Here is a 195,080-nt window from a genome sequence, read left to right as displayed (position 1 = left end):
CCGAGCAGCGCCGGCTTGGCCTCGCTTCGCTCGGCGGCTCGGGGCGCCTTTGAGGCGGCGCCCTTCGTCGTCGTACGGGCTCGTTCCTCACCCTCCCTCCTCCTCACGACACCGCCGCGCCCCGAGCTGTGTTTGCTTTGCCTCGCTTCGCTCGGCGGCTCGGGGCGCCCTTGAGGCGGCGCCGCGCCCCGAGCTGTGCTTGCTTTGCCTCGCTTCGCTCGGCGGGGGGTGCCGCTTGCTTTCAGGACGGTGGGGGGGACTGGGTGCTGGTGGGGTTGGTGTTCGTGGGTGGGGTGGTTAGGGGGCGGGATGGGGTATCCCATATCGTGAGACTTGTGTCCGTAGATTTGACACCGGCGATGCCTCAGGGGCTATGGTTGCGGCATGCGTATCACTGGGGACTCGATTGCCGGGCTGCTGCAGCCCTGGCTTGACGGTGTAGTACTTCGCCGGCGCGCGGGTCGCTGACGAAGAGTCCCCAGCCTGCGCGCAGCCCCAGCACCGCCACCTCGGCGGGGCGGGGCATTTTTTATGGCCACACCCAGCTCAGCCACGCAAGGAAACGAGCCGATGACCGAAGAGATGACAGGTGCGCAGGCCCTCGTCAGGGCGCTGGAGCAGGTCGGGGTGGACACCGTGTTCGGGATCCCGGGCGGCGCGATCCTGCCCGCCTACGACCCGCTCTACGACTCCACCAAGGTCAGGCACGTGCTCGTACGCCACGAGCAGGGTGCGGGCCACGCCGCCGAGGGGTACGCCCAGGCCACCGGCCGGGTCGGAGTCTGCATGGCCACGAGCGGCCCGGGTGCCACCAACCTGGTGACCGCGATCGCCGACGCGTACATGGACTCGGTGCCGATCGTGGCGATCACCGGCCAGGTCGCGGCGCCGCTCATCGGCACCGATGCCTTCCAGGAAGCCGACATCTCCGGCATCACCATGCCGATCACCAAGCACAACTTCCTGGTCACCGAGGCCGACGAGATCCCGCGCACCATCGCCGAGGCCTTCCACATCGCCTCCACCGGTCGTCCCGGCCCCGTCCTGGTCGACATCTCCAAGGACGCCCTGCAGGCCAAGATGACCTTCAGCTGGCCGCCCACCATGCGCCTGCCGGGCTACCGCCCGGTGACCCGGCCGCACTCCAAGCAGATCAGGGAGGCCGCGCGCCTCATGGCCGAGGCCAAGCGGCCGGTGCTCTACGTCGGCGGCGGGGTGCACAAGGCGCGCGCATCGGCCGAGCTGCTCCAGCTCGCCGAACTCACCGGCATCCCGGTGATCACCACGCTGATGGCCAAGGGCACCTTCCCCGACAGCCATGACCTGAACCTGGGCATGCCCGGCATGCACGGCACGGTCGCGGCCGTGGGCGCGCTGCAGCGCAGCGACCTGCTCGTCGCGCTCGGCACCCGGTTCGACGACCGGGTGACCGGCAGGCTCGACACCTTCGCGCCGCACGCGAAGATCATCCACGCCGACATCGACCCGGCCGAGATCTCCAAGAACCGCCACGCGGACGTCCCGATCGTGGGCGACTGCCGCGAGGTGCTGACCGACCTGCTCGCCGCCGTCAAGAACGAGCAGGCGGAGGGCCGCACCGGCGACTACACCGCCTGGTGGGCGGTGCTCAACGGCTACCGCAAGACCTATCCCCTCGGGTACGACGCGCCGGACGACGGCTCGCTGGCCCCGCAGTACGTCATCGAGCGGCTCAGCGCGATCGTCGGGCCGGACGCCTACTACGTGGCGGGCGTCGGCCAGCACCAGATGTGGGCCGCCCAGTTCATCGGTTACGAGAACCCGGGCACGTTCATCAACTCCGGCGGCGCGGGCACGATGGGCTTCGCCGTGCCGGCCGCGATGGGCGCCAAGATGGGTCAGCCGGAGGCCACGGTGTGGGCCGTCGACGGCGACGGCTGCTTCCAGATGACCAACCAGGAGCTCGCCACCTGCGCGCTCGAAGGCGTGCCGATCAAGATCGCTGTGATCAACAACGGTAACCTCGGCATGGTCCGCCAGTGGCAGACGCTGTTCTACAACGAGCGTTACTCCAACACCGACCTGCAGTCGCCGCGCCGCATTCCCGACTTCGTCAAGCTCGCCGAGGCGTACGGCTGCGTGGGCCTGCGGTGCGAGCGGCCCGAGGACGTCGACGCGACGATCCGCAAGGCCATGGAGATCAACGACGTGCCCGTGGTCGTCGACTTCGTCGTCCACAAGGACGCCATGGTCTGGCCCATGGTCGCCGCCGGAACGGGCAACGACGAAATCAAGATCGCTCGTGACATGGCCCCCGTGTGGGACAACGAGGAGCAGTCGTGAGCCGCCCGGGCCGCACCGGCGGCCGGGCGCACAGACCATCCACCGGTTTGGCAGGAGGGAAAGCATGAGCCGCCACACGCTGTCGGTTCTCGTCGAGAACAAGCCCGGCGTCCTGGCCCGGGTCGCGGCGCTGTTCAGCCGGCGCGGCTTCAACATCGACTCCCTGGCGGTCGGGCCGACCGAGCACGACGACGTGTCCCGCATGACCATCGTCGTGAACGTCGCCGAGCTTCCGCTGGAGCAGGTCACCAAGCAGCTCAACAAGCTGGTCAACGTGATCAAAATCGTGGAGCTCGATCCCTCCCAGTCCGTGCAGCGGGAGCTCACCCTCATCAAGGTCCGCGCCGACGCGGAGACGCGTTCCAACGTGCTCGAGCTGGTGCAGTTGTTCCGCGCCCGCTGCGTGGACGTGGCCACGGACGCGGTGACCATCGAGGTCACCGGCACGCCGGACAAGCTCGACGCCTTCATCAAGGTGCTGGAGCCGTTCGGCATCAAAGAGCTCGTCCAGTCGGGCATGGTGGCCATCGGCCGCGGCGCCCGTTCCATCACCGACCGCTCGCTCAGGGCCCTGGACCGCAGCGCGTGAGCCCTGCGGGCGCGAGCCGCAAGAATTCACGAAAGGCAAGCTAGTGACTGAGATCTTCTACGACGACGACGCCGACCTGTCGGTCATCCAGGGCCGGCACGTGGCGGTGCTGGGCTATGGCAGCCAAGGCCATGCCCACGCGCTGTCGCTGCGCGACTCCGGCGTGGACGTCCGGGTGGGTCTGCCCGAGGGCTCCAAGAGCCGCGAGAAGGCCGAGAACGACGGCCTGCGCGTCCTCACCCCGGGGGAGGCCGCCGAGGAGGCCGACCTGATCATGATCCTCGCGCCCGACCACATCCAGCGTCACCTGTACTCCGAGCACGTCGCGCCGAACCTGGTCGAGGGCGACGCGCTGTTCTTCGGCCACGGCCTCAACATCCGCTATGGCCTGATCGACGCGCCCGAGGGCGTCGACGTGGCGATGGTGGCCCCCAAGGGTCCCGGCCACCTGGTCCGCCGCCAGTTCACCGCGGGCCGCGGCGTGCCGGTGCTGGTCGCCGTCGAGCGTGACGCGACCGGCAACGCCTGGCCGCTCGCGCTGTCCTACGCCAAGGGCATCGGCGGCACCCGGGCGGGCGCGCTGAAGACGACCTTCACCGAGGAGACCGAGACCGACCTGTTCGGCGAGCAGGCCGTGCTGTGCGGCGGCGTGTCCGAGCTGATCAAGGTCGGGTTCGAGACGCTGATCGAGGCGGGCTACCAGCCCGAGGTCGCCTACTTCGAGTGCCTGCACGAGATGAAGCTCATCGTCGACCTCATGTACGAGGGCGGCATCTCCAAGATGTACTGGTCGGTGTCCGACACCGCCGAGTTCGGCGGCTACACCCGCGGCCCGCGCGTCGTCACCTCCGAGACCAAGAAGGAGATGCAGCGCATCCTCGGCGAGGTCCAGTCGGGGGCCTTCGCGCGTGAGCTGGTCGAGGAGTTCGACGGTGGCCAGGGCAACTTCCGCAAGTACCGCGAGGAGCTGTCGCAGCACCCGATCGAGCAGACCGGCGCCAAGCTGCGCCCGATGATGAGCTGGCTCAAGGAGAAGTAACCCGCTCACCGTCACCTGATCGCCCGAGCCGGCCCCCGGATCGGGCGATCATCTGTTTCCGTGGCCGTTCCCGTTATCGCCGGGTCCGGGGGGTCAGCGGGGGACGGTCAGCAGGGGGTGGGTTTGCGCCAGGAGCATTCGAGGCCGAGGTCTTCGGTGTCGGCGGGGGTGGCGGTTCTGAGCTGGGCGGCGGCGTCGACGGGGGTGTCGCGCTTGAACTGGGCGAGCCGGACGGCGATGGCGTCCTCGACGGCGGGCTTGGGGTTGCCGGTGAGGTAGTTGTTGGTCAGGATCGAGAACACCAGCGGCTCGCCGTCGGCGCTGGTCACGTAGCCCGACAGTCCCGAGACGCTGGTCAGCGAGCCGGTCTTGGCATGCACGTTGTTCGCCGCCGCCGTTCCCGTCATGCGGCTGCGCAGGGTGCCGCCGGTGAAGCGGTCGGCGTTGCCGGCGATCGGCATGGCGTCGTACCAGGTGGTGAACCACGGCTTGGCGCGCAGGGCGATGAGGTAGGCCGTCAGTTCGCCGGGGGTGACGCCGTCGAGCCGGGACAGGCCGGAGCCGTCGCGCAGCCGCACGTTCTTGATGCCGTTGGCCTTGGCGAACGCGGTGGTGACCGCGAGCCCGGCGTCCCAGGTGCCCTTGTCCGAGACCTTGCGGCCCATGGCCTTGGTCAGGATCTCGGCGTGCATGTTGTTGCTGAGCTTCATGAACGGCACCAGCAGCTGCGAGAGCGGCATCGACTCGCGGGTGGCCAGGGTCTTGGCCCCCTCCGGCGCCGCGCCGCGGCCGGTCCGGCCGAGCACGCGCACCCCGTGCTTGGCGAGCGCCTTGCGGAACAGCGAGGCGGCGTACCCGGTGGGGTCGTCGACGGCGATCCACTCGCTGTAGGTGGCGGCCACCGTGCCGGTGACCACGATGGTGTTGGTGCCGTGCACGCGGTTCACCACGACGTCGGTCGCGGCGCCGGTCGTGGCGTGGTTCTCGATCTTGACATGGTCGGTCTCGGGCGTGGTGGTCACCTTGGCGGGAGCGCCCGCCGCGCCGCCGGGCGCCACCGACACGATCACCGAGCCGGCGTCGTAGTCGGTGTCGGGGGAGGCGGTGAGCGCCGAGATCTGGCCGGCGTAGTAGTACGGCTCGTCGTCCCACGCCCAGTCGGTGCCGAGACGGACGTCGTCGAACCAGGTGTCGTCGGCGACCAGCTTGCCGGTCACCAGCTTCACGCCGGCTCCGGCGACCTTGGCCGCCAGCGCGTCGTAGTCGGCGGCGAGCATCGTCGGGTCGCCGGTGCCCTTCAGGTAGAGGTCGCCGGCCAGGGCCGAGCCCGCCCGGCGTCCTGTGCCGAGCACGCTCGTGGTGAAGCGGTAGTCCAGGCCCAGGGTGTCCACGGCCGCGGCCGAGGTGAGCAGCTTGGTGTTGGAGGCCGGCAGGAAGACCTTCCCGGCGTCCTGCGCGTAGAGCTGCTCGCCCGTCGCGGCGCTCTTGACCACCACGCCGGAGCGGGCCACGACCAGGTTCGACGCGCTGAGGATCTGGTCGATGTCCTTGGTGAGGTCGGCCACGCCGGGCGCCGGGTCGGCCGCGCTCGCCGGCGCGCCGCCGGTCGCCTGCGTCAGCGTCGCGGTCAGGGCCACGGCGGTCAGAAGTGTGGTGAGTTGTCTGCGTCTGTGCACGGGGTGCCTCCAGAGGGCTGGGCCTGGGGGGATCATGGACAACGCCGCTCCCGCCGACAATACGGAAACCTACGTATGTGCACCCGGCAGTTCCCTACTCCTCCCTTATCGGGGCATTTCCGGCGGCGTCGTCCCACAGATCGGTGCTGTGCGCGCCGACGAGGGCGCGGACACGGGCGAGCATCTCGGCGACAGGGAGGGCGTCCAGGCGGCGCCCGTCCCGAAGCCGCGGGGCCACTTCGTCGCGGGCGGCCTCTCTGGCGCCGATGACCAGCTGGTAGGGGACCAGCCGCGCGGCGCGGACGCGGGCGCCCAGGCTGCCGTGCTCGGGTCCGGCGACCTCCGCGCGCAGCCCCGGCTCGTCGCACCGCCGCAGCAGATCGCGGGCCTGCGGCATCTCGGCGTCGGACACCGGCAGGACGACCAGCTGGGTGGGGGCGAGCCAGGCGGGAAAGGCGCCGCCGTGCTGCTCGATGAGGTGGGCGGCGGCCCGCTCCACGCTGCCGATGATGCTGCGGTGCACCATGACCGGCCGGTGCCGGGCGCCGTCCGGGCCGATGTAGTGCAGGTCGAACCGCTCCGGCTGGTGGAAGTCGATCTGGACGGTGGACAGGGTCGCCTCGCGGCCGGCGCTGTCGGCGACCTGGACGTCGATCTTGGGACCGTAGAAGGCCGCTTCGCCCTCGGCGGTCTCGTAGGCAAGCCCTGAGGCGTCCAGGACCTCGGTCAGCAGGGCGGTGGCCCGCGCCCACATCTCCGGGGCGGCGACGTACTTGCCGCCCGCGCCCGGCAGGGAGAGCCGGTAGCGGGACGGGCGGACGCCCAGGGCGCGGTAGGCCCGCCTGATCATCGAAAGCGCCCCAGCCGCCTCGTCCGCGACCTGGTCCAGAGTGCAGAAGATGTGCGCGTCGTTCAGCTGGATCGCCCGGACGCGGGTGAGCCCGCCGAGCACCCCGGACAGCTCCGAGCGGTACATGCCGCCGAGCTCGGCCATCCGCAGCGGCAGCTCGCGGTAGCTGTGCGCCCGGGAGCGGTAGATCAGGGCGTGGTGCGGGCACAGGCTGGGCCGCAGGACGACCTGCTCGCCGCCGAGGTCCATCGGGGGGAACATGTCGTCGCTGTAGTGGGACCAGTGCCCGGAGATCTCGTACAGCTCTCTCTTGCCGAGCACGGGGGAGTAGACGTGCCGGTAGCCGGCCCGGCGCTCGGCGCCGCGGATGTACTCCTCCAGGGTGTGCCGCACGATCGCGCCGTCGGGCAGCCAGTACGGCAGCCCCGCGCCGATCAGCGGGTCGGTGTCGAACAGGCCGAGCTCACGGCCGAGCCTGCGGTGGTCGTGCATCTGCATCGTGGTCTCCTCGCGGACGTCGAGGCGGGTGACCACACGGCGAAGCCCCGGGGCACCTGCCCCGGGGCTTCGGACTTCGAGTCATCTGTCAGCGCGCCGGGACACTCCTCGGCGTCGTCGTCGAACCAGCGCGCTTCATGGTCGCCACGGTAGCAGACGCCCACTCCGCGGGCACCCCGGTGACCCCGCCGGCTCGGGTGGCGGCAGGCGGGCGACCCGCCACGCCGCCCGGTGGTGGAACATCCGCGAAACCGGCCGGACATCGACCGGTGGACGGAAAGTGAATTCGATTTCCGGTCACCGGTTTATGGCGAGTGGAGGATTTATGAAGGAATACTTCCCTGTGTTCTGTGGCACTGATCACACGCTATTTGTGCAGAATTACGCATACTGCTCGCTATGGTTACTCCTATCGTCTGCGGCGGTAGAGGCGCGGGCCGTGCGTGGCCGTCTTTCCGGGGTGGCCACTGATAAATCATGTGCGGTGCCAGGTCGAACCGGGCAGCTGCCAGCATGGCCGCGCAGTCGGCAGACCATGCGGAAAGACCAGAGAAAGCGGGAAAATGAAGCTCAGGAATGTCGTCGCCGCACTCGGCGTGGTGTCGGTGGCGGGGCCGGTAATGATGACCGCGATGCCGGCGGCGACCGCCGACACCGCCGCGGTGCAGCAGAAGCTCGGGGATCCCTGGGATATCGGTGACGACCACTGCGACGACGTCACGATCAAGTCGAAGGCCAACAACAAGTACGTCGCCGCCGAGGTGGACTACACCGGATATGTCTTCGGCCAACTCCGCGCGCGGTCGGGAAGCGTCGGAGGAAACTGGGAGAAGTACTCGATCTGCCCCATGGACGGCTACAAGACGATCTGGTCGTACGGCGCCAAGCGCTATGTGAGTGCCGAGCTCAACTACACGGGCGCCGACACGGGCATGTTGCGGGCACGCGCGACCGAGGTCAAGGATTACGAGAAGTTCCAGATCGTGCACAATGAGGCCGCGGGTTACTACACCATCAAGTCCCTGGCCAACGGGAAGTACGTGAGCGCTGAGCTGGCTTACAAGGAGGGCGGCTACGCCATGCTCCGGGCCCGGGCGGACAGCGTCGGCAGCTACGAGAAGTTCCTGATCAGCTGATCCGCCGAAGGCGTTTCTGGGCACGCGCCGCTGACCAGGAGGCCGACACGGCGGCGATCGGCCCACGGGCGCCTGCCGTACGCCGCGGGCCGATCGTTTGTTCGTAGTCCGGGGAACGGGCGGACGGGCGAGTCTCTGGGAGACTCGCCCGTTTTCGTGTGAGGCCGCTCCTCCGGACGGTGCCGGTGTCACGGCACCGGTTGGTGAAGGACGGAGGTCAGGCCACCGGGGCGGTGAGGACGAAGGCGCACTCGCCGAAGGAGATCTCGTCGCCCTCGCGGACGCGGGCCGGGCCGACCAGGCGCCAGCCGTTCAGCCGCGTGCCGTTGAGCGACCCGAGGTCGACCAGGAGCCACGACTCGCTCTCGCGGCGCAGCTCGGCGTGTACGCGCGAGACCGTGAGGTCGGTGAGGACCAGGTCGCACTCGGAGCCTCGGCCCACGACGTAGCGGGTGCGGCTGTCGACCGGGAGGGCCAGCCGGGGCAGCCGCGGGCGGCGCCAGGCGGTCTCGATGCGCGTGGTCAGGTCGGACACCGAGGCCACGGCCTCGGTGAGCCTGCGCCGCCATTTTCCGTGCGGGGGCAGGTCGGAGACCAGGTCGGTCAGCTCGACGCGGCTGCGCGCCTGCAGCGCGCGATCGACCCGTCCGAGGAAGGTGTCGTGCGAGATCTGACCCTCGACGGCGTGATCGCGGAGCTCGTTGATGGCGCGATCGCGGTCTCCATCGGAGGCGCGCACAGGCGGGTGCGTCGAGCTCATGTCCCGAGTATCAGGCTGGCAACGGCAAGGTGTCCAGAATATGCGGGATCTGTTGCCGGCGGCCTGTTGGGTGGGCGCGCGCGGCATTCACCCCATAAGGCACGACCTTCACCCATGCTCGCATCGTGCTCACCCTTCGGATGACGTGACCGGCACCGGTCCGGCCTCGGCGAGCTGGTCGGCGGTGAGGTCGTATTTCATGGTCATCCAGATGGCGACGCCGACGATGATGGCCGGGATGACGGCCTGCGCCACGATGATCGCGGTGAACGCGCTGTCGGGCTGGGTCACGGGGTGCTCGGGGTCGGAGGAGACGAAGCCTCCGGCGGCGAGCACCGCGCCGACCACCAGAGCGCCCAGGGCGGCCACCGCGCTCTCCACGGCCGTCCAGAGCCCGGTGAACACCCCGCCCCTGCGCTTGCCGCTGCGTGACGAGTCGTGGGCGATCACGTCGGCCAGCATGGAGAACTGAAGGAGCTGAAGGCCCGCGTACCCGACGCCGATGACCAGCGTCGCCATGTGGGCGTAGAGCGCGCCGAAGAGCGGGGTGAGGGCGACCGCCAGAGCGCCGGTGAGGAACAGCGCGCCGGCAAGGATCATCGCCCCGCGCTTGTCCATCTTGCGGGCGATCCACACCCACAGCGGCATGGTGACCAGCATGGGCCCCACCAGGGCGGCGAACAGGGTGCTGGTGGCCGACGCGTCCTTGACGATGTACGAGGCGAGGTAGGGCGCGCCCGCCAGCATCACCCCGGCCGCGAGCGTCTGCGCGCTGGACAGGCCGAGCAGCCACATGAACGGACGGCTCGCCCGGGCCGCCGCCAGCTGGGTCCGCAGGCTCGCCTCGGGCTCGACGACCCCGGTCATCGGCGCCTTGGCCGTGCCGAAGAAGGAGGCCAGCATGGAGACGAGCAGTAGGGCCGCGAAGGCGAAGCCCATCGTCCGGTAGCCATCCAGCGAGTGCGCCGCGATGGCCGGGGCGATGATGCCGCTCAACGCGATGGCGAGCGCGACGAAGATCATGCGCCACTGCAGCAGCGATGTGCGCTCGTGATAGTCGTCGGTCATCTCGGCGGGCATCGCCTTGAACGGCACCTCGTACAGCGCGTACCCGGTGGCGGCCAGCAGGAAGAAGACGCCGACGAACAGGGCGGCCGGCGTGCCGGTCAGCGAGGGGCCGGAGAAGGTGAGCGCGAAGGCCGGGGGCAGGATGACGGTCCCGGCGAGCAGCCATGGCCGGCGCGGCCCCCATCGGGAGACCGTGCGATCCGACCACTGGCCGACCAACGGGTTGATGACCAGGTCCCATGCCTTGGGCGCGAAGACCACGACGCCGGCCAGCCACGCCGGGACCGCGAGGATGTTGGTCATGTAGAACAGGAGGAGAAGGCCGGGGATGGCGTTGAACGTGGCGGTGCAGAAGGAGCCCACCCCGTAACCGAGCCGGACGCTGCGCGAGACGGCCTTGACCGGAGTCGCCGTGGTCGGAGGAACCATTGCGCCATTACAAACCAGCAAGCGCTTGGCCGCCAGACCTGTGCGGACGCAGCTCGGTGACGATCCTGTCAGGCCGCCGGCCGCCGCGCCATCCAAGGGCCCGGACGCCCGCCGTCCCGGGCATGAACGCCTGCCGGACGGCCGCCGTTCCCGGGGGCGCACTCCTGTCGTGACGGCGGCCGTTCCCGGGGTTGCGCCCCCGTCGGACGGTCGCCGTTCGCGGGGTTGAACGCCCGCCGGACGGCCGCCGTTTCCGCCCTGGGCCGAGGGGGTCGATCCGGGGCGGAAAGTCAGGAACCGGAGTCAGGAGCCCGGCTCCGGCGTGGCGCCGCCGGCGTGGCCGACGGGGTGGCGGTCGCCCCGTCCGCCGGCCGCGCCGGGCCGGATGCGTGGAGTTCAGCAGTCGGAGACGTCGGCGCAGACGACGTGCGCGCCGAGCTCGATCATGCGGCGTTCGGTGTTGGCGTCCGCCACGCGGGCCATGAGCACCGGCGCCTCGCTGGCCGCGAGCTGCGGCAGCCGGGCGCGGACCATGCGATGCAGGTCCCGGACGATGTCCTCGGCGTCGCGGGTGTGCACCTTGACGTGCAGCATGATCCCCGAGGAGCCGGAGACCGTGCGTGCCTCGGAGATCCACACGTGGTGCACCAGCGGGAAGTCCCGCAGGAGCTCGGAGATCGCCACACGGAGCGCGGGCAGGATGGGATGGACGCACCGCTTGTACCCCGGATCGACCTGCTGCATCGGCCCCGACAGGTGGGGACGAGGAGCCGGGATCCACGCCCGCGAGGGCGCCTCGGGCGCCCTCTGCGGCACGGGGGCGGTCAGCGTCTCGTTCCGCCCCAGAGGCGGTGCGCTCGGCACCGTGCTGTGGCGGGACACGCTCGCCATCGCGCCGGTGGCGTAGGCCGTCGGCGACGCGCTGGACAGGGCCGGCGCGTGCGGTCCGCCGCGCGTGGAGGCGAGGTAACGCTGGAGGTCCTCGATGGGGACGGCCGCCGCCGCCGGTCCCGCCGCGTCGATGACGATCTCCCGCACACCGGTGACGCGCTGGATGTCGAGGATGGTGTCGGCGTCGCACGCCGACAACGAGTGGTTGCCGCGGTGCCGTGCGTAGGTACCCGGGCCGGTGTACCCGAGCAGGACGCGCTCGCCGGCCTGCGTCGTGCCGAGCACGACGGACCGGTCGGGCCGCACGGCCACCAGGATGCCCCACTCGGCAAGAGCCGCCAGTAGTCGGTGCGGGCTGCCGTGCTGCGCGAGCACTTCTCCGAGAGCGGGGTTCCCGATGCTCATACGACAAACGATAGGTAGTAGGACACGGCTTATCAGCCTAATCGTCAAGAAATGTTGTGAGCAATACCAAGATGGCGGCTCGCGCGTGGAATCCGGCAGAGGTGGGTACCCGGCCGCCGTCTCGGATGCCGGACAGGTCTCGCAGGTCATGCCGTCTCAGATGCCGGACAGGTCTCGCAGGTCATGCCCTCTCGGATGCCGGACAAGTCCGGCGGTCGGCGCGGCGGTGGACTCGGTCGGCCCAGCGGTCGCGCGGCCGGGGGACGGGAGAGGGCCGCGGGCCCGGCGGCGCGCGCCGTCTCGGATGCCGGACGCTCGTGAGTGCTTTCACAAGCACCGATAGACTCGAACCTTGTCCGTGCATCCGCACTCCCAAAGGACCCACCCGTGAACAAGCCCGTCGTCCTGGTTGCAGAGGAGCTCTCCGAAGCAGGTCTCGCCGTGCTCGGGGCCGATTTCGAGGTCCGTCACACCGACGGCGCCGACCGCTCGCAGTTCCTGCCCGCTCTCGCCGAGGTGGACGCGCTGATCGTCCGCAGCGCCACCAAGGTGGACGCGGAGGCGCTGTCACACGCGCCTCGGCTGCGCGTCGTCGCCCGAGCCGGTGTCGGCCTGGACAACGTCGACGTCGAGGCCGCCACCAAGGCCGGTGTCATGGTCGTCAACGCGCCGACCTCCAACATCACGAGCGCCGCCGAGCACACCGTCGCCCTGATCCTGGCCAGCGCCCGCAACGTCGCCCAGGGGCACAGCGCGCTGAAGGCCGGCGAGTGGAAGCGCTCCAAGTACACCGGCGTCGAGCTCGACGAGAAGGTCGTGGGCATCCTCGGCCTCGGCCGCATCGGCCAGCTGGTGGCGCAGCGCCTCGTCCCCTTCGGCGTCGAGCTGATCGCCTACGACCCCTACCTGCAGCCGGCCCGCGCCGCACAGATGGGCGTGCGCCTCGTCTCTCTGGAGGAGGTGCTCAAGCAGGCCGACTTCATCACCGTGCACCTGCCCAAGTCCAAGGAGACCGTCGGGCTGATCGGCGAGCGCGAGCTGCACACGGTCAAGCCGTCGGTCCGCATCATCAACGTCGCCCGCGGCGGCATCGTCGACGAGGCCGCCCTCTACGCCGCCGTCAAGGAGGGCAGGGTCGCCGGGGCCGGCATCGACGTCTTCGCCAAGGAGCCCTGCACCGACAGCCCGCTGTTCGAACTGGACAGCGTCGTGGTCACCCCGCACCTCGGCGCCTCGACCCACGAAGCCCAGGAGAAGGCCGGCACCCAGGTCGCCCGCAGCGTCAAGCTGGCGCTGGCCGGCGAGTTCGTCCCGGACGCCGTGAACGTCCAGGGCGGCGCCGTCGCCGAGGACGTCAAGCCGGGCCTGCCGCTCGCCGAGAAGCTCGGCCGGGTCTTCACCGCGCTCGCCGGGGAGGTCGCCACCCGCCTCGACGTCGAGGTCCGCGGCGAGATCGCCGCCCATGACGTGCGGGTGCTCGAGCTCGCCGCGCTCAAGGGCGTGTTCACCGACGTGGTCGAGGACGCCGTGACCTACGTCAACGCCCCGCTGCTCGCCAAGGACCGCGGGGTCACGGTCGAGCTGATCACCAGCGACGAGAGCCCCGACTGGCGCAACGTCGTCACCGTCAGGGGCGTGCTGGCCGACGGCCGCACCGTCTCGGTGTCGGGCACGCTGTCCGGGCCGCGCCAGATCACCAAGATCGTCGAGGTCAACGGCTTCCAGATGGAGATCGAGCCGACCGAGCACCTGGCGTTCTTCACCTACGCCGACCGTCCGGGCATCGTCGGCATCGTGGGCAAGATCCTCGGCGAGCGTGAGGTCAACATCGCCTCCATGCAGGTGTCCAGGGACGCCAAGGGCGGCCGGGCGCTGATCGCGCTCACCGTCGACTCCGCGATCCCGGCCGAGGTGGTCGACCAGATCGCCGGCGAGATCGGCGCCGAGGGCGGCCGCACCGTCGACCTCACCGACTAAGCCGCACGGCCTCGCGGGCCGGGGGAGTCATGGGCCCCAGCTGCGCCGCAGGCCCCGTCTTTCCTGGTCGGACGCCGTTGCTCCGTGGCGCCGCGACGCGGGAAGGCCCGCCACCGTCCGGGTGGCGGGCCTTTCTTGTCTCACATTCCGAGATACTAGGTCTTCCTAGCAGACAGGCGCGCTACCGGCAGGTAACGTGGTCGGTGATGAAGCGCCAGGTACTCGTACTCATTACCTGCCGCGGCGGGGCCTGATCAGGGCAGGCCGGCGACCCGCCGCGGTGGCTCCGGCGTTCGCCCGGCCATGAGTCCCGGCCTTCCGCTCCGTGATCCGGAGCGGGGAGATCATCCCGGGATGCGGGTTCGCGACCCGAACTCCGCGCGACCCAGCCGACTCCGGCGGTTCACCGCCGGACGCTCGTCCAGCGGTCCACCTGACTCGCCGACCACATCCGATCGCGTGCGCCCCGAGCGCATGTCTCTAGCGATGGAGATCTGACATGTACGACATGTACCCATGGGACCGTCCCAACGCCGAAGAGCATCGCCATGACGAGGAGACGCCCGACGCCGTCCAGATCGCACTGGACCGCCGCGACAACGGTGGCCTGCCCGTCTCCTGAACCTCCGCCGGCCGGGCCGCCCACGGCCGCCGGGCGATTCTTCTTCCTCGCCGCCGCGTCTTCGCCGGTGCGCCGCCGCGGTGTCCGAAGGATGAGATTATGCGTTCAACCATCGAGACAGACCGGTAGGGTACGTGCATGCGGGATTCTCACGACATCCGTCTGGCCGTCATCCCGGGGGACGGCATCGGAAGTGAAGTGGTCGCCGAAGGGCTGAAGGTCCTGGAGGTCCTCGGTCTGAAGGTCGAGACGACCACCTACGCCCTGGGCGCCGCCCACTACCATGCCACAGGCGAGACCTTGCCGGACGAGACCCTCGCCGAGTTGCGCGGGTACGACGCCATTCTGCTCGGCGCGGTGGGTCACCCGAGCGTGCCGCCCGGCGTCCTCGAACGCGAGTTGCTCCTCAAGCTCCGCTTCGAGCTCGACCACTACGTCAACCTGCGCCCGGTCAAGCTCTTCCCGGGTGTGGAGACCCCACTCGGCAAGGCCCGCCCCGAGGACATCGACATGGTCGTCGTCCGCGAGGGCACCGAGGGCCCCTACGCCGGCGCCGGCGGCGTCATGCGCCGAGGCACCTCGCAAGAGATCGCCACACAAGAGAGCCTCAACACCGCCTTCGGTGTCGAGCGCGTCGTGCGCTACGCCTTCGACAAGGCGATGACCCGGCCCCGCAGGAAGCTCACGCTGGTCCACAAGACCAACGTGCTCACCTACGCGGGCGACCTGTGGGCTCGCATCGTCGAGCGCGTCTCCGCCGAGTACCCCGAGATCACCACCGACTACTGCCACGTCGACGCCGCGTCGATGTTCTTCGTCACCGACCCGCAGCGCTTCGACGTCATCGTCACCGACAACCTCTTCGGCGACATCCTCACCGATCTCGGCGCGGCCGTCGCGGGCGGCATCGGCCTGGCCGCCAGCGGCAACGTCAACCCGGCGGCGCCCGGCTCGGCGTCCTGGGCTCCCAGCATGTTCGAACCCGTCCACGGCAGCGCCCCCGACATCGCCGGGCAAGAGAAAGCCGACCCGACCGCGGCCATCCTGTCCGTCGCCATGATGCTCGACCACCTCGGCCTGGCCGACGAGTCCGCCCGCATCGAGCAGGCCGTGGCCGTCGACCTCGTCGAGCGCCAGGTCGACTGGGTGTCCCGCACCACCCGCGAGATCGGCGACGACATCACCGCACGAGTAGCCGGCTGAAGGGCCCGCCCTACGCCGACCGACGCGCATGGTGGCCCTGTAGGGCCGCCGTGCGCGTTTTCGCGTTCTCAGCCCTCTGCGGAGCCCTTCACGGAAGGCCGTACCGACACACTCCCGTACGTCCAGTTGATGCAGTAGTTTCCCGTTACCCCGGTCCGCCGCACAATGGATGCAGGCACGACCGACAGAGCAGAGAAGGATCCCGCCATGACCACCGCTCAGAAGCTCAGCTTCGACGTGCAGCTCTCCGACGCCGCTCGCGCCGCGGCCGAGCGTGATGGCGTACTCGCGGCTCCGGGGTTCGGGCAGACCTTCACCGACCACATGATCTCGATCGACTACACCGAGGGACGCGGCTGGCACGACGCCCGGCTCATGCCGTACGGGCCGCTCATGCTCGACCCGGCCACCTCGGTGTTCCACTACGCCCAAGAGCTGTTCGAGGGGTTGAAGGCCTACCGGCAGTCGGGCGGCTCGATCGTCACGTTCCGCCCGCACGCCAACGCGGCGCGCTTCAACCGCTCGGCCGCCCGCATGGCGATGCCCGAGCTGCCCGAAGACACCTTCGTCGAGTCCCTGGAGCTGCTCGTCCAGACCGACCGCGACTGGGTGCCCACCACCGAGGGCCACAGCCTCTACCTTCGCCCGTTCATGATCGCCACCCAGGCGGGGCTCGGGGTCAACTACCCCTCTCGCACCTACAAGTACATGGTGATCGCCTCGCCCGCCGCGGCGTACTTCTCGGACGGCGTGAAGCCGGTGTCGGTGTGGCTGTCGCAGGACTACACCCGCGCCGCGCCGGGCGGCACCGGCTTCGCCAAGTGCGGCGGCAACTACGCCGCCGCGTTCGTGGCGCAGCGGCAGGCCGTCGAGAACGGCTGTGACCAGGTCGTCTGGCTCGACGCCTTCGAGCACCGGTACGTCGAGGAGATGGGCGGGATGAACCTGTTCTTCGTCTTCGGCGACCGCCTGCTCACCCCTGACCTGACCGGGACGCTTCTGCCCGGCATCACCCGCGACTCACTGCTGACTCTGGCGGCCGATCTCGGCCTGACCGCCGAGGAAGGCAAGATCTCCATCGAAGAGTGGCGGCAGGGCTGCGAGTCCGGCGAACTGACCGAGGTCTTCGCCTGCGGCACCGCCGCCGTCATCACCCCCGTCGGCTCGGTCAAGGGCGTCGGCGGAGGCTGGACGGTCGGCGACGGCGGCCCCGGCAAGCTCACCCTCCAGTTCCGCGAAGAGCTCATGGGCATCCAGTACGGCACCCGCCCCGACCCCCACAACTGGGTCCACAAGATCTGCTGACCCGCCGTCTCACCCTGCCCGGCCCCCCTGGCCGGGCGGGCCCCGCCGCTCAGCCGACGAGCCTGGCGGTGTCGATCGTCAGCCGCCACGGCTCGGGCAATGCCAGAGGCTCCCCTAGCGCGACCGAGACCTCCTGCCCGTATCGGCCCTCGTGCGGATGGCTGAGCAGCCTCGCCCTGCCCTCGAAGGTGTCGATCACCAGATACGCCGGCACGCCCGCCACCGCGCACTGGCCTGGCTTGACGATGTGATCGTCGTGCGTGCTGCTCTTGGACACCACCTCGGCGACCAGGAGCGTCGCGTGGGCGTACACCTCGTCCGGCTGCCACATCGGCGGATCGGCGGGCACGACCGTGGCGTCCGGACGATAGCGATCCATCTGGGGGCCCAGGAAGATGGCGATGTCGGGAAGGATCTCCCACCCGCGCTCGGTCACCATGGGAATGAGCTGAAGGAGCAGCCGGTAGACGATCCTCGCGTGTTCGGCGGTGGGCATTTCTCTTACCACGACCCGGCCGTTGACGAGCTCGACCTTGCGCCTGTCCTCAAGACGGGCGCCGGTCTCGTAGTAGATGCCCTCCAGCTCCGCATGGTCGCCGAGCGGGTCGATGGCAATGCCGGGCCGGATGCCCGAGGACGAGACGAGATGCGGTTCCCTGTCTTCCCGGGCGGAGTCGTCGTTGTCCTCCACGACAGAGTCGTCGCTGTCCTCTCGGACGGAGTCGTCGTCGCGCGCGTCCGGTTCGTCCGCTGGGGCGGCCTTCTGTGGTTTGTCCAGGACCTTGGCCATAGGCACATCATCCCCTCCAAGTGGGTTGCGTAACGTTGCTTTGCCGTCGCTTAGAGTAAGGGCGACGGGTTGTGGTCCGCCCGGAGTTCGCTGTGCCTGTGGACGGCGGTGGGGCCGCCGGGTCGCCGGTGGCGACGGCCGTCCGGATGTTGAGATCGATGTGCCACATGGTGGCGATGTATGGCAGACTGCGTAACACCATGTTCTACGGTCTGCTCATTATCAGCAGGCGCGCTGGCTGAAAAGGGACACCGCCAGCGCGCAGACCTCTCACGTCCGTGAGGGGTCTTTTTGTTTGGGCCAGGTTCGGCCTGACGGCGGACATCGCGCGCGGCGAACGCAGAAGACATCCCCGAAGGAGACGAATCCATGGCCGACGACCGCTTCCATGTGTACGACACGACGCTGCGCGATGGCGCGCAACAGGAGGGCCTGTCCCTCACCGTCGCCGACAAGCTCGTCGTGGCCCGCCACCTGGACGCCCTGGGCGTCGGCTTCATCGAAGGCGGCTGGCCGGGGGCCAACCCCAAGGACACCGAATTCTTCCGGCGGGCTCAGACCGAGCTCGACCTGAAGCACGCGCGACTCGCCGCGTTCGGCGCGACCCGCCGGGCCGGAGTGAAGGCAGCCGACGACCCATTGGTGGCCGCTTTGCGCGAATCCGGCGCGCCGGTCGTGACCCTTGTCGCCAAGAGTCATGACCGGCACGTCGAGCTGGCCCTCCGCACGACCCTCGAAGAGAACCTCGCGATGATCCGCGACACGGTCTCCCACCTTCGTGCGGAGGGGCAGAGGGTGTTCCTCGACGCCGAGCACTTCTTCGACGGCTACAAGTCCAACCCGGCGTACGCGCTGGAGGTCCTGCGCACCGCCGCCGAGGCCGGCGCCTCGGTGATCGCCCTGTGCGACACCAACGGCGGCATGCTGCCCGACGAGCTGGCCGACGTCGTCCACGAGGCGGTCGCCACCGGCGCCCGCGTCGGCATCCACTGCCACGACGACACCGGCTGCGCCGTCGCCAACACGCTGGCCGCCGTCAAGGCGGGCGCCACCCACGTCCAGGGCTGCGCCAACGGGTACGGCGAGCGCTCGGGCAACGCCAACCTGTTCACCGTGGTCGCCAACCTCCAGCTCAAGAAGGGCTTCGAGCTGGTGCCGCCGGAGTCGCTGGCCGAGATGACCCGCATCGCCCACGCGATCACCGAGGTCACCAACGTCACGCCCAACTCCCACGCCCCCTACGTCGGCGTCTCCGCGTTCGCCCACAAGGCGGGGCTCCACGCCAGCGCGATCAAGGTCGATCCGAACCTCTACCAGCACATCGACCCCGCCCAGGTCGGCAACGACATGCGCATGCTGGTCTCCGACATGGCCGGGCGGGCGTCGGTGGAGCTGAAGGGCAAGGAGCTCGGCTACGACCTCACCGCGGACCAGTCGCGCGAGCTGGTCGACCGCGTCAAGGACCTGGAGTCCCGCGGGCACACCTTCGAGGCCGCCGACGCCTCCTTCGAGCTGCTGCTGCGCGACACCGTCACCGGTGAGCGGCGCAGGCACTTCACCGTCGAGTCCTGGCGGGTGATCGTCGAGCGCCGCCCCGGCGGAGACGTGGTCAGCGAGGCCACCGTCAAGCTGCACGCCAAGGACGAGCGCATCGTGGCCACCGGCGAGGGCAACGGCCCCGTCAACGCCCTCGACCGCGCCGTCCGCCTCGCCCTGGAGAAGCTGTACCCCGAGCTGGCCGAGGTCGAGCTCATCGACTTCAAGGTCCGCATCCTGGAGGGCACCCACGGCACGGACGCCATCACCCGCGTCCTGATCACCTCCAGCGACGCCAAGGGTGAGTGGGCGACGGTCGGCGTCGACGAGAACATCATCGAGGCCTCCTGGCAGGCCCTGGATCAGGCCGTCACCTACAGCCTCCTCCGCGCCGGCCACTCCGCCTGAGCGACCCGCGCCGGCCATCTCGCCTGCCGGTGGTCGCCTGGCACGGGGAGGTCGGCTCAGGGGAAAGGGTTGGTAGAGGGTGACCTGAGGGGGATTCGGGGAGCGGGGGGTCGGGTAGTCGAGCGCCCATGGAGGTCACCCTCAAGGTGAACGACGCCTGGCGGTCGCTCCCGAGCCCCGCATGTCGGCCGACGTGAGCGGGCCGCCGCTGGACGGTGTCGCGGCCCACGGTGTCGCGGCCCGCGGCGTCGAGAACAGTAGCGTCCGGGACAGCGGCGTCGAAGCGGACGGGGACGGGCTGCGCATCGGCGCCGCCGTCCGGGACACCGACCTGGCCGCGCACCCGCTGGTGCGCGAGCGCTATCCGCTGCTGGCACGGGCGGTGCTGCGCGGCGGGCTCGCGCGGGTGCGCGACATGGCCACCGTCGCCGGCAACCTGCTGCAGCGCCCGCGCTGCCTCTACTACCAGGACGTCTCCCAGCCGTGCAACAAGAGGCTGCCCGGCTCGGGATGCCCCGCGATCGCCGGTGACCACGGAGACCTCGCCGTGCTCGGCCACTCCGACACCTGCGTGGCGATCCACCCCTCCGACATGGCGGTGGCCCTGACCGCGCTGGACGCCGGCGTGCTGCTCACCGGCCCGGACGGTGACCGCGTCGTGCGGATGCCCGGATTGCACCGCCTGCCCGGCTCCCGGCCCGACCGCGACACCCGGCTGGAGCCCGGTGAGGTGATCACCGCGGTGACCCTTCCGCCACCGCGGCCCGGCGCCTCCCGCTACCGCAAGGCCCGCGAACGGCCCTCCTCCGCGTTCGCGCTGGTGTCCCTCGCCGCCATCCTGGACGTCGCCGGCGACGGGACCGTCCACGACTGCCGCATCGTGCTCGGCGGGGTCGCGCACGCGCCGTGGCGCGCCTTCCGCGCCGAGCAGGCGCTGCGCGGATCCCGCGCGGCCGAGGACTCCTTCGTCGCGGCCGCGGAGGCCGAGATGGAGCAGGCACGTCCGCTGCCGCGCAACGCCCACAAGGTGCCGCTGGCCCGCGACCTGATCATCCGCACCCTGCTCGAACTGGCGGGCTGATCGGCGGCGAGGTCCTGCGCGACCGCGTCCTGACATGCGACGTACGTGTACGGCTTGTGAACCGGACGTGCAGGAGGTGTCAATCTCGCCGCGCTTTCATCGGGATGTGACCGGAAACGACCGGTCGCGGACGATGCCTTCGCGGCTGAGAGGAGACCTCCGTGCAGTTCGGCATCTTCACGGTCGGCGACATCGCGCCCGATCCTGCCACCGGGCGCGCGCCGACCGAACACGAGCGCATCAAGCGGGTGGTCGAGACGGCGCTGAAGGCGGAGGAGGCCGGCCTCGACGTCTTCGCGCTGGGCGAGCACCACAACCCGCCGTTCGTCCCGTCCTCGCCCACCACCATCCTCGGCTACATCGCGGCGCGCACCAGCGAGATCCTGCTGTCGACGTCGACGACGCTGATCACCACGAACGACCCGGTGAAGATCGCCGAGGACTACGCGACGCTCCAGCACCTGGCGGACGGCCGGGTCGACCTGATGATGGGCCGGGGCAACACCGGCCCGGTGTACCCGTGGTTCGGCAAGGACATCCGCGACGGCATCGCGCTCGCCGTGGAGAACTACGCGCTGCTGCGGCGCCTGTGGCGGGAGGACGCCGTCGACTGGCAGGGCAGGTTCCGCACCCCGCTGCAGTCGTTCACCGCGACCCCGCGCCCGCTGGACGGCGTGCCGCCGTTCGTCTGGCACGGCTCCATCCGCAGCCCGGAGATCGCGGAGCAGGCCGCCTACTACGGCGACGGGTTCTTCCACAACAACATCTTCTGGCCGAAGGAGCACACGCGCCGGATGATCGACGTGTACCGCGCCAGGTTCGAGCACTACGGGCACGGGCCGGCCGACCGGGCGATCGTGGGCCTCGGCGGCCAGGTGTACATGCGGCGCAGGTCGCAGGACGCGATGGCCGAGTTCCGCCCGTTCTTCGACAACTCTCCGACGTACGGCAACGGGCCGTCGCTGGAGGAGACCATGCGGCAGACGCCGCTGTCGGTGGGCAGCCCGGAGGAGATCATCGACCGGACTCTCCGGTTCCGGGAGGACTTCGGCGACTACCAGCGGCAGCTGTTCAACGTGGACGGCATGGGCCTGCCGCACAAGGCGGTGCTCGAACAGATCGACCTCCTCGGTGAGGAGGTCGTCCCCGTGCTCCGCAAGGAGTTCGCGGCGCTGAGGCCGGCGCACATTCCCGACGCGCCGACGCACGAGTCGCTGAAGGCGGCCGCGCGGGAGACGTCGAAGGCGACGGAGATCCGATGAAGCGCACCATCGCCGTCGTGTCCGCCGGGCTCCGCCGCCCGTCGTCGACCAGGCTCCTCGCCGACCGGCTGGCCGCCTCCGCCGAGCGCGAGCTGCGCGAGTCCGGCGACGAGGTCGAGACGCGGGTGATCGAGGTCCGCGAGCACGGGCACGACCTGGTGGACAACCTGGTCAGCGGCTACCCGGGCTCCAAGCTCCAGGACGCCCTCGAAACGGTCATCGGAGCCGACGGGCTGATCGCGGTGACGCCGACGCTGGCCGCCACCAACAGCGGGCTGTTCAAGACGTTCTTCGAGGTCCTCGACCTGCTGGACGACCACGCGCTGGCGGACAAGCCGGTGCTCATCGGCGCGACCGGCGGCACCGCGCGCCATTCGCTGATGCTGGAGAACGCCGTACGGCCGCTGTTCACCTACCTGCGGGGCGTGGTCGTGCCCACGTCGGTGTTCGCGGCGCCGGAGGACTGGGGAGGCGCCGCCGCGCCCGACCTGCTGGCCCAGCGGATCGACCGGGCCGCGGCCCAGTTCGCCACCGAGATCGGCAGGCGGGGCGCGCGGGGCGCACACGACCTGTTCGCGCCGACTCCGTTCGCCGACCTCCTCGGCGGCGGCTGAGCCCGGTCGCAGGCCGGCCACCGAGGGGGCACCGGCCGGAATGCCGCCCGCGGGCCGGTCGCAGGGGGTGGTGACCGGCCGGAATACCGGTCGCACGTCCGTCGTTGCGGGTGACGACCAGGCGGTCGGCCGGAAGGAGTCCCTGGTGGGGGAGCGGTTGCGCTTCGAAGTGCTGGGTCCTGTACGGGCCTGGCGCGGCGACGACGAGATCGAGCTGGGCAGCCCGCAGCAGCGGGCGATCCTCGCGATCCTCCTCCTGCAGGCCGGCCTGCCCGCCTCGCCTGACCAGCTCATCGCCGCGATCTGGGGCGGCGCCGCTCCGAGGGCCGCGGTCGGCGTCGTCCGCTCCTACGTGTCCCGGCTGCGCCGCGTGCTCGACCCCGGCCGCCCGGCGGCGGTGATCGAGTCGGTCGGCGGCGGCTACGCGCTGCGGACGGAGCACCTCGACCTCACCGAGTTCCAGCGGCACCTCGGCGTCGCCAGGGAGTCCCGCCGGGCCGGCGACGCGCCCGCCGCGGCGGCCGCGCTGCGCGCGGCGCTGAGCCTGTGGCACGGCGCCCCGCTCGCCGGTGTCAACGGCGACTACGCCGAGTTCGAACGCGTACGGCTCGAACAACTGCGGCTGACGGCGCTCGAGGATCTGGCGGCGGCCGACATGGAGTCCGCCCGGCACGTCGAGGCGGCCGCCGAGCTCGCGGAGGTGATCGCGGAGCAGCCGCTGCGCGAACGGCCGCGCGAGCTGCTGATGCTGGCGCTCTACCGGTCCGGCCGGCAGGCCGACGCGCTCGCCGTGTTCGAGGACGTGCGGCGGCTGCTCGCCGACGAGCTCGGCCTCGACCCGGGCCCTGATCTGCGGGAGATGCAGCGCCGCATCCTCGCCTCCGACCCGGCGCTGCTCGCGCCCGACCCACCCGCGCCCACCGCCGTCGCGGCCCACGGCCCCACCCAGCTGCCACCGGACCTGCCGGACTTCGTCGGCCGGGTCGAGGAGCGGTCCCGCATGGCCGACGGCCTGACCCCGTCCCGGGCGAGCGTCCCGGTCGTCGGCGTCGAAGGACTCGCCGGCGTCGGCAAGACCGCTCTCGCCGTGCACCTCGGGTACGAGGTCGCCGCGGACTTCCCCGACGGACAGCTGTTCGTCGACCTCGGCACCGCGGGCGAGCCGCTGGCCGAGCTGTTGCGCGGCATCGGCGTCCTCCCCGCCGGGCTCCCCGAGTCGTTCAGCGAGCGGATGGCGTTGTGGCGGACGCTCACCACCGGCCGCCGGCTGCTGGTCGTGCTAGACGACGCCCGTGACGCCGAGCAGGTGCGTCAGCTGCTGCCCGGCCCGGGCGGGCCCGCGGTCGTAGTCACCGCGCGGCAGCGGCTGTACGACCTGGCGTCCATTCGCTGGCTGCGGCTGACCGGGCTGGACGAGGACGACTCCATCGCGTTGCTGGAACGGCTCGTCGGCGCCGACCGGGTGCGTCCAGAGCCGGCGGACGTCCGCGAGCTGGTCCGGCGCTGCGCGGGCCTGCCGCAGGTGCTGATGGCCCTCGGCGCGCGCATCGCCTCGCGGCCGGGCTGGAGCATCGCCGAGGCGAGGCGGCGGCTCAGCAGGCCCGCGCCCGGCTCGCCGCTGCTCCCGCCGGAGTGCGCGGCCATCGAGCGGCCGTACGTGTCGGTGATGGAGCGGCTGTCGCCCGCGCAGGCGCGGGCGTTCCGGCTGCTGTCCATGGCGGAGGAGCCCGAGATCTCGCTCGGCGCCGCGGCGGCCGTGCTGGAGCTGCCGCTCAGCCAGGCCGCGGTGCTGCTGGAGTCCCTCGTGGACCTGCACCTGCTGGTCCCCGGCGACCTGGACCGGTACCACTACCCGGAGCCACTGCGGACCTTCGCCCGCAGCCGCGCGTTCACCGACGACGGCCCCGAGGCGACCCAGGAAGCCCTGAACAGGCTCGCCCGCTTCCACGCCCCTGACGGGCGACGCACCCACGCCGGCGCCTGAGTTCCGGTCAAGCCCTCACGGTCGGTCGTCCGCGATTTGGGCCTGCCGTCGCGGGACCCGGTGATCTAGCCTGCCCCTCGGGGATCAAAGATCAGAAACGGGGACGGCTCATGAGGACAGGATCGATCCGGTTATTCGCGCGCGTGCTGGTCGCCGCGCTGTTGTCCGTGCCGTTGACGATGACTCCCGCGCACGCCTCGATCGCATCATCGACGATCTCGTTACGGCCGAAGGCATGGACCTATGTGTCCTCGGCCGATCCTCGGCGGTCGCATTGGAACGAGGACGTGGACGCGCCCGTGGGCCTGGCGGGGACGTTCGACCAGGCGGACGAGCCACAGACGGTGTACAGGTCGTTCTTCGCGCACGATGTGTCCGCGTTGAGGGGCAAGAAGATCCTCGGCGCGTCCGTGACGATGCTGCGGCCCGACGCCTCGTGTGAGAACCGCATCCGCGGCTTCGAGCTGTGGCAGACCGGTCCCATCAGCAAGTCGACCAAGTGGGAGCGCCAGCCGGAGTGGAACAGGACACTCGCGGCGGTCCCGGCTCAGTGGGAATGCGATCCCACATCCCCCTACGTGCTGGACGTGACCGCTGCGGTGAGTGACGTCGTGGCCGGCGGAAGCGGCCGGTTCGTCCTCGGTGTGCGCGCCGGCTTCGAGGACCGGCCACAGGGCCGGCTGGCCTTCGGTAACGACCCGGAACTACGGATCACCTACGAATACGACAAAGAGGACCCGTATCCGTCGAATGCGCCGATCGAGCGTGTGAGCCCTGATGGCTGGACCTATGTGGACTCAGGACGCCGCAACGTTTCGCACTGGAAGGAGGAAGCGCCGGTGCCCGCGGGCTTCCTGGGGCGACACCGGGTCGCCAGGGCGTTCTTCCGCTTCCCTCTGCCGTCTCTCCCCGAAGTCCCGGCGCGGGCGAAGCTCATGATGCCCCGCGCCGACGTCTGCGAAGTGGGTGAGAAGCCCCTCCAACTGTGGGAGACCGACTCCATCGACGAGGGCACGACCTGGCGCCGGCAGCCGCGTTGGTCCCGGCTCGTCGGCACCTACACCTGGGGCTCGTGCGACGCGTCGGGGGGGATGCTGGTGTTCGACGTGTCCGAGGCGGTCGCGCAGGCCCAGGCGGCCGGTCGTACGGCAGTGACCTTCGGCCTGCGGTCGCAGGACGAGAGAGATCGCGGCCGCTACCTCGTGAAGCCAGGGCCGACGCTCGGCATCGGCTCGCCCCCGGGCGGGCCCATTGAGCTCATGACCGATGTGTCGACTGTTCAGCCACCCGACATGATCGAGGGCATAGGGCCGTTCCCCTGCGGGAGGGGCGCCGAGCGGTCGTACGTCCCCTTCGTGCCGGAGCCTACAGCCGTGTTCGACCCCGGCGCCGCTCCGGCGATGGCCCGCTGGCAGTGGGAGACCCTGGACGGCGAACCGGTACACGAGAAATCGGCCCTGGTGTGGTACGACGGGCGGGCTTTCGGCGACCAGGTGGGCGCCGACGGCGGCGCGTACCGATGGCGGGTGCGAGGGGAGTATTCGTCCGGTCAGGTCGGCGAGTGGAGCCCGTGGTGCGAGTACGTGGTGGACACCACCAAGCCCGACCGGCCCGCCAAGGTCGAGGGAACCCCGTACGGCGGGCCTACCCCCAAGGGCGGGCCAGGGGTGCCTGGCCGGTTCACCCTCAGTCCCAACGGGGTCGCGGACGTGGGCGGATACTTCTACAGGTTGGATGGTGAGCCGTGGGCCCGGGCGGTCGCCGGGCCCGACGGCGTGGCCACGGTGACCTATACGCCGACCGCCGCCGGATTCCGCGAACTGGCCGTGATCAGCCTCGATCGGGCGAGCAATCGCGCGGTCAACGCGACCTTCTACTACTTCGTGGTGGCGCCGGCCGCCTGAACCTGGCGAGCGAGGGGCCTGCGGCCCCTCGCTCGCTCCCCGTCCCCCACCACTGTGCCGGGTGGCTGGGGCCACCTCGCCGAGCTGTCCGATCCTCCGCGTCCATATGCCTCATGCCGGCCTCGCGGGAATTTGGGCCTGCCGTGAAAGGGCTCGCTGATCTACCCTGCCTCCCGGGGACCGAAAGATCAGAAACGGGGACAATTTCATGAGGTCAGGGGTATTCCGGCTGCTCGCGCGCGCACTGGCGGCGGCGGTGATGATCGTGCCCTTCGTGGTGGCGCCCGCGCAAGCCTGGACTTTGAGGGCGACGATCGTGTTACGACCGGCGGCATGGACCTACGTGTCCTCGGCGGAAGCCCAGCGGTCGCACTGGAACGAGGACGTCGCCGCGCCCGTCGGCCTGGCTGGGACGTTCGCCCAGGCGGACGAGCCGGCCTCGGTGCGCAGATCGTTCTTCATGAACGACTTGTCCATGCTGCACGGCAGGACGATCGTCGCGGCGTCCTTGACGCTGCTGCGGCCGGACCCGGTCTGCGAGAACCGCGTCCGGGGCTTCGAGCTGTGGCAGACCGGTCCCATCGACAGGCGCACCAACTGGGAGCGCCAGCCGGAGTGGACCAAGAGCCTCGCGGTCGTCCCGAGCCAGTGGAACTGCGAGCCCACTTCTCCCTACGAGTTCGACATGACTCCGCTGGTGACCGACACCGTGGCCGGCGACAGCGGCGAGCTCGTCCTCGGCGTGCGCGCCAGCCTCGAAGACCGGCCACAGGGCCGTCTCAGCTTCGTCAACGCCCCTGAGCTGCGCATCACCTATGAGTACAAGCCGCAGAATCCCTACCTGTCCGATCCGTACCTGCCGGTCCAGACCGTGATCGCTGACGGTTGGACCTATGTGGAGTCCGGGCACCACAACGTGTCGCACTGGAAGCAGGACGCGCCCGTGCCCGTCGGCTCGCTGGAGGGACACCGCGTCGCCAGGGCGTTCTACCGGTTCCCCGTGCCGTCGTTCGCAGGAGGCAGACCGGTGCAGGCGAAGCTCCTGGTGGACCGCGCCGACACCTGCAGAGTCGGCGAGAAACCTGTCCAGCTCTGGGAGACCGGTCCCGTCGACGAGCACACGACCTGGCGCCGGCAGCCGCGTCGGTCGCGGCTCGTCGCCACCTACACCTGGTCCTCGTGCGACACATTGGGGACGATGCTGGCGTTCGATGTGTCGGCGGTGGTGGCGGACGCGCACGCGGCCGGTCGCGCGACCGTGACGTTCGGCCTGTGGTCACAGCAGGAGCGGGCTCCGCTCGGCGCGTACCGCCTCGAACAGGCGCCGGTGCTCAACGTCAACCACCTGCCGCCGGTGGAGCCGCCGGCTCAGCTCGTGACCGACCCGTCGGAGCGCACGTGGCCCGACGCCATCGGCGGCAAGGCCGGGCCGTACCCCTGCGCGACGGGCGACGCACGGCCGTACGTCGCCTTCGCGCCTCGGCCGCACGCTGTGCTCAGCGGCGGCGGCCCGGCGAGCGCCCACTGGCAGTGGGAGACCCTCGACGGGCAGTCGTACTGGGAGGAGTTCACCCCGATCCTGGACGGGCAGGCCTCCGGCGTCCTCATGGGCTACTACGACGGTGCGTTCCGTTGGCGGGTGCGCACGGAGGACGCCTACGAGCAGGACAGCGAGTGGAGCCCATGGTGTGAGTACGTGGTGGACACCGCCAAGCCCGACCGGTCCGGCACCGTCGCGGGAACCCCGTACGACGGCCCCACCCCCATCGGCGGGCCGGGCGTGCCCGGCCGGTTCACCATCAGTCCCAACGGCGTGGCGGACGTGGCCGGTTACTACTACAAGATGGACGGCGAGCCGTGGACCCGGGTGGATGCCGAGCCCGACGGCACCGCCACGGTGACCTGGACGCCGACGACCGACGGACTTCATCAGATGGCCGTGGTCAGCGCCGACCGGGCGGACAACCGCGCGATGTACCCCACGTTCTACAACTTCGTGGTCGCGTCAGCGGGTTGAAGTCCGGCGGAGTCCAGGAGAGCCGCACGGCCCGGCCCTTCTGGACTCCGTGAGCCGTCACCGGACTCAGACGTCGAGCGCGCCGTCCTTGATGCCGCTCAGGAATGCCGACCAGCCGGCAGGCGCGCAGACCAATGCCGGACCGGACGGGCACTTGCCGTCCCGCACGGCGACGACTCTGGGAAGATCGGACGCGACTTCGACGCAATTGCCGCCGTCGGATCCGCTGTGCGTGCTCTTACGCCACAAGGCGTTTTCGACATCGATCATTCTGGTTCACCGCTTCCTGAATGAGCTTGAGCGACTGGTTGTCCTTCCACATAGGCGGCGAAAGAGGACCCTTGGCGTTCAGCGATGATGAATCCGCGGCCGGTGACGCGCTCATCGACCTCGTCCGGCGTGACCCCTGGTTCGGCCGAGAGGATCAGCCGCGCGTATGCCTGCGTCTGGAAGAGCCCCGGCACACCATCGGCTCCCGGTCGCGCAGGGCTGTGGCGCGGTGCTTGTGGGTGAGGTCGGCGGCCGTTCTGTGCCGGCGTAGTTCGAAGACAAAAAGGGCACGCGGGGAGTCGGGAGGATTTCTCTCATGAATAGATGACATATTCACCTACCCCTGGGGGAATGGCGTTAGGACGGATGCCTCACCCCCTGGATCACCCCTAATGTGCCCGAGGTGTGAGTCGAATTCGCTACCGATGGTAGCCACATGTTGACATTCTGGTGAGGCGGAATCATCAGGAGGCGTAAACGTTCCCTGTGGAGGAAGGTATTCGCGCATGGCGACGGGTCGGCTATTGGGCGTCATCGAGCTGGTCGGCTCTCCGGAGTCGGTGTCACAGGCGCGCGAGTTCGTCAGGGCGAAACTCGGCGAAGCGCATCCGGCCATCGACGACGTCACATTGCTGGTCTCCGAGGTGGTCACCAACGCCGTCCTGCACTCCGACTCCAGGAACGGCGGAAAGGTGACCCTCGCCATCGCCGACTGCCATGACTTCGTCCACGTCGACGTCGTGGACGCCGGAGGCCGGTCCGCGCCGCGCGTCTGCGGTGAGACGCTCGCGGAAGGCGGCCGGGGGCTGATGCTCGTCGACCTCATCTCGCAGCGGTGGGACGTACACGAGGACGACGCGGGGCGCACGGTCTGGTTCGACGTGAAGTACAAGGTGGTGAAGTAGGAGAGGTGAGCTGGAGGTGGGGGCGGCGGCGACGCGGGCGGGTGCGGGGCGCGCGGTCGAGCAGGGATGCGCGTACGCACCATGCCCGCGCCGAAGGCGGCGGAGGTAGGGTCGAGCGGTGACGGTGGCGACTCTTACCCGGTCTTCTGGGCGCATTGTCCACTCTCCACCCCGGCTACTCGTTCATTCTGGACATGGCGCACCCCCGGGGCTTCCGCCGGCGCCTTCGGCGACGGACGAAGGAGACGGCCGTGGGCCGCTCTTCTTCATCTCGTACTTCAGTCTCGAAACGCGCCGAATTCGCTTCCAGTGGCTCGTCGAACCCGACGGCGTTCTCAGGCATTTCATAGAGCCCCTTCACGCGGTCGACCTCCGGCCTTCCGCGTGGGAGCCGTTGTTTCGCATGCCCGGCTCTGCGCTATGGCCGGACCGGCGGCTGCTCGCGCGGTTGTCCGAGCCGGCGCCATCGTCGAGCACGTCCGGCATGGTCGCGGTCCCGCTGGCGCGTCCCTTCATGGCCTCGCGGGCATCGCGGCGCAGGGTGGTGACCGGAGCCGCTTTCGCGATGGCGTTGGCCGCGTGCGCGGACGCGAGTCTGAGCTTCGGCGACGCGGCTCAGTTCATCAACCAGGCCACCGGGATCGACCCGTGGATGATCGCGGTGGCGGTCTCTGTCCTGACCGGAATCGCCTTCGACAAGCTGTATCCGCAGGACAGGCTCGAATAGCCCGCAGTTCGCGAGCCGGAGGTCTCGCTTGTGACGCGGATGACCTTGTGCTCGGTGGTACCGGGGACGGCGATGGTGAGCAGGGGCGTCGGCATGGGGCCGCGGAGACGACGGGCCGGGCGCTCCGGACCCGTGCGCCCGCGTCCGTCGACTTCGCGAAGCGAGATGAGGATGTCTGCTATTCGGCCGCGAACTGCTCCCACTTCCTGACGGACGTCGCCCGTGCTCGGAGCATGCCGGAGCCGGCCCCCGTGTAGTTCATCTCGGCGGACACGAATGTGTCGTTGGCGAGAGATCGAATGGTGCAGTACTGCTTGGGGCGGCACCACACGTAGAACTTCTCCCACGCCCCGATGCCGTCCGAGCGCCCAACAGCAAGTACGTGTCCGCCGAGTTGGGTTACTCGGACGCCGATCATGGCATGCTCCGGGCGCGTTCGGACAACAACGGAGAATGGGAGCTGTTCTACTGAGTCCCTTCGCCCCGGTTCAGGAGAGGGCGCCCGCGGAGGCGCGGAAGGACGTCTCGCCGTCGGAGGTCTTGACGGTCACGCGGGTGCCCGAGCAGGTGACGTCGGGCTCGGCGGTGCCGGGGACGATGACGGTGAGCAGCGATCCGGTCGCGGGCGAGACGACCACGGAGGCGGGCACCTTGGTCATGTAGGACGGCGAGATCCAGCCCTGGTAGGGGTTGGTCCGGCCGCGGACGACCGTCTGACCGGAGATCGGCTTGCAGGACGGCATCTCGATCTGCGCCAGGGTGGCCTTCCAGCCCGACTTGTCCTTCACGACGACGCGCCCGCCGCTGGTGGAGACCGGGGTCAGCGCCGGGTCCAGGTGCCAGTAACTGCGGGCCTTCGCGCCGGAGGCGACCGTGTCGTACACGGCCATCACGTCGTCCCCGTGGTTGACCAGCACCGAGCGGTTCCGGGTCACCCCGTAGGCCTTGTCGGTGAGCTTGTACGACTGCCGGTCGTCCTTGATCGACGAGCGGGTCAGGGAGGTCGCCGTGCGCCCGCGGAACGACTTGCCGACGACGACGGGCACGTTGTGCGCCTCGGGAGACATGGTCCAGTAGCGGTACGCCGTGCGCTCGTAGGAGTGGAAACCGGCCTCCACCAGCACGTCGCGCCCCTGCGCGTAGTACGTCACGCCCAGGTGGTCCTCGTGCCCGTGGAACTTCAGGCCGGGGCCGAACCGGATGGAGTAGTACGCCGACTCCGGCTTGTCCCACTTGGTGCGCCCGAAGACGTACCCGGCCTTGAACACCTGCACGGTCTTCTTCGCGTGCTTGTACCCGGACGGCTTGACGTCCGCGCCGCCGTCGCCGATCGGGACCATGTGCCCGCTGGGCTCGGTGGCGTGGGTGATGTACCCCTCCAGCGAAGCCCAGCGCTTCTCGATCTCGGCGGGCACCTTCCTGCCGCAGTCGGTGATGGCCTCCATGCCGACCTTCAGCCGCTCATGGACGTAGATCCCGTAGCGCGGGGCCTGCTCCTGCAACGCGCCCTGGGAGTCGATGTCGAGCTTCACCGATCCGGTCATGCGGCGGATGGCCAGATCGGCCCACTCCTTGTGCCCGGTGCGGCAGCCGATGCGCAGCAGGGCGATGTCCTGGTCCAGGCCGTGGTTGTGGCCCTTCTCGTACAGGGCCGGGTTGGAGAGCATCCTGGCGTGGTCGGCCAGGCTGCCGGTGAGCCAGGACGCCTTGACGTGGCGGCTCAGGCAGACCAGCACGGGCGCGCGCAGCGCGATCGGGTGCTCGTCCCAGGCGTACACGCTGGCGCGCGAGCCGCCCCGGGGGTTGCTCTCGACCCAGCTCTTGACCAGCTCGGTGGCCCGGCCGAGGAGTTTCTCGTCTCCTGAGGTCTCGTAGTCGGCCACCAGGCGGCCGACCCAGCGCAGGGAGGAGAAGACCATGTCCCAGGAGCGGTTCTTGTACGGGCTCCAGCGCCAGTCGATCGTCTTGCCGATCTTGACGGGCGGGAGGTCGAGGAACTGCACCTCGCCGGACATGACCTGCGCGGAGGTCGGCGTGGCGGGCAGCCAGTCGCCCTGGCATTCGGCGCTGGGCTTGACGGCCGCCGCCCCGGCGCCGCCGCGGGCGCCCGCGGGCGCGGCGTGGAACACCAAGCCCCCGGTCAGCAGAAGGGTGGTGAGAAATCCGAGGGCTCGTGTCCGGCGGCGCACGCCAGTTCCTTCCGTGACCAATGATGAGGGGGCGGATCATGCTGTCTGAATCATGACGAACAGGTCAAGTCGCCGCCGCCTCCTCAGTCGCATCGTTAACAAGCAGATGCCGCACGCCCAGCGTTCTCCCAGCTATCGGCCCCTCCTGCCCCCGGTCCGGCAGGCCTCGGCGTCGGAGCGTCGAGTGGACGATCATGCTCATGCCGAGGTCCCCGACGAGCGGCGGTGCGAGGCGGTGACGCCAATGGGCATAGCGGTCACTTCCCGACCTCAATGAGCGGCAAGCTTGAGGCATGGCGAACACGAGCTCACGGACGCTGCGACTGCTGTCCCTGCTCCAGACGCATCGCTACTGGCCGGGCGCCGAGCTGGCCGAGCGGCTGGAGGTCTCCCCTCGCACCGTGCGCCGGGACGTCGACCGGCTCCGCGAGCTGGGTTACCCGGTGCAGGCTCACCGCGGCATCGACGGCGGCTACCAGCTCGCCGCGGGTGCGGTGCTGCCCCCGCTGGTTCTGGACGACGACGAGGCGGTCGCCCTGGCCATCGGCCTGAGGATGGCCGCGCAGGGGACGGTCGCCGGCATCGAAGAGTCCTCGTTGCGCGCGCTCACCAAGGTCGTGCAGGTCATGCCGCCCCGGCTGCGCCGCCGGGCGGAGGTGCTGCTCGCGGCCACCGTGCCGGCCCCGTGGGGACCCGGTCCGCGGGCCGACGCGGCGGTGCTCACCGCCGTCGCCCAGGCGTGCCGGGACGAGGAGCGCCTGCGCTTCTCGTACACGGCCCACAAAGGAGAACGCAGCGACCGGTACGTCGAACCGCACCGGCTCGTCTCTCTGGGACGGCGGTGGTATCTGGTGGCCTACGACGTGAACCGCCACGACTGGCGCAGCTTCCGGCTCGACCGGCTGAACGGCCCGGTCGGCACCGGAGAACGGTTCCGGCCCCGCGAGCTGCCCGCCGAGGACGCGGCCGCGTTCGTCCGGCGGAGCCTCGGCAGCTTCGCGTCGGCGTCGCACAGTGTCGAGGTCGTGGTGCGCGCGCCCGCCGCCGCCGTCCGCGGCGCCGTGGGCTCGTGGGCGACCGTGACGGAGATCGACGAGACGAGCTGCCGGCTGCTGATGTCCTCGGACTCGCTGGACTGGCCGGCGATGGCGCTGGGCACGCTGCGCGCGGACTTCGAGGTGGTCCGCCCCCCCGAACTGGTCGACCACCTGCGCGACTGGGCCGCCCGCTTCACCCGTTCCACCACCGCCTGACCACGGGGATCAAAGGCTGACCTCACGGCGCGCCGCCTGACCTCACGGCGGCACATCCGGTCCGAGCCCGACCGGCACCAACGCCCGGTCGACCGGCACCCGACCATGCTCGATCGGCGTCGATCGCGCCGTCGAGGCATCAGACCGGGTTCGGCCGGGACCGGGCCGCGACCGGGTTCGGTCCTCAGGAGTCCTTGCGGCCGGTGCTCTGGACGACCTCGAAGCTCCACAGCTCGGAACCCGTCGCCGCCGGGCCCTGACCGTGGCCATGCCCCTGACCATGGCCGTGGCCCTGCTCCGCCGTCTGGCCGTGGCCGTGGCCCTGCGCGGCGGCGTCGGACGCGGCCCGCGCGTGGCCCTGCTGGAACGCCTGGCTCTGCTGCCAGCGCTGGAAGTCCTCCTCGCTGCGCCAGCGCGTGTACACCAGGTAGCGGTCGGTGCCCTCCATGGGGCGCAGCAGCTCGAACCACTCGAAGCCGTCCGACGACTCGACCATGCCCGCGCGGCCCGCGAACCGGCGTTCCAGCTCCTCGCGCATCTCGGCGGGCACATTCAGCGCATTGATCTTCACAACGGACATGTCCACTCCTCGCCAGACGGTCTCGTGCCGGGCCGCCCGCCGTCCGCCGCGTCCGCCCGGGACGGCGTGAGCCCGGTGGGGCCAGCCTATGATCCGTGGCCCCCGCCCCGGCGGGACTCGCCCTCAGGTCTCCTCGGCCCCGGTGGAAGCGGCTCCTCCGACGCCGGGGGCGCCGCCGGGCCGAGGCGGGCCGGGTGTCCCCGCGGCGCGCCGGGCGGCACTAGCCTTGGGGGGTGCGTATCGCAAGGTTCTCCACAGGTGACGGTGTCGCGTTCGGCGTGGTCGAAGGCGCTCAGGGTGAGGAGTTCATCGCAAGGATCGACGGGCACCCGTTCGGTTCGATCCAGTTCACCGGCGAGCGCTACCCGCTGCAGGAGGTGCGTCTCGTGACGCCGATCCTGCCCAGCAAGGTCATCGCGATCGGCAAGAACTACGCCGAGCACGCCCGCGAGATGGGCGGCGAGCCGCCGGCCGAGCCGCTGATCTTCAGCAAGCCGTCCACGTCGGTGATCGGTCCGAGCGAGGCGATCGCCTATCCGCACAAGCTCTCTGAGCGCGTCGACTTCGAGGGCGAGCTGGCCGTGGTCATCGGTCGCCTCTGCCGCGAGGTGCCGGTGGAACGCGCACGCGACGTCATCTTCGGATACACCTGCGCCAACGACGTCACCGCCCGCGACCTGCAGCGCAAGGACGGGCAGTGGACCAGGGCCAAGGGCTTCGACACCTTCTGCCCGCTCGGCCCGTGGATCCAGACCGAGCTCGACCCCGCCGACCTCGCTCTGACGACCACGGTCAACGGCGAGCTCAAGCAGAGCGCGCGCACATCCCAGCTCATCCACGACATTCCGAAGCTGATCGCCTACATCACCGACGTCATGACCCTCATCCCGGGCGACGTGATCCTCACCGGCACGCCGGAGGGGGTCGGCCCGCTGGAGGACGGCGACGAGGTCAGCGTGGGCATCGAAGGCATCGGCACTCTCACGAACCGGGTGGTCTCCCGTGACTGATCTGCAGGAGGGCTCGACGGAGCCCACGCTTCGGGTGCGGTTCGCGCCGTCGCCGACCGGCATGTTCCACGTGGGCGGCGCCCGCTCGGCGCTGTTCAACTGGGCGCTCGCCGAGCAGTCCGGCGGCCGGTTCGTGCTGCGCATCGAGGACACCGACGCCGCCCGCAACCGGCCCGAGTGGACCGAGGGCATCATCTCGGCCCTCGCCTGGATCGGCATCCACGGCGACTCGCCCCACTTCGAGGGCCCCTACTTCCAGTCGGCGTACGAGGAGCAGCACCGCGCCGCCGTCGCCAAGCTGGTCGCCGACGGCAAGGGCTACCACTGCACCTGCACCCGCGACGACGTCAAGGCCCGCACCGGCTCCGAGCACCAGGGGTACGACGGGTTCTGCCGCGACCGAGGGCTCGCCGAGGGCGCGGTGCGCTTCCGCACGCCCGACGAGGGCGTCACCGTGGTGGACGACCTGGTGCGAGGTCGGGTGGAGTTCCCCAACCAGGCCATGGAGGACTTCGTCATCGCCCGCAGTGACGGGTCCCCGCTGTTCGTCCTGGCCAACGTGATCGACGACATCGAGATGCGCATCACGCACGTGGCCCGTGCCGAGGAGCACCTGTCCAACACCCCCAAGCAGCAGTTGCTGTGGCAGGCGCTGGGCGTCGCGCCGCCGGTGTGGGCGCACGTGCCGGTCATCGTCAACGAGAAGCGGCAGAAGCTCTCCAAGCGCCGCGACAAGGTGGCCCTCGAGTCCTACCGCGACGAGGGATACCTCCCCGAGGCGATGGTCAACTACCTCATGCTGCTCGGCTGGGGGCCGGGCGGCGACCGCGAGATCATGCCGTGGTCCGAGATGATGCCGCTGTTCAAGCTGGCCGACGTCAACCCCTCTCCGGCGTTCTTCGACGAGAAGAAGCTGCGGGCGTTCAACGGCGAGTACATCCGGGCGCTGCCGCTGGAGGTCTTCATCGGGCGCTGCGAGCCCTGGCTCGACCCCGCCTGGGGACGTGAGACCTTCGCCAAGGTCGCGCCGCTGGCGCAGACCCGCATCGCCGTGCTCTCGGAGATCACGGCCAACGTCGACTTCCTCTTCCTGGACGAGCCCGTCTTCGACCAGGCGAGCTGGGACAAGGCGATGAAGCCGGGGGCCGAGAACATCCTGGCCGGTTACCTCCAGCGGCTCGAGTCGGTGTCCTTCGACCCCGAGTCGCTGAAGACCGCGCTGGAGGAGGTCGGCCTCGAGCACGGTCTCAAGCTCGGCAAGGCCCAGGCCCCCGTCCGGGTCGCGATCACCGGCCGCACGGTGGGGCTGCCGCTGTTCGAGTCCATCGAGGTCCTCGGCCGCGAGCGCGCCATCGACCGCCTGCGCGCCGCTCTGGCCAAGCTCCGCGAAGGAGCCGGCTCTCCGGCCTCCGCATAGTCACCCGCCCCCGTGGAGGCTCCAGAGGCCGTTTGACGGCCTCCTGGACTTCCCCCCGACGACCGGCAAGGCGCCTCCTGACCTTTGGGAGGCGCCTTTCAGCGTCTAGGAGGTGCACCCCTCCCAGCGCCTGAGAGGCGCCTCCTGGTGTCCGGAGGGGGGCCTCCTGGATCACCACCGGCGTTCCGGTGGTGATCCGGCCCTTGTGTCAGAGCAGGCCGCGGCGCTCCAGGAGGGGCTCGATGCGGGGGTCGCGGCCGCGGAAGGCGCGGAAGGCGGTCATGGCGTCCACGCTGCCGCCCTTGGACAGCAGCTCGCGGCGGAAGGTGTCGCCGTTCTCGCGCGTGAGGCCGCCGTTCTCCTTGAACCACTCGACCGTGTCGGCGTCCAGGACCTCGCTCCAGATGTAGGAGTAGTAGCCCGCGCTGTAACCGCCGGCCCAGATGTGGGCGAAGTACGTGCTGCGGTAGCGCGGCGGCACGAGCGGCAGATCGACGCCGGCGTTGCGCAGCGCCTGCCGCTCGAACTCCTGGGCGTCGCCGGGGTCTCCGGTCTGGGTGTGCCACGCCCAGTCGAGCAGGGTGGCCGCGAGGTACTCGACGGTGGCGTACCCCTGGTTGAACTTACGGGCCTCCAGCATGCGGTCGACGAGATCTTGGGGCATGGGCTCGCCGGTCTCGTGATGGCGGGCATAGTTGGCCAGGATCTCGGGCCAGGTGGCCCACATCTCGTTGACCTGCGACGGGTACTCGACGAAGTCGCGCGGCACGGCCGTGCCGGAGAACCTCGGGAACCGCACGGCCGAGAAGAGCCCGTGCAGGGCGTGCCCGAACTCGTGGAACATCGTGTTGACCTGCTCCCAGGTCATCAGGGTCGGCTCGCCGGGCGGAGGCTTGACGATGTTGAGGTTGTTGACCACCACCGGCTGGGTGCCCTCGAGCGCCGACTGCTTGACCAGGCTGTTCATCCATGCGCCGCCGCGCTTGGACGCCCTGGCGTAGAAGTCGCCGAGGAACAGCCCGAGTGGCGAGCCGTCCTCGTCGGTGACCTCGAAGACCCGCGCGTCGGGGTGGTGGCCCACCAGGTCGGAGCGCTCGGCGAACCGCAGGCCGTAGAGCTCGCCCGCCGCGTGGAAGACGCCGTCGCGAAGGACGCGGTCGAGCTCGAAGTAGGGGCGCATCTGGCGGCTGTCGATCGCGTAGCGCGCTTTGCGGACCTTCTCGGCGTAGAACGACCAGTCCCAGGCGGCGATGTCGAAGCCGGCCTCCTCGCGCAGTTCCTCGGCCTCCCGGTGGGCGTTGGCCACGGCCGCGGGGGTGAGCTTGGCGAGCATCTCGGTGACGGCCCGCGCGTCGGGCGCGGTCTGATCGGCGACGACGTACTGGGCGTGGTTCTCGTAGCCGAGGAGCGCCGCCCGTTCGGCCCGGAGCGTGGCCATGCGGACCACCAGTTCGGAGTTCTCGGCGAGACCCCGCTCGGTGGAGGCGCGGTGGATGCGCTCGCGCAGCGCGCGGCTCGTCAGCTCCTCCAGCGCGGCCTGGCCGGTGGGCAGCACCAGGGTGAGGACGTACTTGCCTTCGAGCCCGCGCGACTTCGCGGTCTCGGCCGCGGCCTTGACGGCGTCCTCGGACAGGCCGTCCAGCTCGGCGGCGTCCTCGACCACGATCGCCGAGGCGTTCGTCGCGGCGAGGAGGTTCTGCTCGAACCGGGTGGACAGCGTCGAGAGCTCCTCGTTCAGGGCCTTCAGCCGCTCTTGGTCGTGCGGTTCGAGCTCGGCGCCCGCCCGGACGAAGTCGGTGACGTAGCGTTCGAGCAGCCAGCGCTCTTCGGCGTCGAGGGCGTCGGTGGGGACGGCCTGGATGCGGGCGAACAGCCGCCGGTCGAGGTGGATGGCGTCGCTGTGCTTGGTGAGCTTGGGCGTGACGTCCTTCTGGATCTCCTGGACGGTGGGGTTGGTGTCGGAGGACGCCTGGTTGAAGAACACGGTGGAGACCCGGGTCAGGAGCGCGCCGGACCGTTCGAGGGCGGCCACGGTGTTGTCGAAGGTCGGAGACTCGTCATTGGCCGCGATGGCCTCGACCTCGGCCAGATGCTCGGCCATGCCGCGTTCGAAGGCGGGCGCGTAGTGCTCCTCGCGGATCTGCGCGAACGGCGGCAGGCCGTAGGGCAGGGCACTAGGGACGAAGAAGGGGTTCTCGGTCAACGCGCGGGCTCCTCACGTGGCGACGGCTCTCCTTGCAGCGTTACACAGCGGAGCCGTCCTCGGCACATCAAGCGGCGATCCTGTGGACAACGGGCCGGATCAGGGGACGACCAGGGGGAATCCCGGGGTTGGGCAATCGTTTTGGTCTTGGCCCCCAAGCTGGGCTATTCTTTCGGAAGTCGCGAGCGGCCCGGCGACGAGCAGGGGCCGTGAGCATTGGGGTATGGGGTAATTGGCAGCCCGGCTGATTCTGGTTCAGCTAGTCTAGGTTCGAGTCCTGGTACCCCAGCAGGGTTTCCTGCTGAGCGCCTATGTCCTTCACGGGGCATAGGCGTTTTCGCTTCTCCGGCCCGAGGCCTTCGCGCCTCCGGCCCTGGTGACTTCCGTCGGCCCGGCGACTCCGCCGCCACGAGAACACGTGTGGGGCGCCGCTTCCGCCGCCCTCCCCTCATCTCCCTCGCGCCGCCCTCCCGTAGCCCGCTCCCGCCGCCCTTCTCGTGGCTCTTCCCGGCCGTCCCTTCCCGTCGGCCCGGCGCCGGTCGAGGCGGTGGGCTCCGGGATGGGCGGGTGAGGGCCCGGGAGAACGGTTTGGTCGTGCTCTGCGGGGTGCGGTAGAGTTACGGCCGTTGCCGGGGCGTCCGCAAGGGCGCCTCCGTCGATTCAGGTCTGCAGGGTCCCGTCGTCTAGTGGCCTAGGACGCCGCCCTCTCAAGGCGGTAACGCCGGTTCGAATCCGGTCGGGACTACCACCTGCAGAGACATGACCTAAGGTCGTGTCGGCTCGGCTCCGTCGTCTAGTGGCCTAGGACGCCGCCCTCTCAAGGCGGTAGCGCCGGTTCGAATCCGGTCGGGGCTACACATCGATAACCCCCGGAAAGCATCGCTTTCCGGGGGTTTCGCATTTCACGGCGACCTCGGCTCCCGTCCCGCGGGCGGCGTCCACTTGTGTCCAGAAGGCGTCCGCTCGCGTCCGGAGGGCGTCCGGTCGTGTCCTGGCCCGCCGTCGCGCGGTGGGCGTGACGGCGGGCGGGGAACGGTGGCGCGGTTACTCGGCGGTGGCCGAGGCCTTGGAGCGGGCCTTGAACAGGGCGCGCTTGGCGGCCTTGGCGACCTGCTTGTCGGGGTGGGCCTCGCTGATGGCCTCCAGCAGCTCCTCGACGTGCGGGTGCGGGACCTTCCAGATCACCTCGAGCAGGCTGCCCAGCACGGGCGCGGGGCCGATGTCGTGCAGGCTGCTGACGAACTCGGGCCGGCCGAGGCCCGCCGAGATCGTCCACATGTCGAGGATGAGCCAGTGGGTGTCGCCCTGGCTCGGCTCCGGCGCGTCCTCGATGCCGAGCTGGGCCAGGTGCGTCGCGGCGTACGGGCGGAGCGACGGCTCGTTCAGCGCCTCGCGCCAGGCGGGCACGGCGACCGGCCCGAGCGAGCCGACCAGGCTCGCCGCCTGCACCCGGATCAGCGCGTCCGCCTCGTCCTCGGCGGCGGCCTCCAGCAGCTCCTCGGCGGCCGTGGCGGGCTCGCGCAGCCGCATCCAGGCCGCGAACTCCGCGTCGGCCTCCTCCTCGGGCAGATCGGCGCTGAGGGACAGCAGGTCGAGCGCGGTCATCGCGTCGATCGCCGGACGCGCGTCCACCTCGATGTCGTCGTCGTCCAGCAGGTGGACGATGCCTTCTGTGCCGAGTGGCGTGAGCCGCACGCGGTCGTCGCCGACGGTGACCATGCCGTAGCCGGACAGCCATTCGAGGACGGAGACCAGCGGGTCGCCGGCCTCCTCCCACGCGGCGGCGCCGAGGTCGTCGAACTCGGCGGCGGCCTCGGCGAGTTCCTCGCGCAGCTCGCCGATCGGACGCTCGCCCTCGGCGACCAGCAGCCGGACCAGCAGCGCGCGGGTCAGGCCGGAAAGGGCCAGCGTCAGATCGTCGTCATCGAGCTCGGGATCGCCGTAGTCCACCGAGTGCAGCCCGAGCATCCAGGCGTCGAGGACGTCGTCGTCGTTGTCGAACGGCCAGGCGGCGGTGTCCTCGTCGACGCTGACGGTGTCCTCGCCGTCGGGGGTGAGGAACTCGAGGTCGACGGCGAGGTTCCACAGATTCCACAGGGCGGGGACCGCGTGGGCCAGCGGCTTCTCGTCCGGCTCCGGCAGGCCGAGGACGCCGAGGGCCTGGCGGATCTCGTCGTCGTTCAGCAGGCTGTCTTCGCCGACCTCGCGGCCCCTGCCCACCCAGACGGCCAGGTCGCGGGCCTTGTGGATCAGCGGCACCTCGCGCGCCGCGGCGGCGAGCTCGGTGTCGGGGCGCAGGCGGATGGTGGGCAGATCGGCCAGTTCGTCGGAGAAGGGCTCGAAATCGCCGAGGCCCTCGACCTCCTCCTCGTCGAGCTCGTCGTCATCCTCGTCCCAGTCGCGCTCGCCGAGGACCTCCTCCATCGCCTCGATGAAGTCCTCCTCGACGGCGTCCAGCTCGTCCAGCAGATCGCCGAGATCGTCGGACCCCTCCGCCAGGCGGCCGGTGTCGGAGAGGAAGGTCAGGTAGGAGCGCACGGCCGGGACCGTGCCGTCGGCGGCCGCGTCGGGATCTTCGACGACCTGGGGCAGGCGTTCGACCAGCACCATGCGCAGGTCTTCACGCTTCCACAGGTGGACGTCGTCGCGAGCGATCAGGCGGTGCCAGAGAGCGGCGGGTCCCACCAGGTCGGGATCACTGTCCGGTGCGTTGTTTGGTGCCCAGAGAATGAACTCTTGAAGGAGGGGACGCAGCTCCGTCGCGGCTGCCTCGATGCGATCTGTCACTCCGCCAGGCTAGTGCTTGGCGGCGGCCGTCTCTAATCAGTTCGCACGGGTCGGGGACGACGCCGTGAACCGGGGCCGCCCGGGCGGCGCCGCCGGTCAGTTGGAGCGGCGCATCGCCTCGGTTATGCGCTCGGCGGCCGCCATCACCGGCGCGGCGTGCATGCGGCCCGGCGTGCGGGTGAGGCGCTCGATCGGCCCCGAGACCGACACGGCGGCGATGACCTTGCCGCCCGCGCCGCGGATGGGCGCCGAGACGCTGGCGACACCCTGCTCGCGCTCGCCGACGCTGTGGGCCCAGCTGCGCCTGCGCACGCTCGCCAGCGTGGCGGCGGTGAACTTGGCGCCGCGCAGGCCGCGGTGCAGCCGGTCGGGCTCTTCCCAGGCCAGCAGCACCTGCGCGGCCGAGCCGGCGGTCATGGGAAGGGAGGTGCCGACGGGGACCGTGTCGCGCAGGCCGCTCGCCCGCTCGGCGGCGGCGACGCACACGCGCTCGTCCCCCTGCCTGCGGTAAAGCTGGGCGCTCTCGCCCGTCAGGTCGCGCAAATGGGTGAGGACCGGGGAGGCGACGGCGAGCAGGCGGTCTTCGCCCGCCGCGGTGGACAACTCAGAAAGGCGGGGGCCCAGGATGAACCGGCCCTGCGTGTCGCGGGAGACGATGCGGTGATGCTCCAGTGCGACGGCCAGGCGGTGCGCGGTGGGACGCGCCAGGCCGGTGGCCTGGACCAGCTGTGCCAGTGACGCGGGGCCCGCTTCGAGGGCGTTGAGCACGAGGACGGCCTTGTCGAGTACGCCGACTCCGCTAGAGTTGTCCATACCCCGATACTGCCGTCTCGCTATCCGAGATGCAACTGGCATATGGGAGAGGGGCGGGTAGTCTGTCCATATCCCGAAATGTCCGTCTTGTCATATGAGACGTTCGCCCGGGGGACCGAGACGCAAGGAGGCGTTCAGGATGGGTCGCACACTGGCCGAGAAAGTATGGGAGCAGCACGTCGTCCGCCGTGCCGACGGCGAGCCCGACCTGCTCTACATCGATCTTCACCTCATCCACGAGGTGACCAGCCCGCAGGCGTTCGACGGCCTGCGCATGGCGGGGCGCAAGGTGCGCCGACCCGATCTCACCATCGCCACCGAGGACCACAACGTCCCCACCGTTCTCGGTCCGATCGCCGACCCGGTGTCCAAGGCCCAGGTCGAGACCCTCCGCAAGAACGCCGCGGAGTTCGGCGTCCGCCTGCACCCGATGGGCGACGCCGGCCAGGGCGTGGTGCACATCATCGGTCCCCAGTTCGGCCTCACCCAGCCGGGCATGACCATCGTCTGCGGTGACTCCCACACCTCGACCCACGGCGCGTTCGGGGGGCTGGCCTTCGGCATCGGCACCTCGGAGGTCGAGCACGTGCTGGCCACCCAGACCCTCCCGGCCTACCGGCCGAAGACGATGGCCATCGAGGTCACCGGCGCGCTGCCGTACGGCGTCACCGCCAAAGACCTGATCCTCGCCATCATCGCCAAGATCGGCACCGGCGGCGGCCAGGGCCACATCATCGAGTACCGCGGCCAGGCCGTGCGCGACCTGTCGATGGAAGGACGGATGACCGTCTGCAACATGTCCATCGAGGCGGGCGCCCGCGCGGGCATGATCGCGCCGGACGAGACGACGTTCGCCTACCTCGAAGGCCGCCCGCACGCGCCCACCGGACAGGCGTGGGACGCCGCGGTCGAATACTGGCGCTCGCTCAGGACCGACGACGACGCCGTCTTCGACACGGTGGTCGAGATCGACGCCTCGACGCTGTCGCCGTTCGTCACCTGGGGCACCAATCCCGGGCAGGGCGCGCCGCTGACCAGTGCGATCCCCGCCCCTGAGGACACCTCCGACCCCGCGGCCGCGCAGCGCGCGCTCGATTACATGGGCCTCACCGCCGGCACCCCGCTGAGCGACATCGAGGTGGACACGGTCTTCGTCGGCTCGTGCACCAACGGCCGCCTGGAGGACCTGCGCGCCGCCGCCGACGTGCTGCGCGGGCGCAAGGTCAAGGCGCGCACGCTCATCGTGCCGGGCTCGATGCAGGTCAGGGCCGACGCCGAGGCCGAAGGGCTGCACGAGGTGTTCCAGGCCGCGGGCGCCGAGTGGCGCCAGGCCGGGTGCTCGATGTGCCTGGGCATGAACCCCGACACCCTCTCGCCGGGCGAACGCAGCGCCTCGACCTCCAACCGCAACTTCGAGGGGCGCCAGGGCAAGGGCGGGCGCACCCACCTGGTGTCGCCGGCCGTCGCCGCCGCCAGCGCCGTCACCGGCCGTCTCACCGCGCCCGCCGACCTGTAAGGAGATCGCCGACCATGGAAGCCTTCACCACGCACACCGGCCGGGCCGTGCCGCTGCGCCGCAGCAACGTCGACACCGACCAGATCATCCCGGCGGTCTGGCTCAAGCAGGTCAGCCGCACGGGGTTCGAGAAGGGGCTCTTCGCCGCCTGGCGCGAGGACCCCGGCTTCGTCCTGAACGAGCCCGCCTACGCGGGCGCCACGATCCTGGTCTCCGGGCCCGACTTCGGCACCGGGTCCTCGCGTGAGCACGCCGTCTGGGCGCTCCAGCAGTACGGCTTCCGCGCCGTCATCGCCGCCCGCTTCGGCGACATCTTCCGCAACAACTCCACCAAGATGGGCCTGCTGCCCGTCGTCCTGCCCGCCGCCACCGTGGAGGCGCTGCAGGCGGCCGTCGAGGCCGACCCCGCCATCGAGGTGACCGTCGACCTGGTCGGACGCGAGGTGCGCTGGGGCGGCGAGTCGGCCGGTTTCGAGATCGACGACTACACCCGCTGGCGCCTGCTGGAAGGGCTGGACGACATCGGGCTGACCCTGAGGCACGCCGACGATGTGGCGGCGTACGAGAATGGTCGGCAGCCATGGCTGCCGACGACCGTCTGACCGACACCGCGGGCTCCGAAGACGAGCTGGCGCGGCGGTTGCGCGACGTTTACCGCCGCGTGGCCGCCGCACGCATGTCCCCTGAGGAGAAGGAACGGGCCTCCCGCCGCTTTGTCGCCATTTGTGACATTGCGAAGCGTGATGTCGATCACGCCCGTGCCCGCTTGGACGCCTTTCTCGCCGACCTTGAAGCGGAATCCGACACGCCGGGTAGGGGCAACATAGCGGAATGTGATTGAGTCCTGGCCGCGTGTCCTTTAATTTCAAGCGGGTAAGGGGTTTCTGACCGTTGACTGGTGGGTGCGTGCCGAAACCCCGCACCTGGCACACCGGGTGAGACGGGGCCGCGCACTGCCGGCCGCGATGTTCATCCTCAGACAGCGGTAACAGGGGGAGCAAGCTAGATGAACAAGCGAGAACTCGTCGACGCGATCACTGATCGGGTCGGCGACAGGAAGACGGCCACCGAGGCCGTGAACGCCATAATCGAGGCCATCCAGCACGCTGTCTCGAACGGGGACAAGGTCTCTATCACGGGCTTCGGCGCGTTCGAGATGGCGCACAAGCCGGCCCGCCAGGCAAGGAACCCTTCGACCGGTGAGCCCATCAAGGTCTCCGAGAGCTGGGCGCCCAAGTTCCGTCCCGGCGCCGACTTCAAGGACCAGGTGAACGCCGCGGGGAAGAAGCTCGCCAAGAAAAAGTGAACACCTGACCGGCGATACCGGCGCCCGGAACCCTCACAGGGGTTCCGGGCGCCGCCGTCCGGACCCGGCCCCGTCCGCTTCGCTCCCGCGCTTGGGCAGTGGGCGCGCAGGAGGGCGGTACGGGCGTGGTGAGGGCGCTATGCGCCGATCTCGGGGAGGGGGAAGGTCGACAGGGTGATCGCGGTGATGAGACCGTCGGTAAGGGCGATGTTCACGCGCTGGCCGGAGCGCAGAAGCCGCAACGGGCCCGCGTCGAAGGCCGCGGCGCCGAAAGGGATCTCTGTGCCGTCGTCGAGGAAGACCGACCCCGACCGGGTGTCCGGGTCGAAGATGCGCACCGTGGCCTGCACGCCGGCCAGTGTACCCCGCCGATAATCGTTTGACCGGTCCTGGGCGAGCGGCCAGGGTGGCTGTCCGTGGCCACGACCGACACGCCCGAAACGTCCGAAACGCCCGACCGCCCCCGTGATCTCTGGCGCGGCAGGTCGTACGTCCTGTTCGTGGGCGCCGACGCGATCAGCCAGGTCGGGGCGCAGGTGAGCCTCGTCGCCCTGCCGCTGGTCGCGGTGCTGAGCCTGCACGCGGGGCCGTTGCAGGTCGGCCTGCTGACGGCCGCCGAGATGGCGGCCTTCCTGCTGATCGGGCTGCCGGCCGGGGTGTGGGTCGACCGGTTCCCGCGCAGGCGCATGCTCGTCGCGGCCGACCTGGTCCGCGCGGTGGCGCTCGCGAGCATCCCCGTGGCGGCCGTGACCGGCGCCCTGTCGCTGCCCCAGTTGTACGCGGTGGCCTTCGTCACCGGGGTCGGCACGGTGTTCTTCGACGTCGCCCACATGAGCTTCCTGCCGTCGATCGTCGACCGGCGCCACCTCGCCCGGGGCAACGGGACGATCGAGACCATCCGCTCGACGGCGTCGCTGGCCGGCCCCGGCCTGGGCGGGTGGCTCGTCCAGGTCGTCACCGCGCCGCTGGCGCTGCTCGTGGACGCCGTCAGCTACGCGCTGTCGGCGGCGATGCTCGGCGCGGTCCCCGCCGCCGGGACGCCGCCGCGCCCGGACTCCGGCAGGCCGAGCCTGATCACCGAGGTCGCCGAGGGGGTGCGCTACGTCGCGGGCCACCGGGTGCTGCGGGTCATCGCGCTCGTCGGCGCGCTCAACATGCTGGGGTACGGGGCCTGGGTGTCGGGTCAGGCGCTGTTCGTGCTGCACGAACTGCGGCTCGGGCCTGGCCTGTACGGCGCGGTGATCTCCGCCGCGGCCGTGGGCGGCCTGCTGGGCGCCGTGGCCGCCCCGCGCGCGGTCGCCCGCTGGGGGACGGGCCGAACGCTGTACGGCGCGGCGGCGGCCGCCCTGCCCGCCACCCTCGTCGCGTGCCTGGCCGCCCCGGGCTGGCGCGTCGTGCTCTTCCCGCTCGGCCTGGCCGTCGCCGGGCTCGCGGGGACGGTGTTCAGCGTCACGCAGCTGAGCTACCGGCAGGCGATGTGCCCGCCGCGCCTGCTCGGCCGGATGAACGCCTCCATGCGGTTCCTGATGTGGAGCGCCATGCCGTTCGGCGGCGTCCTCGGCGGGCTGGTGGGGGAGTGGCGCGGGGTCGGCGACACCCTGTGGGTGGCGGCGGGCGTCATCGCCCTCGCGCATGTTCCCGTGCTGCTCGCCTTCCGGTGGATCACCCGCCTGTGACGCCGCCGGCGTCCTCGGCCGGCCGGTCGGCCTCATGGGGCCCCGCGTCCCCGTCGCTCGCGCGACCGGCGTTCTCGTGGCCGCCGCCGGCGTCACCGCTCTGGACGGCGGGATGTCCCGGCTCGATGTAGCTCGCCAGGCCGCGGATGATGATCTCCACCCCTAGCTCGAACCGCGCGTCGTAGGTGCCGCCGAACATCATGTCCGCCAGGGCGAGCAGGTTCGGGAAGCGCTCGGGCGGCAGCGCGTCGAAGTACCCCTTGATGCCGGCCTGCATCTCCTGCCAGGTGTGTGCCTCGGCGGTGCGGTGGCGCTCCTCCCACATGCTCTGCTCGAAGGTGAACCCCTCGATGAAGGTGGAGATGATGTCGCCCGCCGTGGCCGCCACCTGGTCGGGCAGCCCGCCCGAGCGGAAGATCGCCAGCATGCGCTCGACGTGCGGCAGCAGGTCGGGCGTGAAGGGCACGTGCGCCATGGAGATGCGGGCCATGTCGCGATGGGCGAGCAGCCGCGCCCGGCCGTCGTTGGCGAACTCCCTGACCTGCTCCTGCCAGCGCTCGGGGTCGGGGTCGGGAATCTCCTGACCGTCGAAGAGCCGGCTGTACATGCGCTCGAGCAGTTCGTCCTTGCCCTCCACGTGGGCGTAGAGCGCCGAGACCGCGACCCCGAGCTCGGCCGCCACCTGGCGCATGCTCAGGCCCTCGTACCCCTCGCGGTCGAGGACGACGTAGGCGGCGTCGACGATGCGCTCGAGGGTGAGCGGAACCCGCACGGGGGCGACGCGCCTGCGCGACCGCCCCCACGGGGGCGGGGGCACTTCCGCGTCGTCACGCCGTGGCTCGCTCATGCGTCACCGCCTGTTCCTGATGGCTTCTGAGGGAGTCTAGTTGGCCGCCGAAGGCGCTCACCGAACGTGAACAGCGCTCTTTTTCGCGATATATCTTGTCTCGTGGCTAGATGCGACATATCTTGAGAACGCTGAACTTGCTTGCGAACACCGTTCAATCATAGAACGGCGATCGTCTATGGTGAACACTGTTCAGATCGAGGTGCCGCCCTGCGTGCGTCCCCCCTCCCGAAGGAGCTCCAATGACATCCACAGACACGACCGCGCAGGCGGCGCCACCCGGTACCGCGCCCTACCGCTGGCGGTGGGCCGCCCTGTTCATCATCCTCGCCGCCGAGGTGATGGACCTGCTCGACGCCGTGGTCACCAACATCGCCTCGCCGACCATCCGCGCCGAGCTCGGCGGCAGCGCGGCCGTCATCCAATGGCTCGGAGCCGCCTACACCCTGTCCATGGCCGTGGGCCTGATCACCGGCGGCCGGCTGGGCGACATCTTCGGCCGCAGGCGGATGTTCCTCATCGGCGCCATGGGCTTCACCGTCGGCTCGCTGCTGTGCGCCCTGGCACAGGGCCCCGAACTGCTGATCGCGGCGCGCGTCGTCCAGGGATTGTTCGGCGCGGTCATGCTGCCCCAGGGCCTCGGCATGATCAAGGAGATGTTCCCGCCCAAGGAGATGCAGGCCGCGTTCGGCATGTTCGGGCCGGTCATGGGCCTGTCGTCGGTGTGCGGTCCCATCCTGGCCGGCTGGCTGATCGAGGCCGACTTCTGGGGCACCGGCTGGCGCATGATCTTCCTGATCAACCTGCCGCTGGGCCTGGCCGCCGTGCTGGCCGGGATGCGCTTCCTGCCCGAGTCGCGCTCGCCCCACCCGCTCAAGCTCGACTTCGCGGGCGTGGCGCTCGCCTCGCTGGCCGGCGTCCTGATCATCTTCCCGATGGTCCAGGGCCGCGAGCACGACTGGCCGCTCTGGTCGTTCCTGATGATCGCCGCGTCCGTCGTGGTGTTCGCGATCTTCGGATGGTACGAGGCCCGCAAGGCCAGGGCCGGCGGCGACCCGCTCGTCGTGCCGAGCCTGTTCCGCAAGCGCGCCTTCACCGGCGGCCTGCTCACCGGCCTGGTCTTCTTCTCCGGCATGATCGGCTTCTCGCTGGTGTTCAACCTCTACACCCAGATGGGCCTCGGCTACTCCACGCTCAAGGCCGGCCTGGCGATGGTGCCCTGGTCACTCGGCATGGTCGTCGGCTTCGGCCTCGCCCAGCCCCTGCAGAAGTACGGACGCAAACTGCTGCACGGCGGCACCGTGCTCATGGCCCTCGGCGTGCTGGCGATCCTCATCACGCTGAACCTCGCCGGCATCGGCGTCACCCCCTGGCAGCTCACCCCCGCGCTGGCGGTGACCGGCATCGGCATGGGCCTGCTCATGGCGCCGTTCTTCGACATCGTCCTCGCCGGCGTCGAGCAGCACGAGACCGGCTCGGCCTCGGGCACGCTCACGGCCGTCCAGCAGCTCGGCAGCGCGTTCGGCGTGGCGCTCCTCGGCACGGTCTTCTTCGGAGTGCTCGGCGGCAACGTCAGCGCCGCCGCGGACGACGCCGCCCCCAAGCTGCGCGCCGAACTGGCCGCCGTCCAGGTGACGGGCGCACCGCAGGACCGCATCGTCGAAGGGCTCCGCGCCTGCGGGCACGACCGCGCGGTCGCCAAGGACCCGGCCGAGGTGCCGGCCTCCTGCCGGCGCCTGCAGGCCGACGCCGCCTCGGCGGCCTCCGGCCCCGAGGCGGGCGCCGCCGTCGCCAAGGCCGTGGCCTCGGCGGGCGCCGAGGCGGGCAAGGAGGGCTTCGGCGTCGCGATGAAGACGATCCTGCTGGTCGTGGACGGCATGCTGCTGCTCACGTTCCTGGTCGCCTTCCTCCTGCCCGAACACGCCCGCGAGGACTGAGTTAGCTTTGCCTCGCTTCGCTCGGCGGGAGGTCGTGAGGGAGTCCTTCAGGGGGAGGGCTCCTTCATGGTGTTCACGACGGCTCTCGTGTGGGGGCCGACGCCGAGTGCGAGGGCCTGGGCGAGGTCCGCGGGGGTGTCGACGTCCAGGCGCACCGTGGGGATGCCGTCGGGCGCCAGCTCCTTGGCGCCCGCGGCCAGGTGCCTGGCCCGAGACTCCCCGCCGAACCTCGGCCGGAACGCGACGCCGGGCCGCACCCCGTAGAAGGTGGTCCCGACCTCCGCGGCGTCCGGGACGAACGCCTGGTCGAAGTCGGCCGCCGCGGCGAGCGCCACATCGAGCTCCGCGGGCCGCAGGGCCGGCAGGTCTGCCTGGAGGGCGCCGACCGGCGCCCCGGGCGCCAGCCTCAGGGCCTCCTCCCCGCCGGACCGCAGTGCCGCGTTCAGCCCCGCCTGGGGATCGGGCACGACATGCGCGCCGAGCGCGGCCAGCGCCCGCGCGGGGACCGGATCGCCGGTGACCACCACGACCCGGGCGACCCGCGGGCAGGCCAGCGCCGCCGCCACCGTGTCGGAGGCGATCGCCACGGCCAGCGCGCCCCGGTGCGGACCGGCCGCCGCGGCCAGGCGCGTCTTGGCCGCGATGAGGGTCTTCACCGGCACCACGATGGTCCAGCCGGGCAGCGGGCCGATCTCGCCGGAATGCGTACGGGGCATGGCTTAAGCATCCCGCCTCGACATTCCCTGGAGGCAACCGGGAGACTGAGGGGCGCACATGCATGACTGGAGGAGTCGATGAGCCGCCCGGGACGTCCGCCCATCTTCTGGGAAGCCTTCGTTGTCGCGATAGTGAAGACGGTGCTGCTTCTCTTCACCAAGCGTGACTGGCGGGGCCGCGCCAACGTGCCCCGCACGGGCGGCATGATCATCGCGGCCAACCATCTGTCGTGGAGCGACCCGCTGCTGTTCGCCCACTTCGCCTACAACAGCGGCCGCTGGCCGGTGTACCTGGCCAAGTCCGGGGTGTTCGACATCCCCGTCGTCGGCACCATCGTCAGGAAGTGCCGGCAGATCCCGGTGTTCCGCGGGAGCACCGACGCGGCGCGCTCGCTCAAGGAGGCCGAGCAGGCCCTCGTCGAGGGCTCATGCGTGATCTTCTACCCCGAGGGCACGATCACCCGCGATCCCGACTTCTGGCCGATGGCCGCCAAGACCGGCGTCGCCCGGCTGGCGCTCGCCACCGGCGTCCCGGTCATCCCGGTCGCCCACTGGGGCGCCCAGGAACTCCTCCCGTACGGCCAGAAGAAGCCGCGGCTGTTCCCCCGCAAGACCTTCCGGGTCATCGCCGGGCCGCCCGTCGACCTGTCCAAGTACGCGGGTCAGCCGATGCGGTCGCAGGTGCTCAAGGACGCCACGGCCGACATCATGACCGCCATCACCGCCCAGCTCGCCGAGCTGCGGGGCGAGAAGGCGCCGGACACGCCCTTCGACGAGGCTGAGAGCCGCGCCGGGTGATCGGCGGCGCCGGGGGCGGCACGGCGCCGCCCGCCGGTGATCCGGTGTCATGACATTGAGCGATCCAGCGGCGACGGCCGGAGACGGCGAGGGGCCGCGGAGTGGGCGTACGGTGAGCAGATGACCAAGGCCGTCGTTTTCGGAACCGGTTCGTGGGGCACGACCTTCGCGATGATCCTCGCAGAGGCGGGCACTCCGACGACCCTGTGGGGACGGCGCGCCGAGGTGGTGGAGGCCATCGACCGCAGGCGTGAGAATCCCGAGTACCTGCCGGGCGTGCGGCTTCCCTCGTCGGTGCGCGCGACCACCGACCCGGCCGAGGCGATGGAGGGCGCCGACTTCGTCGTGCTCGCGGTGCCCTCCCAGACGCTGCGCGGCAACCTCGCCGCGTGGAGCCCGCACATCCCCTCGCAGGCGGTGCTCGTCAGCCTGATGAAGGGCATCGAGCGGCGCACCTCCAAACGCATGAGCGAGGTCATCTGCGAGGTCGCCGGCGTCCCGGCCGAGCGGGTCGCGGTCGTGTCAGGGCCCAATCTGGTGGGCGAGCTGATCCGGCGCGAGCCGGCCGCGACGGTGGTCGCGAGCCTCGACGACGAGGTGGCCGCGCGGCTCCAGGAGGCCTGCCACCTGCCGTGGTTCCGGGCCTACACCAACACCGACGTGGTGGGCGTCGAGCTCGGCGGCGCGGTGAAGAACGTCATCGCCCTGGCCGTGGGCGTGGCCGCGGGCATGGGGCTCGGCGACAACATCCGGGCGACGCTCATGACCCGGGGCCTGGCCGAGATCGCCCGGCTGGGCGCGGCGCTCGGCGCCGACCCGCACACCTTCGCCGGCCTGGCCGGAATGGGAGACCTCGTCGCGACCTGCACTTCCCCGCTGTCCAGGAACCGCACCTTCGGCGAGAACCTCGGCCGCGGCATGACCATGGAGGAGACCATCGCCGCCACCAGGCAGACCGCCGAGGGGGTCAAGTCCTGCGAGTCGGTGCTCGACCTTGCGAGGAAGCATGACGTGGAGATGCCGATCACGGAGGTCGTGGTGGGCGTCGTCCACGACGGAATGACCCCCAGCGAGGCCGCGATGCTGCTGATGTCGCGGACTCCCAAGCCTGAACGGTACGGCATGTGACTTCTTCCCGACGTATGCGAAGGAGGCTCGGCGAGAACAGCCGGGCCGTCCACCTTCCCCCGGTCCCGGTCTCCCGTCAGCTCCCCATAGGACTGCCCGTGTGGCGCACCGCCGCGTGGAGCTTCGACAGCTCCGCCGAGTACGCCGACGTGCTCGGCGACCGGGCGCCGGGGTTCGCCTACAGCCGCATCGACAACCCCACCGTGGCGGCGTTCGCCTCGGGCATCGCCGCGCTGGAGGGCGCGGCCGCTCCCGAGGACGTCGCCGGCCAGGCGTTCGCCTCGGGCATGGCGGCGGTGAGCGCGGTGTTCATGACGTTCCTGCGGGCGGGCGCCCACGTCGTCGCCCCCGCCCCCGTCTACGGCGGCACCTACTCGCTGCTGTCGAACGTGCTGTCGCGGTTCGGCGTCTCGGTCGACTTCGTCGACTACTCGGACCTGCGCCGCGTCCACGCCGCCGTGCGTCCCACCACGAAGATCGTCTATGCCGAGACGCTGAGCAACCCGACCATGGCGGTCGCCGACATCCGGGGGCTCTACCGCATCGCCCGGGACGCCGGCGCGCTGCTGGTCGTCGACTCGACGTTCGCCACCCCCGTGGTGTGCCGTCCCCTGGAGCACGGCGCCGACCTGGTCGTCCATTCCGCCACCAAGTACATCGGCGGGCACGACGACTGCACGGGCGGGGCGGTGGTCGGCCGTCCCGACCTCATCGCGCAGATCCGCGAGGTGCGCGTCGACACCGGCGCGGCCCTCGCGCCCGACGAGGCGTTCCTGCTGCGCAGAGGTCTTTCGACGCTGCCGTTGCGGGTGCGCCGCATGTGCGCGACGGCGATGGTGTTCGCCGCCGCCGTGGCCAAGCATCCGGCGGTGCGCCGCGTCGACTACCCGGGCCTGGCGGGCCATCCGGGCCACCAGCTCGCCCGCCAGCTCTTCGACGCCGGTCCCGAGGGCACCAGGTACGGCGCGTGCGTCACCGTCATCCCCAACGGCGGCTATGAGGCAGGGGTCATGCTGGCCGACACCGTACGGCTGCCGCGCATCGCCGCCTCGATCGGCGGCACCCACACCAAGGTCGCCCACGTGGCCTCCACGACCCCTCACCGGCTCGACGAGCCGGCCCTGACGGGCGCCGGCGTCGACGCGGGGTCGGTGCGCTTCTCCATCGGCCTGGAGGACGCCGAGGACCTCATCGCGGACGTCACCGACGCGCTCGACGCGCTGCGCTCGAACACCGCCACCCGCGCCTGACAGGCCCCTTGACATGGCGGGCCGTCCGCGATCAACATCGTGATCGTCGCGCCGCGCACCTGACAAGCAGGGACGACAGGGACGCAAGGTAGATTCGGGCATCATGAACGAGCAGCAGGAATCCCGGCCTCGCGTACGGGTGGCGGTGGTCTTCGGAGGCCGCAACTCCGAGCACGCGGTGTCGCTGATGGGCGCGGGCAGCGTCCTGGCGGCCATCGACCGGTCCAAATACGACGTCGTGCCCATCGGCATCGCGCCGGACGGGCGGTGGGTGCTGACCCCGGACGACCAGAAGTACGAGATCGAGGGAGAAGAGCTGCCCAGCGTGGACGCGACCGGCGCGGCGCTCGCGCTGCCGTCCGGCGGCGGCCCGCTCGTGGCGCTGGACGCCGGGACGATCCCCGCCTCTCTCGGGCAGGTGGACGTCGTCTTCCCCATGCTGCACGGCCCGTTCGGCGAGGACGGCACCATCCAGGGCCTGCTGGAGATGGCCGGCGTGCGCTATGTCGGCTCCGGGGTGCTCGCCAGCGCCGTGGGCATGGACAAGGCGTACATGAAGGCGCTGCTGGCCGCCGCCGGCCTGCCCGTCGGGCCGTACGTCGTCGTGCGCGACCGCGACTGGCGCCTCGACCGCGAGCGGGTGCTCAAGGATGTCGAGGCGCTGGGCCTGCCCGTCTTCGTCAAGCCTTCCCGGGCCGGTTCCAGCCAGGGCATCTCGCGGGTGGACGACTTCGACGGGCTCGAGCGGGCCGTCGAGCTCGCCCGCGAGCACGACCCCAAGGTCCTGGTCGAGGCGGCCATCGAGGGACGCGAGATCGAGTGCGCCGTGCTTGAGTGGCCGGGCGACGAGCCGCCCCGCGCGAGCCTGCCCGGTGAGGTGCTGGTCGACGAGTCGCACGAGTTCTTCGACTTCGCCGCCAAGTACATCGGCTCCGACATGGCGCTCAACGTGCCGGCCGACATCCCCGAGGCGGTCGCCGAGGAGCTGCGGGCGATGGCGGTGCGGGCCTTCGAGTCGCTGGGCTGCGAAGGGTTGTCCCGCGTGGACTTCTTCTACACGCCCTCGGGCGGCCTGATCCTCAACGAGATCAACACGATGCCCGGGTTCACTGCCATGTCGGTGGCGCCGCAGCTGTGGGCGGCCTCGGGCCTCTCGTACGCCGACCTGGTGGACCACCTGGTCCAGCTGGCGCTGCACCGCCCGGTCGGCCTGCGGTGACCGGCGGTCAGCCGCCGGGGAAGGCGGTCTTGATGGGGGCCGCCAGGTCGACGAGGACGGCCGCGGCCTGGTGCCTGGGAGAGATCGTCACCTCGACGTAGTCGCGGTGGACGAGGGCCGTGAACAGCGACGGCCTGGTGGGGTCCGCGAACCACGGAACGCCGTTGATCTCGGGCACCTGCTGCGTCGGGTCCAGCGCGGCGGGCCGGGGTACGCCGCACCGGAGCGCGATCTCGCCTGAGCCCCACACCGCCACGTACGGCGATGAAGGCTCGGACGGGACGCGCTCCGCGCCGTCCAGCGTGCGGGGGAGCCGGTCGTTGAGGGCCGCGCACGCCGCCGCCGTCGCCCCCTGGGGGGCGGGCGGCTCAACCCTCACCGCCGCGCCGCACCCGGCCAGCAGGGACAACGCGGCCATGGCGACGACGCCCCGCACCATGGCTCCCCCCGGAAGACCTCGACGCTCAGATGTGCACGATCGGACAGGTAAGGGTACGCGTGATCCCCTCGACGGCCTGAATCTGTGCGACGACCAGTTTGCCTAGCTCGTCCACGTTGTTGGCCTCGGCGCGGACGATGACGTCGTACGGGCCGGTGACGTCCTCGGCGCGTGTCACACCCTGGATGCTCGCGATCGCGCTTGCGACGTCGGCGGCCTTGCCGACTTCTGTCTGGATAAGGATGTAGGCCTGCACCATCACGTCCTCCCGCGGGGGCGAAGCTGGTTTGTTTCAGTGCCGTTACTCGATCAGTCCGAATCGCAACCGTACATGCAACGGACCTGGAGGTGTGCTATCACAGCCGCAGATCTTGGCGAATTTGGGATCATTGCCCGTATTGCCGGACGATTGCCACAATTTCCGGCGGTATTGCTCGGTCCCGGGGACGATGCCGCGGTGCTTCGTGCCCCGGACGGGCGGGTCGTCGTGACGACGGATCTCCTACTCGAGGGTAGGCACTTCCGCCGCGATTGGTCCAGTCCGTACGACATCGGGCGGAAGGCGGCGGCGCAGAACCTCGCCGACGTCGTGGCGATGGGCGCCGATCCCACCGCGCTCTTCGTCGGCCTCGGGATGCCCAAGGACACCACGACCGACTGGCTGGACGGCCTCACCGATGGCTTCGGCGACGAGTGCGCGCTGGTCGGCGCGAGCGTCGCGGGCGGCGACATCGCCAGGTCCGACCTGGTCGTGCTGGGGGTCACCGCGCTCGGAGACCTCGGCGGCCGGGCCCCGGTCACCCGGTCAGGGGCGCGTCCCGGGGACGTGGTGGCCGTGGCGGGGCGGCTCGGCCACGCGGCGGCCGGACTCGCGCTGTTCCTCGCGGGCCGTCCCGACCGCGACTTCCCCGAGCTGGCGGACGCGCACCGGCGTCCCCGGCCGCCGTACGCCTGCGGTCCGGGAGCGGCCGAACTGGGCGCCACGGCCATGGCCGACGTCAGCGACGGGCTGCTGCAGGACCTCGGCCACATCGCCGCGGCGAGCAGGGTGCGCATCGACGTGGACCCCACGGCCCTCCTGGTGCCCGGACCGCTGGCCGCCGCCGCGGCCGAGCTGGGAGAGGACCCGCTGAACTGGGTGCTGACCGGCGGCGAGGACCACGCGCTGGCCGCGGCCTTCCCCCCGGACGTCCGGCTGCCCGGTGAGTGGTGCGTGATCGGCCAGGTCGCTGAGGGTGAAGGTGTGCAGGTCAGCGGGCGGGAGCAGTCGCGGGGTGGGTGGGATCACTTCCGTGATTAACGTGAAAATTGTGACAAAGACGTGCTGAAGGTGTTATGAAGTGACGCGCCGTGGTTTCTAGGAGGAAGGCGCTTCATGGGACGGGGACGTCACACGTCATCGCGAGGCCGGGGGTCCGAGCCAGAGGGTCCGGACGAGCGCGAGCCGTCCGGCTGGCACGACGACGAGCGCGGAACCGAGGAATGGCTCAACACCGCCGAGTACGCCTGGCCCGTCCCGCGGACCCACCACGAAGCCGTGCCGCCGCCCACCACCGGCGACCCGTGGCCCGCCCAGCAGGCGGCCGGGGAGCCCCGTCTCAGCGCCTGGGACGCGGCGCCGAGCCCTGCCCTGCCCACCGCCTGGGACGTCGAGCCCGCCCCGGCCCGGCAGGCGGCCGAGGAGCCCCGTCTCAGCGCCTGGGACGCCGAGCCCGCCCCGGCCCGGCCGAGCGCGTGGGATGCGGCGCCGAGCCCTGTCTGGCCGAGCGCGTGGGGCCAGGATCCCGTCTCCGCGCGTTCCGGCGGCGCCGGGGACGACTTCCCGCACGCCTCCGCGACCGTCCCGGAGCAGGACCTTCCGCGCGCCGGGACGGGACCTGATCCTGAGCACGACTTCCGGCGCGCCGGGGCGGGTCTCGATTCCGAGCCGGACCTTCTGCGCGTGGGAGCGGGTCCCGGTTTCGAGGGGGACCTTTCGCGCGTCGGAGCGGGGCCTGACCTCGAGCCGGACCTCTTGCGCGTCGATCTGGAGCCCCAGGCGGAGCGGGACACCTCGCGCGCCGGGCATGGGGTGGGAGGGCGGCGCGGGCGAGGAGGTCACGACCGGCCGAAGACCTGGCGGGGACGCCGTCTGGCGGCGCTGTCGGCCGCGGCCGTCGTCACCGCCGTCGTGACCGCCGTCATCGGCGTCAAGCTGACGGCCGGCCAGGTGAACCTCGTCACCACACCGGACTGCCCGAAAGGTCAGGTCTGCGCGGCGATCGCCTCCGGCAAGCCGCCACAGCAGGACCTCTCGCCCGACCAGACCGGCGCCACCGACGCTCCGTCGCCGTCCGGCGAGGAGTCCGCCGCGCCGGCTTCGGCCACGCCCGGTTCCCCGGCTCGCGACTCGGCCGTCCCCACGGCGGTCCCGTCCACCGGCGCGAGCCGCCCGCCCGCGCGGCGCACGGCGGCCCCGTCCACCCGCCCGACCCCCGACCGCACGCGGACGACCCCGACCGCGCGGCCGGCCCCGCCGTCGGACGACACCGCGGACCCCACCCCCGAGCCCGAGGACACCGACACGACGACGCCCGAGACCGACCCCCTGGCCGACGAGTCCGACCCCTTGATCGCGCGCGGACGGGTGGCCGTGGACTTCGGAGTGTCGGAGGAGACCTCCGCCGGGTACACCGGCCGGCTGACGATCACCAACACGGGGTCCGCGCTGGACGGGTGGAGCGTCCGGGTGCCGGTCGGCGGCCAGGTCACCGGGGCGGACGGGGCCGACTGGACGCAGGAGGGCGACGTCCTGGTGCTCTCCTCCACCGGCACGCTGGGCGAGGACGAGCAGGTCGTGGTCTCCTTCACCGCCGACGGCGGCTCGGCCGTCCCCGACACCTGCGAGCTGGCCGGAGGCACCTGCCGCCTCCAGGCCGCCGGCGACCTCACCTCCCAGGTGGAACCCGGGCGGTGAGGTGACCGGGCGGCGCGGGCGTTTGGTTTGATGGACGCGTGACTCCTCCCCGTGTGCTGACCATCGCCGGTTCCGACTCGGGCGGAGGCGCGGGCATCCAGGCCGATCTGAAGACCATGCTGGCGCTCGGCGTCCACGGCATGAGCGTGATCGCCGCGGTCACCGCGCAGAACTCCCTCGGCGTCCAGGGCTACTGGGAGCTGCCGCCCGAGGCGGTGCGCGCGCAGCTCGACTCGGTGCTCGGCGACATCGGCGCCCAGGCGATCAAAACCGGCATGCTCGCCTCGCCGCCGCTGGTCGAGGTGGTCGCCGAGGTGCTCGCCGGCGTGGACGTCCCGGTGATCGTGGATCCGGTGGGCGTGTCCAAGCACGGTGACCCGCTCCTCGCGCCCGAGGCCGTCCACACGATGATCTCCCGGCTGCTGCCGGTGGCGACCGTGGTGACGCCGAACCTGTGGGAGGTGGAGCAGCTCACCTCGGTCAAGGTCGAGGACGAGGACGGCCTGCGGCCGGCCGCCGAGGCCGTGCTGGCCCTCGGTCCCGCGTGGGCGCTGATCAAGGGAGGTCATCTCCCGGGCCGCCCGGTCGACCTGCTCACCGACGGCGTCAGCGAGTACCGCTTCTCCGCCGAACGGCACGACAACCGCCACACCCACGGCACCGGATGCACGCTGGCGTCCGCCATCGCCTCCCACCTGGCGCTGGGAGAGGACGTCCCCGGCGCGGTGGCCAGGGCCAAGGAGTACGTCACGGGCGCGATCGCGCACGGCTTCCCTCTCGGCGCGGGCATCGGCCCCGTGGACCACGCCTGGCGCCTGCGCTGAGACCGCGGACCACGCCCGGCGCCGGCGCTGAGACTGTGGCCTACGCCTGGCGCCGGTGCCGAGGGGCGGACGGCCCGCACGGCGCTGAGAGGGACGTCCCGCACGGCGCTGAGAGGCGGACGGCCCGCACGGCCGGGAACGGCGAACGGCCCGCCACCCTCGTGGGTGGCGGGCCGTTCGGAAGCCGAAAACTAGCGGGTGACCTTGCCCGCCTTGATGCAGGAGGTGCACACGTTCATCCGCTTCGGCGTGCTGCCCACCATGGCGCGCACGCGCTGGATGTTGGGGTTCCAGCGGCGGCGGGTGCGGCGGTGCGAGTGCGAGATGTTGTTGCCGAAAGTCGGCCCCTTACCGCAAACGTCGCAGACGGAAGCCACGGTCATCGCTCCTTAGATCAGTCAATACGCCCGAAACCGAGGTAGAAGCGGCGGTCGGGCATGCCGGGACAACCGGCTGGCCACACGAGAGTATCCGATGTCGCCCGGTGCTCGCCAAACGGAGGGTGGTCGAACGGGGATAATCTCGTATCACCAACCGTAGCGCATCAGCGGAGCCGGCGCGGTCCCGCGCGCGAACCACCCGTGCGACCTGCCGTGCGGGGAGACTCGCCGCGCAGGAGGGAGCCCCCCATGCCTTCGCAGCCCGCCGACGCCGGGGAAGCGCTGCAGACCCTCGACGCTCTCGCGGTCCGCCGCTGGTCACGGCTGTGCGCCGACGCGCTCGGCGGGGTGCGCGCCGAGATCGACGCGCTGAACGTCTTCCCCGTCCCCGACGGGGACACCGGGACGAATCTGCATCTGACGATGCTGTCCGCGGCCGAGGCGGTCGACGGACTCCCGCACGACGCGGACGCCGAGGCCACGTGGGGCACCCTGGCCCACGGGGCGCTGATCGGCGCCCGGGGCAACTCCGGAGTGATCGTCAGCCAGGCGCTGCGCGGCATGGCCGAGGTGCTCAAGCCCGCCAAGGGCGCCGCCCGCGACCTGCGCGAAGGGCTCGCAAGGGCGGCCGAGATGGCGCGGAGCGCGGTGGAGCGCCCGGTGGAGGGCACCGTGCTGACCGTGCTGAGCGCGGCGGCACGGGCCGTGGAGGGGGCGCCGGACGTCCCCGGCGGCCCCTGCGAGCTGGCGGAGGTCGCCAGGAACGCCGCCTCCGCCGCCCGCGCCGCCCTCGGCCGCACCACGGAGCAACTCGACGTGCTCGCACGCAACGGTGTGGTCGACGCGGGCGCGGCGGGGGTGACCGTCATCCTCGAGAGCCTGGCCGCCGTGATCACCGATTCCTACGTCGGCCGGTACGAGGTGCCCGCGCCGGCCGCACGGTTCGTCCCGCTCGTGCCAGAAGACCACGGACACGCGGGCGATTTCGGCTACGAGGTGATGTACCTGCTGGAAGCGGACGAGAGGGCGGTCGCCGGGCTGCGCGAGGAGCTCGATCGCCTCGGCGACTCGCTGGTGGTCGTCGGCGGCGACGGGTTGTGGAACGTGCACGTCCACGTGGACGACGCCGGGGCGGCCGTCGAGGCCGGGATGCGGGCCGGGCGGCCGTACCGCGTCAAGATCGTCTATCTGGAGGCGGCGGCGCGCGGGCCTCGCCGCGGGCAGGGGCGCGGCGTGGTGGCCGTCGCGGCGGGCGACGGCATCGCCCGCCTGTTCGCGCAGGCCGGAGCCGTCGTGGTGCCTCGTGCACCCGGTTCGACCCCCACCCTCGGGGCCGTGCTGGACGCGATCAGGCAGGCCGGCGCCGAGGTCGCGGTGCTGCCCAACGACGCGGGGGTGAACGCGGTGGCCGTGGGCGCCGCGGCGATCGCCCGCGAGGAGGGCGTGGTCGTCAGCGTGCTGCCCACCAAGGCGACCGTCCAAGGGCTGGCGGCGCTGGCCGTCCACGACCCACTGCGGCGGTTCGACGACGACGTGGTGGCGATGACCGACAGCGCGGGCCACGCCCGCCACGGGCACATCTGGGTGGCCGACAGGGAGGCCATGACCAGCGCAGGCCTGTGCCGCCCGGGGGACGTGCTCGGCGTGATCGACGGCGACGTCGCCCTGATCGGCTCGGGCGTCGAGGCCATGGCCGTCAGGACCACCTCCCGCATGCTGTCGGTGGGCACCGAGCTGGTGACCCTCATCCTGGGCGCGGACGGCGGCGAGCCGCCCGCGCGGGCCGTCCAGGAGCACCTGGCCTCGGCGCGGCCCGACGTGGAGGTGGTCGTCTATGAGGGAGGCCAGGGCGGCTACCCGCTGCTCATCGGCGTCGAGTAGCCCGGCGCGGAGGCATGCGGCGGCTTGTGGTTCTTGTCGGCGAGGAGCGGTACAACTGGTCAACGTGACGCGATTCGACGAGCCGCTCAACAAGGCGCTGGACCCCAAGACGGCCAAGCCGCTCGAGAGCTCGCTCAACATCACCACGGTCGGCGAGCTGCTACGCCACTACCCGCGGCGGTACGCCGAGCGGGGCGAGCTCACGGCGCTCGACGCCCTCGAGGTCGACGAGCACGTCACGGTGGTCGGCGAGGTGTCGCGCCTCATGCGCAAGCCCATGCGCAACCGCTCGGGCACCTGGCTCGAGGTCGAGGTCGTCGACGGGCGGCGCAACAAGATCTATCTGTCCTTCTTCGGCAAGGTCTCCCACGTGGTCGAGACCCGGCTCAAGCCCGGCACGCGGGCCATGTTCTCCGGCAAGGTCGGGCGCTTCGGGCAGGGCGAACGGGCCAAGTGGCAGCTCAACCACCCCGAGTTCGAGCCGTTCGAGGAGGTCGAGTCCTCGGCGTCCTCGGCGGCCGAGTTCGCCGCCGCCCCGGTGCCGATCTACCCGGCGGCGGCCGGCATCAGCTCCTGGGTGATCCGCAGGGCCATCGGCGTCGTGCTCGACACCCTCGGCCCGATCCCCGACCCGCTGCCCGGCGACCTGCGCGCCCGCCACAGGCTGCCCGGCCTGGCCGAGGCGCTGGAGGCCGTCCACCGGCCGCGTGACCAGGGCGACATCGCCCGCGCCCGCAAGAGGCTCAAGTTCGACGAGGCGTTCATGCTGCAGGCCGTGCTGGCCCAGCGGCGCCAGGCCGCCGCCGCGTGGCCCGCCGTCCCGCGCCCCCGTAAGGGCGACGGGCTGCTCGCCGACTTCGACGGGCGCCTGCCCTTCCAGCTCACCGAGGGCCAGGTCGAGGTCGGCGAAGAGATCGCGGCCGAGCTGGCGCTGGACCACCCGATGCACCGCCTGCTCCAGGGCGAGGTGGGGGCGGGCAAGACCGTGGTGGCGCTGCGCGCGATGCTCCAGGTGGTCGACGCAGGGGGGCAGGCGGCGCTGCTCGCCCCCACCGAGGTGCTGGCGCAGCAGCACCACCGGTCCATCGTCCGCATGCTCGGCGATCTCAGCACGGGCGGCATGTTCGGCGGCACGGCGGTGACGCTGCTCACCGGCTCCATGGGGGCGGCGGGGCGGCGCGCCGCGCTGCTCGACGCGGCATCCGGCGCGGCCGGCATCGTCGTCGGCACCCACGCCCTGCTCCAGGAGCACGTCCAGTTCGCCGACCTCGGCATGGTCGTGGTGGACGAACAGCATCGCTTCGGTGTGGAGCAGCGCGACGCGCTGCGCGAGAAGGCCGGCGGCGGGCGCCCGCACGTGCTGGTGATGACCGCCACGCCGATCCCGCGCACGGTGGCCATGACGGTGTTCGGCGACCTTGAGGTCTCGACCCTCAGCCAGCTTCCCGCCGGCCGGGCCCCGATCAGCACCCACGTGGTGCCGGTGGCGGACAAACCGCACTTCCTCGACCGCACCTGGGTGCGCATCCAGGAGGAGATCGGCCTCGGCCGCCAGGCGTACATCGTGTGCCCCCGCATCGGCGACCTGGAAGGCGACGAGGGCGACCTCGGTGACCTGTCAGACCCCGGCGACCTCTCCGAGCCGGGCGAGGCGGGCGAGGGGGCCGGTGAGCGCCGCCCGCCGCTGGCCGTCCTGGAGGTCGCCCCCATGCTCGCCGGCGGGCCGCTGGCCGGCCTGCGCGTCGAGGTGCTGCACGGGCGGCTGCCCCCGGAGGAGAAGGACGCCGTGATGCGGGCCTTCACCCGCGGCGAGGTCGACGTGCTGGTGGCCACCACGGTGATCGAGGTCGGCGTCGACGTCCCCAACGCGTCGGTCATGGTGATCATGGACGCCGACCGTTTCGGCGTGTCCCAGCTCCACCAGCTCCGCGGGAGGGTGGGCCGAGGCGGCCTTCCCGGCCTGTGCCTGCTGGTCACCGACTTCCCCGCGGGCACCCCGGCCCGCGAGCGGCTCGACGCGGTCGCCGCCACGCTCGACGGGTTCGAACTGTCCCGGGTCGACCTCGAACAGCGGCGCGAGGGCGACGTGCTCGGCGCCGCGCAGTCCGGCCGCAGGTCCTCGCTGAAGATGCTGCGGCTGCTCCGCGACGAGGACGTCATCAAGGACGCCCGCGAAGAGGCCGGCCTCCTGCTGTCGGCCGATCCCGACCTGGCGGACCACCCGGCGCTCCGCGCCGAGATCGACCGCCTCCTGGGCGACGACCGCGCCGACTTCCTGGAAAAGGCCTGACCGTGTTGCCGGCCTCGCTGCGCTCGGCGGGCTCATGGCGCGGCGATGTCCTAAGGAGGCAGGAGGGTGGCTCGGGGGGCGGCGGTGTCGTGAGGAGGAGTGAGCGAGTGCGAGGGACGAGCGCTCGTGAACGACGACGAACGGCGCCGCCTCAAGGGCGCCCCGAGCCCGCCGAGCGGAGCGAGGCCAAGCCGGCACTGCTCGGGGCGCGGCGGTGTCGTGAGGAGGAGTGAGCGAGTGCGGGGGACGAGCGCTCGTGAACGACGACGAAGGGCGCCGCCTCAAGGGCGCCCCGGGCCCGCCGAGCGGAGCGAGGCAAAGCAAGCACAGCAAAATGACCCAGGGCCCAGCCTTGGGACGGCCTCCCCCCGAATGCCGTCCCCGGCTGGGCCCACCCTCGGGTCAGGTGCCGAGGGCACCGGCGCGCGGAAGGGCTCACGATCACGCCGGTCGGCCTTCCCCTGGGTCACCATGAAGGCCGCAGAACTCATCATGTGGGCTGGAGGGCTCCTAAGGAACGACCCTTGCGCATTCGTCGACGACACTTGGCCACTCTTGACCTGGGTGTCCCGGCCGTCGCGGCGGCGGCGAGAATGGGCGGGTGAGCCGAGTCATCGCAGGAACCGCCGGCGGGCGCCGCATCGCCGTCCCCCCGGGGCGCGGCACCCGGCCGACGAGCGACCGTGCCAGGGAAGGGCTGTTCTCCACCGTCGGGTCCCTTCTCGGCCCGCTGGACGACGCCAGAGTGCTCGACCTGTACGCCGGTTCCGGCGCGGTGGGCCTGGAAGCCCTCTCGCGGGGTGCCGCCCATGCGCTGCTGGTGGAGTCCGACGCCAAGGCCCTGCGCACGATCAGGGCGAACGTCGCGGCGCTCGGCCTGCCCGGGGCCGTCGTGACCGGCGACAGGGTCGAGCGGGTGGTCGCGGGCCCGTGCGCGGAGCCGTACGACTTCGTGTTCGCCGACCCTCCGTACGCCGTGAAGGACGAGGCGGTCCGCGAGGTGCTCGAACGGCTGCGCGACAACGGCTGGCTGGTTCCCGACGCCCTGGTGGCGGTGGAGCGCGAGTCGCGGGGGAAAGACCTTGTCTGGCCCTCCGGATTCGCCGAGGAGAGGGTCCGTCGCTATGGCGAAGCGTCCGTTTGGTACGGTCGCGCCGCCGGGAACCAGTGAAACTGGGGGTACGCCTTGCGTCGCGTCGTCTGTCCGGGGTCGTTCGATCCCGTCACCAACGGCCATCTCGACATCATCGGCCGGACGTCCCGGCTGTATGACGAGGTCGTCGTCGCCGTGCTCATCAACGTCGAGAAGAAGAGCCTGTTCACCGTGGACGAGCGCATCGAGACGCTCGAGGAGGTGACCCGCGAGTACGGCAACGTGCGGGTCGAGAAGTTCTACGGGCTGCTGGTCGACTTCTGCAAGCAGCAGGGCATCCCGACGATCGTCAAGGGCCTGCGCGCGGTCAGCGACTTCGATTATGAGCTGCAGATGGCCCAGCTCAACTATCGCATGTCGGGTGTCGAGACGCTGTTCATGTCGACCAACCCCGAGTACTCCTTCCTGTCGTCGAGCAGGCTCAAGGAGATCGCCCGGTACGGTGGCGACGTCTCGGGGCTGGTGCCCGATCTGGTGCACCGGATGCTGGTCGAACGGCTCCGCGGCTGAGGGCTGGTATTCTTTCTCATCGGCCTTGTACGACGGCGGTGATTCGCCATGCCTCAAGAGAGCAGGAAGACTCTGCGTAGCCTCGACCCCCGGGCCCCCTGGGTCATCTCGACCCATGATCTGGGACGGCGGCCGGGTTCAATGCGTGAGATCTCCCGTGCCCTCCCGGCTCCGGTGAATCTCTCCGTCGGCATGATCGGCGTCCCCGAGGACGCCGAGATCGAGCTGGACATCCGGCTCGAGGCAGTGATGGAAGGCGTGCTCGTCACGGGCACGGCGCGGGCTCCGCTCACGGGCGAGTGCTCGCGGTGCCTGGATCCATTGACCTCGATGATCGAGGTCGGGTTCCAGGAGCTCTTCTTCTACTCGGCGGATGACGCCGCCGAGGACGACTCACTCCTCGACGGTGAACTCCTCGATCTCGAGCCGACGTTCCGCGACGCGGTGGTGCTCGCACTGCCGTTGAGCCCGGTCTGCGGTGAAGACTGCCCCGGGCTCTGCGTGGAGTGTGGGACCAAACTGGCGGAAGCCGGCCCGGACCACCGGCACGAGAGCATCGACGCCCGCTGGGCGGCGTTGCAAGGTCTGAACATCGAGAACAACAAGACCCAGGAGGGTTGACGTGGCCGTCCCCAAGCGGAAGATGTCGCGGAGCAACACCCGCTCCCGCCGCGCGCAGTGGAAGACCGCCGCGCCGGCGCTCGTGAACTGCAACCAGTGCCGGTCGCCGAAGCTGCCGCACGTGGCATGCCCGACCTGCGGCACCTACAACCGCCGACAGGTCATCGAGCCGTCGGCCTGATTCACGCCTGCGGTGGCCGGTGAGCCGGCCGGATGCCCCGCATCCGGCCGGGACGACCGTCCACCGTCATAAGGCGTGCGGTGGCGGTTCGCCCGCGGCCGTGGTGGGCGCCGGGGCCGCCGCAATCTCCCGGCGTCCACCACGTTTTCGGGCTCCCGCGTTCCATCCGCCATCGCGACCATGGTCGTGACGTGCTGCGTGACGGCCGGATACAAACCGTCCGAGGAGGAGACGTGGCCGCAGGTGGGAAGCCGATACCCGTTGGGGTCGCAAGGGACGAGCTTGAACGGGTTCTCGACGTCAAGCTGGACGAACTGCTTCTTGAGCGGGCGCTGACGCACCGCTCGTACGCGTATGAGAACGGTGGCCTGCCCACCAACGAGCGCCTGGAGTTCCTCGGCGACTCGGTGCTGGGCCTGGTGGTCACCGACACCCTGTTCCGGGGGCATCCCGACCTTCCCGAGGGCCAGCTGGCCAAGCTGCGGGCGGCCGTGGTCAACATGCGCGCCCTCGCCGACGTCGCCCGCGCTCTCGATCTCGGCCGGTTCACCCGGCTCGGCAGGGGCGAAGAGGGCACCGGCGGGCGCGACAAGTCCTCGATCCTCGCCGACACCCTTGAGGCGCTCATCGGCGCCGTCTATGTCGACAAGGGGCTCGACGAGGCCTTCCGCGTGGTCCACCTGCTGTTCGACCCGCTGATCAAGCGTTCCGCCTCGCTCGGGGCGGGCCTCGACTGGAAGACCTCGCTGCAGGAGCTGACCGCCTCCGAGATGCTCGGCGTGCCCGAGTACCACGTGGACGAGAGCGGCCCTGACCACGCCAAGTCGTTCACCGCGATCGTCAAGGTCGGCGGGCAGGAGTACGGCTCGGGCGCGGGGCGCAGCAAGAAGGAGGCCGAGCAGCAGGCCGCCGAGGCCGCCTGGAACGCGATCCGGGCTCGCGGCGAGGCGCAGGACAAGAAGGCCAGCTGATCCATGCCCGAGCTGCCCGAGGTCGAGGTCGTCCGGCGAGGGCTGTCGCGCTGGGTCGCCGGGCGCACGGTCGCCTTCGCCGAGGTCCTGCATCCTCGCGCGATCCGCAGGCACGTCCCGGGGGCCGCCGAGTTCGCGGGACGGCTGGCGGGCCGCACGCTGGTCTCGGCCGAGCGGCGCGGCAAATACCTCTGGCTGCCCCTCGCCGAATCCCTGAACGGCTCTGAGGGCCCGGCGGGCGGCATCCCGGCAGACGCGCGGGAGGCGCCGCCGGCCGGTGAGGAGCACGGCGCGGCCGAGGCGCTGCTCGCGCATCTGGGCATGAGCGGCCAGTTGCTGGTGGTCGAGCCGGGCTCGACGCTGGAGAAGCACCTGAGGGTGCGCCTGGGCTTCGACGACGGCGGCCCCGAGCTGCGGTTCGTCGACCAGCGCACCTTCGGTCACCTGCTGGTGTCCCGGCTGCTGCCGCTGGAGCGTCCCGTCCCCGAGCCGATCGCGCACATCGCGGCCGACCCGCTGGAGGAGGCGTTCGACGACGAGGCGTTCGCGGCGCGGCTCGGCGTCAGGCAGACCGAGGTCAAGCGGGCGCTGCTCGACCAGTCCCTGATCAGCGGCGTGGGCAACATCTACGCCGACGAGGCGCTGTGGCGTGCCCGGTTGCACGGCGGCACGCCGACCCGGGCGTTGAGCAGGCGCAAGATCGACGAGCTGCTGGCGGCGGTGCGCGAGGTGATGGCCGAGGCGCTCGGCCAGGGCGGCACCAGCTTCGACAGCCTGTACGTCAACGTCAACGGCGAGAGCGGCTACTTCGACCGGTCGCTCAACGTGTACGGCCGGGAGGGCGAGCCGTGCGGCCGCTGCGGCGCGCCGGTCCTCCGGGAGGCTTTCATGAACAGGTCCTCCTACAGTTGCCCGCGTTGTCAACCCCGGTCGGCGACATGAGCGAGGACGCCGCGGCCGGCGCAAGTGAGATTCGTCTCAACGCCTGGGTGCGCGGCCACGTGCAGGGGGTGGGTTTCCGCTGGTGGACGCGGGCCCGGGCCCTTGAGCTCGGGCTGGTCGGGTCGGCCTCCAACCTGGACGACGGCCGGGTCGAGGTCGTCGCGGAAGGGCCCCGCGAAGCCTGCGAGAAGCTTCTTGCCCTGCTCAGGGGTGGGGGCACCCCTGGGCGGGTAGATGCCGTAGTGGAGCGTTGGTCACCGCTTCGCGGTGGTTTTGGTGGATTCGTGGAGCGGTAGGCGCTTCCCTTAAACCCCCTAAATGCGGTATATTTACATGTCGGGAGTGCCCATTGGCGCATTCGTGGGGAGCGTTCAACTTGACCGCCTCCATTGCCGGTGCGACTCTTGATAGGAAACACGCGCACCCCTCCCGCGGCAAGAAGTGCGCGAACCAGTTTGGTCACTCAGCGTGGAGGACCCTTAACCATGGCGAAGGCTCTACTCGGCCACGTCGGCGGTCTCGACCCTCGAATGGTCTCGGAAATGCGCCGTCTCCAGCAGCGAATCCGGGATCTGGAGGCAGAGCTCACAAGGCTCCAGGCCCAGAACGACGCTCTCGCGGCCCAGTCGCGTGATGAGGCGTTCTCTCGCCTGCAGGATCGCGAGCCGGCCCTCACCTGAGAGGTTCGGTACGGCAACACACCGTCAGGGACGCCCCGCAAAGGCGTCCCTTGTCATTTTCCGGGCCGTCCGCGCGGCCGCCTCTCGCTGCGCGGTGACCCTCGCCCGGCGTCGCACCCCGTGCGGCCGTTTCCGCACGCCCTGGTGTCCCCGGCATCGCCGGTGAGCACACCCGGAGCCGTCTGAGCCGATAGTGTGCCCCGGAGGGATCGCCGGCGAGCACGCGAGGCGGTGCCCGGGGCAGACGGGGAGGTCGGCGCGCGTGTACCTCAAGAACCTCACGCTGCGCGGCTTCAAGTCCTTCGCCTCCGCCACCGCCCTGAAGTTCGAGCCCGGCATCACCGCCGTGGTCGGCCCCAACGGCTCGGGCAAGTCCAACGTCGTGGACGCCCTCGCCTGGGTCATGGGCGAGCACAGCGCCAAGTCCCTGCGCGGCGGCAAGATGGAGGACGTCATCTTCGCCGGCACCTCCTCCCGGCCGCCCCTCGGGCGCGCCGAGGTGACGCTGACCATCGACAACACCGACGGCGCCCTCCCCATCGACTACACCGAGGTCACGATCAGCCGGCTGATGTTCCGGTCCGGCCAGAGCGAGTACGCCATCAACGGCGACACCTGCCGGCTGCTGGACATCCAGGAGCTGCTGTCGGACTCCGGCATCGGCCGCGAGATGCACGTCATCGTCGGCCAGGGCCAGCTCGACACCGTCCTGCACGCCGGCCCCGAGGAGCGCAGGGCCTTCATCGAAGAGGCCGCGGGCGTCCTGAAGCACCGCAAGCGCAAAGAGAAGGCGCTGCGCAAGCTCGACGCCATGCAGGCCAACCTCACCCGCGTCCAAGATCTGGCGGCCGAGCTGCGCCGCCAGCTCAAGCCGCTGGGCCGCCAGGCCGAGATCGCCCGCAAGGCCGCGGTCATCCAGGCCGATCTGCGCGACGCGCGGCTGCGCCTGCTGGCCGACGACGTCGTCCGCCTGCGCGACCACCTCGACCGCGAGGCCGCCGACGAGGCCACCGTCCGCGCCCGGCGCACCCAGGTCGAGGGCGACCTCGAACGGGGGCAGGCCCGCGAGGCCGAGCTTGAGGCCGCCGAGGGCGCCGCCCAGCCGCGCCTGGCCGCCGCGCAGGAGACCTACTACCGCCTGGCCGCGCTCAAAGAGCGCTTCCACAGCGTCGAGACCCTGGCCGCCGAGCGGCACCGCCACGCCGTCGAGGCCGCCTCCATCGAGCGCCGCGGGCGTGACCCCGAAGAGTACGAACGCGAGGCCGCCGAGGTGCGCGAGCGCGAGGAGGCGCTCAAGGTCGAGCTGGAACAGGCCGAGGAGGTCCTCGAACAGGCCGTCTGGCGCCGCACCGAGGCCGAGAGCGCTCTAGCCGTCGAAGAACGCCGCCTGGCCGCGGCGGCGCGCGAGGCCGCCGACCGGCGCGAGAGCCTGGCCAGGCTGCGCGGCGAGGTGGCCGCCGTGCGCGGCCGCGCGAGGGCCGCCGAGGAAGAGATCGGGCGCCTGACCAAGGCCCTGCTGGAGGCCCGTCACCGCAGCGAGCGGGCCCGCGAAGACCACGACGCGCAGCAGGAGGCCGAGCCGGCGTCCGATCCCGCGCTCGCCGACGAACTGGCCCGCGCCCAGCAGGGCGTCGACGAGGCCAAGGCCGCGGTCGAGGAGGCCCGGGCCGCCGTGGAGGACGCCAAGGCGGACGCCGAGGCCCCGCGGCGGGCGCTGGCCGAGGCGCGCGCGGCCGTGGGCGCGGCGCGGGCCGCCGACCAGCAGGCCCAGCGGGCCGTCGCCGCCCTGGAGGCCCGGGTGGACGCCCTGCGCATGGGCCTGGCCGAGGGCGCCGACGGCGCGGCGGCCCTGATGGCCTCCGGCCTGTCCGGGGTGCTCGGGCCGCTCGCCGCGCTGATGACCGTGCGGCCGGGCGCCGAGGTGGCCGTGGCCGCCGTGCTCGGCGCCGCCGCCGAGGCCGTGGCGGTCGAGTCGCTGTCCACCGTCGTCGACGCCGTAGAGCTGCTGCGCGCCGAAGGCGCCGGCCGGGCCGCGCTGGTCGTCGCGGCGGACGCCGCCGTGGCCAGGCCAGTGCCCGTGGACGGCGCCGAGTGGGCCTGCGATCTGGTGACCGTTTCCGACCGGTTCCGCGCCGCCGTCGAGAGCCTGCTGTCCGGCGTGGTCGTCGTCGAGGACGTGTCGGTCGCCAGGAAGGTCGTGGAGGAGCGCCCCGGCGTGCGGGCCGTCACCTGGTCGGGCGACCTGGTGGGGGCGTTCTTCGCGCAGGGCGGGTCCGGTGGCGGCGGCTCGGTGCTGCAGGTGCGCGCCGCCCTCGACCAGGCCGTCGCCGACCTCGAGCAGGCCCGGGCCACCGCCGAGAGCACCACCGAAGAACTGGAACGCGCGGGGGGCGCCGAACGCGCCGCCCAGCAGGCCGTGGAAGCCGTCCAGGCGCGGGCCGCGCAGGCGCAGACCGGGGTCAACACCGCCCAGTCCGGCGTGAACTCCGCACAGGCCGAGCTCGACCGCGTGCGGGCCAAGCAGCGCGAGGCCGATCAACGGGTCGCCCTCGCGGCCAGGCGGCTGGCCCAGCTCGACGCCGCCGCCAAGGCGGCGGGCGACGAGTGCGAGCGGCTGGCCCGCGGCGTCGCCGCCGCCGAGCAGGCGCGCGACCGCGACCTCGCCGGGGTCGTCGAGCTGGAGGAGCGCCTGGCCGAGGCCGAGTACGCCGACGAGCTGGCCGCCGAGCCGACCACCGAGACCCGCGACGAGCTGGCCGGGGCCTGCAACGTCGGCCGGCAGGCCGAGATGGAGGCGCGGCTGGCCGTCCGCACGACCGAAGAGCGCGTCCGCGGCATCGCCGGCCGCGCCGACCAGCTCGTGCAGGCCGCCGAGCGCGAACGGCGCGAACGGGCCGGAGCCGCCGCGCTGCGCGAGCGGCGCCGCGCCCAGGCCCAGGTGGCCGAGGTCGTCGTCCGCGGCGCCGGGCGCGCTCTCGGGGTGCTCGAAGTCTCGCTGGCGCTGGCCGCCGACGACCGAGAGGACGCCGAGCGGGCGCGCGGCGAGATCGACGCCGAGCTCAAGGCCGTGCGCGCGCGGGTGCGCGAGCTTGCAGCCGAGCTCGACAAGCTGGTCAACCGCGCCCACGGCAACGAGGTGGCCCGCACCGAGCAGCGGCTGCGCCTGGAGCAGATGGAGCAGCGGGCCATGGACGAGTACGGCGTCGAGATGGACGCCCTGATCTCCGAGTACGGCCCCGACCAGCCCGTTCCGGTCGCCGACGGCGAGCCTGTGCCCTATGTCCGCGACGAGCAGGAGAAGCGCGCCAGGGTCGCCGACAAGCAGATGGCGCAGCTCGGCAAGGTCAACCCGCTGGCGCTGGAGGAGTTCGCGGCGCTGGAGGAGCGGCACGCCTTCCTCAACTCCCAGCTCGAAGACCTGCGCAAGACCCGGCGCGACCTGCTCACCGTGGTCAAGGAGGTCGACGAGCGGGTGGAGCAGGTCTTCACGGCCGCCTACGAGGACGTCGCCCGCGAGTTCGAGACCATCTTCACCCGGGTCTTCCCCGGCGGCGAGGGGCGCCTGGTGCTGACCGACCCCACCGACATGCTCACCACCGGCGTCGACGTCGAGGCCAGGCCGCCGGGCAAGAAGGTCAAGCGGCTGTCCCTGCTGTCCGGCGGAGAACGCTCGCTGACCGCCGTCGCGTTCCTCATCTCGATCTTCAAGGCGCGGCCGTCGCCGTTCTACGTCATGGACGAGGTCGAGGCGGCGCTGGACGACACCAACACCCAGCGGCTGCTGACGCTGTTCGAAGAGCTGCGCCAGAGCTCCCAGCTCATCGTCATCACCCACCAGAAGCGCACCATGGAGATCGCCGACGCCCTCTACGGCGTGAGCATGCGCGGCGACGGCGTCACCCAGGTCGTCAGCCAGCGCCTCCGCGAACGCGAGTCCGCCTGACCTTCGCCGGCGGCCGGCCGTGAGTTCCGGCCCTGCCCGGTCGCGAGCCTGCCCTGCCCGGTCGCCGGCCGGGTCTTCTCGGGCGTGAGCCGCCCTCCCGGCCGGTCCGGCCGAAGCCCCGGCTGGGACGCCGGGGTCTCGGCGCCGTCGGGCCCCGGCACGGCGGCCCATCTGCGGTTCAGTCGTCGAGCAGCGCCTTCGCCACCTCGTCGGGGTGGGTCAGCAGGCTCTCGTGCGTCCCGGGCACCATCACCGGCTCCACCCCCAGGCGGGCTGCGAACTCGGTGCCCGGGCGCGGCAGCGCGTGATCCTCCTCGCTCAGTACGTACCGGGCGGGGATGCCGAGCGCGGTGACCTCGGGGATGTCCAGGGCGTCCTCCCAGTAACCGCTCGGCTGAGGCGTCAGCAACTCGGTCACCAGGCGCTGGACGTCCTCTGCGGCGCCCTGCATGAGCAACTGCCGGACGAACTCCAGGTTCATCGGGATCGACCGGGTGGGGGAGGCTTCCGCCAGTGAGCGCAGCAGCGCCACGTTCTCGGGAGGGTTCTCGCCCAGCAGAGAGACACCCGGGCGAGGCACGAACGCGCTGTAGTAGACGAGCCCGGCGACCCTGCCCGCCAGGCGATGGGCGGCCCCGGTCATCGGGTAGCCGCCCCAGCTGTGCGCGACCAGGGTCACGCCGGTGAGGTCGAGCCGCTCCACCTCGTTCACCACGTGGTCGACCGCGTCCTGCAGGCGCAGGCCCGTGGGGTCGTCGCCGTCGCCCAGGCCGGGCAGCGTGAGGGTGATCGCGCGGTGCCCGGCTGCGCGCAGCCGCTCGGCGACGGGCCGCCACGCCCACCCCCCATGCCAGGCACCGGGTATCAGGACATAGGTACGAGGCGGCATCGGCCACACCCTTCTCACAGGTCACAGCAGGTGTCAGCGTTGTCGTCCGGCTTCTTGGACAGCGTGTTGGACGAAACGTTGGACACTATGTCCAGCTCAGCCTACATTAGGGTTGGGAACCTCAGGCGACCGCCGAAGACGCACACTCGCCCCGAGCATCGGAAGACCATTGGCATCAACGACCCGGCGGCCCTCCGCCGCCGCCGTGGACCGCCGCGCCGCCGCCGAGGCGCGCACGCTCGACGTGGTCGAGAAGCTGCTGGCCGAAGGCGCGAGCTTCACCGAACTGAGCGTCGAACGCATCGCCTCGGAGGCGGGCCTGTCGCGGTCCACGTTCTACCTGTACTTCCGCGACAAGACCGAGCTGATCCTGCGGCTGGCCGCCTCCCTGAAGACGGGGACCTTCGACATCGGGACCGATTGGGACCCCTGCGGCCCCGCCGACGGCCTGGCGTGGCTCGCGGACGCCTACCTGAGCATCATCCGCCACTACCGCGGGCGTGCCGCCACGTACGCGGCGGTCCTCGAAGTGGCGGGCTACGACCGTGCGGTGAGCGAGGCGCTGGAGGCCGGCCAGCAGCGGTTCATCGACCGCGTCGCCGTCCTGCTGGCGCGGGAGCAGCGCGCGGGGCGCGCGTCCACCGGTCTCGATCCGGTGAGGGCGGCTCGCGTCATGATCTGGGGCGGAGAGAAGGTCATCGCCCAGCACGTGACCACCACCGAGGACGACGGCGAGGAGGACGCCCGCGTGGCCGGCGAACTCGCCGCCGCCCACTGGTACGGCGTCTACCGCCGCCCGCCGGAGCCCGCTGCCGGCCCTGAGGCGCAGGAGAAGATCGCCACCGATGAGCAGGCGCCGTAGAACCCCGGCTCCGCCGGCGAGACGATGCACGCCGTGTCGTCGTCTCATGGGCCGCCCGCCGGCGTAGGGTCCCGGGGCCTCGGCCGCGGGCTTGTCCCGACCGGTCGGGACGGCCAAGATTCCGATCATGGAGAAAGCGAAGATCCGTCTGGGCATCATCGGGCTGGGCGCGATGGGCGCCGAGATGCTCGACGTAGCGCGGCGGCACCCTGAGTTCGACGTCGTCCTGGCCGCCGACCCGGGCGCGCGGGCCGTCGAGCGGGCGGCCGCGGCGCACCCGGAAGTGATCTACACCGCAGAACCGGACGAACTGGTCGACCATGACGGGCTCGACGCCCTCTACGTCGCCTCGCCGCCCGCCACGCACGCGGCCTACGCCGTGCGCGCGATGAAGGCGGGCAAGGCGGTCTTCGCCGAGAAGCCGCTCGCGGTGGACCTGGCCGAAGGCGAAGAGATGGTCGCCGTGGCCGCCGAGACAGGGGTCGCCACCGGGCTGAACTTCACGATGGCCGACCGCGCCGCCGCGCTGGCGGTGGGCCGGGCGCTGCGGGACGGCGAGGCCGGGACGGTGCTCGGCGTGGAGATGCGGTTCACCTTCCCCCAGTGGCCGAGAGAGTTCCAGCAGGACGCCCACTGGGTCGCCGGTCGTGCCCAGGGCGGCTTTCTGCGGGAGGTCGGCTCGCACTTCCTCTTCCTCACCGACCGGCTCCTCGGCCCCCTCACACCTGTGCACACGCGGGCCGGCTACGGCGCGGCGGGGGAGGAGTCGGCCTTCGGCCTGTTCACCGCGGGGGACGTTCCGGTCACGATCTCGGGGCAGGTCGCCGCGGCACCGGAGACCTACGAATGGACCCTCTACGGCGCCGAGCGGTCGTACCGGATCACCGACTTCGCGGACCTGTGGCTCGGCGACGGCTCCGGCTGGACCCGTGTCGAGCCGGACGGGCCCCGCGGGGGAGAGGACACCCGGCTGAGCGAGTTCGCCAAGGCCGTCCGTGGGGAGCCCTCCAGACTCGCCGACTTCGCCGCCGGCCTGCGGGTGCAGCGCGCGGTCGAGCACTTCCACCGCCGGACACCCTGACAGCCGCCCTTCCCCGGGCTCGAAAACGCCTCCGAGCACCTCCACCCGGCAGACGTCCTGCCGGCCGGCCAGCCGTCGTCGGCCTCCTTGTGCCCGTGGCGAGAGCGCCTCTGAACGCTCATATCGGCGCAACCGGCGCGGCGCGGGCAAGCCGGGGCGTGAGCATGGCCGCTCGTCTGGAAAACTGACATCTTGTGGATGGGTACCTCGGCATCATTCTGATCGTCATCGTCGTCGCGCTGCTCGCGGCGGGCGGGATGTTCCTGCTGTTCCGCCCGAGCCAGAGGCACGCTCCGCCCGTCGCGCCGCCCGAGGCGCCGACGATCCCGGAGGAGAGCCAAGCTCCGGCCACCGGTGTCATCGAAGATGACACCCTCACGACCACCGTCCCCCCACCGGCCAAGCCGGCCGAGCCCGTCGCGCCGCCCCCGCCGGCCTTCGAGATCCCGCCCCCGTCCGCCGGCCGCATGGTGCGGCTGCGCGCCCGGCTCGCCCGCTCGCAGAGCACGCTCGGCAAGGGCCTGCTCGAGCTGCTGTCGCGCGACCGCCTGGACGACGACGTCTGGGACGAGATCGAAGACATGCTGATCACCGCCGACGTCGGCGTCAGCCCCACGCGCACGATGGTCGAAGAGCTGCGCACCAAGGTCAAGGTGCTCGGGTCGCGCAGCCACGACGAAGTACGCGGCCTGCTGCGCGAGCAGCTGCTCGCCCTGATCGGCGCCGACATGGACCGGACGCTGCACACCGCCCCGCACGGTGAGCGGCCCGCCGTCGTGCTCGTCGTCGGGGTGAACGGCACCGGCAAGACCACGACCACGGGCAAACTCGCCCGAGCGCTGATCGGCGACGGCCGCAAGGTCCTGCTGGGCGCCGCCGACACCTTCCGCGCCGCCGCCGCCGACCAGCTCCAGACCTGGGGCGAACGGGTCGGCGCCGAGGTGGTGCGCAAGGACGAGGGCGCCGACCCGGCCTCCGTCGCCTTCGACGCGGTGTCCAAGGGCATCGACGACAAGGTCGACACGGTCATCGTCGACACCGCCGGCCGCCTGCACACCAAGACCGGCCTGATGGACGAGCTGGGCAAGGTGAAGCGCGTCATCGAGAAGAAGGCCACGGTCGACGAGGTCCTCCTGGTGCTGGACGCCACCACCGGACAGAACGGCATGCGCCAGGCCCAGGTCTTCGCCGAGGCGGTCAACATCACCGGCATCGTGCTGACCAAGCTCGACGGCACGGCCAAGGGCGGCATCGTGATCTCCGTCCAGCGCGAGCTGGGCGTTCCGGTGAAGCTCGTCGGCCTCGGCGAGGGCCCCGACGACCTGGCCCCCTTCGACCCCGAGGTCTTCACCGACGCCCTCCTCGGCGACTGACTCCGGTCCCGGCGGCGCCCACCACCGCCGCCGGGCACCGACCTCTCGGGTTGGACGGACCGCACGCCCTGAAGAGGACCGCCTCCGGCGCACGCTTCTCCAAGCGCGCCCCCCTCGTGGCGTGCCATCGGTCGTGGAAGCCTGCTGTCTCATGCTTCCGGACGACGCCGCACGTGCGGTCTCCCGTTCTCTGTCGGTAGCCGACCGGCTGGTGCCCGGGCGGATCTGTGACTTCTACATGGTCGGCTCGATCGCACTGGAAGCATGGCGGCCGGGAATCAGCGATATCGACCTCGTGGCTGTGGTGGACGGTGACCTCGATGAGCGGGAGATGCGCCGGCTGGCGCTCCCGCACAAGCCCGGCAACGTGCCGGCGGCATGGCAGGCCCTCGCCTGGGGGCGTTTTGACGTCCAATGACGGTAATAAACCCGAACGCCTTCACCCGACACCCGTCATACAGGAATCGCGCCGCCTTCTTGCCGTAGGCATTTGGATCGGTACCGGGCGCGCATTTCGCCACAGACCGGAGGCAAGCGAGGCGCTTTCCTTGGTGCATCGGTCCAACGGGGGCCGGGATCACCGAGTTAAGGACTGAAATGAACATGCGTCGTCACATCGCCGCCCTCGCCCTCACCATCGCCGGTTTAGCCGGCGTGGTGACCCTGTCCGCTCCCGCCCAGGCGGCCTCGCCGATCACCGTGACCGTGAGTCTCGGCGGCCTGTCGGTCACCGGCACGAACGGATCCGACCTGATCACCCTGGCAGAGGGCGCCGGCGGCGTCATCAAGGTGACCGGGGCGGGAGTCACCTCCAGCGACACCGACTGCCAGCCCATCTCCGGCGGGGTCAGCTGCAAGAACGCCAGCACGATCATGGTCAACATGCGCCAGGGCGACGACATCGTCAACAACGACACCGTCAACCGGTTCACAGAGATCTTCGGCTCGGCCGGCAATGACACCCTCTGGGGCGGCAGCGGTCGCGACATCCTCGACGGCGGCACCGGCAACGATTTCCTGAACGGCCGTGGCGGGAACGACACGACCGACGGCGGCGCCGACACCGACACCTGCACCGGCGAGACCGAGCACAACTGCGAGTTCTGAGCGACCAGCCTCGCGGAAGGGGGCCGGTGGCGGGCTGGGCGTCCGACGGATGGGATGCCCGGCCTTCTCGCGTCCAGCCCACCGGCAGCACAGCCGTCGGGCGGTCGGTCGCGCACCTCGCGGCGCACACGCCGGAGAAGGCCAACATGGAGCTCGGCGGCGACGACGCGCTGATCGTCCGCGACGACGACGACACCGTGGAGGCCTGTGGAGGCAGGCTCGCTAGGTCATGCCTCGCCGGTCGTCACGCCGATGGGGCAGCCGACGCCGGTGCCGCCGATGCCGCAGTACTCATTGGGTACTTTGTGCAGATATTGCTGGTGGTAGCACTTGGCTTCGCGGAGCAATGGTCAGCTATTCGGTGTCTTTGGGGTGCCGAGGCGATGCATAGATTACCCAGACAGTGCGAGTGGCATCATCGATGGCATAGCGGACACGCCCGCCGCTGGTGACCTCGAATTCCCACTGTTCCAAATCCTTGCCGTTGTGACGATGAGTCGCGAGGTCGCCGCGTAGGCGATGCTGACGGTCGTGACTGGAGCGGGAACGGGGATCAACCCGCAGCACGTCGAAGCATCGGCGCGTATTGGCCAGGGCATGGCGGCACGGCTCTTCTCAGCCCCTGACCGCTTCACTGGCACCGAACCGGACATCCCACTCACCATCCGGTGGTGGCACTGTGACCCGATCTCCACGCTTCGGGCTCATGCCGAAACCTGGACCGGCCCGAAGTCACCGCTCGTGGGCTTGCGAGCCTCGGCGTAGTGTGCGGGGTCGGCCTTGATCCTGGCAGTGGCTCGCCAGCCGGCGATGACCTCCTGCGTGGTGGCATCGACCTCCAGCTCGGCCGCGTCGGAGAGCGCTTCGACCAGTTCCAGAGTGAAGGCACGCAGTTCGTCCGCAGACAGGTGGCGAACCCAAGGAAAGACCTCCGGCATGGCTATGACCAGCGCCCGCGCAGTGGAATCATGCTTGATCAAGGCAAGAAACAGCCGGGACGCGGTGGTGAGCGTCCGTTCGCGCTCCTCTTCACGGTCCGCCGCCGTCAAGTAGAAGTCCGGAGCATCGCGATGGGTGACACGCAGGCGTCCCAGGCGTGCCGCGCGCTCGGCGACCGCCCGGGGATTTCGCGACAAGTCAGAAAAGGTCACTGCGTCGGCATGACTGGCGCTCACGCCATCAGGGTACATCAGAACACGTTCTGACATGGGCGGTCAAAGGGATCCATGGCCATCGACCGAGAGCGCCGCCCATCCAGCCGCCTCAGCCAGTGGAGCTTGGCCCAGAGGGAGCGCACACCATCCGCCTCTCCGGATGCGGGACATGTGCGGCATGATCTTGTTCGCCCATCCGGAGGCACCCCTTCAGATGGGTCACCTAGTTTGACGTTGGTGCCGCCGATGCCGCAGTAGCCGCGGTGAGGGGGCGGCAGCTGCGTATGCTGCAGCTCTAGAGATGCCTCCAGCTCGGACAGGTTCGTGCCTACACTGGAACCATGAGTTTCAACGATGATGCCGGAGCCGGCACCGAGGACGCTCTCGATGAGCCGCAGCTTCCTCGGCACCTCGCCGCGCTGGTCGGTGCTCTCCAAGGGCCAGCAGACCTTGGCGTCCATCATGACCGGTATCTCACCTATCCTCACCACGAGCAGTCCGACGGAGCGATCATCGCGTGATCCTCTGCGACACGGGCCCCCCGTCGCCGCGTTCAACAGAGCAGACAAGGATCACGCCCGCTGCGTGCGATTTCTCACACAGAACTGGACCAGGCTCGTCGTGCCTTCGCTCGCGGTGACAGAGATCTGTCACCTGCTCTCCGATCCGGGTTCGCCGTGGTAGTCCCGGCCTTGCGGCCGAGTTCTGCGCCGCCATCGCCGATGACGAACTCCGCGTGATCGAGGTAACGCCTCACGACTACCGTCGGGTCTCCGAACTGCTCACGGCCTACGCCTCGCTGCGCCTTCAGGCGGTCGACGCCTGAGTGATAGCCCTGGCCGAGCGCTTCGACCTTCGCGAGGTCGCGACCCTCGATCAGCGCGACTACCTCGTCGTCGCCCCTCGACACCTTCCCAAGGGACAGCGACTCACCATCCTGCCTGGCGACTGATCGACCGTAGTCGGTGGTGAGGCCAACTCCCGTGATTTTGTTCGGCTAAGCCAATATGTGCTGTACCGAATAAATTCGCCCTCGTTGTTCGCTTCGGCCGAACCAATCGAACCGAACAACTCGCCGCGCCCGGGCCAGAGGAAAGCCAGACGCCGGAGGCGGCCAGGCTGGTCGACGGCGCCATCCCGCCATGGGCTTGTCCGTCCACGACGAGATCTCCGAGCCGGCCTGAGCGCCAACGCCCGGAGGTCTCCGCAACACGGCTACTCCTCCGAAGAGGTCGTCAACCCGTCGGGCACTAGGCCGAAGGGTCACCTGCGTTGACACTGGCTCGGTCCTCGGTGTCAGCATCGGCGCGGTACTTGCCCGACAGGAATCCGCCACCGAGGGCCCGTTAAGGAAGCACCGCAAGACCGGCCTCGCTCGCGAGCGGGGCGAACTCCCCCTCGAACGGCTGCCGATGAACCAGCTGTAGTGCGGCTGGAGCGCCACCGGGGCGGCGAAGCCACCGCTGCCGGCGGTGTCGATCCACTCACGGACGGCGTCGGCGGTGAAGCTCGACAGTCCGGTGGCCCGGATCTTGCCAGCACGGACCAGGGCGGTTCGGGCACCGGCGGAGCGGGGAGGCGGTTGCGTGGTTCAGCGCATGAAGGGTTCGAAGATGGAGAGCACCTTCGTGGCAGCACGGTCGGCGTCCCCGTCCGCGATCGCCTCGACCAGCTCGTGGTGGTAGCGGTGTGCCGCGTCGTCGTCCTCGCCCTTCTCGTCGCGCATGTGGGCAGCGAAGGTGTCGAGCATGCTGGAGTACAGCTTGACGTAGAGAGGGTTGTGCGTCGCCGCCACGATCGCGCGGTGCAGGGTGAGGTCCGCGCTCGCTCGCAGGTCGAGATCATCGGTCGACCAGCTCGCTTCTCGACGGTCGCGCAGCTCGCGCAGCAGCTCGACGTCGGCATCTGAGCGGTTCAATGCGGCCAGTGACGCTGCAGCGCTGTCAAGGGCACGGCGTAGTTCCAGGTAGTGGCGACGGGTGCCACCGGCGAGCTGACGTTCAAGAGTGCCTGCCAGCTCAGAGTTGGAGATGACGAAGGTGCCGCGGCCCTGCTGCCGGCGCAGTAGACCTGCGTGCACCAGCGACTGCAGCGCCTCGCGCACCGTGTTCCGGCCGATCCCGAACTCCGACACCAGTGCGGCCTCGGTCGGTATCCGCCCACCGACCGGCCAGCGTCCAGAGACCACCTCCTCGCGGAAGCGCTCGGCAGCCTGGTCAATGAGTCCCACTCGACGCATCGGCTGTCGCGTGCCAGACTCTTCGGAACTCATCCCATAATCCCATCATCTGCTGACCTTAAAGCGGAGTATAACGTGACATCGCTCCCCTCATCGCTCATTCCCTTGCACCGTGGGCGCCTGATCTTGTGGGCCTGGCTCGCCATCGCCTTGACAGCGGTCAACCTGCGAACGGCCGTGACCGGGTTCACCCCGCTCCTGGAGATCATCGGATCCGATCTCGGCTTCGGGGTGACGCTGTCCGGACTGCTCGGCACTGTGCCGGCGGCGTCCTTCGGCATCTTCGGGTTTCTCGCCCCAGCGGTGACGAGGAAGTTCGGACTCGAGCGCACGGCCACCGTGGCGCTGAGCCTGACGGCTCTGTCGCTCCTGATGCGCGCGTTGTCTCCAACGCCCATGTTGCTGGTGCTTTCGACCGTGCTGGCCCTGGCCGGAATCGGAGCCGCGAACGTCGTCATCGTCCCGTTGGTGAAGGTCTGGTTCGCCGATCGACTAGCCCTGGGGACCTCGCTTTACCTGATCCTCCTGCAGACGGGTCAGTTCATCGCCCCGCTCCTCGCGGTCCCGGTAGCGGAAGCGGCGACGTGGCGGCTCTCGGTAGGCATCTGGGCGGGACCGGCTGCTGTGGCTGGTGTGGTCTGGCTCGTCCTGGCAGTCAGGCTGCCTGCCGATCACCACGCGCCGGCGGCCGTGACGGCGACCGATGCGGGCCCGAGGATCAGCCGATCATCGACCGTCTGGGGCCTGGTGATCCTTTTCGCGATGCTGTCGCTGTCCAACTACGGGATCATCACCTGGGTCCCGGCAGTGCTCACCGACGCAGGGGGCGGCACGGCACTGGGCGGCTCCATGGTCGCGCTCTACTCGGTATGGGGCATGCTCGCGGCCTTGGTGGTTCCACACCTGGCCACGCGCATGACGAACCCGTTCATCGTGGTCGTCGGGTGCGCGATCTTCCTGGTGGCGGGATATCTGGGCCTCCTCCTGTCCCCGCTCGACGGCACGCTGATGTGGATGTGCGCGCTGGGAATCGGGGTGAGCACCTTCCCGCTCTGCATGACCCTCATCAACCGTCGGACCAAGAGCCCGCAGACAGCCTCTGCCGTATCGGGCTTCGTTCAAGGCATCGGCTACGGGCTGGCGTGCTTCGGCCCGATCGGTTTGGGCCTTCTGCGCGAAGCGACCGGATCATGGTCGATTCCGCTCCTGGTGCTCGCTGTGACCGCCATCCCAGGGGTGATCGCCGGCTGGTTCGCTTGCCGTCCTCGCTTCGTGGAGAACTCCGCGCCACAGCCGACGAAGCGCGACGCTGACCAGCAGCGCCCCTGACAGCCAGGCCAGCCCACGACGCGTGCCCGTCGCCGCCCCTTTTCCAGAGTGAAGGCACGCAATTCATCCGAAGCCAGATGGCGACCCCAGGCGAAGACCTCCGGCATGGCGATGACCAGGGCCCTCGCGGTGGGATCATGCTTGATCAAGCCGAGGAACAGCCGGGACGCGGTGGTGAGCGTCTGCTCGCGCTCCTCTTCACGATCCGCGGCCGTCAAGTAGAAGTCCGGAGCGTCCCGATGGGTGACACGACGCGTCCCAGGCGTGCCGCGCGCTCGGCGACCGCTCGGGGATTTCTCGACAAGTCGGAAAGGTCAATGCGTCGGCATGGCCAGTGCTCACATCATCGAGGTGCAGCAGAATACGTTCTGAAATCAGCGATCAAGAAGGTGTGGCCATCGATCGAGAGCGCTGCCCGTCCAACCGCCTCAGGCCTCCAGCGGTAAGCGGGTTCGGGTGTAGCCGCACTGGTACCGGCGGCGGTGGAGACGACGCCGGGAGTCCGCCAGGACTTCGGCTCGGCGCTCCCAGAAGCAGCCGAGCCCGAAGTCGCCGACAACGACATCGCCGGCACCTGGCGGGCGTGAAGACCACGACCGCGACGGGCGGTTGATCCGTTTTCAACGCCACGGCGGGAGCCGGCGCCGTCCGGCGAAGGAGCACTCCGGCTGAGCTACTTCTTGAGCCTGCGGCTTCCTGCGTGCCAGTCCTCGGTCTTCCCGGTCTCCTGTGCCGTGACGCCGAATGACGGCAGCTGCGGACGTTCGCGCAGGCTGCGCTTCAGTTCGGCGAAGCCCGGGAACCGGGCAAGGCCGATGACGTGGTCCCACAGCACCCCCGCCTGCTCGTCGTCGGGCAGCCGGCTGATCACCGGTCCGAAGAAGGCGACGCCCTCGGGCGGTTCGAAGTGCACGATCGGCGTGCCGACGTCCCTGCCCGTCAGCGAGAGCGCCTCGTCGGACTCGGCCTGGATCTCGACGTCGCGGGTCGTGTCGTCGAGTGCCTCGACAAGCGAGGTCGGCAGGTTGGCCTCGGCGAGGGCGTCGGCGACGAGGTCGGGGGTGCTTCGCCAGCCAGGGGCTCGGCCCTCGTCGGGTCCGGCCTCCATGATGCGCGCGCCGAAGGCCGCGTAGAGCGGGCCGATCGTTTCGCGGCCGTGCTTCTCCCGGGCAGCCGAAGCCACCCGCAGCAGTCGCAGGCCCGAGGTGTGCTGGTCGTGGTACCCCGCGGGGAAGTGGGTGTCGTAGTCGATGTGCGCGTTGATGAGCCGCAGTGAGATGAATCGCCAGTCGACGGTGTAGTCGCGCTGCGCCTGGATGATCCGGATCCACTTGCTCGTGATCCACGCGAACGGGCAGATGGGGTCGAAATAGAAGTTGATATCAGCTTTCTTTGCTGAATTCATGATCATGTATACGATCCTAGGTCGACTGGTCTTCGATGCGATAACTGCTGGAACGGTGTGGATTCATAGGTGTCCTGCCGTGCTCGTCACTGACCTGGTGGTGGCGGCTCCTTGGTCGGGGACCGTGAACAGGTCGGCGGAGGAATTCGTTCACACGCCGGTTCAGTAGACAAAGGTCTGCCATCCCCGCAGGTAGTTGATGAAGCGCTCGCTGGGTCGCCGACCGGCCTGCGATCGCGAGGCCGGCCGGGGCCTCAGAAGGTCAGGATCCGGTAGCCGTCATGCACCAGTTCACGGATGCTCGCGACCCCGGGGGTACCAGGCGCCTGGTTCTGGCCGATCTGCTTGATCCCCTCGCCCTCGATGCCCTCGTTCGCACCGAAGACGGTAGTGCAGCCGGAGGAGGCCACCGTGGCGACCTGCTTCTTCACCGCCGCGTAGAGCTCGTGCGCGGGGTGGGCCGGGTCCGCGAGCACGGCAGGCCAGCGGGTGCCCGTCCCCTGGAACAGCACCAGGGCCTCGCCGTCCTGCGCGAACTCCCACGCCGTTGCGAGGGCGTCGAACACCCGGCCCAGCGCTTCGTCGGTGCCGGTCGAGGGGTCGGACAACACCACGACCGCGGTCTTGCCGCTCATGAAAGACGCTCCCAAGGTCGAACGAGATGAACGATTCTATTTTACCGTACGTTCGGTAATTTTAAAGGGTGATGCGCGCCACACCCTGCGCCCGCAGCCTTCCGGCGGACCGGGTCCGCCGCCGTGGCGCCATGGGTTCCAGATCGACGGCGTGCTCCTCAGCAAACCCCTGGCTCTAGCTCCGCGCGGGCATCAGCAGGCTCGGCAGGAGGGCCACGATTTCGGTGAAAGCGTGCGTCTCGCCCAGCACCCGTGCCAGCACCAGCGCTCCCTCGATCCGCAGGAACGCGTCCTTTGAGGCGCTCCGGGCGTCTTCGGGCTGCCGTCCGGCGCGCTGCGCGGCCTCGGCCATCGCGTCGATCCATGTCACGGCGAGCGAGCGAGCGTGATCGCGGACCTTCTCCGGAGTCCCCGCCAGCGTCATCGTGTCGAGAACGCACGACAGCGCCCCCGCCCCATAGAAGTCACTCAGTCGGCGTGCGGTCTCGGCGATCCCTCGCGCGACGTCGGAGTCCGTTCGCATCGGTTCGAGGATCCACAGGAAGCGCTCGCCGACCTTGGTGAGGACCGCGTCCGCGATCTCTTCCTTGCCGGCGGGGAACCGGTGGTAGAGGCTCGCGCGCTGCAGCCCCGAGGCGGCCGACAGGTCGCCGATCACGGTCCCGTCGAAGCCCTTCTCCCGGAAAACGGGCATGAGGAGGTCGAGTAGCTGAGCCTGATCGACGGAGGGAAGACGTGCCATCCTTCAATATTACCGAACCTTCGGTAATATTGAAGGATGGCGGCGACGGCTTCGCCGCAGTCGCGGGGGCTCACATTCGCAGAAATGGCCGCCCTGCTCCAGTCGCGAGGCTGCGCGTCACCGTTTGGCGAGAGCGTCCAGATAGTCGTCCATGGCCTGCAGGTTCTTCGTCAGGCATGCCAGGCGCTCGGCCATGCGCTCGCGCTCCTGGCAGACCCGGCTCACGAAGTCGGGGGCGGGATACTCGGAGTTCGCCGCCTCGGCCAGGCAGGGCAGCACGGTCCCAATGATCTCAGTGGTCAGGCCCGCGTCCAGCAGGCTGCGAATCTGGCGGACCCTCGCCTCGTGGGACTCGTCGTACTCGCGGTAACCGTTCTCCGCGCGCTCTGGACTCAGGAGACCCTGCTCCTCGTAGTAGCGCAGCAACCGAGCGGAAACACCGGTCCGCTCGGAGAGTTCCTTGATCCTCACCACGTCTCCCGATACGTCATTTGCCTTCTCACTGATGTGAAGGTTGGAGCCTAGTCGAGTCGCCGCGACCGCGGAGGCCCGACCTGAACCCGGAGTTGTCTCCGAGGCTCTGACCAGTGAAGGAACAGTCGTGACCACCATCCAGACGGACGTCGCGCGGACCTCGTCCGCGGAGCGTCTGCCGCTCCTGCCCCTGATCGCCCTCTTCACAGCCGGGCTGATCACCACCCAGACCGAGGCTCTGCCGGCGGGTGTGCTGCCGCAGATGAGCCACGCGCTCGGAGTCTCGGAATCCGTCGCCGGCCAGACGGTCACCATCTACGCGGTGGGCACACTCCTGACGGCGATACCCGTCATGCTGGCCACCGCCTCATGGCCACGACGCCACCTGTTTCTGGCCGCGCTTGTGGGCTTCGTGATAGCCAACCTCGTGACCGCCGTCTCCGTCAGCTTCCCCCTGACCATGGGAGCCCGGTTCATCGCGGGCGCCTCCTCCGGCGTCGTCTGGAGCCTCCTCGGTGGCTACGCGGCACGTCTGGTCGGCCCTAGGCTGAAGGGCCGGGCGATGGCTTTCGCCATGGCAGGCACTCCCGTGGCCCTCTCCCTCGGAGTCCCCGTCGGGGCGTACCTCGGCAAGGCCGTCGGGTGGCAGCTCACCTTCGGCATCGTCACCGCCCTGACCGGGCTGCTCATCATCTGGACCGTGCGGACCCTGCCGAACTTCCCTGGCCAGAAGGTCGAGGACAGAATCGCCTTCCGTCGCATCCTGCGACTGCGGGGCCTGCGCACCGTCCTCGTGGTCACCGGCGCTTTCGTGCTCGCGCACACCATCCTCTACACCTACGTCGCGCCGATCCTCAGCGACGTCGGACTGGAGGACCAGGTCCAGTGGATCCTCCTCGACTTCGGCATCGCCTCGATCATCAGCATCTGGCTCACCGGCGTACTCATCGACCGCCACCACCGCACCCTGGTCGTCCTCAGCACCGCACTCTTCGTCGCAGCCGCAGCGGTACTGGGTGCGTTCGCGTCGAGCCCCGCAGCCGACTACGCCGCCGTCGCGGCCTGGGGGCTCGCGTTCGGCGGAGCGGCCACCCTGCTTCAGTCGGCACTGATGAGAGCGGCGGGCGAACACGCCGACGCGGCGCAGTCGTCGATGGTGACCACCTGGAACCTGGGCATCGGCCTCGGCGGGCTCGTCGGCGGCGTGCTCCTCGCCGGTTTCGGCTCCGGATCTCTCATGATCGCGGCCGTCGTACTCCTGGCGCCGATCACGCTCATCGTCATCCTCGCGCGCAGTCACGCATTCCCCAAGCGCAGCCCCGTAACCGGCTGACGCCACAGCGGTGCGCAAGAACTCCGTAGCGGATCACGTCATGTCGCCGTGGGTCCCGCTACCGAGAGTCGGCCAGAACCACCGAAACAAATCGTCGGCGCCACTGCGTCATCGTATGGCGCCTCACCGACCCGATCCCGGAGACTCCCATGTCCGTCTCAGATTTGTTCGAACCGCTCGGTCTCCTGCACGGCCCTGCGATGAAGAATCGTTTCATGCTGGCGCCGCTCACCAATCAGCAAAGTGAGCATGACGGCTCCGCGTCCGACTTCGATCAGGATTGGATCGGGCAGGTGGCGCAGGGTGGCTACGCGCTGATCCAGACCGGCGCCGCCACCGTCGAAGCCGGCGGCAAAGCATATGAGCGGCAGCTGGGGATTCACAGCGACGAACATCTGCCCGGTCTCACCGAGATGGCAGCCTCGATTCGAGAGGGAGGTGGCCTGTCCGCAGTGCAGTTGCACCACGCCGGCCACCGCGCCCGACCGGAACTGGGAGGAATTCCAGCCCCCGCATCCAGCTCCACGGTCCCGGGCATCAAGGCGCTGACCACCGAACAGGTGGAACGAATCCGGGACAGCTTCATCATGGCCGCCAAGAGAGCACAACAGGCAGGGTTCGACGGCGTCTCACTGCACGGCGCCTTCGGATGGATCCTGTCGGAATTCATGTCCCCCCTGCTGAACGACCGCACGGACAAGTACGGCGGCAGCACCGAGAACCGGGCTCGCCTCACCATCGAGGTGATCGAAGGAATCCGCCGAGCATGCGGCCCCCGCCTCCAGATCGGCTGGCGCCTGTCGGTCGAGCGCTACGGACTGCTCCTGGAGGAACTCCGCGACATCACGGCCGAGATCCTCGACCGAGAACTGATCGACTACCTCGACCTGGCCCTGTGGGACTCCGCCCAGATCGTTCGAGAAGGAGCATTCCACGGGCAGACCATGCTCAGCGTCTTCACCAACCTCCCCCGCAAAGGCGTACGCGTGGGAGCGGCAGGCAACATCACCAGCGCCCAGCGCGCCGGCCGACTACTGGACGAAGGATGCGACTTCGTACTGATCGGCCGAGCCGGCATCCTCCAGCGGAACTTCCCCCAGAAAGTACACGACAACCCCCTGCACCAAAGCCCGGCGCTTCCAGTACGCGCGCAGTACCTGCGCACGGGCGGACTGAGCGAGCGCTTCATCAATCACATGCGGGGATGGCAGGGCTTTGTTCAGCGATTCAGCGTGTGAGTGGGCTCTGCATTCGCGGTACCCGATACCGCTGACAGGGTCCACGCCCCTTCCCGTGATTCGGCCGCGCCGGGAGGTCCAGGTGACGAACTCGTGGGTGCCGCCAAGGCCCGCTTTCCGCAGGCGGCGAGAGTGTCGATGAGCCGGGAGACGGTCGGATCGGAAGCGCGCGGCCCGAACACGGCCGATTCGGCACGCGGAAGGACCACATCGGCCAGGCGGTCCCCGCCCAGAGCGACCGCCGGCTCCGCCCTGCTCCGCCACCGCGTCCTCCTGGTGTGACATTCCGTCACCACCGAAAGGGAGACGGAGCCGAAAGAGAGAACAGAGCCCATTTCTTGACACTCTCGCGACAGCCGCCACAATGACGGTGTCGTCGCGAGTGGCGCCCTCTCGACGTGGACCACATTCCTTATTCCTTGGTTTCGGGTCGAGACGTGGGAGTTCACACATGCGCTCAGCATTGTCGCGTTCGTTGATGGCGGCGGCCATCGCAGTCTCGGTGGTTCTCGTGCCGGCGGGGCCCGCGTCCGCTGGGATCTGGCAGCTCACCGACGGGTTCGAGCCGTCGACGAATCCGGCGTCCAGATGGACGTTCACCGCGAACGGTGGGTGCGGCGGGCCCGTGTTCGGCGGTTCGTCGAGCACGCCGCGTACGGGGAGCGGCTGGGCCAGCATGTGGGCCTACACGAAGGGCGACTGGTGCGCGCTCGGGCGGACCATCCACCTCACGCCGGTGAGCGCTCACCCGGGGGCACGATGCACTGCCGGCGTCTGGACGGAGTTGTGGGGGGAGATGGCGTCGTTCAATCTCGAGGTGATCGACCCCGACACGTGGACGTACATCGCGCTGAAGTCGATCACTCAGGACTGGGTGCACGGCTGGGAGCTCCAGACGGTGAGCTGGACGGCGCAACGCTCCGACGTCGTGCTGCGGTTCGCCGTGGGGCAGCGGAACCCGTACTGGCACGCCGCGCAGGTCGATCTCGACGACGTCGTGGTGCAGTGCGCCTACTGATCGACTGAGCCGTCCGGCTCGCCGGCGTGCCGGGGTCGTCGGCGGCGTTCGTCGCCGCCGGCGACTCCGGCCGCACGCTGAAGTCGCCGGCGATGAACGGAGCGATGCCTCTGGTGGCCCGTTCGCCTACCGTGCGGGGGGGACCGCGGCGAGATTCACCCCGCGCACCGCGCCGTTCTGCGACCAGAAGATCAGGCCTTGGCCTGTCGACCACTCTCCGTTGGGAGCTTGGAAGGGGACGAGCCGGTCGGTGTGGGCGTCGTAGACGGCCGTGGCTCCGATGATGAACCGATCTTCGTACGGATAATGAAGCGGATAGGCGTGGAGTCCTTTGGGTACGCGGAGCCGGCTGCCGTCGATTCGCTGCACCACGGAGTCGTCACCCCGGGTCCCCAGGCACCAGGTGGGGCCGCAGCGCAACCCTTCCACTCCGCGTGCCGGCGTGATCGTGGTGGTCCGGCCGTTCTCCAGGTTCACGATCTTGGTGGGATTGGTCCGGACGTCGAGTGGCTCGTCGGTCGCCCATGGCCAGGCGGTGAGTTGCAGCCCCTTGGACCTGGCCACTCTCGCGGGTCGGTTCCCTTCGGACACGCTCCTCCACCACACCCCGTCGAGTGGGGCGGACCAGGCGACATGGTCGTCCGCGAGCGCGATCCGATCGGCCGCCTCGTTCTCGACCGGCCCGACCCGTCCGGCCTCGCCGTCGCCCCGCAGGGGCGCGGTCCACAGGTATCCCTCGGCCAGCCAGGCGACCCGCTCGTCATCGACGGCGACCTGCGCCGGAGCCTGGGAAAGCCGGGCCACCACTCTCGCACGTCGCGTGGTGACGTCATAGACCTCGATCGTCCCCGGCTCCTCCCGCACCAGTACCTGCGTGGCGCTGATCGCGGCGAGAGGCCGGTATCTTCCGGGCATCGTGAAGACGGCCTGCGGCCATACCTGCTCGATCGTCTTGTCCGGCGGCGTCGTCTCCACGGTGGTCCGGGGTGGCGAGGGCCACATGATCAGCGCACCCCATCCCAGCGCGGCCGCGCAGGCCGACGCGAGCACGGCGCGTGCCCTTCTGTGCCTCCGCCGGCGCCGCTTCGTCGCCACGCCGGCCAGCAGGTCCACCTGCGGCGTCCGCTCGGCGATCGCGCGCAAAGCGCCGGCCAGCTCTTCTTCGGTCCTCATCCCTGCCTCCCGATGAGCGCCTGTGCCCTGACGCGGAGCGTGGCGAGCGCGCGTGAGGCCTGGCTGCGGACGGTCGCCTGCGTGATGCCGAGGATCGCGGCGATCTCGTCGTCGGCGAGCTCTTCGTAGTAGCGCAGCACCAGCACCGCGCGCTGCCTGGGCGGCAACGCACGCAGCCGCTGCCAGACGTCATTGAGGTCGTACTCGTCCTCCCAGACCGGCGCGTGGATCTCGTCGGTGAGCTGTTCTCGCCGCCGCCTGCGCCACCAGCTCACGTGCTGCCTGGCCATGATCGTCCGGACGTAGCCCTCGGGGTCGTCCTTGTTCCGGACCCGCCGCCAGGAGGAGCTCAGCTTGAGCAACGCCTCCTGGACCAGGTCGGCGGCGTCATCGGCGTTTCCGGTCAGCACCAGGCCGTACCGCAGCAGCGCCGGGCCCCGGGCACGGACGAATTCCTCGAACTCCACCATCCAGGGACGTGCGAGGGCCGGCTTACGTTGCAAAAACCTTCGCCGGGGACGTGAGGACGGACGCGGCCCGCACCATCGTCACTCCCGGACGCCTCCCGTCATGCGGTCGCCGACGCCCGCGAGGGTGCGTGCCGGCCGGGGCGCGGCTCGCACGGCGCCGACGATCATCTCACCTGGTGGGGCGCGAGCGGATGGCTATGGGGATGACGAGAGGGGTGCCGGTGACGGGGTCGGGGATGACTTTGGCGTCAAGGTCGAAGACCTCGTCGAGGACGGATTCGGTCATCACCTCGTGCGGGGCGCCGGCGGCCACCACGCGGCCGTCGCGCATCGCGACGAGGCGGTCGGCGTGGCGGGCGGCGAGGTTCAGGTCGTGCAGCACCATGACGACCGTGCGTCCGGCCTCGTCGCGCAGGCGGGTGACCAGCTGGAGGACGTCGATCTGGTGGGCCAGGTCCAGGAAGGTCGTCGGCTCGTCCAGCAGGAGCAGGCCGGTGCCCTGGGCGAGCGCCATGGAGATCCACGCCCGCTGACGCTGGCCGCCGGACAGCTCGTCCAGGGGCCGGTCGGCCAGGTCCAGCAGCCCGGTCATCCGCAGGGCGTCTTCCACGGCGGCCTCGTCGTCCGCCGACCACTGGCGGTACCACGCCTGGTGCGGGTGGCGTCCCCGGGCCACCAGGTCGGCCACGGTGAGCCCTTCGGGGGCGACCGGGGCCTGGGGCAGCGCTCCGAGGATCTTGGCGACCTCTCTGCTCGGCATCCGGTCGATGCGCCGCCCGTCCAGCAGGACGTGGCCCGACACCGGCTTGAGCAGCCGGGCGAGAGCGCGGAGCAGCGTGGACTTGCCGCAGCCGTTGGGGCCGATGATCGCGGTCACCGTCCCGGTCTCGATGCCGAGGTCGAGCCCGTCGACGATCAGCCGATCGCCGTAGCCGAGCCTGACGTCGACGGCCTGGAGTCTCATATCCCACCTTTGGCGCGCCGCGTGCGGACGAGGAGGTAGATCAGGTAAGGCGCGCCGAGCACCGCCGTGACCACCCCGACGGGCAGTTCGACCGGGGCGGCCGTACGTGCGGCCAGGTCGGCGCCGGTGACCAGGACGGCCCCGGTCACCGCCGAGACGGCGAGCGGCGGCTGGGCGACCCCGGCCAGGCGCAGGGCGATCTGCGGGGCGGCCAGGGCCACGAACGCGATCGGCCCGGCGGCGGCGGTGGCGACGGAGGCGAGCAGCACGGCGCAGAGCAGCAGCGCCCCCCGGGCCAGGTCGACGCGCACGCCGAGCCCTCTGACGGTGTCGTCGCCCAGGCGCAGGGCGCCGAGCACGCGCGTGCCGGCCAGCGTGGCCGGGAGGATCACGGTGAGCGCGATGGCCACGGGGATGACGTGTTCCATGCCCCGGGCGTTCAGCGAGCCGCTGATCCAGACCATGGCGCGGGTGGCGTCGTTGACGTCGCCCACGGTGAGCAGCCAGTACTTGAGGTTGGTGAACACCGCGACGACGCCCACGCCGACGAGGACCAGTCGGTACCCGTCCAGTCCCCGCCGCCAGGCGAGCCCGTACACCAGCAGCGCCCCCGCGAGCCCTCCCGCGAGCGCCACCGCGGGGATGCCGACCGAGGCGAGGGCTCCGCCGGCACCCCCGTAGGCGGTCCCGCTCGCCACGGTGAGGGCCACGACGGCCAGCCCGGCCCCCGAGGTGACGCCGAGGATGTCCGGGCCGGCCAGCGGGTTGCGGGCGATGGCCTGGGTGATCGCTCCAGAGACGCCCAGAGCGGCGCCCACGAGCGCTCCGGTCAGCGCGCGCGGCAGCCGCAGCTCCATGATCACCAGTCGTTCGCCGCCGGTGCCGCCGCCGAGGACGGCCCGGACGACCTCGGCCAGGCTCATCGGGATGTCGCCGAGGCGCAGGTGCAGCGCGACGAGGAGCAGCAGCAGGGCGAGCCCGGACGCGGCGACGGCGATCGCCCGGGGCCGGAGAAGCCACGACATCCCGCCGATCCGCAGGACCGGACGGCGGGCGAGCGGCGTTCTGCCGGTCACAGGCGTGCCGATCGGGTGCGGCGGATCAGGATGATGAAGAACGGGGCGCCGAGGAGGGCCAGGATGACGCCGGCCTCCAACTCGCCGGGATGGGCGACCACGCGGCCGACGACGTCGGCGGCGGGCAGCAGCGCCGCGCCGATGAGGCCCGAGTACGGCAGCAGCCAGCGGTGGTCGGGGCCCGCGAGCGCGCGGGCCGGATGCGGCACGATCAGGCCGATGAAGGCCAGGGAGCCGCAGGCGGCCACGGCGGCCCCGGTGAGCAGGGTGATCGCGGCGATGCCGGCGAGGCGGGTGAGCGTGACGTTGCGGCCGAGCGCGCGGGCGACGTCCTCGCCGAGGGCCAGGGCGTTGAGGCCGGGCCCGTTGGCGAGCGCGAGGAGCACGCCGGCGGCGACGAACGGCAGCGCCTGCCCGGCGACCGCGGCGTCGCGGCCGGCGATCGACCCGAGTTGCCAGAACCGGAACATGTCCATCGCCTGCCGGTCCAGGAGCACGATGGTGGAGGTCAGCGCGTACAGGAAGGCGCTGACGGCGGTTCCGGCGAGGGCGAGCGTGACCGGGGTGGGGCCGCCGCGCCCGCCGCCCGCGAGGCCGAGGGCGAAGACGGCGGCGCTGGCGACCAGGGCGCCGGCCAGGCCGAACCAGATGTAGCCGTACAGGCTGCCCAGCCGGAACACCACGATGCTCAGCACCATCGCGAACGCCGCTCCCTGGGTGACGCCGAGCAGGCCCGGGTCGGCCAGAGGGTTGCGCGTGTGGCCCTGCATGAGGGCGCCGGCGACGCCGAGGGCCAGGCCGGCGAGCAGTCCGAGGGCGGTGCGGGGGACGCGCAGGCCGCGGACGATGACGTCGTGCTCGGTGCCGGACGGGCTCCACAGGGCGTGCCAGACGTCGAGCGGGGGCACGAACTTGGCCCCGACGGTGACGCTGAGGACGGCGGCGGCGGTCACGGCCGCCGCCAGGGCGCCGAGGACGGCGAGCCTCCGGGAGCGGGCGGTCATGGCGGGCGGGACGCGGGTGGTCCTCGCTGTCATGACCACTCCTCGCCTTGTCCGCGTGCCTTGTCCGCTCTTTGCCCTTCTGAGGCGAGTATGCCATGTTAGGCATGCCTAAGCTAAATAAGCCTTGCCTAACCTTTATGGGGGGATTTTCGATGCGAGTGCTGAGCGCGCTCGGCGTGGCCTTCGCCGTGCTCATCGGCCTGTCCGGATGCGGCGCCGGGTCGCCGACCTCCGCCGAGCCCGGAGCGGGCGCGCAGGGGACCGCGCCGGCGGGCGCGGCGGCCTTCCCTCGCGTCGTGAAGCACGCGATGGGCGAGACGACCGTCCCCGCGCGGCCCCTGCGCGTCGTGGCGCTCGACCAGAGCTTCGTGGACGCGGTGCTGGCCCTGGACACCGAGGTCGTGGGCTTCACGACCTATCGGGCGGTCACCGACCGGCTGCCGGACTACCTCGGCGCGAGCGTCCAGCGGTACGGCGCGAACGCGCAGGTGGTCGGGACGCTGGAGGCGCCGAGCCTGGAGAAGATCATCGCGCTCAAGCCCGACCTCATCGTCTCCGCCAAGGTCAGGCACGAGGCCCTGTACGGCAAGCTCGCGCAGATCGCCCCGACGGTGTTCAGCGAGACCAGCGGGGCCATCTGGAAGGACAACCTTCGCCTGATGGGCAAGGCGCTCGGCAAGGAGGACCTGGCCGAGCAGAAGATCAAGGCCTACGAGGACCGGGCCGCGAAGATCGGCCAGGAGGTCAAGGCCGGGAACGGCGGCACGATGCCGACCGTCACGGTCGCGCGCTTCGCCGGCGAGCCGACCGTCCGGCTGTACGTCGAGAACTCCTACTCCGGCGTCGTGCTGAAGGACGCCGGATTCCCGCGCCCGCAGGGCCAGCCGACGACCACCGACACCGTCGCCGTCGACATCAGCGAGGAGCGCATCACCGACCTGGACGCCGACCGCATCTTCATCGCCTCCTACCCGGACGAGAAGGGCGACGTGCGCAAGGTGCAGGAGAAGTTCCAGGCCAACCCGCTGTGGGCCAGGTTGAAGGGCGAACGGCACGACGTGGACGACGTGACCTGGATGACGGCCTGCGGCATCCTCGGCGCGCACGTGATCCTCGACGACGTCGCCAAGGTCTTCAAGGTGGACCCCGCCACCTCCGCCTGACACCGCCGGTCCGCCTGGCTCAGATTCTGAGGAAGGCGCGGAGTTCGGCGAGGGCGGGCTGGATGTCCACGCCGCGTTCCGCGAGCCAGTCGTCATCGTCGTAGGTGCCCCGGTAACGCTCGCCGCCGTCGCAGATGAGCGTGACCACGCTGCCCTGCTTGCCGTTCTCCCGCATGCTCTTGATGATCTGCACGGCCGCCGCGACGTTGGTCCCGGTGGATCCGCCGACGTGGCGGCCGGTGATCTCGCGGACCCATCGCATGGCGGCGATCGAGGTGGCGTCCGGCACCTGGATCATGCGGTCGATGACACTGGGCAGGAACGACGGCTCGACGCGGGGCCGGCCGATGCCCTCGATCCCCGAGCCGGAGGCGATCATGTGGGAGTCGCCGGCGACCCAGGCCGGGTAGAAGGCCGACCCCTCCGGGTCGACGACGGCCAGGCGGGTGGAGTGGCGGCGGTAGCGGATGTAGCGGCCGATGGTGGCGGAGGTGCCTCCGGTGCCCGCGCCGACGACGATCCAGGAAGGCTCGGGGTGCCGTTCCAGGGACATCTGCTGGAAGATGCTCTCGGCGATGTTGTTGTTGCCCCGCCAGTCCGTGGCCCGCTCGGCATAGGTGAACTGGTCCATGAAGTGGCCGCCGGTCTCCTGGGCCAGGCGGCGCGACTCCTCGTAGATGGCCCGGGGGTTGTCCACGAGCTGGCACTTGCCGCCGTAGAACTCGATCAGCCCGATCTTCTCCGGCGAGGTCGACGCGGGCATCACCGCGATGAACGGCAGGCCGAGCATGCGGGAGAAATACGCTTCGCTGACCGCCGTCGAGCCGCTGGAGGCCTCGATGACGGTCGTCTCCGGCCCGATCCAGCCGTTGGCCAGCCCGTACAGGAAGAGCGAGCGGGCCAGGCGGTGCTTGAGCGAGCCGGTCGGGTGGACCGACTCGTCCTTGAGGTAGAGATCGATGCCCCACTGCGAGGGCAGCGGGAACACGTGCAGGTGGGTGTCGCAGCTACGGTTGGCGTCCGCCTCGACCGTGCGGATCGCCTCGGCGACCCACGCGCGAGCTTCCGGATCATGCCTGTCCACGTACTTCATGGGCATACGTTAACTTGTCGACCTTATGTGTGACTCTTACCACACTTTCCCATTATTTGCCTGTTGTCTGTTACTATAATGAGACTTGTCCGGCTTAGGGGTGTGTAGTAGCCGCTCCACGTCTGTCACCGGCGACCCCTGCTGACCTGCTTCGACCCCTAACGTCACCCTTATGGGTGAACCGTGAGCATGTGTTCAGCCGTCAGATGGAGTAAAGCGGTAACAGAGCCTGCATGGGTTCATGCCGGATGGGTAACGGGGGACAGCAGGCATGAGGGGGAATAAATGATCTCGATGACCGAACAGCAGCGTCAGGCATGGTTCGAGCGCGATGTCATGCCCGTGACGAGCCAGCTCTACGCATCCGCCATGCGCCTCACCCGCAACACGGCCGATGCCGAGGATCTGGTGCAGGAGACCGTCGCCAAGGCGTACACCTCCTACCACCAGTTCCGGCCGGGCACGAACCTGCGGGCGTGGCTGCACCGCATCCTGACCAACAATTTCATCAACGACTACCGCAAGCAGCAGCGCTCTCCCAAGCTGTCCGCGGCCGAGGACATCGAGGACTGGCAGCTCGCCGCCGCCGAGTCGCACATGTCCACCGGGCTGCGCTCGGCGGAGACCGAGGCGCTGGAGCAGCTTCCCGACAGTGTCGTGATGAACGCCCTTCGCTCCCTGCCTGAAGATTTCAAGGTCGCGGTGTACCTGGCCGACATCGAGGGCTTCGCGTACAAGGAGATCGCCGAGCGCATGGGCACGCCCATCGGCACGGTCATGTCCCGCTTGCACCGCGGACGCCGTCAGCTCAGGGCGATGCTGGAAGGTTACGCGCACGAGGAAGGCGCGCTGCGGGCCCCCGCCCAGTTTCAGGCGGCCTGAGCCCGCGCGGGGCTCTTCGCCCGCGTTCGGGGCGCGATGGCGCGTGGCCGGCCGGGCCCGCTGGTGGACGTACACCACACGGTCTGCCTACGGTCTCGCCATGACGTCTCGCAGATTGATCTCAAGTGGTTCCACGTTCGAGCAGGCGGTCGGTTACTCGCGGGCGGTGGTCGACGGTGGCTGGGTGCACGTTGCGGGAACGACCGGGTTCGACTACGCGACGATGACCATCTCCGAGGGCATCGTGGACCAGGTCGAGCAGTGCATGAGGAACATCGGCGCCGCGCTCGAAGAGGCGGGATGCTCGTTCGCGGACGTGATCCGCGTCCGGTACATGCTGCCCGACGCCGAAGACTTCGAGCCGTGCTGGCCGGTGTTACTGCGCTACTTCGGCGAGGTGCGGCCGGCGGCGACGATGCTCGTCTGCGGCCTGTCGGACCCGCGCATGCGCATCGAGATCGAGGTGACCGCCCACCGGACCTGACCCGCGCCACCGCGCGACGCGCAAACGTGCCGCGGTGGCGCTTTCATGCCGTGTCGCGATGGCCCTCCCGTGCCGTGTCGCGGGGCCCTTCCGCGCCGTGTCGCGATGGCCCTCCCATACTGAGGCGGCCTACGCCGAGGCGATGAGGGCCACCGCGCCCAGGGCCAGTCCGACCCCCGCGGTCTGCAGGGCGCTCAGCCGCTCTCCGAGCACGTATCTGGCGAGCAGGAGTGTGCTGGCCGGATAGAGCGAGGCGAGCACCGCGACGACGGCCAGCAGGCCGCGCTGGACCGCCAGCAGGTACAGCACGTTGGCGAGCATGTCGAGGATCCCGGCGGCGATGATGGCCGGCAGGGCGCCCTTCCCGGGCCTGAGCGTGCGCCCGGTCGTCAGGGCCAGCGCGCCGGCGCCGATCGCGGAGGCGAGGCGGGCGCCGGCCAGCGGCCACAGGCCGGCGTCGCCGGGCACCTGCTTGAGCAGAATGAAGAACGCGCCGAACCCCAGGCCCGACGCGAGCGCCTGCATGATCGGGGAGAGCGTCGCCCTGCCGGCGGGGGCGCCGGGGCTTCGGCTGACGAGCACCACGGCGGCGAGCGCGAGCACCACCCCGCACAGCGCCGCCGCCTCGGGACGCTCGCCCATCGCCAGGCCGGCGAGCACGGGCAGCGTGGCCGAGGTGGTGGCGGTCGTCGGCGCCACCACCGACATCACCCCGCCCGCCAGGGCCCGGTAGAACAGGATCACGCCGAGCCCGCCGCACAGGCCGGCGGCCACGCCCCATGCCAGAGCGCCGGCACTCGGGGTGCCGGAGAGCACGGGGAGCAGCGGGAGCACGAAGACCAGGCCGGTGATCTGCGTGAGCGCCACCACGGCGAGGACGCGGGAGCGTCTGGTCGCCAGCCCGCCGAAGAAGTCGGCCGTCCCGTAGACCACAGCGCACGCCGTCGCGAGCACGATCGCCACCACGGCCACTCACCTCCAACAGACTGTACTGTTAGTGCAATCTATTGGGTGCAGTCTGTTGTTCACAAATCACACTAAACTGCACCTATGGCTGATCCGGAGACGGTCACGGCGGCGATCGCCAACAACGTCCGCGCGCAGCGGGCCCACCGCGGGCTCACCCTGGACGCGCTCGCCGCGCGGTCGGGCGTGAGCCGCGGCATGCTGGTGCAGATCGAGCAGTGCCGCACCAACCCGAGCGTCACCACGCTCACCCGCGTCGCCGACGCCCTCGGCGTCACCGTCGCCCGCCTGGTCGAGGTGTCCGACACGCCGGTCGTCCGGGTCGTCGCCGCCGCGGACGCGGCCACGCTCTGGCGCAGCGACAAGGGCGGCTCTGCCCGGCTCCTGCTCGGCTCGGACGTCCCGGCCATCCTCGAACTGTGGGACTGGACGCTGCAGCCGGGGGAGTACCACGACGGGGACGCCCACCCGCCCGGCACGCGCGAGATGCTGACCGTCCTGTCGGGCGAGCTGACCCTGTCGGTGTACGGGAGCAGCCATCTGCTGCGGCGGGACGACGCCGTGCTGTTCAGCGCCGATCGCCCGCACCGCTACGCCAACGAGGGCGCCGAGGCGCTGCGCTTCGTCATGGTCGTCACCGAGCCCCGCGAGGCCCTCGACCACTAGCGGTGCGCCGGCATGCGGCCTCTACCGTCGCGGCTGTGCGCGGAGCCCGTCGAGGATGAGCGCGAGCATGCGTGGTGACCGGTCTTCCGGTCCGGACGCGGCGCGCCAGAGTGCGCCGGTGAGCTGCAGGAAGTCGCCGGGGTCGGCGTCCGAGCGGATGCTCCCGTCCTTCTTGCCGGCGTCGAGGAACCGTGTGATCGCGGCGACGACCGGCCCGTAGGTCTGCTCGCTGATCGCCTGGTGGGCGCCGGGACTGAGCGCGTCGCCGAGGCCGTGCTTCCTGCGCATCGCTTCGACGAGGTCGCTCGTCCAGTGGCGAAGCGCTTCGAGTGGCGGCGTCTCGGCCAGCAGCCCGGACACGGTGCCGAGGATGCGCTCGACCTCGTCCTGGTAGACGGCGAGAGCGAGTGCTTCGCGGGTGGGGAAGTTGCGGTACAGGGTGCCCGCGCCGACGCCGGCGCGCTGGGCGATCTGGTTCATCGACACGCTGCCGTCCCGCGCGAGCGCTTCGCGGGCGGCCGCGAGGATGCGCGCCCTGTTCTCGCGGGCGTCTGAACGGACCACGGGACCTCACCTTGCTAAGTGGAGAACTCTCCACTACGTTATGCGGAGAGTTCTCCACATACTTTAAGGAGCATCGTGCGGTACATCAAACTCGGCACGACCGGCCTGGACGTGTCGCCGATCGCGATCGGCGCGATGACCTACGGCGACCCGGGCCGAGGCCACCCCGTCTGGTCGAAGGGCGAACAGGAGGCGCGCCCGCTCATCAAGCACGCGCTGGAGCTGGGGATCAACTTCTTCGACACCGCGAACATGTACTCGAACGGGTCCAGCGAGGAGATCCTCGGCCGTGCGCTCAAGGACTTCGCCGACCGCGACGAGGTGGTGATCGCCACCAAGCTCCGGCACCCGATGCGGCCCGGTCCCAATGGCCGCGGCCTGTCACGCAAGGCGATCATGACCGAGGTCGACCACTCCCTGCGCCGCCTCGGCACGGACTACATCGACCTTTACCAGATCCACCGCAACGACCACGCGACCCCGTGGGAGGAGACGCTGGAGGCGCTCAGCGACCTCGTGAAGGCCGGCAAGGTCCGCTACCTCGGTGCGTCCTCGATGCACGCCTGGGAGTTCGCCAAGGCGCTGCACCTGCAGAAGCAGAATGGCTGGGCGCGGTTCGCGTCCATGCAGAACCACTACAACCTGCTCGCCCGTGAGGAGGAGCGGGAGATGATCCCGCTGTGCCTGGACGAGGGCGTCGGCACGATCATCTGGTCGCCGCTGGCTCGTGGCCGTCTCGCCCGAGGCTGGGACGACGCCAGGTCGACGGTGCGCTCCGAGACGGACGGCGCCTACGCGGACGTGCTCTACTCGCCCGCGCAGGAGTCCTCCAACCGCGCGATCATCGACGCCGTCGGACGGCTCGCGGACGCCCGCGGCGTCACCCGCGCGCAGATCGCGCTCGCCTGGCTGCGCCGCCGGCCGGTCGTCACCGCGCCCCTGGTCGGGGCCGGCTCGACACGGCACATCGACGAGGCCGTCGCGTCACTGGACGTCGAGCTCACCGACGACGACGTGCGTTCCCTGGAGACTCCCTACACGCCACGGTACGACTGGCAGGGCATCTCCGGCGAGGCCGAGCTGGAGGCCGTCCGCAGGCGCATCCCCGGAATGGCGTTGTCGTGAACCCGTCGTCCGCTCCGGCCCGGCTGCTCGCGCCGGAGCCCTGTCGCACCCGCTGCCGTCCCCCCGGCCGTTTCTGAGCCGCGTGGAGAACCGCGCGCCCGCGGCACCCCGGAGAGTCGCCGGCGATCAGAAGTCCGCTGGAGGGCCGTTCGGTTCGACAGCTTCACTGACGGGCTTCACAGTTGGTAGGTCACGTCTCGACCACAAGAGTGCAAAGCTCGCGTCATCGGGGGTACATCACCGATGTGTATGCGCTGACGCCTTACCGTTCCGGCCCGCCGAGCCCTCTCGGGGGGGTGGACGGGTGACCGAGGCCCGCGCGGCTCTGGCGAAGCTCCGGGTGGAGCTCGTGAGCCTGGGGGTGACCGACGCCTATGACGTGTGCGATGAAGCGATCCTCTCTGTCTGGATTGGCCTGGTAGTCACCTTCCGCGATGGTTTTTACCGTTGGCAGGAGGGTGTGGTGAAACGTCGCCATCTGGGTACAGATGCGGAGGGTTGCGCCATTCGTGTGGCGCGTCGTTACGCCGAGTTGCAGGCCGATGCTCCGCCCTGGTGGGACGAGCTGGCCAAGACTCTGCGGGGGGAAGCGGCCGAGAACTATCCGTGACCCCTGCCGCTGTACGGGGGGTGCGCGGTGGCGTCTGCACGGGGCGTGTTCCGGTGGATGGCATGTTTGTCCGGGTTGCTTCTCGGCCTGCCGGGATGCGGTCAGGTCCGGGCGCCCGCACAGAGGGGGGCGAAGGATGACGTCATCCGGGTGCGCTCGTCCGCGCCGGTCCGGGCCGTCTCCGACCCGGCGCTGCTGGCGCTACGCGTGATCGTCCAGCAGCCGGGGTGGCCGGGCAGCCGTCCCATCGTGGCGCCGGGCGACCGGTCCATCCGCTGCGCGCAGGCCAAATGCGTGGCGCTGACCTTCGACGACGGCCCCTTCGACTACACCGGCACGGTGCTCGACACGCTGGCCCGGCACAATGCCAGGGCGACGTTCTTCGTGGTCGGGCAGATGGTGACTCCGCTGACCTCGCCGCTGCTGCGGCGCATGGTCGCCGAGGGCCACCAGCTCGGCAACCACTCGTGGGACCATCCGCCGCTGACGTCGCTGTCGCACGACACCCTGCGGGCGCAGCTCGAACGCACCCAGCAGGCGGTCAGGTCGGTCACCGGGATCACCATGCGGCTGATGCGCCCGCCGTACGGGGCGACCGACGGCAAGGTGGCCGAGGAGACCGGGAAGGCCGGGCTGGCGCAGATCATGTGGGACCTGGACACCCTGGACTGGCGTGACCGGAACAGCGCCCTGGTGGCCCGGCGGGCCTCCGCCGCGCGGCCCGGGTCGGTGGTGCTGCTGCACGACATCCACAAGACCACGATGGAGGCGCTGCCTCACCTGCTGGCCGACCTCAGCGCCAAGGGCTACACCTTCGTGACGGTGTCGGAGCTGTACGGCGCGCGCGAGCTCGTGCCCGGCAAACGCTACGCCGGCGAGGCGGAGGAGCGGCAGGAGCAGAGCACGAGCCCCTGAGCGGGCCCGCCCGGCCGCGGTGGCACGCGCCTCGCGGGCCGCGGTGGCACGCGCCTCGCGCCCGGGAGCGCGGGAAGCCCCCCGCGCGCCGGTGCGATGTGAGCCGCCGCCCCGGGCGACGGCGCTGTCAGCCGCCACGCCCGGTGCGTTGCCGGGGCCGGCGGCTGCCGCCACGCCCGGTGCGGTGCGGTGCCGGGCGCGGCGGCTCGCCGTCAGTTGCCGCGCTTGGCGCGGGCGGCCGTGCGGCCCCGGGTGGCCGCGGCGAGGACGACCTTCCGCAGGCGGACGTTCTGCGGCGTGATCTCGACGCACTCGTCCTCGCGGCAGAACTCCAGCGCCTGCTCCAGCGAGAGCACCCGCGGCGGGATGACCTTCTCGGTCTCCTCGCTCGTGGAGGAGCGCATGTTGGTGAGCTTCTTCTCCTTGGTGATGTTGACGTCCATGTCGTCGGAGCGGGAGTTCTCCCCGATGATCATGCCCTCGTACACCTCGGTGGTCGGGGAGACGAACAGCGTGCCCCGCTCCTGGAGGTTGAGCATGGCGAACGCCGTGACCACGCCGGCGCGGTCGGCCACCAGCGAGCCGTTGTTGCGGGTGCGCAGCTCGCCGAACCACGACTCGTACGCCTCGAAGACGTGGTGCACCAGGCCGGTGCCGCGCGTCTCGGTGAGGAACTCGGTGCGGAAGCCGATGAGGCCGCGGGCCGGGACCACGAACTCCATGCGGATCCAGCCGGTGCCGTGGTTGGTCATGTGCTCCATGCGGCCCTTGCGGACGGCGAGGAGCTGGGTGATCGCGCCGAGGTACTCCTCGGGGGCGTCCACGGTCAGCCGCTCGACCGGCTCGTGCACCTTGCCGTCGATCGTCTTGGTGACGACCTGCGGCTTGCCGACCGTGAGCTCGTAGCCCTCGCGGCGCATCTGCTCGACCAGGATGGCGAGCGCCAGCTCGCCGCGGCCCTGGACCTCCCAGGAGTCGGGCCGGTCGGTGGGCAGCACGCGCAGCGACACGTTGCCGACCAGCTCTTTCTCGAGGCGGTCCTTGACCATGCGGGCGGTGACCTTGGAGCCCTTGACCTTGCCCACCAGCGGGCTGGTGTTGGTGCCGATCGTCATCGAGATGGCGGGCTCGTCGACGGTGATCAGCGGCAGCGGGCGCGGGTCGTCGGGGTCGGCCAGGGTCTCGCCGATCATGATGTCGGGGATGCCGGCGATGGCGATGATGTCGCCGGGGCCGGCCTGCTCGGCGGGCTTGCGCTCAAGGGCGTCGGTCATCAGCAGTTCGCTGATCTTGACCCGCTGGATGGTGCCGTCGGTGCGGCACCAGGCGACCTGCTGGCCCTTCTTGATGGTGCCCTGGTGGACGCGGCAGAGCGCGATGCGGCCGAGGTAGCTGGAGGCGTCCAGGTTGGTGACGTGCGCCTGGAGCGGCGCGGAGGGGTCGTACACCGGCGCCGGGATGGTGCCGGAGATCGTCTGGAACAGCGGCTCGAGGTCCTCGGAGTCGGGCATGCCGCCGTTCTCGGGACGGTTGAGGCTGGCGCGCCCGGCCTTGGCCGAGGCGTAGACGATCGGGAAGTCGATCTGCTCCTCGGTGGCGTCGAGGTCCATGAAGAGCTCGTACACCTCGTCGACGACCTCGGCGATGCGGGCGTCGGGGCGGTCGACCTTGTTGATGCACAAGATGACCGGCATCTTGGCGGCCAGGGCCTTGCGCAGCACGAACCGCGTCTGCGGCAGCGGCCCCTCGGAGGCGTCGACCAGCAGGACGACGCCGTCGACCATCGACAGGCCGCGCTCGACCTCGCCGCCGAAGTCGGCGTGGCCGGGGGTGTCGATGATGTTGAGGGTCATCCCGCCGTGCTTGACCGCGGTGTTCTTGGCGAGAATGGTGATGCCCTTCTCGCGCTCCAGGTCGTTGGAGTCCATGACCCGCTCGTCGACATCCTGGTTGGCGCGGAACGCCCCGGACTGCCACAGCATGGCGTCCACGAGCGTGGTCTTGCCGTGGTCGACGTGCGCGATGATCGCGATGTTCCGCAGGTCGTCGCGGCTGTTCAAAGGCATGATGGAGTCTCGCTCTAGGTCGTTGAGGCCGGCCGCGGACACTGCGGCCTCCACCATTTTAGTTGATCGGCGTTACCACCACGTGCCGCGAGCACGCAAAGGGAACATTTCCGGCACTGTTCACAAACTCGTGCGACAGCCGCTGACCGGCCCGCGACCAGCGGAGAAGGCCGGTGTCCTCCGGTCGCGGGCCGCCCGTAAACGGCCGGAGGGTGCGCATTATGGACTAGAAGCGCCGCGCCCGGGAAGACAGCCAGCATGGTGGACGAAGGACTTTCACAACTCGCCGCCTCCGTGCACCGGGTCAGCGATGCGATCGACGAGCTGACGTGCAGGCGGCGCAAGGGAGAACAGTGCCGCCTCGCCGTCTGGGGTCTGGTCCTGGTGGCGTTCGTGGTGGCATGCGTGACGCCGGTCGCCGCGAAGGCGCAGGCGCTCGCGGCGACGGCGGCGACTGCTGATCACACCTCCGCGATCTGCGCGGCGGGCCAGGATAATAAGCTCTTTCCATGCCCCTTGCCGCAGCATTCCCCGCGACGCTGGTGACCAAGGACGGCGTACGGATCGACGCCGCGCACACCCCCTCCCGGGGCGACGCCGATCTGGGCATCGTCATCGCCCACGGATTCACCGGATCCTGGCGTGAAGGCACGACACGGCGCATCGCGCACGTGCTGAGCGGCTTCGGCGGGGTGCTGGCCTTCGACTTCCGCGGCCACGGCAGGTCGGGCGGCCTGTCCACGGTCGGGGACGCCGAGATCCTCGACCTGGACGCGGCGGTGGCGCACACCCGTTCCGTCGGCTACACGCGGGTCGCCACCGTCGGCTTCTCGATGGGCGCCGCGGTCGCCATAAGGCACGCCGCCCTGCACAGGGGCACGGACGCGGTCGTCGCGGTGAGCGGCCCCGCACGCTGGTACTACCGGGGCACCCGCCCCATGCGGCAGGTCCACTGGGCCATCGAACGGGCGTCCGGGCGGCTGGTCGCGCGGCTGGCCAAGGGCACGCGCATCCAGTCGGGCACATGGGACCCTGTGCCGCTCGCGCCGCACGAGGCGGTCGAGCGCATCGCGCCCACGCCGCTGCTGATCGTGCACGGCGACGCCGACGGCTTCTTCCCGCTGGAACACGCCCACCAGCTCTTCGACGCGGCGCGCGAGCCGAAGGAACTGTGGATCGAACCGGGGTACGGCCACGCCGAATCCGCCGCGACCCCCGACCTCATCAAGCGCATCGGAGCGTGGATTGTGGGTGCACGGCAGTGATCCTGGTGATCAATTCTGGGTCGTCATCGGTCAAATACCAGCTCATCGACCTGGACGGCCCGACGCGGCTCGTGGCAGGCACCATCGGGCGCATCGGCGAGCCGGGGTCTGAGTTCCACGACCACGAGGCCGCCCTCGAGCGCGTCGGCGAGGAGGTCGCCCCGCACGCCGGCGAGCTGACCGCCGTCGGCCACCGGGTCGTCCACGGCGGGGCGACGTTCACAGGGCCGGCACTGATCACCGACGACGTCGTCAAGCAGATCGAGGAGGCCGCGCCGCTGGCCCCCCTGCACAATCCGTCGAACCTGGCGGGCATCGAGGTCATGCGCCGGTTACACCCGGACCTGCCGCAGGTCGCCGTCTTCGACACCGCCTTCCACAGCACGATCACCCCCGCCGCCCGCACCTACGCCATCGACCGCGAGATCGCGGAGCGGTTCGGCGTGCGGCGCTACGGCTTCCACGGCACCTCCACCGCCTACGTCTCGCGCGTCGCGGCCGAACTGGTCGGCAAGCCCGAGACCGCGAACGTGATCGTCCTGCACCTCGGCAACGGCGCGAGCGCCACCGCCGTGTCGGAGGGGCGCTGCGTGGACACCTCCATGGGCATGACCCCGCTCGAAGGGCTCGTCATGGGCACCCGGTCAGGCGATCTGGACCCTGGAGTGATCTTCCATCTGATCCGCGGCGGCATGACGCCCGACGAGGTCGAGGCGATGCTCGTCCACCGCGCCGGGCTGTACGGCCTGTGCGGCGACAACGACATGCGCACGGTGCTCGACCGGGTCGCGGCGGGGGACGAGGACGCCGTCCTGGCCTACGACGTGTACTGCCACCGGCTGCGCAAGTACATCGGCGCCTACATCGCGGTGCTCGGCCGGGTGGACGTGGTCGCCTTCACCGGCGGCGTCGGAGAGAACTCCGCCCCGGTGCGGCGCAAGGTGCTCTCGGGCCTCGCGCAGATGGGCATCCGGCTCGACCCCACGCGCAACTCCTCGGTCCGCGGCGCGCGGCTGGTCTCCGCCGACGACTCCTCCGTGGCGGTCGCCGTCGTGCCGACCGACGAGGAGCTGGAGATCGCCGTCGAAACCGCCGACATACTGGCGCGAACCAATTGCGAGTAAATGTCGTCTACCTCCAAAGGAGGTATGAGGTCCACCAGGGGAAGTCCTTACCGGGGCTGGACTCCTGACGGGGGCGATCTCGGACATCCTTGTAATGCGGGGCCGTCGCCCAGCGACGCGGGGGCGCGCTGGGCGGCGGTTACGCACTACATCGGCCCAGGTGGGCGGGTCAGCCCAGGCGGGCGATCGACTTGTACTCGAGGTATCCGGCGAGCCCCTCGGGGCCGAGTTCGCGGCCGACGCCGCTCGCCTTGTACCCGCCGAAGGGCATGGACGGCTCCAGCGTGTTCATCACGTTGACGCCGTAGGTGCCGGCGCGGACCCGGCGGGCGATGTCCATGCCGTGGTCGGTGTCGGCGGTCCACACCGAGCCGGACAGCCCGTAGTCGCTGTCGTTGGCGATGCGGACCGCGTCCTCCTCGCTCTCGTACTGGATCACCGACAGCACGGGGCCGAAGATCTCCTCGCGGGCGATGCGCATGTCGTTCGAGACGCCGGCGAAGACGGTGGGCGCGACGTACCAGCCACGGTCGCGGGGCCGGTCGAGGCCGCCGATCACGGGCTTGGCCCCCTCCTCGATGCCGATCTTGATGTAGCCCTCGACGCGCTCCTGCTGGCGCCGGGCGACCAGCGGGCCGATGCCGGTGGCGGGGTCGGCGGGGTCGCCGACGGGCTGGCCGGCCACCATGTCGGCGACCGCCTGGACCACCTCGTCGTAGCGGGAGCCCGAGGCGAGGATGCGGGTCTGCGCCACGCACGCCTGGCCGTTGTTCATGAGCGACGCGATCGACAGGAACCCCATGGCGGAGTTCAGGTCGCAGTCGTCCAGGATGATCGCCGCCGACTTGCCGCCCAGCTCCAGACTACAGCGCTTCAGCTGCTCGCCGCAGATGCCGCCGATGCGGCGGCCTGCGGCGGTGGACCCGGTGAAGGCGACCTTGTCGACGCCCGGGTGCGAGACGAGGTGCTCGCCCGCCTCGCGGCCCGCGGCCACGATGTTGACGACGCCCTCGGGGATGCCGGACTCCTTGATCATCTCGGCCAGGAGGTAGGAGTCGAGGGGGGTCTCGGGGGCGGGCTTGACCACGACCGTGCAGCCCGCGATGAGCGCGGGGGCCAGCTTGGTCATGGTGACGAACTGGGGGACGTTCCACGGCACCACGGCCGCCACGACGCCGACCGGCTCGCGCCGCACCGTCATCGGGCCGAACATGCCCGGGCGCTCCTCCTCCACCGCGAACGTCTTGCCGAGCTCGCTGTAGTACTGCAGCATCCCGAGCGGCGGGGCGGCCTGACCCAGCTGGGAGAAGGTGATGGGGGAGCCCATCTCCAGCGTGATCACCTCGGCCAGCTCCGCCTGCCGGGCGGCGTACAGCTCGGCCAGCCGGCCGACCACCTCGGCGCGCTCGGCCATGGACATCCGCGGCCACGGTCCGTGGTCGAACGCCTGGCGGGCGGCGGCCACGGCGCGGTCCATGTCGGCGGGGGCGCCGTCGGGCACGCGGCCGACGACCTCCTCGGTGTGCGGCGAGACGACGTCGATCGTCGCGGTGCCCGAGGGTGCCACCCAGTCGCCCCCGATGAACAGACGGTCGTGCTGGAGCATGAGTCTTGCCTCCTGGTCGGGCGGGGCCTGGTCTTGTTGACCGGACGCCTGCTTCGGGACCCGCCACGGCGGTACGCGTCCACGGTGGATCCGCGGCGTCCGGTGGATACGACAGAACCATGTTCTATACATCTCGACAAGAGCCAGGGGCCGAGGGCTTCGCGCGCGTCCCCCGATAAGATCGGTCGCTCCCGGTGTGCCGGCTGGTGAAGGCGGCGTCCGCAGCCCGACGAGTCGCGCACATGGCGGGCCGACTGGATGTGAGCTGGGCCCAATTCTCGGCGTTCCCGCACGCTGCGTAGTCGTGAAGTGGTAGATAGTTCGCTAATGGTGTATAGGTTCCTCCGATCGTGTGACAGCCCCGAAGATCGGCTTCTATAGTTTCGGGGCGTCTGGAATGGGGAGGGCTCATGCGATCAGGCCGCGCGGTCGCGCTGGCGGCCGTTCTCCTTGGTCTGCTCACGTTGGTGATCCCGTCCGCCGAGGCCAAGCCCAGCCCGCAGGCTCAGCTCGACAAGCTGACCAAACAGGCGGCCGAGCTCCAGAAGGCCTACCGCGGCGAGATCCAGAGCCTTGAGGAGACCCGCAGGGCGGCGCAGAAGGCCGGGCAGCGCGTCAAAGGCCTCCGTGACGACCTGACCGACGCCGAGCGGCGCATGGGGCAGTTCTTCGCCAACTCCTACATGTCCGGCTCGGTCGACGGTCCCCAGGTGTTCACCTACAGCGGTGACCCCGACTCCATCCTGGGACAGGTCGCCACCATCACCTACCTGGCCGAAGAGAAGAACCAGCGGCTCAACCGCATCTCCCGGCTGATCAAGGATTCGAAGAACGCCAAGAAGGAGGCCGACGGCAAGATCGCCGCCCTCAAGAAGGAGATCGCCCGGCTGGAGGACAAGAAGGACGACGTCGAGCGGCTGCTCAAGAAGTTCGGCTTCCAGGCCCCCGACGCGGGCAGCGGCCTGACCGCGCGCATGGTCAGCATCCGCAACGTCATCATGCAGAGCTACCCCATGCCGTTCGGCGTCGGCTGCCTGCGCGCCGGCGACCCCGGCGAGCACGGCAAGGGACGTGCCTGCGACTTCATGATGAGCAGCGGCGGGCGCCTGCCCGACGCCGCCTCACAGGCGCGCGGCGACGCCCTGGCCGAGTGGTGCATCGAGAACGGCCGCCAGCTCGGCATCATGTACATCATCTGGCGGCAGCGCTACTACGACATCCGCACCGGCGCCGGCTGGCGCACGATGTCCGACCGCGGCGGCGTCACCGCCAACCACTACGACCACGTCCACGTCTCGGTCTTCTGAGACCGTCGCCCCCTCCGCGCCGTCGCCCCTCCGCGCCGTCGCCCCTCCGCGCCGTCGCCCCTCCGCGCCGTCGGCCGGCCGCCCTTCGCGGCAGCTCGCGCCGGCCGGTCGCCCTTCGCGGCCGCTCACTCGGGGCGGTCGCCCTCCTGGCGACGGCGTTCGGCGGCGAGCATGGTCCTCAGCCAGTGGTAGGACGTCTTGGGCGTGCGCTTCTGGGTGGCGAAGTCGACGTGGACCAGGCCGAACCTCTGGCCGTACCCCTCGGCCCACTCGAAGTTGTCCAGCAGCGACCAGACGTAGTACCCGCGCACGTCCACCCCTTCGGCCATGGCCGCGCGGAGCGCCGTGATGTGCCCGTCCAGGTAGGCGACGCGCTCGGCGTCGTCCACCACGCCGTCCGGGGCCGGTTCGTCGGCCTGGGAGCAGCCGTTCTCGGTCACGTACACCGGTGGCAGCGCCTCGCCGTAGCGGGCCTTGAGGCCGGTGAGCAGCTCGCGCAGCCCGTCGGGCACGACCGGCCAGCCGAAGGCCGTCGTCGGGTACCCGGTGATGCCCGCGTCGGTGAAGGGCAGCCCGCCGGTGTCGGCGTCCGCCTCGGGGGCGGCGACGCGGGTCGGGTTGTAGTAGTTGACGCCGAGGCCGTCGAGCGGCTGGGCGATGATCTCCAGATCGCCGTCCCGGACGGCCGCGAGCTCGGGCACGCCGAACGCCGTCAGGTCCGGATACGTGCCGAGGAGCACCGGATCGTTGAACAATCTGTTGTGCAGGGCGTCGTACGCGCCGGCCGCGCGCGCGTCCTCGGCGGAGTCCGAAGCGGGCCAGACGGGGGTGCAGTTGTTGGTGACGAGCACCCGCCCGGCGCCGTTCGCCCGCAGCGCCTGGGCGGCGAGGCCGTGTCCGAGGAGCTGGTGGTGGGCGGCCGGCAGCGCGTCCAGGAACAGGGTGCGGCCCGGCGCGTGGGTGCCGAGGGCGTAGCCGAAGACCATGTGGATGAACGGCTCGTTGAGCGTGATCCACATCGGCACCCGATCGGCGAGGCGGCCCGCCACGGTGTGCGCGTAGTCGGCCAGGCGATGGGCCGTGTCGCGGTTCAGCCAGCCGCCGTCGTCCTCCAGCGCCTGGGGGAGGTCCCAATGGAACAGGGTGGCCGCCGGGGTGATGCCTTCGGCGCACAGTGCGTCGACGAGGCGATCGTAGAAGTCGAGCCCGGCCTGGTTGATCTCTCGGTCACCGCCAGGGTGGATTCTCGGCCACGATATGGAGAAGCGATAGGAGTTCACCCCCAGATCAGCCATGAGCATGACATCCTCTGACCAGCGGTGGTAGTGATCACAGGCGACATCGCCGGTGTCACCACCGCGTACGCGGCCGGGTTCATGGGCGAAGGTGTCCCAGATGGAGGTTCCCCGGCCATCCTCTGCCGCGGCGCCCTCGATCTGGTAGGACGCGGTAGCGGTACCCCAAAGGAACATGACGACCTCCGGCGATATGAGTGAAACTCATGTTAAGTGCAGTAAACGGTCTCGGGAGGATGATGGGGGGATGATGAACGTCTCCGCAGGGACGCTGCGCCGCCGCCCCGCCCAGCGCCGCAGCCTCGAGCGGGTCGAGCGGATGCTGGACGAGTGCGCGCGGCTTCTCGACGAGGTGGGGTACGACGGGCTGACCACCAAGGAGGTCGCCCGCCGCGCCGGTGTGCCCATCGGCACTTTTTACCAGTTCTTCCCGGACAAGCAAGGGCTCGTCCGGGCGCTGGCGCTGCGCAACCTCGACGCCTTCCTCGACAGCCTGACCGCCAAGCTCGCCGCTGCCGAGATCTCCGACTGGACCGACGCCGTCCATCTGGCCGTGGACGAGTTCGTGTCGATGAAGCGCACCACGCCCGGGTTCGCCATCGTGGACTTCGGCGAGATCATGCCCGCTCCCGGCGCGCCTCCGCTGAAGGGCACCAACCGCCTGCTGGACGCCGCGCTGGAGAACAACGTCATCGTGGCCGACCGGCTCCGGGCGCTCACCATCGACCTTCTCGGCGCGCCTCACGGTCCGGGCCTCGACCGCGCCCTCGTGGTGGCCGTCGAGGCCGCGGACGCCGTGCTCAAGCTGGCGTTCCGCCTCCAGCCGGACGGCGACCCCGACCTGATCGCCGAGTGCAAGAAACTTGTCCGCCGCTACCTCGCCGACCACATCCCCGAGCGCTGAACGCCTCTGGCCGGTCCTCGCCGGCCGCCGGGCGCGAGCGGTGGCGGAGCGCCTCCGAGACGACATGTGGCGTTAACCCAGCGAACATTCGCGCAGGTAGGTTCTGCGCCATGCGTCGCCTCCCAGTCTGGTCCATGATCGTTTCTGCGATCCTCGTGGCCGGATGTACCACCGCTCCGCCCACCGGCTCGGCCCCTTCGACCCCGTCGCCCGAGGCTTCCACGCCGCCCCTTTCGGCGTCCGCCTCGCCCGCCGCGGCGCCGCCGCTGTCCGGCGAGTACGCCGCCTGGCAGGCCGGGCGGTCCCTGCCGGTCGCCGACCCGATCTACCCTGAGCGGGGTACCGACGCGCTGGACGTGCTGCACTACGACCTGGCGCTTCGCTGGTCGCCGTCGAAGCGCGTCCTGAGCGGTACGGCGACCCTGCACATACGGCCGACAAGGGACGCGGCATCCGTCCGTCTCGACTTCAAGCCCTACGAGATCGACTCGCTGATGGTCGACGGCGCCCCGGCCACCGGCGAGGTGACCAAGGAGAAGCTCACGGTCGCGACCCCGGTCGCCAAGGACGCGCCGTTCACCCTTGTCGTGGCCTACCACGGCCATCCCATGACGACTCCGATGCCGTCGAAGCGGGCCGACAGCCATCCGCTCGGGCTCACCGTCGACGCGGCGGGCGGCCTCTGGACCATGCAGGAGCCGTTCGGGGCGTTCACCTGGTATCCGGTGAACGACCAGCCGTCGGACAAGGCGCTGTACGACATCTCCGTGACGGTGCCGAAGGGCTGGTCCGGCATCGCCGGCGGCACCCCCGCAGGACGGGACGGCGACACCTTCCGCTACCGGAGCACCGACCCCGTGGCCTCCTACCTGACCACGCTCGCCGTCGGGAAGTTCGAGAAGACCACCGCGACCGGTCCGCACGGACTGCCGCTGACCTACTGGTACATGCCGCGTGACCGGCGTTTCCTCCCCGGCTTGAAGAAGTCGGCGAAGTACCTGGAGTGGCTCTCGAAGAAGTTCGGTCCCTATCCCTTCCCCACGGCGGGCATCGTCGTGGTCGACGGCCCCTCGGCCATGGAGAGCCAGCAGATGGTCACTCTGGGATACGCCATACCCGCCATGGGCGGGGACTTCTTCGAGCTGAACACCTTGCACGAGTTCGCCCACCATTGGTTCGGCGACACCGTCACGCCGAACACCTGGCGGGACCTGTGGCTCAACGAGGGGTGGGCCCTGTACGCGCAGTGGCTCTACCAGCACGAAAGAGACAAGACGAGCGACGCCGAACTGGACCGCACGGCACGGGAGAAGGACGCCGCGCGGCGCAGAGAGTTCGGGCCGCCCGGCGACCCCGACCCGGCGGAGTTCGGCGCGTCCAACGTCTACATCGGCGGCGCGGCGATGCTCCGGGAGTTGCACAACACGCTTGGGGACGAGAAGTTCTTCGCTCTCGCCCGCGCGTGGGTACAGGAGCACCGCGACACCCAGCAGGACCGGGCCTCGTTCACCGCCTTCGTCAACGCGCGGACCGGCCAGGACTTCACCCCGCTCATCGACGCCTGGCTGGACTCCGCGACCACTCCGCCGCGACGGGGCTAGACCGGAGCCGCCCGAAGGACCGGAGTTGACACCCCTGGGCCCACTCCAGGTGCGGAGGGCCGGGGGTTGACCTGGAGCCCACTCCAGGTGGCATTCTCGGCGGGTGAGCGTCTACACACCAGGACAGGTCGTGGAGGAAACCGGCTTCAGCCTCGACACCCTCCGCTACTACGAGCGCATCGGCCTGCTCGAGCCGATCGAACGCAACGCCGCCGGACAGAGGCGGTTCAGCGAGGAGGACGTCGGCTGGCTCGGCATGGTGAGGTGCCTGCGCGACACCGGGATGCCGATCGCCGAGATGCTGCGCTTCACCGAGCTCGTGCGCGGCGGGCGCCAGACCATCGGCGAGCGCATCACCCTGCTGGAGGCCCACGACCAGGAGGTGGAGGAGCAGATCGCCCGGCTCAGAGAGCGGCAGGCCGCCATCCAGCGCAAGATCAGGCACTACCGCGACATCATGGCCCGCCGCGACGACCCGTCCCCCTGCACCAGCGCAGCCGGATGAGGACTGCCGAAGTTCCTCAGGATTACCACCACTTTCTCCGCATACGGGCTACTCCTCCTCGGTGGCGTGCGCGCGTATGTGTTGAAGGAGCTTGTCCACGACCGCTCCGAGCTGCTGGAGCAGGAGCTTGGTCGGCGGATCTACCAAGAACACTTCAAACGAATGCGCGATATTGATCTGCGCATAAGCCGCATCTCCATGAACTCACCGCTGACGATCGAAACAATCGCAAGCGGAGTCGTGGGTGCAGGCGGAGTCTCGGCTGTGGCGTACCTGTTCAAAACTGAGGACAGGTGATGTGCACCCGGCGGGTAGCGCAAATTGGATATCGGGTGGCGTAGCATCCGCGTATGTCATCGGATGTGCCAATAACTGACGCGTTAATAACGTCTGATAAGCCGTGGCCCATAATGAAGCGGATGTCTGCTTCGCTCTTGTATCTCGTTGCGGCGGCCGTCCTGCTCGGTATCGCCGCGCTCAGCCTCGCCTTCGCATGGCACATCTTCGCGCAAGATTCCAGGGTCTTCGCGTTGAGCCTTTTCATCGCCATCGCCGCGGTGCGGTGGCTCGCCGTTACGGGCATCGGGTGCCTGATCTTCGCCATCTCGGCCCCCTTCAGCGCCACCAGTCCGTGGGCCTCCGCGGAAACAGCCGATCACAGCCCGAGGAGCGGTCACGGAGGCTGGTACGCGGAGGGCTCGGCCGACTTCGGAGATGATGGCGGCGACGTTGATTTCTGAGGGCTGCTTGCCTCATAGAACGAACGTGCTCTGGGAGGTCCGGTCCGGGGGGTGAGTCGGGCAGGACCTCCGGTGGGGTCAGACGGCGTTGGTGGGGGTCTGTTTGCGGTCGTAGGCGGGGTCGTAGGCGCTGGCCTGCAGGTTGTAGAGGTCGGCGTAGATGCCGTCGAGGGTGATCAGCTCTTCGTGGGTGCCCTGTTCGGCCACCTTGCCGTGGTCGAGCACGTAGATGCGGTCGGCGTAGCGCACGCTCGCGAGGCGGTGGGTGATCAACAGGACGGTGCGGCCGTCGGCGTGGCCGCGGATGCGCTCGAACAGCGCGTGCTCGGCGCGGGCGTCCAGGGCGGCCGTCGGTTCGTCGCAGATGAGCAGCGGCGCGTCGCGGTAGAAGCCGCGGGCCACCGCGATGCGCTGCCACTGGCCCCCGGACGGCTCGTGCCCGTCTTTGAAGCGGCGGTCGAGCAAGGTGCGGTAGCCGTTCGGCAGTTCGGCGATCACCTGGTCGGCGCCCGCGACCTCGGCCGAGGCGTGCAGGGCCGCCTCGCCCTTCTCCAGGCCCATGCTGATGTTGTCCCTGGCGCTCAGAGGCCAGCGGGTGTGGTCTTGGGCGATCACCGCGATGTGCCGCCGCAACTCGTCCTGGTCGACCCCGCCTATGTCGACGTCGTCCCACAGGACCCGGCCCTCGCCGGGGACGTACAGCCCTGCGATGATCTTGGACAGGGTGGTCTTGCCCGAGCCGTTCTCGCCCACGAGCGCGACCACCTCGCCTCGGTCGATGTGCACAGAGACGTGGTCGAGGGCCGGTTGGTCCTTTCCGGGATAGTTGAACACGACATCTTCGACGGTGATGCGCTGGAAGGCGCTCGGCGCCTCGCGGTCGCGCGCCGCCCCCGTCGGCCGGCGTGCCTGCTCGCAGAAGTCGAGGAAGTCGGTGAAGTACAGGCCCTCCTCGTACAGCCGGTTGGTGGCGTACATGAGGTTCGCCAGGGACGTCTGGCCGGAGCGGATGGCGAGCACGGCCGTGCCCGCGACGGCGAGCGGCACGGCGCCGATGGCCAGCAGCACGCCGAGCGCGAGGTACACAAGGCCGGTGCCGACGCCGCCCAGGGCCTCGCCGATGACCCGCGCGACCGTCTGGCGCCGTGCCATGCTCAGCATGGCGTCCTGCTCGGCGCCCGCGACGGCGTCGAACAGGCGGGTGAGGAAACGCCGCATGGTGAACGAGCGCACCTCGGCCGCGGTCGGCCGGGCCGCCATGAGGTCGCTGAGGATCCACCTGCGCCGCCGGATCGGGATCAGGGTGTACATCGTCGTGTAGCGCATGCGGGCCGAGCGGACGGCGGCCCAGGCATCGGGCAGGACGGCCAGCAGGAGCAGCGGCAGCAGCACCGGGTGGAGGATGCCGAGCACGCCGGCGGCCGCCCCGAGGCCGATGACGCCGGTGAGCAGGTCGATCGCGGAGTTCACCACGCTGTCGACCGTTGAGACGCCGCGCAGGCGGGCCCGTTCGAGCGAGTCGTGGAAGTCGGGATCGTCATAGCGGATGAGGTCGACGCGGCTGGTCAGCTCATAGAGCTGCCGCTCGGCGATGCGGCTGACCTGAGGTTCGAGCCGGGCCTGCGCCCAGCCGGCCCCGGCCTCCAGCGCGGTGCGCAGTGTGGCGGCGACGCCGACCAGCAAGAGGCTGGGCAGGGCGGCCCGCACCCGCTCGGGCGTCGGGCCCGCCGAGAACAGCGCCTGCAGCACGCCCGTCGTGGCGAGCAGGCCGAACGCGGTGAACACGCCCCCCAGCACGCTCAGCGTGATGGTGGCCACAGTGTCGCGAGGGCTCGCCTGCCATGCCAGGCGGACGGCGTGGCCGATGAGCGCGGGAAGCCTGCGGGCGACCGTGAGGAACCCGATGCCGGTCATCTTCTCGGCGTGGGCGTACCAGTCGCCGATGTCGACCTCGCCGAGGTCGATCGGCGCGTCGTCGAGGGCGGGGCCATCGGGATGAGCCGGCTCGGTGCGGGACGCCTCAGGGTGGGACTGCTCGGTGCGGGACGGCTGGGTGCGGGACGCCTCAGGGTGGGACTGCTCGGTGCGGGACGGCTCAGAGTGGGACGACGCGGGGTCGGACGGCTCGGGCACGGGGTCGCGCGGTGTGGAGGCGCGGGGCGGCGGGGCGTGCTCGGGTGGGGCGTTCTTCGGCGTGGAGCCGTCCGGGGCGGATGGTTCCTGAGGAAGGTCGGCCATGCTCGCAGTGTGACCGCCGCCACCGACAGTTTAAAGTGACGGCGGTAAAGTGACCACTTTAAGTTGAAAGTCGCAATTAACGTACTCGGCGACTTATGTCATGGGTGGACCGGCCGTAGGGCCCGCGCGGCGGCGTCGGGAGGCGCTGGTCGCGCCAATCGGCGCGGCCGTCGGCAGGGCCGGGAAGGTCGGCGGCGAGGCGCTCGGCCTCATGGTGCAGCGCGGAGATGAGGAGGAGTTCGAGGCTCAGGTCTTCGAGGTCGACGGTTTCCATCTGCGTCTCCCGACGTGAGGTGCCTTGCCGGCCCGGAGGTCGTCCGCGAAGCCGGTGCTCGTGGAATCTTACCTTCCGTGATGACAGATCGTGGTCGTGGCCTGGGCGCGTCACTCTTCGTAGGAAACGGTCCAGCCGCAATCGGCTTTTGAACAAGCATCTTCCGAGGGGAACCGATGGGAGGGTGCGGCCTCGTCGTCGCTCCACCGTCGATCTCCTGCCGCTCGATCGTCCGCCTCTGCCTGGCCGGTCGCGCCTCCTGCGGGAACGTGCCAAGCGGAGCGTCTTCTCTGTACGTGATCAGAGCAGGGTAACCAATACGGTCATAATTACGGAAGGTGGTATTTCATGAAAATCTGCGTATTCAGTGCAGCATGCCAGAGCGCCGGGCGGCCTTGACAGGGATCCATCGGATGACTGCCCGCAAATCACGATTCGGCTGTGGAAGGCCGGGTGTCCTCGTGCGGGGCGTTCGACGGTCTTCATGCATGCGAATCGTGACGGGAAATGAGCGCGTCGCGTTGGTTGGTGGAACACTTGCCTGACAGCCGAGCCCCTCGTCCCGGGGCGTGCCGCCGCCGGTGGGCGATCGCCGGTCATGTGCGGCGCGCCCACGCGGGCCCCGCCGCGGGCCGGCCGCCACGACGGCCCGTGTCCCGCACAATGGGCGAGGTCACCTCGGAGGGGTGGAGACCGAACCCAGGGACATGCGGCCAGCGAGCTCGGGCCTGGCACGTCCGGTGCCGCCGGCCCGAGCTCGCCCCCTCGCCATGCGGCCGCCGCCCCGGCCGCTCTCGGGCCGGACACACCCTCGTGCCGTGGCATCGGCCCGCCGCGAGGGATTGAGGCGCGACCGGCCGCTCGGAGTCAGTCGGAGCGGACGTCCAGCCCAAGGGCGGTCGCGATCAGGACGGCCTGGGGGAGGTCGACCACCGCGCCCCGCAGGTCAACGGCCAGCGGATCGAGGGCTGACAGGTCGCTGCCGCGCAGGTCGCAGCGGGACAGATCGGCCTGGTGCAGCGAGGCGCCCGACAGGTCGACCCGCTGAAGCGTGGCTCCCTCGCACCGGGCGCCGGTGAGGTCGGCCTCGCGCATGCGCACGTCCTTGAACGAGGCGCCCCGCAGGTTGGCGCCGGGAAGCCCGACGAACGACCAGTCGCCGCCGTCGACCTTCAGCAGGTCGAAGGTGCAGCCGTCGAACCTGCTGCCGACCAGCTTGCATCCGGTGAAGGTGGCGTCGAAGAAGCCGCAACGGGTGAAGGTGCAGTTGACGAACGCGGCGTCGGTGTGCCGTGAGGCGTTGAACCGCACACCGCGGAAGACGCAGTCGGAGAAGACCGTGCCCTCGTCGATCATCTCGGTCATGTCGACGTCGACGAAGGCCACCTGGCTGTGCTGTTCGCCCGACACGTCTCGCCCGTCCCAGTCGTCGGACACGACGGAGGTGTGGGTCTCGGGCGCCGCGCGGCCGTGCCTGCGCTCAGCCACGGCGGGCAGCGGGAAGGCCGGCAGGGGCGTGCACGGGAAGGCCGGCAGGGGTCTGCGCGTGAAGGCCCCGGTGCGTAGCGCGGGCGGGGCGGGATCGAGCGGCGACCTCGCGCGCGGTGTGAGAACTCATGTGTGCGGGCCTTTCGGTGCTGTGGCGGCTCGCGGGCGTGCGCCTGCCGCGGGCTTCGCCCACGCTAGTGCGCCGCCACGACAATTCCCTGCCGCAGGCCGCCATGCGCCCTCGCCGCAAGTGGCTTTGTGGCGTGCCGGTCCGGCTCTTCCAGCACCCGGACGAGGCCCGGGACCGCCGGTCGGCCTTCCGGGTACCGACAACAGGACCGAGGAAGAGGAGAGGGCGGTCAGCCGCCCTCGGACAGTGCGTCGCCGAGCGGGGTGCGGTGGTACAGGACCGACCGGCCCACCCGGGTGCCGGTGATCAGCCCCGCCTCGCGGAGGGCCGCCACATGGTCGCCGGTCCCGCCGACGCTCATGTCGAGCAGGGCGGCGAGCTGCGTCGTGGTGGCCGGCAGACGCAGCAGGATCGCCGTGCGGGTGGCGCCGATGAGCCGGGTGAGTCCCCGCGGCGCCAGGTGCTCGGCGGCGATGCCCCTGGCCTGGTAGACCAGCGCGTACGGCCAGGCCTCCTCCAGGTACGCCCCCACTCCCGCCCCGAAGACGCTCGGGACGAACAGCAGCCCCCGGCCGCCGAGCCGGTGCCGCTCGTCGTCCCTGCCGGTCTCCATGCGCACCGCGATGTGACCGGGACCGTCGTCGGCCTGCCAGCGCACCCGCGGGTTGAGGTCGTCGAGCGCCGCCGCCCACCCGTAGGCCGCGAGCCGCCCCGCCCGGTGCGCGACGTCGCGCTCGAGGATCGCCTGGAACCGGGGCCAGCCGGGCGCGACGATCTCCTGCCACGTGGCACGCAGCACGTCGGCGAGCAGGTCGACGATGTCGGGCCGGTCGAGGACGGCCAGGACGTCCCGGGGCGGCGGGGGGCCGCCGCGCAGGTTCCTCGTGATCTCCTCCCGGGCCTGGGCGAGGGGCGTGGCGCGCATCACCGCCAGCTCGTCCTCGAAGGCGACGTTCACCCCGGCGGGGGGCGGAGCGATGAAGTCGGCGTTGTACTCGCCATGCCGGAACAGCGGCACCAGCGCCGACAGCGCGGGAAGGTCTTCCCGCAGCCGCTCGTAGGCGGGCCGGTTCCGCTCGACCCACGAGCGGTGGACGCCGGCCTCCTGGCGGCCGGAGAGCAGCCACAGGGCGTGCATCGTGTCGATCAGCCGGGAGACGGCGAACCGGCTGGTCATGATGTCCTGCGGGCTCACCTCGATACGGATCACCCGCCCCATGTCGCCCACCCTCTCTCTGCCGGCCTCACGTCCCTCGACCTTTCGCTTATTTCCGAAAGCTTAGCCATCGATGGCCGCGCCCCCCGAGCATCGTCGCGGGAGGTGCGGGGTGACCCAGACAGATCACGCGCGACAGGCCACGTTCGGCGAGGTGTTCGCCGTCCCCGAGTTCCGGGTGCTGTTCGGGAGCTTCACGCTGCTGGTGGCCGGGGACTCGGTCAAGATGCTGGCGTTCGCCGCGCTGGTGTACGGGCGCACCGGCTCGGCCGGGTTGTCCGCGCTCGCCTACATGAGCGGGTTCCTGCCGTACGTGATCGGCGGGACCTTCCTGCTCTCGCTGGCCGACCGGATACGGCCCCGGCGGCTGATGATCGCCGGGGAGCTGGTCCGCGTCGCCGTCTGCCTGCTCCTCGGATTCGCCGGGCTGCCGGTGTGGGCGATGCTGCTGCTGGTCGTGGCGACCGGGACGCTCAACCCGGTCTTCGGCGCGGCGCGCACCGCCACGCTGCCGGAACTGCTTCCCGGCGACGCGTTCGTGCTCGGCCGCTCGGTGCTCACCGTCACCTCGGCCGGCGCGCAGATCGGCGGCCTCGCCGTCGGCGGCGCCGCGCTGTCCCTGACCGGGCCCGGTGGAGCGCTGCTGATCACCGCCGCGCTTTCCGCCGCGAGCGCCCTCATCCTGAGGCTGGGCCTGCCCGACCGCCCCCCGCGCGCGGCCGTCAGCGGCGCCGGCGGCCCCTCGCGGGAAGTTGCGGAAGCCGGTTCACGCCGAGGACGATCCGGGACGGCCGCCCGCGGCGAGGCGGAGACCCGCGGTGACAGTACGGCGGCCGGTGGTGGTGAGACGGTGGCCGGTGGCGGCAGGGCCGCGGCCGGTGGTGGTGAGACGGTGGCCGGGAATCCGGTGCGGGCGTCGTTGCTGGTCAACCGCCGGCTGCTGGCCGACCGGCGCGTCCGCGGGCTGCTGCTTTGCAACTGGGTCCCGCTGATGTTCGTGGCCGGGGCCGAGGCGCTGGTCGTCCCCTATCTCAGCGAGCGCGGCGCGCCGTCCCAGGCGGGCCTGGTGCTCGCGGCGTTCGCGGTCGGGATGGCGCTCGGGGACTTCGTCGTCGGCAGATTCGCCGCGCCCGCCCTGCGGGAGCGCCTCTCGCTCCCGCTCGCGGTGGCGGCCGGGGCGCCGATGGCCGGGTTCGCCGCCCGGCCCTCGCTCGCCTGGTGCCTCGCGCTCGCCGTGCTGACGGGGGTGTGCCTGGCCTACAACCTCGGACTGCAGCGACGGTTCGTCGACGCGGTGCCGCCGGACGTGCTCGGCCAGGCGTTCGGGCTGTTCACCTCCGGCCAGATGACCACCCAGGGGCTCGGCGCGGCGCTGGCGGGGGCGATCGCCGGACTGGTCCCCGCGCATCTGGCCATCGCGGTCATCGGCGCCGCCGGCACCCTGGCAGCCCTCGCCCTGGCCCCTTACCTCCGGCCTCAGGCTGCCGGCCTCCCCGCCGGCCGCTGATGATCGTGGTGGCGGGGCTCGGCGCGACCGGCTCCGGATCTCCGCCCGGGCGCCGCGCTGGGACGGCTCACCGGTGCTCAGGCAGGACGAGGCGGGCGCCGAGCTGGATGAGAAGCTCCAGCTGGTCGTAGTAGATGCAGTGCATGGTGACCAGGCCGTTCTCGAAGACGCGGCTGCTGCACCCGCGGATGGTCACCCCCCGGCCGGTCGCCTCGATCACCTCGCCGTCCGGCATGAGAAAGGGCCCCGTGTGCGTCCCGGTGAGGATCCACTCCATGACCACGGTGTCCCCATGGGTGAACTTGCTCCACGGCGTCAAGCGCAGATCAGGGAACGCGTCCAGGAAGAGGGCCCAGAAGGAGACGATCTCCTCCGGCCCTTCCCCTTTGCCGCTGGGCGACAGATAGAGCGCATCCTCGGCGTAGCAGTGTGTCAGCTCCTTGAGATCGTGCGCGTTGACCGCGTCGATCATCTCGCTCATGACTTCCTGGAAGTCGGACATCGCGAGCCCCCGTTTCCTCGCGTCACCAAATCACGCTACCCCGCCGACCTCCGGCCCCGTCCCGGCGGGAAGACCGCTGCGGGAAGATTCCTACGGGAAGCTCAGACCAGCAGCAGGGCCTTGCCGAGGATCTCCCGTGCCTCGATCGCCGCGTGCGCCTGGGCGGCCCGGTCAAGGGGAAAGGTGCGTCCGATGACCGGCCGAAGCCGGCCTGCCGCCGCCTCCGCCAGGGCGCGCGCGGCGAGCCGCTGACGCTCGGCCATGCTGAACTGCACGTCCTGGATGCCGCGTACGGTGATCCGGCGCCGGCCGGCCTCCGCCGGGTCGATCGGGCTGAAGCCGCCGCTCGGCGCGCCGTGTGCCGAGTAGCGGGCGCCCGGTGCCGCGATCGCGAACGCCGCCCGGCCGATCTCGCCGCCCGCCCCCTCGAACACCACGTCCGGGCCCGCGCCGCCGGTCGCCTCGCGCACGCGCTCGGCCCAACCGGGCTCGGTGTAGTCGACGGCCAGGTCGGCGCCCAGCCGCCGGGCGAGGTCGAGCTTGCGCTCGCCACGGGCCGCCGCGGCCACCCGCGCCCCGGCCGCGCGCGCCAGTTGGACGAGCATGACGCCCATGCCGCCGGCCGCCGCCGTCACGAGCACCCAGTCGCCCGGCTTGACCTCAGCCGCGTCGAACACCCCGAACCCTGTCACGCCGTCGTGCATGAGGGCCGCCGCCCGCTCGGGCTCCAGCCCTTCCGGCACCGGGATCAGCGACTCCGCCGGGACGGCCACCCGCTCGGCGTACCCACCCTGGGCGTTCGGGGTGTAGGCCACGACCGTCCGGCCGGCCCAAGAGGCGTCCGCCCCCTCGCCCACGGCCCCCACCCGTCCGGCCACCGCCCCGCCCGGCACGTACGGCGGCTCGACCGCGAACCACTGCCGGGCCGCCCCCGCTCTGATCTGCGTCTCGACGAACAAGGTGTCGGCCACCGCCACCTCGATCACGACCTGCCCCGGCCTCGCCACCGGATCGGGCGCCTCGGCCGTTTCCAGCACCTCCGGCCCACCGAACCGCTCAACTCGCACAGCACGCATCGCTGCCATCCTTTGTTCACGTGACGGCCCTCGTCGGTGGCAGTCTGAGACTTCAACTTAGGGTGAAGTCAACCGGCGATGGCCCACGATCTCAGTACGTGACCGCTGCGGGAAGATTCCTGCGAGCCGGTCAGCCGCCGGCTGCCCTCGCGGGGAGTCCTTGGTGTCCGTGCGGGGTCATCCCGCGCCGGTCGGCCAGGGGCGGTCCGCTCCGCCGGCGAGGTCGAGCACCGGCCCGCCATCGCGTCGCGCGGGAGCTACCGTTCGCAGACGACGCCGTCGCCGTCGCGGTCCTGGTACCAGTAGTACTCGGGGTCAGTGTCGCGGTAGTACGGGCCGTAGCCGTTCCGGTTGGCCTCGGCGCAGGTGCTGAACCTCCGGTCGTTCCCCGACGGCGGAGGCGTCGGCTTGGGGGTGGGCTTCGGGGCCGGCTTCTTTGTCGGCTTGGGCGTGGGCTTCGGGGTCGGCTCCGGTGTCTGCTGGGAACCGCCGCCGCACCGGCCCGACCAGATGCGCAGCCGGGCGGCCTTGGCCGCGGCCTGGTCCTCGCGGAGCGGCTTGATGTACTTCGCGTTCACCCCCATCTGGCCCGCCTTGGCATACCCATAACGGACAAGGTTGCGGTTGACGAACGTCCCTCCGCTGTTCCAGGCGTAGAAGAGGAAGCGGCCGGCGGAGTCCCGCGCGGTCTTGTCCCGGAGCAGGCGGACGGTGCTCCCGGCGGGGAGCAGCGTCGCGGCGCGCGCGGTCGCGGCCGCGGCCCAGCACTGGCCCTTGTTCGGCGCGTTGACGTCCAGCAGGCGAACGCGGAGCGTCCTGCCCTTGTAGATGATGTCGAAGGTGTCCCCGTCGACCACCGCCTTGACCTTCGCGGCGACGGCCCCATGCGGAGCGGCGGCGGCGTCGGCGGGGAGCGAGGGAACGACCAGGCCGCAGGCGGCCAAGGCCCCGGCGAGTAGAAGGCGGGCGCGCAACGTGGCTCCTCGTGTGAGTGAAGTGACTCAGGGGAGACGGGAGGCGAAGACCGCCGGTTGTCGACATGTCCGGATTCGGACACCCTCGTGGAGAAGAAGGCACCTCATGGTGAAGTCAAATCCGCCGCAGCCTGGCCGGCGGACGCCCGGGCCGGAGACCGCCGTACGTCCGGCAGCGCGAGCACGGCGAGGTTGGCGGCGGCGACCAGGACCGCCCCGGCGAGCAGCGGCGCCGCCGTGCCCGTCACCGCCGCGACCGGCGCGGCGACGGCCAGTCCCAGCGGCCGGGCGGCGAACGAGATGAGCCCGTCGAACGCTCCCACCCGGCCGAGGGCCTCCTCCGGGATGCGCTGCTGCAACGACGTCTCCCACAGCGGGGTCAGCACGCCGAGGCCGAACATGGCGGCGCAGTACGCCCCGGCGACCACAGCCAGCGGCATCGCCGCGCCGAAGGCCGCCATGGGGAGCGCGTAGGCGGCCGCGCCGGCCGCGACGACCGCGAGCGGACGGCGGACCGGCAGCCGGGGCGCGGCGTAGACGCCCACCAGCAGGCCGACGGTGCCGAGCTGGGTGATGAGCACCCACGAGGCCTCGCCGCCGAGATGGCGTACGGCGATCAGCGGGCCGAGGGTCAGCAGGAAGCCGGCGGCCAGGTGCCACACTCCGTGACCGAGCACGCTGGCCAGGAACCACGGGTGGCGGCGGGTCTCCGCCCATCCCTCGCGAAGGTCGGCGAGGAACGAGCCGCGCGGGCCTCGCCGGACGGCGCGGGCGGGTCGCAGCCCGCCGAGCGTCAGTGCGGAGACGGCGAACAGCCCGCCGGTGAGCAGCGAGGACCAGCCCGGCCCGAGGGCGAGGACGAGCGCGCCCGCCGTGGCGGGGGCCGCCACCTGGGCGATCCCTCCGGCCACGCCGATGCGGGCGTTCACGCGCAGCCGCTCGGGCTCCGCCACCACGGCCGCGACGAGCGTGCGCACCGCGGGAGTCCCGAGGGCCAGCCCCGCGCCGGTGATCGCCGACAGCGCCGCGATGTCCGGGATGCGCACCACGCCCGCGAGCAGTTCGGCCGCGACGCCGAGCTGAGCCGCGCCACGCACCAGGTCGGCCGCGAGGACGACCCGCTGCGGCGGGAAGCGGTCGGCGACCACCCCCGCGACGGGGAGCAGGAGCAGCAGCGGGATCATCTCGCAGGCGAGGACGAGCCCGAGGTCGCCGGCGGAGCCGGTGGCGCGGACGACCGCGAGGGTCAGCGTCGTCGGGATCAGCGCGGTCGCCAGGGCCGCGATCGTCCGCCCGGCCAGCAGGCGGCGTACAGGGGCGCTCATGGGCCGAGAACTTATTTCGCTAGCTAATCATTTGTCAACGAAATACTTGCCGGCGTAGCATACTGGCGGGATGGACGACTCCGTCGATCGGCATCTGGCGCGATGGCGCGACAAGGCGCCGTTCGACGAACGGGTCGAGGCGATCATCACGCGCATCCAGCTGCTGGCCCGCCACGTCGCGCACGCCAAGGACCGCGCGCTGGCCGAGGTGGGCCTGCAGGGGTTCGAGTTCGAGACCATGCACCGCCTCGTGGCCCGGGGCGCCCCTTATCGGGCGACGCCGTCCGAGCTGGCCGCCGAGCTGATGGTCTCGCCGGCCGGCATGACCGGACGCCTCGAGACCCTGGAGAACGCCGGCCTGGTACGCAGGCTGCGCAGCGTCGAGGACCGCCGTCGCGTCGACGTCGAGCTCACCGAACAAGGGCACGCCCGCTGGTACGCCGCCATGGAGATTCGCGGCACCGCCGAGGACGGCATGGTCCACCCGCTGGGCCAGGACGAGCAGGACGTCCTGATCGCACTCCTCAAGCGCATGCTCATCCAGGCCGAGTCCACCCGCTGAACCCCGTACCGGCCCGCTGAGCCCCCGGACTCGCCTGGCGTCAGAACTTGACCTCGCACCAGACGGCCCGGCCGCCGGCCTCCTCGTCGACTCCCCAGCACTGGGAGAGCCGCCGCACGAGGAACAGTCCGCGCCCGCCCTCCCCGGAGAGGTCGTCGGAGACGACGGGCCGCGTGTCCGCGCCGGCGTCCCTGACCGTCAGCCGGACGGTCTGGTCCCGCTGCGCCAGCGTGATGCTGATGAACCCGCCGTGTCGCGAATCGGAGTGGACGACGGCGTTCGTCGCCAGTTCCGACGCGAGCAGGGTCACGTCGTCCAGGGCGGGATGTTCGCCCCCCAGCGTCGCCCGTACGAACGCCCGCGCCACCGGCACGGACGCCTCCGTCCCCACCAGGTCCAGGGACCACAAAGACCCGAGTACATCTTCCGCCGCCATTGCGAACCTCGTTTTCGCCGTCGAGGTGACACGTGCGGTCCCGCAAAGTTTGTGGGACTCCCTATGCCATCTATCGATTTCCCCTCCAGGATTGGCCACGTTTGATTACCGTGTGGAGTCAACTGATTGCACTTTGAACACACGGTCTGGTGCATCACAGGTGCGACGTCGGAAGGTAGGTAGGTCATGCCGCTACCGGTCGAGTTGAACCCAGAAACTTCGCCATTGGCCCGTTTCGGCTATGAAGTGCGCCGGCACCGATTGGCGGCGAATCTCACGCAGAAGCAGTTAGCGAACAAGGTCATGTTCTCGGCCAGCATGGTGGGAATGGTGGAGCGGGCGGCGCGGAAGCCGGAGAAGGCTTTCGCGCGGCGATGTGATGAGATCTTCGAGCTCGACGGCGTCCTCACCGAGATATGGCTCATGGCCGACAGGTGGAAGGATGCCGCTCCCCCGTGGTTCCGCCACGGCCTGGAAGCCGAACAGGAAGCGACGGCCCTGCGGACCTGGGATCCGCTTCTCTTCTTCGGCCTCATGCAGACCGAGGACTATGCGCGTCACGTGCTCGCTGGAGAGCCGGGAATCACGCCCGAGATGTTGGAGCAACGCCTCACTACACGACTTCAGCGTAAGTCCGTGCTCTCGAAGGCCGAACCTCCGATCCTGTGGGCCGTGATCGATGAGGGGGTACTGCACCGACCCATCGGCGGGCCGAAGGTGATGTGCGAGCAGTTGGCCTATGTGCTGGAGCTGGCCGAGCGTCCGAAGGTGAGAATCCAGATACTGCCCTATTCCGCCTCATCAACGTGCGGGCTGCTGAGCGCCTTCGTCATAACGGAGCTCCCGGGACACTGGACAACCGTATGGGCGGAGTCTTCTATACAGGGCAAGGTGACCGACGAACCCGACATAGTGCGATCGGTCACCCACCGGTACGACGCCTTGCGGGTAGAGGCGCTTCCCCAGCACCTGAGCTTGGAAATCATAAAGAAGGAGATGGAGCGATGGACTGGAGCGGGGCGGTGTGGCGGAAGTCGTCGAGATCTGGTTCGGACGGAGGATCTTGCGTAGAGATCGCCACGGACCCGGCCGGGACGGTGGGAGTCAGGGACAGCAAGGTGTTCGCGGGGCCGGTCGTGGTGGTGGCGGCTGCGGAGTGGCGGGCGTTCCTGGCCGGGGTCAAGGGTGGGTGAACGGAGTCAGGGGCGAGGGAACTCCATGAGCCGCAGCGGATGAGGCGGGTCGGGAGCGTCGACGCGCCGGGCGTGGCGAGGTCGGGATCGACGGCCTGTCAGGTGGCCGGTAGGGCGGTGCGGTGGGGGCCGGCGGTGGTGTGCAGGTCGGCCTCGACACGGGCGGCGGTGGCCAGCAGCGAGGGCAGCAGGTCGCGGCGGGCGGACTCGACGGAGGTGCGGCTGGCGTGTGAGGACAGGTTCACGGCCGCGACGACCTGTCCGGCGCGGTCGCGGATGGGCGCGGCGATCGAGCGCAGGCCCTCCTCGAGCTCCTGGTCGACCATGGCCCATCCTTGCGCTCGCACCCGTTCGAGCTCGGCCGTGAGCGCCTCGCGGGAGGTGATCGTGCGGGCGGTGCGCCGTTCGAGGCCGGCGGTGGCGTAGTACGCCTCCAGGGCGTCCGGCGGCAGCCAGGCCAGCAGCACCCGGCCCATCGAGGTGCAGTGAGCCGGGAAGCGCGTGCCGATGCTGATGGTGACCCGCATGATGCGGGTGGTCGGCACGCGGGCCACGTACACGATGTCGGAGGCGTCGAGCACGGACACCGAGGCGGACTCGTGGACCTCGGCGACCAGCCGTTCCAGGTGGGGGAGGGCGACCTCGGGCAGCGAGAGGCTGGACAGGTACGCGTACCCGAGTTCGAGCACCCGGGGGGACAGCGAGAACAGTCGGCCGTCGGTGCGGACGTATCCCAGTTCGACCAGCGTGAGCAGGAACCTGCGCGCGGCGGCGCGGGTGAGCCCCGTGGAGCGGGCCACCTCGCTCAGCGTGAGCTCGGGGTTCGCGGCGTCGAAGGCGCGGATGACCGCCAGCCCGCGGGCCAGCGACTGGACGTACTCCTCCGCCATGTTCGGGTCCCCTCTCGCGGTGACCGTTATACCAGCAGGCGATCAGGTGACCGTGCGTGATGCGCACAGGCAGGGTGCGAGCGGTCCGAGGTGGGTGTTCGTTCCTCGAACGGATGTCTTCTCAGGAACGCTATGCGGGCACGACGAGACGGTCAAAGGACCAGTGGCACCCGTGTTTCCTGGGCGTTGACGCGCTCTTGTCCCGGGGATAGCTTGCACGGACACGTTCTTCAACAGAACCTTCGTTCGCTCAACGAACAGCTGTCGCCTCGCATATCCCTCCGGGAGTGTTCATGCGCCGCTCCGCTCGCGTCCGTCCCGTCGCCCCCACCCCCGCCCGTCGCGCTCGCGGCGCGGCGAGCCGGTAGCCGAGCCGCCACGGCACCCAGCACCACAGCACCAAAGCACCACGGAAAGGGCGTTGACCATGGATTTCCTCGACCCCAAGATCTGGTCCGGATCGGTCTACGGCGGCAACGGATGGGCGGTGTCCCAGGCCGGTGACGCGCCCGTCATCGAGCCCGCCACGGGAGGCGAGATCGGCCGGGCCGGCGTGGCCGGCCCGGCCGACATCGCCGTGGCCGCCGCGCAGGCCGCCACGGCGCAGCGCGCGTGGGCCGCCGCCTCGTTCGAGGAGCGCGCGGCCGTCCTGCGCCGGGCCGGCCGACTGTTCGAGGAGCACGCCGCCGACATCCAGCACTGGCTCGTCCGCGAGTCCGGCTCCATCCCGGGGAAGGCCGGCTTCGAGACCTACGTCGCCGCGCAGGAGTGCTACGAGGCCGCCGCGCTGGCCTCCCAGCCTCCCGGCGAGATCCTGCCGACCGCGAAGAAGCGCCTCAGCCTCGCCCGGCGCGTACCGGTGGGAGTGGTGGGCGTGATCGCGCCGTTCAACGCGCCGCTGATCCTCGGCATCAGGTCGGTCGCCCCGGCGCTCGCCCTCGGCAACGCGGTCGTGTTCAAGCCCGACCCGCGCACCGCCGTCTGCGGCGGCGTCGCCATCGCCCGCGTCTTCGAGGAGGCCGGCCTGCCCGCGGGCGTCCTGCACATGCTGCCCGGCGGCGCGGACACCGGTGAGGCGCTGGTCGCCGACCCCCGCGTCCGGGTCGTCTCCTTCACCGGCTCCACGGCCGCGGGACGCAAGGTGGGCGAGCTGGCCGCCAGGCACCTCAAGCGCGTCCACCTGGAGCTCGGCGGCAACTCCGCGCTGATCGTCCTGCCCGACGCCGACCTCGACCTCGCCGTCTCGGCCGGCGCGTGGGGCTCCTTCTTCCACCAGGGCCAGATCTGCATGACCGCGGGACGTCACCTCGTCCATGCGTCGATCAAGGACGAGTACGTCGAGCGGCTCGCGGCCAAGGCCGACCACATGCCGGTGGGCGACCCGGCGACGCAGGAGGTCGCCCTGGGCCCGCTCATCGACCAGCGCCAGCGGGACAAGGTCCACCAGCTGGTCACCGGCAGCGTCGACGGCGGCGCGCGGCTGGCGGCGGGAGGCACCTACGAGGGACTGTTCTACCGTCCGACCGTGCTCACGGACCTGACGACGTCCGCGCCGGCGTTCTGCGAGGAGGTGTTCGGCCCGGTCGCCCCGGTCATGCCGTTCTCGTCCCTGGAGGAGGCGGCGTCGCTGGCCGCCGACAGCGAGTACGGCCTGTCGCTGGGCATCCTGACGCGGGACGCCATGAAAGGGCTGGAGCTCGCCGACCTCATCCCCACAGGCATCGTCCACATCAACGACCAGACGGTGGACGACGAGGCGGTGGCGCCGTTCGGCGGCGTCGGCGCCTCCGGCACGGGGTCGAGGTTCGGCGGCACCAGGGCGAACGTCGAGGCGTTCACCGACACCCAGTGGGTGACCATGCAGGGTGACATCGCCCGGTATCCCTTCTGATGGTGACCGGTAGGGTCCAGGTTCCATGACCCCCCCGGCCACCGCTCCCGAGCCCGGATCCGAACGAGAACGGCAGCGGACTCCCCGCCCCGCCGCCGCGCGCGGACGCGCGTCCGTCCCGGGCTCGGAAGGGGGTTCTGTTCCAGGCCTGGAAGGGCCTTCCGTCCCGGGCCTGCGCGGGAGATCCGCCCCGGGTCTGGGCGGGAGATCCGGCGCGGCGGGGGTGCTGCTGGTCGCGGGGTTCGTGCTGGCCGCGCTGAACCTGCGGCCCGCGCTCGCCGGCGTGTCGCCGCTGCTCAGCGAGATCATGGCGGATCTGGGCCTGACCCCCGCGGCCGGTGGCGCGATCACCACCGTCATGGTGGTCTGCCTCGGCCTGCTGGCGCCGATCGCCCCCGCCCTGGCGACCCGGGTCGGCCTCGACCGCACCCTGCTGGTCGGGCTGCTCATCCTGGCCGCCGGCACCCTCGTGCGCGGTCTCGGCGGCGCGGTGACCCTCTACGCCGGGTCCGCCGTCGCCGGCACCGCCATAGCGATCATGAACGTGGTGATGCCGGGGGTGGTCAAGCAGCACTTCCCCGACCGCGTCGGGCTGTTCACCGGCATCTACGTCTCGGCCCTGGTGACCGGCGCCGCGTCGGCGTCGGCGCTGATGGTGCCCATCGAGCAGCGGTACGGCTGGCGCACGGCGGCCGCTTCGGCGGCCGTGCTCGCGCTGGCGGCGGCGCTGCTGTGGGCGCCGCAGGCGTTCGGGCGGCGCGCCGGCGGCGGGCCCGCCGGCGCCGTACGCCGGCCGTACGCCGCGCTGTTGCGCAGCGGCGTCACCTGGAACGTCACGGTGTTCATGGGCCTGCAGTCGCTGACCTTCTACATCATGCTGGCCTGGTTGCCGACCATCTTCCGGGACGCGGGGCTCCCCGCCGACCAGGCCGGCTACCTGCTCGCCCTGACGAACGTCGCCCAGATCGCCGCCACCCTCGCGGTGACCTCGCACGCGGGCCGTGCCCGGACGCAGGTGCCGCACATCGTGGCCGCCGCGCTGCTGACGGTCGCCGGGTATCTCGGCGTCCTGTTCGCGCCGGCCACGCTGCCGTGGCTGTGGATGGTCATCTTGGGGCTGGGGCAGGGGGCCTCGATCGCCCTCGCGCTGCTGATCATCACGCTGCGGGCGCCCGACCCGGCCTCGGTGACCGCGCTGTCGGCCGTGGCCCAGTCGTTCGGCTATCTGCTGGCGGCGCTCGGCCCCTTCCTGATCGGCCTGCTGCACCAGCTCTCGGGCGGCTGGACCGTGCCGCTGCTCGCCGGGCTGGCCGCGTGCGGGCTGCAACTCGTCTCGGGCGTGCGGGCCGGACGTCCGCCCGCACGGCCGCCGGACCTGAGAGCGAGCCGCGCCGTCTCGACGGATGCGCCCTAGGGACTAGGAGGACGGGTTCGGGGAGGTCGCCGTGCGGAAACCGGGTTCGTAGAGGTCGCTGAAGGTCTCGTGGAAGTCGTTCCAGTCGCCGTTCAGGTTGACCACCAGCGTGCGGGCGCCCTCGCGGTCGCCCATGGCGTACGACATCGAGCCGTGGATGTAGCCGCCGCCGCCCCAGAGCGTCACTCCGTCCGAGAGCCGCTGGGAGTAGACGCCGAGGCCGTACCGGGTGTGCGGGACCCAGCCCGCGCCCTCCGTCGAGACGGTGGTGAACATCTCGTCCTGCTGGGCGGGAGGGAGCAGGCGGCCGCTCAGCAGGGCCCTGAGGAAGCGTTGCAGGTCAGAGGTCGTCGAGACCATGCCCCCGGCGGCCCCGGCCCAGCTCAGGTCCATCTCGGTCACGTCGTGGATCTCGGCGCCCGCGCCGGTCTCGCCCAGTTTGGAGTAGTGACGGGCGTGCGGGTCGCGCATCGTGTTGTCGGCGCCCGGGAGGTAGGTTCCCGTGAGGCGCAGCGGCCGGGTGATGTGGCGCTCGATCTCCTCCGCGAGCGTCGCGCCGGTCGCCCCCTCGACGATCATTCCCGCGAGGCTGTAGTTGATCTTCGAGTAGATGAAGCGTTCGCCGGGTTCCTCGGAGGGCGGGGGCTCCTGGCCGAGGATGGCGTCGGGCAGTCCGCTGGTGTGGTTCAGCAGCCGCCTCATGGTGATCTTGGTGCCGTCCGCGCCGAGATGCTCCTCCACGACGCCGGGCAGCCACTGGGCGACCGTGTCGTCCAGGGTCAGCCTGCCCTCGGCCGCGAGCCGCAGGACCACGGTGCCGGTGAACGCCTTGGTGAAGCTCCCGATGCGGAAGTGCTCGCCCGGCCGGCGCTCGCCACCGGTCGTCAGGTCGGCCACTCCCGCCGTGCCGAACCACGGCTGCGCGCGGCCGTCTCTCAGCTCGGCGACGATGCCGGGGCCGCCGCCCGCGGCCACGGCGTCGTCGAGCGCGCTCTGGATCTCGGTGATGCGCTGGTCGCTGGACGGGATGGGGAAGTCGCTCGTGGACATGCGAGCAACACTAGTTGACTAAATCTCGGCCAGTCAACATGAGTTGCTTAACGGGCGTCCGTCCTCTGCCGCACGCGCGGATCTCGTGCTCGGAGCGCGCAGCCCGGCCCGGCTCGCTCAGGGGTTGGTGGGGGCCAGCTCGGCGCCGATCGGGACGGCCGGGTTGAGGCTGTTGTCCACGACCATCATTTCGTAGGGGAACCGCCCTACACCCCTCTTCCACTGCACCCCCACCGGCTGCTGGACGGCCACGCCCGGCACCGGACCGCGGGAGAAGTCCAGCACGCCCGACATCCCGGAGTAGTTCAGCGTCCTGAGGCGCGCGGCGACGGCCTTCCTGTCCCGGGGTGAGTCGACCTTCGAGAACGCCTCGTACGCGATCTCGAACAGCGAGTAGACCGAGCCGAGGGTCTGCAGCCACTGCCGGCCGCTGGCCGACTGGTAGGCCTCGGCGAGGCTCTTGGCGCTCTCGCCGTCCAGCGAGGAGGTGTTGGGCATGTACGGGCCCCACCAGGAGTCGGTCGCGATGTTGTCGACCAGGCCGGCGAGGGGCAGGGTGTCGGACGGGAACAGCAGGACCTTGGCCACCGTGGCCAGCCGGGGCCGGAACCCGTCGGCGGCCGCCTGCCGCCACATGCGGTTGAAGTCGGGGGTGAGCGGGGCGTTGATGAAGATCTCGCAGCGCTCCCGCCGGAACTTGGCGATCATGCGGGTGAAGTCGCGGCCGTCGCGGTAGGCGCCGCCGTCCACCCAGGTGTATCCGGCCTTCTCCAGGATCGGCGGCCAGGCGCGCCGGAAGGCGTTGCCGTCGGGGTCGTCGGGGAACATGGCGGCCACCACCTTGTTGGTGGGGATCCGCTCCCACATCGGGACGAAGCACCCGCCGAACTGGTCGACGCCGAGAAAGAACATGGTCGTGTACGTGAAAGGGCGAGGGTTGTCCGGATCGGCCTGCCGGGAGAAGTACCAGGCCTCCCAGGGGACGACGGTCGCCACGCACGGGATGCCCTGGCTCTCGCACACCGACGCCACCGGGTTGGTCGTCTCCGGGGCGGAACTGGTGAGGATCATGTCGGCCTTGTGGTGCGTGACGAGCTCGCGGGCCGCCTGAGCGGCCAGCCGGGGGTCGGACACGCTGTCCTTGACCACGATCTCGACCGCGTACCTTCTGCCGCCGACGGTGAATCCCTTGGCGTAGGGCGCGGTCCGGCGCACGCGTTCCACGACGAAGTCGTCCCCGGAGGCGAAACTGGCGAGCGCTCCGGACCGCGGGCTGACGAAGCCGATCACGATCTTCTCGTCGTCCGTCCGGAAGTCCCCGCCGGGCGCGCCGCAGGCGGCGCCGGCCGCCGCGAGGGCGCCCAGCCCCACGCCCTTGAGTAACTCGCGCCGGGGAAAAGCCGAGCGCTGCATACAAGCCTCCGATATCGCGCGGCTCGTAGGTCCGTGTCGCGTCCGACCGGAAACGCCGCCGGTTGTTCTGGCATATGGGGATGATCATTGCTCTGTGCTGATGATTACCGATAACGGCGGCGGTCGCTGGTGATCGTCGATAGTCGGTCGCCGTCCCTTTGGCGCGCCGCGCGTGTCATGCCGAGGAGAGCGCTCGCGACCAGGCCTAACATCGAGCGTGACCCGCGTTCGATGGCTCCTGGCCGGCACGCTCGCCGGAATGCTGTCCCTTCTGCCGGGGGGAAACGCCTCCGCCGGCGCGTCGTTCGGCATGTCCCCCTCTGCCGCGGTCCACGTCACCTCCGCCGCGGTCCAGAGGGCCGCCTCGCGGCCGCGTCCGGCGGTCATCGGGCACCGCGGCGCGTGCGCGTACCGGCCCGAGCACACCTTGCTCTCCTATCGGGCCGCCATCTCCATGGGAGCCGACTTCATCGAGCCCGACCTGGTGTCCACCAAGGACCACGTGCTCGTCGCCCGGCACGAGAACGAGATCTCCGAGACCACCGACGTCGCCCGGCATCCGGAGTTCGCCTCGCGCAGGACGACCAAGGTGATCGACGGCCGCAGGCTGACCGGCTGGTTCACCGAGGACTTCACGCTGTCCGAGCTGCGCACCCTGCGCGCCGTCGAGCGGCTGTCCGCCCTGCGCCCGCTCAGCGCCGCCTTCGACGGCCTCGCCCCGATCGCCACCTTCGACGAGGTGGCGGCGCTGGCCAAGCGGTCGGGCGTCGGCATCTATCCCGAGACCAAGCACCCGGGCTACTTCGCCTCCATCGGGCTGCCCCTTGAGGGGCCGCTTCTGGCTACGCTCGGCCGGTACGGGTGGCGCGAGCGGACCGACCCGGTGTTCGTCCAGTCGTTCGAGACCGGCAACCTGCGGGCGATGCGCGGCAGGACGCGGCTGCGGTTCGTCCAGCTCCTGGAGTCGTCCGGCGCTCCGCGCGATCTGGTGGCCAAGGGAGACCCGCGCACCTACCGCGATCTGGCCACTCCCGAAGGGCTCGCCGAGATCGCCTCCTACGCCGACGCCGTCGGCGTCCCGACCTCGCTGGTGCAGCCCGTCGGCCACGACGGACGCCTGGGAGCCGCCACCACACTGGTGGCCGACGCCCACCGCCAGAGCCTCGCCGTCCACGTATGGACCGTCCGGCCGGAGAACACCTACCTGCCCGCCGCGTTCCGCCGGGGGAACCCGGCGGCACGCGGGTACGCGGGCGCGCACGGCGACGTGGCCGGATGGCTACGCGTGCTGTACGGGCTCGGGGTGGACGGGGTGTTCAGCGACGACCCGGGCATCGCGCGGCGCGTCGGCGACACCCTGGCCGTCGAGGGCGGCTTCGGTCAGACGAGCGCCTCAGAGTCGGCCGGGCGCAGTTCGTCCGCGTAGCTCACCGATGCGCGGCGCATGACGCCGTCGTCGCTGATGGAGTACTGGCCCAGGCGCCACAGCGGGGGAGAGTAGGCGTGGATCGAGACGCTCGTCCCGGCGTGGCCGTTGATCCGGTGGATGTGCTCGGGGCCGAACGCCAGCACCTCTCCCTCGGACACCAGCGTCTCCAGCGGGGCGCCGCCGATGCGCGGGTTGGACTCCTTCAGCGTGCCCGCGACCACGCGCACGGCGCCGGAGGAGACGTCGTGGTCGTGCCAGCCGGTGTCGTCCTCGGGACGCCAGCAGATGACCCAGACGTCGACGAAGGAGTCACGGTGGAGCGAGGCGTAGTGACGCGCCTCTCCGCTCTCGCCGAAGGTGACATGCGAGGCCCACAGATCGGGCCGGGCGGCGAGGTCTTCGACGAGGTCGCGCAGTTCGTGCTTGTCCAAGTATCGGTCAGGCAAGGACTCCCAGGTCATCGGTGCACGGCTCCTTCCAGGTCGAGCAGGCGCGAAGGGTTGGTGAGGGATATCTGCTGTTCGATGGCCTCGCCGAGCAGTGTGCGCGCGGGCGCGGCGTAAGGGGCGTCCGAGCCGAGCACCACGACCTCGACGCCCACCACACGGGTGATCGCGTCGATGGCCTGGTGGCCGTAGGAGGAGGTCTCGAGGAAGCTGTCGGGGTCGACGACGCCCCGGGCGGAGCCGCCTCTGGCGATGAGGCGCTCCACGTGCAGGGGGGCGAGGCCGGCCAGCAGCGCGAAGCAGACGCGCAGACGCGGGTGCCGTGGCCGGCCGAACGCCTGGAAGGCGTACCAGGCGGCGTGCATCTGCTGGACGTAGGGCACCAGAGCCGGCCACCACGCGGGCCCTTCGGCGGCCGCGGCGGGGCCCGGGTGGACGAAGAGCGGCAGGTCGCGCTGCTGGAGGAGGTCGAGCAGCGGCGCGACGCGGGCCAGGCCCCCGGCGTCCAGCAGGGCGGTCGCGGGGAGCTGGAGCCCGGCGAAGCCGCCGTCCAGGGCCTCGGCGGTGCGGCCGAGGTCGATCTCGGTGACGCAGGTGGACGCCCAGGCCCGGAACGACGGCGGCAGCGCCAGCGCCCCCTCGTGGTAGGCGTCGAGCAGCGGCCAGGCCTCGCCGGGCGGCAGGTGCTCGACGCCGAGCGGGCTGGACAGCGACACCAGGGCCAGGTCGATGCCGTGGTCGTGGTTGAAGGCGAGCCGGTGGCCGAGGTCGTGGTCGAGAGGGTTCACCTCGTACGGCGCCTCGCCGTCGAGGAAGAGCGTCCAATCGGAGAGGAACGGCGGCTTGGCGCGGCCTCGCAGCGCGCCGGAGAACCCAGGCGTCCACATGTGCTGATGAACGTCGATTCCCATGCCCACCTCCTTGCTGACCAGGCTATCCTATATTACCTACTGACTTTGTAGGCAACATCTCTGATCGTGCTGTGAATCGATTCACTGATACGTTTCAGTGAACCGCTTCACCTGGCGGCCGTCAACAGCCGGTCCATGGGCCGAGACGGTTCGGAGCCCCGCCCGCCGAAGGGCTTCGGCATAAGCTGGCCAGATGCCGCGTTCCCAGCCGCGTAAGCGGGCGACGATCCGCGAGGTGGCGCAGGCGACCGGCCTGTCGCCCGCGGCCGTCTCGTACGCGCTGCGAGGTATGCAGGTCTCCGACGAGACCATCGAGCGGGTGCGCCAGGCGGCGGCCGAGCTCGGCTACGAGGCCGACCCGATCGCCCGGGCCCTCGCCAGCGGCCGCACCGGCATGATCGGCGTGCTGTGCGGCTCGCTGGAGGACCTCTGGCAGCAGTCGCTCGCCATCGGGCTCGGGCGTGCCCTGCGCGACAAGGACCGCTACGCGCTGATCCTGGACGCCTCCGGCGACCCCGCCCGCGAGCGCGCGCTCGCGCTCCAGCTTCGCGACCAGCGCGTCGACGGGCTGATCGTGCAGCCGGTCGACCCGGCCGCGCAGTTCTGGTCGCAGCTGGCCGAGAGCCTCCCGGTGGTCGCCATCGGCGACGCCCTCCTCGACGCGCGGACGGCCGGCGAGGTCGTCTTCGACAACCGCAACGGCGTCACGCTGGCCCTTGAGTACCTGCGGCGGAAGGGCCACCGCCGCATCGCCGTCCTGACCCCGACCCGGCCCAGCACGCCCGACCGGCCGGCGGACGTCCATGTGACCGCCGAGGCCGCGCGCCTCGGGCTGGACATCGCGGTGGTGACCGCGCCGCACGGGCTGGCCGCGATGACCGGGACGGCGCGGGAGCTGCTCTCGAGCGGCTCCCGGCCGAGCGCGGCGTTCTGCTTCTCCGACTCCATCGCCTACGGCGTGTACGCGGCGGCGGCCGAGCTCGGCCTGGAGATCCCCGGCCAGATCTCGGTCATGGGGTACGACGACCACCCCATGTCAGGGCTGCTCACCCCAGGCCTGACCACGGTCAACTGGGACATCGGCGGCATCGTGCGCGCGGCCGTCCGCCTCGTCGCCGCGGCGGCGGACGGACAGCACCGCAGGCGCAGGATCATCCAGGCGCCCGAACTGCGCGAGCGAGGCTCGGTGGCCGGCCTTCAGTCCTCTGGGCCTCGTTGAGGCTAGTCCTCGTTGAGGCCCAGCAGCATGTCGAGCAGCCAGGTGATCACACCGACCAGGATGGCGCCGAGGAAGGCGGCCCAGAAGCCGTCCACGTGGAACGGCAGGTCGAGCTGCTCGGCGATCCAGCTGGTCAGCAGCAGCAGGAGGGCGTTCACCACCAGGGCGAACAGGCCCAGTGTGAGCACGTAGAAGGCGCAGCCGAACGTCTTGATGATCGGCTTGAGCACCGCGTTGACGATGCCGAATATCAGGGCGACGACCACGAGGGCGCCGGCCGTGCGCGCGGTGGTGTCCCCGGAGACGGAGATGCCGGGAATCAGGCGGGTCGCCGCCCAGAGCGCACCCGCGACGATAAGGATCTTGATGACGATCTTCACTCTCCTGATGGTGGCAGCAGTCGCGGGCGCGCGGTAGGGGCTGAGGACCTGGGGCACGCGGTTTCCGTGCCGCCGGAAGATCGACGTCGCGCCGGGAGCACGGGCCGGTGGACGGCGGTTTCCCGTTCTCCGGCACGCGGGGCGGCGGGCACCGGGAGAGGGGGGTCCGAAGAGCAAGGTGATCGTCGGAGGCGTTGGATGTGCATATCCCCGTGATCGGGGGGAAATGCCTACAAGGGGGTGAGCCCGTATGGACCAGGACGAGCTGCAGGCGCTGTCGCCCAGGGAGCTGCACGACAGGGCGGTGCGCTACGCGGTCACGCACGGCGACCTCGGCTTCCTGTGGGACCTTCTCAAGGTGATCCCGGCGGCCGAGGCCGCGAGCGGTCACGCCGACGAGACGGCCAACGACCTCAGCCGGGTGTCGGCCTTGCTGAGCGACGCCATGGCCTCCGGCGAGGGGGAACTCGGCGAAGCGCTGCGCCCGGTGTACCTCGCCTACCTGTCCAAGCACCCCGACGCCTGAGGGTCCCCGGCCCGCTCTTAGGCTCCAGGCATGACATCGGTGAACGTTGAGCGTACTGAGACCGGCTTCGTGGCCCGCAACGGCCGCGGGGCCGAGGTCGCCATGGGCAGCGGCGACGAAGAAGGCGTCTTCACCCCGGTAGAGCTGTTGCTCGCCGCGGTGGGCGGGTGCAACATCGTGACCGTCGAGCCGCTCACCGCCAAGCGCGGCCACCGGCTCGTGCGGCTGGCGATGACGGTCCAGGCGGAGAAGATCGAGCCCACGCTGCTCGGGCCGGTCACGATCACCTACGACGTCGAACTGCCCGAGGGCGACGCCGAGGCGGACGAGGTCTTCCGCGCCGTCGCGCATCGAGTGCACGAGCGGCACTGCACCGTCAGCCGGTCGCTGCAGAAGGGCACCGAGGTCACCGTCGAACTACCCGATTAGCCGCCCGGGCCGCCGGGTCATCCCGTACCCGGTCATGCCCGCGACTTAGACCGAATCTATACCGTGCGATGACGAGCGCCTCAGGCCCCGGTATGTAGTGTTAAGGCAGGTCAAGGGGGATGCGACCCGCGCCCGGAAGGGCGCAGCGAAGCTTTCACCAAAAGGACGCGGTGGGGGACCGCGTCCGTACAGCGGGACCGCCCGATGCGTTTGGGGGAAGGCATCGGCGCTGGACCGTGAGAGATCGGGGCCGGACAGGCGGGGGACTGTCCGGCCCCGACTCATGTCCACCCCCACCCCCGGGCATCCGCTCTCATGGCACGAGCCGAGCCCGCTCTCGGGGTACGAAGCCCCAATGCCTGTCGTGCTGGTGCCGGCGCCGCTTCCTTTGCCAATGAGGGGCCTTTACCCAAGAGGGCTCGATGGGCCGGGTGAAGAGAGATGTGACGCCCCATTCTCACCTTGAGTCACAGCAGTCACATGCGTATGGCCTTGATGGCTCCCGCTGGGGTGAATTGCCCGATATGTTGGTGTTCATGCCCGATAGGTAGATCTTCTAATGCTTTGTAGACACTTCGTTTGCTTTGTCCTGACTTGACCGGTAACGTCTTCTACCAGAACGGACGGTGACCTGGTCTTCAGCAGGAAGGCCGCCGACCGAACGTCGAGTCCCACCGGGCCTACCGGCCCACGGGAACCGGGGACCCATGTCCTTTGGGGTGAATCCGCGCGAGCGGTAGGGCGAACTCCACGCCCGAACCCGTCAGCTAACTCGGTAGACGTCATTGGAGAGGAGACTCGAGTGGACACACCGCCCCACTCCGTCCTCCGGGCGACCCTAGACCCGGATCTTGCCGTCAGAAGCGGCACACAAGTCGGCTTGTAACCAGCCGACCGGGCGATTCGCAGCAGCCTTGCGACGCGGTGGCCTCGACGCCACCTGCCCGACCGACCCACGTAAGAAGCGCTCGCGCAGCGGTAGACCATGCCCTTGTCGCCCCACTAGCGACTGCGAACGCTTCCTCTCCCGGCGCCGAACCCTCTTGACCGAACTCGGAGCCCGGGTCCCTTGTCTTCTGATGAAAGATCCTGCCCTCCCATGTCTTTTTTCACGAACACCCCCAAATATCGCGTGGTTTGCAGCGTCGTCGGTGCGGCGATCGTCTGCACCGCAGTGGCCGGCACGACCACGGCCCACGCCGCCAGCTCGCCTGAGCGCAGCAAGGACGGCGTCGCCGCCGCCACCACCCAGCGGGTCATGTTGAAGGGCTCGACGAAGGCCTCCTACTTCTGGGACGACTCCTCCGGCCGCGCCGGTGACACCGGTCTGCCGGCCATCGGCAAGCCGATGCAGAAGGGCCTGTTCGCCAGCCCGAGCTGGCCGCTCGGCACCGAAGGCTATGTGGTCTACAACGGCAAGAAGGCGCCGTTCTTCATCGGCGACCGCGGCCCTGGCATCCCCTCCCAGAGCGGCGTCATGCTCGACATGGACGGCAAGACGTTCGCCGAACTGACCGGCGGCGACTTCAACGACTCCAGCCTGATGGTGACGGGCTTCGGCGCCGGCCACATCAAGGTCGACTACGTCATCACCAAGTGGGGCAAGGGCCCGGGCAAGAAGAACGCCCCGGTCCCGTTCTCCGACGGAGCCTGGGGCGTCTACGACCGCGACCCCGCCGAGCCCACCCTGGCGCTCGTCTCCGCCCCCTGATCCTCAGCTTGATCCACAGCTTGTCCCCTCGGCGCACATCCAGGCCGGCCGGAGCCCTGTGCTCCGGCGCCTCCCCGGGGAATGGGCGTGCCGGTGCTTCCCCCTGGTACCGGCACGCCGACCTCCCGCCGATGTGCGTAGCTTCGCCGGGACTGCTAAAGTCGCCGTAGTTGATGCGCCGCTAGCTCAGTTGGTTAGAGCAGCTGACTCTTAATCAGCGGGTCCGGGGTTCGAGTCCCTGGCGGCGCACCACGGTCAACACCGATGACCTGGGCATCCTCCCTACGGGGAGGGTGCCCACAGTCATTTCCGGCCCTCGCCGCATGGGCCCTGCGACCACGTGCGCGGCAAGGTCCCCCACCGCGTGCGCATGAGGGCGCCGCCGAGGCCCGAGCCCGGAACGTCACTGCCTCCGCGATCGGTGGGTAGCAGACCCGGGAAGACGGCGGCCCGCGCCGTGAGGGCGGGCGCCGCGGACCGGAGAGCGGAGAGAGCCATGACGGTGAAGCTGAACAAGAAGGCGTACGACCACGCGAAGAGCCTGGCGAAGGACAAGCAGTTCAAGCTTGACGAGATGGGCGACTGGAGCGAGCACCAGCCGTCGACCGACCAGGAGAACGCGTTTATCGAGAAGCACGGCATGGACGAGTACGCCAAGTGGCATCTGGGCGTGGACGACGAGCAGGACGAGTCGAACAAGGGCCGGTACAAGTTCCCCTTCGGGGACTTCAAGAAGGCCCACCGGTGCGGTGTCATCGCGGTGAAGATGCGGGCGGCGCAGAGGGACTACGACGACATCGAGAAGGCGGCCGACCACCTGAAGGACATGCTCGACGAGTTGATGTGACCCGGTGTCCCCGCGCGCGGGACGCCCTGGGCGTGCCGGGCGTCCATGGCGCGCGGGGCGTCGGCGCGGCCGGGTGCGGCGTGCGGCGGGCGAGGGACGCCCGCAGGCGCCGGTCCTCTTCCGACGATTCGGGCATATCGGGAAATACTGCCCGCATTGTCATAATAAGATGTTAAATGCGCCCCAAGACGTCCTTATCCTCGTTTGTCGGGTTGGGGCCCTGGAGAGATCTCGGGTGGGCAGATTCTGAACGAGTCGCCTCAGGGGTTCACCTCCTCGCGGAGACGAATTCCTTTATCGGGGCGACCCGACGTCAAGGGGGAAACGCGATGCCCGCCATCAAGAAATACGCCGCGACGCTCGCTGTAACGGCCGCGCTCACCGGAGGTCTCGTCGGCCTGAGCGCCACGACGGCCACCAGCGCGTCCGCGTCCGCCGCCGTCACCGCCGGCGGTGACTGGGACGGCGGCCACCACGGCAAGTGGGGCGGCGGCCACGGCGGCTACGGGGGCCACCACGGCAAGTGGGGCGGCGGCCACGGCCACGGATACGGCCACGGATCCGGCTACGGCTACGGCTACGGCCTGGACGACCTGGACGGATTCGGATTCGGATTCCCCCTCTGGGAGCTCACCGGCAGCTGGTGGTGACCGCGCTCCGGTGAATTCGCTCCAGGGCATTTCCATCGGTATCAAGCAGGCGGACGGCATTTCCGCGCCTGGGGCGTACCGCTGCCGTCGCTTCCTGGAGAGCTGACGGCGGGTGAAGTCGAACAGCGCCGGAGCCCTCGGATGACCGGGGGCTCCGGTGCTGTTTCGCGGTGCGCGAGCCGGCTAGGGTCCGCGAGGCCGTGCTAGGTGCGGGCGGTGGAGGGGAGCTCCAGGGCGCGGAGCCTGGCGCGGACCGGGGCGGCGCCGGGGTGGCCGAGCTCGTCCAGGCCGGCCAGCGCCTCGCGCAGGGCGTCGCGTGCCTGCTCCGCGCGGCCGGCCGACAGGTGGGTGTCGCTCAGGCGGGTGAGGGTGTCGCTCTCGGCGTAGCGGACGCCGAGGCGCCGGTAGAGCTCCAGGGCGCTCTGGTAGCTGGCGGTGGCCTCCTCGTAGCGGCCGAGGTGGTGCAGGGCGTAGCCGAGGCTGTCGAGCGTGTCGGCCTGGCCGTAGAGGTCTCCGAGCTCCTCCAGCAGGGCGAGCGCGCGCCGGCAGTGGGCCAGGGCCCGCTCGTGGCGGCCGAGCAGGGCGTGGTACCAGCCGACCGCGTTGAGCGAGGCGGCCTGCCCCGGCCGGTGGCCCGCGGCCTGGAAGAGGTCGTAAGCCTGCTGGGCGTGGACGAGCGCGCCCTCGTATCTCTCCCGCAGTTCCAGCACCCAGCTGAGGTTGCGGTGGGTGTGCGCCTGGGCGACGCCGTCCCCGGCGCTCGCGAACAGTTCCAGCGCGCGGTCCAGGTGGAGCATCGCCTCGTCGTGACGGCCCAGGTCGGCGGAGGCTCGGGCGAGACCGCGATGGGCGTGCGCCATGCCGGTCCTGTCGCCGATCCGCTGCGCGGCCTTGAGCGCGACGCGGTGCGAGGCGGCGAGGTCGTGCCAGTGCCCTCGCCGGCCGAGGAAGTGCGCGATGGCCCAGGCCAGCCGCCAGGCGGACGCGTCCAGACCGGTGTCCGCGGCCGAACCGATGACGGCCAGCAGTACGGCATGCTCGGTGGTGAGCCAGTCCGAGGCCTGTTCGGGGTCGGCGAGGTCGTCGGGGAAGACCCCGGGCACGGGCGGTGGCAGAGGGATCGCGTCGCGATGGCTGGAGAACAGCCGGGCCGCCCGGTACGCCGAGTGCAGATAGTGGTCCACCATGCGCTGGACCGCCGCCCGCCGTCCGGACTCGCTGTCCTCGGCCTGGCCGCGGTCGGCCGCGTACGCGCGCAGCAGGTCGTGGCCGCCGTAGCGGCCGGGGACGTGTTCGGTGAGCAGGTGGGCGCGGGTCAGCTCGGCCAGCAGGGGACGGGTACGGCGGACGGGCAGTCCCACCAGCGCGGCGGCGGCCGAGGCGCTGACGTCCGGGCCCGGATGCAGGGCGAGCAGGCGGAACAGCTTCGCGGCGGGCGGCGTGAGCGCGCGGTAGGAGCAGGAGAACACCGCCCCGACGTCCGCGCCGTCGGCGCCTGTGAAGGCGTCGAGGCTGCCGTGGGCCGCGCGCAGTTCGGCGGCGATGGCCGCGAGAGAGAACCCCGGGTTGGTCAGCGCCCGCGCCGAGGCGACGGCCAGCGCGATGGGCAGCCTGGCGCACAGCGCGGCGATCTCCCGCACCGCCGCGGGCTCCGCCCTGACCCGGTCCGCGCCGAGCCGCAGCGAGAGGAACTCGTGCGCCTCGGCGTCGGACAGCAGATCCAGGGTCAGCGGGCGGGCGCCTTCGCCGGCCACCAGGCCCGACAGCTGGTTACGACTGGTGACGACGGCCAGGCAGCCGGGCGCGGCCGGCAGAAGCGGCCGGGCCTGCCCCGAGTCGCGGGCGTTGTCGAGCAGCACCAGCACCCGCCGGTCGGCCAGCAGGCTGCGGTACAGCGCGGCCCGGGCGTCCAGACCAGGGGGAACCTCCCGCGTGGGGACGCCGAGCGCGCTGAGGAAGGCGCGCAGAGCCTCGGCCGGATCCAGGGGACCCGCCGGGTCGAACCCGCGCAGGTCGACGTACAGCTGGCCGTCGGGGAACCGGTGGGCCACCTGGTGAGCCCAGTGCACGGCGAGCGTGGTCTTGCCGACGCCCGCCATGCCGCCGATCGCGCTGATCACCACGGCCGCCGCCGGGTCGTTCCCGTCCGGCAGCAGTGCGAGCACCTGGGCGAGCTCCTCGCGCCGCCCGGCGAACGCCGGCAGATCCGCCGGCAACTGCGCGGGCCGCACCCGGCCCGCCGTCGCGGTCCCCGCCGGCTCCGCGGTCTCTGACGGCCTCACATTCCCTGACGGCTCCGCGGTCCCCGCCGGCCTCACATTCCCTGACGGCCTCGCGGTCCCTGTGGGGTCTGGGGTCCGCGAGGGTTCCGCGGCTCCGGACGGTCGCGGGGCTCCGGCCGGTCCGGTGTTCTCCGCTGGTGGCGCGGTCTCGGCCGGCGCGGGAGGGGGTGGCTCGGGCGCGGTTTCCCCGAGCACCTGATCGTGGGCGGCGCGCATCTCCGGCCCGGGCCCGATGCCGAGGGACTCGTCCAGCCGCGAGTACATCGCCCGGTAGACGGCGAGCGCTCCCGCGCGGTGGCCGGTGGCCGCGAGGGCGAGCAGCAGGCGCGTGTGCAACGGCTCGTCGAACGGGTTCGCCCCCGCGGCCTGCTGGAGCAGCGGCACGAGCCGGGTCACGGTCCTGGCCCGCAGCGCGGTGTCGGCCGCCTCCTTGAGGACCTCCAGGTACTCCTGGTCCAGGGCCGCGAACAGCGGGCGAGCCCGTATCTCCTCGGAGATCCCGTCGGCGGCCGGTCCGCGCCACAGCTCCAGCGCTTCCACGAACAGCCGCACGCTCGCCGGGGCATCGCCGGCCGTCCCGCGCCGTGCCCGGTCGACGAGGGCGCGGAACCGGAGCAGATCCAGCGCGCCGGCGTCCAGATCGAGCCGGTAGCCGCCGCCGCTGCGCACCAGCCACCTGCCGACCGCCCTGCGCGGCAGATCGGGCTCCAGCAGCCGGCGGAGCGCCCCGATGTGCCGCTGGACGACGTTGACCGCGCTCTCCGGCGGGTCCTGCCCCCACAGGACGTCGACGATCTCGGCCAGACCGGTAGGACGGCCGACGCGGGCGAGCAGCACGGCGAGCACCGCGCGCTGGCGCGGCGGCCCGAGATTCAGCTCCGCCCCGTCCCGCCAGCCCAGTACCGGCCCGAGTACGGCGAACCGCACGGGCCCGGTGGGCGTCATTTCCGACTCCACAGGCACATACCCCCGAGGTCCGCGCCCGCCGACGATCATCAGGGGACGCGGTCACGTACATCGCCTCAGTTAAGTATGAGAGATTTATCGACTTATCTGTACATAACAACCTTCGGTCGCTATTTCGCCGGATACGGCCTGAGGCCGGCGTCCGAGGCGGCCGGGCTGATGATCGATAAGTGTGGTACGCCTACGGGGCCGGGTCCGGGTCCGGAGGGACCTGCCCATCCCTCGGCTCCAGGAGGCGCCAGAAATGATCGACATAAACGGGCTGACCAAGCGCTACGGGGACAAGACCGCCGTGGACGGGCTGAGCTTCACCGTCGAGCCGGGCAGGGTGACCGGCTTCCTCGGGCCCAACGGGGCGGGAAAGTCGACGACGATGAGGATGGTCCTCGGCCTCGACCGGCCCGACGCAGGAAGCGTGACGGTCAACGGCCGTGGTTACGTCGGCCTGCCCCGGCCGATGCGTGAGTTAGGCGCCTTACTGGATGCCCGCGCGGTGCACCCGGGGCGCACGGCGCGCGACCACCTGCTCTGCCTCGCCCAGACCAACGGGATCTCCGGCGACCGGGTGGACGAGGTCCTGCGGATGGTCGGGCTCGAATCGGTGGCCCGCAAGCGGGCCGGCACCTTCTCCCTGGGCATGAGCCAGCGGCTCGGCATCGCGGTGGCCCTGCTCGGCGACCCGAAGGTGCTGATGTTCGACGAACCGGTCAACGGCCTGGATCCCGAAGGCATCAAGTGGATCCGCGAGCTGATGCGCGGGCTCGCCGCCGAGGACCGCACCGTCCTGGTCTCCAGCCACCTGATGAGCGAGATGGCCCTGACCGCCGACCACCTCATCATCATCGGCAAGGGGAAGCTGATCGCCGACATCGGCATCGGCGAGTTCGTCCGGCAGGGCTCCGGCGTGCTGGTCCGCGCCGACGACCACGAACTCCTCGCCCGCCATCTGTCCGAGGCCGGCGCCGCCGTGCGGCCGGGCACCGACGGCGCCCTCATCGTCACCGGGCTGGAGGCCAGGGACATCGGCAAGGTGGCGCTGACCGCCGGCGTGGCGCTGTCGGAGCTGACACCCCAGCGCTCCCTCGAACAGGCGTACATGGACCTGACCCGGGACAGCATCGAGTTCCAGGCGAGCGTGGCATGAGCGGCCCCGTCGCGGACACGGTCCGTTCGGAGTGGACCAAGTTCCGCTCGATCCCGTCCAACGTCCCGAGCCTGCTGGTCTCGGTGGCGCTCATGGTCGGGCTCGGCGCCCTCACCGCCCGCAACGCCGGCGCGGGCTACAACGCGTCGGGCGGTTCCGGGACGTTCGACGCCACCTTCATCAGCATGTACGGCGGGTTCCTGTTCGCCCAGATCAGCGTGGGCGCGCTGGGTGTGCTGATCATGACGTCCGAGTACTCCACCGGGATGATCCGCACCAGCGTCACCGTGGTGCCTCGGCGTGGACGGCTGATGGCCGCCAAGGTGGGGACGTTCGGCCTGATCGCGCTGGTGAGCGGGCAGGTGGCGAGCTTCGGGGCGTTCTTGCTCGGACAGCCGGCGATCGCCGGCGGCGGCGCCCCCGCCGCGACATTGGGCCAGCCCGGCGTGCTGCGCGCCGTCGTCGGCATGGGCCTGATCTGGACGCTGGTGGGCTTGGTGGGTGTGGCGTCCGGCTGTCTGCTGCGGGTCACCACCGGCGCGATCACCTTCGTGGTGGTCGTCAACTTCATCATCCCGATCATCGGCCCCCGGCTCATGGGTGAGGTGATCGGGGCGTGGGTGCAGACGTACTGGCCGATTTCGGCCGGCCTCCAGATCGCCACGACGGTCCCCATACCTGGACGACTGGCCCCCTGGACGGGCCTCGGCGTCATGGCCGCCTTCACCGCTGTGCTGCTCGCCATGGCGTTCGCGGTGTTCCAGCGGCGGGACGCCTGATCACGGCCGTCGACGCCCGGCATGGCCGCCCTGGCCCGCCGGGCATCACGCCGCCCACCACCTGGTCGGGACGGACCCGTCTAGCTCCGGGGGACGGCCTTGCCGCCGTCGGGGGCCACGGCGAACCAGGTGCCGCCGATGCCCTGGCCGTTCTCCTCACCGGGCGCGTCGTCGCCGGAGTAGCGGTAGACGGGCCATCCGCCCACCGTGAGCTGCACGGTGCCGTCGTCCCGCCGGATCCCGCCGACCTGCGCCGGCCGGACACCTGAGACGTACACCTTGCCGCCCTCCTTGATGGTCACCGGCGGCCAGGTGACGGCGCACTGCCCCGAGCAGGCCGACCGCGAGGGAGACGCGGTGTCCTTGTCGAACCGGTAGAGCGTCGACTGGTTCACGTCGACGAGGTGGGCGTCCAGCGTCCGCGAACGGACGGCCGTGAGCTGCACCCAGACCGGAGGCCGCTCCTGGGCGGCCGCCCCGGTCACCGTCCCGCCGTCACCGGTCAGCCCGTGCTCCGCCGCCGAGCCGCCGACCAGCTGCAACGTGCCGCCGCCTGCGCCGGAGTCGTCGCCGCCTGAGCCGGAGTCGTCGCCGCCGGACGTCTGGGCGGGGGCGGCCTGCGTCGCGGGCGCGGACGCGGGGGAGGACGCGGAAGCGGGGGCCGACGCGGGCGTGGACGCCGGAGCCGCCGGAGCGGCGTCGCCGATCGTCACGACCTTTCCACAGCCGGAGAGGCCGGCCAGCCCGCACAGGACGGCGGCCGCCGCCAGCACGCGGACGCCGGGCCTGCGGACCATGCCGCGGTTGGTTTCGAGTCTCACCTGGGGAACACGAGGCAACGGCCCGCCGGGTTCAAAGGCGGCCGCCGCGAAGGCCGTGCGATTCCCGGGCACGAGGCCGGAGGCGTCGGCGGCGAACCTCGGACGTGCGCCGGAGAAGCAGCCGGAGGTCGCGGGCGAACCCCTGAGGTGTCCCGAGGGGTCGGGGAGGCGGGGGAGTGAACCTCTGACGTGCTCTGTTACGTGTGTCAGGCAGGAGACGGTACGCGGTACCGACGATGGGCACTTCCGCACGTGGGGGCACGATGGCCGATATCAATATCCCGGACGCCGAGCTGAAGGAGGTGTCGCGGTCGCTGGGGTTCGTCCTCGACCACATCGACATCGGCAAGTCCGGCATCGACTTCGACCGGGCCGTGGGTTATCCGCTGATCGACCAGGCCGACCACTTCGAGAGCCGCTGGAAGGACGGGCGCAACCAGCTGCACCGCCAGTGCGAGGCGATCAAGAAGGCCGTCGACCAGATCGTGGAGAAGTACAAGGAGACCGACGACAAGTCCGTGGCCCACCTGGAAGGCAACTGATGGCGCCCGTCGACCGTTTCGTTCTCGACGTGCCGGACTCCTGGGCGGATCTGGACATCTCGGGTGACGCCCTCGCCGAGACCCGCGCCGCGGCCCTGGCGATGGCCGGCGGCGCGCGCGAGCAGGCCGCGATCAACGACATGTTCCGGCAGGCCCGCGAGATCAGCAGGGCCGCCCGCCGCCGCGGCGCGCTGTTCGCCGCCGGCACGGCCACCATGTTCGACGACGGCCTGTTCCTCGGGTACACCATGGTCTTCGCCGTCAGCGTCCCGCCGGGACGGGAGCTGACCTTGCCGGTGCTCACCGCGCAGCTGTCACCGGCCCCCGCCTCCGGGCCCGGCGGCGCGGGGGAGCCCGGCGCCGGGAAGGCGCCCGCCGGCCGGACCGTCTCCACCGTGACCCTTCCCGGCATCGGCGAGGTGGCCCGGATCACCGGCACCGAGGAGGCGTCGCTCACCACGGAGGTCTCGGTGCGGATGCTCACGATGCACACCGTCGTCCCGATGCCGGAGTCCGAGCGCGACTACCTGATCATCACCTGTGCCAGCCCTAACCTGCCGCTCGAAGCGGAGGTCTACGAGCTGTTCGACGCGATCAGCGGCACGTTCCGCTTCCTGCCGGCCAAGGCGCCCTCCGGCACCTGAGCGGAGTGGCCGTGGGGCCGGTCCGGGAGGTCGTCTCGGTCCGGCCCCACCACCGTGCGGCGCGCGGTTCGCGCCGCCTCTAGCCGGCAGGCGCCGTGTTGGGCGCCTGCACCGTGGTCAATGTGCCGTCCCCCAGGTGCAGCAGGCCGCGGCCCGGCTGCGGGGCCTGCCCGACCAGGCCCCGGGTGAGCCGCACCCCGATCACCTCGCCGTCGCTGAGGCTCTGCGGGGACAGGAGCATCCCGGACCGGTTCCGCTTGACCTGCCCCACCCAGCCGGCGAGCCCGAGGGACAGCGCCTCGGCGTTGCCGGCCAGGACCAGGCCCCACCCGTTCCCGGCGCCGCCGCGCGCCAGCAGCGACAGATCGGCGTCGATGTCGGACTGCATGAACAGCTCCGCGTCGTCCACGAGGATCACCGCGTTGTCCTGCGGCACGTCGCCGAGAGCGGCGCGGAACGCGGGGACCGTCACCTCCGCGTCGGTGAAGACGGCCTGCACCCCTGGGACGCCCGCGAGGTCGCGCAGCGGCGAGCGCCGCGGAACCAGCAGGATCAGCCCCGTCCCCTGCTCCAGCAGCGATCGTGCCACCGTGACCAGCACCGTGCTGCGTCCGGTGCGGGGCGGGCCGGCGACGACGAACGTCGGCACGTCCGCCAGGTCGGGGCCCACGGCGGTCAGGGTGTCGCCGCCGACGGCGACGAGCGGGAGCATCGGCCCGGGGGCGGTCCGCAGCGCCGAGGCGGCCTGGTAGGTGATCCGGTCGGGGAGCAGGTCCAGGCGTATCGGACGGCGCGACGGCGGGACGTCGGCCTCGCGCACCGCCAGCTCCTCGCCGAGGGCGGTGAGGACGGACGCCTGGGCCGTGCCCGACAGGTCGGCGCCGAGGACGGCGATCTGCACCTCGCTGGTGTCCTGCACCCGCATGCCTCGTCCCGGCGGCGGGTCGGAGGGGGCCGACCGGGAGGTGAGGCCCACCGACGAGTAGTCCGCCCGGTCGTTGAGCCGCAGCACGATCTTGTCCTCGGTGGTGCCCGCGAACCGGGCCGAGCCGAGGACGCGGTCGCCGGCCAGCACCAGGTGGATGCCCGCGCCCGCGCCGTCCCGTAGCAGGCGCAGCAGCCGCTCCAGGTAGCTGCCGTTGTCGAAGTTGGCGAACTCCCGCTCGAAGACCTCGAAGCGGTCCACCATGACCACGATGTGCGGCGGACGCTCCTCAGCGGGAGCCATCCGCCGGTACTCGGCGAGGTCGGCCGTCCCGCGCGCGCCGAGCAGCGATTGGCGGGTGGTCAGCTCGGCGGTGAGCCGGTCCAGCAGCCGTCCGAGGCGTTCGGTCTGGTTGCGCTCGACTACCGCGCCGCAGTGCGGCAGCGCGGCCAGCGCGTTGAGGGCGCCGTTGCCGCAGTCGATGCCGTAGATGTGCACGTCATCGGCCCCGTGGGCGCGGGCGAGCGCCGCGGCCAGGGTGCGCAGCGTCTGCGAGCGGCCGCTGCGCGGCGAGCCGATGACGTGCAGGTGCCCGGAGCGGTCGAGGTCCAGGACCAGCGGGCGGCGGTCCTGGTCGGCGGGCAGGTCGACCAGCCCGTACTCCACGGCCGGCAGGGCCGCGTCCCGGTCGCCGCGCGGCTTGGGCGCCGCGGGCTCGGTCCACCGCAGGACTTCGGGCAGCGGCGGCAGCCACGGGCTGGGCTGGGCGGGGACGCCCGCCGCGTGCGCCGCGTCCGCGACGGCCCGGACCAGGACGGCGAGGTCGGTGATGGCCTCCTGCCCGCTCACCGAGTCCTTGACGCGGGCGGCGATCGGCAGCGGCCCGCCGAGCTCCCGCCAGCCGACGTCCTGCGCGCGCACAGCGATGTCGGTGGACGTGGCCACCGCGCCGGCCGGCCGCCGGCCGCCCACCCGCCCGGCCTGGAACGGCAGCAGCGCCGAGGGACCCAGGCGGGCGTAGGCGCGTCCCGGCGTCCCGGGGGAGATGGCGCCGGAGTCGGGCGCGTCGATGATGTCCCTGCTCTCGGAGGCGTCGGTCGTGCGCAGCGCGATCCGCAGGTTGGTGTTGGCGCGGATGTCGGCCGTCACGGCGCCGCTGGGCCGCTGGGTGGCCAGCACCAGGTGGATCCCCAGCGAGCGGCCCCGCTGGGCGATGTTGACCAGGCCCGAGATGAAGTCCGGCAGCTCACGGGCCATCGAGGCGAACTCGTCGATCACCAGCAGCAGGCGGGGAAGCGGGCTCAGCACGTCGCCGCCCCGCGCCCGCTTGTCCAGGTAGTCCTCGATGTCCTTGGCGCCGGCCTCCGCCAGCACCTGCTCGCGGCGGCGCAGCTCGGCGCCCAGGGAGACCAGGGCGCGCTCCACCAGGTGGGTGTCCAGGTCGGTGACCAGGCCGACGGTGTGCGGGAGGTCGGCGCACTCGGCGAACGCGCTGCCGCCCTTGTAGTCGACCAGCACGAACGTCATCTCGTCCGGGCGGTTCACCACCGCCAAGGTGGCGACCAGGGTCTGCAGCAGCTCGGACTTGCCCGAGCCGGTCGTCCCCGCCACCAGCGCGTGCGGCCCGTCGCGGACCAGGTCGACCGAGAAGTCGCCGTCGTACCCGGCCCCGAGGATCGCCCGCGTGCTGCGCCCGGCCAGCGCCCACCCCGCGCCGATGGCGCCGGCCGTGGGCGGCTCGACGCCGAGCAGGTCCAGCAGCCGCACCGAGCCCGGCAGGGCGCTCTCGTCGGTGTCGCCGACGCCCCGCAGCGGCGCCAGGGCGCGGGCCAGGCGCTCGTACCAGCCGCGCTCGGGAGAGTCCACGCGCACGTTCTCGGGTGGCGCGCCCTGCGCGGTGCGCACGCTGACGCCGTCCGCGTCGATGGCGACCACCGCCGTGCACTCCTCCGGCAGCGACCGCTCCTCGCGGTCCAGGCAGATCGTGTGGACGCCCACGGACGGGCCGTCCCGCAGCAGGCCGACCACGCCGGGGAGCGAACGCGCCCTGCGGGCCTGGTCCAGCACCACCAGGATGTCCGGAGAGCCGGCGGCGCCGCCGCGCGGCACGTCCGGTCCCGCCGCCACGCGGGCGGCGACCAGCTGGCCGAGCTCGCCGATCCGGCGGGCCATCGAGTCGGAGGTGCTGCCGATCAGGGCGTAGGCGTCCTCGCCCTGCGGCTGGCAGTGGGGCAGCCAGCGCACCCACGACCAGGCGTCTTCGCCGTCGGGGCCGGCCAGCACCACGATGCGCAGGTCGGCCGGGCTGTGCAGGGCTGCGGCCTGGGCGGTCATCCAGCCGGCCAGGTTCGCGGCGGCCTGGCCCGCGACGCCGGTCACCCCGGCGCCGCGCAGGGAGATCGCCACCGGCACCTGGGTCAGCCGGGGGACCGTGGTGCGGCGGTACTCCTCCAATGTCGGATCCTCGACGGTCAGCGAGGACGGCAGGTCGGCGGTGCCCACCCGCACGTCGAGGAAGTCGGGGTCCTGCCACCGGCGTTCCCACAGCCGCTCGGAGGGCTGGGAGGCGGCCTGGAGCAGCGACGCGGGGTCGGGCAGGGAGAGCCGGAGCGTGTGCTGTTCCTTCAGCACCGCGGTGTCCACGGCCTCGTTCACCCGGGCCAGGGACGCCTCGTGTTCGCGAAGCTTCTCCTCGTAGGAGGCCTGCGTCTGCTTGCGCCCGCCGAACTGGGTCAGCAGGGCGCCGAGCGGCGACAGCAGCGCGAGGAAGACGAACGACCAGCGGCCGGTCGTCAGGATGGCGACCAGGGCGCCGCCCACCGGGACCAGCAGGATCGGCAGCAGCGGGATCGGCCGCTTCTCCGGCTTGGCCGGCGGCGTCGGCAGCCGGAAGCGGCCCCCGCCCCGGGCGGCCCGGAACCGCGGCGGCCGGTTGAACTCCAGGCCCAGCCCGTCGGCGGCGGGCGTCAGCGGCACCCGCCTGCTCGCCGGGACGGCCAGCTCCAGCAGGGTGTCGCCGGCCGCGAGCTGGCTGCCCTCCGGCCAGCCGGCCGAGCCGGACAGCTCCTTGCCGTCCAGGAGGGCCTGGCCGGACGCCGTCACCTCCACCGTGCGGTCGACCCGGACGCGCGCCCGGGCGGCGACCTGCGGCGCCCCCGCCGGCAGCCGGATCCGGCAGGCGGCATCGCCGCCGATGTCGTAGTCGCCGGGCGGCAGGCGGAAGGACGTCCCGGCTCCCGGGCCGCTGACGACGCGCAGCTCCACCAGGCCCTCGGGCTCGGGCTCCCCGGGAACGGGGGCGCCGAGCCCGAGGTCCAGGCCGTCACGCACCCCGGCGGCGTACAGGGTGGCCTCGGGGTCGACCGGCTCGGAGCCGATGTAGAGGACCGGGTCCGCGCCCCCGGGGCCGCCGGGGCCGCCGGGGCGCCCGGCGCCGGCGAGGCCGACGGCACGCGCCAGCTCCGCGGCGAGCCGGCCCACCTGCGCGGAGGGTTCCGTCTCCACGGCGACGACCGTGGAGACCCCCGGGTCCTGCGGGGTCCGGACGCTGACGTTCAAACGCACGGCAATCGATTCCCTCGTACGAAAGTGGTGGGCCGGCGCGCCGCGGCGGCGACGCCGGGGCTGCGCGGGGGCAGGGGCACAGGGCCGCCGTTACGACAGGTTGGAGCCGAGCTGGTCGTCGGTCTGGGAGAACGCGTCGCCGACGGCCTTCACGTACTGGCCGATGCCCTGGAGCGACTGGTTCACCTGGTCGAAGCCCTTGGCGAACTCGTCGAAGAAGGGCTGGAACTTCTGCTGGGCCGCGGGAGTGCTGTACCCCTGCGCCAGCAGGTTCTGGATCTTGCCGCGCACCTCGGTGAGCTTGTCCTGCAGCTGCGAGAAGTCGTTGAGCAGCGCCGCCGAGGTGGAGGCGGTCTCGTCGGAGTTGACGGTGTAGTTGGGCATGAGGTTTCTCCTTGAACATCGGTCGTCCATCCACCGGTGGTGGAGGTCTCTGGGGACCCGGTCCGAAGGCCGGAGCCGGGCCGGAAGGTCAGGGGGTGGTCGGCGACGGCGGGAGCGGCACATCCTGCGGCTCGGCGGCCGTCGGCGAGGGCGAGAGCGGGTTGTTCTGGGCCGGGGTGGCCGGTGACGGCGGCGGGGTGGTGCTCGGGGCCGCAGTGGTCGGTGACGGCGGTGGGGTGGTGCTCGGGGACGGGGTGGTCGGTGACGGCGGGAGCGGCACGTCCTGCGGCTGACCGGCGGGCGTCTGGGGCGAGGTGGCGGGGTTGGGCGCCGAGGCGGTGGGAGCGGAGGTCGCCGGGTCCGGGCCCGAGGCGGCGGAGGCGGCCGGAGTGCCCCCGGCGGTCGACGGCGGTGCGGTGCCCTTGAAGGGGATGATCGAGTCGAGGCCGTTCGCGACCGGGCTCTTGCCCACCGAGCCGACGGCCTTCGGCAGGAAGTTGCCGGCCTCGCTGAGCACCGCTTCGCCGGGGTCCTGCCCTTCGCCGATCGCCACGCCGATCTTGGCGGCGGCGGACACCCCCTCCGGGACCAGGTCGATCCCTTGCTGGATGGCCCTGTCCTTCACGCTGTCCTGCCGGCCGCCGGCACCGGCGTTTCCGGTCCCCGCGCCGGCCGTGCCGAGGTTCACGGCTCCCGCGTTGCCCGCCTGGCCGCCCCCGGGGGCGCCCGCGTTGCCTGCACCCGCGCCGCCGCCGACCGTGGTGGGCGTACCCCCTCCCGCCCCTCCCGCGCCGCCCGCGCCGCCTGTGCCGATGGTGGCCGTGCCGGCGCCGGTGCCGGTCGCGCCGCCGGGCGCCGGGGTGAACGCGCCTCCGCTGAACTCGCCCTCACGGGTGCCCTTCACACCCTTGATCAGCCCACCGGTCAGGGCGCCGCCGGCGGCGCCGGCCAGCAGGTTGCCGGCGGTGATCTCGTCGCCGTTGAGCTTCTTGACGATCGCCTCTTCACCGACCGCCTTCCCGAACTGGCCGATCGTCCCGGTGATCAGCTTGCCGCCGGGACTCTCGAAGGCCACGGCGAAGGGCTTGGAGTTGGCGAAGGTGTCGGTGATCTTGCCGATGCTCCCGCTCGCCGTCTGGAAGAAGCCGCCCCCCTCGGCGCCTCCCTTGAACAGCCCGGGTGCGATCTTGGATCCGGCCGTGGTGGCCGCCCGGCCGCCCAGCCGGAACAGGGCGCCGCCCGGGACCAGGGCGATCAGGCCGGCCGCGAAGTCACCGGCTTTGAAGTCCCCGGTCACCAGTTGTTGGACGGTCTGGAAGGCGAACAACGCCGCTCCCAGCACGAAGCCCACCACGGGGAAGAAGACCGTGACCACGGCGACGAGGATGTCGATGAGGATCTTCACGAACGGGAAGTCCTTGAAGAAGTCCGCGATCTTCTGGAAGAAGTTGCGCTCCGGGATCGCCTTCGCCGCCGCGTCGTCGAGTTCCTGCCCGGCCCTCCTCGACGCCTGCTCGCGCAGGTTCCTCGCCTGCTCGGCCAGGCTCCGGGCGGCCGACATGGTCTGGCCGGCGGCGTCGATGCCTTCCTGCTGCTTGCGGGCGGCGTCCTTCTGGTCGGCGGTGGCGTCGGGGGGAAGGGTGGGAACGCTCTGCCCGGCCGTGCCGGCCGCGGGTCCCGCCTGGTCCATCGCCCGGTCCACCTGGGACTGCGCTTCCTCGAGCTGGGTGGCATAGGTCTTGTACGCGCCGGCGGCCGTCTCGAAGGAGTCCCGGGTCTTGGCGAGCTTGTCCGGCAGGGACTTCAGCTGGGCGCGGAGCGCGTCCATGGCCTTCCCCTTGCCCTGCTCGACGGCGCCGCCCTTCCCGAGGATGTCGGCGGCGGTCTTCGCCTGGTCCGCGATCTCCTGGTAGCGATCGGCGAGCCGCCGGATCTCGTCGGGGTCCCCGGGCGTGGGGTCGGCCGACATCCCGAGCACGTCGAAGCCTGAGGTGTGTCGTCGTGCCACGTAGTCCCCCCGAGTGATGGGCACTTGCCGCTCGATACACGAGGTCACCGCCGCGAAGGGTTCACGTCGAATGGCGGGAGATCGCGTCGAACCCTTTCTCCGTCCGTCACGTGTGCCCTGAGGAGACGCGGAGGGGCCGGCGAGGCCGCCTCACGGGTGAGGCAGGCCGGCGGGTGCCGAGAGATGGGTGGAACCACATGGTGAGCAGCGGTGACGCCCACGCGGCCCACCGGCCGGCGGCCGGACCCGGCGCCGCGCGGCGCGGACGGCGCGGACGGCGCGGACGGCATGGACGGCGCGGGCGGCACGGACTGCTGCGCGGCGCGGGGTGGGCGCTCGTCGCGGTGCCGGTCATGTGGACCGCGCTGTCCCTGACGGGCACGGCCGTCGTCGCGGAAGGCTCCGCGGGAGGGGCCGCGGCCGCCGCGGAAGGCTCCGCGGAAGGCCTCGCGGCGGGCGCAGCCGTCACCGTGTACGGCCACCCGGCCCTCGGCGCCCTGGCCGAAGACGCGACGTTGATCAGGAGCGCTGCCGCCGCGGACGGCGATGACCTCGTCAAGGTGTACGTGGTGCGGACGGCGGAACAGAACGGCGGCCGGCAGGACTCCCTGGCGGTCATCGCGGTGCGCACCTTGGGCGCCGCCGACCGGGCCGGTGAGATCTTCCAGCTGAACCGCGGACGTGCCCAGGCCGACGGATCCAGCCTGCAGGACCCCGCCCGATTGCGGCCGGGATGGATCCTCCGGCTTCCGGCGGACGCGAGCGGCCCGGACGTCCAGCTCGCCCGCGAGACGGGCGGAGGCGACGGCGCCACCCAGCCGGACGGGGCTGCCCAGCAGGACGGGACCGCGCAGCCGGACGGGGCTGCCCAGCCGGACGGGACCGCGCAGCCGGACGGGGCTGCCCAGCCCGACGGGACCGCGCAGCCGGACGGGACCGCGCAGCAGCCGGACGGGGCGACGCAGCAGGACGGCACGGGTCCGGGGGCGGGGGACGGGGCCTCGGGTGACGGGGCTTCGGGTGCGGCGTCACCGGGGGGTGGTCCTGCTTCCGGGGGGCAGGCGCAGGGGGTGATCGTGCTTCCGCTTCCCGTCGTGCTCGCCGTGCTGGGCGCGCTGCTGCTGGGGCTGCTGACCGCCGCGATCGTGGCAAGGCGGCGCACGCGGCGGGCGTTCGGCTGGGTCGCGAGGATGGTCCGGCGGCTCGGGGAGCCGGCCCGCCGGGCGCGCAGGCTGGCGTTCCGCAGGTCGCTGACCCAGGCGTTCGCCGCGGACGCGGAGTCCCTGCGCCGAGCCCACCTGGCCGTCTCCGAGTTGTCCGGCCGAGACGGGTGCGCCGTTCATGCGGTCTCCGTCGACGACGCGGGGGTCACCGCCTGGGTGGCGTCCCAGGACGACCCGCCCGCGCCCTGGCGGGACCTCGGCGGGGCGCGCTGGCGGCGTCCGGCCGATGCCGTCACGCCCTCCGCCCGCCGCGCCCACCCCGCGCCGGGCACGCCGGCGCCCGTCCTGGTGCGCGTGGGGGTGGACGACGGGGGCGGCACGGTGTTCGTGGACCTCAGCCGGCTCGACGGCGTGCTCAGCGTGACGGGCGACCGCGATGTGGCCCGCGACGTCGTGCGGGGACTGCTCGCCGAGGTGGCGCGCACCGCTCCGGCGACCCCGGTCGCCGTGCTGCCGAGAGAGGGCGCCGCCGGCGTGGAGGTTCCGCCCGGCATGCCGCGCGTCGAGGCGCCCCGGCCGGGCTCCGCCGGCGTTTCCGGGGACGGGCGCGGGACGGGCACGCTGCGCGCGGCGGCCCGCCGCCGCTACCTGAGGGCGTTGCTGCTGGTCACGGCGGCGCCGACGGCCGGGGAGGCGGCGGATCTGGCCGCGTTCTGCGACCCGGCCACCGGCTGGACCGCTCTGGTGTGCGGCGACGCCGAGGGGGCCCACTGGCGCTGGCGGGCCGCGCCGGACGGATCGGTGGAGATCCCCGTTCTGAGCCTCACGGTGTCGTCCCCGGCGTGACCGGTGATCCGCGTTCTGAGCCTCACGGTGTGGTCCCCGGCGTGATCGGTGGAGGTCCGCGTTGTGAGCTTCACGGTGTCGTCCCCGGCGTGACCGGTGGCCGGGTCCTGGAGCGCTTCGGGGTGGTGGGCCGTAGGTCAGGCCAGGGTTGTCGCCTCGTGGGTCAGGCCGGCCGTCGCAGGGGTGGGCCTGATCTTCTCGCGCTTCCTGAGGTGGTCGAGCGCGTAGTGCTGCCGGGACTTCGCCGTTCCGACCGGTATGCCGAGGTCGTCGGCCACCTCGCGGATGGTCCGCCCGCGCAGGTAGGTGTGCACGAGGACCTCGCGGTGCTCCGCCGACAGCGACCCGAGCATCTTGGCGACCATCACCGAGGCCACCACGGCGTCCGCGTGGTCGCGCTGCGTGACATCGAACATGTCCACGCCGGTCACCTCGTGCCGGTGGAAGCCGCTCCTGGACCGGTCGATCACGAGGTTGCGGGCGACCGTGAGCAGCCAGCCTCGCACCGACCCCCGGCCCTCACGCAGCCGTTCGGCGTTGTGCCAGGCGCGGACCAGGGTCTCCTGCACGATGTCCTCGGCGAGGTGGCGGTCGTTCAGGAGTTTCTCCGTGTACGCCAGCAGGGCCTTCTCGTGTTCCCGCACGAGCGCCCCGAGGTGACGTTCCCGATGTTCCCTCGTGCTGTCCGCATTCTCCTGCGGCGCGGCGGACGGTGTGCTCGGTTCGGACGTTCTCATCTTCTCTTCCGGAAGGACCCACGGGCCGGGCCGCGGGGATGACCATGCCGCCGTGCGACGGGCGCACGACGGGGGCCGGGAGCCGGGCAGAGCTTAGGTCGACGTCACTGCCGAAAAAGTGCCGAAATCGGTCATACGGCCTCCCGCTGTGACGGCCGGGGCGCGGGTGCTCGACATCCCCGGCGATGGCGGACCTCGCGTCTGGCCGGACGCGGCGGGCTCGGCGAGGACGGCATCGACTGCGACGGCGCTGTCCGGTTTCGGGCGGTGCTCTTTATCGACGGCGCCATGTGCGACAGCCTAGGAGGGCGGTGTTCACGTAATTCGCGCAGCAGCGGCCCGGAAGGCGGCATGCCACATTGGGAAGCCCATGGTGGCGGTTCCGCGGCTGGTGGTTGATCATGATCGCCGCCGCGGCCGGCGCGGTCGCCTCGGTGGTGGCCTCCTCGATGTCGGCCATCGTGGGCTCGCTGGTCGTGGGCATGGTCAGCGGCCTGGCCGGAGTGCTGACCCTGCGGGCCGAACGGCTGATCGAGAATCGCGACCTCGGCGAACCCGCGCGGCAGTTCTACTTCGGCCTTTTCCGGCGTCTGCCACGGGTCCGCGACATCGATGATCCGCTCACCATCGGTGTCCACCCCGCTCTGTCCGTGCTCACCAACGAGGGAGCCGTGGATCAGTGCCCGGCCTTCGTCCGGCGCGACAGGAGCGGCGATCTGGAGCAGGCCCTGCGGGCGAGCAGGTTCGTCCTGGTCGTCGGGGAGTCCACGGCGGGAAAGAGCAGAGCGGCCTACGAGGCGATGCGCGCCTGCCTGCCGCACCACGTCTTCGTCCGCCCGCCGTCCCGGCAGGATCTGCGGGCGGCGCTGCAAGTGGCCGGACGGCGGCGCCGCAGCGTCGTATGGCTCGACGACCTGGAGCTGTACCTCGGCTTCGACGGGCTCGTCGCGGACATGCTCACCCCGCTGTTCGCCGACCCGCGCCGTCACACGGTCGTCCTGGCCACCATGCGCTCCTACGAGCGGGCCCGATACAGCCCACGGTCGTTCTCGAACGCGACGGACAAGGAGCGTCATGTCCTGCGACTGGCAGGTGAGGTGCTGAGCCTGGCGCGCGAGATCCGCCTCGATCGCCTGTGGTCGCCTGAGGAGAGGGGCCGGGCGGCGGCGGCGCCCGAGGACGCCCGGCTCGTGAAGGCGCTGGGGCACGCTGATCGCTTCGGCGTCGCACAGTACCTCGCCGCCGGCCCGCAGCTGTTCCAGGAGTGGCAGGACGCGTGGGGCTCGTGGCCGCATGGCAGGCCGCGAGGCGCGGCACTGGTGACGGCGGCCGTCGACGTACGCCGCGCCGGCCACCACCTGCCGTTGCCGATCGGGTTCCTGCGCTCACTGCACGAGGCGTACCTGACCGAGCCGGGCCGTCTGGACTTCAGGCTGGAGTCGTGGGAGGAGGCGCTGGCGTGGGCGACCGAACCCCTGTACTCCACCAGCGGCCTGCTCATGCCATCCGGCGACGATCACTATGTCGCGTTCGATTACCTTCCGGACGCCGCCGACGAGGCCGCCTCCGTCCCCGGTGTGCCGCCGGCCGCCTGGGAGGCCATCGTCGCGTTCGTGCCCCCGGAGGACGTCATCGACGTGGCCTGGGCCGCCTTCCTCCGCAACCGGCCGGGCGTCGCCGAGTACGCCCTGTCGAAGGCGTTGGACGCCGGTCACTATCAGGCGGCACTCGACTTCTCGTCCTTCATGCACGACAGCGACCGTGACGCGGACGTGGTGTCCTGGCTGGAGCGCGCGATCGCGATGGCCATGGCGCAGGGGGCGCCCGCGGAGAAGATGATAAGCCTGCGTGACGAGACGGCCTGGTGGGTGGGAGCGCGGCGTCACCTGAGGGGAGACCCGCGAAGGGCGCACGACATGGCGCTGGCGATCGTCCAGGACAGTGTGCGCCTGTTCGGCGAGGATCACGAGCTGACGATAGGGAGCCGGATCACCCTCGCCCGCCAGGTCGGCGCGCTGGGACGCGTCAGGGAAGCGCTGGAACTCGCCCGCGAGGTGGCCGAGGCCGCGGTCCGCGTGCTCGGTGAGCGCCACGAGATGGTCATGTCGGCGCGCTTCGAGGTCGCCGTGTGGACGCGGCGTTCCGGCGACCATCGCCGTGCGTTCCGCCTGTGGCAGGACCTGGTGGAGGCTCAGATGGTCGCCGGGCCGTCGTTCGTCGATGCCATCTTCGCCAACATGGACGCCACCCTCGATGAGATCGCCGATCAGGCGTTCGACGCCGCCGTGATCGGCTGGCTGGAGCGGCTGGCCGATTCCGCGGCCCTGCAGCGGTCCGCGCGCGGCACGAAGGTCAGGATGAAGCTGCTGGGGACGCTCGCCTGGTGGGTCGGGGGACGTGCCGACGGCCCCGGGGACAGCCGCAGGGCGCGACAAATCGCGTGGTCCGTCGTCGACGAAGGCGGGGCGGCACTCGGACCCGATGACCCGGACGTCTTGCGGGCACGGGTCATCCTGGCCCACCAGGAGGGCATGCTGGGTGATGTCGCGACCGCGAGCGCGATCTGCCGGGAGACGGTCGACGCGGCCGCGCGGATCTACGGCATGGCTCATCGCGTGACCATGTTCGCTCGCGAGGAACTGGCCAGGTGGGGACGGTTCCGGCTGTCGGATTCCGCATCGGAAGAAGGCTGAGGCCCGAACGTCCTCGCTCGGTGAACTGAGGCGGGCCGTTCCGGCTCGTGCTCGCGGTGCGTCACGGCTCTCTGTACGGGGTGCGTCACGGCTGTACGAAGTGGCCGGTCCAGGCGGCGGGTGTGGAGCCCGCCGCCGGGGACGGCATGTCGCTTCGGCGGTCAGGGCTTCAGGGCCACGCCGCCGACGCAGGCGACCGCGGCGGCCTCGCTCGAGGGGCCCGGCTCGACCCGCCAGCGTGACACCGAGACGATGCCGGGTTCGAGCATCGCCAGCCCCTCGAAGTAGCCGGCGATCCGCTCGGGGCTTCGGGGGGTGTAGGGCACCACGCCGGGGCCGGAGTTGTGGCGTCGCATCGCCTCGACGTAGGACCGGTCGGTGTCGGCGCCGTCATAGAGTGCCAGGTAGCTCCCCGGAGGCAGCGCGTCCATCAGCCGGTTCACGATCGCGCGGGCCTCGTCGTAGTCGCCGACCAGGCCGAGGATGCCCATCAGCATGAGCGCGGTGGGCCGGGTGAGGTCGAGCGTCCCGGCGGCGGCGGCCAGGATGCGCTCAGGGTCGCGCGCGTCCGCCTCGATGTAGGCGGTCGCCCCCTCGGGCGTGCTGGTGAGCAGCGCCTGGGCGTGCACCAGCACCAGGGGGTCTTTGTCCACGTAGACGATGCGCGACTCGGGCGCCACGCGCTGGGCGACCTCGTGGGTGTTGTCGACCGTGGGCAGCCCGGCGCCGATGTCCAGGAACTGCCGGATGCCCGCCTCGCCGGCCAGGTAGCGCACCGCGCGGGTCAGCATGTGGCGGGAATGACGGGCGATGTCCACCATGCCGGGGAAGACCTCGCGGACCCTGTCGCCTGCCGCGCGGTCGACCGGGTAGTTGTCCTCGCCGCCCAGCAGGTGGTTCCAGATGCGGGCCGAGTGCGGCACCGAGGTGTCGACGCGCGGCGGCGCGGGACGCTCGGCGTCCTCCGGGACGGGGGCCGGAACCGTCGTCTCGGGCGTCGGGACCTCCGTCTGGGGCGACGGAACCTCTGTCGCGGGCGCCGTGACCTCTGTCCCGGCCGGGGGGTTCGAGGGGATGCGGTTCTCGGCCATGGGGGGTGCCTCCTGCATCGCGTTGGTCCTGCTGGGAGGTTACGCCGCGCCGGAAGGGCAGGTGCACGGCCGTGCCCGCGCGGTGCGGCGACGGCGGGACGACGTCCACGTCAGCGCTCCCGCGCGCGCTGTGGGTCCCCGGAGAACGCGAGATCCCCGGGCGCGGGCCCGGGGATCCGGTGAAGCCGAACCTCGAAGATCAGGTGAGGCGCGAGGCTCGGCTCAGGCGGCGTTCGGTCAGCGCAGCGAGGAGAGCGCCTCGCTCCAGGCCACGACCTGGTCGAGCACGGTGCCGAGGATGTCGGTGTGGTACGGGGCGGGCGCGAACTGGCTGTAGTTGACGAAGTCGGTGGCCAGCGACAGCGCCACCTGGGCGCGCACGTCGGCGACCTGCAGCTCGCCCATGATCAGGCGCAGGTGCTCGACGGCGCGGGCGCCGCCCACGCTGCCGTAGCTGACGAAGCCGGCCGCCTTGTTGTTCCACTCGGCGTAGAGGTAGTCGATGGCGTTCTTCAGCGCGCCCGAGGTCGAGTGGTTGTACTCGGGGGTGACGAAGACGAAGCCGTCGAAGGAGGCGATCTTCGCCGCCCATGCCTTGGTGTGCGCGTGCGTGTACTGGCCCATCGACGGCGGGATCGCCTCGTCGAGGTGGGGCAGCTTGAAGTCCGCGAGGTCGACCAGTTCGTACTCGGCGTCGCTGCGCTGCTTGGCGATGTCGAGGACCCACTTGGCGACGGCCTCGCCGTTACGGCCCGGGCGGGTGCTGCCGAGGATGATGGCGATCTTGGTCATGGTGGTCCGAATCCCTTGTCTTCTACTTGGCCCTTCGGCCCCCGGCCGGGAGGACGTCGCAGGCGACCGGCCGAGTCATTGACACGTCAGAAGTTGATGCGTGGAATAAGCTACCCAGCAACTGATGTCACGTCAACAAATGACGGGTAAAGGCTATCGTGCCTGGCAGAGCCATGGAGAGTGCCCCATGCGGGCGCCATGAGGACACCCCGGCGATGACTCGTTGCGGCGGCGGGCCCCGGACGCGCCGGGATGCGACGGCGAGGGGCGGGCGAGGGGCGAGGGAGAGGAAGCCGGGGGGACGGCGGCGAGGGTGAGGAAGAGCGAGGGCCGGCGGCGAGGGCGAGGGTGAGGAAGATCGGGGACGCGGAGGCGCGCCCCTGGCGTTCGTGATACGGATGTGAGGCTGAAGGAGGATGCAGATGTTGCCCTGGCAGGCCGACCTTTCCGGACGTCTCGACGAGCACGTGTTCGACAGCGAACTGCTGCGCGGGAATCCGCTCAAGGACCCCCACCAGCGACCCCTGTGGGTCTACGTGCCCCCGGGATACGACGACGAGCCCGACCGGCGATATCCCGCGGTCTACGTCATCCAGGGGTACACCGGGCATGTCGCCATGTGGCGCAACCGGACGCCCTTCCGGATCCCGTTCACCGAGGCTGCCGACCAGGTCTTCGCCCGCGAAGAGGCCCCGTCGGTGATCGTCGTCTACGTGGACGCGTGGACCGGTTACGGCGGCAGCCAGTTCGTCGACTCGCCGGGCACCGGCCGCTACCACTCCTACCTGTGCGACGAGGTCGTGCCGTGGGTGGACGCGAACTACCGCACTCTCGCCGGCCGCGACCACCGCGCGATCACGGGCAAGTCCAGCGGCGGCTTCGGCTCGATGATCACGCCCATGCTGCGCCCCGATCTGTTCGGCGCCTTGGCCACCCACGCGGGCGACACCCTCTACGAGTACTGCTACCTGCCGGAGTTCGGCGATGCCGTGCGCCACCTGCGCTCCTACGACGGCGACATCGGGCGCTGGTGGGAGTCCTTCCAGAAGCGCACGGCGTTCACCGATCCGGCGGACGGCACGCTGCTCGGCGTCCTCGGCTGCTCGGCGGCGTTCTCGGCCGCGCAGGACGGCACGCCGGTGCTGCCCTTCGACCCGCACACGGGGGTGATCAGGCAGGAGGCCTGGCAGCGCTGGCTCGACTGGGACCCGGTGCGCATGGTCCCGAGGTACGCCGAGGCCCTGCGCTCGATGCGGGCGGTGTGGATCGACGCCGGCACCCGCGACGAGTTCAAGCTCGACATCGGCGCCCAGGCCTTCCGGCAGGCCCTGCTCGACAACGGCGTGCCCGAGGAGATCATCCACTTCGAGCTGTTCGACGCCGGTCACGGCTCCATCGACTACCGCTACCCGCTGTCCCTGGCCTGGCTCGCCGAGCGCATCCAGCCCGCCGCGCACGGGGCGGCCCCTGAGGACGGCTGACCGTCAGGCCGGCAGTTTGGCGGCGAGGACGTCGACCCGCTCGACGGTCGGCGGCCGGGCGAACAGCTCGTCCGCCCTCTCCATGAGGGCCGCCGCCACCTTGCCGGTCAGGTGGGCCTGCCGGCCGGTGTCCTCGGTGAAGGCGTCGAAGATGCCGTACGTCGCGCAGTCGATGCGCAGGGCGAACCACGTCGGGGGGTCTGAGTCGTCCTCTATGCGGCCGAGGCGCTCGCGCAGGAAGCTCTCTATTTCCGCCTCTTTCCCCGGCCGCGCGTGGACGCGCACCAGCAGGCCGACGGTCAACATCAGCGACCCCCCTCCGCTGATCAGCGACGTGGAAGCCCAAGTCCGTACCGAGTCCTACCCGACCAGGGAAGACGGCGAACGATCATAAACCGGAAGTTGCCCAGGCTTGGCCGGATGCGTGACCTGCGGGGGAACCCCAGGCCGCCACGCGGGCTCGGCTGGGACCTTCCGGGGCCGGAGGGCTCAGGCGTGGGAGAGGTCGGGGAAGACGTGCCGCGGGGCGTCCATGCCGGCCACGTTGTACATGTGGCGCTCACGCGGGTAGCCGAGCGAGACCTCCTGGAAGCGCACGCCGTCATACCAGGTGGTGCGGGGGATGTGCAGGTGTCCGTAGATCACGGTCGCGGCGTTGTAGCGCAGATGCCAGTCGGCGGTCTCCACCGTGCCGCACCACTGCGCGAACTCGGGGTAGCGCAGGATGTCGGTGGGCTCGCGCACCAGGGGGAAATGGTTGACCAGGACGGTCGGGATCGACGGGTCGCGCGTCTGGAGGCGGCGCTCGGTCTCGCGCAGCCGGGCCCGGCACCAGGCGTCACGGCTCGGGTACGGGTCGGGGTGGAGCATGAACTCGTCCGTGCACACCACGCCGGCCGCGTACGCCTGCGCGAGCGCCTCTTCCTTGGAGGCGCCCGGCGCCCGGAAGGTGTAGTCGTACAGCAGGAACAGCGGGACGATGGTCACCGGCCCGCCGTGGCCCGTCCACACGGCGTACGGGTCCTCGGGGGTGAGCACGCCGAGCCGGCGGCAGATGCCGACCAGATGGCGATAGCGCGCCTCGCCGCGCAACTGCACCGGGTCGTCCTTCGGCGTCCAGAGCTCGTGGTTGCCCGGCGTCCAGATCACGGTGGCGAAGCGCCGTGAGAGCAGGGTGAGCGCCCATTCGATGTCGGCGACGAACTCTCCCACGTCACCCGCGATGACCAGCCAGTCGTCGTCGGACTCAGGGCGCAGCCGCTCGACGATCTCACGGTTCTCGGCGTACGCGACGTGCAGGTCGCTTATGGCCATCAGGCTGCCGCCGCCCGCGCCTCCGATCATCACATGGCGATCGTAATGGTGTTCCGCCCGCGCCGACACTCCGGCGACGGGTCGCGTCTCCGTCTTCCCCTGGCCCGTAGGGGTGCGCAAGGGGGGCGTCGCGTGGACCGGCGCGTGGGCGGTCGCCCGCCGGGTGTGCGCTCGCGCGGCCGGGGACGGATAGCGTTTGGGGCATGACCGCCACCATCGTCGCCAAAGATCTGGCAGCCGGGCACGGTGACCGGGCGCTGTTCTCCGGGCTCGACCTGGTCGTCGCGCCCGAGGACGTGATCGGCCTGGTCGGGATGAACGGCGCGGGCAAGTCGACGCTGCTGCGCATCCTGGCCGGCATCACGGCCCCCGAACAGGGCTCGGTGCAGCTCAGCCCGCCCACCGCGGTCGTCGGCTACCTCCCCCAGGAGCCCGAGCGCAGGCCGGGGGAGACCGTCGCTGCGTTCCTGGCCCGCCGCACCGGCGTCGCCGCCGCCCAGTCCGCCCTGGACACCGCCACCGAAGGGCTGGTGGAGGGCCGTCCGGGCGCGGACGACGCCTACTCGGCCGGTCTTGAGCGCTGGCTCGCCCTCGGCGGCGCCGACCTGACCGAGCGCGCCGAGGAGGTCGCCGCCGAGCTGGGCCTCGCCGTCGGCCTCGACCAGCCGATGACCTCGCTGTCCGGCGGCCAGGCCGCCCGCGCGGGCATGGCGTCCCTGCTGCTCAGCCGGTACGACGTGTTCCTGCTCGACGAGCCCACCAACGACCTGGACCTGGACGGCCTCGACCGGCTCGAACGCTTCGTCAACGGGCTGCGCGCGGGCACCGTGGTGGTCAGCCACGATCGCGAGTTCCTGGCCAGGACGGTGACCAAGGTCGTCGAGCTGGACCTCCCCCAGCAGCAGGTGCGCGCCTACGGCGGAGGCTACGAGGCATACCTGGCCGAGCGGGAGGTCGCCCGCCGGCACGCCCGCGCCGAGTACGAGGAGTACGCCGACACCAGGGCCTCGCTCCAGTCCAGGGCGCTGACCCAGCGGGCCTGGATGGAGAAGGGCGTGAAGAACGCCCGGCGCAAGGCCCCCGACAACGACAAGATCGGCCGCAAGTTCCGCAGCGAGGCGACCGAGAAGCAGGCCGCGAAGGCCCGCCAGACCGAGCGCATGATCGAGCGGCTCGAGGTCGTGGAAGAGCCCCGCAAAGAGTGGGAGCTCCGCATGGAGATCGCCGCCGCTCCCCGCGCCGGGGCCGTCGTCGCGACGCTGCGCGGCGCCGTGGTCAGGCGCGGCGCGTTCGTCCTCGGGCCGGTCGAGCTGCAGATCGGGTGGGCCGAGCGCGTCGCGATCACCGGCGCGAACGGCTCGGGCAAGTCCACGCTGCTCGCTGCCATCCTCGGCCGGGCGCCGCTCGACGAGGGGAACGCCGCGCTCGGCCCCGGTGTGGTGGTCGGCGAGGTCGACCAGGCGCGCGGCATGTTCTTCGGAGACGAACCGCTGCTGTCGGCCTTCGGCGCCGCCGTCCCCGACCTGCCGCCCGCCGAGGTGCGCACGCTGCTGGCCAAGTTCGGGCTGAGGGCCGCGCACGTGCTGCGGCCCGCCGTCACCCTCTCGCCGGGTGAGCGCACGCGGGCCGCGCTCGCGCTGCTCCAGGCGCGCGGGGTGAACCTCCTGGTGCTGGACGAGCCGACCAACCACCTTGACCTGCCGGCCATCGAGCAGCTCGAGTCGGCCCTCGACACCTATCCCGGCACGCTGCTCCTGGTCACCCACGACCGGCGGATGCTGCAGGCCGTGCACACCACCCGCCACCTGCTGGTCGACGACGGCAAGGTGCGCGAGACCGCGCAGGCCTGACCCCGGCCCCGTCCCCGCGGCCCGATCCCCGTCCCCGAACGGCCCGATCCCCGTCCCCGAACGGCCCGATCGTCGTCCCGAACGGCCCGATCCCCGTCCGCCCGCCGACCCGGCCCTGTCCCTCACCGATTCCTGATCGGCCTGAACCGGCGAGCGCGGTTCCGCGTATCTGCTGGTGCGAATCGCCGTGCCCCGGCCCGCGCCCGCCGTGCGGCGGGCCGGGGCACGGCGCGTGTCGATCAGGAAGGGGTCTCCGTGCCGGTGCGCAGCGTCCGCAAGGGGCTGGTTCCGGTGGCCGCCGCCGGGCTGGCCGCCGCCGTGCTGCTGACGTCTCAGGGAAGCGCCGTCGCCGAGCCGCGCCCCACCGTCGCCCAGGCCAGGGCCCGGCTCGCCAAGCTCCAGGACCAGGCGGACGCGATGGTCGAGCGCTACAACACCGTCAACGAGCGGTACAAGACCGCCAGGCAGAAGTACCGGCGGCTCGACGGGGAGTTCGGCCGTGAGCGGGCCAAGGTCGACGACCTGCGCGACAGCGTCGTGTCTGCGGCCTCCAACCTGTACCAGTACGGCGAGATGACCAGCGTGTCCGGCATCATCAGCCAGGACGACCCGTCGAGGCTGCTGTCCGCGCTGGCCGTGGCCGGCCAGGTGTCGGAGGGGCAGGCGCGCACGCTGCGGGAGTTCGACCTCGCCACGCGGGGTCTGCGGGCCAGGCGGGGCAAGGCCAAGGTCGCCTACGACGACATGGCCAAGGTGCTCGCCGACGTGGCCAAGGAGAGGAAGAAGGTGGAAAGGCTCGTCGGCGAGCAGGAAAGACTGCTGCGGCGGCTCAACGAGTTCAACGCGGGCGACTCCGGCAGCCGTGGCATCCGCTATGACGGCAAGGCCTCGGGGAACGCCAGGGTGGCCCTGCAGTTCGCCTTCGCGCAGGTGGGCAAGCCGTACCGCTGGGGCGCCACGGGACCGGGCTCCTACGACTGCTCCGGCTTCGCCCAGGCGTCGTGGGGCAAAGCGGGCGTCAAGCTGCCGCGCACCACCTACCAGCAGTGGGCGTGGGGCGCCCGCCGCCAGGTCTCCTTGGACAAGCTCCAACCCGGTGACCTGCTGTTCAGCAGGGGCCTCGGCCACATGGGCATCTACGCGGGCGACGGCAAGATGGTGCACTCCCCGCACACCGGCGACGTCGTCAAGGTCGTCGCCCTCGACGCCTACTGGCGCGGCCGCCTCATGGGAGCCGTCCGCCCCTGATCGGCCGCCGCGATCCGCCCGAGACGAGGCCGCCCGCCGATCGCGGGCGCGGCGCCGATCGGCCGCGGCCCCCCGTACGCGGCGCCGATCGGCCGCGGCCCACCCGTATGTGGCGGAGTTCACCGAGCGTGTGGCATGTCCGACGTTTGAGATTCGTGTGCGGGAAAGAAGGGGTGTCGAGGAGCGAAGGAGGCTTTTTCATGACCATAGCTGGAAGCATCATCCTGATCATGCTCGGTGCGATTCTCACGTGGGCCGTCGAGTTCGACCTCGCGGGCGTCGACATCAACGTCGTCGGCGTGATCCTCATGCTCGGCGGCATCGCCGGTCTGCTGTTCGGCATGTGGAGGCTGGCCAGCGTGCGCCGCACCGCCGTGACCCGGACGACCCCTGTGAGCACCGTCCCGGTCAACCCCGTGACCCCGGTCGACAGCACGCGCACGCAGGTGTACGAGGAGCGGCGTTACGACGACCCCAGGATCTGACCTACGGCGGCCGCTGGGACGTCGGTGCGGGCCGCGGCGCGTGCCCCAGGGACGGGCGTGTCATGAAGGTCATGACCTGTTCCAGAGGTGTGCCGCGCCGCGCAAAGTTCGCGGTCCGGTTGACGGAGCACCGTGCCACCGGGAACGTCACCGATCGTCCCAGCGAGCTGGCCGGCGGGTCGAAGGAGGACCACATCATGCCTGGGAAGCAGGAACTGCCGTCGACGATCGAGCGCTCGCCGAAGAAGGCCCAGGAGACCTGGATCAAGGCGCACGACTCGGCCGTCGAGACCTACGGGGAGGGTGAGCGGGCCCACCGCACCGCCTTCTCCGCTCTCAAGCACTCGTTCGAGAAGGTCGGCGACCACTGGGAGCCGAAGGCCAAGAAGGGCCCGTCCGACGAGCAGGCCGCGCGCGGCACGCCCGAGCCGGGCAGGACGGCCGAGGGCGTCGACGCCAACGCCAGTAAGAAGCACCTCGCCGAGGTGGCCGCCCGCCTCGGCGTCGAGGGCCGCTCCAAGATGGACAAGGAGCAGCTCGTCGAGGCGATCAAGAAGGCCAACCGCCGGGCCACCGCCAAGGCGCGGTGACCCGGCCGGGCGTGTCCCGCGCCGGCCGCGGACCTGCGTGTTAGAGGGCCTTCCCCACGGGTAGCTGGGGGTCCACGGCAAAGGAGGACACGATGGCGGATACGACTGATCGCGCGCATGAAGCGCTGACCGAGGCGAAGAAGAACGCGGGAGACCTCGCGGTCAAGGCCGGCGACAAGGCCGGAGTGCTGGCTTCCAAAGCCGGTGACGTGGCCGGGGACCTGGCGTCGAAGGCCGGGGACAAGGCCGGCGACCTGGCCGCGAAGGCCGGGGACAAGGCCGGGGAGTTCGCGGTGATGGCCGGCGACAAGGCGAGCGAGCTGGCCACCAAGGCCAAGAACAGCGACCTTGCCGGCAAGGCCGGGGAACTCGCCGACAAGGCCGTGTCCAACATGCCCGTCGAGGTGAAGGACGCCGCCGACAAGGTCGTCACCCAGGCGAGGAACCGGCCGCTGGTGACCGCCGCCGTCGCCGCCGGGCTCCTGGTCCTCTGGCGGCTGCTGCGGAGGAAGAAGTAACCGTGAAGAAGCTTGCCTACAGGTCGGTGGGCGCGCTGTCCGGCATGGCCGGCGGCTTCCTGTCCAGCTTGATCTTCAAGCAGGTCTGGAAGCTGATGGCCGGCAAGGACGACGCCCCGCAGGCCACCTCCAAGGAGTACGGATGGGGCGAGGTCCTGATCGCCGCGGCCGTCCAGGGAGCCATCTTCGGGCTGGTCAAGGCCGCGATCGACCGCGCGAGCGCCGAGACCGTGCAGAGCGCGACGGGCGAGTGGCCCGGCACCTAGCGCGATAGCTCTTCGGGGCCGCCGGGGCGGCCGGAGCGGTACGGCGCCTTGGTCGCCGCGCCGCTTCCCGCCGCCCCCGCCCCGCCCCGGGCCACCCCGCCTCGCCCGGGCCGAGTGCGACAGCGGCGTCCCCGGCGAGCCCGCGGTGAGGTGAGCCGCGCCGCGCCGGCGACCGGCCCCACGGAATCGCTCCGCGCCTGTTCCGGCGAGCGGCGGATTATCGTACTGTGACGCCGACAGCGATGACGCTCACAGGAGATGTGATGACGCCCGCTCGCCCGGCCGTCCGCCGCGGTGGCCGCGACACGCGCACCGTTCGCGGCGCCGCGAGCGCCCGCGGATCCGCCGTCACCCCGCACGATCGTTCTCAGTGGCGCTGGATTCTGCCCCTGATCGTCGTGGCGGCCTTCGCCGTGCACGCCAACGGCATCGGCAACGGCTTCATCTATTTCGATGATCCCGAAAGCGTGGTGGACAACGCGTCCATCCGGGAACTCGGCTGGGCCGCCGTCGGCCATTGGTTCACCACCCCGCTGCAGTCGATGTACTCGCCACTGGCGTACGCCTCGTACGCGATCGACCATCTGGCCGGCCAGGGCGCGATGGGCGTGTACCACTTCACCAATGTGCTGCTGCACCTGGCCAACGTCGTCCTTGTGTTCCTCGTGATCCGCAGGCTGACCGGGCGGACGTTCCCGGCCGGCTTCGTGGCGGCGGCGTTCGCGATCCACCCCATGAACGTGGACACCGTCGCCTGGATCTCCACCCGCAGCAATTTGCTGGCGACGCTCTTCTCCCTGGCCGCCCTGCTGGCCTACCTGCGTCACCTGGACTCCCGGCGCCCGGGGCCGCTGGTGTGGTCGGTGGTCCTGTTCGGGCTGGCCACACTGTCGAAGTCGACCGCTGTCGCGCTTCCCCTGGTGCTGTTCCTCATCGATCACTTCAGGGGCCGCGGGCCGAGCCGGCGGTCGTTCCTGGAGAAGATCCCGTTCCTGGCCATCGCCGTCGTGATGGGGGTGGTCGCGCTCGCCGTGCGGCAGGACGTGGTGCCGCCGCGCGACTACACCATCCTTGACCGGTTCTTTCTCGCCTGCTCGGCGATGGTCGACTACCTCGTCCGGGTGGCGGGTCCCTTCCACCTGTCGCTCGCCTACGAGTATCCCGGCAGGCCTCTGCCCTGGTACGTCCTCCTCTCCCCGCTCGTCCTGGCGGCCGTGGTGGCGGCCCTGCTCCTGCTCAAGTCGTCCCGCAGGGTCGTGGTGTTCGGACTCGGGTTCTTCGCCGTCACCATCGCGCTCACCCAGGCCGTGCTGCTCATCGACAACTACCATGCGAACAGATACGCGTATCTGCCCTACCTCGGCCTCTTCCTCATCGCGGGGCACTTCGCGGAGAAGGCGCTCCAGCACCGCGACCGCATTCCGCGCGCCGCGGTGACCGGGGCACTGGCGGTGTTCGCCGTGCTGTTCGCCACGCTGACGATCACTCGGAACATGGTCTGGAAGGACACCGAGACCATCATGAGCGACGCCATCGCCAAGGAGCCCGGCGTGGCGTTCGCGCACAACAGCCGGGGCATCGCCAGGTACACCGGCGGCGACGACACGGGGGCCTCGGCCGATTTCGAGCGCACCATCGCCCTCGACAAGGACTTCATGCTCGCGTACTACTACCTGGGCCTGATCGAGTACAAGGGCGGCGACCACGCCGCGGCGCTCGCCAGGTTCGACTACGTGGTGTCGCGGCTGCCGACCTTCGCCCCCGGTTACAGCGAGCGCGGCAGGACCAAGATCGCGCTGAGAGACCACGCGGGCGCGCTCGCCGACCTTTCCACGGCCATCGGCTACGACCCCGGTCTGGTGGAGGACTACTACCTCCGGGGACTCGCCGAGATCGAGCTGGGCGACCTGCGGGGGGCGCTGGCCGATCTGAACACGGCGGTCGCGTCGATCCCCGGCCACGCCGACGCCTATTACCGGCGCGGCGTGGTCCGATCCCGCCTCGGTGACACCGCCGCCGCCTGCGCCGACTGGAAGACGGCGGCCTCCCTCGGCTACTCCGACGCGAACCGCTCCATCGCCGAGGGCCACTGCGCCGGTTGACGGCGGGCGGCGGCCAGCGCCGGACGGTCAGCGCCGGACGGTCAGCGCCGGGCGGCCAGAGCCGCGACGGCCGCGGCCGCGACGCCGCCCAGACCGGCGGCCGCGACCAGCCCCCGGTGCTGGGAGAGCCACACCTGGACGCTGTGGTCCTTGGAGCGCTCGTCGAAGGCGCCGTGGGCGCCGTGGTCGTGGTCCTCGTCGGCGGGCGCCCACAGGTTGGCGACCTTGCTCGGCCGCTTCTCGCCGGTCTGCTGCGACCGGACGCCCGTCCTGCCGAGATAGCGGTCGATCAGGCCGGGAGCGATCCGCTCGCCGATGATCGTGGCCACCGTGCTGCCGCCCACCCAGTACTCGCGCCGCGCGGGATGCTCGGCCGCGTACACGATGGCCTGCGCCGCCACCTCCGGCTGGAAGATCGGCGGCACGGGCTGGGGGTGGCGGCGCAGCCGTGAGAGCACCCAGTCGAACTGGGGCGTGTTCACCGCCGGTAGCTGGACCATGGTGATCGCGACGTCGCTGCCCTCGTTCAGCAGCTCGGTGCGGACCGACTCGGTGAACCCCTTGATGGCGTGCTTGGCGCCGCAGTAGGCCGACTGGAGGGGGATGCCGCGGTAGGCGAGGGCGGAGCCGGTCTGCACGATGACCCCCCTGTTGCGCGGGCGCATCCGGCGCAGCGCGGCCCGGGTGCCCCACACGTATCCCAGGTAGGTCACCGCCGTGGTCCGCTCGAACTCGGCCGGCTCGACCTGCGTGAACGGCGCGAAGACCGACGAGAAGGCGACGTTGATCCACACGTCGATGGGGCCGAGCTCCTTCTCGATCTCGTCGGCCGCGGTCTCGACCTGCTCGTGGTCCGCCACGTCGGCGGGATACACCTTGGCGGTCCCGCCCCGGCCGCCGACGTCGACCGCGGCGCCCGCCAGCCCGGCCTCGCCGCGCGCGATGAGCGCGACCTTGGCGCCCTTCTCGCCGAGCATCCGCACCACCGCGCGGCCGACGCCGCCGCTGGCGCCGGTCACCACGACGACCTTGTCCGTCAGCACCTCACGGCCTCTCATCCGGTGGAGCGCGGGCCGAGGCCCAGGTGGCGCTGGCGGCGCACGGCGAGGACGATGTCCACGACGGCGATCACGGCGATCACGCCGAGGACGACGGCCACCACGGTCGCCTTGGCCACGAGCGCGAGCGCGCCGAGGGCCAGCGCGAGAAAGATCACGAACGACGCCAGGCGGATGTGGATCACGTCCCGAGGTGTCGCGGTCACCATCGGCTTGCCCGTCTCCGACCTCTGTTCCGGTGTTTCGCTCATCGTCGGCGCCCCTTTCCGGTGAATATTCCCCATACCCGACAAATCCGACGTCATGTGTGCTCCTGACAGGTGGCGGCGGGAACCGATCGGCGCGTCCGCGCCGCCCCCACCGCCTTCGTGCCGACCCGGGTTCAGCTACCGTCTGCGGGCCGTTCCAAACCTCAGGCCCTGGTCAGCGGCACGGCACGGACAGCACCCCCTGGACGGCCGAGACCACGTCCTCCACGGTCACGGCCCTCGTGTCCGTGCCCCGCGCGAGCGCCCGATGCCACGGACGGTCCGCGGGCGGCCCCCAGCGGCCGGGGGAGTCCGGCCCGAACACGATCACCGAGGGCACGCCGTACGCGGTCGCGAGATGCGCCACTCCGGTGTGCGCGCTCACGACCAGGCGCGCTCCGGCGACCAGGGCGCATTGCTCCCGCATGGACGTGCGCCCGGCCAGCACGCGGTGCGGCGCCAGCCCGGCCTGCGCCGCCACCAGCAGCCCGAGGGGCCGCTCGCGCCGCGTCCCGGTGACCACGACCCGCATCCCCTCGGCGGTCAGGGTCTTGACCACCTCGGCGAACCGCTCCGGCGGCCAGCGACGCGCCGAGTCCCGCCCTCCTGGGTGCACCACCACCGAGCCGGGAGCCGGATTGGCGACCAGCGGCACGGGCAGCGCCAGATCCCCCGGGTCCACGCGCGAGCCGTACCACCGAACGAGCCTGCACCACCGCTCGACCTCGTGCTCCTCGTCCTCCCAGCGGGGGCCCTTCAGCCGGGGGAGGGCCGGGTCGGTGAACCCCCACAGCCGCCGCGGACGCAGCTCCATCAGCACGAGATGGCTGCGCGGGCCAGGCCCGTGCATGTTCACCGCGACGTCGGGCCGCCGGGCGGTCCAGGCGACCCCCTCCAGCCCGCGCGCAGGGACGAACCCCTCGACCGCGCCGGTCAGCACGGCCAGGTCGCGAAGCTCCGCGGGCGCGGCGAGCACCACGTTCAGCCCGCCTTGGCGCAGCGCGCGCAGAGCCGGCACGGCGGTCAGCAGGCCGCCGACGCCGAGCGCGCGCAACACCAGGGCGATGCTCATGATCCCGGCACCCCCGATATCGCGTTCATGACGCCTTCCTCTCGCCGGCCGCGCCGGCCTGCGGCGCGACGACCTCCTCGTACACCGCGAGGGTTTCCGCGCAGACCCGCTCCCAGCCGTAGAGCGTGCGGGCGCGCCGGGCCCCCGCCCTGCCGTACGCCGCCCGCAGCCGCGGGTCGCGCAGAAGGGTGTTGACGGCCGTGGCCAGCGCGCGCGGGTCGCGCGGCGGCACGAGCACGCCGGTGCGGCCGTCGGCCACGGTCTCGCACTGGCCGCCCACCGCGGAGGCCACCACGGGCACCCCGCACGCCATGGCCTCCAGGGCGACCATGCCGAACGGCTCGTACCAGGGCACGCAGACGGCCACGTCGGCGGAGCGCATGAGCGCGGGGATCCTGTCGTGGGACACCGTGCCGACGAAGCGCACCCGGCCGGCCACCCCGGCCTCGGACGCGGCGCGGCGCAGGCGCCCCACCTCGGGATCGTCGTCCAGCCGGTCCGCGGACGCGCCTCCGGCGACGATCAGCTCGGCGCCCGGGATCAGCCGCATGGCGTCGATGAGCGTGCCGACGCCCTTGCGCGGCACGAGCCGCCCGACCGACAGCAGCCGCGGCCCGCGCGGGCGCGGAGCGGCGGGCCCGTCCGGGCGGAAGACCGCCGGGTCGACCCCGCAGGGCACCACCCGCAGCAGCCGGGGCGGCGTGTTCATCCGCACCAGTTCGTTGGCCTCGTCGCCGCAGGTGGCGATGATCCTGTCCACCCGGCGGGCGATCACCCGCTCGGCGTCCGGGCGCTCACGCGGGCTGGTGTCCTCGGCTCCCTGGTGCCGCTGCTTGACCACGCCGAGGGCGTGGAAGGTCTGGACGACGGGGATGGCGAGGCCCCGGGTGGCCCCCAGGGCCGCCAGGCCGCTCATCCAGAAGTGCGCGTGCACCAGGTCCGGCGGCTGGAACATCCAGTGCCGCCGTAACCAGTCGGCGAAATCGGGGACGAACGGCAGTATCTCGTCCTTCTGGATCGGCCGCGGCGGCCCGGCGGGCACGTGCACCACGGTCACCCCCGGCACCGGCCGCGCCTGCTCGGGGAGGCCTTCGGCGTCCCTGCGCGTGTAGACGACGATCTCGTGGCCCAGCGCGGCCAGGCCACGGGCCAGCGCGGCGACATGGATGTTCTGGCCCCCGGAGTCCGCGCCACCGAGTGTGGCGAGGGGGCTGGCGTGTTCCGACACCATTGCTATCTTCACCGCGTCTCCTCCAAGTCCGGTGAACGCGTCGCGGCGAGATCGTCCGGTCGCGCGGCCTCGACAGCCGGGAGCGAGCCGATCCGCATGTGACCTCGCTCGGCGAGCGCCGGTCAGCGTAGGCGCGAACGGGAACGGCCGCGGGCCGTGGGGACGGCGCGCGGTCACTGAGGTGCACGGGGGGCAGGGTGCACGGTTGTCAAGGTCGATCGCCGGCCATGCCTTCGCGCGTTCCCGCGCGACCTGTCTTCAGAGGCTTGCGCTCTTCCGCACTTGCTGTTAAGGCAGCGTTCTATCCTGAAAGGAGAGGACCAAACCTCCCCGGTTTCGTGGCCTGATACGCGGGCATGCGAGACCTGTTACCCGATCGGAGGGGGGTAGACGATGTCCTACGAGGCCCCACATCATGTCGTCCCGCATCACGACGCTCCGCACTATGACGCTCCGCACTATCTGGCGGCCCGCGTGCAACGGGCGCTGGCGGAGGACGAGCGCACGTACGAGCTCGGCATCCGTGTCGACATCAGAGGTGATCAGCTCTTCCTGCGCGGCCAGGTGGAAGGCGACGAGCGCCGGCGGCTCGTGGCCGCCGTGGCCGGGGAGACCGCGCCCGGACTGCGAGTGCACAACGAGGTCACCGTGGTCGAGGTCAGGGGGCCCGGAGAGGAGGAGACCCTGTGAGGATCAGAGTCGCGGCCGTCGGAGACGTCCACCTCGGCGAGGACCTCCGCGGGAGGTTTCGCGGGAGGCTGGACGGAATCGAGGAACGGGCCGACGTCCTGCTGATCGCGGGTGACCTGACCCGGCACGGCACGCCGGAGGAGGGCAGGGTCGTGGCCGACGAGTTCCGCGACCTGCCGATCCCGGTGGTCACCGTCCTGGGCAACCACGACTACCAGTCCGACGCCCAGGACGAGATCGTCGCGGTGCTGCGCGACGCGGGCATCCAGGTCCTGCAGGACGACTCCACGATCATCGAGTGCGGCGACCTGCGGCTGGGCGTGGTCGGCGGCAAGGGCTTCGGCGGCGGGTTCGCCGGCAAGTGCGCGAGCGAGTTCGGCGAACCGCAGATGAAGGCGTTCGTCCGGCACACCCGCGAGATCGCCGAGCTGTGGCACAAGGCGCTCAAGGGCCTGAACACCGACCACCGGGTGGTGCTCAGCCACTACTCGCCGGTCAAGGACACCCTCGCGGGTGAGCCGCTGGAGATCTATCCCTTCCTCGGGAGCTTCCTGCTCGCCGAGGCGGTGGACGCGGAGGGCGCCGACCTGTTCATCCACGGGCACGCCCACTCTGGGGTGGAGAAGGGCCTGACCCCCGGCGGCGTGCGCGTCCGCAACGTGGCGCTTCCCGTGCTGCGCAGGGCCTACGCCGTGTACGGCCTGGGAGCCGACGACCCCGAGGTCTGAGCCGACATGTCTTCTGGCGCGTGAGCGGAGGAGCTCGCGATGTGAGCCACGGGCCCCCGGCGTGTGCCGGGGGCCCGTGGCGTGGGAGCGAGGATCTCCTGGCCGTGAGCCGAGGAAGCAGATGGTGTTTCAGCGCTCGACGAAGGTCGGCGCCAGGAAGGCCGGAACCATGATGGCCGGCGGTCTATGCGGGCGAAACGGCGGACCGGATGGCCGGTCCGCCGTTTCCGCCTCTTACACGCCCCGCAGTGCGCGGGGCGTGGCTACGGATGAAAGATGCTTACGCCACCCGGGCCGACGAGCAACCCGACGACGATGAGGACGATCCCCCAGAGGAGATCGCGACGGGCCAGGATGACGTAGATCCCGGCGATGACCAGTACGACGGCGATGAGCCAAAGAAGTGTACCCATGGGCATCCCACTGCCCTGACAAATGCCCTATTAACGTGTTAGCGGATCAACTCTTGTTAATACGCCATCCCTGGTGCAAGACCGATTCCGTCGCTCACGGGGTCTCGGGCCCCATGATGCCAGGACGGTCCCCGCGCTCGCCGCGCCTGCGGGCGAGGGACACCATCGGCTGCACGAACCACAACCAGCAGCTGAGACCGGCCACCCCGCCCGCCAGCAGCGCCGCCGGCAGGATGCCGAGGAACGACTCCACGACCAGCCCCGTCGAGCAGGTCATGGAGACGGCCAGCGCGATGCCGCCCAGGACGCCGAGCCGGTTCGCCCGGTGGAGCATCAGCTCCTTCAGCGTGCTGCGGAACAGGATCCGATGCTGCGTCGCCGGGGCGATGAGGCAGATGGACGCGATGGCGGCGCTCAACATCGCCACGTAGAACAGCCACCGGCCGGTCTGGTCGACCTTGTCGAAACCCGTGGAGAACGGAAGGGTCAGCAGGAAGGCGAACAGCACCTGCACACCCGTGGCCGCCACCCGTAACCCCTGGAGCAGCTCGCCGAGCTCGCGGTCCACCCGCTCCTTGTGGGTCTCGTCCGACTCCTGCCGCGCATCGCGCGCGGCGGGGTCCTGCCCGGCGGGGTCGTGCCCGGTCACATCACTCAAGGTCATCGACGCGTCCTGTACCCTTCCCGGCGGTGCGCCCGCGCGGCCCGTCGCCCGAGGACCAGCACGGCCCCGAGCGAGACATACGTGAGCAGGCCCATCAGGACGGTCAGCCAGATGACGCCGGCCACGCTCGCCGCCACGGTGAGAAGGGTGGAGACGGCGAGGCCCGTCAGCGCGTAAGCCAGCTGCCTGCCGTAGGGATTCTCCTGTATGACCTTCAGCGGCGTGCCGAACGAGATTTCCGTCATCATTCCTCCTCTTCGTCTTGTCCGCGGTCTCCGTCGCGGCGGTTTCCCCGGCCCTCCGCCGCTTGCATCAGCCGCGCGTACCCCAGCTGGAGCCAGTCGGAGATCGCGACGGCGGTCATGGTCGCCCCTGCGAGACGGGTGAGGCGCGGCGCGAAGACCATGCCCGCGGCGTAGCCGGTGGCGATCCACTGCGCCAGGCAGAAGGGACAGGTCACCAGCTCGCCGACGGCGTGCTTGATGCCGTGGCCGCGCACCTCCTCCCTCAGTTCGGCAGGTCCGCTCAGCCCGGCGTAGCGTGTGAAGGGTGCCCGGAGCGGACTCGTGACCGGGTCCTTGGTGATCGTCCGGGAGAGCCGATGCGTGCTCGCACCCATGAGAAGCAGATCGAACACGGCGATGTGCTCGGGCGGCCGCGTGCCGGTCAGCCTTCCGGCGGCCACGAGCCCGGCCACCGCGCCGCCGTACACGCCGAGAACGCGGAGGTAAGAGCCGAGCGGCCGATCGTTTCCGTTCGCGTAAGCCCGTTCCTCCTTGCGCAGTCTTCTGGTGAGGTTGTTGGTCATAGGTCGCCGCCTACCCCTGCTAGGCATGACCATGCCCGGAGTTTGACCTGGAACGAGTCGGGTACGGACGATCTCCAGTGGGGGTGAGCCGGTGGGAAGTCACACACATGAGGTCACCGACGCGATCATCGACACGTTGAAGCGCGCCGGGTCCGTTCTCAAGGCCGAGGGGGTGCGGTTCGCCCTCGCCGGAGGATGCGCGGCCTACGCGAGAGGAGCGGCGCCGTCGTTGCACGACGTCGACTTCGTGCTCGTCGAGGACGACGTGCCCCGCGCGCTCGAGATGCTGAGCGCGGTCGGCTTCCGCACCGCCAAGCCGCCCGAGGACTGGCTGGTCAAGGCCTTCGACGAGGGCGACAGGCTGGTCGACCTCATCTTCCGCATCGAAGAGCGGCCGATCACCGCCGAGATGATCTCAAGGTCCGACATGATCAACACGGCGGCGCTGAACCTGCCGGTGCTGGACGCCACCGATCTGGTGATCTCGTGGATCCTGCCCATGTCGGAGCACAGCTGCGACTACGGGTCGATCCTGCCCCAGGTGCGCGCGCTCAGGGAGCAGGTCGACTGGGACCGGGTCGCCGTAGTCGCCTCCACCTCGCCGTACGCCTCGACCTTCCTCACCCTCCTGGACCGCCTCGGCGTCGCCTGCCCCAAGCCGCCCCAGGAGAACGCCGACACCACCTGGCCCTGACCCCGCCTGCGCACCACCCGCCTGCCGAGTTCCCAGGGCTCAGTGTTGGATCGCGGCCAGGAACGCGCCGAATGCTTCGGCGGACACGGTCAGATGGCCCTTCGCCGGGTCCTTGCTGTCGCGAATCGCCACCCCATGAGGGAGCATCGCGATTTCCACGCACTCGCCGCCGTTGGCGGAACTGTAAGAACTCTTACGCCACATCAATGCGTCCATTCTGTCGCCGCCTTCTCTATAAGCTCGATCGAACTGTCCACGGATAGGGCTGCGGCCCTGAGCATGTCGAAAATCCGCCGTAGTCGTACGATGTCCTCCCGATCCTCGATGACCTCCCCTGCGATGGCGTTCCATTCGCGCGATCACTAGTTCTTCGAGGTCCGCAAGGTGGTTTCCGGCATGCAGGACCGCGCGGGCGTACGCCTGGCCGGCGATAAAAGCGGAGCCGCGGGTGGAGCCACGCGCCTTAGGAGTCCCTGAAGCGCACGGAGAGGTGCGATCCATGACAAATCCTAAGGCCATTCCGTCGAGCCCGGATCGGCCGATCACGGGGAACCTATTGGGAGTGACAGAAGTGGCCGGTTATCCGGAATCGGTCGCATTCGCCCCGTGAGTTCGTGAGACTGAAACTCGGGCACGATCACCCGGCCGTGGAGACCGTGGTGCTCCTGGTCTCGGAGGCGGTCACCAACTCGCTGGTCCACTCGGACTCCCGGAACGGCGGCCGGATCACGCTGGCGCTCGCCGACTTCCATGACTTCGTTCAGGTCGACGTCACCGACGCCGGAGGCGAGACCGCTCCCGAGGTGTGCGGGGATCTGCTGGCCGAGGGCGGGCGGGGCATGCTGCTCGTGGACGCGCTCGCGCGCAAGTGGGCCGTCCAGGACCACGACGCCGGCCGCACCCTGTGGTTCCAAGTCGCCTACACACGCGATCTGTGAATACCTACCAGTACGCGTTGTTTGTCGCGTAGCCGCTGTCTTCGCCGGTTGGTGCCGGGGGTGCCCTAGAGTCGCCGCATGCGACGACGGACGGGATTGGCCGTAGCCGGAGTAGTGGCCTTGGCCTGGGGAGAATGGTTGAACTGGCGCTGGTCTCGAGCTCTTGCAGGGAACAGTGGGGGCGTTTCTGAGGCTGTGGTCGTACTGGGATACCGGAACCCTCAAGCGACGGCTAACCTCATCAACCGCTGGCGAGTTCGTGTCGGTCTTCGGTCCATCGCTGCCGACCACAAGCGGGACACGCGCGTGATTTTCAGCGGTGGTGCCACCAGCACCGGCGCTGCGGAGGCTCAGTTGATGGCTGACTACGCGAAGTCGGTGCTCGAGTTCGACGGCACGGTTTTCCTCGAAGACCAAAGTAGAACGACATGGGAGAACGTTACGAACGTGATCCCGTTACTCGAGGACGTCGACCGGATCAAGATCGCCTCCCAGCCGGCTCACGCGCTCAAAGCCCGCGCATACTTGCGGCGCCAGCGCCCTGATCTCGCCGACAGGCTCGTGCGCGCGGATGACTACCGTCCCGGCGAGTGGTTGATCGTCAAACCGCTGCTGGCACTGTACGGACTTTGGACGCTCCGCGGTCTCGAAAACGACGAGAGGAAGATCTCGCTCTAGCCGGCCGCTATCGCGCCGGCGTCAGAAGCGGTGGTCGGTGAGCCTGCGCCGGCTCTTGGCGTACACGATCCAGACGGCGCGCCCATGCTTGCCTGGATCGGCACCCCTTCAGCGGTCACCGCCTTCTGAAGTGGCGTGGGAGGACATAGCGGGATGACCCCTGTCCTCCCGTAGAGGGCGAGAAAGGCGAGACGAGCGCATGATGGCTGACCGCTCACCACCTTGAGATCGGCGACGACGTCGTGATCAAGCGATTGGGATGGGGGCCGGGGGCTAGCCGGTTTGTTGTAGGGGGCGGTTCAGCGGCGGGGGGTCAGGCGGGTGCGGCCGAGGCGTAGCCAGGTCACCATGCCGATGGCCGCCGCGAGGGTGACGACGCCGATGATGAGCAGGGTGCCGGCCGGGGCTCCGTCGTCCGGCGAGGACGCCGCGGCGTTGGCGGCGGAGCGGGCCTTCGCCGCCGCGTCGCCGGAGGCGGGTGCCGCCGCGTTGTTCAGCGGCGCTGGGGCGGGTGCCGCCGGCTCGGCGCCGGTCGCGGGGTCCTTGACGGTCACCTTGACCGTCTCGCGGGCCTTGGCGGGATCGGTGGCGGTCACCGTGACCTGCCATTCGCCGCCCGGCAGCGGCTCGGCGGCGTGGTAGAGGTTCTGGCCCTCGGGTGACGACCTGAGGGGGATCGGGCCGAAGGAGCGGCCGTCGGCGGCGGTGGCGAGCAGCGTCGCGGTGACGGTCTCGGTGACGGGGTGGTCGTCCTCTTTGTAGGTGACCAGCACGTTGACGTTGTGCGCGCCGTCCCCGACCACCTCCAGCTTGATCGGCCCGCCGTGGGCGGAGGCCGCCGGCGCGCCGAGCAGCAGTGCGAGTCCGGCCAGCAGGACGGTCATGGCGTATCTGAGCGTCGTGTTCACGAGTGGTGCCCCTCGGGTTCGTCGTCGGGGGTGAGCGCCCCGTCGCCGGGCGATGTCTGCAGGAAGACGTGCTGGTGTCCGTACCCGACGTCGACGTTCACCGCGTCCAGCGCGGTGGCTCCGACCGACCAGGTGAACAGCGCGTCGGCGCGTTGACGCGCGGCGCGTTCCAGCGCGGTCGCGGCGGACGGTCCGCCGAGGTCGCGCGCCGCCGCGTAGGCGTCGACCGTGGTGGCGAGCTGCCGTACGGCGGAGGCGAGAGTCGACCTGGCCACGTTGGTCGCGGTCTCGCCCGAGGGAGGGTCGGCGAAGCTCGCGACGGCCGCGGTGACCGCCTCGCGCCACTTGCCGACGTCGGCCGAGGTCACCGCGGCGGGACCGGCGGCGGCGTCGCCGCCGGGCATGGCAAGGCTCAGTCCCTCCAGCACGGGGGCGAGCCGGTCGCGGGTGGTGCGCGCCAGCGTGGTGAGATCCTTGACCTGCGTCTTGTCCCGCAGAGCGGCCTCGGCCCGGATCTGGTCGGCCATCCGTTCGGTGGAGCTCGGCCCGGTCACCGCGAAGACCAGGCCGCCGGACACCAGCGCCCCGAGCGCGAACGCGGCCACGAGCGCCCACACCCGGGATGCGTTCCAGGTACGGGGGGCGTTCCCGTCTCGGGGCGTTCTCCAGGCCCGGGACGCGGTTCCGGCTCGGGACGGGCCGCGGGCGGGCGAACCGCCGGCCGGGGAGTTCCGGGACGCTGACGAGCCGCGGGCCGGCGTGGCTTTCCTGTTCTGGCCGATGACCGCCACCTCCTACAGGGCGCTTGCAAGGTTCGTGCCGATGGCCGCTGGAACAGGGGCGGGCGCCCCGCGACGCGTGTCGCGGGGCACCCTGGGTTCCAGCGGGGGCGCCGGGTCTCCTTCCGGTCGCCCGGCGTCCCTGGGGGGCAGGGGGCGCCGGGTCTCCTTCCGGTCGCCCGGCGTCCCTGGGTTCAAGGGGTGCCGGGTCTCCCTACGGTCGCCCGGCGCCCCTGGGGCCGCGGCCCCGTTCGTGATCAGTTCTTCGGCGTGCCGCCGTACCGGACGATCAGCGTGTCGGCGTCACGCACGAGCGTGGTCCGGACCTGCGCGTCGGTGACGACCTTCTTGTCGTTGACGACCTTCTTGAAGTCCTCGAGCGCCTTGACGATCTTCTTGTCGTTGTTCTTGTCCTTGCCCTTCCCCTTGTCGCCGTGACCGTGGCCGTGGCCGTTGCCGTCCTCGGCCTTGCGGACCTCGCAGAGCGCCTTGTGCAGCTTCTCGGCGCTCTTGTGGCTGATCTTCTTCTCCTTCTCGAAGCGGTCGATCAGCCTGCCCATCTCCACGGTCGAGGTGGCGATGGTGAACTTGACGGTCTGCGCCGTCTTGTTGCCGGCCTTGTTGACGGCGGTGACGGTGAGCGTGTGCTCGGCCAGCGACAGCGGGTAGAGCGGCACGACGGCCCCGGACGTGATCGGGTTGCCGTCCAGCGTGCCGGTGACCGACTTGAGGCCGGATCCGGTGTCGATGGCCTGCCACGCGATCTTCAGGTCCTGGCTGTCGCCGTACTGCGCGCCGTTCGCGACCCCGGTGACGATGACGGTCGGAGCCTTGGTGTCGATCTTGACCGTGACGGCCTTGACGTCCTCGACGTTGCCCGCCTTGTCGGTCGAGCGGTACCGCAGCTCGTGCTGTCCCTCACCCGCGATGTCGACGACCGCGGTGTACGGCGTCCAGGCGCCACCGTCCAGCGAGTACTCGCTGGACGCCACGCCGGACGCCTGGTCCGTCGCGGCGAGCGTCATCGGCACCGCGCCGTTGTGCCAGCCGTCGTCGTTCGCCGGAGCGGACGTCGCGGTGGTCGTCGGCGCCGTCGTGTCCACCTTGACCTCAAGGGTCTTGGCCTCTTCGACATTGCCCGCCTTGTCGGCGGAGCGGTAGGCGAACGTGTGCGGGCCGTCGCCGGCGACGACGACCGGCTCGGTGTACGCCGTCCACTCACCGCTGTCGAGGCGGTACTCCGTGCGGTCGAGGCCGCTGCCGTTCTCCTCGTCGGCGGCGGTCAGCGTGACCTGCGCCGGCGTGGTGAACCAGCCGGTCGCCGGCTGCGCCGGGTCGGTCGCCGCGGAGGTCACCGGCGCCGTCTTGTCCTTGTTCTCCACCACCGTCGACAGGTGGAAGTAGTCGAACTTGACGGTCTTGGACGCCGTCTGGTTCGCGCCGAAGGCGAACAGGCCGACCTTGCCGCCGCTCGCCACCACGCTGTTGCGCACCGGGGTGTCCGCGGCGATCTCGGTCCAGGTGGTGCCGTCGGCGGAGTAGAAGCCGCTGAAGGCGTCTCCCTTCTTCACCAGGCGCAGCCACCACACGCCGCTGGTGAGGTTGCCCACCTGCGGCTGCGGGTCCTGTACGGCGCCGCCCACCTCGCTGCGCAGCTCGAGGCGGCGCGAGACCGCTGAGCCCGCGGCGTTGTCGGCGACCACGTCGAACTTCACATAGTCGTCGTCACCGGTGTAGACGATCAGACCACCCTGGTGGTACTGCTCGCTGATCGCCGATGCGTCGAGCTTGGTCTCCAGCGTCCAGTCGCCCTCCGGCGCCGGCTGCAGGATGAAGTTCTTCGGGTTGCTGTTGCCGGTCCCGTAGATGTCTCCCGTCTGGGTGTCGATCTCCAGGTTGCCGCCGGTCACCCGCGCGGCGGCGGGGTCGGGGCGCACCGAGGCGTCCCAGCGGCAGCCGTCCAGGGCCGTGCCGTCGAACTCGTCGTCCGGTCCCGGCCTGGTCGCCTTGTCGTCCGGCGTGATGTGGAACCAGTCGAACGCCGCGTCCACCACCGGGTGATTGGCGCCGGCCAGCGAGAGCAGGCCGATCTTCGGGTTGGTCATCCCGGCGAGCGGCTTGGTCTGCGTCATGGCGGTGAAGGTGACGCCGTCCGACGAGTAGTGGGCGGTGATGTTGGTGCCGTCGCTGACGAACCGCACGTACACCGTGTCGGGGTAGGCGTCCCCGAGCTGGGCGCTGTTGCTCGCCGTGACCTCGTTGGGAGCGGCGTTCTCCTCGCGGATGAACTGGAAGACGCGGTTGGCGTGGGAGTTGTTCCCCCGCGCCTGCAGCACCATCTTGGCGTAGTTGTCGTCGTTGCCGTAGATGACCAGACCCGCCTGCTGGTACTGGTCGCGGGCGTTCATCGTGAGCTTGGCGGTGGCGGTCCAGGCCCCCGACGGCGCCGGCTGCACGACGATGTTCGTCGTGTTGCCGCCGGTGCTGTAGATGTCGGTGGTGGACGTCGGGATCACGAGCTTGCCGTCCGCGACCTTCAGGTCCTGGTTCTCCCGGACGACCGACCAGCGGTCCCGGTCGAGCGTGGTCCCGAGGAAGTCGTCGGAACGGCCGGTGAAGCACTGCGTGGCCGGCGCGTCCACCTTGACCGTGACCTTGGCGGTGGTCACCGCGCCCTTGGCGTCGGTCACCGTCACCGTCGCGGTGTAGGTGCCCGGCGCGTTGTAGGTGTAGCTCGCGTTGGCGGTCGTCGGCGCCGGCGCGCCGTTCACCCCGAAGTTCCACTTGTAGGTGAGCGGCTCGTCGCCGTCGGGGTCGGCGGCCGTCGCGGTGAAGTCGACCTTCAGCGGCGAGGTGCCCGACTTCGGGGTCGCCGAAACGGTCACCGTCGGGCGCTGGTTCTCCGTGACGCCCTTGCCGATGAAGTCGATCCAGTTGGCGTTGACCAGGAAGGCGTCGTTCGCCGCGCTCGCCGGCTTGCGCACGACGAAGTACAGCGTCCCGGTCTGCGCCGGAGGGTCGGTCAGGTTCAGCGTGACGTCGGTGAACGTCTGCCAGCCACCGGTGCTCGGCACGTCGACCGAGCCGAGCAGCGTCCCGTTCACCGGGTCGCCCAGCCGGACCTGGACGGTCCCGCCGGCGGTGGCCGACGAGGCCCGCAGCCGGATGGCGCTGATGTTCCCCAGGTGAACCGGGGAGAACGACCACCAGTCGCCGTCCTGGATGTTCCCGATGTTCTGGGTGCCGCCCTGCGCGTCGGTGGTGGTCTCCACCTGGACGCCCGGGGCGTCGGTGCCCTTGCCGTCCGGAACCCGGCCGGTCTGCGTGAAGTGCTCGGCCTGCTTGCGCTTGGGCTCCAGGATGACCTGGCCCCGTCCGGTGAGCGACTTGGCCGCGCCGCCGGAGCCGCCGTGGTCGGCGTAGGTCGCCTCGATCACGTAGAAGAGGTTGTCGTCGATTCCGTGACCGTTGTCGCTGAGCGTCTGCAGGACGCCCTCGCACCCGGTGTGCTGGTCGAGGGGGTGGGAGTGGCTGTCGTGGCCGAGGAACGCCTGGACCTGGACCTCGTCACAGTCGATCGTGCCGTCCTCGGGGTCGTTGACGGCGACCTTGTACTTCACCTGGTCGCCGAACTCGAAGAACCCTCCGTCCGGCGGCGGGAGGAGCGTGACCGTGGGGCGGGTGTTGCCCGCGACGATCGGCACGCTGGCCTTGGCGGTGACGCCGTCCGTGTTGGTGATCGTCAGGACCGCGCTGTAGTTGCCCGCCGTGGTGTAGGTGTGCGACGGGTTGGGGTCGGTGGAGTCGGTGGTGCCGTCGGCGTCGAAGTCCCACGCGTAGGTGAGCGCCTTGCCGTCCGGGTCCCTTGAACCCTCGCTGGAGAACTGCACGGCCAGCGGCGCGGGGCCGTCGGTCTTGTCGGCCGAGACGCGGGCGACCGGCGGCCGGGTGCCCTTGGCGTAGTCGACGCGGTAGACCCCCGAGTCGGCGTTGTCCCCGCCGAAGCCGGAGCCCCACTCGATCAGGTACAGCGCCCCGTCGGGGCCGAACTTCATGTCCATGGGCTTCTTGAAGCTCAGGGACTGGAGGATTCGGTTGATCTTGACCAGCTTGGAGACGTCCTCGTTGAGCTGGAAGGAGAACAGCTGGTCGTTGTTCCACTCACCGAAGATCGCCTTGCCGTCCCAGTACGCCGGCCACTTGTTGGTCGACTGCAGGTCGGGGTTGTACCGGTAGACCGGGCCGCCCATCGGCGCCCCGCCGCGCAGCTCGGGGAAGTTCTGCGCGTCGGCGTTGTAGTGGTAGAAGACCGTCGCCGGGATCACCGGCGGCAGGTTGGTCAGGCCGTCGTTGTTGGGCGAGTCGTTGACCGGCGCGTCGCAGTTGAACGCCGACCCCGAGGTCTTGGTCGCGAAGTTGTAGTCGACGTACGGCTTGTTGTTGCCGATGCAGTACGGCCAGCCGTAGTTGCCCGGCTTGGCGATCAGGTTCCACTCGACGGTGTTCTCCGGACCCCGGGCGGCGTTCGCGGACGACGCGTCGGGGCCGTACTCGGCGACCATGGGACGGCCCGTCTTGGGGTCCAGGCCCATCCGGAAGGGGTTGCGGAAGCCCATGCCGTAGATCTCGGGCTTGGTCTTGGCCGTGCCCGCGGGGAACAGGTTGCCGGACGGGACGGTGTAGGTGCCGTTCGTCTCGGGGTGGATCCGCAGCAGCTTGCCGCTCAGGCTGTTGGTGTTGCCCGCGCTGCGCTGCGAGTCCCAGGAGGACCGGCCCGCCTGCTCGTCGAGCGGCGCGTAGCCGTCCGACGCGAACGGGTTGCTGTTGTCACCGGTGCCGAGCCACAGGTCGCCGGTCTTGGGGTCGATCACCATGCCGCCGCCGTGGTGACAGCACTCGGCCCGCTGCACCGGCACGTCCAGGATCTTCTTCTCGCTCGACATGTCGAGGGAGTCCCCGGTGACCGTGAACCGGCTCAGCCGGTCGACGTTCTCACCCGCCGGCGAGTGGTAGAGGTACAGCCAGTGGTTGGAGTCGAACCCGGGGTCCAGCGCCAGCCCGAGCAGTCCGCTCTCGTTGGCGGTGAAGACGTTCAGGTGAGCGGCCGTGACGGTGCCGCCGCCGGTCTTGACGATCTTGACGTCGCCCAGCCGGTCGATGTAGAAGACCCGGCCGTCCTTCGCGACGTCCAGCATCATCGGGTTGGAGGTGTTGTCGTCGAGGGTGACCTTGTCGTAGCTGCCGCTCTGCGAGGCCGAGCAGTCGGCCTTCACCGCGCCGGCGGCGGTCTCGATGCCGCCGAGGAGCATGCTCAGGAAGTTCGGCTCGGCGTAGCTCTCCTTGGTGTGGCCGAGGCCGGTGTACCAGGAGCGGCCGCCGTCGTAGTCCTGGCACCACACCGTCGGATGGTCGATGCCCATGGTGGCGCCGGTGTAGGACTTCTCGTCCAGCGACGCCAGCACGTGCACGGTGCCGCGGGGGTTGGCCTGGTAGTCGTACCACTCGTCGGTGCGGGTCCACGACGTCGGCAATCCCTGGGTGGAGGGGTGCGCCGGGTCCTCGACCTTGACGGTGGCCTGCTGGATCGCCGGGTGCGACTTGAAGTACGCGCCCACCAGCTTGCCGTACCACGCCCAGTTGTAGCCGCTGTCGGAGGCGGCGTGGACGCCGGCGTAACCGCCGCCGGCCTGGATGTAGCGCTGGAAGGCGTCCTTCTGCTCCTGCGTGCCCAGCGGGTCGCCGGTGGTGGACATGAAGATGACGGCCTGGTACTGCGCCAGGTTCTCGTCGGTGAACTTCGTGCTGTCCTCGGTCGTGTCGACCGCGAAGTTGTTCTCCTGGCCGAGCTTCTGGACGGCCGCGATGCCCTCGGGGATCGCGTCGTGCCGGAATCCGGTGGTCTTGGAGAAGACGAGCACCTTGAAGTCGGGGTCCGCGGCGCTCACGGCGCTCGCGGTGTTCGCGGTGCTCGCGGCGCTCGGCGAGGCCACCAGGAATGTGAGGATGGGGAGGACGAGGGCGAGGGCCATCGCCGCCGCCGTCGTTCGTAGGAGGCGAAGATGGTCGGCCGGCACGACCGCGGTGAGCGGTCCGGCCCACGTTCGAGAACGTGGTGACATGGGAAACCTTTCCTGACCAGGGGGGACGTCAGGGCATGGCGCGCGCCGCCGCGCTTGGTGCCACTTGCTGAGAACGGATACTGCGGTGACTGGAGGTTGCCGTCTCCAGGTCCTGGGAGGCCGTCAGGGAAGCGTCGGCCTGGGTAACGAACTCATGATCGTCGTCGGGTCGTCGATGAGGTGGTTGACCACCATGCTCGCGGCGCCGCGGGAAGCGGCGCCGAAACCTAAGTCGGAGGCGGCGAACCGGCACTGGGAGGCGGGGCTGGCCACGACGAGTCGCTCCAGCTCCGCCTGGGCGTGCGGCAGCAGCCACTCGGCCAGCGTGGCGAAATAGCCGCCGACGACGATCACGCGCGGGTTGAAGAGGTTGGCCACGATCGAGCCGCCGAGCCCGAGCCACCGGCCGACCTGCGCGACCGCGTCCAGCATGCCGCGGTCACCCTCGACCAGCCTCCGGGCGATCTCCGCGGCCCGTTCCTCGGGGTCGGACACCGGCAGGCCGGGAAGCGCGTACGCCTGTTCGGGCATGGCCGTGCGCACCAGCGCCGCCAAGCCCACCTTGGTCTCCCAGCAGCCGTGCCGCCCGCACCCGCAGCGGGCGCCGGCCGGGTCGACGGGCAGGTGCCCGACCTCTCCGGAGAACCCGTCCGCGCCGCGGAGCAGCCTGCCGTCGACGATGATCCCGCCGCCCACGCCGACCTCGCCGGTGAGGTAGACCAGATGCGGCGTACCGGCGGCGACGCCCGAGGTGTACTCGGCGAGAGCCGCCAGGTTGGCGTCGTTGTCCACCATCACCGGCACGCTGAGCGGGCCGAGCGCGGCGGACAGCCGATCGGCCAGCGGCAGGTCGTGCCAGTCCAGGTTCGGCGCGAACTTCACGACGCCGCACGCCACGTCGACCAGGGCCGGGATCGCCACCGCGACGCCGGCCGGTACGGCCCCGGCGCGCTCCATCGCCTCGATGGCCTCCTGGGCGACCAGGCCGAGCCGGCGCAGCGAACGGTCGGGCCCGCCGCCCACCGCGTCGAAGCTGACACGGCGCTCCACCAGGACATGGCCGCGCAGGTCCCGGCCGTGCACCGAGATGTAGTCCACGTTGATCTCCAGTCCCAGCGCACCGACGTGGGCGCCGTGCAGCGCCACGGCCCGCCGGGGCCGGCCGACCGCGCCGACGTGCTCGATGCCCACTTCCCGCACCAGGCGCCGTTCGAGAAGCTCGGCCACGAGGTTGGAGACCGTGGCCCGGTGCAGGCCGGTCGCGTCGGCGATGTCGGCTCTGGAACGTGACACATGGTCGCGCAGCTGACGCAGCACCGATGACAGGTTGGCCCTGCGGAGAGCGGTGGCGCTCGTGGGCGGGGCGGTGCCGTTCGCCGTGCGAAGAAGGCGCGGGTCCTGCGTCACGCGGGCACCGCCCTCCGTTTATCTCCGTGATCAATTAATGAGGTTTGTAACACGGAGGTGTCCGGTTTGCACTGCATTGCGAGATAACGAGTTGGCATCGTAGGGTGACATGGCAGGTCAGCAGCGGAAACGTCACGTTACGTGAATGTTACATAGATTGCGGTCCCTCGCCGCTTGTCTCACGTGGGCATGTATGCCTTTAATTCGGCGAGCCATACGAAGTAATTAAGGGAGGGCCGTGGAGCACGCTCAGCCCGACGGCCGCATAGTCGAGCCGAGGGATTTTGGCCGGTCAGCGGGAATTTCCGCCGACCAGACCACGGTCCGCCGTTTCAACCTCTCCCTTGTGCTGCGCCATGTCAGCGAACGCGGCCAGTGCTCCCGGTCGGCGGTCGCCGTCGAGACCGGCCTGAACAAGACCACCGTCACCAGCCTGGTGGGCGAGTTACAGGCGCGGGGACTGCTCAAGGAGATCGGGCCGCAGCGCGCGGGCTCCGTCGGGCGGCCGAGCCGCGCGCTCACGCTCGACGGCTCGGGGGTGGGCGCCCTCGGACTGGAAGTCAACGTCGACTACGTCGCCGCGTTCGCCACCGACCTGGCGGGCCGGGTGCTCGTGGACCGGAGGATCGGCTTCGACGCCATGAGCGCCGGAACCGCGCGCTCGCTCGACAAGCTCGCCCAGGTGATCGGGAAGGCGGTCGCGGACCTGGACAGGCTCGGGGTCGCGCTGGCCGGGATCACCGTGGCCGTCCCCGGTCTCGTCGACGCCGCCACGGGCACCGTCGTCGTCGCCCCCAACCTGGGCTGGTACCGGGTGTCGATGGTCGACCGGCTCGTCTCCGCGGGCATCTCCGCGGACGTGCCCATCACCATCGACAATGACGCCAACCTCGCCGCGCTCGCCGAGTACACCTCCGGGGTCGCCATGGGCACATCCGACCTGGTCTACCTCGCGGGGGAGGTCGGCGTCGGCTGCGGCATCATCGCCGGCGGCCGCCCTTTCAGCGGGGCGGACGGGTTCGCGGGCGAGGTGGGTCACGTCATGGTCGACCCGTCCGGCGAACCGTGCGGCTGCGGCAGCACCGGCTGCTGGGAGACCAAGGTGGGGTTGGCGGCGCTGGTGCGCATGGCCGTCCCCGACCACGCCTACGGAACCGGCCGGCCGCTCGTGCGCGACCCCGAGGAGCGGCTGGCGGAGATCGAGCAGCGGCGGGCCGAGGGGGACCCCCGGGTCGACGCGGCCATCGCCGAGGTGGGCCGGTGGCTCGGACGCGGGACCGCGCTGCTGATCAACCTGTTCAACCCGCGGATCGTCGTGCTGGGCGGATACTTCGCCCGGCTCGCCGACCGGCTCATCCCCGTCGCGCAGACGGAGCTGGACCGGCTGGGCATGACCGTCGTCGCCGACCGCTGCGGCTTCGTCGCCTCCACCCTCGGCTTCGGCGCGGCCTCGCGAGGCGCGGTCAACGTCGTCATCCAGCGGGTGCTGTCCGACCCCACCACCATCGCGATCCGCCACCCGTAGGAATCCGGCACGGAAGGGAGCAACCACCCGCCGCATCTCTGAAGCGTCACCTGTCCCTTCCGCGTCCACCAAGCGTCCCGTTCGCCGACCACCGGCCAGAGCCGCGACGGCACCGTCCCCGCCGACTTCGGCGCCGTCGCGGTCGTGCCGTCTGGCCCGGCCGGCGGACGGGACTCCCTCACCCTCTCGGCCGTCCTGACACCCCGGAGGCTCCCCGTGCCGCGGTCATCCCCCGACTCGGCGTCTCTCCTCGTCATGCGAGGAATCGTCAAGCGGTTTCCCCGGCGTGCGCGCCTACGCGACGAGGGCGCCGTCGTATTCGGGATCGAATCGGTTCGCCCGGCCGGCCCGACGGCCGCGTTGGGGCTGGGCATCCCGATCTAGCGCGATCAGCTGTACCCCAAGGAGAGATCATGGAAAAGAACGTCGGCCGGCGCGGCTTCCTCGTGAGCGGCGCGGTCGTCGGTGCCGGCGCCCTCGTGAGCGCCTGCACCAGTAATGAGCCCGCTGCGGCTCCTGCCAGTTCCGCCGCCGCCCCTGCGGCGGCCGCGGGCGGCACTGACAACGACAAGCCGGGTACCAAGGTCGTGATCGGGTTCTCGGCTCCTGCGGCCGATCATGGGTGGA

180 protein-coding genes, 4 tRNA genes, 4 pseudogenes and 1 riboswitch are annotated in these 195,080 nt (G+C 70.8%); of the genes and pseudogenes, 110 read left to right on the top strand and 78 right to left on the bottom strand.

Translation table 11 applies throughout. The annotated features are described in order from the left end of the window. The first annotated feature begins 531 nt into the window (after positions 1–531). From ACFO60_RS23130 to ilvC, 3 genes are all read left to right on the top strand, one after another. Complete coding sequence (locus tag ACFO60_RS23130) at positions 532–2,322, top strand: acetolactate synthase large subunit (protein WP_380843345.1); 1,791 nt, start codon at positions 532–534, stop codon at positions 2,320–2,322. A 64-nt stretch (positions 2,323–2,386) separates the two neighbouring features. Next, on the top strand, positions 2,387–2,911 hold the full coding sequence (ilvN, locus tag ACFO60_RS23125) for an acetolactate synthase small subunit (RefSeq protein ID WP_380843343.1): 525 nt from the start codon (positions 2,387–2,389) through the stop codon (positions 2,909–2,911). Positions 2,912–2,963: 52 nt separating this feature from the next. After that, positions 2,964–3,950: a ketol-acid reductoisomerase gene (gene ilvC, locus ACFO60_RS23120; protein WP_380843359.1), complete on the top strand. Its 987-nt coding sequence runs from the start codon at positions 2,964–2,966 to the stop codon at positions 3,948–3,950. A gap of 107 nt (positions 3,951–4,057) precedes the next feature. Here ilvC and dacB read toward each other — a convergent pair whose 3' ends face one another. Both dacB and thrS read right to left on the bottom strand, forming a co-directional pair. After that, positions 4,058–5,626, bottom strand: coding sequence for a D-alanyl-D-alanine carboxypeptidase/D-alanyl-D-alanine endopeptidase (gene dacB, locus ACFO60_RS23115; RefSeq protein ID WP_380843341.1), 1,569 nt, complete (start codon positions 5,624–5,626; stop codon positions 4,058–4,060). 94 nt (positions 5,627–5,720) lie between these two features. Further along, positions 5,721–6,974: a threonine--tRNA ligase gene (gene thrS, locus ACFO60_RS23110; RefSeq protein WP_380843339.1), complete on the bottom strand. Its 1,254-nt coding sequence runs from the start codon at positions 6,972–6,974 to the stop codon at positions 5,721–5,723. Between the two features lie 563 nt (positions 6,975–7,537). Here thrS and ACFO60_RS23105 point away from each other — a divergent pair. Beyond that, positions 7,538–8,110, top strand: coding sequence for a fascin domain-containing protein (locus ACFO60_RS23105; RefSeq protein ID WP_380843337.1), 573 nt, complete (start codon positions 7,538–7,540; stop codon positions 8,108–8,110). Positions 8,111–8,327: 217 nt separating this feature from the next. On the opposite strand, the gene ACFO60_RS23100 is transcribed toward ACFO60_RS23105, so the two are convergent. The 3 genes from ACFO60_RS23100 to ACFO60_RS23090 form a co-directional block, all read right to left on the bottom strand. Beyond that, on the bottom strand, positions 8,328–8,870 hold the full coding sequence (locus ACFO60_RS23100) for an FHA domain-containing protein (protein WP_380843335.1): 543 nt from the start codon (positions 8,868–8,870) through the stop codon (positions 8,328–8,330). A 129-nt stretch (positions 8,871–8,999) separates the two neighbouring features. After that, the gene (locus ACFO60_RS23095) at positions 9,000–10,367 is read right to left on the bottom strand and encodes an MFS transporter (protein WP_380843333.1); all 1,368 of its coding nucleotides are present in this window, start codon (positions 10,365–10,367) and stop codon (positions 9,000–9,002) included. 396 nt (positions 10,368–10,763) lie between these two features. Further along, a complete protein-coding gene (locus ACFO60_RS23090; protein ID WP_380843331.1) occupies positions 10,764–11,663 on the bottom strand; it encodes a hypothetical protein in 900 nt (299 codons plus the stop codon). Between the two features lie 387 nt (positions 11,664–12,050). Here ACFO60_RS23090 and serA point away from each other — a divergent pair, with 387 nt between their 5' ends. The 4 genes from serA (at position 12,051) to ACFO60_RS23070 (ending at position 16,770) form a co-directional block, all read left to right on the top strand. Next, the gene (serA, locus tag ACFO60_RS23085; protein WP_380843329.1) at positions 12,051–13,640 is read left to right on the top strand and encodes a phosphoglycerate dehydrogenase; all 1,590 of its coding nucleotides are present in this window, start codon (positions 12,051–12,053) and stop codon (positions 13,638–13,640) included. Positions 13,641–14,139: 499 nt separating this feature from the next. After that, the gene (locus tag ACFO60_RS23080; RefSeq protein WP_380843327.1) at positions 14,140–14,262 is read left to right on the top strand and encodes a hypothetical protein; all 123 of its coding nucleotides are present in this window, start codon (positions 14,140–14,142) and stop codon (positions 14,260–14,262) included. Positions 14,263–14,400: 138 nt separating this feature from the next. Beyond that, entirely contained in the window at positions 14,401–15,465 is a 1,065-nt protein-coding gene (locus tag ACFO60_RS23075; RefSeq protein WP_380843325.1) for a 3-isopropylmalate dehydrogenase, read from the top strand. Between the two features lie 207 nt (positions 15,466–15,672). Further along, the gene (locus ACFO60_RS23070) at positions 15,673–16,770 is read left to right on the top strand and encodes a branched-chain amino acid aminotransferase (protein WP_380843323.1); all 1,098 of its coding nucleotides are present in this window, start codon (positions 15,673–15,675) and stop codon (positions 16,768–16,770) included. 49 nt (positions 16,771–16,819) lie between these two features. On the opposite strand, the gene ACFO60_RS23065 is transcribed toward ACFO60_RS23070, so the two are convergent. Beyond that, complete coding sequence (locus ACFO60_RS23065; RefSeq protein WP_380843321.1) at positions 16,820–17,560, bottom strand: Uma2 family endonuclease; 741 nt, start codon at positions 17,558–17,560, stop codon at positions 16,820–16,822. 369 nt (positions 17,561–17,929) lie between these two features. On the opposite strand from ACFO60_RS23065, the gene cimA reads away from it, so the two are divergent. The 7 genes from cimA to ACFO60_RS23030 all read left to right on the top strand — a co-directional run bounded on the left by cimA (position 17,930) and on the right by ACFO60_RS23030 (position 28,366). Continuing rightward, complete coding sequence (gene cimA, locus ACFO60_RS23060; protein WP_380843319.1) at positions 17,930–19,504, top strand: citramalate synthase; 1,575 nt, start codon at positions 17,930–17,932, stop codon at positions 19,502–19,504. A 181-nt stretch (positions 19,505–19,685) separates the two neighbouring features. Then, complete coding sequence (locus ACFO60_RS23055; protein ID WP_380843318.1) at positions 19,686–20,585, top strand: FAD binding domain-containing protein; 900 nt, start codon at positions 19,686–19,688, stop codon at positions 20,583–20,585. A 161-nt stretch (positions 20,586–20,746) separates the two neighbouring features. Next, positions 20,747–21,847: an LLM class flavin-dependent oxidoreductase gene (locus ACFO60_RS23050; protein WP_380843316.1), complete on the top strand. Its 1,101-nt coding sequence runs from the start codon at positions 20,747–20,749 to the stop codon at positions 21,845–21,847. After that, on the top strand, positions 21,844–22,461 hold the full coding sequence (locus ACFO60_RS23045; RefSeq protein ID WP_380843314.1) for an FMN reductase: 618 nt from the start codon (positions 21,844–21,846) through the stop codon (positions 22,459–22,461). Before ACFO60_RS23050 ends, ACFO60_RS23045 begins: the two co-directional genes overlap by 4 nt. 145 nt (positions 22,462–22,606) lie before the next feature. After that, complete coding sequence (locus ACFO60_RS23040) at positions 22,607–24,445, top strand: AfsR/SARP family transcriptional regulator (protein ID WP_380843312.1); 1,839 nt, start codon at positions 22,607–22,609, stop codon at positions 24,443–24,445. A gap of 110 nt (positions 24,446–24,555) precedes the next feature. Beyond that, positions 24,556–26,349 carry a CBM96 family carbohydrate-binding protein gene (locus ACFO60_RS23035; protein ID WP_380843310.1) on the top strand — a complete coding sequence of 598 codons (1,794 nt, stop codon included), beginning with the start codon at positions 24,556–24,558 and terminating at the stop codon, positions 26,347–26,349. 208 nt (positions 26,350–26,557) lie between these two features. Continuing rightward, complete coding sequence (locus tag ACFO60_RS23030; RefSeq protein WP_380843309.1) at positions 26,558–28,366, top strand: hypothetical protein; 1,809 nt, start codon at positions 26,558–26,560, stop codon at positions 28,364–28,366. A 66-nt stretch (positions 28,367–28,432) separates the two neighbouring features. On the opposite strand, the gene ACFO60_RS23025 is transcribed toward ACFO60_RS23030, so the two are convergent. Both ACFO60_RS23025 and ACFO60_RS23020 read right to left on the bottom strand, forming a co-directional pair. Continuing rightward, positions 28,433–28,636 (bottom strand): DUF397 domain-containing protein, encoded by a 204-nt coding sequence (locus ACFO60_RS23025; RefSeq protein ID WP_380843307.1) that lies wholly within the window; start codon positions 28,634–28,636, stop codon positions 28,433–28,435. Beyond that, a complete protein-coding gene (locus ACFO60_RS23020; protein ID WP_380843305.1) occupies positions 28,633–28,830 on the bottom strand; it encodes a Scr1 family TA system antitoxin-like transcriptional regulator in 198 nt (65 codons plus the stop codon). Before ACFO60_RS23020 ends, ACFO60_RS23025 begins: the two co-directional genes overlap by 4 nt. A 312-nt stretch (positions 28,831–29,142) precedes the next feature. Here ACFO60_RS23020 and ACFO60_RS23015 point away from each other — a divergent pair, with 312 nt between their 5' ends. Next, on the top strand, positions 29,143–29,541 hold the full coding sequence (locus ACFO60_RS23015; protein WP_380843303.1) for an ATP-binding protein: 399 nt from the start codon (positions 29,143–29,145) through the stop codon (positions 29,539–29,541). Positions 29,542–29,944: 403 nt separating this feature from the next. After that, entirely contained in the window at positions 29,945–30,268 is a 324-nt protein-coding gene (locus ACFO60_RS23010; protein ID WP_380843301.1) for a hypothetical protein, read from the top strand. A gap of 488 nt (positions 30,269–30,756) precedes the next feature. On the opposite strand, the gene ACFO60_RS23005 is transcribed toward ACFO60_RS23010, so the two are convergent. After that, entirely contained in the window at positions 30,757–32,457 is a 1,701-nt protein-coding gene (locus ACFO60_RS23005; protein ID WP_380843299.1) for a heparinase II/III domain-containing protein, read from the bottom strand. A 293-nt stretch (positions 32,458–32,750) separates the two neighbouring features. Between ACFO60_RS23005 and ACFO60_RS23000 the strand changes: the two genes are divergently transcribed. Further along, positions 32,751–33,710, top strand: a complete 960-nt coding sequence (locus ACFO60_RS23000) for a helix-turn-helix transcriptional regulator (protein WP_380843297.1) — start codon at positions 32,751–32,753, stop codon at positions 33,708–33,710. A 184-nt stretch (positions 33,711–33,894) separates the two neighbouring features. Here ACFO60_RS23000 and ACFO60_RS22995 read toward each other — a convergent pair whose 3' ends face one another. Next, positions 33,895–34,290 (bottom strand): antibiotic biosynthesis monooxygenase family protein, encoded by a 396-nt coding sequence (locus ACFO60_RS22995; RefSeq protein WP_380843295.1) that lies wholly within the window; start codon positions 34,288–34,290, stop codon positions 33,895–33,897. Between the two features lie 233 nt (positions 34,291–34,523). On the opposite strand from ACFO60_RS22995, the gene ACFO60_RS22990 reads away from it, so the two are divergent. Together ACFO60_RS22990 and gltX are read left to right on the top strand one after the other, a co-directional pair. Next, the gene (locus tag ACFO60_RS22990) at positions 34,524–35,300 is read left to right on the top strand and encodes a fumarylacetoacetate hydrolase family protein (protein ID WP_380843293.1); all 777 of its coding nucleotides are present in this window, start codon (positions 34,524–34,526) and stop codon (positions 35,298–35,300) included. 1 nt (position 35,301) lies between these two features. Next, complete coding sequence (gene gltX / locus ACFO60_RS22985) at positions 35,302–36,717, top strand: glutamate--tRNA ligase (RefSeq protein ID WP_380843357.1); 1,416 nt, start codon at positions 35,302–35,304, stop codon at positions 36,715–36,717. A 208-nt stretch (positions 36,718–36,925) separates the two neighbouring features. On the opposite strand, the gene ACFO60_RS22980 is transcribed toward gltX, so the two are convergent. Further along, positions 36,926–38,920 carry a M3 family metallopeptidase gene (locus tag ACFO60_RS22980; RefSeq protein WP_380843291.1) on the bottom strand — a complete coding sequence of 665 codons (1,995 nt, stop codon included), beginning with the start codon at positions 38,918–38,920 and terminating at the stop codon, positions 36,926–36,928. Between the two features lie 217 nt (positions 38,921–39,137). On the opposite strand from ACFO60_RS22980, the gene ACFO60_RS22975 reads away from it, so the two are divergent. From ACFO60_RS22975 to ACFO60_RS22965, 3 genes are all read left to right on the top strand, one after another. Further along, positions 39,138–39,209, top strand: a tRNA-Gln gene (locus ACFO60_RS22975). Between the two features lie 383 nt (positions 39,210–39,592). Then, positions 39,593–39,668 (top strand) — tRNA-Glu (locus tag ACFO60_RS22970). 34 nt (positions 39,669–39,702) lie between these two features. Next, positions 39,703–39,775: transfer RNA gene (locus tag ACFO60_RS22965), tRNA-Glu, on the top strand. Positions 39,776–39,964: 189 nt separating this feature from the next. On the opposite strand, the gene ACFO60_RS22960 is transcribed toward ACFO60_RS22965, so the two are convergent. Beyond that, positions 39,965–41,605, bottom strand: coding sequence for a hypothetical protein (locus ACFO60_RS22960; RefSeq protein WP_380843289.1), 1,641 nt, complete (start codon positions 41,603–41,605; stop codon positions 39,965–39,967). Between the two features lie 198 nt (positions 41,606–41,803). Further along, positions 41,804–42,520, bottom strand: a complete 717-nt coding sequence (locus tag ACFO60_RS22955) for an IclR family transcriptional regulator (protein ID WP_380843287.1) — start codon at positions 42,518–42,520, stop codon at positions 41,804–41,806. 139 nt (positions 42,521–42,659) lie between these two features. Between ACFO60_RS22955 and leuC the strand changes: the two genes are divergently transcribed. The 4 genes from leuC (at position 42,660) to ACFO60_RS22935 (ending at position 45,342) form a co-directional block, all read left to right on the top strand. Then, the gene (gene leuC, locus ACFO60_RS22950) at positions 42,660–44,036 is read left to right on the top strand and encodes a 3-isopropylmalate dehydratase large subunit (RefSeq protein WP_380843285.1); all 1,377 of its coding nucleotides are present in this window, start codon (positions 42,660–42,662) and stop codon (positions 44,034–44,036) included. Positions 44,037–44,050: 14 nt separating this feature from the next. Then, positions 44,051–44,638: a 3-isopropylmalate dehydratase small subunit gene (gene leuD / locus ACFO60_RS22945; protein WP_380843283.1), complete on the top strand. Its 588-nt coding sequence runs from the start codon at positions 44,051–44,053 to the stop codon at positions 44,636–44,638. Next, complete coding sequence (locus tag ACFO60_RS22940; RefSeq protein WP_380843281.1) at positions 44,617–44,877, top strand: SCO5555 family protein; 261 nt, start codon at positions 44,617–44,619, stop codon at positions 44,875–44,877. The genes leuD and ACFO60_RS22940 overlap by 22 nt, the downstream gene beginning before the upstream one ends. Positions 44,878–45,042: 165 nt before the next feature. Next, positions 45,043–45,342: an HU family DNA-binding protein gene (locus ACFO60_RS22935; RefSeq protein ID WP_354847449.1), complete on the top strand. Its 300-nt coding sequence runs from the start codon at positions 45,043–45,045 to the stop codon at positions 45,340–45,342. A 137-nt stretch (positions 45,343–45,479) separates the two neighbouring features. Here ACFO60_RS22935 and ACFO60_RS22930 read toward each other — a convergent pair whose 3' ends face one another. Further along, on the bottom strand, positions 45,480–45,692 hold the full coding sequence (locus ACFO60_RS22930; protein ID WP_380843279.1) for a hypothetical protein: 213 nt from the start codon (positions 45,690–45,692) through the stop codon (positions 45,480–45,482). Positions 45,693–45,758: 66 nt separating this feature from the next. Here ACFO60_RS22930 and ACFO60_RS22925 point away from each other — a divergent pair, with 66 nt between their 5' ends. Continuing rightward, positions 45,759–47,018, top strand: a complete 1,260-nt coding sequence (locus ACFO60_RS22925) for an MFS transporter (protein ID WP_380843277.1) — start codon at positions 45,759–45,761, stop codon at positions 47,016–47,018. Here the strand turns inward: ACFO60_RS22925 and ACFO60_RS22920 are convergent. Next, a complete protein-coding gene (locus ACFO60_RS22920; protein ID WP_380843275.1) occupies positions 47,005–47,865 on the bottom strand; it encodes a TetR/AcrR family transcriptional regulator in 861 nt (286 codons plus the stop codon). The two genes, ACFO60_RS22925 and ACFO60_RS22920, sit on opposite strands and share 14 nt — an antisense overlap. 242 nt (positions 47,866–48,107) lie before the next feature. Here ACFO60_RS22920 and ACFO60_RS22915 point away from each other — a divergent pair, with 242 nt between their 5' ends. After that, the gene (locus ACFO60_RS22915) at positions 48,108–49,802 is read left to right on the top strand and encodes an MFS transporter (protein WP_380843273.1); all 1,695 of its coding nucleotides are present in this window, start codon (positions 48,108–48,110) and stop codon (positions 49,800–49,802) included. A gap of 47 nt (positions 49,803–49,849) precedes the next feature. Here ACFO60_RS22915 and cofC read toward each other — a convergent pair whose 3' ends face one another. Continuing rightward, positions 49,850–50,518: a 2-phospho-L-lactate guanylyltransferase gene (gene cofC / locus ACFO60_RS22910; protein WP_380843271.1), complete on the bottom strand. Its 669-nt coding sequence runs from the start codon at positions 50,516–50,518 to the stop codon at positions 49,850–49,852. A 141-nt stretch (positions 50,519–50,659) separates the two neighbouring features. Between cofC and ACFO60_RS22905 the strand changes: the two genes are divergently transcribed. The 4 genes from ACFO60_RS22905 to ACFO60_RS22890 all read left to right on the top strand — a co-directional run bounded on the left by ACFO60_RS22905 (position 50,660) and on the right by ACFO60_RS22890 (position 54,913). Then, positions 50,660–51,316, top strand: coding sequence for a lysophospholipid acyltransferase family protein (locus ACFO60_RS22905; RefSeq protein ID WP_380843269.1), 657 nt, complete (start codon positions 50,660–50,662; stop codon positions 51,314–51,316). Between the two features lie 120 nt (positions 51,317–51,436). After that, positions 51,437–52,444 carry an NAD(P)H-dependent glycerol-3-phosphate dehydrogenase gene (locus ACFO60_RS22900; RefSeq protein ID WP_380843267.1) on the top strand — a complete coding sequence of 336 codons (1,008 nt, stop codon included), beginning with the start codon at positions 51,437–51,439 and terminating at the stop codon, positions 52,442–52,444. 14 nt (positions 52,445–52,458) lie between these two features. Further along, complete coding sequence (locus tag ACFO60_RS22895; RefSeq protein WP_380843265.1) at positions 52,459–53,694, top strand: trans-sulfuration enzyme family protein; 1,236 nt, start codon at positions 52,459–52,461, stop codon at positions 53,692–53,694. Positions 53,695–53,797: 103 nt separating this feature from the next. Next, positions 53,798–54,913, top strand: coding sequence for a D-alanine--D-alanine ligase family protein (locus tag ACFO60_RS22890; RefSeq protein ID WP_380843263.1), 1,116 nt, complete (start codon positions 53,798–53,800; stop codon positions 54,911–54,913). A 7-nt stretch (positions 54,914–54,920) separates the two neighbouring features. Here the strand turns inward: ACFO60_RS22890 and ACFO60_RS22885 are convergent, their stop codons facing one another. Together ACFO60_RS22885 and ACFO60_RS22880 are read right to left on the bottom strand one after the other, a co-directional pair. Then, on the bottom strand, positions 54,921–55,352 hold the full coding sequence (locus ACFO60_RS22885; protein ID WP_380843261.1) for a DUF3515 family protein: 432 nt from the start codon (positions 55,350–55,352) through the stop codon (positions 54,921–54,923). Positions 55,353–55,377: 25 nt separating this feature from the next. After that, positions 55,378–55,611, bottom strand: a complete 234-nt coding sequence (locus ACFO60_RS22880; RefSeq protein ID WP_380843259.1) for an Lrp/AsnC family transcriptional regulator — start codon at positions 55,609–55,611, stop codon at positions 55,378–55,380. A gap of 72 nt (positions 55,612–55,683) precedes the next feature. Between ACFO60_RS22880 and ACFO60_RS22875 the strand changes: the two genes are divergently transcribed. From ACFO60_RS22875 to thiD, 3 genes are all read left to right on the top strand, one after another. Next, positions 55,684–56,652, top strand: a complete 969-nt coding sequence (locus ACFO60_RS22875) for a thiamine-phosphate kinase (RefSeq protein WP_380843257.1) — start codon at positions 55,684–55,686, stop codon at positions 56,650–56,652. Positions 56,653–56,727: 75 nt separating this feature from the next. Further along, on the top strand, positions 56,728–58,308 hold the full coding sequence (locus tag ACFO60_RS22870) for a hypothetical protein (RefSeq protein WP_380843255.1): 1,581 nt from the start codon (positions 56,728–56,730) through the stop codon (positions 58,306–58,308). A gap of 38 nt (positions 58,309–58,346) precedes the next feature. Then, positions 58,347–59,132, top strand: coding sequence for a bifunctional hydroxymethylpyrimidine kinase/phosphomethylpyrimidine kinase (gene thiD / locus ACFO60_RS22865; protein ID WP_380843253.1), 786 nt, complete (start codon positions 58,347–58,349; stop codon positions 59,130–59,132). Between the two features lie 191 nt (positions 59,133–59,323). Here the strand turns inward: thiD and rpmB are convergent, their stop codons facing one another. Then, a complete protein-coding gene (rpmB, locus tag ACFO60_RS22860; RefSeq protein ID WP_380843355.1) occupies positions 59,324–59,509 on the bottom strand; it encodes a 50S ribosomal protein L28 in 186 nt (61 codons plus the stop codon). Between the two features lie 252 nt (positions 59,510–59,761). On the opposite strand from rpmB, the gene ACFO60_RS22855 reads away from it, so the two are divergent. The 11 genes from ACFO60_RS22855 to smc all read left to right on the top strand — a co-directional run bounded on the left by ACFO60_RS22855 (position 59,762) and on the right by smc (position 72,684). After that, positions 59,762–61,393 carry a DAK2 domain-containing protein gene (locus tag ACFO60_RS22855; RefSeq protein WP_380843251.1) on the top strand — a complete coding sequence of 544 codons (1,632 nt, stop codon included), beginning with the start codon at positions 59,762–59,764 and terminating at the stop codon, positions 61,391–61,393. A gap of 64 nt (positions 61,394–61,457) precedes the next feature. After that, complete coding sequence (recG, locus tag ACFO60_RS22850; protein WP_380843249.1) at positions 61,458–63,683, top strand: ATP-dependent DNA helicase RecG; 2,226 nt, start codon at positions 61,458–61,460, stop codon at positions 63,681–63,683. Positions 63,684–64,284: 601 nt separating this feature from the next. After that, positions 64,285–64,854 carry a 16S rRNA (guanine(966)-N(2))-methyltransferase RsmD gene (rsmD, locus tag ACFO60_RS22845; RefSeq protein WP_380843247.1) on the top strand — a complete coding sequence of 190 codons (570 nt, stop codon included), beginning with the start codon at positions 64,285–64,287 and terminating at the stop codon, positions 64,852–64,854. Positions 64,855–64,869: 15 nt separating this feature from the next. Beyond that, positions 64,870–65,346: a pantetheine-phosphate adenylyltransferase gene (gene coaD / locus ACFO60_RS22840; protein ID WP_380843245.1), complete on the top strand. Its 477-nt coding sequence runs from the start codon at positions 64,870–64,872 to the stop codon at positions 65,344–65,346. A gap of 48 nt (positions 65,347–65,394) precedes the next feature. After that, positions 65,395–65,967 (top strand): YceD family protein, encoded by a 573-nt coding sequence (locus tag ACFO60_RS22835; RefSeq protein WP_380843243.1) that lies wholly within the window; start codon positions 65,395–65,397, stop codon positions 65,965–65,967. A gap of 1 nt (position 65,968) precedes the next feature. Then, positions 65,969–66,148: a 50S ribosomal protein L32 gene (rpmF, locus tag ACFO60_RS22830; RefSeq protein ID WP_380843241.1), complete on the top strand. Its 180-nt coding sequence runs from the start codon at positions 65,969–65,971 to the stop codon at positions 66,146–66,148. 233 nt (positions 66,149–66,381) lie between these two features. After that, positions 66,382–67,119: a ribonuclease III gene (gene rnc / locus ACFO60_RS22825; protein ID WP_380843239.1), complete on the top strand. Its 738-nt coding sequence runs from the start codon at positions 66,382–66,384 to the stop codon at positions 67,117–67,119. A 3-nt stretch (positions 67,120–67,122) separates the two neighbouring features. Further along, a complete protein-coding gene (gene mutM / locus ACFO60_RS22820; RefSeq protein WP_380843237.1) occupies positions 67,123–68,061 on the top strand; it encodes a bifunctional DNA-formamidopyrimidine glycosylase/DNA-(apurinic or apyrimidinic site) lyase in 939 nt (312 codons plus the stop codon). Then, positions 68,058–68,357 carry an acylphosphatase gene (locus tag ACFO60_RS22815; RefSeq protein WP_380843235.1) on the top strand — a complete coding sequence of 100 codons (300 nt, stop codon included), beginning with the start codon at positions 68,058–68,060 and terminating at the stop codon, positions 68,355–68,357. The genes mutM and ACFO60_RS22815 overlap by 4 nt, the downstream gene beginning before the upstream one ends. Positions 68,358–68,546: 189 nt before the next feature. Further along, positions 68,547–68,741 (top strand): hypothetical protein, encoded by a 195-nt coding sequence (locus tag ACFO60_RS22810; RefSeq protein WP_248958190.1) that lies wholly within the window; start codon positions 68,547–68,549, stop codon positions 68,739–68,741. Between the two features lie 262 nt (positions 68,742–69,003). Next, positions 69,004–72,684 (top strand): chromosome segregation protein SMC, encoded by a 3,681-nt coding sequence (gene smc, locus ACFO60_RS22805; protein WP_380843233.1) that lies wholly within the window; start codon positions 69,004–69,006, stop codon positions 72,682–72,684. A 178-nt stretch (positions 72,685–72,862) separates the two neighbouring features. Here the strand turns inward: smc and ACFO60_RS22800 are convergent, their stop codons facing one another. Next, the gene (locus ACFO60_RS22800; protein WP_380843231.1) at positions 72,863–73,573 is read right to left on the bottom strand and encodes an alpha/beta fold hydrolase; all 711 of its coding nucleotides are present in this window, start codon (positions 73,571–73,573) and stop codon (positions 72,863–72,865) included. Positions 73,574–73,742: 169 nt separating this feature from the next. Here ACFO60_RS22800 and ACFO60_RS22795 point away from each other — a divergent pair, with 169 nt between their 5' ends. The 6 genes and pseudogenes from ACFO60_RS22795 to ACFO60_RS22770 form a co-directional block, all read left to right on the top strand. Continuing rightward, a complete protein-coding gene (locus ACFO60_RS22795; RefSeq protein WP_380843229.1) occupies positions 73,743–74,435 on the top strand; it encodes a TetR/AcrR family transcriptional regulator in 693 nt (230 codons plus the stop codon). A 127-nt stretch (positions 74,436–74,562) separates the two neighbouring features. Further along, a complete protein-coding gene (locus ACFO60_RS22790; RefSeq protein ID WP_380843227.1) occupies positions 74,563–75,516 on the top strand; it encodes a Gfo/Idh/MocA family protein in 954 nt (317 codons plus the stop codon). A 194-nt stretch (positions 75,517–75,710) separates the two neighbouring features. Then, positions 75,711–76,889, top strand: coding sequence for a signal recognition particle-docking protein FtsY (gene ftsY / locus ACFO60_RS22785; protein ID WP_380843225.1), 1,179 nt, complete (start codon positions 75,711–75,713; stop codon positions 76,887–76,889). A gap of 151 nt (positions 76,890–77,040) precedes the next feature. Then, on the top strand, positions 77,041–77,307 hold the full coding sequence (locus ACFO60_RS22780) for a nucleotidyltransferase domain-containing protein (RefSeq protein ID WP_380843223.1): 267 nt from the start codon (positions 77,041–77,043) through the stop codon (positions 77,305–77,307). Positions 77,308–77,486: 179 nt separating this feature from the next. Beyond that, positions 77,487–77,996, top strand: coding sequence for a calcium-binding protein (locus ACFO60_RS22775; RefSeq protein WP_380843221.1), 510 nt, complete (start codon positions 77,487–77,489; stop codon positions 77,994–77,996). A 26-nt stretch (positions 77,997–78,022) separates the two neighbouring features. Beyond that, positions 78,023–78,190: pseudogene (locus ACFO60_RS22770) on the top strand (aldehyde dehydrogenase family protein); the annotation flags it as partial. Between the two features lie 33 nt (positions 78,191–78,223). On the opposite strand, the pseudogene ACFO60_RS22765 reads toward ACFO60_RS22770, so the two are convergent. Further along, positions 78,224–78,331, bottom strand: a pseudogene (locus ACFO60_RS22765) (peptide-methionine (S)-S-oxide reductase MsrA); the annotation flags it as partial. A gap of 369 nt (positions 78,332–78,700) precedes the next feature. After that, the gene (locus ACFO60_RS22760) at positions 78,701–79,171 is read right to left on the bottom strand and encodes a hypothetical protein (protein WP_380843219.1); all 471 of its coding nucleotides are present in this window, start codon (positions 79,169–79,171) and stop codon (positions 78,701–78,703) included. A 320-nt stretch (positions 79,172–79,491) separates the two neighbouring features. Here ACFO60_RS22760 and ACFO60_RS22755 point away from each other — a divergent pair, with 320 nt between their 5' ends. Together ACFO60_RS22755 and ACFO60_RS22750 are read left to right on the top strand one after the other, a co-directional pair. After that, positions 79,492–79,671 carry a hypothetical protein gene (locus ACFO60_RS22755; protein WP_380843217.1) on the top strand — a complete coding sequence of 60 codons (180 nt, stop codon included), beginning with the start codon at positions 79,492–79,494 and terminating at the stop codon, positions 79,669–79,671. A gap of 305 nt (positions 79,672–79,976) precedes the next feature. Next, entirely contained in the window at positions 79,977–80,102 is a 126-nt protein-coding gene (locus tag ACFO60_RS22750) for a hypothetical protein (RefSeq protein WP_380843215.1), read from the top strand. A 639-nt stretch (positions 80,103–80,741) separates the two neighbouring features. Here the strand turns inward: ACFO60_RS22750 and ACFO60_RS22745 are convergent. After that, on the bottom strand, positions 80,742–81,422 hold the full coding sequence (locus ACFO60_RS22745) for a FadR/GntR family transcriptional regulator (RefSeq protein WP_380843213.1): 681 nt from the start codon (positions 81,420–81,422) through the stop codon (positions 80,742–80,744). A gap of 42 nt (positions 81,423–81,464) precedes the next feature. Here ACFO60_RS22745 and ACFO60_RS22740 point away from each other — a divergent pair, with 42 nt between their 5' ends. Further along, positions 81,465–82,718, top strand: a complete 1,254-nt coding sequence (locus tag ACFO60_RS22740; RefSeq protein WP_380843211.1) for an MFS transporter — start codon at positions 81,465–81,467, stop codon at positions 82,716–82,718. 673 nt (positions 82,719–83,391) lie between these two features. On the opposite strand, the gene ACFO60_RS22735 is transcribed toward ACFO60_RS22740, so the two are convergent. From ACFO60_RS22735 to ACFO60_RS22720, 4 genes are all read right to left on the bottom strand, one after another. Continuing rightward, positions 83,392–84,123 (bottom strand): mycothiol-dependent nitroreductase Rv2466c family protein, encoded by a 732-nt coding sequence (locus ACFO60_RS22735; RefSeq protein WP_380843209.1) that lies wholly within the window; start codon positions 84,121–84,123, stop codon positions 83,392–83,394. 254 nt (positions 84,124–84,377) lie between these two features. Then, entirely contained in the window at positions 84,378–84,758 is a 381-nt protein-coding gene (locus ACFO60_RS22730; RefSeq protein WP_380843207.1) for a hypothetical protein, read from the bottom strand. A 175-nt stretch (positions 84,759–84,933) separates the two neighbouring features. Then, positions 84,934–85,500: a TetR/AcrR family transcriptional regulator gene (locus tag ACFO60_RS22725; protein WP_380843205.1), complete on the bottom strand. Its 567-nt coding sequence runs from the start codon at positions 85,498–85,500 to the stop codon at positions 84,934–84,936. A 117-nt stretch (positions 85,501–85,617) separates the two neighbouring features. Then, positions 85,618–85,971 (bottom strand): MerR family transcriptional regulator, encoded by a 354-nt coding sequence (locus ACFO60_RS22720; RefSeq protein ID WP_380843203.1) that lies wholly within the window; start codon positions 85,969–85,971, stop codon positions 85,618–85,620. A gap of 130 nt (positions 85,972–86,101) precedes the next feature. On the opposite strand from ACFO60_RS22720, the gene ACFO60_RS22715 reads away from it, so the two are divergent. Both ACFO60_RS22715 and ACFO60_RS22710 read left to right on the top strand, forming a co-directional pair. Beyond that, positions 86,102–87,307, top strand: a complete 1,206-nt coding sequence (locus tag ACFO60_RS22715) for an MFS transporter (protein WP_380843201.1) — start codon at positions 86,102–86,104, stop codon at positions 87,305–87,307. A 149-nt stretch (positions 87,308–87,456) separates the two neighbouring features. Next, the gene (locus ACFO60_RS22710) at positions 87,457–88,545 is read left to right on the top strand and encodes an NADH:flavin oxidoreductase (RefSeq protein ID WP_380843200.1); all 1,089 of its coding nucleotides are present in this window, start codon (positions 87,457–87,459) and stop codon (positions 88,543–88,545) included. A 98-nt stretch (positions 88,546–88,643) separates the two neighbouring features. Here ACFO60_RS22710 and ACFO60_RS22705 read toward each other — a convergent pair. Beyond that, positions 88,644–88,787: pseudogene (locus ACFO60_RS22705) on the bottom strand (IS1380 family transposase); the annotation flags it as partial. 209 nt (positions 88,788–88,996) lie between these two features. On the opposite strand from ACFO60_RS22705, the gene ACFO60_RS22700 reads away from it, so the two are divergent. Further along, positions 88,997–89,563 carry a hypothetical protein gene (locus ACFO60_RS22700; RefSeq protein ID WP_380843198.1) on the top strand — a complete coding sequence of 189 codons (567 nt, stop codon included), beginning with the start codon at positions 88,997–88,999 and terminating at the stop codon, positions 89,561–89,563. A 126-nt stretch (positions 89,564–89,689) separates the two neighbouring features. Here ACFO60_RS22700 and ACFO60_RS22695 read toward each other — a convergent pair whose 3' ends face one another. From ACFO60_RS22695 to ACFO60_RS22675, 5 genes are all read right to left on the bottom strand, one after another. Next, entirely contained in the window at positions 89,690–90,736 is a 1,047-nt protein-coding gene (locus ACFO60_RS22695) for a hypothetical protein (protein WP_380843196.1), read from the bottom strand. Then, the gene (locus ACFO60_RS22690; RefSeq protein ID WP_380843194.1) at positions 90,733–91,206 is read right to left on the bottom strand and encodes a SigE family RNA polymerase sigma factor; all 474 of its coding nucleotides are present in this window, start codon (positions 91,204–91,206) and stop codon (positions 90,733–90,735) included. The genes ACFO60_RS22695 and ACFO60_RS22690 overlap by 4 nt, the downstream gene beginning before the upstream one ends. 169 nt (positions 91,207–91,375) lie before the next feature. Continuing rightward, entirely contained in the window at positions 91,376–92,170 is a 795-nt protein-coding gene (locus ACFO60_RS22685; RefSeq protein WP_380843192.1) for an ABC transporter ATP-binding protein, read from the bottom strand. Then, the gene (locus ACFO60_RS22680) at positions 92,167–93,195 is read right to left on the bottom strand and encodes a FecCD family ABC transporter permease (RefSeq protein ID WP_380843190.1); all 1,029 of its coding nucleotides are present in this window, start codon (positions 93,193–93,195) and stop codon (positions 92,167–92,169) included. The genes ACFO60_RS22685 and ACFO60_RS22680 overlap by 4 nt, the downstream gene beginning before the upstream one ends. 47 nt (positions 93,196–93,242) lie before the next feature. Then, a complete protein-coding gene (locus tag ACFO60_RS22675) occupies positions 93,243–94,283 on the bottom strand; it encodes a FecCD family ABC transporter permease (RefSeq protein WP_380843188.1) in 1,041 nt (346 codons plus the stop codon). A gap of 119 nt (positions 94,284–94,402) precedes the next feature. On the opposite strand from ACFO60_RS22675, the gene ACFO60_RS22670 reads away from it, so the two are divergent. Continuing rightward, positions 94,403–95,413, top strand: a complete 1,011-nt coding sequence (locus ACFO60_RS22670) for an ABC transporter substrate-binding protein (RefSeq protein WP_380843186.1) — start codon at positions 94,403–94,405, stop codon at positions 95,411–95,413. Positions 95,414–95,432: 19 nt separating this feature from the next. Here the strand turns inward: ACFO60_RS22670 and cds1 are convergent, their stop codons facing one another. Next, positions 95,433–96,506 carry an L-cysteine desulfhydrase Cds1 gene (gene cds1 / locus ACFO60_RS22665; protein ID WP_380843184.1) on the bottom strand — a complete coding sequence of 358 codons (1,074 nt, stop codon included), beginning with the start codon at positions 96,504–96,506 and terminating at the stop codon, positions 95,433–95,435. Positions 96,507–96,791: 285 nt separating this feature from the next. Here cds1 and ACFO60_RS22660 point away from each other — a divergent pair, with 285 nt between their 5' ends. Both ACFO60_RS22660 and ACFO60_RS22655 read left to right on the top strand, forming a co-directional pair. Next, positions 96,792–97,388 (top strand): sigma-70 family RNA polymerase sigma factor, encoded by a 597-nt coding sequence (locus ACFO60_RS22660; protein WP_380843182.1) that lies wholly within the window; start codon positions 96,792–96,794, stop codon positions 97,386–97,388. 100 nt (positions 97,389–97,488) lie between these two features. Continuing rightward, entirely contained in the window at positions 97,489–97,872 is a 384-nt protein-coding gene (locus tag ACFO60_RS22655; RefSeq protein ID WP_380843180.1) for a RidA family protein, read from the top strand. A 129-nt stretch (positions 97,873–98,001) separates the two neighbouring features. Here ACFO60_RS22655 and ACFO60_RS22650 read toward each other — a convergent pair whose 3' ends face one another. Beyond that, positions 98,002–98,838 carry an EamA family transporter gene (locus tag ACFO60_RS22650; protein WP_380843179.1) on the bottom strand — a complete coding sequence of 279 codons (837 nt, stop codon included), beginning with the start codon at positions 98,836–98,838 and terminating at the stop codon, positions 98,002–98,004. Between the two features lie 84 nt (positions 98,839–98,922). On the opposite strand from ACFO60_RS22650, the gene ACFO60_RS22645 reads away from it, so the two are divergent. Then, the gene (locus ACFO60_RS22645; RefSeq protein WP_380843177.1) at positions 98,923–99,504 is read left to right on the top strand and encodes a helix-turn-helix domain-containing protein; all 582 of its coding nucleotides are present in this window, start codon (positions 98,923–98,925) and stop codon (positions 99,502–99,504) included. A 21-nt stretch (positions 99,505–99,525) separates the two neighbouring features. Here the strand turns inward: ACFO60_RS22645 and ACFO60_RS22640 are convergent, their stop codons facing one another. After that, a complete protein-coding gene (locus tag ACFO60_RS22640) occupies positions 99,526–100,068 on the bottom strand; it encodes a TetR/AcrR family transcriptional regulator (protein ID WP_380843175.1) in 543 nt (180 codons plus the stop codon). Positions 100,069–100,143: 75 nt separating this feature from the next. On the opposite strand from ACFO60_RS22640, the gene ACFO60_RS22635 reads away from it, so the two are divergent. The 3 genes from ACFO60_RS22635 (at position 100,144) to ACFO60_RS22625 (ending at position 102,718) form a co-directional block, all read left to right on the top strand. Further along, positions 100,144–101,193 (top strand): aldo/keto reductase, encoded by a 1,050-nt coding sequence (locus ACFO60_RS22635; RefSeq protein ID WP_380843173.1) that lies wholly within the window; start codon positions 100,144–100,146, stop codon positions 101,191–101,193. Between the two features lie 304 nt (positions 101,194–101,497). Continuing rightward, positions 101,498–101,803 carry a hypothetical protein gene (locus tag ACFO60_RS22630; RefSeq protein WP_380843171.1) on the top strand — a complete coding sequence of 102 codons (306 nt, stop codon included), beginning with the start codon at positions 101,498–101,500 and terminating at the stop codon, positions 101,801–101,803. Between the two features lie 150 nt (positions 101,804–101,953). Then, the gene (locus ACFO60_RS22625; protein ID WP_380843169.1) at positions 101,954–102,718 is read left to right on the top strand and encodes a polysaccharide deacetylase family protein; all 765 of its coding nucleotides are present in this window, start codon (positions 101,954–101,956) and stop codon (positions 102,716–102,718) included. Positions 102,719–102,930: 212 nt separating this feature from the next. Here ACFO60_RS22625 and typA read toward each other — a convergent pair whose 3' ends face one another. After that, positions 102,931–104,784, bottom strand: coding sequence for a translational GTPase TypA (gene typA / locus ACFO60_RS22620; RefSeq protein ID WP_380843167.1), 1,854 nt, complete (start codon positions 104,782–104,784; stop codon positions 102,931–102,933). Positions 104,785–105,042: 258 nt separating this feature from the next. Between typA and ACFO60_RS22615 the strand changes: the two genes are divergently transcribed. Genes ACFO60_RS22615 through ACFO60_RS22605 form a run of 3 tightly spaced genes read left to right on the top strand, consistent with a single transcriptional unit; the run spans position 105,043 to position 107,173 of the window. After that, positions 105,043–105,330: a hypothetical protein gene (locus ACFO60_RS22615; protein ID WP_380843165.1), complete on the top strand. Its 288-nt coding sequence runs from the start codon at positions 105,043–105,045 to the stop codon at positions 105,328–105,330. Then, the gene (locus ACFO60_RS22610) at positions 105,294–106,049 is read left to right on the top strand and encodes an alpha/beta hydrolase (protein WP_380843163.1); all 756 of its coding nucleotides are present in this window, start codon (positions 105,294–105,296) and stop codon (positions 106,047–106,049) included. The genes ACFO60_RS22615 and ACFO60_RS22610 overlap by 37 nt, the downstream gene beginning before the upstream one ends. A gap of 5 nt (positions 106,050–106,054) precedes the next feature. Next, positions 106,055–107,173, top strand: coding sequence for an acetate/propionate family kinase (locus ACFO60_RS22605; protein WP_380843161.1), 1,119 nt, complete (start codon positions 106,055–106,057; stop codon positions 107,171–107,173). A gap of 169 nt (positions 107,174–107,342) precedes the next feature. On the opposite strand, the gene ACFO60_RS22600 is transcribed toward ACFO60_RS22605, so the two are convergent. Further along, the gene (locus ACFO60_RS22600; RefSeq protein ID WP_380843159.1) at positions 107,343–108,779 is read right to left on the bottom strand and encodes an aldehyde dehydrogenase; all 1,437 of its coding nucleotides are present in this window, start codon (positions 108,777–108,779) and stop codon (positions 107,343–107,345) included. Between the two features lie 410 nt (positions 108,780–109,189). Here ACFO60_RS22600 and ACFO60_RS22595 point away from each other — a divergent pair, with 410 nt between their 5' ends. Continuing rightward, entirely contained in the window at positions 109,190–110,086 is an 897-nt protein-coding gene (locus ACFO60_RS22595) for a coiled-coil domain-containing protein (protein ID WP_380843157.1), read from the top strand. Positions 110,087–110,211: 125 nt separating this feature from the next. Here ACFO60_RS22595 and ACFO60_RS22590 read toward each other — a convergent pair whose 3' ends face one another. Next, the gene (locus tag ACFO60_RS22590; protein ID WP_380843155.1) at positions 110,212–111,558 is read right to left on the bottom strand and encodes a GH1 family beta-glucosidase; all 1,347 of its coding nucleotides are present in this window, start codon (positions 111,556–111,558) and stop codon (positions 110,212–110,214) included. A 70-nt stretch (positions 111,559–111,628) separates the two neighbouring features. Here ACFO60_RS22590 and ACFO60_RS22585 point away from each other — a divergent pair, with 70 nt between their 5' ends. From ACFO60_RS22585 to ACFO60_RS22565, 5 genes are all read left to right on the top strand, one after another. Next, positions 111,629–112,285: a TetR/AcrR family transcriptional regulator gene (locus ACFO60_RS22585; protein WP_380843153.1), complete on the top strand. Its 657-nt coding sequence runs from the start codon at positions 111,629–111,631 to the stop codon at positions 112,283–112,285. A gap of 134 nt (positions 112,286–112,419) precedes the next feature. Further along, entirely contained in the window at positions 112,420–113,886 is a 1,467-nt protein-coding gene (locus tag ACFO60_RS22580) for a M1 family metallopeptidase (RefSeq protein WP_380843151.1), read from the top strand. Positions 113,887–113,989: 103 nt separating this feature from the next. After that, positions 113,990–114,391: a MerR family transcriptional regulator gene (locus ACFO60_RS22575; RefSeq protein WP_380843149.1), complete on the top strand. Its 402-nt coding sequence runs from the start codon at positions 113,990–113,992 to the stop codon at positions 114,389–114,391. A 66-nt stretch (positions 114,392–114,457) separates the two neighbouring features. Continuing rightward, complete coding sequence (locus ACFO60_RS22570) at positions 114,458–114,688, top strand: hypothetical protein (RefSeq protein ID WP_380843147.1); 231 nt, start codon at positions 114,458–114,460, stop codon at positions 114,686–114,688. Between the two features lie 53 nt (positions 114,689–114,741). Continuing rightward, positions 114,742–115,131: a hypothetical protein gene (locus ACFO60_RS22565; protein WP_380843145.1), complete on the top strand. Its 390-nt coding sequence runs from the start codon at positions 114,742–114,744 to the stop codon at positions 115,129–115,131. A gap of 78 nt (positions 115,132–115,209) precedes the next feature. On the opposite strand, the gene ACFO60_RS22560 is transcribed toward ACFO60_RS22565, so the two are convergent. The 4 genes from ACFO60_RS22560 to ACFO60_RS22545 form a co-directional block, all read right to left on the bottom strand. Beyond that, on the bottom strand, positions 115,210–117,369 hold the full coding sequence (locus ACFO60_RS22560; RefSeq protein ID WP_380843143.1) for an ATP-binding cassette domain-containing protein: 2,160 nt from the start codon (positions 117,367–117,369) through the stop codon (positions 115,210–115,212). A gap of 76 nt (positions 117,370–117,445) precedes the next feature. Continuing rightward, positions 117,446–117,643 carry a hypothetical protein gene (locus ACFO60_RS22555; protein WP_380843141.1) on the bottom strand — a complete coding sequence of 66 codons (198 nt, stop codon included), beginning with the start codon at positions 117,641–117,643 and terminating at the stop codon, positions 117,446–117,448. An 867-nt stretch (positions 117,644–118,510) separates the two neighbouring features. Beyond that, positions 118,511–119,131 carry a pentapeptide repeat-containing protein gene (locus ACFO60_RS22550; RefSeq protein WP_380843139.1) on the bottom strand — a complete coding sequence of 207 codons (621 nt, stop codon included), beginning with the start codon at positions 119,129–119,131 and terminating at the stop codon, positions 118,511–118,513. 359 nt (positions 119,132–119,490) lie between these two features. Beyond that, positions 119,491–120,480, bottom strand: coding sequence for an ArsR/SmtB family transcription factor (locus tag ACFO60_RS22545; protein WP_380843137.1), 990 nt, complete (start codon positions 120,478–120,480; stop codon positions 119,491–119,493). Positions 120,481–120,589: 109 nt separating this feature from the next. Between ACFO60_RS22545 and ACFO60_RS22540 the strand changes: the two genes are divergently transcribed. Then, positions 120,590–121,984, top strand: a complete 1,395-nt coding sequence (locus ACFO60_RS22540; RefSeq protein WP_380843135.1) for an MFS transporter — start codon at positions 120,590–120,592, stop codon at positions 121,982–121,984. Between the two features lie 67 nt (positions 121,985–122,051). Here ACFO60_RS22540 and ACFO60_RS22535 read toward each other — a convergent pair whose 3' ends face one another. The 4 genes from ACFO60_RS22535 to ACFO60_RS22520 all read right to left on the bottom strand — a co-directional run bounded on the left by ACFO60_RS22535 (position 122,052) and on the right by ACFO60_RS22520 (position 125,861). Beyond that, positions 122,052–122,465 carry an ester cyclase gene (locus tag ACFO60_RS22535; protein WP_380843133.1) on the bottom strand — a complete coding sequence of 138 codons (414 nt, stop codon included), beginning with the start codon at positions 122,463–122,465 and terminating at the stop codon, positions 122,052–122,054. 122 nt (positions 122,466–122,587) lie between these two features. Beyond that, positions 122,588–123,562, bottom strand: coding sequence for a zinc-binding dehydrogenase (locus ACFO60_RS22530; protein WP_380843131.1), 975 nt, complete (start codon positions 123,560–123,562; stop codon positions 122,588–122,590). A gap of 257 nt (positions 123,563–123,819) precedes the next feature. Further along, on the bottom strand, positions 123,820–124,536 hold the full coding sequence (locus tag ACFO60_RS22525) for a thermonuclease family protein (protein WP_380843129.1): 717 nt from the start codon (positions 124,534–124,536) through the stop codon (positions 123,820–123,822). A 104-nt stretch (positions 124,537–124,640) separates the two neighbouring features. Then, complete coding sequence (locus tag ACFO60_RS22520; protein ID WP_380843127.1) at positions 124,641–125,861, bottom strand: MFS transporter; 1,221 nt, start codon at positions 125,859–125,861, stop codon at positions 124,641–124,643. A 70-nt stretch (positions 125,862–125,931) separates the two neighbouring features. Here ACFO60_RS22520 and ACFO60_RS22515 point away from each other — a divergent pair, with 70 nt between their 5' ends. After that, positions 125,932–126,423 carry a MarR family winged helix-turn-helix transcriptional regulator gene (locus tag ACFO60_RS22515; RefSeq protein WP_380843125.1) on the top strand — a complete coding sequence of 164 codons (492 nt, stop codon included), beginning with the start codon at positions 125,932–125,934 and terminating at the stop codon, positions 126,421–126,423. 40 nt (positions 126,424–126,463) lie between these two features. Here the strand turns inward: ACFO60_RS22515 and ACFO60_RS22510 are convergent, their stop codons facing one another. Continuing rightward, positions 126,464–126,859 (bottom strand): ATP-binding protein, encoded by a 396-nt coding sequence (locus ACFO60_RS22510; RefSeq protein WP_380843124.1) that lies wholly within the window; start codon positions 126,857–126,859, stop codon positions 126,464–126,466. Between the two features lie 186 nt (positions 126,860–127,045). On the opposite strand from ACFO60_RS22510, the gene ACFO60_RS22505 reads away from it, so the two are divergent. Then, entirely contained in the window at positions 127,046–127,930 is an 885-nt protein-coding gene (locus ACFO60_RS22505; RefSeq protein WP_380843122.1) for a helix-turn-helix domain-containing protein, read from the top strand. Then, the gene (locus tag ACFO60_RS22500) at positions 127,864–128,052 is read left to right on the top strand and encodes a DUF397 domain-containing protein (RefSeq protein ID WP_380843120.1); all 189 of its coding nucleotides are present in this window, start codon (positions 127,864–127,866) and stop codon (positions 128,050–128,052) included. Before ACFO60_RS22505 ends, ACFO60_RS22500 begins: the two co-directional genes overlap by 67 nt. Before the next feature lie 98 nt (positions 128,053–128,150). Here ACFO60_RS22500 and ACFO60_RS22495 read toward each other — a convergent pair whose 3' ends face one another. Beyond that, positions 128,151–128,942, bottom strand: coding sequence for an IclR family transcriptional regulator (locus ACFO60_RS22495; RefSeq protein WP_380843118.1), 792 nt, complete (start codon positions 128,940–128,942; stop codon positions 128,151–128,153). A gap of 427 nt (positions 128,943–129,369) precedes the next feature. Here ACFO60_RS22495 and ACFO60_RS22490 point away from each other — a divergent pair, with 427 nt between their 5' ends. After that, positions 129,370–130,833, top strand: coding sequence for a benzaldehyde dehydrogenase (locus tag ACFO60_RS22490; protein WP_380843353.1), 1,464 nt, complete (start codon positions 129,370–129,372; stop codon positions 130,831–130,833). A gap of 223 nt (positions 130,834–131,056) precedes the next feature. Beyond that, a complete protein-coding gene (locus ACFO60_RS22485; protein ID WP_380843116.1) occupies positions 131,057–132,247 on the top strand; it encodes a CynX/NimT family MFS transporter in 1,191 nt (396 codons plus the stop codon). A 3-nt stretch (positions 132,248–132,250) separates the two neighbouring features. Here ACFO60_RS22485 and ACFO60_RS22480 read toward each other — a convergent pair whose 3' ends face one another. After that, positions 132,251–133,297 carry a serine hydrolase domain-containing protein gene (locus ACFO60_RS22480; protein WP_380843114.1) on the bottom strand — a complete coding sequence of 349 codons (1,047 nt, stop codon included), beginning with the start codon at positions 133,295–133,297 and terminating at the stop codon, positions 132,251–132,253. Between the two features lie 117 nt (positions 133,298–133,414). After that, a complete protein-coding gene (locus ACFO60_RS22475) occupies positions 133,415–134,710 on the bottom strand; it encodes an ABC transporter substrate-binding protein (RefSeq protein WP_380843112.1) in 1,296 nt (431 codons plus the stop codon). Between the two features lie 217 nt (positions 134,711–134,927). Here ACFO60_RS22475 and ACFO60_RS22470 point away from each other — a divergent pair, with 217 nt between their 5' ends. Next, positions 134,928–136,136, top strand: a complete 1,209-nt coding sequence (locus tag ACFO60_RS22470) for a glycerophosphodiester phosphodiesterase (protein WP_380843110.1) — start codon at positions 134,928–134,930, stop codon at positions 136,134–136,136. Here ACFO60_RS22470 and ACFO60_RS22465 read toward each other — a convergent pair. Then, on the bottom strand, positions 136,091–136,600 hold the full coding sequence (locus ACFO60_RS22465; RefSeq protein WP_380843108.1) for a cysteine dioxygenase: 510 nt from the start codon (positions 136,598–136,600) through the stop codon (positions 136,091–136,093). The two genes, ACFO60_RS22470 and ACFO60_RS22465, sit on opposite strands and share 46 nt — an antisense overlap. Next, positions 136,597–137,496 (bottom strand): amidohydrolase, encoded by a 900-nt coding sequence (locus tag ACFO60_RS22460; RefSeq protein WP_380843106.1) that lies wholly within the window; start codon positions 137,494–137,496, stop codon positions 136,597–136,599. The genes ACFO60_RS22465 and ACFO60_RS22460 overlap by 4 nt, the downstream gene beginning before the upstream one ends. A 193-nt stretch (positions 137,497–137,689) precedes the next feature. On the opposite strand from ACFO60_RS22460, the gene ACFO60_RS22455 reads away from it, so the two are divergent. Continuing rightward, the gene (locus ACFO60_RS22455) at positions 137,690–138,715 is read left to right on the top strand and encodes a LacI family DNA-binding transcriptional regulator (protein WP_380843104.1); all 1,026 of its coding nucleotides are present in this window, start codon (positions 137,690–137,692) and stop codon (positions 138,713–138,715) included. Positions 138,716–138,717: 2 nt separating this feature from the next. On the opposite strand, the gene ACFO60_RS22450 is transcribed toward ACFO60_RS22455, so the two are convergent. Continuing rightward, positions 138,718–139,095: a phage holin family protein gene (locus ACFO60_RS22450; RefSeq protein WP_380843102.1), complete on the bottom strand. Its 378-nt coding sequence runs from the start codon at positions 139,093–139,095 to the stop codon at positions 138,718–138,720. 250 nt (positions 139,096–139,345) lie between these two features. Between ACFO60_RS22450 and ACFO60_RS22445 the strand changes: the two genes are divergently transcribed. From ACFO60_RS22445 to ACFO60_RS22420, 6 genes are all read left to right on the top strand, one after another. Next, on the top strand, positions 139,346–139,621 hold the full coding sequence (locus ACFO60_RS22445; RefSeq protein WP_380843100.1) for a hypothetical protein: 276 nt from the start codon (positions 139,346–139,348) through the stop codon (positions 139,619–139,621). A 30-nt stretch (positions 139,622–139,651) separates the two neighbouring features. Continuing rightward, positions 139,652–140,050 carry an OsmC family protein gene (locus ACFO60_RS22440; protein WP_380843098.1) on the top strand — a complete coding sequence of 133 codons (399 nt, stop codon included), beginning with the start codon at positions 139,652–139,654 and terminating at the stop codon, positions 140,048–140,050. 662 nt (positions 140,051–140,712) lie between these two features. Then, positions 140,713–140,847: riboswitch (cyclic di-AMP (ydaO/yuaA leader) on the top strand. Positions 140,848–141,149: 302 nt separating this feature from the next. Further along, on the top strand, positions 141,150–141,761 hold the full coding sequence (locus ACFO60_RS22435; RefSeq protein ID WP_380843097.1) for a hypothetical protein: 612 nt from the start codon (positions 141,150–141,152) through the stop codon (positions 141,759–141,761). Positions 141,762–141,936: 175 nt separating this feature from the next. Then, positions 141,937–142,013 (top strand) — tRNA-Lys (locus tag ACFO60_RS22430). 244 nt (positions 142,014–142,257) lie between these two features. Beyond that, positions 142,258–142,608, top strand: a complete 351-nt coding sequence (locus ACFO60_RS22425) for a hypothetical protein (RefSeq protein ID WP_380843095.1) — start codon at positions 142,258–142,260, stop codon at positions 142,606–142,608. Positions 142,609–142,937: 329 nt separating this feature from the next. Continuing rightward, positions 142,938–143,258, top strand: a complete 321-nt coding sequence (locus tag ACFO60_RS22420) for a hypothetical protein (protein ID WP_380843093.1) — start codon at positions 142,938–142,940, stop codon at positions 143,256–143,258. A gap of 203 nt (positions 143,259–143,461) precedes the next feature. On the opposite strand, the gene ACFO60_RS22415 is transcribed toward ACFO60_RS22420, so the two are convergent. After that, positions 143,462–146,485 (bottom strand): AfsR/SARP family transcriptional regulator, encoded by a 3,024-nt coding sequence (locus ACFO60_RS22415; RefSeq protein WP_380843091.1) that lies wholly within the window; start codon positions 146,483–146,485, stop codon positions 143,462–143,464. Between the two features lie 265 nt (positions 146,486–146,750). Here ACFO60_RS22415 and ACFO60_RS22410 point away from each other — a divergent pair, with 265 nt between their 5' ends. Continuing rightward, complete coding sequence (locus ACFO60_RS22410) at positions 146,751–147,650, top strand: ABC transporter ATP-binding protein (protein WP_380843089.1); 900 nt, start codon at positions 146,751–146,753, stop codon at positions 147,648–147,650. Beyond that, positions 147,647–148,429, top strand: a complete 783-nt coding sequence (locus ACFO60_RS22405) for an ABC transporter permease (protein ID WP_380843087.1) — start codon at positions 147,647–147,649, stop codon at positions 148,427–148,429. The genes ACFO60_RS22410 and ACFO60_RS22405 overlap by 4 nt, the downstream gene beginning before the upstream one ends. A gap of 80 nt (positions 148,430–148,509) precedes the next feature. On the opposite strand, the gene ACFO60_RS22400 is transcribed toward ACFO60_RS22405, so the two are convergent. Continuing rightward, positions 148,510–149,250: a hypothetical protein gene (locus tag ACFO60_RS22400; RefSeq protein ID WP_380843085.1), complete on the bottom strand. Its 741-nt coding sequence runs from the start codon at positions 149,248–149,250 to the stop codon at positions 148,510–148,512. Between the two features lie 263 nt (positions 149,251–149,513). Between ACFO60_RS22400 and ACFO60_RS22395 the strand changes: the two genes are divergently transcribed. Beyond that, positions 149,514–149,792, top strand: coding sequence for a hypothetical protein (locus tag ACFO60_RS22395; protein ID WP_380843083.1), 279 nt, complete (start codon positions 149,514–149,516; stop codon positions 149,790–149,792). Then, entirely contained in the window at positions 149,792–150,436 is a 645-nt protein-coding gene (locus ACFO60_RS22390) for a hypothetical protein (protein WP_380843081.1), read from the top strand. The genes ACFO60_RS22395 and ACFO60_RS22390 overlap by 1 nt, the downstream gene beginning before the upstream one ends. A 79-nt stretch (positions 150,437–150,515) precedes the next feature. On the opposite strand, the gene ACFO60_RS22385 is transcribed toward ACFO60_RS22390, so the two are convergent. The 3 genes from ACFO60_RS22385 to ACFO60_RS22375 all read right to left on the bottom strand — a co-directional run bounded on the left by ACFO60_RS22385 (position 150,516) and on the right by ACFO60_RS22375 (position 157,341). Then, positions 150,516–154,925, bottom strand: coding sequence for an FtsK/SpoIIIE domain-containing protein (locus ACFO60_RS22385; RefSeq protein WP_380843079.1), 4,410 nt, complete (start codon positions 154,923–154,925; stop codon positions 150,516–150,518). 90 nt (positions 154,926–155,015) lie between these two features. Next, positions 155,016–155,309 carry a WXG100 family type VII secretion target gene (locus ACFO60_RS22380; protein ID WP_380843077.1) on the bottom strand — a complete coding sequence of 98 codons (294 nt, stop codon included), beginning with the start codon at positions 155,307–155,309 and terminating at the stop codon, positions 155,016–155,018. Positions 155,310–155,397: 88 nt separating this feature from the next. After that, positions 155,398–157,341, bottom strand: a complete 1,944-nt coding sequence (locus ACFO60_RS22375; RefSeq protein WP_380843075.1) for a putative T7SS-secreted protein — start codon at positions 157,339–157,341, stop codon at positions 155,398–155,400. Positions 157,342–157,514: 173 nt separating this feature from the next. Here ACFO60_RS22375 and ACFO60_RS22370 point away from each other — a divergent pair, with 173 nt between their 5' ends. Further along, positions 157,515–159,326 (top strand): LysM peptidoglycan-binding domain-containing protein, encoded by a 1,812-nt coding sequence (locus tag ACFO60_RS22370; RefSeq protein WP_380843073.1) that lies wholly within the window; start codon positions 157,515–157,517, stop codon positions 159,324–159,326. 137 nt (positions 159,327–159,463) lie between these two features. Here ACFO60_RS22370 and ACFO60_RS22365 read toward each other — a convergent pair whose 3' ends face one another. After that, entirely contained in the window at positions 159,464–160,063 is a 600-nt protein-coding gene (locus ACFO60_RS22365; protein ID WP_380843072.1) for a sigma-70 family RNA polymerase sigma factor, read from the bottom strand. A gap of 401 nt (positions 160,064–160,464) precedes the next feature. Here ACFO60_RS22365 and ACFO60_RS22360 point away from each other — a divergent pair, with 401 nt between their 5' ends. Continuing rightward, entirely contained in the window at positions 160,465–162,756 is a 2,292-nt protein-coding gene (locus tag ACFO60_RS22360; protein ID WP_380843070.1) for a hypothetical protein, read from the top strand. Between the two features lie 161 nt (positions 162,757–162,917). Here ACFO60_RS22360 and ACFO60_RS22355 read toward each other — a convergent pair whose 3' ends face one another. Together ACFO60_RS22355 and ACFO60_RS22350 are read right to left on the bottom strand one after the other, a co-directional pair. Beyond that, complete coding sequence (locus ACFO60_RS22355) at positions 162,918–163,865, bottom strand: SAM-dependent methyltransferase (protein WP_380843068.1); 948 nt, start codon at positions 163,863–163,865, stop codon at positions 162,918–162,920. Positions 163,866–164,084: 219 nt separating this feature from the next. Then, positions 164,085–164,639, bottom strand: a complete 555-nt coding sequence (locus ACFO60_RS22350) for an NADPH-dependent FMN reductase (RefSeq protein ID WP_380843067.1) — start codon at positions 164,637–164,639, stop codon at positions 164,085–164,087. A gap of 422 nt (positions 164,640–165,061) precedes the next feature. Here ACFO60_RS22350 and ACFO60_RS22345 point away from each other — a divergent pair, with 422 nt between their 5' ends. Beyond that, positions 165,062–166,120, top strand: coding sequence for an alpha/beta hydrolase (locus tag ACFO60_RS22345; protein ID WP_380843065.1), 1,059 nt, complete (start codon positions 165,062–165,064; stop codon positions 166,118–166,120). Positions 166,121–166,123: 3 nt separating this feature from the next. Here ACFO60_RS22345 and ACFO60_RS22340 read toward each other — a convergent pair whose 3' ends face one another. Then, a complete protein-coding gene (locus ACFO60_RS22340; protein WP_380843063.1) occupies positions 166,124–166,426 on the bottom strand; it encodes a putative quinol monooxygenase in 303 nt (100 codons plus the stop codon). Between the two features lie 183 nt (positions 166,427–166,609). Further along, complete coding sequence (locus ACFO60_RS22335) at positions 166,610–167,464, bottom strand: metallophosphoesterase family protein (RefSeq protein ID WP_380843351.1); 855 nt, start codon at positions 167,462–167,464, stop codon at positions 166,610–166,612. A 173-nt stretch (positions 167,465–167,637) separates the two neighbouring features. On the opposite strand from ACFO60_RS22335, the gene ACFO60_RS22330 reads away from it, so the two are divergent. The 7 genes from ACFO60_RS22330 (at position 167,638) to ACFO60_RS22300 (ending at position 174,493) form a co-directional block, all read left to right on the top strand. Then, on the top strand, positions 167,638–169,284 hold the full coding sequence (locus ACFO60_RS22330; RefSeq protein ID WP_380843061.1) for an ABC-F family ATP-binding cassette domain-containing protein: 1,647 nt from the start codon (positions 167,638–167,640) through the stop codon (positions 169,282–169,284). Positions 169,285–169,539: 255 nt separating this feature from the next. Beyond that, positions 169,540–170,532: a C40 family peptidase gene (locus ACFO60_RS22325; protein ID WP_380843059.1), complete on the top strand. Its 993-nt coding sequence runs from the start codon at positions 169,540–169,542 to the stop codon at positions 170,530–170,532. A 200-nt stretch (positions 170,533–170,732) separates the two neighbouring features. Next, positions 170,733–171,017, top strand: a complete 285-nt coding sequence (locus ACFO60_RS22320) for a DUF6458 family protein (protein WP_380843057.1) — start codon at positions 170,733–170,735, stop codon at positions 171,015–171,017. A gap of 197 nt (positions 171,018–171,214) precedes the next feature. Next, positions 171,215–171,607, top strand: a complete 393-nt coding sequence (locus ACFO60_RS22315; RefSeq protein ID WP_380843349.1) for a ChaB family protein — start codon at positions 171,215–171,217, stop codon at positions 171,605–171,607. A gap of 92 nt (positions 171,608–171,699) precedes the next feature. Continuing rightward, positions 171,700–172,125: a hypothetical protein gene (locus ACFO60_RS22310; RefSeq protein ID WP_380843055.1), complete on the top strand. Its 426-nt coding sequence runs from the start codon at positions 171,700–171,702 to the stop codon at positions 172,123–172,125. 2 nt (positions 172,126–172,127) lie between these two features. Beyond that, positions 172,128–172,391, top strand: coding sequence for a DUF4235 domain-containing protein (locus ACFO60_RS22305; protein ID WP_380843053.1), 264 nt, complete (start codon positions 172,128–172,130; stop codon positions 172,389–172,391). A 263-nt stretch (positions 172,392–172,654) separates the two neighbouring features. Beyond that, positions 172,655–174,493 (top strand): glycosyltransferase family 39 protein, encoded by a 1,839-nt coding sequence (locus ACFO60_RS22300; RefSeq protein WP_380843051.1) that lies wholly within the window; start codon positions 172,655–172,657, stop codon positions 174,491–174,493. A gap of 41 nt (positions 174,494–174,534) precedes the next feature. Here the strand turns inward: ACFO60_RS22300 and ACFO60_RS22295 are convergent, their stop codons facing one another. The 4 genes from ACFO60_RS22295 to ACFO60_RS22280 form a co-directional block, all read right to left on the bottom strand. Further along, complete coding sequence (locus tag ACFO60_RS22295; RefSeq protein ID WP_380843049.1) at positions 174,535–175,551, bottom strand: SDR family oxidoreductase; 1,017 nt, start codon at positions 175,549–175,551, stop codon at positions 174,535–174,537. Then, on the bottom strand, positions 175,548–175,802 hold the full coding sequence (locus ACFO60_RS22290) for a hypothetical protein (protein WP_380843047.1): 255 nt from the start codon (positions 175,800–175,802) through the stop codon (positions 175,548–175,550). Before ACFO60_RS22290 ends, ACFO60_RS22295 begins: the two co-directional genes overlap by 4 nt. 172 nt (positions 175,803–175,974) lie before the next feature. Next, a complete protein-coding gene (locus ACFO60_RS22285; RefSeq protein WP_380843045.1) occupies positions 175,975–176,871 on the bottom strand; it encodes a glycosyltransferase family 9 protein in 897 nt (298 codons plus the stop codon). 25 nt (positions 176,872–176,896) lie between these two features. Continuing rightward, positions 176,897–178,114, bottom strand: coding sequence for a glycosyltransferase (locus ACFO60_RS22280; protein ID WP_380843043.1), 1,218 nt, complete (start codon positions 178,112–178,114; stop codon positions 176,897–176,899). Positions 178,115–178,495: 381 nt separating this feature from the next. On the opposite strand from ACFO60_RS22280, the gene ACFO60_RS22275 reads away from it, so the two are divergent. Both ACFO60_RS22275 and ACFO60_RS22270 read left to right on the top strand, forming a co-directional pair. Continuing rightward, a complete protein-coding gene (locus ACFO60_RS22275; protein ID WP_380843041.1) occupies positions 178,496–178,792 on the top strand; it encodes a BON domain-containing protein in 297 nt (98 codons plus the stop codon). Then, complete coding sequence (locus ACFO60_RS22270) at positions 178,789–179,520, top strand: metallophosphoesterase family protein (RefSeq protein WP_380843039.1); 732 nt, start codon at positions 178,789–178,791, stop codon at positions 179,518–179,520. Before ACFO60_RS22275 ends, ACFO60_RS22270 begins: the two co-directional genes overlap by 4 nt. Positions 179,521–179,783: 263 nt before the next feature. Here the strand turns inward: ACFO60_RS22270 and ACFO60_RS22265 are convergent, their stop codons facing one another. The 4 genes from ACFO60_RS22265 to ACFO60_RS22250 form a co-directional block, all read right to left on the bottom strand. Further along, complete coding sequence (locus ACFO60_RS22265; protein ID WP_189166679.1) at positions 179,784–179,933, bottom strand: GPGG-motif small membrane protein; 150 nt, start codon at positions 179,931–179,933, stop codon at positions 179,784–179,786. 94 nt (positions 179,934–180,027) lie between these two features. Further along, complete coding sequence (locus ACFO60_RS22260) at positions 180,028–180,597, bottom strand: DUF6328 family protein (protein ID WP_380843037.1); 570 nt, start codon at positions 180,595–180,597, stop codon at positions 180,028–180,030. Next, on the bottom strand, positions 180,594–180,845 hold the full coding sequence (locus ACFO60_RS22255) for a hypothetical protein (protein WP_380843035.1): 252 nt from the start codon (positions 180,843–180,845) through the stop codon (positions 180,594–180,596). Before ACFO60_RS22255 ends, ACFO60_RS22260 begins: the two co-directional genes overlap by 4 nt. After that, on the bottom strand, positions 180,842–181,405 hold the full coding sequence (locus tag ACFO60_RS22250) for a DUF1360 domain-containing protein (RefSeq protein WP_380843034.1): 564 nt from the start codon (positions 181,403–181,405) through the stop codon (positions 180,842–180,844). The genes ACFO60_RS22255 and ACFO60_RS22250 overlap by 4 nt, the downstream gene beginning before the upstream one ends. A 91-nt stretch (positions 181,406–181,496) precedes the next feature. On the opposite strand from ACFO60_RS22250, the gene ACFO60_RS22245 reads away from it, so the two are divergent. Continuing rightward, positions 181,497–182,099 (top strand): nucleotidyltransferase family protein, encoded by a 603-nt coding sequence (locus tag ACFO60_RS22245; RefSeq protein ID WP_380843032.1) that lies wholly within the window; start codon positions 181,497–181,499, stop codon positions 182,097–182,099. 39 nt (positions 182,100–182,138) lie between these two features. On the opposite strand, the gene ACFO60_RS22240 is transcribed toward ACFO60_RS22245, so the two are convergent. Continuing rightward, the gene (locus ACFO60_RS22240) at positions 182,139–182,315 is read right to left on the bottom strand and encodes a DUF397 domain-containing protein (RefSeq protein ID WP_380843030.1); all 177 of its coding nucleotides are present in this window, start codon (positions 182,313–182,315) and stop codon (positions 182,139–182,141) included. Beyond that, entirely contained in the window at positions 182,303–182,425 is a 123-nt protein-coding gene (locus ACFO60_RS22235) for a hypothetical protein (RefSeq protein ID WP_380843347.1), read from the bottom strand. The genes ACFO60_RS22240 and ACFO60_RS22235 overlap by 13 nt, the downstream gene beginning before the upstream one ends. Positions 182,426–182,713: 288 nt before the next feature. Between ACFO60_RS22235 and ACFO60_RS22230 the strand changes: the two genes are divergently transcribed. Next, positions 182,714–183,037, top strand: a complete 324-nt coding sequence (locus ACFO60_RS22230) for an ATP-binding protein (RefSeq protein ID WP_380843028.1) — start codon at positions 182,714–182,716, stop codon at positions 183,035–183,037. 138 nt (positions 183,038–183,175) lie between these two features. Continuing rightward, a complete protein-coding gene (locus ACFO60_RS22225; RefSeq protein ID WP_380843026.1) occupies positions 183,176–183,715 on the top strand; it encodes a YdcF family protein in 540 nt (179 codons plus the stop codon). A 299-nt stretch (positions 183,716–184,014) separates the two neighbouring features. Here the strand turns inward: ACFO60_RS22225 and ACFO60_RS22220 are convergent, their stop codons facing one another. From ACFO60_RS22220 to ACFO60_RS22205, 4 genes are all read right to left on the bottom strand, one after another. Continuing rightward, entirely contained in the window at positions 184,015–184,623 is a 609-nt protein-coding gene (locus ACFO60_RS22220) for a hypothetical protein (protein ID WP_380843024.1), read from the bottom strand. Further along, positions 184,620–185,240 carry a hypothetical protein gene (locus ACFO60_RS22215; RefSeq protein WP_380843022.1) on the bottom strand — a complete coding sequence of 207 codons (621 nt, stop codon included), beginning with the start codon at positions 185,238–185,240 and terminating at the stop codon, positions 184,620–184,622. The genes ACFO60_RS22220 and ACFO60_RS22215 overlap by 4 nt, the downstream gene beginning before the upstream one ends. Before the next feature lie 419 nt (positions 185,241–185,659). Next, entirely contained in the window at positions 185,660–191,431 is a 5,772-nt protein-coding gene (locus ACFO60_RS22210; RefSeq protein ID WP_380843020.1) for a ThuA domain-containing protein, read from the bottom strand. 213 nt (positions 191,432–191,644) lie between these two features. Then, positions 191,645–192,928 carry an ROK family protein gene (locus ACFO60_RS22205; RefSeq protein WP_380843018.1) on the bottom strand — a complete coding sequence of 428 codons (1,284 nt, stop codon included), beginning with the start codon at positions 192,926–192,928 and terminating at the stop codon, positions 191,645–191,647. 346 nt (positions 192,929–193,274) lie between these two features. Between ACFO60_RS22205 and ACFO60_RS22200 the strand changes: the two genes are divergently transcribed. Together ACFO60_RS22200 and ACFO60_RS22195 are read left to right on the top strand one after the other, a co-directional pair. Further along, positions 193,275–194,453 carry an ROK family protein gene (locus ACFO60_RS22200; protein WP_380843016.1) on the top strand — a complete coding sequence of 393 codons (1,179 nt, stop codon included), beginning with the start codon at positions 193,275–193,277 and terminating at the stop codon, positions 194,451–194,453. 413 nt (positions 194,454–194,866) lie between these two features. Next, positions 194,867–195,080 (top strand): annotated as a pseudogene (locus tag ACFO60_RS22195) (sugar ABC transporter substrate-binding protein); the annotation flags it as partial.

This window comes from Sphaerisporangium dianthi (assembly GCF_042654065.1).
GTDB lineage: Bacteria > Actinomycetota > Actinomycetes > Streptosporangiales > Streptosporangiaceae > Sphaerisporangium > Sphaerisporangium dianthi.
This window is presented reverse-complemented; position numbering and strand designations above follow the sequence as displayed.

Excerpts from the sequence above, each read along its gene's own strand:
- ACFO60_RS22700 (WP_380843198.1), top strand. The coding sequence starts at position 88,997 with ATGCGCTCAGCATTGTCGCGTTCGTTGATGGCGGCGGCCATCGCAGTC.
- ACFO60_RS23055 (WP_380843318.1), top strand. The coding sequence starts at position 19,686 with ATGTCGGCCGACGTGAGCGGGCCGCCGCTGGACGGTGTCGCGGCCCAC.
- ACFO60_RS22940 (WP_380843281.1), top strand. The coding sequence starts at position 44,617 with ATGGCTGCCGACGACCGTCTGACCGACACCGCGGGCTCCGAAGACGAG.
- ACFO60_RS22360 (WP_380843070.1), top strand. The coding sequence starts at position 160,465 with ATGATCGCCGCCGCGGCCGGCGCGGTCGCCTCGGTGGTGGCCTCCTCG.
- ACFO60_RS22415 (WP_380843091.1), bottom strand. The coding sequence starts at position 146,485 with ATGACGCCCACCGGGCCCGTGCGGTTCGCCGTACTCGGGCCGGTACTG.
- ACFO60_RS22810 (WP_248958190.1), top strand. The coding sequence starts at position 68,547 with ATGGCGAAGGCTCTACTCGGCCACGTCGGCGGTCTCGACCCTCGAATG.
- ACFO60_RS22835 (WP_380843243.1), top strand. The coding sequence starts at position 65,395 with ATGCCTCAAGAGAGCAGGAAGACTCTGCGTAGCCTCGACCCCCGGGCC.
- ACFO60_RS23035 (WP_380843310.1), top strand. The coding sequence starts at position 24,556 with ATGAGGACAGGATCGATCCGGTTATTCGCGCGCGTGCTGGTCGCCGCG.
- ACFO60_RS22390 (WP_380843081.1), top strand. The coding sequence starts at position 149,792 with ATGGCGCCCGTCGACCGTTTCGTTCTCGACGTGCCGGACTCCTGGGCG.
- ACFO60_RS22340 (WP_380843063.1), bottom strand. The coding sequence starts at position 166,426 with ATGTTGACCGTCGGCCTGCTGGTGCGCGTCCACGCGCGGCCGGGGAAA.
- ACFO60_RS22510 (WP_380843124.1), bottom strand. The coding sequence starts at position 126,859 with ATGGCGGCGGAAGATGTACTCGGGTCTTTGTGGTCCCTGGACCTGGTG.
- ACFO60_RS22405 (WP_380843087.1), top strand. The coding sequence starts at position 147,647 with ATGAGCGGCCCCGTCGCGGACACGGTCCGTTCGGAGTGGACCAAGTTC.
- ACFO60_RS23065 (WP_380843321.1), bottom strand. The coding sequence starts at position 17,560 with ATGGCCAAGGTCCTGGACAAACCACAGAAGGCCGCCCCAGCGGACGAA.
- ACFO60_RS22565 (WP_380843145.1), top strand. The coding sequence starts at position 114,742 with ATGTCATCGGATGTGCCAATAACTGACGCGTTAATAACGTCTGATAAG.
- ACFO60_RS22350 (WP_380843067.1), bottom strand. The coding sequence starts at position 164,639 with ATGACCAAGATCGCCATCATCCTCGGCAGCACCCGCCCGGGCCGTAAC.
- ACFO60_RS22660 (WP_380843182.1), top strand. The coding sequence starts at position 96,792 with ATGATCTCGATGACCGAACAGCAGCGTCAGGCATGGTTCGAGCGCGAT.
- ACFO60_RS22900 (WP_380843267.1), top strand. The coding sequence starts at position 51,437 with ATGACCAAGGCCGTCGTTTTCGGAACCGGTTCGTGGGGCACGACCTTC.
- ACFO60_RS22290 (WP_380843047.1), bottom strand. The coding sequence starts at position 175,802 with ATGAGCGAAACACCGGAACAGAGGTCGGAGACGGGCAAGCCGATGGTG.
- ACFO60_RS23100 (WP_380843335.1), bottom strand. The coding sequence starts at position 8,870 with ATGAGCTCGACGCACCCGCCTGTGCGCGCCTCCGATGGAGACCGCGAT.
- ACFO60_RS22455 (WP_380843104.1), top strand. The coding sequence starts at position 137,690 with ATGCCGCGTTCCCAGCCGCGTAAGCGGGCGACGATCCGCGAGGTGGCG.
- ACFO60_RS22880 (WP_380843259.1), bottom strand. The coding sequence starts at position 55,611 with ATGGTGCAGGCCTACATCCTTATCCAGACAGAAGTCGGCAAGGCCGCC.
- ACFO60_RS22395 (WP_380843083.1), top strand. The coding sequence starts at position 149,514 with ATGGCCGATATCAATATCCCGGACGCCGAGCTGAAGGAGGTGTCGCGG.
- ACFO60_RS22610 (WP_380843163.1), top strand. The coding sequence starts at position 105,294 with ATGCCCCTTGCCGCAGCATTCCCCGCGACGCTGGTGACCAAGGACGGC.
- ACFO60_RS22410 (WP_380843089.1), top strand. The coding sequence starts at position 146,751 with ATGATCGACATAAACGGGCTGACCAAGCGCTACGGGGACAAGACCGCC.
- ACFO60_RS22730 (WP_380843207.1), bottom strand. The coding sequence starts at position 84,758 with ATGAGCGGCAAGACCGCGGTCGTGGTGTTGTCCGACCCCTCGACCGGC.
- ACFO60_RS22445 (WP_380843100.1), top strand. The coding sequence starts at position 139,346 with ATGGACCAGGACGAGCTGCAGGCGCTGTCGCCCAGGGAGCTGCACGAC.
- ACFO60_RS22870 (WP_380843255.1), top strand. The coding sequence starts at position 56,728 with ATGGGACGGGGACGTCACACGTCATCGCGAGGCCGGGGGTCCGAGCCA.
- ACFO60_RS22495 (WP_380843118.1), bottom strand. The coding sequence starts at position 128,942 with ATGGCGGAGGAGTACGTCCAGTCGCTGGCCCGCGGGCTGGCGGTCATC.
- ACFO60_RS22250 (WP_380843034.1), bottom strand. The coding sequence starts at position 181,405 with ATGACCAACAACCTCACCAGAAGACTGCGCAAGGAGGAACGGGCTTAC.
- ACFO60_RS22895 (WP_380843265.1), top strand. The coding sequence starts at position 52,459 with ATGCGAAGGAGGCTCGGCGAGAACAGCCGGGCCGTCCACCTTCCCCCG.
- ACFO60_RS22260 (WP_380843037.1), bottom strand. The coding sequence starts at position 180,597 with ATGACCTTGAGTGATGTGACCGGGCACGACCCCGCCGGGCAGGACCCC.
- cofC (WP_380843271.1), bottom strand. The coding sequence starts at position 50,518 with ATGCCCCGTACGCATTCCGGCGAGATCGGCCCGCTGCCCGGCTGGACC.
- ACFO60_RS22425 (WP_380843095.1), top strand. The coding sequence starts at position 142,258 with ATGACGGTGAAGCTGAACAAGAAGGCGTACGACCACGCGAAGAGCCTG.
- ACFO60_RS22710 (WP_380843200.1), top strand. The coding sequence starts at position 87,457 with ATGTCCGTCTCAGATTTGTTCGAACCGCTCGGTCTCCTGCACGGCCCT.
- ACFO60_RS22915 (WP_380843273.1), top strand. The coding sequence starts at position 48,108 with ATGACATCCACAGACACGACCGCGCAGGCGGCGCCACCCGGTACCGCG.
- ACFO60_RS23130 (WP_380843345.1), top strand. The coding sequence starts at position 532 with ATGGCCACACCCAGCTCAGCCACGCAAGGAAACGAGCCGATGACCGAA.
- ACFO60_RS22475 (WP_380843112.1), bottom strand. The coding sequence starts at position 134,710 with ATGCAGCGCTCGGCTTTTCCCCGGCGCGAGTTACTCAAGGGCGTGGGG.
- ACFO60_RS22995 (WP_380843295.1), bottom strand. The coding sequence starts at position 34,290 with ATGTCCGTTGTGAAGATCAATGCGCTGAATGTGCCCGCCGAGATGCGC.
- ACFO60_RS23045 (WP_380843314.1), top strand. The coding sequence starts at position 21,844 with ATGAAGCGCACCATCGCCGTCGTGTCCGCCGGGCTCCGCCGCCCGTCG.
- ACFO60_RS22240 (WP_380843030.1), bottom strand. The coding sequence starts at position 182,315 with ATGGACGCATTGATGTGGCGTAAGAGTTCTTACAGTTCCGCCAACGGC.
- ACFO60_RS22675 (WP_380843188.1), bottom strand. The coding sequence starts at position 94,283 with ATGACAGCGAGGACCACCCGCGTCCCGCCCGCCATGACCGCCCGCTCC.
- ACFO60_RS22755 (WP_380843217.1), top strand. The coding sequence starts at position 79,492 with ATGAGTTTCAACGATGATGCCGGAGCCGGCACCGAGGACGCTCTCGAT.
- cds1 (WP_380843184.1), bottom strand. The coding sequence starts at position 96,506 with ATGAAGTACGTGGACAGGCATGATCCGGAAGCTCGCGCGTGGGTCGCC.
- ACFO60_RS22515 (WP_380843125.1), top strand. The coding sequence starts at position 125,932 with ATGGACGACTCCGTCGATCGGCATCTGGCGCGATGGCGCGACAAGGCG.
- ACFO60_RS22645 (WP_380843177.1), top strand. The coding sequence starts at position 98,923 with ATGGCTGATCCGGAGACGGTCACGGCGGCGATCGCCAACAACGTCCGC.
- ACFO60_RS22285 (WP_380843045.1), bottom strand. The coding sequence starts at position 176,871 with ATGAGCATCGCCCTGGTGTTGCGCGCGCTCGGCGTCGGCGGCCTGCTG.
- ACFO60_RS22580 (WP_380843151.1), top strand. The coding sequence starts at position 112,420 with ATGATCGTTTCTGCGATCCTCGTGGCCGGATGTACCACCGCTCCGCCC.
- ACFO60_RS23105 (WP_380843337.1), top strand. The coding sequence starts at position 7,538 with ATGAAGCTCAGGAATGTCGTCGCCGCACTCGGCGTGGTGTCGGTGGCG.
- ACFO60_RS22545 (WP_380843137.1), bottom strand. The coding sequence starts at position 120,480 with ATGGGGCGGGTGATCCGTATCGAGGTGAGCCCGCAGGACATCATGACC.
- mutM (WP_380843237.1), top strand. The coding sequence starts at position 67,123 with ATGCCCGAGCTGCCCGAGGTCGAGGTCGTCCGGCGAGGGCTGTCGCGC.
- ACFO60_RS22435 (WP_380843097.1), top strand. The coding sequence starts at position 141,150 with ATGTCTTTTTTCACGAACACCCCCAAATATCGCGTGGTTTGCAGCGTC.
- ACFO60_RS22695 (WP_380843196.1), bottom strand. The coding sequence starts at position 90,736 with ATGAGGACCGAAGAAGAGCTGGCCGGCGCTTTGCGCGCGATCGCCGAG.
- ACFO60_RS22800 (WP_380843231.1), bottom strand. The coding sequence starts at position 73,573 with ATGCCGCCTCGTACCTATGTCCTGATACCCGGTGCCTGGCATGGGGGG.
- ACFO60_RS22885 (WP_380843261.1), bottom strand. The coding sequence starts at position 55,352 with ATGGTGCGGGGCGTCGTCGCCATGGCCGCGTTGTCCCTGCTGGCCGGG.
- ACFO60_RS22690 (WP_380843194.1), bottom strand. The coding sequence starts at position 91,206 with ATGGTGGAGTTCGAGGAATTCGTCCGTGCCCGGGGCCCGGCGCTGCTG.
- ACFO60_RS22670 (WP_380843186.1), top strand. The coding sequence starts at position 94,403 with ATGCGAGTGCTGAGCGCGCTCGGCGTGGCCTTCGCCGTGCTCATCGGC.
- ACFO60_RS23075 (WP_380843325.1), top strand. The coding sequence starts at position 14,401 with ATGCGGGATTCTCACGACATCCGTCTGGCCGTCATCCCGGGGGACGGC.
- ACFO60_RS22875 (WP_380843257.1), top strand. The coding sequence starts at position 55,684 with ATGCAACGGACCTGGAGGTGTGCTATCACAGCCGCAGATCTTGGCGAA.
- leuD (WP_380843283.1), top strand. The coding sequence starts at position 44,051 with ATGGAAGCCTTCACCACGCACACCGGCCGGGCCGTGCCGCTGCGCCGC.
- ACFO60_RS22480 (WP_380843114.1), bottom strand. The coding sequence starts at position 133,297 with ATGTCCACGAGCGACTTCCCCATCCCGTCCAGCGACCAGCGCATCACC.
- ACFO60_RS22420 (WP_380843093.1), top strand. The coding sequence starts at position 142,938 with ATGCCCGCCATCAAGAAATACGCCGCGACGCTCGCTGTAACGGCCGCG.
- ACFO60_RS22780 (WP_380843223.1), top strand. The coding sequence starts at position 77,041 with ATGCTTCCGGACGACGCCGCACGTGCGGTCTCCCGTTCTCTGTCGGTA.
- ACFO60_RS22530 (WP_380843131.1), bottom strand. The coding sequence starts at position 123,562 with ATGCGTGCTGTGCGAGTTGAGCGGTTCGGTGGGCCGGAGGTGCTGGAA.
- ACFO60_RS22460 (WP_380843106.1), bottom strand. The coding sequence starts at position 137,496 with ATGGGAATCGACGTTCATCAGCACATGTGGACGCCTGGGTTCTCCGGC.
- ACFO60_RS22815 (WP_380843235.1), top strand. The coding sequence starts at position 68,058 with ATGAGCGAGGACGCCGCGGCCGGCGCAAGTGAGATTCGTCTCAACGCC.
- ACFO60_RS22210 (WP_380843020.1), bottom strand. The coding sequence starts at position 191,431 with ATGGCCCTCGCCCTCGTCCTCCCCATCCTCACATTCCTGGTGGCCTCG.
- ACFO60_RS22520 (WP_380843127.1), bottom strand. The coding sequence starts at position 125,861 with ATGAGCGCCCCTGTACGCCGCCTGCTGGCCGGGCGGACGATCGCGGCC.
- ACFO60_RS22535 (WP_380843133.1), bottom strand. The coding sequence starts at position 122,465 with ATGAGCGAGATGATCGACGCGGTCAACGCGCACGATCTCAAGGAGCTG.
- ACFO60_RS22465 (WP_380843108.1), bottom strand. The coding sequence starts at position 136,600 with ATGACCTGGGAGTCCTTGCCTGACCGATACTTGGACAAGCACGAACTG.
- ACFO60_RS22335 (WP_380843351.1), bottom strand. The coding sequence starts at position 167,464 with ATGATCGGAGGCGCGGGCGGCGGCAGCCTGATGGCCATAAGCGACCTG.
- ACFO60_RS22265 (WP_189166679.1), bottom strand. The coding sequence starts at position 179,933 with ATGGGTACACTTCTTTGGCTCATCGCCGTCGTACTGGTCATCGCCGGG.
- ACFO60_RS22595 (WP_380843157.1), top strand. The coding sequence starts at position 109,190 with ATGCGATCAGGCCGCGCGGTCGCGCTGGCGGCCGTTCTCCTTGGTCTG.
- ACFO60_RS22775 (WP_380843221.1), top strand. The coding sequence starts at position 77,487 with ATGAACATGCGTCGTCACATCGCCGCCCTCGCCCTCACCATCGCCGGT.
- ACFO60_RS23030 (WP_380843309.1), top strand. The coding sequence starts at position 26,558 with ATGAGGTCAGGGGTATTCCGGCTGCTCGCGCGCGCACTGGCGGCGGCG.
- ACFO60_RS23090 (WP_380843331.1), bottom strand. The coding sequence starts at position 11,663 with ATGAGCATCGGGAACCCCGCTCTCGGAGAAGTGCTCGCGCAGCACGGC.
- ACFO60_RS22500 (WP_380843120.1), top strand. The coding sequence starts at position 127,864 with ATGGACTGGAGCGGGGCGGTGTGGCGGAAGTCGTCGAGATCTGGTTCG.
- ACFO60_RS23015 (WP_380843303.1), top strand. The coding sequence starts at position 29,143 with ATGGCGACGGGTCGGCTATTGGGCGTCATCGAGCTGGTCGGCTCTCCG.
- ACFO60_RS22735 (WP_380843209.1), bottom strand. The coding sequence starts at position 84,123 with ATGAATTCAGCAAAGAAAGCTGATATCAACTTCTATTTCGACCCCATC.
- ACFO60_RS22330 (WP_380843061.1), top strand. The coding sequence starts at position 167,638 with ATGACCGCCACCATCGTCGCCAAAGATCTGGCAGCCGGGCACGGTGAC.
- ACFO60_RS22890 (WP_380843263.1), top strand. The coding sequence starts at position 53,798 with ATGAACGAGCAGCAGGAATCCCGGCCTCGCGTACGGGTGGCGGTGGTC.
- thrS (WP_380843339.1), bottom strand. The coding sequence starts at position 6,974 with ATGCAGATGCACGACCACCGCAGGCTCGGCCGTGAGCTCGGCCTGTTC.
- ACFO60_RS23025 (WP_380843307.1), bottom strand. The coding sequence starts at position 28,636 with ATGATCGATGTCGAAAACGCCTTGTGGCGTAAGAGCACGCACAGCGGA.
- ACFO60_RS22345 (WP_380843065.1), top strand. The coding sequence starts at position 165,062 with ATGTTGCCCTGGCAGGCCGACCTTTCCGGACGTCTCGACGAGCACGTG.
- ACFO60_RS22300 (WP_380843051.1), top strand. The coding sequence starts at position 172,655 with ATGACGCCCGCTCGCCCGGCCGTCCGCCGCGGTGGCCGCGACACGCGC.
- ACFO60_RS23070 (WP_380843323.1), top strand. The coding sequence starts at position 15,673 with ATGACCACCGCTCAGAAGCTCAGCTTCGACGTGCAGCTCTCCGACGCC.
- ACFO60_RS22855 (WP_380843251.1), top strand. The coding sequence starts at position 59,762 with ATGCCTTCGCAGCCCGCCGACGCCGGGGAAGCGCTGCAGACCCTCGAC.
- ACFO60_RS22505 (WP_380843122.1), top strand. The coding sequence starts at position 127,046 with ATGCCGCTACCGGTCGAGTTGAACCCAGAAACTTCGCCATTGGCCCGT.
- ilvN (WP_380843343.1), top strand. The coding sequence starts at position 2,387 with ATGAGCCGCCACACGCTGTCGGTTCTCGTCGAGAACAAGCCCGGCGTC.
- ACFO60_RS22600 (WP_380843159.1), bottom strand. The coding sequence starts at position 108,779 with ATGCTCCAGCACGACCGTCTGTTCATCGGGGGCGACTGGGTGGCACCC.
- leuC (WP_380843285.1), top strand. The coding sequence starts at position 42,660 with ATGGGTCGCACACTGGCCGAGAAAGTATGGGAGCAGCACGTCGTCCGC.
- ACFO60_RS22315 (WP_380843349.1), top strand. The coding sequence starts at position 171,215 with ATGCCTGGGAAGCAGGAACTGCCGTCGACGATCGAGCGCTCGCCGAAG.
- ACFO60_RS22490 (WP_380843353.1), top strand. The coding sequence starts at position 129,370 with ATGGATTTCCTCGACCCCAAGATCTGGTCCGGATCGGTCTACGGCGGC.
- ACFO60_RS22255 (WP_380843035.1), bottom strand. The coding sequence starts at position 180,845 with ATGATGACGGAAATCTCGTTCGGCACGCCGCTGAAGGTCATACAGGAG.
- ACFO60_RS22790 (WP_380843227.1), top strand. The coding sequence starts at position 74,563 with ATGGAGAAAGCGAAGATCCGTCTGGGCATCATCGGGCTGGGCGCGATG.
- ACFO60_RS22615 (WP_380843165.1), top strand. The coding sequence starts at position 105,043 with ATGGTGGACGAAGGACTTTCACAACTCGCCGCCTCCGTGCACCGGGTC.
- ACFO60_RS22655 (WP_380843180.1), top strand. The coding sequence starts at position 97,489 with ATGACGTCTCGCAGATTGATCTCAAGTGGTTCCACGTTCGAGCAGGCG.
- ACFO60_RS22355 (WP_380843068.1), bottom strand. The coding sequence starts at position 163,865 with ATGCAGGAGGCACCCCCCATGGCCGAGAACCGCATCCCCTCGAACCCC.
- ACFO60_RS23080 (WP_380843327.1), top strand. The coding sequence starts at position 14,140 with ATGTACGACATGTACCCATGGGACCGTCCCAACGCCGAAGAGCATCGC.
- ACFO60_RS22920 (WP_380843275.1), bottom strand. The coding sequence starts at position 47,865 with ATGAGCGAGCCACGGCGTGACGACGCGGAAGTGCCCCCGCCCCCGTGG.
- ACFO60_RS22370 (WP_380843073.1), top strand. The coding sequence starts at position 157,515 with ATGGTGAGCAGCGGTGACGCCCACGCGGCCCACCGGCCGGCGGCCGGA.
- ACFO60_RS22365 (WP_380843072.1), bottom strand. The coding sequence starts at position 160,063 with ATGAGAACGTCCGAACCGAGCACACCGTCCGCCGCGCCGCAGGAGAAT.
- ACFO60_RS22380 (WP_380843077.1), bottom strand. The coding sequence starts at position 155,309 with ATGCCCAACTACACCGTCAACTCCGACGAGACCGCCTCCACCTCGGCG.
- ACFO60_RS22275 (WP_380843041.1), top strand. The coding sequence starts at position 178,496 with ATGTCCTACGAGGCCCCACATCATGTCGTCCCGCATCACGACGCTCCG.
- ACFO60_RS22440 (WP_380843098.1), top strand. The coding sequence starts at position 139,652 with ATGACATCGGTGAACGTTGAGCGTACTGAGACCGGCTTCGTGGCCCGC.
- ACFO60_RS22555 (WP_380843141.1), bottom strand. The coding sequence starts at position 117,643 with ATGGAAACCGTCGACCTCGAAGACCTGAGCCTCGAACTCCTCCTCATC.
- ACFO60_RS22585 (WP_380843153.1), top strand. The coding sequence starts at position 111,629 with ATGATGAACGTCTCCGCAGGGACGCTGCGCCGCCGCCCCGCCCAGCGC.
- ACFO60_RS22745 (WP_380843213.1), bottom strand. The coding sequence starts at position 81,422 with ATGAGTTCCGAAGAGTCTGGCACGCGACAGCCGATGCGTCGAGTGGGA.
- cimA (WP_380843319.1), top strand. The coding sequence starts at position 17,930 with ATGGCCGACGACCGCTTCCATGTGTACGACACGACGCTGCGCGATGGC.
- ACFO60_RS22680 (WP_380843190.1), bottom strand. The coding sequence starts at position 93,195 with ATGTCGTGGCTTCTCCGGCCCCGGGCGATCGCCGTCGCCGCGTCCGGG.
- ACFO60_RS22295 (WP_380843049.1), bottom strand. The coding sequence starts at position 175,551 with ATGAGAGGCCGTGAGGTGCTGACGGACAAGGTCGTCGTGGTGACCGGC.
- ACFO60_RS22590 (WP_380843155.1), bottom strand. The coding sequence starts at position 111,558 with ATGTTCCTTTGGGGTACCGCTACCGCGTCCTACCAGATCGAGGGCGCC.
- typA (WP_380843167.1), bottom strand. The coding sequence starts at position 104,784 with ATGCCTTTGAACAGCCGCGACGACCTGCGGAACATCGCGATCATCGCG.
- ACFO60_RS23095 (WP_380843333.1), bottom strand. The coding sequence starts at position 10,367 with ATGGTTCCTCCGACCACGGCGACTCCGGTCAAGGCCGTCTCGCGCAGC.
- ACFO60_RS22685 (WP_380843192.1), bottom strand. The coding sequence starts at position 92,170 with ATGAGACTCCAGGCCGTCGACGTCAGGCTCGGCTACGGCGATCGGCTG.
- ACFO60_RS22935 (WP_354847449.1), top strand. The coding sequence starts at position 45,043 with ATGAACAAGCGAGAACTCGTCGACGCGATCACTGATCGGGTCGGCGAC.
- ACFO60_RS22725 (WP_380843205.1), bottom strand. The coding sequence starts at position 85,500 with ATGGCACGTCTTCCCTCCGTCGATCAGGCTCAGCTACTCGACCTCCTC.
- ACFO60_RS23000 (WP_380843297.1), top strand. The coding sequence starts at position 32,751 with ATGGCGAACACGAGCTCACGGACGCTGCGACTGCTGTCCCTGCTCCAG.
- ACFO60_RS22955 (WP_380843287.1), bottom strand. The coding sequence starts at position 42,520 with ATGGACAACTCTAGCGGAGTCGGCGTACTCGACAAGGCCGTCCTCGTG.
- ACFO60_RS22560 (WP_380843143.1), bottom strand. The coding sequence starts at position 117,369 with ATGGCCGACCTTCCTCAGGAACCATCCGCCCCGGACGGCTCCACGCCG.
- ACFO60_RS22310 (WP_380843055.1), top strand. The coding sequence starts at position 171,700 with ATGGCGGATACGACTGATCGCGCGCATGAAGCGCTGACCGAGGCGAAG.
- ACFO60_RS23010 (WP_380843301.1), top strand. The coding sequence starts at position 29,945 with ATGCCCGGCTCTGCGCTATGGCCGGACCGGCGGCTGCTCGCGCGGTTG.
- ACFO60_RS22320 (WP_380843057.1), top strand. The coding sequence starts at position 170,733 with ATGACCATAGCTGGAAGCATCATCCTGATCATGCTCGGTGCGATTCTC.